This is a genomic window from Bacteroides sp. HPS0048 (genome assembly GCF_964240755.1).
GTDB lineage: Bacteria > Bacteroidota > Bacteroidia > Bacteroidales > Bacteroidaceae > Bacteroides > Bacteroides nordii.
On the sequence record NZ_CAXSVC010000005.1, the window covers coordinates 1 to 230,686 of the forward strand.

182 protein-coding genes, 3 tRNA genes and 2 pseudogenes (1 of these 187 cut by a window edge) are annotated in these 230,686 nt (G+C 41.7%); 98 read left to right on the forward strand and 89 right to left on the reverse strand.

Translation table 11 applies throughout. From position 1 onward, the window contains the following. Window positions 1-234: 234 nt before the first annotated feature. Window positions 235-435 carry a hypothetical protein gene (locus ACESQI_RS05515; protein ID WP_373125541.1) on the forward strand — a complete coding sequence of 67 codons (201 nt, stop codon included), beginning with the start codon at window positions 235-237 and terminating at the stop codon, window positions 433-435. A gap of 143 nt (window positions 436-578) precedes the next feature. Here the strand turns inward: ACESQI_RS05515 and ACESQI_RS05520 are convergent, their stop codons facing one another. From ACESQI_RS05520 to purT, 6 genes are all read right to left on the reverse strand, one after another. Then, window positions 579-1,145, reverse strand: a complete 567-nt coding sequence (locus tag ACESQI_RS05520; protein WP_373125542.1) for a hypothetical protein — start codon at window positions 1,143-1,145, stop codon at window positions 579-581. Beyond that, entirely contained in the window at window positions 1,142-2,290 is a 1,149-nt protein-coding gene (gene wecB / locus ACESQI_RS05525) for a non-hydrolyzing UDP-N-acetylglucosamine 2-epimerase (protein WP_373125543.1), read from the reverse strand. The genes ACESQI_RS05520 and wecB overlap by 4 nt, the downstream gene beginning before the upstream one ends. Window positions 2,291-2,302: 12 nt before the next feature. Continuing rightward, window positions 2,303-3,508, reverse strand: a complete 1,206-nt coding sequence (gene wecC, locus ACESQI_RS05530) for a UDP-N-acetyl-D-mannosamine dehydrogenase (RefSeq protein WP_007485200.1) — start codon at window positions 3,506-3,508, stop codon at window positions 2,303-2,305. Between the two features lie 398 nt (window positions 3,509-3,906). Continuing rightward, window positions 3,907-4,377 (reverse strand): UpxZ family transcription anti-terminator antagonist, encoded by a 471-nt coding sequence (locus ACESQI_RS05535; protein ID WP_373125544.1) that lies wholly within the window; start codon window positions 4,375-4,377, stop codon window positions 3,907-3,909. 4 nt (window positions 4,378-4,381) lie between these two features. Beyond that, on the reverse strand, window positions 4,382-4,909 hold the full coding sequence (locus ACESQI_RS05540) for a UpxY family transcription antiterminator (RefSeq protein WP_195660053.1): 528 nt from the start codon (window positions 4,907-4,909) through the stop codon (window positions 4,382-4,384). Between the two features lie 713 nt (window positions 4,910-5,622). Beyond that, window positions 5,623-6,789: a formate-dependent phosphoribosylglycinamide formyltransferase gene (purT, locus tag ACESQI_RS05545; protein WP_251234946.1), complete on the reverse strand. Its 1,167-nt coding sequence runs from the start codon at window positions 6,787-6,789 to the stop codon at window positions 5,623-5,625. Window positions 6,790-7,015: 226 nt separating this feature from the next. Here purT and ACESQI_RS05550 point away from each other — a divergent pair, with 226 nt between their 5' ends. The 7 genes from ACESQI_RS05550 to ACESQI_RS05580 are packed head-to-tail and all read left to right on the forward strand — an operon-like array spanning window position 7,016 to window position 17,887. Beyond that, complete coding sequence (locus tag ACESQI_RS05550; RefSeq protein WP_002560680.1) at window positions 7,016-7,591, forward strand: RNA polymerase sigma-70 factor; 576 nt, start codon at window positions 7,016-7,018, stop codon at window positions 7,589-7,591. A gap of 28 nt (window positions 7,592-7,619) precedes the next feature. Then, window positions 7,620-8,765: a FecR family protein gene (locus ACESQI_RS05555; RefSeq protein WP_373125545.1), complete on the forward strand. Its 1,146-nt coding sequence runs from the start codon at window positions 7,620-7,622 to the stop codon at window positions 8,763-8,765. A gap of 54 nt (window positions 8,766-8,819) precedes the next feature. Further along, entirely contained in the window at window positions 8,820-10,382 is a 1,563-nt protein-coding gene (locus tag ACESQI_RS05560; protein WP_002560682.1) for a T9SS type A sorting domain-containing protein, read from the forward strand. Between the two features lie 32 nt (window positions 10,383-10,414). Further along, entirely contained in the window at window positions 10,415-13,759 is a 3,345-nt protein-coding gene (locus ACESQI_RS05565) for a SusC/RagA family TonB-linked outer membrane protein (protein WP_373125546.1), read from the forward strand. Between the two features lie 19 nt (window positions 13,760-13,778). After that, window positions 13,779-15,509, forward strand: coding sequence for a RagB/SusD family nutrient uptake outer membrane protein (locus ACESQI_RS05570; protein ID WP_195349401.1), 1,731 nt, complete (start codon window positions 13,779-13,781; stop codon window positions 15,507-15,509). Between the two features lie 12 nt (window positions 15,510-15,521). Continuing rightward, window positions 15,522-16,658 carry a metallophosphoesterase gene (locus ACESQI_RS05575; RefSeq protein WP_002560685.1) on the forward strand — a complete coding sequence of 379 codons (1,137 nt, stop codon included), beginning with the start codon at window positions 15,522-15,524 and terminating at the stop codon, window positions 16,656-16,658. Between the two features lie 5 nt (window positions 16,659-16,663). After that, window positions 16,664-17,887: a hypothetical protein gene (locus ACESQI_RS05580; RefSeq protein WP_195349961.1), complete on the forward strand. Its 1,224-nt coding sequence runs from the start codon at window positions 16,664-16,666 to the stop codon at window positions 17,885-17,887. Window positions 17,888-17,963: 76 nt separating this feature from the next. Here the strand turns inward: ACESQI_RS05580 and ACESQI_RS05585 are convergent, their stop codons facing one another. Next, window positions 17,964-19,481: a DUF4301 family protein gene (locus ACESQI_RS05585; RefSeq protein ID WP_195349960.1), complete on the reverse strand. Its 1,518-nt coding sequence runs from the start codon at window positions 19,479-19,481 to the stop codon at window positions 17,964-17,966. A gap of 198 nt (window positions 19,482-19,679) precedes the next feature. Between ACESQI_RS05585 and ACESQI_RS05590 the strand changes: the two genes are divergently transcribed. Continuing rightward, window positions 19,680-21,896: a bifunctional (p)ppGpp synthetase/guanosine-3',5'-bis(diphosphate) 3'-pyrophosphohydrolase gene (locus tag ACESQI_RS05590; protein ID WP_373125547.1), complete on the forward strand. Its 2,217-nt coding sequence runs from the start codon at window positions 19,680-19,682 to the stop codon at window positions 21,894-21,896. Window positions 21,897-22,056: 160 nt separating this feature from the next. Then, window positions 22,057-22,419 (forward strand): diacylglycerol kinase family protein, encoded by a 363-nt coding sequence (locus ACESQI_RS05595; RefSeq protein WP_002560689.1) that lies wholly within the window; start codon window positions 22,057-22,059, stop codon window positions 22,417-22,419. Between the two features lie 109 nt (window positions 22,420-22,528). On the opposite strand, the gene ACESQI_RS05600 is transcribed toward ACESQI_RS05595, so the two are convergent. The 3 genes from ACESQI_RS05600 to ACESQI_RS05610 form a co-directional block, all read right to left on the reverse strand. After that, window positions 22,529-23,683, reverse strand: coding sequence for an MFS transporter (locus ACESQI_RS05600; RefSeq protein WP_007485191.1), 1,155 nt, complete (start codon window positions 23,681-23,683; stop codon window positions 22,529-22,531). Between the two features lie 5 nt (window positions 23,684-23,688). After that, window positions 23,689-24,510 carry a 3-methyl-2-oxobutanoate hydroxymethyltransferase gene (gene panB, locus ACESQI_RS05605; protein ID WP_002560691.1) on the reverse strand — a complete coding sequence of 274 codons (822 nt, stop codon included), beginning with the start codon at window positions 24,508-24,510 and terminating at the stop codon, window positions 23,689-23,691. A gap of 245 nt (window positions 24,511-24,755) precedes the next feature. Continuing rightward, window positions 24,756-25,406 carry an HAD family phosphatase gene (locus tag ACESQI_RS05610; protein ID WP_195660049.1) on the reverse strand — a complete coding sequence of 217 codons (651 nt, stop codon included), beginning with the start codon at window positions 25,404-25,406 and terminating at the stop codon, window positions 24,756-24,758. A 124-nt stretch (window positions 25,407-25,530) separates the two neighbouring features. Between ACESQI_RS05610 and ACESQI_RS05615 the strand changes: the two genes are divergently transcribed. The 8 genes from ACESQI_RS05615 to ACESQI_RS05650 all read left to right on the forward strand — a co-directional run bounded on the left by ACESQI_RS05615 (window position 25,531) and on the right by ACESQI_RS05650 (window position 34,835). Next, on the forward strand, window positions 25,531-26,880 hold the full coding sequence (locus ACESQI_RS05615) for an MATE family efflux transporter (protein ID WP_002560693.1): 1,350 nt from the start codon (window positions 25,531-25,533) through the stop codon (window positions 26,878-26,880). Window positions 26,881-27,055: 175 nt separating this feature from the next. Then, window positions 27,056-27,496 (forward strand): hypothetical protein, encoded by a 441-nt coding sequence (locus tag ACESQI_RS05620; RefSeq protein WP_002560694.1) that lies wholly within the window; start codon window positions 27,056-27,058, stop codon window positions 27,494-27,496. 465 nt (window positions 27,497-27,961) lie between these two features. Then, the gene (locus ACESQI_RS05625; protein ID WP_007485187.1) at window positions 27,962-29,392 is read left to right on the forward strand and encodes a TolC family protein; all 1,431 of its coding nucleotides are present in this window, start codon (window positions 27,962-27,964) and stop codon (window positions 29,390-29,392) included. A gap of 80 nt (window positions 29,393-29,472) precedes the next feature. Then, window positions 29,473-30,693 (forward strand): efflux RND transporter periplasmic adaptor subunit, encoded by a 1,221-nt coding sequence (locus ACESQI_RS05630; RefSeq protein WP_007485186.1) that lies wholly within the window; start codon window positions 29,473-29,475, stop codon window positions 30,691-30,693. A gap of 18 nt (window positions 30,694-30,711) precedes the next feature. After that, window positions 30,712-31,458 carry an ABC transporter ATP-binding protein gene (locus ACESQI_RS05635; protein ID WP_002560697.1) on the forward strand — a complete coding sequence of 249 codons (747 nt, stop codon included), beginning with the start codon at window positions 30,712-30,714 and terminating at the stop codon, window positions 31,456-31,458. 185 nt (window positions 31,459-31,643) lie between these two features. Continuing rightward, entirely contained in the window at window positions 31,644-32,864 is a 1,221-nt protein-coding gene (locus ACESQI_RS05640) for an ABC transporter permease (protein WP_002560698.1), read from the forward strand. 108 nt (window positions 32,865-32,972) lie between these two features. Beyond that, window positions 32,973-34,028, forward strand: a complete 1,056-nt coding sequence (locus ACESQI_RS05645; protein WP_025867668.1) for a sensor histidine kinase — start codon at window positions 32,973-32,975, stop codon at window positions 34,026-34,028. A gap of 108 nt (window positions 34,029-34,136) precedes the next feature. Further along, complete coding sequence (locus ACESQI_RS05650; RefSeq protein ID WP_007485184.1) at window positions 34,137-34,835, forward strand: LytTR family DNA-binding domain-containing protein; 699 nt, start codon at window positions 34,137-34,139, stop codon at window positions 34,833-34,835. A 371-nt stretch (window positions 34,836-35,206) separates the two neighbouring features. On the opposite strand, the gene ACESQI_RS05655 is transcribed toward ACESQI_RS05650, so the two are convergent. From ACESQI_RS05655 to ACESQI_RS05670, 4 genes are read right to left on the reverse strand one after another with little or no spacing between them, the layout of a single operon-like run. Then, window positions 35,207-36,076 carry a T9SS type A sorting domain-containing protein gene (locus ACESQI_RS05655; protein ID WP_002560701.1) on the reverse strand — a complete coding sequence of 290 codons (870 nt, stop codon included), beginning with the start codon at window positions 36,074-36,076 and terminating at the stop codon, window positions 35,207-35,209. Window positions 36,077-36,082: 6 nt separating this feature from the next. Beyond that, window positions 36,083-37,012, reverse strand: coding sequence for a hypothetical protein (locus tag ACESQI_RS05660; protein WP_373125548.1), 930 nt, complete (start codon window positions 37,010-37,012; stop codon window positions 36,083-36,085). Between the two features lie 36 nt (window positions 37,013-37,048). Next, window positions 37,049-37,840: a hypothetical protein gene (locus ACESQI_RS05665; RefSeq protein ID WP_025867666.1), complete on the reverse strand. Its 792-nt coding sequence runs from the start codon at window positions 37,838-37,840 to the stop codon at window positions 37,049-37,051. Window positions 37,841-37,863: 23 nt separating this feature from the next. Next, window positions 37,864-38,628: a hypothetical protein gene (locus tag ACESQI_RS05670; RefSeq protein WP_373125549.1), complete on the reverse strand. Its 765-nt coding sequence runs from the start codon at window positions 38,626-38,628 to the stop codon at window positions 37,864-37,866. A 1,014-nt stretch (window positions 38,629-39,642) separates the two neighbouring features. Here ACESQI_RS05670 and ACESQI_RS05675 point away from each other — a divergent pair. After that, entirely contained in the window at window positions 39,643-39,864 is a 222-nt protein-coding gene (locus ACESQI_RS05675) for a hypothetical protein (protein ID WP_007485178.1), read from the forward strand. Between the two features lie 137 nt (window positions 39,865-40,001). On the opposite strand, the gene pgl is transcribed toward ACESQI_RS05675, so the two are convergent. The 3 genes from pgl to gnd all read right to left on the reverse strand — a co-directional run bounded on the left by pgl (window position 40,002) and on the right by gnd (window position 43,810). After that, window positions 40,002-40,730, reverse strand: coding sequence for a 6-phosphogluconolactonase (gene pgl, locus ACESQI_RS05680; RefSeq protein WP_007485176.1), 729 nt, complete (start codon window positions 40,728-40,730; stop codon window positions 40,002-40,004). Beyond that, on the reverse strand, window positions 40,727-42,223 hold the full coding sequence (gene zwf, locus ACESQI_RS05685; RefSeq protein ID WP_002560707.1) for a glucose-6-phosphate dehydrogenase: 1,497 nt from the start codon (window positions 42,221-42,223) through the stop codon (window positions 40,727-40,729). The genes pgl and zwf overlap by 4 nt, the downstream gene beginning before the upstream one ends. A gap of 111 nt (window positions 42,224-42,334) precedes the next feature. Beyond that, on the reverse strand, window positions 42,335-43,810 hold the full coding sequence (gene gnd, locus ACESQI_RS05690) for a decarboxylating NADP(+)-dependent phosphogluconate dehydrogenase (protein ID WP_007485174.1): 1,476 nt from the start codon (window positions 43,808-43,810) through the stop codon (window positions 42,335-42,337). 135 nt (window positions 43,811-43,945) lie between these two features. Here gnd and ACESQI_RS05695 point away from each other — a divergent pair, with 135 nt between their 5' ends. Further along, complete coding sequence (locus tag ACESQI_RS05695) at window positions 43,946-45,112, forward strand: dicarboxylate/amino acid:cation symporter (RefSeq protein ID WP_122201665.1); 1,167 nt, start codon at window positions 43,946-43,948, stop codon at window positions 45,110-45,112. 405 nt (window positions 45,113-45,517) lie between these two features. Here the strand turns inward: ACESQI_RS05695 and ACESQI_RS05700 are convergent, their stop codons facing one another. Next, window positions 45,518-46,786 (reverse strand): ATP-binding protein, encoded by a 1,269-nt coding sequence (locus ACESQI_RS05700; protein WP_195660040.1) that lies wholly within the window; start codon window positions 46,784-46,786, stop codon window positions 45,518-45,520. A gap of 317 nt (window positions 46,787-47,103) precedes the next feature. Between ACESQI_RS05700 and gmd the strand changes: the two genes are divergently transcribed. From gmd to ACESQI_RS05725, 5 genes are all read left to right on the forward strand, one after another. Then, a complete protein-coding gene (gene gmd / locus ACESQI_RS05705) occupies window positions 47,104-48,177 on the forward strand; it encodes a GDP-mannose 4,6-dehydratase (protein ID WP_002560711.1) in 1,074 nt (357 codons plus the stop codon). A gap of 5 nt (window positions 48,178-48,182) precedes the next feature. Beyond that, entirely contained in the window at window positions 48,183-49,253 is a 1,071-nt protein-coding gene (locus ACESQI_RS05710) for a GDP-L-fucose synthase family protein (protein ID WP_373125550.1), read from the forward strand. Between the two features lie 128 nt (window positions 49,254-49,381). Beyond that, entirely contained in the window at window positions 49,382-51,040 is a 1,659-nt protein-coding gene (locus tag ACESQI_RS05715) for an AMP-binding protein (protein ID WP_002560713.1), read from the forward strand. 159 nt (window positions 51,041-51,199) lie between these two features. Further along, entirely contained in the window at window positions 51,200-52,732 is a 1,533-nt protein-coding gene (locus ACESQI_RS05720; protein WP_373125551.1) for a sulfatase, read from the forward strand. Window positions 52,733-52,766: 34 nt separating this feature from the next. Continuing rightward, complete coding sequence (locus ACESQI_RS05725; RefSeq protein ID WP_195660036.1) at window positions 52,767-53,918, forward strand: LA_2272 family surface repeat-containing protein; 1,152 nt, start codon at window positions 52,767-52,769, stop codon at window positions 53,916-53,918. 83 nt (window positions 53,919-54,001) lie between these two features. Here ACESQI_RS05725 and ACESQI_RS05730 read toward each other — a convergent pair whose 3' ends face one another. The 4 genes from ACESQI_RS05730 to ACESQI_RS05745 form a co-directional block, all read right to left on the reverse strand. Next, window positions 54,002-55,996, reverse strand: coding sequence for a fructose-bisphosphatase class III (locus ACESQI_RS05730; protein ID WP_002560716.1), 1,995 nt, complete (start codon window positions 55,994-55,996; stop codon window positions 54,002-54,004). A 160-nt stretch (window positions 55,997-56,156) separates the two neighbouring features. Continuing rightward, on the reverse strand, window positions 56,157-57,821 hold the full coding sequence (locus ACESQI_RS05735) for a putative transporter (RefSeq protein ID WP_025867660.1): 1,665 nt from the start codon (window positions 57,819-57,821) through the stop codon (window positions 56,157-56,159). A gap of 120 nt (window positions 57,822-57,941) precedes the next feature. Next, window positions 57,942-59,294 carry an MATE family efflux transporter gene (locus ACESQI_RS05740; protein ID WP_002560719.1) on the reverse strand — a complete coding sequence of 451 codons (1,353 nt, stop codon included), beginning with the start codon at window positions 59,292-59,294 and terminating at the stop codon, window positions 57,942-57,944. A gap of 77 nt (window positions 59,295-59,371) precedes the next feature. Beyond that, the gene (locus ACESQI_RS05745; RefSeq protein WP_025867659.1) at window positions 59,372-59,818 is read right to left on the reverse strand and encodes a hypothetical protein; all 447 of its coding nucleotides are present in this window, start codon (window positions 59,816-59,818) and stop codon (window positions 59,372-59,374) included. Between the two features lie 404 nt (window positions 59,819-60,222). Between ACESQI_RS05745 and ACESQI_RS05750 the strand changes: the two genes are divergently transcribed. The 4 genes from ACESQI_RS05750 to ACESQI_RS05765 all read left to right on the forward strand — a co-directional run bounded on the left by ACESQI_RS05750 (window position 60,223) and on the right by ACESQI_RS05765 (window position 62,011). Continuing rightward, window positions 60,223-61,194 (forward strand): fimbrillin family protein, encoded by a 972-nt coding sequence (locus tag ACESQI_RS05750; RefSeq protein ID WP_122201670.1) that lies wholly within the window; start codon window positions 60,223-60,225, stop codon window positions 61,192-61,194. A 144-nt stretch (window positions 61,195-61,338) separates the two neighbouring features. Then, window positions 61,339-61,425: transfer RNA gene (locus tag ACESQI_RS05755), tRNA-Ser, on the forward strand. A 61-nt stretch (window positions 61,426-61,486) separates the two neighbouring features. Then, window positions 61,487-61,558 (forward strand) — tRNA-Glu (locus ACESQI_RS05760). Window positions 61,559-61,723: 165 nt separating this feature from the next. Continuing rightward, window positions 61,724-62,011 carry a hypothetical protein gene (locus tag ACESQI_RS05765; RefSeq protein WP_002560774.1) on the forward strand — a complete coding sequence of 96 codons (288 nt, stop codon included), beginning with the start codon at window positions 61,724-61,726 and terminating at the stop codon, window positions 62,009-62,011. Window positions 62,012-62,175: 164 nt separating this feature from the next. On the opposite strand, the gene ACESQI_RS05770 is transcribed toward ACESQI_RS05765, so the two are convergent. Continuing rightward, window positions 62,176-63,597: a Gfo/Idh/MocA family protein gene (locus tag ACESQI_RS05770; protein WP_007485157.1), complete on the reverse strand. Its 1,422-nt coding sequence runs from the start codon at window positions 63,595-63,597 to the stop codon at window positions 62,176-62,178. A 333-nt stretch (window positions 63,598-63,930) separates the two neighbouring features. Here ACESQI_RS05770 and ACESQI_RS05775 point away from each other — a divergent pair, with 333 nt between their 5' ends. The 3 genes from ACESQI_RS05775 to ACESQI_RS05785 are packed head-to-tail and all read left to right on the forward strand — an operon-like array spanning window position 63,931 to window position 66,677. Next, the gene (locus tag ACESQI_RS05775; protein ID WP_195349352.1) at window positions 63,931-64,527 is read left to right on the forward strand and encodes an RNA polymerase sigma-70 factor; all 597 of its coding nucleotides are present in this window, start codon (window positions 63,931-63,933) and stop codon (window positions 64,525-64,527) included. A gap of 34 nt (window positions 64,528-64,561) precedes the next feature. Beyond that, window positions 64,562-65,533, forward strand: coding sequence for a FecR family protein (locus ACESQI_RS05780; RefSeq protein WP_231373113.1), 972 nt, complete (start codon window positions 64,562-64,564; stop codon window positions 65,531-65,533). Window positions 65,534-65,537: 4 nt separating this feature from the next. After that, entirely contained in the window at window positions 65,538-66,677 is a 1,140-nt protein-coding gene (locus ACESQI_RS05785) for a Gfo/Idh/MocA family protein (RefSeq protein WP_195349350.1), read from the forward strand. A 95-nt stretch (window positions 66,678-66,772) separates the two neighbouring features. Here the strand turns inward: ACESQI_RS05785 and ACESQI_RS05790 are convergent, their stop codons facing one another. The 5 genes from ACESQI_RS05790 to ACESQI_RS05810 are packed head-to-tail and all read right to left on the reverse strand — an operon-like array spanning window position 66,773 to window position 76,184. Further along, window positions 66,773-68,539, reverse strand: a complete 1,767-nt coding sequence (locus tag ACESQI_RS05790) for a hypothetical protein (RefSeq protein WP_373125552.1) — start codon at window positions 68,537-68,539, stop codon at window positions 66,773-66,775. A 19-nt stretch (window positions 68,540-68,558) separates the two neighbouring features. Then, entirely contained in the window at window positions 68,559-69,680 is a 1,122-nt protein-coding gene (locus ACESQI_RS05795) for an acyltransferase family protein (RefSeq protein ID WP_373125553.1), read from the reverse strand. Window positions 69,681-69,683: 3 nt separating this feature from the next. Then, a complete protein-coding gene (locus ACESQI_RS05800) occupies window positions 69,684-71,117 on the reverse strand; it encodes a DUF4832 domain-containing protein (RefSeq protein WP_373125554.1) in 1,434 nt (477 codons plus the stop codon). A gap of 22 nt (window positions 71,118-71,139) precedes the next feature. Then, window positions 71,140-72,681 (reverse strand): RagB/SusD family nutrient uptake outer membrane protein, encoded by a 1,542-nt coding sequence (locus ACESQI_RS05805; protein WP_373125555.1) that lies wholly within the window; start codon window positions 72,679-72,681, stop codon window positions 71,140-71,142. A 26-nt stretch (window positions 72,682-72,707) separates the two neighbouring features. Then, complete coding sequence (locus ACESQI_RS05810; RefSeq protein ID WP_195660031.1) at window positions 72,708-76,184, reverse strand: TonB-dependent receptor; 3,477 nt, start codon at window positions 76,182-76,184, stop codon at window positions 72,708-72,710. 343 nt (window positions 76,185-76,527) lie between these two features. Here ACESQI_RS05810 and ACESQI_RS05815 point away from each other — a divergent pair, with 343 nt between their 5' ends. Next, on the forward strand, window positions 76,528-78,114 hold the full coding sequence (locus ACESQI_RS05815; protein WP_373125556.1) for a glycoside hydrolase family 31 protein: 1,587 nt from the start codon (window positions 76,528-76,530) through the stop codon (window positions 78,112-78,114). A 188-nt stretch (window positions 78,115-78,302) separates the two neighbouring features. After that, on the forward strand, window positions 78,303-78,884 hold the full coding sequence (locus ACESQI_RS05820; protein ID WP_195660029.1) for a Crp/Fnr family transcriptional regulator: 582 nt from the start codon (window positions 78,303-78,305) through the stop codon (window positions 78,882-78,884). Between the two features lie 10 nt (window positions 78,885-78,894). Here the strand turns inward: ACESQI_RS05820 and ACESQI_RS05825 are convergent, their stop codons facing one another. The 6 genes from ACESQI_RS05825 to ACESQI_RS05850 form a co-directional block, all read right to left on the reverse strand. Further along, a complete protein-coding gene (locus ACESQI_RS05825; RefSeq protein WP_002560786.1) occupies window positions 78,895-79,776 on the reverse strand; it encodes an AraC family transcriptional regulator in 882 nt (293 codons plus the stop codon). Window positions 79,777-79,928: 152 nt separating this feature from the next. Then, a complete protein-coding gene (locus tag ACESQI_RS05830; protein WP_195660028.1) occupies window positions 79,929-82,265 on the reverse strand; it encodes a TonB-dependent receptor in 2,337 nt (778 codons plus the stop codon). A gap of 115 nt (window positions 82,266-82,380) precedes the next feature. Then, window positions 82,381-82,722 (reverse strand): hypothetical protein, encoded by a 342-nt coding sequence (locus tag ACESQI_RS05835; protein ID WP_195661377.1) that lies wholly within the window; start codon window positions 82,720-82,722, stop codon window positions 82,381-82,383. A 93-nt stretch (window positions 82,723-82,815) separates the two neighbouring features. Next, window positions 82,816-83,283 carry a GAF domain-containing protein gene (locus tag ACESQI_RS05840; protein ID WP_195661378.1) on the reverse strand — a complete coding sequence of 156 codons (468 nt, stop codon included), beginning with the start codon at window positions 83,281-83,283 and terminating at the stop codon, window positions 82,816-82,818. A gap of 111 nt (window positions 83,284-83,394) precedes the next feature. Further along, window positions 83,395-85,128: a bifunctional UDP-sugar hydrolase/5'-nucleotidase gene (locus tag ACESQI_RS05845; protein WP_195661379.1), complete on the reverse strand. Its 1,734-nt coding sequence runs from the start codon at window positions 85,126-85,128 to the stop codon at window positions 83,395-83,397. Window positions 85,129-85,275: 147 nt separating this feature from the next. Further along, window positions 85,276-87,189: a HAMP domain-containing sensor histidine kinase gene (locus ACESQI_RS05850; protein WP_195661380.1), complete on the reverse strand. Its 1,914-nt coding sequence runs from the start codon at window positions 87,187-87,189 to the stop codon at window positions 85,276-85,278. A gap of 103 nt (window positions 87,190-87,292) precedes the next feature. Between ACESQI_RS05850 and ACESQI_RS05855 the strand changes: the two genes are divergently transcribed. Further along, on the forward strand, window positions 87,293-89,425 hold the full coding sequence (locus ACESQI_RS05855) for a Tex family protein (RefSeq protein WP_195571905.1): 2,133 nt from the start codon (window positions 87,293-87,295) through the stop codon (window positions 89,423-89,425). A gap of 90 nt (window positions 89,426-89,515) precedes the next feature. Here the strand turns inward: ACESQI_RS05855 and ACESQI_RS05860 are convergent, their stop codons facing one another. From ACESQI_RS05860 to glmS, 7 genes and pseudogenes are all read right to left on the reverse strand, one after another. Further along, on the reverse strand, window positions 89,516-89,611 hold the full coding sequence (locus tag ACESQI_RS05860; RefSeq protein WP_002560793.1) for a smalltalk protein: 96 nt from the start codon (window positions 89,609-89,611) through the stop codon (window positions 89,516-89,518). Window positions 89,612-89,707: 96 nt separating this feature from the next. Further along, window positions 89,708-90,619, reverse strand: a pseudogene (locus ACESQI_RS05865) (IS982 family transposase). Window positions 90,620-91,081: 462 nt separating this feature from the next. Continuing rightward, a pseudogene (locus tag ACESQI_RS05870) lies at window positions 91,082-91,342 on the reverse strand (helix-turn-helix domain-containing protein); the annotation flags it as partial. Between the two features lie 10 nt (window positions 91,343-91,352). Then, window positions 91,353-94,625: a carbamoyl-phosphate synthase (glutamine-hydrolyzing) large subunit gene (carB, locus tag ACESQI_RS05875; RefSeq protein ID WP_237977195.1), complete on the reverse strand. Its 3,273-nt coding sequence runs from the start codon at window positions 94,623-94,625 to the stop codon at window positions 91,353-91,355. Window positions 94,626-94,709: 84 nt separating this feature from the next. After that, on the reverse strand, window positions 94,710-95,909 hold the full coding sequence (gene carA, locus ACESQI_RS05880) for a glutamine-hydrolyzing carbamoyl-phosphate synthase small subunit (RefSeq protein ID WP_237977196.1): 1,200 nt from the start codon (window positions 95,907-95,909) through the stop codon (window positions 94,710-94,712). 128 nt (window positions 95,910-96,037) lie between these two features. Beyond that, window positions 96,038-97,921 carry a hypothetical protein gene (locus ACESQI_RS05885; protein WP_007485102.1) on the reverse strand — a complete coding sequence of 628 codons (1,884 nt, stop codon included), beginning with the start codon at window positions 97,919-97,921 and terminating at the stop codon, window positions 96,038-96,040. Between the two features lie 159 nt (window positions 97,922-98,080). Next, window positions 98,081-99,925, reverse strand: a complete 1,845-nt coding sequence (glmS, locus tag ACESQI_RS05890) for a glutamine--fructose-6-phosphate transaminase (isomerizing) (RefSeq protein WP_007485101.1) — start codon at window positions 99,923-99,925, stop codon at window positions 98,081-98,083. Between the two features lie 366 nt (window positions 99,926-100,291). On the opposite strand from glmS, the gene gltB reads away from it, so the two are divergent. The 3 genes from gltB (at window position 100,292) to asnB (ending at window position 108,119) form a co-directional block, all read left to right on the forward strand. Then, window positions 100,292-104,878: a glutamate synthase large subunit gene (gene gltB / locus ACESQI_RS05895; RefSeq protein WP_373125557.1), complete on the forward strand. Its 4,587-nt coding sequence runs from the start codon at window positions 100,292-100,294 to the stop codon at window positions 104,876-104,878. Between the two features lie 124 nt (window positions 104,879-105,002). Beyond that, complete coding sequence (locus ACESQI_RS05900; protein ID WP_007485098.1) at window positions 105,003-106,343, forward strand: glutamate synthase subunit beta; 1,341 nt, start codon at window positions 105,003-105,005, stop codon at window positions 106,341-106,343. Between the two features lie 111 nt (window positions 106,344-106,454). Further along, window positions 106,455-108,119, forward strand: a complete 1,665-nt coding sequence (asnB, locus tag ACESQI_RS05905) for an asparagine synthase B (RefSeq protein ID WP_025867946.1) — start codon at window positions 106,455-106,457, stop codon at window positions 108,117-108,119. A gap of 174 nt (window positions 108,120-108,293) precedes the next feature. On the opposite strand, the gene ACESQI_RS05910 is transcribed toward asnB, so the two are convergent. Further along, window positions 108,294-108,533, reverse strand: coding sequence for a hypothetical protein (locus ACESQI_RS05910; RefSeq protein ID WP_373125558.1), 240 nt, complete (start codon window positions 108,531-108,533; stop codon window positions 108,294-108,296). 51 nt (window positions 108,534-108,584) lie between these two features. Between ACESQI_RS05910 and ACESQI_RS05915 the strand changes: the two genes are divergently transcribed. After that, entirely contained in the window at window positions 108,585-109,346 is a 762-nt protein-coding gene (locus ACESQI_RS05915; RefSeq protein ID WP_256143481.1) for a glycerophosphodiester phosphodiesterase family protein, read from the forward strand. A 111-nt stretch (window positions 109,347-109,457) separates the two neighbouring features. Here the strand turns inward: ACESQI_RS05915 and ACESQI_RS05920 are convergent, their stop codons facing one another. Beyond that, a complete protein-coding gene (locus ACESQI_RS05920) occupies window positions 109,458-109,754 on the reverse strand; it encodes a thioredoxin family protein (protein ID WP_007485090.1) in 297 nt (98 codons plus the stop codon). A gap of 516 nt (window positions 109,755-110,270) precedes the next feature. Between ACESQI_RS05920 and dapF the strand changes: the two genes are divergently transcribed. The 6 genes from dapF (at window position 110,271) to ACESQI_RS05950 (ending at window position 117,426) form a co-directional block, all read left to right on the forward strand. After that, window positions 110,271-111,080: a diaminopimelate epimerase gene (gene dapF / locus ACESQI_RS05925; protein WP_278509987.1), complete on the forward strand. Its 810-nt coding sequence runs from the start codon at window positions 110,271-110,273 to the stop codon at window positions 111,078-111,080. 49 nt (window positions 111,081-111,129) lie between these two features. Further along, window positions 111,130-112,362, forward strand: coding sequence for an LL-diaminopimelate aminotransferase (locus tag ACESQI_RS05930; protein ID WP_007485086.1), 1,233 nt, complete (start codon window positions 111,130-111,132; stop codon window positions 112,360-112,362). 216 nt (window positions 112,363-112,578) lie between these two features. Further along, on the forward strand, window positions 112,579-113,292 hold the full coding sequence (locus ACESQI_RS05935; RefSeq protein WP_007485084.1) for a hypothetical protein: 714 nt from the start codon (window positions 112,579-112,581) through the stop codon (window positions 113,290-113,292). A 34-nt stretch (window positions 113,293-113,326) separates the two neighbouring features. Beyond that, entirely contained in the window at window positions 113,327-113,683 is a 357-nt protein-coding gene (locus ACESQI_RS05940; protein WP_002560832.1) for a P-II family nitrogen regulator, read from the forward strand. A 74-nt stretch (window positions 113,684-113,757) separates the two neighbouring features. Then, complete coding sequence (locus tag ACESQI_RS05945; RefSeq protein ID WP_007485083.1) at window positions 113,758-115,200, forward strand: ammonium transporter; 1,443 nt, start codon at window positions 113,758-113,760, stop codon at window positions 115,198-115,200. 36 nt (window positions 115,201-115,236) lie between these two features. Further along, the gene (locus tag ACESQI_RS05950) at window positions 115,237-117,426 is read left to right on the forward strand and encodes a glutamine synthetase III (protein ID WP_002560834.1); all 2,190 of its coding nucleotides are present in this window, start codon (window positions 115,237-115,239) and stop codon (window positions 117,424-117,426) included. A 158-nt stretch (window positions 117,427-117,584) separates the two neighbouring features. Here ACESQI_RS05950 and ACESQI_RS05955 read toward each other — a convergent pair whose 3' ends face one another. Both ACESQI_RS05955 and ACESQI_RS05960 read right to left on the reverse strand, forming a co-directional pair. Then, on the reverse strand, window positions 117,585-118,151 hold the full coding sequence (locus ACESQI_RS05955) for an HdeD family acid-resistance protein (protein WP_025867951.1): 567 nt from the start codon (window positions 118,149-118,151) through the stop codon (window positions 117,585-117,587). Window positions 118,152-118,469: 318 nt separating this feature from the next. Next, complete coding sequence (locus tag ACESQI_RS05960; protein ID WP_002560836.1) at window positions 118,470-119,615, reverse strand: iron-containing alcohol dehydrogenase; 1,146 nt, start codon at window positions 119,613-119,615, stop codon at window positions 118,470-118,472. An 821-nt stretch (window positions 119,616-120,436) separates the two neighbouring features. Here ACESQI_RS05960 and trpB point away from each other — a divergent pair. The 13 genes from trpB (at window position 120,437) to ACESQI_RS06025 (ending at window position 135,188) form a co-directional block, all read left to right on the forward strand. After that, a complete protein-coding gene (trpB, locus tag ACESQI_RS05965) occupies window positions 120,437-121,618 on the forward strand; it encodes a tryptophan synthase subunit beta (RefSeq protein ID WP_002560838.1) in 1,182 nt (393 codons plus the stop codon). Window positions 121,619-121,752: 134 nt separating this feature from the next. After that, window positions 121,753-123,153, forward strand: a complete 1,401-nt coding sequence (locus ACESQI_RS05970; RefSeq protein WP_007485072.1) for an anthranilate synthase component I family protein — start codon at window positions 121,753-121,755, stop codon at window positions 123,151-123,153. Between the two features lie 5 nt (window positions 123,154-123,158). Continuing rightward, a complete protein-coding gene (locus ACESQI_RS05975; RefSeq protein ID WP_007485071.1) occupies window positions 123,159-123,725 on the forward strand; it encodes an aminodeoxychorismate/anthranilate synthase component II in 567 nt (188 codons plus the stop codon). Window positions 123,726-123,729: 4 nt separating this feature from the next. Beyond that, the gene (gene trpD, locus ACESQI_RS05980) at window positions 123,730-124,725 is read left to right on the forward strand and encodes an anthranilate phosphoribosyltransferase (RefSeq protein ID WP_002560841.1); all 996 of its coding nucleotides are present in this window, start codon (window positions 123,730-123,732) and stop codon (window positions 124,723-124,725) included. Window positions 124,726-124,822: 97 nt separating this feature from the next. Then, window positions 124,823-125,608 carry an indole-3-glycerol phosphate synthase TrpC gene (gene trpC / locus ACESQI_RS05985; protein WP_195661391.1) on the forward strand — a complete coding sequence of 262 codons (786 nt, stop codon included), beginning with the start codon at window positions 124,823-124,825 and terminating at the stop codon, window positions 125,606-125,608. Between the two features lie 22 nt (window positions 125,609-125,630). After that, window positions 125,631-126,248, forward strand: a complete 618-nt coding sequence (locus ACESQI_RS05990) for a phosphoribosylanthranilate isomerase (RefSeq protein ID WP_002560843.1) — start codon at window positions 125,631-125,633, stop codon at window positions 126,246-126,248. Between the two features lie 21 nt (window positions 126,249-126,269). After that, a complete protein-coding gene (trpA, locus tag ACESQI_RS05995) occupies window positions 126,270-127,043 on the forward strand; it encodes a tryptophan synthase subunit alpha (RefSeq protein ID WP_002560844.1) in 774 nt (257 codons plus the stop codon). 297 nt (window positions 127,044-127,340) lie between these two features. Further along, window positions 127,341-128,387, forward strand: coding sequence for an asparaginase (locus tag ACESQI_RS06000; protein ID WP_002560845.1), 1,047 nt, complete (start codon window positions 127,341-127,343; stop codon window positions 128,385-128,387). A gap of 1,100 nt (window positions 128,388-129,487) precedes the next feature. Continuing rightward, window positions 129,488-131,899 (forward strand): LruC domain-containing protein, encoded by a 2,412-nt coding sequence (locus tag ACESQI_RS06005; protein WP_373125559.1) that lies wholly within the window; start codon window positions 129,488-129,490, stop codon window positions 131,897-131,899. Window positions 131,900-132,098: 199 nt separating this feature from the next. Next, entirely contained in the window at window positions 132,099-132,464 is a 366-nt protein-coding gene (locus ACESQI_RS06010; protein WP_044095214.1) for a PleD family two-component system response regulator, read from the forward strand. An 8-nt stretch (window positions 132,465-132,472) separates the two neighbouring features. Then, window positions 132,473-133,630 (forward strand): sugar transferase, encoded by a 1,158-nt coding sequence (locus tag ACESQI_RS06015; RefSeq protein WP_025867953.1) that lies wholly within the window; start codon window positions 132,473-132,475, stop codon window positions 133,628-133,630. A 14-nt stretch (window positions 133,631-133,644) separates the two neighbouring features. Then, entirely contained in the window at window positions 133,645-134,538 is an 894-nt protein-coding gene (locus ACESQI_RS06020) for a hypothetical protein (RefSeq protein WP_122202138.1), read from the forward strand. A gap of 23 nt (window positions 134,539-134,561) precedes the next feature. Continuing rightward, window positions 134,562-135,188 carry a DapH/DapD/GlmU-related protein gene (locus ACESQI_RS06025; protein ID WP_195661392.1) on the forward strand — a complete coding sequence of 209 codons (627 nt, stop codon included), beginning with the start codon at window positions 134,562-134,564 and terminating at the stop codon, window positions 135,186-135,188. A gap of 243 nt (window positions 135,189-135,431) precedes the next feature. On the opposite strand, the gene ACESQI_RS06030 is transcribed toward ACESQI_RS06025, so the two are convergent. From ACESQI_RS06030 to ACESQI_RS06040, 3 genes are all read right to left on the reverse strand, one after another. Further along, window positions 135,432-135,695, reverse strand: coding sequence for a YtxH domain-containing protein (locus ACESQI_RS06030; protein ID WP_002560851.1), 264 nt, complete (start codon window positions 135,693-135,695; stop codon window positions 135,432-135,434). 51 nt (window positions 135,696-135,746) lie between these two features. After that, window positions 135,747-135,995 carry a GlsB/YeaQ/YmgE family stress response membrane protein gene (locus ACESQI_RS06035; protein ID WP_002560852.1) on the reverse strand — a complete coding sequence of 83 codons (249 nt, stop codon included), beginning with the start codon at window positions 135,993-135,995 and terminating at the stop codon, window positions 135,747-135,749. 167 nt (window positions 135,996-136,162) lie between these two features. Further along, a complete protein-coding gene (locus tag ACESQI_RS06040) occupies window positions 136,163-137,782 on the reverse strand; it encodes an ABC-F family ATP-binding cassette domain-containing protein (protein WP_002560853.1) in 1,620 nt (539 codons plus the stop codon). 257 nt (window positions 137,783-138,039) lie between these two features. Between ACESQI_RS06040 and ACESQI_RS06045 the strand changes: the two genes are divergently transcribed. Both ACESQI_RS06045 and dnaJ read left to right on the forward strand, forming a co-directional pair. Continuing rightward, window positions 138,040-138,618 (forward strand): nucleotide exchange factor GrpE, encoded by a 579-nt coding sequence (locus ACESQI_RS06045; protein WP_085929647.1) that lies wholly within the window; start codon window positions 138,040-138,042, stop codon window positions 138,616-138,618. Window positions 138,619-138,627: 9 nt separating this feature from the next. Beyond that, a complete protein-coding gene (gene dnaJ, locus ACESQI_RS06050) occupies window positions 138,628-139,800 on the forward strand; it encodes a molecular chaperone DnaJ (protein ID WP_373125560.1) in 1,173 nt (390 codons plus the stop codon). 169 nt (window positions 139,801-139,969) lie between these two features. Here dnaJ and ACESQI_RS06055 read toward each other — a convergent pair whose 3' ends face one another. Both ACESQI_RS06055 and ACESQI_RS06060 read right to left on the reverse strand, forming a co-directional pair. Next, window positions 139,970-141,604, reverse strand: a complete 1,635-nt coding sequence (locus ACESQI_RS06055) for a RagB/SusD family nutrient uptake outer membrane protein (RefSeq protein ID WP_373125561.1) — start codon at window positions 141,602-141,604, stop codon at window positions 139,970-139,972. 12 nt (window positions 141,605-141,616) lie between these two features. Beyond that, window positions 141,617-144,361 (reverse strand): SusC/RagA family TonB-linked outer membrane protein, encoded by a 2,745-nt coding sequence (locus ACESQI_RS06060; RefSeq protein WP_373125562.1) that lies wholly within the window; start codon window positions 144,359-144,361, stop codon window positions 141,617-141,619. Window positions 144,362-144,510: 149 nt separating this feature from the next. Here ACESQI_RS06060 and ACESQI_RS06065 point away from each other — a divergent pair, with 149 nt between their 5' ends. Next, a complete protein-coding gene (locus ACESQI_RS06065; protein WP_373125563.1) occupies window positions 144,511-144,633 on the forward strand; it encodes a hypothetical protein in 123 nt (40 codons plus the stop codon). Here ACESQI_RS06065 and ACESQI_RS06070 read toward each other — a convergent pair. The 9 genes from ACESQI_RS06070 to ACESQI_RS06110 all read right to left on the reverse strand — a co-directional run bounded on the left by ACESQI_RS06070 (window position 144,630) and on the right by ACESQI_RS06110 (window position 156,968). After that, on the reverse strand, window positions 144,630-146,690 hold the full coding sequence (locus ACESQI_RS06070) for a GDSL-type esterase/lipase family protein (protein ID WP_373125564.1): 2,061 nt from the start codon (window positions 146,688-146,690) through the stop codon (window positions 144,630-144,632). The genes ACESQI_RS06065 and ACESQI_RS06070 overlap by 4 nt on opposite strands. Then, the gene (locus ACESQI_RS06075; RefSeq protein ID WP_002560859.1) at window positions 146,687-147,352 is read right to left on the reverse strand and encodes an SGNH/GDSL hydrolase family protein; all 666 of its coding nucleotides are present in this window, start codon (window positions 147,350-147,352) and stop codon (window positions 146,687-146,689) included. The genes ACESQI_RS06070 and ACESQI_RS06075 overlap by 4 nt, the downstream gene beginning before the upstream one ends. 20 nt (window positions 147,353-147,372) lie before the next feature. Next, entirely contained in the window at window positions 147,373-148,536 is a 1,164-nt protein-coding gene (locus ACESQI_RS06080; protein WP_320908599.1) for a cyclically-permuted mutarotase family protein, read from the reverse strand. 183 nt (window positions 148,537-148,719) lie between these two features. Continuing rightward, window positions 148,720-149,475 (reverse strand): creatininase family protein, encoded by a 756-nt coding sequence (locus ACESQI_RS06085; protein WP_195660317.1) that lies wholly within the window; start codon window positions 149,473-149,475, stop codon window positions 148,720-148,722. A 37-nt stretch (window positions 149,476-149,512) separates the two neighbouring features. Continuing rightward, window positions 149,513-151,525, reverse strand: a complete 2,013-nt coding sequence (locus tag ACESQI_RS06090) for a family 20 glycosylhydrolase (protein ID WP_373125565.1) — start codon at window positions 151,523-151,525, stop codon at window positions 149,513-149,515. Further along, window positions 151,522-153,156, reverse strand: coding sequence for a BNR-repeat neuraminidase N-terminal domain-containing protein (locus tag ACESQI_RS06095; RefSeq protein WP_373125566.1), 1,635 nt, complete (start codon window positions 153,154-153,156; stop codon window positions 151,522-151,524). Before ACESQI_RS06095 ends, ACESQI_RS06090 begins: the two co-directional genes overlap by 4 nt. A 100-nt stretch (window positions 153,157-153,256) precedes the next feature. Continuing rightward, window positions 153,257-154,492: an MFS transporter gene (locus tag ACESQI_RS06100; RefSeq protein WP_007485049.1), complete on the reverse strand. Its 1,236-nt coding sequence runs from the start codon at window positions 154,490-154,492 to the stop codon at window positions 153,257-153,259. Window positions 154,493-154,861: 369 nt separating this feature from the next. Next, window positions 154,862-156,040: an AGE family epimerase/isomerase gene (locus ACESQI_RS06105; RefSeq protein ID WP_373125567.1), complete on the reverse strand. Its 1,179-nt coding sequence runs from the start codon at window positions 156,038-156,040 to the stop codon at window positions 154,862-154,864. Between the two features lie 10 nt (window positions 156,041-156,050). Beyond that, window positions 156,051-156,968: a dihydrodipicolinate synthase family protein gene (locus ACESQI_RS06110; protein WP_256143496.1), complete on the reverse strand. Its 918-nt coding sequence runs from the start codon at window positions 156,966-156,968 to the stop codon at window positions 156,051-156,053. Window positions 156,969-157,219: 251 nt separating this feature from the next. On the opposite strand from ACESQI_RS06110, the gene ACESQI_RS06115 reads away from it, so the two are divergent. Next, on the forward strand, window positions 157,220-158,425 hold the full coding sequence (locus ACESQI_RS06115; protein WP_044095313.1) for an ROK family transcriptional regulator: 1,206 nt from the start codon (window positions 157,220-157,222) through the stop codon (window positions 158,423-158,425). Here ACESQI_RS06115 and ACESQI_RS06120 read toward each other — a convergent pair. The 4 genes from ACESQI_RS06120 to ACESQI_RS06135 are packed head-to-tail and all read right to left on the reverse strand — an operon-like array spanning window position 158,422 to window position 162,952. Then, window positions 158,422-158,886 (reverse strand): WbuC family cupin fold metalloprotein, encoded by a 465-nt coding sequence (locus tag ACESQI_RS06120; protein ID WP_002560868.1) that lies wholly within the window; start codon window positions 158,884-158,886, stop codon window positions 158,422-158,424. The two genes, ACESQI_RS06115 and ACESQI_RS06120, sit on opposite strands and share 4 nt — an antisense overlap. A gap of 5 nt (window positions 158,887-158,891) precedes the next feature. Continuing rightward, window positions 158,892-159,416, reverse strand: a complete 525-nt coding sequence (locus ACESQI_RS06125) for a UpxY family transcription antiterminator (RefSeq protein ID WP_256143497.1) — start codon at window positions 159,414-159,416, stop codon at window positions 158,892-158,894. Then, window positions 159,392-160,504, reverse strand: a complete 1,113-nt coding sequence (locus ACESQI_RS06130; protein ID WP_256143498.1) for a Wzz/FepE/Etk N-terminal domain-containing protein — start codon at window positions 160,502-160,504, stop codon at window positions 159,392-159,394. Before ACESQI_RS06130 ends, ACESQI_RS06125 begins: the two co-directional genes overlap by 25 nt. A gap of 21 nt (window positions 160,505-160,525) precedes the next feature. Next, window positions 160,526-162,952, reverse strand: coding sequence for an SLBB domain-containing protein (locus ACESQI_RS06135; RefSeq protein WP_007485036.1), 2,427 nt, complete (start codon window positions 162,950-162,952; stop codon window positions 160,526-160,528). 594 nt (window positions 162,953-163,546) lie between these two features. Here ACESQI_RS06135 and ACESQI_RS06140 point away from each other — a divergent pair. From ACESQI_RS06140 to xpt, 7 genes are all read left to right on the forward strand, one after another. Beyond that, window positions 163,547-163,619 (forward strand) — tRNA-Thr (locus ACESQI_RS06140). Window positions 163,620-163,724: 105 nt separating this feature from the next. Then, on the forward strand, window positions 163,725-164,699 hold the full coding sequence (locus ACESQI_RS06145) for a DNA/RNA non-specific endonuclease (RefSeq protein ID WP_278508191.1): 975 nt from the start codon (window positions 163,725-163,727) through the stop codon (window positions 164,697-164,699). A 544-nt stretch (window positions 164,700-165,243) separates the two neighbouring features. Beyond that, entirely contained in the window at window positions 165,244-166,281 is a 1,038-nt protein-coding gene (mltG, locus tag ACESQI_RS06150) for an endolytic transglycosylase MltG (RefSeq protein ID WP_002561632.1), read from the forward strand. Between the two features lie 257 nt (window positions 166,282-166,538). Beyond that, window positions 166,539-168,131: a thiamine pyrophosphate-dependent enzyme gene (locus tag ACESQI_RS06155; protein WP_195351163.1), complete on the forward strand. Its 1,593-nt coding sequence runs from the start codon at window positions 166,539-166,541 to the stop codon at window positions 168,129-168,131. 3 nt (window positions 168,132-168,134) lie between these two features. Beyond that, on the forward strand, window positions 168,135-168,719 hold the full coding sequence (locus ACESQI_RS06160; RefSeq protein WP_002561634.1) for an indolepyruvate oxidoreductase subunit beta: 585 nt from the start codon (window positions 168,135-168,137) through the stop codon (window positions 168,717-168,719). 96 nt (window positions 168,720-168,815) lie between these two features. Beyond that, the gene (locus ACESQI_RS06165; RefSeq protein WP_002561635.1) at window positions 168,816-170,123 is read left to right on the forward strand and encodes a phenylacetate--CoA ligase; all 1,308 of its coding nucleotides are present in this window, start codon (window positions 168,816-168,818) and stop codon (window positions 170,121-170,123) included. Between the two features lie 112 nt (window positions 170,124-170,235). Continuing rightward, window positions 170,236-170,802, forward strand: coding sequence for a xanthine phosphoribosyltransferase (gene xpt, locus ACESQI_RS06170; RefSeq protein ID WP_025867916.1), 567 nt, complete (start codon window positions 170,236-170,238; stop codon window positions 170,800-170,802). Between the two features lie 63 nt (window positions 170,803-170,865). Here the strand turns inward: xpt and ACESQI_RS06175 are convergent, their stop codons facing one another. The 13 genes from ACESQI_RS06175 to ACESQI_RS06235 form a co-directional block, all read right to left on the reverse strand. Continuing rightward, window positions 170,866-171,633, reverse strand: coding sequence for an EFR1 family ferrodoxin (locus ACESQI_RS06175; protein ID WP_002561637.1), 768 nt, complete (start codon window positions 171,631-171,633; stop codon window positions 170,866-170,868). Window positions 171,634-171,993: 360 nt separating this feature from the next. After that, the gene (gene rplT, locus ACESQI_RS06180) at window positions 171,994-172,344 is read right to left on the reverse strand and encodes a 50S ribosomal protein L20 (protein WP_002561638.1); all 351 of its coding nucleotides are present in this window, start codon (window positions 172,342-172,344) and stop codon (window positions 171,994-171,996) included. Between the two features lie 99 nt (window positions 172,345-172,443). Beyond that, window positions 172,444-172,641: a 50S ribosomal protein L35 gene (gene rpmI / locus ACESQI_RS06185; protein ID WP_002561639.1), complete on the reverse strand. Its 198-nt coding sequence runs from the start codon at window positions 172,639-172,641 to the stop codon at window positions 172,444-172,446. A 68-nt stretch (window positions 172,642-172,709) separates the two neighbouring features. Beyond that, window positions 172,710-173,321, reverse strand: coding sequence for a translation initiation factor IF-3 (gene infC, locus ACESQI_RS06190; protein ID WP_007485026.1), 612 nt, complete (start codon window positions 173,319-173,321; stop codon window positions 172,710-172,712). Between the two features lie 72 nt (window positions 173,322-173,393). After that, window positions 173,394-175,334 carry a threonine--tRNA ligase gene (thrS, locus tag ACESQI_RS06195; RefSeq protein ID WP_007485025.1) on the reverse strand — a complete coding sequence of 647 codons (1,941 nt, stop codon included), beginning with the start codon at window positions 175,332-175,334 and terminating at the stop codon, window positions 173,394-173,396. 164 nt (window positions 175,335-175,498) lie between these two features. Further along, the gene (locus tag ACESQI_RS06200; protein ID WP_195350918.1) at window positions 175,499-177,541 is read right to left on the reverse strand and encodes a tetratricopeptide repeat protein; all 2,043 of its coding nucleotides are present in this window, start codon (window positions 177,539-177,541) and stop codon (window positions 175,499-175,501) included. Window positions 177,542-177,765: 224 nt separating this feature from the next. Beyond that, entirely contained in the window at window positions 177,766-178,320 is a 555-nt protein-coding gene (gene def / locus ACESQI_RS06205) for a peptide deformylase (protein WP_002561643.1), read from the reverse strand. Window positions 178,321-178,364: 44 nt separating this feature from the next. Further along, window positions 178,365-178,781, reverse strand: a complete 417-nt coding sequence (ruvX, locus tag ACESQI_RS06210; RefSeq protein ID WP_195660313.1) for a Holliday junction resolvase RuvX — start codon at window positions 178,779-178,781, stop codon at window positions 178,365-178,367. Between the two features lie 120 nt (window positions 178,782-178,901). Further along, window positions 178,902-180,107, reverse strand: a complete 1,206-nt coding sequence (locus tag ACESQI_RS06215) for an OmpA family protein (protein WP_007485022.1) — start codon at window positions 180,105-180,107, stop codon at window positions 178,902-178,904. A gap of 63 nt (window positions 180,108-180,170) precedes the next feature. Further along, window positions 180,171-180,917, reverse strand: coding sequence for a YjbH domain-containing protein (locus tag ACESQI_RS06220; RefSeq protein WP_007485021.1), 747 nt, complete (start codon window positions 180,915-180,917; stop codon window positions 180,171-180,173). A gap of 42 nt (window positions 180,918-180,959) precedes the next feature. Further along, window positions 180,960-182,861, reverse strand: coding sequence for a DUF3869 domain-containing protein (locus ACESQI_RS06225; RefSeq protein ID WP_195660312.1), 1,902 nt, complete (start codon window positions 182,859-182,861; stop codon window positions 180,960-180,962). A 10-nt stretch (window positions 182,862-182,871) separates the two neighbouring features. Then, a complete protein-coding gene (locus ACESQI_RS06230) occupies window positions 182,872-184,116 on the reverse strand; it encodes a hypothetical protein (RefSeq protein ID WP_195660311.1) in 1,245 nt (414 codons plus the stop codon). A 440-nt stretch (window positions 184,117-184,556) separates the two neighbouring features. Then, window positions 184,557-185,699 carry a site-specific integrase gene (locus tag ACESQI_RS06235; RefSeq protein ID WP_195660310.1) on the reverse strand — a complete coding sequence of 381 codons (1,143 nt, stop codon included), beginning with the start codon at window positions 185,697-185,699 and terminating at the stop codon, window positions 184,557-184,559. 399 nt (window positions 185,700-186,098) lie between these two features. On the opposite strand from ACESQI_RS06235, the gene ACESQI_RS06240 reads away from it, so the two are divergent. The 6 genes from ACESQI_RS06240 to ACESQI_RS06265 all read left to right on the forward strand — a co-directional run bounded on the left by ACESQI_RS06240 (window position 186,099) and on the right by ACESQI_RS06265 (window position 194,597). Beyond that, window positions 186,099-187,100 (forward strand): hypothetical protein, encoded by a 1,002-nt coding sequence (locus ACESQI_RS06240; protein ID WP_229127606.1) that lies wholly within the window; start codon window positions 186,099-186,101, stop codon window positions 187,098-187,100. A gap of 85 nt (window positions 187,101-187,185) precedes the next feature. Further along, window positions 187,186-189,300, forward strand: a complete 2,115-nt coding sequence (locus ACESQI_RS06245) for a hypothetical protein (RefSeq protein ID WP_373125568.1) — start codon at window positions 187,186-187,188, stop codon at window positions 189,298-189,300. A gap of 39 nt (window positions 189,301-189,339) precedes the next feature. After that, the gene (locus ACESQI_RS06250) at window positions 189,340-190,095 is read left to right on the forward strand and encodes a YjbH domain-containing protein (RefSeq protein WP_044095454.1); all 756 of its coding nucleotides are present in this window, start codon (window positions 189,340-189,342) and stop codon (window positions 190,093-190,095) included. Between the two features lie 41 nt (window positions 190,096-190,136). After that, a complete protein-coding gene (locus ACESQI_RS06255; protein ID WP_195660308.1) occupies window positions 190,137-191,258 on the forward strand; it encodes an OmpA family protein in 1,122 nt (373 codons plus the stop codon). 168 nt (window positions 191,259-191,426) lie between these two features. Continuing rightward, a complete protein-coding gene (locus ACESQI_RS06260; protein ID WP_195660307.1) occupies window positions 191,427-193,526 on the forward strand; it encodes a hypothetical protein in 2,100 nt (699 codons plus the stop codon). Window positions 193,527-193,538: 12 nt separating this feature from the next. Continuing rightward, the gene (locus ACESQI_RS06265) at window positions 193,539-194,597 is read left to right on the forward strand and encodes a hypothetical protein (protein WP_195660306.1); all 1,059 of its coding nucleotides are present in this window, start codon (window positions 193,539-193,541) and stop codon (window positions 194,595-194,597) included. Window positions 194,598-194,761: 164 nt separating this feature from the next. On the opposite strand, the gene ACESQI_RS06270 is transcribed toward ACESQI_RS06265, so the two are convergent. The 10 genes from ACESQI_RS06270 to ACESQI_RS06315 form a co-directional block, all read right to left on the reverse strand. Beyond that, window positions 194,762-195,727, reverse strand: coding sequence for a PCMD domain-containing protein (locus ACESQI_RS06270; RefSeq protein WP_122202245.1), 966 nt, complete (start codon window positions 195,725-195,727; stop codon window positions 194,762-194,764). 16 nt (window positions 195,728-195,743) lie between these two features. Then, window positions 195,744-196,850: a sulfotransferase gene (locus ACESQI_RS06275; RefSeq protein ID WP_122202244.1), complete on the reverse strand. Its 1,107-nt coding sequence runs from the start codon at window positions 196,848-196,850 to the stop codon at window positions 195,744-195,746. A gap of 103 nt (window positions 196,851-196,953) precedes the next feature. Next, window positions 196,954-198,384: a sulfate adenylyltransferase subunit CysN gene (gene cysN, locus ACESQI_RS06280; protein ID WP_002561659.1), complete on the reverse strand. Its 1,431-nt coding sequence runs from the start codon at window positions 198,382-198,384 to the stop codon at window positions 196,954-196,956. A gap of 30 nt (window positions 198,385-198,414) precedes the next feature. Beyond that, window positions 198,415-199,326, reverse strand: a complete 912-nt coding sequence (gene cysD / locus ACESQI_RS06285) for a sulfate adenylyltransferase subunit CysD (RefSeq protein WP_195660305.1) — start codon at window positions 199,324-199,326, stop codon at window positions 198,415-198,417. Window positions 199,327-199,355: 29 nt separating this feature from the next. Beyond that, a complete protein-coding gene (cysC, locus tag ACESQI_RS06290; protein WP_155896588.1) occupies window positions 199,356-199,919 on the reverse strand; it encodes an adenylyl-sulfate kinase in 564 nt (187 codons plus the stop codon). 172 nt (window positions 199,920-200,091) lie between these two features. After that, entirely contained in the window at window positions 200,092-201,648 is a 1,557-nt protein-coding gene (locus ACESQI_RS06295) for an SLC13 family permease (protein WP_025867693.1), read from the reverse strand. A 16-nt stretch (window positions 201,649-201,664) separates the two neighbouring features. Further along, complete coding sequence (cysQ, locus tag ACESQI_RS06300; protein ID WP_195660304.1) at window positions 201,665-202,489, reverse strand: 3'(2'),5'-bisphosphate nucleotidase CysQ; 825 nt, start codon at window positions 202,487-202,489, stop codon at window positions 201,665-201,667. 420 nt (window positions 202,490-202,909) lie between these two features. Further along, the gene (locus ACESQI_RS06305; protein ID WP_002561664.1) at window positions 202,910-203,410 is read right to left on the reverse strand and encodes an SPOR domain-containing protein; all 501 of its coding nucleotides are present in this window, start codon (window positions 203,408-203,410) and stop codon (window positions 202,910-202,912) included. Window positions 203,411-203,441: 31 nt separating this feature from the next. After that, on the reverse strand, window positions 203,442-203,846 hold the full coding sequence (locus tag ACESQI_RS06310; RefSeq protein WP_025867694.1) for a lipocalin-like domain-containing protein: 405 nt from the start codon (window positions 203,844-203,846) through the stop codon (window positions 203,442-203,444). Next, window positions 203,843-204,613, reverse strand: coding sequence for an SDR family NAD(P)-dependent oxidoreductase (locus ACESQI_RS06315; protein ID WP_025867695.1), 771 nt, complete (start codon window positions 204,611-204,613; stop codon window positions 203,843-203,845). Before ACESQI_RS06315 ends, ACESQI_RS06310 begins: the two co-directional genes overlap by 4 nt. 176 nt (window positions 204,614-204,789) lie before the next feature. Here ACESQI_RS06315 and ACESQI_RS06320 point away from each other — a divergent pair, with 176 nt between their 5' ends. The 4 genes from ACESQI_RS06320 (at window position 204,790) to ACESQI_RS06335 (ending at window position 207,110) form a co-directional block, all read left to right on the forward strand. Further along, window positions 204,790-206,058, forward strand: a complete 1,269-nt coding sequence (locus ACESQI_RS06320; protein WP_122202243.1) for a DEAD/DEAH box helicase — start codon at window positions 204,790-204,792, stop codon at window positions 206,056-206,058. A gap of 196 nt (window positions 206,059-206,254) precedes the next feature. Further along, complete coding sequence (locus tag ACESQI_RS06325) at window positions 206,255-206,461, forward strand: YtxH domain-containing protein (RefSeq protein ID WP_002561668.1); 207 nt, start codon at window positions 206,255-206,257, stop codon at window positions 206,459-206,461. A 22-nt stretch (window positions 206,462-206,483) separates the two neighbouring features. Continuing rightward, a complete protein-coding gene (locus ACESQI_RS06330; RefSeq protein WP_002561669.1) occupies window positions 206,484-206,846 on the forward strand; it encodes a phage holin family protein in 363 nt (120 codons plus the stop codon). A gap of 3 nt (window positions 206,847-206,849) precedes the next feature. Next, window positions 206,850-207,110 (forward strand): hypothetical protein, encoded by a 261-nt coding sequence (locus tag ACESQI_RS06335; RefSeq protein ID WP_002561670.1) that lies wholly within the window; start codon window positions 206,850-206,852, stop codon window positions 207,108-207,110. Window positions 207,111-207,538: 428 nt separating this feature from the next. On the opposite strand, the gene ACESQI_RS06340 is transcribed toward ACESQI_RS06335, so the two are convergent. After that, complete coding sequence (locus ACESQI_RS06340; RefSeq protein WP_025867697.1) at window positions 207,539-208,513, reverse strand: type I phosphomannose isomerase catalytic subunit; 975 nt, start codon at window positions 208,511-208,513, stop codon at window positions 207,539-207,541. 268 nt (window positions 208,514-208,781) lie between these two features. Between ACESQI_RS06340 and ACESQI_RS06345 the strand changes: the two genes are divergently transcribed. The 19 genes from ACESQI_RS06345 to ACESQI_RS06435 all read left to right on the forward strand — a co-directional run bounded on the left by ACESQI_RS06345 (window position 208,782) and on the right by ACESQI_RS06435 (window position 228,339). Next, a complete protein-coding gene (locus ACESQI_RS06345) occupies window positions 208,782-209,882 on the forward strand; it encodes an aldose epimerase family protein (RefSeq protein WP_044166433.1) in 1,101 nt (366 codons plus the stop codon). Between the two features lie 150 nt (window positions 209,883-210,032). Continuing rightward, entirely contained in the window at window positions 210,033-211,352 is a 1,320-nt protein-coding gene (locus ACESQI_RS06350) for an MFS transporter (RefSeq protein WP_373125569.1), read from the forward strand. A gap of 33 nt (window positions 211,353-211,385) precedes the next feature. Beyond that, window positions 211,386-212,540 carry a galactokinase gene (gene galK / locus ACESQI_RS06355; protein ID WP_002561674.1) on the forward strand — a complete coding sequence of 385 codons (1,155 nt, stop codon included), beginning with the start codon at window positions 211,386-211,388 and terminating at the stop codon, window positions 212,538-212,540. Between the two features lie 221 nt (window positions 212,541-212,761). Further along, window positions 212,762-214,771 carry a transketolase gene (locus ACESQI_RS06360; RefSeq protein WP_234130515.1) on the forward strand — a complete coding sequence of 670 codons (2,010 nt, stop codon included), beginning with the start codon at window positions 212,762-212,764 and terminating at the stop codon, window positions 214,769-214,771. Beyond that, on the forward strand, window positions 214,771-215,205 hold the full coding sequence (gene rpiB / locus ACESQI_RS06365; protein WP_002561676.1) for a ribose 5-phosphate isomerase B: 435 nt from the start codon (window positions 214,771-214,773) through the stop codon (window positions 215,203-215,205). Before ACESQI_RS06360 ends, rpiB begins: the two co-directional genes overlap by 1 nt. A gap of 206 nt (window positions 215,206-215,411) precedes the next feature. Then, a complete protein-coding gene (locus ACESQI_RS06370; protein ID WP_195660301.1) occupies window positions 215,412-216,815 on the forward strand; it encodes a glycoside hydrolase family 28 protein in 1,404 nt (467 codons plus the stop codon). 347 nt (window positions 216,816-217,162) lie between these two features. Next, window positions 217,163-217,441 carry a tetratricopeptide repeat protein gene (locus tag ACESQI_RS06375; RefSeq protein ID WP_002561678.1) on the forward strand — a complete coding sequence of 93 codons (279 nt, stop codon included), beginning with the start codon at window positions 217,163-217,165 and terminating at the stop codon, window positions 217,439-217,441. Between the two features lie 21 nt (window positions 217,442-217,462). Continuing rightward, entirely contained in the window at window positions 217,463-217,690 is a 228-nt protein-coding gene (locus tag ACESQI_RS06380; protein WP_002561679.1) for a ferredoxin family protein, read from the forward strand. Between the two features lie 12 nt (window positions 217,691-217,702). Beyond that, the gene (locus ACESQI_RS06385; RefSeq protein WP_007484986.1) at window positions 217,703-218,782 is read left to right on the forward strand and encodes a 3-methyl-2-oxobutanoate dehydrogenase subunit VorB; all 1,080 of its coding nucleotides are present in this window, start codon (window positions 217,703-217,705) and stop codon (window positions 218,780-218,782) included. A 410-nt stretch (window positions 218,783-219,192) separates the two neighbouring features. Then, on the forward strand, window positions 219,193-219,957 hold the full coding sequence (locus ACESQI_RS06390) for a thiamine pyrophosphate-dependent enzyme (protein WP_002561682.1): 765 nt from the start codon (window positions 219,193-219,195) through the stop codon (window positions 219,955-219,957). A gap of 20 nt (window positions 219,958-219,977) precedes the next feature. Beyond that, a complete protein-coding gene (locus tag ACESQI_RS06395; protein ID WP_002561683.1) occupies window positions 219,978-220,520 on the forward strand; it encodes a 2-oxoacid:acceptor oxidoreductase family protein in 543 nt (180 codons plus the stop codon). Window positions 220,521-220,668: 148 nt separating this feature from the next. Next, the gene (locus ACESQI_RS06400; RefSeq protein WP_373125570.1) at window positions 220,669-222,735 is read left to right on the forward strand and encodes a putative porin; all 2,067 of its coding nucleotides are present in this window, start codon (window positions 220,669-220,671) and stop codon (window positions 222,733-222,735) included. Between the two features lie 15 nt (window positions 222,736-222,750). After that, window positions 222,751-223,581 (forward strand): transporter substrate-binding domain-containing protein, encoded by an 831-nt coding sequence (locus ACESQI_RS06405; protein WP_373125571.1) that lies wholly within the window; start codon window positions 222,751-222,753, stop codon window positions 223,579-223,581. Between the two features lie 397 nt (window positions 223,582-223,978). Then, window positions 223,979-224,965, forward strand: a complete 987-nt coding sequence (locus tag ACESQI_RS06410; protein ID WP_007484982.1) for a Gfo/Idh/MocA family protein — start codon at window positions 223,979-223,981, stop codon at window positions 224,963-224,965. 65 nt (window positions 224,966-225,030) lie between these two features. Beyond that, window positions 225,031-225,474 carry a VOC family protein gene (locus ACESQI_RS06415; RefSeq protein ID WP_002561687.1) on the forward strand — a complete coding sequence of 148 codons (444 nt, stop codon included), beginning with the start codon at window positions 225,031-225,033 and terminating at the stop codon, window positions 225,472-225,474. 504 nt (window positions 225,475-225,978) lie between these two features. Then, the gene (locus tag ACESQI_RS06420) at window positions 225,979-226,500 is read left to right on the forward strand and encodes an RNA polymerase sigma factor (protein WP_373125572.1); all 522 of its coding nucleotides are present in this window, start codon (window positions 225,979-225,981) and stop codon (window positions 226,498-226,500) included. Next, the gene (locus ACESQI_RS06425; RefSeq protein ID WP_002561689.1) at window positions 226,497-226,922 is read left to right on the forward strand and encodes a hypothetical protein; all 426 of its coding nucleotides are present in this window, start codon (window positions 226,497-226,499) and stop codon (window positions 226,920-226,922) included. The genes ACESQI_RS06420 and ACESQI_RS06425 overlap by 4 nt, the downstream gene beginning before the upstream one ends. A gap of 40 nt (window positions 226,923-226,962) precedes the next feature. After that, window positions 226,963-227,427, forward strand: a complete 465-nt coding sequence (locus tag ACESQI_RS06430; protein WP_007484980.1) for a DUF4252 domain-containing protein — start codon at window positions 226,963-226,965, stop codon at window positions 227,425-227,427. Between the two features lie 21 nt (window positions 227,428-227,448). Continuing rightward, entirely contained in the window at window positions 227,449-228,339 is an 891-nt protein-coding gene (locus ACESQI_RS06435; RefSeq protein WP_373125573.1) for a hypothetical protein, read from the forward strand. Window positions 228,340-228,478: 139 nt separating this feature from the next. On the opposite strand, the gene ACESQI_RS06440 is transcribed toward ACESQI_RS06435, so the two are convergent. Together ACESQI_RS06440 and ACESQI_RS06445 are read right to left on the reverse strand one after the other, a co-directional pair. Further along, window positions 228,479-228,973, reverse strand: coding sequence for a flavodoxin (locus ACESQI_RS06440; protein WP_221648778.1), 495 nt, complete (start codon window positions 228,971-228,973; stop codon window positions 228,479-228,481). Between the two features lie 192 nt (window positions 228,974-229,165). Then, window positions 229,166-230,686: the 3' portion of a thiamine pyrophosphate-dependent enzyme gene (locus ACESQI_RS06445; protein WP_373125574.1), read on the reverse strand. The gene runs 516 nt beyond the window's last position; only the last 1,521 of its 2,037 coding nucleotides appear in the window; its start codon lies beyond the right edge, outside the window — the gene reads right to left on this strand; the stop codon is at window positions 229,166-229,168.

The following is a 230,686-nucleotide window of genomic DNA, read 5'->3' on the forward strand; positions in this document are numbered from 1 at the left end:
TCCGTTGCCCGTTCTCATGCGAGTTTTCTACAAAGCGTTGATAATCAAATAAGATACTTCAGATTACAACAAATATATCTAATAAGTAATCCTTTATTAGGATAAAATAAACCAAATATTAAAACTAAGCTATACTGTACTACCCCTTGAAAAACACGACTTATAGATTGCTTTTTATATTCAAGTTTAGCAATTGTTAATTGACTATAAATTTGATAAGTTGAAGTAAAGAAAATGCCACTGAACAATAAAAACACTGATATATCAGTAGATACCCAACAAAATACCACAACAGATGATATTAAAGATATTATCAATGAAACAGTGATTGAAGAAATAAGAAAATATTCTATATATTCCTTTTTTATAAAATATGCAAATTCTAATCTCAAAGAGGCGAAAACAGGTATTAATGAAGTCAGTGATGTAAAATAGCCAAATAATCCAAAGTTTTCAATAGTATATACTCTCGACAATATAGGAGATAGAATCAATGCAAGTATTTGTACTGAAATTCCTGCAATTGACATTTGATTGAAAGCCTTAAATATTCTATTATCAAATATTTTATTTTGCATCTAAAATTTTCTTTTCTTTAACACAACAACAGGTGTACCAACATTTATTGTATACTCTAAACATTTCATGTCCTTAACAAATGCCCCCGCTCCAATTATACATCCATTTTCTATAAGCACATTCCCAAGTATTAAAGATGATTTTCCAATCCAGACATCATTCCTTATTTCAATCTTTCCAGTTTTTAGTCCTTGAACATTAATTTTCTTATCTATAGCATACAAATGCTCAGAATCTCTTATAGAGCAATACTCTGCAATTAAGACATCCTCTCCTATAAAAATATTATTATTAGCAGCTAATACTACTCCAAGAGTTAATCTAGTAGAGCTACCTATATTTAAAGAAGCATAAGATGGTACATCTATATATGAATATGGCCCTATATAAACATTCTTTCCTAATATAATATTCTGATGTGGTGGGTATTTCCAAATAACCCCTTTCCCTATACGAGGGATATTCCTACACTTACCCCCACAAAGATTTATTATAATAAAAAGTTTAACACCACGTAGATAGTCAAAAAAACGATAAAAGGACTTTAGGATAAAAAAAACAATCATAAACTATTTATTATCCGTTTACACGCCAATCCATCTCCATACGGATTTACAGCCTTACTCATCTTATCATAATATTCTCTATCATCCAGTAAAGCAGAAACTTCATTTACAATCTTATCATAATCCGTACCCACCAGTTTTACAGTTCCCGCTTCTAAAGCTTCCGGACGCTCCGTAGTATCACGCATAACCAAAACAGGTTTACCAAGTCCTGGCGCTTCTTCCTGAATACCACCACTATCGGTAAGAACAATGGTAGATTTCTCCATCAAATAAACAAACGAAAGATATTCCAATGGCTCTATAAAGAACATATTATCCAAATCGGATAAGTCTTCACCAAATACTTCGTGAATGGGCTTACGAACATTTGGATTCAAATGCATCGGATAAACAAAATCAACATTCGGATACTTCTCAGTCAAGGCCTTTATTGCTCTGCACATTGAAATAAAACCTTCGCCAAAATTCTCTCGTCGATGTCCGGTAATGAGAACTAACTTTCGAGTACCATTCAAACGATTTACGTCATAACCGGATTCACGAAGTAGGGTCTCCAACTCCTCTCCTAACTGCTTATCCGATTTTATCTTATCTACCACCATATAAAGAGCATCAATCACAGTATTGCCTGTCACGGTAATAGCTTCTTCATTTATCCCTTCATCCAATAAATTTTGTTTACTTAATGCAGTTGGAGAAAAATGGTAAGTAGCAATACGGCCGGTTATCAAACGATTCATTTCTTCGGGCCAGGGGCTATAGATATCATGGGTACGAAGCCCGGCCTCTACATGGCCAACAGGAATTTGCTGATAAAAAGCAGCTAAAGCTGAAGCAGTGGATGTAGTGGTATCACCATGTACTAAGACAACATCCGGATTTGCTTCTTTTAAGACGTCACGCATACCTAAAAGTACTCGGGAGGTGACATCATAAAGATCTTGCCCCTGTTTCATGATATTCAAATCATAGTCCGGCTTAATGTCGAAAAGATGAAGTACCTGATCAAGCATTTCACGATGCTGGCCTGTTACACATACAATAGTTTGGAATGTCTCCGGATACTTCTGGAACTCCTTCACTAATGGAGCCATCTTTATAGCTTCGGGACGAGTCCCGAAGACTAACATTATTTTTTTCATAATAATATATACTTATTTTTTATAGATCCCACAAAAATCAAGTATCACTTTTGTGTCATCATAAGGCAAAGCTTTAAATACAGAATGAGCTACCAAGAATACAACAATATCCGCCTGCTTATAAGCTTCTTTATAATCAGTAAGTTTAAACACTTTATGCTCTGTCACATTCGGTTCAACTACCAATATATCTGCATTATTGCAACTTTGCATCACCTTTGTTGTGATGTATTTTGCCGGTGCTTCACGTAAATCATCAATATCCGGTTTGAAAGCTAATCCCATCATGGCGACAACAGGTTTGCGATGGCGCTCTAACTCAAATTTCAACATGGCGTTTTCTACTTTCTCTGCGCACCAAAAAGATTTATAGTTATTGATCTCACGGGCTTTTGATATTATCTGAGATTCTATCGGAAAATCGGCTGTTATAAAATAAGGATCCACAGCAATGCAATGTCCTCCTACTCCACAACCCGGCTGGAGAATGTTTACACGCGGATGTTTATTGGCTAAGCTGATCAATTCCCAGACATTAATACCTGCTTTATCACAAATGAGAGATAATTCATTTGCAAATGCTATCTGTACATCTCGCGAGGAATTCTCTGTCAGTTTACACATCTCGGCTGTTTTACAATTAGTTCGATGTAGCGTACCTTGTACAAATTGGCTGTAAAACTCAATTGCTTTATCTGTAGATGCTTCATCCATACCACCAATCACACGATCGTTGTGTACCAACTCATGTATTACATTTCCCGGTAATACACGTTCCGGACAGTACGCTATAAATATTTTGCCTTCCAATTCTGGACGAAGGCTAAATATTAAATGAACCATTTTATCTGTTGTGCCTACCGGTGAAGTAGATTCGATAACATATAAGTCACCTTCCTTCAACAAAGGTATTACTGCACGGGTTGCGGATTCCACATACGAAATATCCGGTTCGTGATTACCCTTAAAGGGAGTGGGTACTACCATAAAATAGGCGTCACTGATTTCAGGAGTAGTAGAAGCTTTTAACTGCTTGGCAGAAACAACTTCCTGAAGAAGTTCCTGCATACCCGGTTCAATGATATGTAATTGCCCCTGATTGGTCATCTCAACAACTTTCGGATTAATATCAACACCGGTAACTTGAATACCGTGTTTAGCTGCTATAATAGCAGTAGGAAGGCCAATGTAGCCTAAGCCCATAAAACAAGCTTTCATTTGAGTATCTATTTTAAGTAAGTATCTTGTAGGGTTGACCTATAATATATAGATATACCATAAACTTTTATACAGGTCAGTTATCATATAGGTAAAAGTCAATTTGTAACGAATTAAGAAATACCAAACAATGATTTCTTAAAAAAAGTGCTATTTCTATATCGAGAAATATAGATACATTTATAACTTTATATAAAACGTTAGTTATCAAACAATTACACTTAGCACTTTTTTCTCTACGAGGAACGATAAAAAACTCTACGAGAAACACCCCGATTCTCTACGAGAAAAAGGATTATCCTCTACGAGAAATAAATCAAAAAGTCATATTATATAACAAAGAAAAGATCAGCCATGAAACTCTCAACTAATATTTGTAAAGAAATAAAACAAATTCGTTATTCAAAATCACTATATGGATATTGATTTTCCTCCAAATTCCGAAGATTCTCAACAACCTCTTGCTCTTTGTCCGTCAGCTCTCGCCCCTGCCAACTGTCAATAATTGCATGAGCTTCTTGTGCTAATTCTTCCTCAAAAACTTCACCATAACAATACGTCAGCAACTGACATTTTAATAAAGAAGGAGGAAGTTGCTCTAATACCTCCCAGGCACGATCGAGAATGGACTGTTTTTTCGCTTCCTTATCTTTATCACTATAGATAGTAGCGCTGTAACCCATTAACAAAGCCAGGCAAATACCGGCTTCTTCTTCGGGAGTATCACCCTTAGCAGAATAAAGAGCATCGGAAAGAATCTGAATTTCTTTATTCAAACGACTAAAATGCTCTGCATAAATTGGGTCTCCATCCAAACCCAAATAGAGTGATTTTTGAGCAAGCTGCTGCAATTCTTCTGTTTTATTCATAAAATTAACTGATTACTTTCAAATAACTTTTCGCCACTTTTACGCTGGCTGTCAATACACCTTCAATACGAATGATGACATAGGTTTTATTAGCCTCTAAAGCCAACTCACCTTCAACTCCACACAAGTTGCCTTTCATCACACGAACTTTACTGCCGACAGTAAGGACTTCATTATCAAAACTGATATTATCGGGATTAAGATCCATAATTTGTTTAAAGTCCTCCATCTGTTTATCGGGAACAATAAGCATGGAACGGGTCGAAAAATCCTTTATATAATAAAGTTGAACACCATACTTATTTGATAAATCACAGGCATCCTGTTTAGTGGCACGAACAAATATCAAGTTTCTTATGACAGGAACTTCAACACGCTTACGACGGTATTTTAATTGACGAATGACAAATTGAGTAGGAAGATAATATTCCAGATTAATATTTATTCTCAATTTTTCTAAAGAATCCCGAGTGACAAATTCTTGTTTGTCGCGAGTACGAGCGGCAAACCAATATTGCTGTTGTTCAGACATTTAATAGAAATGATTGGAAGAAAATTTCCTTAGTTCCGGGTACGCTTCGCGGCTTGAACGAGACATAAACTCTCTTTCAAACCGTCAACTTTTTAGAATCTACTTAGTATTGGAAACGAAGCGTTTAGAAGATAGAAACGTTTCAATAAACGTTCGTTTAATGAAACGCTTTTTTTTGAGGTACTTTTAAAAGAAATATTTGATGAAGGAATACATAAAAACATTATTTTTTTATAATTCCATATCGTTGAATATCAAAGATGTATATCACCCAAAGAATAATATTTTGAATTTTATATATAGAAATATTTTGTACTTCTAATTATACGTTTTACCTTTGTGCCATTAAACGAACGTTTATTGAAACACTTTTCTTAATAACAATCAGAATCCACAAATTATCAATTATCTCTTTATCATAAATAATGAATTGAATATATATTTATAGTATTCCAGGACATTATCTCATTGATAAACAACATTTTATTATATACTATTTATTCATTACAAAGTAACGTATTTAAATCTCCGTTAATTACCTAATTAACCCATATTTAATATGCATAATTTACACCTATAAAATACGTACTTTTATAATATAAAGAATAGGATGCCTGATGTGGCGTTAACAATGTTAATACCAAAAGGGCTACACACCAGAATTAAACATCCTGCATGTGCAGCCCTCTTATTTTATCTATTTTCTATAATTATCAGAAAACCTCTACCTTTTCAGCAATTCGTTTTGCCTTATCACGTAATGCATCCAAATCCGAACCCAAAGGAGCATAACAAAGTACTACCCCCATACGGCGATTAATACGGGTAAAGGGCTTACCAAAAATACGCAGATATGTATCTTCTTCGCGTGTCACCTCTTCCATCCCCCGATATTGAGGACGCTCCTGACTGGCAATTGTTGATAGAATAACAGCACTGGCTCCTATCCTCTCCTGCTTGATGCCCGGAATAGGTAAACCAAGTACGGCACGCAGGTGAAGCTCAAATTCATTCAGATTCTGTGTTCCTGCCAAAGTCACCATACCCGTATCATGCGGACGAGGAGAAAGTTCAGAGAAATACACTCCGTTCTCATGGCTCAGGAAGAACTCTACTCCCCACAAACCAGCACCGGTTAAAGCACGAGTCACTTTTTCAGCCATTTCTTCCGCTTCTTTCAAATGAGCAGGATCAATATGTGCGGGCTGGAAGCTTTCACGATAATCTCCTCCCTTTTGTACATGTCCGATAGGCGGGCAGAAAAGAGTGGGACCATTCTTTTGAGTAACAGTAAGCAATGTTATCTCACTGTCAAACTTAATAAATTCTTCAATGATAAGCTCACGAATATCTCCGCGGCTACCACTGCAACCATATTCCCAGGCATGTTCCAATTCATCGGCACTTTTCACCAATGACTGACCTTTACCGGAAGACGACATCAATGGTTTCACCACACATGGAAAACCAATTTTAGCAGCAGCCTCTTTCAATTCTTCCAGAGAAGTTGCATAAAAGTACTTAGCCGTTTTCAAGCCCAACTCCTGAGCTGCCAAATCACGAATAGCTTTACGATTCATCGTAAAGTTTACTGCACGCGCACTGGGCACTACTTGTATTCCCTCTTTTTCAAAGTCATACAGGCGTTCTGTACGAATGGCTTCAATTTCCGGTACAATAATATCCGGCCGATGTTTCCTGACTACGCGTTCCAGTTCTTCACCATCGAGCATGTTGAACACCTCATACTCATCAGCCACCTGCATAGCAGGAGCTCCGGCATACGAATCACATGCAATAATATATTGCCCTTTACGCTGGGCAGAAATAACAAACTCTTTTCCTAATTCACCGGAACCGAGTAAAAGTATTTTCTTCATTATAATAGTGTTTTTATCGTTAATTGCTGCAAAATTACAAATTAATCAAATGATATTTCTCCATTCATTTCTTTTTTTTACAGTAATCCAATATCACACAACAAAAAAGAAAGAATATCATATTTTTGTAAATCCAATTAAGAAAAAAACATCAATGAATTTAGGGTACAACACTTTTTTGTTGTTCTTTATATAGAATACTTTGTTTCACAGAAAAAATGTAAGCATGAAATGTTCTGAAATAATTCTAATCAAACAAGGAAATCCTGACATTTACAGAAGACTGGTAAAGGAATGGTTTCCAAAGTTAAGCATATTGATTAATTCTTATATTTTCAACGTAGAAGTAGCAAGAGATCTGGCACAAGATATTCTTATCTCTCTGTGGGAAAATAAAGATAAATTAAGAGATGACACAACTTTCGATAAGTATTTTTATGTTCTGGCAAAAAATAAAGCATTCAATTATCTAAAACAAAAACGATATGATATAATAGATATAGAAGATTATGAAACGGAACTGATAAAAATAAATCTGATGGAGCAATTATTAGAGAAGGATTCTCTGGAAAATATTATTATAAAAGAAAACATACAAAAAATCCAGGCACTTATTCAGTCTTTACCTTCAAATAGTAAAGAGATTTTTATTTTAAGTAGAAAATATAATCTGAAAAACAAAGATATAGCTATCAGATTGGGAATTTCTGTGAAAACTGTGGAATACCACATAACGAAAACACTCGCTTTTTTTCGAAAAAACATGGAAGTATTCTCCTGTTTTATATTCCTTGTTGTATAATATTCACAATTCTATTAATTAAAATAATATGACTGATGAAATTTTAATTCGTTTTCTGAAAGGAAATGCTAACCGTGATGAAATTCACCTAATAAATAAATGGTTGCAAGATAATCCACAAAATATAGATTACCTGAAACAGCTTCATGACAGTTTACTTTTGATTGATGTATGGGCCGGTAAATCCAGTCAGGAAGATCAGAAATATATTAACCAGATATTAAAAAGGACTATTAAAAACAAAAGTAAAAGGTATACTTTAATAAGTTATCTTGGGGCTCTGTCGGCAGTGGCTGCAATAATTATATTGGTAATTTTATTTAGTGTAAACTACAATCAGAATACGGAAAGTATATTATTAACTTCTCAGGAAAAATATAGAAATGAATATCGAAATTCCGGTACATTACTACTTTCAGACGGACAAAAAATCCCGTTAGATCAATTTGAAAATGAAATAATACTATCAAAAGATACACTTTGGGTAAATCATCACACGTATATAAACAGTGAATCTAATATAAGAAATAATCTTATTTGTACTCAACAAGGCTCACTCACAAAAATGCGACTTAATGACGGAACCGAAATTCATTTAAATTCCGGAAGTGTTTTTGAATTTCCTCAATTATTTACTAAATCCGAGAGAAATGTCTTTTTGGATGGAGAAGCTTATTTATCAGTTAGCAAACAGAATGGAAATCAGTTTGTAGTAAATACCAGTACTAAAAAGGTACAAGTTCTGGGAACATGTTTCAATGTTCGGGCCTACTCTACAAAAAAAACATTCTCTACCGTACTGGTTGAAGGAAGTGTAGCAATCTCTTCAGACAAAGAACGGACTTTAATAAAACCTGAACAGATGTATGTTTATTATAAAGATCGTAAAGAAGGAGAAATTATGAATATTGACCCAACACAATATATCTCCTGGAAAGATAAAGAAATCAGGTTTCAGCAACAACCTATAAAAGAAATAATCGGACACATAGCCGAATTTTATGGGTATGAAATTGATATTGATAATCCGGTATTAAACAATTATGAACTAACTGGGACTTTATCATTAAAGTCCCAAATACATAATACGCTGAATATATTATTTCTAACTCTTCCACACAGCGAAAAGCTAATGATAAAAGAGGTAGAAAACAGAAAACTAATAGTAAAATAAATATTGAAAAACAAGCTTGTTTACCTATCTAATTAATTCAAAAAAAATGATCTTATGAAAAACTATTTTATTTTTATTGTTGCCGGGCTTCTTGCAAGCAACATAGAAGCAAAAGTTATTAAAGTTACATCGGCTTCTACAGACGAAACAAATAAAGGTTCATTCTTATACTGCTTAAAACATGCTAATGACGGAGACGAAATCTTATTCGATTTGTCAGAAGATACGATTCGGATTGCCAATCAATGTACTTTCTCTGCAGAAAAGCAACTTGTGATAAATGGTAAAAACGTGAAGACTAATAAAAATATAGTCTTCGCTCCGACAAACGATTATGCAAAAAGAGGTTTTGAAATTCCAACAGAGTATCCAGGTGGTGTGATGACAGCAGCTGACATTACTTTCAGAAACTGTACATTTGCTAAATTCAAAATGACGGCTATACGGAATAATGGAAAACTAACTTTGGAAGAGTGCTTATTCGTACAAAATGGAGTTGGTGGCATTACAAATGGATCCGCATTATTTGTAAACACCCCTTGTGTGATCCGGAATTGTGTATTTGATAGTAATGAAAGTATCGGAGAATCGCGGGGAGGAGCTGCCATATATGCAGCCAAAGTAGGAAGTCGCCTGGATATAACCAATAGTAGTTTCATTAACAACTATACAAGCAATCAGGGAGCTGCTATGTGGTTGGCAGACAGCACTGTTGTAAAACTGACCAATTGTACTTTTGCCAATAACCGGGCTATAAAAGCAGAAAATGAAGAAAAATATCAAGATGCAGGAAAAGGGGGAGCCATTATAAGTACCATAACCAAAGTCAGTACACCAGCCAAATATGCTCCGCTGATTTATGCTGTAAACTGTACATTCACAGGTAACGAGGCTAATAATGGCGCCGGAGCTATCCATCTATACCCTCTTAAAGGAACGGAAAAAGCTTCTGTATGGTTAATTAATACTCTATTGTTATACAATTATAATAAAAACGAGCATTCCGATATAGTAGAAGAAACAGATATTAATGATGTTCGTTTTTACGCTTTGAACTCGATATGGGGAAAAGGAGGCAGATGTGACGATAGAAAAGAAGAAGGTTGCCTGATTTACGATTACACAACTCAGCTGCCAGTGTTCCAGCAGATGGAAAGTACCGAAACAAACGATCGCCCACACATATCAAACAATCATTTACCAGTTGTTTCTTTAGCAGAAGGTAGTATAGTAATAGGAAAAGCAGCCACAACCATACCCGGTAATTTCATTTTCACAGAAGATAAATTAGAAATTCCTTCCATGGATCAGTTGGGACATTTGCGCTCAACACATCCGGCTATAGGAGCGGTTGAATACTCTTCTGCAACAGGAGTTACGAAAACCTTTTTCAATGATATTATAATGTATCAAAAAGACAGAAAGCTAATGGTTTCTTGTCCGGAAGGTAATTTCAATCTCCGTATCTATACCCTATCCGGCCAACTTTGCATGAATACAAACTATTCAGGTACAACAACTGTATGTATCAACCTCGAGTCTTACCCAAAAGGTTTATACACTTGTGAGCTTACCCAACAAGCAAACAGAAAAACGACTAAATTCCTACTTAACTGACATAATATTCATTGGTAATCGTTTTATATATCATGAAAAAAATACGATTTTTACTTGCAGTATTTTGCATGACATTCACTTATTTAAATGCACAAGATATAAATAAAGTGATTCACATTAATTTTGATAATACACCTTTGAGAGAAGCATTTTTGCTTATAGAAAAAGAAAGTGGATATAATCTTATCTTTTCCAACTATTCTGTAAAAAAAGAAATGTACATATCACTGAAGGAAAAAAAAATCAAAATTGTTGACTTATTATCCAAACTGACTCAAATGTGTAATACGCACTATAAAATTGAAGACAAGCAGATTATTATTATCCCCAATCAAGACAATGTTCCGCCACAGAAAACTGTTCCAGGCAAAAAACGGATTACAGGTATAGTAACAGATACAAGTTCTAATCCAATTATTGGTGCAACGATAATAGACCCAAGCAGCAATCAAGGAACTGTAACCGATATAGATGGTAACTTCTCTTTTGAATGCGAATCAAAATTTACAGTTTCATCTGTTGGGTATAAAACACAAGAGCTTAGTGCCAACAAAAACTTTTATAACATTGTGCTTCAAGAAGATGTGCAACTTGTTGATGAAGTTATTGTTGTAGGATACGGAGTTCAAAAAAAGGTCAATCTGACAGGGGCTGTTAACTCCATAGAACAAGATGCTTTGGAGAACCGACCTATCATGAATGTCAGTTCCGGATTACAGGGAATGCTACCTGGGGTAAGTATTACACAATCCAGCGGACAACCAGGCAATAATAAAACTTCTATTAGAATCAGAGGACTGGGAACAATATCCAGTAATGCCGACCCGTATATTCTGATTGACGGTGTGGAAGGAGATATGGATTTACTCAACCCGAATGATATTGAAAGCATTTCCGTATTAAAAGATGCTGCATCTTCGGCCATATATGGCGCACGAGCAGCTAATGGTGTTATACTGGTTACAACGAAGAAAGCATCGGGTGAAACAAAGAAGCAAATCAGCTACTCCGGCTATTACGGTTTACAACGCCCTACTCGCCTACCTGAAATGGTAAATGGATATGAGTATATGATACTGCATAATGAAGCGAAAAAAAATAAAGGAGATGCCGAATTGTTTTCAGAAGCTGTTATAAATATCTATAGGTCAGGAAACTTTGATACGGATGAATATGCCGATACAGACTGGATAAACGAAATCTACAGAAAAACTGCACCACAACAGAGCCATAATATCAATCTGAGCGGAAACACAGGCAAATTGGGATATTATGTATCATATGCTTTTTTTAAACAAGACGGATTGGTGATAAACAATCCGTTCAACTCTCGTCGGCATAATATCCGCATGAGATTTAATTCCGACTTCTTTAATGGAAAATTAAACTTAGATTCAGGAATTACTTACGTCGATCAGAAAAATATCTCTTCTCCTTATGATGACACTGGCAGTATTTTCCGATTGGCAAACCGAATCGACCCATTGGTACCTGTTAAATATAAAAACGGAGAATGGGGAGTTGGTTCAGTAAACAATCCAATGGCTGTAGCCATGGATGGCGGAGAAAATACGGAACAGCTGACGGACCTTATAGCATCGGTCTCTGCTTCACTACATATAATAAAAGGATTAGATGCTAACTTTCAGTTTACCTATAATAAACAAGGCATATCTAACCACAATTTCAAAAGAGGTATATTAAAATACGACCGTTTTGGAATTCCTTTATTGGGCAACGATCAAATAAAATCTAAATTGGCAGAAAACAACTATTCCCGTGAAAACAAAAATTTAATGTTTAATTTTAACTACAAGTTTAATTTAGAAAAACATCATTTTAATATATTAGCAGGATTCAATGAAGAATATAGCATACGTAAATTTGTGTCTGCCTCAAGAGAAAACTTCCCTATGGGCGATGAAGTGGAGTCACTGAATGTAGGAATTGAGAACATATCCAATGATGCTAACTCCTCTCATAACAGCCTGCGCTCATTCTTTGCAAGATTAAATTATAATTATGCAGACAAATACCTTTTCGAAGCAAACATCCGTAATGACGGTTCTTCCCGGTTTGCACCCGAACAACGCTGGGGGGTATTTCCTTCTTTCTCTATGGGATGGCGCTTTAATGAAGAGCGGTTTATGTCATCTTTATCTTCTATTCTGAATTCCGGTAAAATAAGGATATCGTGGGGAATGTTGGGCAACGAACGAGTAGGTAAAGATGGCAACTATTATCCTTACTTAGGTTTAATAGAATCGATACCGTCAACTCCCATAGGCGGAATAGAACAAACCGGATTTTATATGAGAACAGCAGCTAACAGACATTTAACATGGGAAAAAGTAGAAATGTCCAACATAGGAATTGATTTGGGATTTTTAAACAATCGATTAAATTTCAATCTCGACTTATTTCTTAAAAAAACCACAGATGCACTATTGAAGGCGGAGTATTCTTCAATCATAGGTGTATACAAAATAGAGGATTTACCGGAAGTAAATATGGGTAGTATTGAAAACAAAGGGTGGGAAATGACTTTAAACTGGAGAGACCAAATCGGTAAATTCAATTACAGTGTAATGGCCACCGTCTCCGATGTAAAAAATAAAGTAACATCTTTAGGAAACAGTAACCCGCGTATAGATGAAGAGTTAAGGCAAGTGGGAGAACCTCTGAATGCTTATTACGGGTATGTAACAGACGGATTACTACAGCCTTCGGATTTCGAATACTATGATGAGAATAAAAAGAAATATATGAATCCTAAAGTCCCGGTAATGGATGCCTATAAAACAATTGTCCAGCCGGGAGATATAAAATACATGGATATTACAAATAATGGAACGATTGATGGAGACGACCGGCGAATTATAGGTAATCCTAACCCGCGTTATTACTTTGCCCTGAAACAGGATGCAGAATGGAAAGGCATAGATATATCAGCTTATTTTCAGGGAGTAGGCAAAGTGAACGGTTATTTGGGATATGAAGCAAGACATGCACTGATTGATGACTTCTCCATTCCTAAAAGAGATCATCTGGACCGCTGGACTCCGGATAACATGAATGCATCGTATCCACGACTTTATTATGGGCAAGGACACAACCGGGAATTTTCGGATTATTGGGTAGAAAATGCCTCATATCTTCGCTTCAAAAATCTGCAAATAGGCTATAATATACCATTTGACAAGTTAATAAAGAAACATATCAGTAAGCTGAGAGTATATTTCTCAGCAGATAATCTGCTTACTGCAACTCGTTTTTATAAATATTACGATCCGGAAATCGGACGTACAAACGGAAGTGACTACCCACAAGTAAAAACATTTGTGATTGGTGCAAATATAACTTTCAATAGTAAATAATGAATAAACAGTTGATAACATGAAAAAATACATTATTGGAATAATATTATTATGTTTTGCATTAACAGCATGCTATGATCTAAATCTGTCTCCGCTGGATGCTTCTTCTGACAATAATTTCTGGGAAACAGAAAGTCAATTGCGGGGAGCTACATATGTATGCTACAGTATTATGCAAAAAGATATGCTTAATTTCGGAGAAGGATGTGGAGAGTCGGCAATGTGGGGAGATCCCAAAAATGCCTTAAACAAAATATCAAGCGGAGTGTACCCTTATACCATCCAGTTTCCCGTATCAAGTTGGTGGAACTATTTTTATCAGAATATATTCTATTGTAACAAGTTCCTGGAAAATTATAAAAAAGCTAACATTTCAGAATCCGTTAAAGAAAAATATGCAGCGGAAATAAAAGTTATCAGAGCCTTGGACTATTTTTATCTGACAAGTCTTTATGGAGATGTCCCTTTAGTTACAAGGGTACTCTCTCCGGAGGACCCGGAAATGACAGCTCCTCGCACTCCGAAGCAAGAAGTTATAGATTACATACTCAATGATTTAGATCAGGCTGCAGCCAAACTAGGCGAAGACATACCAACCGGTGAAAATTCCGGCAGAGTAAACAAATGGACAGCCTTAGGGCTTAAATCACGGATAGCTCTCTTTAATGAAAGGTGGGAAATAGCTTATCAAGCAGCAGAAAGTGTAATGAAATCAGGTAAATACGAACTGTATAATGAAGGAGGACATTCTGAAGCGTACTACAATCTATTTACAGTGGCAGCCAATCAAACAAAAGGAAACATTAATAATAAAGAGACCATGATGGCTGGGATATATAAAGAGGATAAACGCATGCACAATCTTTCGGCAGAAATAATGAGTCAAAGTGACTATAATCGTTTCAATCCCTCCAAATCGTTAGTAGATACTTATTTGTGTATAGACGGAAAACCAGCCGTGCGAGGATACGAATATGCTAATAATCCTGAAGTCCGTCTCTCTCCGCTATACAAAGAAGAGGAATACGCCGATTACTGGAAAAATCGTGACCCACGAATGGAACAAACGATAATGAAGCCAGGTTCACCCTGGTGGGGAGGAAATGATGGTATTAATAACTTTGATGTTTTTGAGGTTCCCCGCTTTGTAAACAAAGGAAGAACCGGCAGTGTTACGCTTACCGGATTTTATTTTAAGAAATATTCTTCAGCTTCAACATCAGGAGTACCAGGTAAAGATTATAATGACATCATCATTATGAGATATGCTGAAATTTTGCTAAATTATATTGAAGCTATTTATCACTATCAAAACGAACAGGTAACCCAACAACAAATAGATCGTTCCATCAACTTACTCAGAAATCGTGTAGGCATGCACCCTATGATACTAACAGAGTTAGTAGACTGGAATATGGATATCAAAAAGGAAATTCTGAGAGAAAGGCGTATTGAGTTGGCTTTTGAAGGGTTAAGGTTTCTGGACATTTTGCGATTAAAGGAAGGCAATCGCCTGGCACAATCAACTTTAGGAGTAAAAAAAGCCATCATTGACAAATTCGTGCCTTTAGGACTGGAACATAATTTCGAACGTGTTAATGAAAACGGAGATATTATCATTGAAGGTTCTTCTTTAGACGGAACAGGACCACGCGTATTCGACCAGAAAAAACACTATTTATGGCCTATTCCACAAATGGAGAGAATGAAAAATCCGAACTTAGGTCAGAATCCCAACTGGCCTGTTTAAACAAAAAACATTATGAAAAAATTATATTTGTGGATATTCTTATCCTTTATATGGCAATTAGTATTGGCTCAAAATGAAACTTTCTTAAAACACGGACCTTATCTTATGAATCCGGCTCCGAACAAAATATCCATATTGTTTCAGACACAACAACGTGCCTTATCATGGATAGAAGTTCGGGAAGAAAATTCAGAAAACAGTAAAAGATATCAAAGTAGTAAACATGGCTTAAAAGAAGCATTCAATTTATATAATACCATATTATTAGATTCTTTAAAATCTGATATCTCTTACCAATATAGAGTATGTTCACAAAGGTTCGAAACTTTTGAACCTTATAAAAAAATAAAAGATGAAATCCAATATACAAATTGGTATACATTTATGACGCTTCCAAGACAGGAAAAGGAAATCAAATTCTGTGTATTAAATGATATTCACGATAATACAGAGTTAATGGAAAAACTATTGAACCATACAAAGTATAAAGAATATAATTTCATCGTGATGAATGGAGATATGAGTAATCTGATAGAAAAAGAAGAACAACCTTATATTGTTCTAGATAAAGCAACCGAATTATTTGCCCGTCAGATTCCGATTTTATATGTAAGAGGAAATCACGAAACAAGAGGAAAGTATGCCAGAGTACTTCACCATTATGTGGATTGCTCTTCTGGAAATTATTATTATTTTCTTAGAACCGGAGATTGTGCAATCATTGTATTGGATAGCGGTGATGAAGGAGCCGATGATACCCCGGCTTATGCAGGTACTACTGCATTCGATGCCTATAGAAAAGAACAAACACAATGGCTTGAAACAATCGTAAAAAAGAAGGATTTTCTTGAAGCCAAACATCGTATCGTATTTGCACATATTCCTCCAATAGGTGCTAATAGCTGCTGTCAGGCTGTATTACAAACTCAACGGGAGTGGATACCGATATTAAACCTGGCCGGTATTGACTTGTTGGTTTGCGGTCATAATCATCATTTAGGGTTCGTACCTAAAAAAAATGAAACCAATGAGTTTCCAATCGTAATCAATGGTAAAAATACAATTATGGAAATATCTATTTCACCTGTTAACAGAATAGATTATAAGATTCTCAATGAAAACGGAGAAATTGTTTTACGTAAAAATTAGAAAATATGAAAGTCAGATATCAAATAATATTCCTGCTATTTCTATTTGGATGGATCTCCGCCTGTCAGAATTCGGACAGTGACAACGGAGTTCAGCCACAAATTCAGTTAATGAATGTATCAGATAATCAATTAAAATCAGATCCTGGAACGACCTTTGTTATTGAGGCAGAAATATCATCAGAGGAAGAATTAACAGGCATTTATTATTTCGTCCAGCGTAAAGATAAAAATAATCATATCCAGGAAACTCCTTATGAATATAAGTTTGATAAAGAAAAACAGAATATTCACTTCAAAATTGAATTATATGCTGACGAAAACCTAACAGGTATCAGGATCATAGTTCAGGGAAAGAAAATGAAACAAGAAGAAAGAATTCAAATTATTATTAACTCTTTCGTAAAGTTTCAAATGGAAAAAGAAAAGTTAATTACAATTCCGGAAGAAGAAGTAGAAGTGAAGGGAACAATAACTCCTACGGGAAACGTTATCCGTTCTTATTATGAAACATTGAATACAGACAGAGAAGTAATTTATAAAAGAGATTTTCAGGTAAACACAAATGGCTCTTTCTCTTTTCCGATAACTCCGGATGAGACTATTTCACAACTCAGACTGGTCGTAGAGAATCAAGAAGGCGTAGGAGTCACCATTATACCCGTCATAACAGGTCCTTATATGGAAGAAGGAACTTTCATTAATTGTTATTACAATATAAAGCTAACAACAGCTTTAAATGGCACCCCTTATTTTGCTCCCGATATAAAGCCTTATGCTCTTACGATGGAACAAGCAAGGAGCAATCAGCAAAATATTGAATTTTTATTTGTAAACATGGTTAATGTAGCACCCAAATGGGCAGGTATCGGCCTATGTGTGTTTGCAAATAATATAGTAGCAACTACTGTTGCAGCCAATGAATATGTAAATGGAATGATTTATCCGGAAGGAGACAATAATCATAGACGTTTTGTTTATCATTCACTAATGGCAGAATGGCCTTTCAGTTATAACTCTTTTACAGATAATCAGACTTCTGTAAACCAAATATTGAACCCAGAACTGGATTGGACTTCCAATGGGATACTCCGTTTGAACGATGCAAGACATGGTTCTTTTTTCGGATTTAAATTACAGGATGATAGAAAAGCTATTGGCCAGATAATAAAAACAGAAGGTGAAGGATATGACGCAGTAATGTATCTAAACTTTAAATGTATGAAGTAATAAAAATAGCCAAAGTCTTTATTCAGGCATCATTGCTAAAAATAAAGACTTTGACTTTCAATGTTTTTTTATCTTATTATTGATGTTGCTCACGCAATAAATCATTCACCGTTTTTACAGGATTGAAAGTAGAGAGTGGCACTTCTACAAACACGGTGTTCCAGTCACTCATTGCACCATTCCACAATCCGGGAAGTTCAAGAGCCTTGAGATCTTTGCCATTCTTAGACTTATAAGATATGAATCCCGTAGCTTTATCTACATATTTCGTCAAATCAAATTTATGGCCTTTATAATCACGTACGGCACATACCAGATCTACCGGATTAAAGTGAGTACCTTTCTCAAACATCTCTTTGGCAGTAGGATCATTCATATCAATCTGAGAACTTTCCAGAATCTGCAATGAGATAGTACCATCATTGTTATAGGCTAAGAACGGACCACCTCCCGGTTCGCCTACATTCTTTACCATACCACAAACACGCATCGGACGATTCAGTTTCTTTCTCAGATACATCACCAACTCTGAATCTTCCAGATTCTTAGTCTCCGGATTCTTACAGAATAGTTTCTTTTGTACGAACTGAAGAATTTCCATCACCTGTTCATGAGAATAATCACCGCTATCCAACAATTCCAGATATTCAAAAGCCTGTTTTTGCAAAGCAACCAGCACACCGGCAATCAGTTTCTTATAAAGCACCGTATCTGCTTTCAATCTATCAGGTACTACATTATCGATGTTTTTGATAAAGATAATATCGGCATCAAGATCATTCAGATTCTCAATCAGCGCTCCATGACCACCCGGACGGAACAACAGCTTACCATTATCACGGAAAGGCTGGTTATCCATATCGGCAGCAATCGTATCCGTACTTGGCTTCTGCTCTGAGAAAGTGATATTGTAATCTACCCCATAACGTTGGGCAAACTCTCCGGCTTTCTCTGCTACCAAAACTTTAAACAGTTCACGATGCTCAGTAGAAACAGTAAAATGCACATTCACCTTGCCACACTTTCCGGCAGCATACATAGCACCTTCGGCCAAATGTTCTTCAAGCGGCGTACGTGAACCTTCTTCATATTTATGGAATTTGAGCAGTCCTTTAGGCAAAGCACCGTAATTCAATCCGGCTTCTTCGAGCAGGGCAGATACCACTGCTTTGTAATTTCCTTCGGCTATTAATCCGCAAATATCCTTTCCGGCTGTACGCTGACAGGCTACATTCAAATCATCATAAAATGCAAACTTCTCAATACTCTCAAAGAATGCCTGCTCAAATTTCGTTGTAGGCTGGTCGTAGTCGGCTCCCAGAAACTCAAACAAATTCTTAAACATACGACTGGCTGCTCCGGAGGCAGGAACAAACTTCACAATCGTCTTCTCTGTATTCTTATATGCATCCCAGGCTGCAAGATATGCCCCCTGCTCATCTGCATCAGGAGCAAGAATCCCCTTCTCAACCGATGCAGCCGCATCCAGTTTCAAAAACGGAAAACCTTTCTGAAAGCATGCCAGTTGTTCGGCTATCTGAGCTTCCGAAATACCTTTTTTGGCAAGCAACTCTTTGTCTTGTGGTGTCATCATACGTATCTATTTTTATTAATTGATGCCCAAAAATACAAAATGTTATTTAGTTATACCCTTTTACTAAACAAAAAAAACTACTTTTACGTCGAAATAATGTAGTAATGTGCCAATATGCCAATGTGCCAATTACCATTCGGTATCACAGCGCAGCTAATTGGCACATTGACATATTGGTACATTAAATAATTATTTATCATGGAGGATATTTCATTTTTCACAGAAAAAGAGAAAGCTGAGTTATTCGCTTTATATAAACGGCTGATACGGTCAGCAGGAGAAAGTATCACGAAGGACGATACCCGGAAGCTGAAGAAATACCTTATTCATGCTGCACAGTGCAATAGTCTGCGCCGTAACAATTTTGGGATGAATCCTGTTATCAGGGATTTACAAACGGCAGTTGTTGTGGCCGATGAGATAGGAATGAAAGGATCGTGCCTGATAGGTATCATGCTGCACGAGATTGTAAAAAATAACGTATTATCTCCTGCAACTGTCCGCAGTGAGTTTGGAGAGGATGTTTCGAGTATTATCACAGGATTGGTAAAGACCAATGAGTTGTATGCAAAAAGTCCTGCCATCGAATCTGAAAACTTCCGTAACCTGCTCCTCTCCTTTGCAGAGGATATGCGTGTAATCCTTATTATGATTGCCGACCGTGTAAACGTAATGCGGCAAATCAAGGATTCGGAAAATGAGGAAGACCGCATCAAGGTAGCCAATGAAGCGGCCTATCTGTATGCACCATTGGCTCATAAGTTAGGGCTCTACAAACTGAAGTCGGAATTGGAAGACTTGTCTCTGAAGTATATTCACCGGGATACTTATTATTTCATTAAAGACAAACTGAATGAAACAAAAGCATCGCGGGACAAGTACATTGCTGCTTTTATAGAACCGATACAAAAGAAAGTAAAAGAGGCCGGTCTGAAATTCGACATTAAGGGGCGTACCAAGTCCATCCACTCTATTTGGAACAAGATACAGAAACAAAAGACGCCTTTTGAAGGTATCTATGACCTTTTTGCCATTCGAATCATTCTCGATTCGGATCCGGACAAAGAGAAGCAGGAGTGTTGGCAGGCTTATTCTATCGTGACAGATATGTATCAGCCCAATCCGAAGCGTTTGCGTGACTGGCTGTCTATTCCTAAAAGTAATGGGTATGAATCGCTCCACATCACCGTAATGGGACCGGAAGGTAAATGGGTGGAGGTACAGATACGTACCCGTCGCATGGATGAAATAGCCGAACGGGGTCTTGCAGCTCACTGGCGGTACAAAGGTATCAAAGGAGAGACAGGGCTGGACGAATGGCTGACTTCTGTACGTGAAGCACTTGAGAATCCGGACAACGATTCAATGAAAGTGATGGACCAGTTCAAGATGGATCTGTACGAGGATGAGGTATTCGTATTTACACCCAAAGGAGACCTTTTCAAACTGGCCAAAGGAGCAACTGTACTCGATTTTGCTTTCCATATCCATAGCAAATTGGGTTGTAAATGTATCGGTGCAAAGGTCAATGGCAAAAACGCCCAGTTGAAACAAAAACTGAATAGCGGTGACCAGGTGGAGATCATGACATCGAACACTCAGACACCCAAGCAGGATTGGCTGAACATTGTAACCACCTCCAAGGCTCGTACCAAGATTCGACAGGCACTGAAAGAGATGGTGGCACGCCAGCATGACTTTGCCAAAGAAACACTGGAACGTAAATTTAAGAACCGGAAGATGGAATACGATGAGGGTACAATGATGCGCCTCATCAAGCGACTGGGATATAAGGTAGTGACAGAGTTCTATCAGGCGATAGCCGATGGTACGCTGGATGTAAACGACTTGCTCGATAAATACATAGAACAGCAAAAACGAGACAACGATACACATGATGAAATTGTATATCGCAGTGCCGAAGGATATAACCTGCAAAACCAGATAGAAGAGACAAATGGCAAAGAAGATGTACTTGTCATTGATCAAAATCTGAAAGGACTGGAGTTCAAACTGGCTAAATGCTGTAATCCGATCTATGGAGATGAAGTATTCGGGTTTGTTACTGTATCCGGAGGTATAAAGATTCACCGCATGGATTGTCCGAATGCAGATCAAATGAGAGAACGCTTTGGATATCGTATTGTAAAAGCCCGTTGGGCCGGAAAATCACAGGGAACGCAATACCCCATCACACTCCGTGTAGTGGGACATGATGACATTGGTATTGTAACAAACATTACTTCAATTATTTCTAAAGAAAACAATATCACGTTACGTTCCATTAGCATTGACTCCCATGATGGCCTGTTCTCGGGTACAATGACTATCATGGTAGGTGATACAGGTCGTCTGGAAGCTTTGATAAAGAAATTAAGGACGGTAAAAGGAGTGAAACAAGTGAGTAGAAATTGAAAAATAATGAATCAATGTACCAATGTTTTATTGAAACGCGAAGGATCGCAAATTATCGCAGATTAGATGGCATGCTACATTTGAGAGACGATATTCTTTGCGTGAATTTGCGATAATCTGCGTTTCAATGATACGATCATTTAATTAGGATACAGTACTTATGGAATCATTCAGTATAAAAAAACGTCTGAAAAGCTTTACTTATGCATGGAAAGGAATCAGAGGCTTTGTATGTAGGGAACACAACGTATGGATTCATCTGACAATCGCTATGTTAGTAATTATTGCAGGCTTTATTTTCGATATAGAGAAGTTCGAATGGGTAGCAATTATTATCTGCATAGGGGTTGTTATCGCGGCAGAAGCATTCAATACAGCTATCGAGCGACTCGTGAATTTAGTATCTCCTGAATGGCATCCGATAGCCGGTGAGGTAAAAGACATTGCAGCAGGCGCCGTACTGATATGTGCTATCGCAGCAGCAATCGTAGGATTGGTTATCTTTATACCATATATTAATTGAAAGTTGAAAATTGAAAATTGAAAATGGAAGAAAGGCAGAAGAAACATGCTGGAGATTTACCAGCAGTCTTTCATTTTCAATTTTCAACTTTCAATTTTCAATTATTCAACTATCGTACCCGCTTTTTCTTAAAATAAGGATAGGTCAACAATATGAAAAACAGCAAAGCTATCGGAGTCAGAATACGCCCTAAATGATAAACAGCATCTACAGAAGACTCAGTGCTCAGATAGCAAGCAGCAGCAACTCCCAAAGACATGCCTGTTTCCCATGCTAAAAGATGAGTGGTATTGGCAGTGCCACGCTGGCAATGTTGTGACAGTTTTACAAACATCAGCAAGAACTCAGGAGTAACCAATCCAAGTCCCACTCCCAACAATATGGCAGTTACAATAGCCGGCAGTTCTTTCAGTAAAATAAAAGAAACCATCATCAGGCTAATTCCTAAAGTAATTACTCTCAGCGTTTTCTCCTCACGGTAAACAAACCTTGCCAGCAATACAGAAAACAGGAACCCCACTCCTACTATTGCAAAAAACGGAATTTCGATATTACCTATAAACACATCACTCAATGAATTATGAAAAACAGGTAACAACAACCCCGGAATGAAAGCTATCAACATAAGATTGAAAGCGGGCAACCATCCTCGTAAAAGTAAAAAACGGTCGGACGAACATAGGTTAGTCACAATCGGTGCACGGAAAGGTACATAAACACGGGAAACAAAGAAAATGCCTGCCAATCCGGCAATAACCGATACATACAATAAGGTTTTAAAATCATACCACTGATACAAACCTACCCCCAATGCTATGCCGATAAGCATTCCTAACCGGGCCGCCCACGAGAAAGCAATATTTCCCGAACTACGCAGATTAGTATTGGTAATATCAATAGCCAGCGTAATACCTGCCGTAGTAGCCATACCAAATGCAATACCTTGTACGAAACAAAGCAGCAACAGCTGTGTGATATCATTAACAAAACCATATCCCACCGTAGCCGCTACCATCGTTGCAAAAGAGAAAGCACAGACATACTTCCGCTTATATGCATCTACCAGATACGCATGAAAGGGACCAATGGCAAACATTCCCAAAGTAAGCAATAAAAACATTGCTCCGGTTTGAGAAACCGGCACACCCAAGTGATCCGCCATCTCTACCGGAACAACCGGAAATAGCATATACAGGGATATGAACAACAGCAAATTAGCAATACATATCCGCATAAAATGAATTGTCCACAAATGATTTGTCATAAATATTAATATTGTTCCTTCTCGTTCGGGAAGTCACAGTTCTTTACGTCCGAAACGTAGTGACTGATAGCATCCGTCATCACTGTGAACAAGTCAGCATAACGACGCAGGAAACGGGGACGGAAACCATTGTTCATACCCAACATATCCTGAATAACAAGTACCTGACCATCTACATCACCACCGGCACCAATACCAATGACAGGAATAGTCAGTTCACTTGCCACACGTTTGGCCAGTTCGGCAGGGATCTTCTCAAGAACCAGTGCAAAACAACCGGCTTCTTCAAGTAAGTGTGCATCACGAATCAGCTTTTCAGCTTCTGCTTCATCTTTAGCACGAACCGTATAAGTACCATATTTATTGATTGACTGTGGCATCAGTCCTAAGTGACCCATGATAGGAATACCTGCACAAAGAATGCGCTTTACAGTTTCGATGATTTCTTCGCCACCCTCTAATTTTAATGCATCGGCATGGCTCTCTTTCATAATACGAATAGCAGAAGCAAGACCCTCTTTTGAATTTCCCTGATAGGAACCAAACGGCATATCTACTACCACCATAGCACGTTTCACTGCACGCACAACAGACTTACCATGGTAAATCATCTGATCGAGCGTAATAGGAAGAGTTGTCACATTACCTGCCATCACATTGGAAGCAGAATCACCGACAAGAATCACATCCATTCCGGCACCATCAACAATCTGTGCCATTGTGTAATCGTAAGCAGTCAACATAGATATCTTCTCGCCTCTTTCTTTCATTTCTATCAGGCGATGTGTAGTCACTTTTCTGGTGTCATCTGATATATATCCAGCCATGTTTCTATATATTTATGAATTAATAAATTGGGCGCAAAGGTATAACTTTTAATTTATAACAAACAAGAAAAGCAGAAGAATTCATATTTTGGAGAACTTCCCAATCCGTTTAATTACTTTATTATCAGAATTATTATAACTTTGATGATACTCCAATAAACCAAACAAGAAACATGCAAGTTCCCGCCCCTATGCAACGAGAGTACTTGCCGAAAACATTAAATAAGTTAGTGGCAGAATAAGTTTCATTTCGCCATAGACAGTAACTTCTCATAGGTCATTCCCATGAAATCATCCATGATAACATCTGCTTTATCTGTGATCGTTTCACGGGAATTTGTGGTTGCCAATCCTATAACAGTAGCACCGGAACAACGCCCGGCTTGCAAGCCGTGAAAAGAATCTTCAAATACAAAACTGTTCTCCGGAGTAGTCCCAAATATCTTCATTCCAAGCAAAAAACAATCTGGAGCCGGTTTAGAATGTTCAAACATCTCACCGGTAAGAATACGATCAAACTGTGTCTTGAATTCGGGATGAGCATGATAGACATTCTCCATCTTCTCTTCGTTGGAACTGGTGACAAGAGCGATCTTCACACCATGATGACGAAGATCGGCAAGGAAACCTTGTACCCCCGGAAGATATTCATAGACCATATCTTTCTCAAACTTATTAAGTTCACGAGTAATCTGCTCACGTACCGGAACAAGATCTCCGGAAAAGTATTTATCATAAATCTGTGCCAGGGTCTGCCCTTTTATTCCGGGACCAAAATTCTCTTTATGCAGATACTTTTGTCCCTGTTCATTCCAAAAAATAGTATACTGTGGTTCTGTGTCCATTATAACACCGTCAAAATCGAACAATGCAGCAATTGTCTTTGTAGCATCCATAAACATCTTTTACCTTTAAACGTTAAACGTTGTATTTACATCGGCGCAAAGTTCAGAATAATCAATGGATAAGGCAAATTATTCGTACCTTTGCACCACTTAAAAAACCGTAACGACTCAACATATGGCGCAACAAACCGACCCACGCATTCTGGGAACCGAAAAAATCGGGAAACTTCTGTTACAATACTCTATTCCCGCTATTATCGGAATGACTATTACTTCACTCTACAACATTATTGATAGTATTTTTATCGGGCATGGTGTAGGAGCTATAGCTATTTCCGGCTTGGCCATTACATTTCCGCTGATGAATCTTGTGGTAGCTTTCTGTGTACTTATTTCGGCCGGTGGGGCTACTATTTCTTCTATCCGCTTAGGGCAGAAAGATATGGAAGGTGCAACAGAAGTGTTGGGCAACACATTAATGCTGTGCCTTATTAACTCGGTAGTATTTGGCGGCATTGCTTTTATTTTTCTGGATCCTATACTAAACTTCTTCGGTGCCAGCCCTGCTACATTACCCTACGCACGCGATTTTATGCAGGTAATCCTACTTGGCACTCCTGTGACATATACCATGATAGGGTTGAATAATGTAATGCGTGCCACCGGATATCCAAAGAAAGCGATGCTGACTTCTCTGGTAACTGTATTAGCCAACGTAATTATTGCTCCTATATTCATATTCCATTTCCATTGGGGAATCCGGGGAGCGGCTATGGCAACTGTAGTATCGCAATTTATCGGTATGGTATGGGTAGTGCAGCATTTTCGCAACAAGGAGAGTTTTGTTCATTTCCGTCCTGGTTTCTGGAAAATGAAAAGACGTATTGTAGCCAGTATCTTTTCTATCGGTATGTCCCCTTTTGCAATGAATGTAACCGCTTGTGTCATCGTGATCCTTATCAACAACAGCTTACAGAAGTATGGTGGAGACATGGCTATCGGCGCATACGGTATTATGAACCGGTTGTTAATGCTCTACGTTATGATTGTTATGGGACTGACCATGGGGATGCAGCCCATCATCGGTTACAACTACGGTGCACAAAAACAGGATCGTGTAAAACATACGCTCCGCCTGGGTATCATCGTTGGTGTACTGATCACAAGTAGTGGTTTCATTATCTGCGAACTCTTTCCGCACACCGTTTCTGCTATATTCACTGACAGTGAGGAGTTGATTAATATGGCAGCGACAGGGCTGCGTATCTGTATCTTGATGTTCCCTCTGGTTGGTGCACAGATTGTTATTTCTAACTTCTTTCAAAGTATCGGGAAAGCAAAAGTCAGCATATTCCTCTCGTTGTCCCGCCAATTGGTATACTTACTGCCCTGCCTTCTGTTATTTCCCGGCTGGTATGGGTTGAATGGCATTTGGATGAGTATGCCGGTATCAGACGGACTGGCTTTTATCACAGCAGTAATTAGCCTGATGATCTATATAAAAAGGATAAAACACAATGCCTAAAACCAATTAAGATTTCAGATTCAGTGTCCTTATTTTATAGATTTGTACGAAAAAGAAAGATATTAATTACAACTGTTTTCAAAACAATCCTTACAAACAGTAGGTTTATTTAAAAAAAGCATTTATATTTGTTAGTCAATAAAACCTTTGAACTATAAAACAAATACCTAAGCTTATGAAAACTATAAAAAAACTAATCTGTTTATTATTTTGCATTTTGTCATTGTTTGCATGCAGTAAAGAAGAATCCAATCCCCAATATGATCCGTCTAATGTCTTGTTCAAGGACATCCCTATTAGCGCCATAAAAAGTTGCGTTATAGGCCATTGGATACCATTCCGTCAATATGGAGGAGTTGCCGGTATAACAGAACTCAAAGATATTTATGAAGAATATCAAGAAAATGCACTTATTATAGAAAATAGAGCAACAAATGATTATACAAGAATAGAAATAAAAAAGTGGATTAAACAGGATGATGCTTGCATACTAATAGGGACAGATAACACTCCTATTTTGTATATGTATGGCATAAAAAAAGATATACTTTCTACTTCAATGGGAAAAGAACCTTCACCTGATAATATAGTAACCCTGAGTTCACGAACAAAATAAAAGCATGAAAAGAAATCCATTATTATGGATCATTTGACAAATGCATAACTTGATACAATAGTGTTAACAATGTTAACGCTATTGTTTAACATTCGAGTTTTATTTCATAAGAGTGTACACTTTAGTATATCAAGAATGTACAATATAGTATAGTAAAAGTGTACAATTAACATTTACAGAATTGTACACTCTTGACAACCTATAAACAAGAGTTTCTGATTCATTATAAATCAGGCTATTACATAGATACAAACATTCATCGTCTTCCCTCATTTATCTCCTTAAAGGATTCTTATAATTACTTTTTTGACAACTATGTATTTAGCGAATGAATCATAGTTATCTTATCGACATAAATAACTCATTCAGCGGCGAAACTTCCCCTTACGTCTATCATTTTTGCAACAGTTATTATAGGTACGTACCTTCGCATACATCAATAAAGAATAATAAACTGTAAGAAGTATGATAAATGTAAGAAGATTGACAGTAATAACACTCTGCGTAACCAGTAGTAGCATAGGTGGTAATGTCCTCAGGGCACAAGATAATCCGGCTATGAACACTTACGCTACTCCAGCCACAGAACAAACGGTGGAGAACAATTCTCAACAACTCCCTGCCGAATGGACTTTACAAGACTGTATCGACTATGCTTTAGAGCAAAACATCACCCTACGCAAAAGCCGTATTAATGCAGAAAGTACAGCCGTTGATGTAAAAACAGCTAAAGCAGCTCTTTTTCCAAGTCTCTCATTTTCTACCAGCCAGAATATGGTGAACCGTCCATATCAGGAATCAAGCAGTACGGTAAGCGGAACCGAAATTCTACGCAGTAACAGTAAAACCAGTTATAATGGTAACTACGGACTAAATGCACAGTGGACTGTATACAATGGCAGTAAACGTCTGAAAACAATTGAACAGGAGAAACTGAACAATCGTGTAGCAGAACTGGATGTAGCTACCTCAGAAAAGAATATCGAGGAAAGCATCACACAGACCTATGTACAGATTCTCTATGCTGCCGAATCGGTGAAAGTTAATGAAAGCACCCTTGCTGTCAGTGAAGCACAATGCGACCGTGGAAAAGAGTTGCTTGCTGCCGGTAGCCTGTCTAAAGCCGATCTGGCACAATTGGAAGCACAAGTAAGTACTGATCGTTATCAACTTGTTACTGCACAAACTACTCTGCAAAACTACAAGTTGCAACTGAAACAATTACTTGAGCTGGACGGTGAAGAAGAAATGAACCTCTATCTGCCTGCGCTGGATAATAGTAAAGTACTCTCTCCCCTACCTACCAAAACGGATGTTTATCATGCAGCTCTTGCCGTACGTCCGGAAATTGAATCGGGAAAACTGAACATACAGGCATCCGAATTAAATATCGATATCGCCCGTGCCGGATACATGCCCAGTGTCAGCCTTAGTGCCGGGATTGGTACAAACAATACCAGTGGTTCCGACTTTACCTTTGCCCAACAAGTAAAGAATGGCTGGAACAACTCTTTAGGATTATCTATTAGTGTACCTATCTTTAATAATCGCCAAACGAAAAGTGCTGTACAAAAAGCTAAATTACAACGTGAGACCAGTATGTTAAACCTGCTGGACGAACAAAAAACACTGTATAAAACCATTGAAGGGTTGTGGCTTGATGCCAATAGTGCTCAGCAACGTTATGTAGCTGCACAAGAAAAACTCCGTAGTACTCAGACCAGCTTTGATCTGGTAAGTGCACAGTTCAACTTAGGTATGAAAAATACTGTAGAACTGCTAACGGAAAAGAATAACCTTCTCAGTGCCCAACAAGAAACCTTGCAGGCTAAATACATGGCCATATTAAATGCTCAGTTATTAAAGTTCTACCAGGGAGGGGATATCGAACTATAACCAAATACTGCGCGTAACCGACCTAATGGTACGCGTAAATTAAAAACTAAACAGCAAATTATAAAATAGTAAATATAACCATGAACAAGAAAAAAATCATCCTCATCGGTGTTGCCATTATAGTGGTGACAGGTGTAGCGATATGGGCTTTTAGTGGTGGGGCAACCAAGCACAAAATCTCATATGTCACAGCTACCGTAAGCAAAAATGACATTTCTAACTCTGTAACGGCTACAGGAACGATCGCACCTGTAACGGAAGTAGAAGTCGGTACACAGGTATCCGGTATTGTAGATAAGATTTACGTCGATTACAATTCCGTTGTTACCAAAGGAGAACTTATTGCAGAAATGGATAAAGTGACACTCCAAAGTGAACTTGCTTCAGCACGTGCAACCTATGACGGAAATAAAGCTGAATATGAATATCAGAAGAAGAATTACGAACGTAGTAAAGGATTGCATGAAAAAGCTCTTATCAGCGATACGGATTACGAACAAGCCGTATACAACTACGATAAGGCTAAAAGTATGTTCGACAGTAGTAAAGCCGCTTTGGCTAAAGCCGAACGTAACCTTTCATATGCTACCATCACTTCGCCCATTGATGGTGTAGTTATCAGTCGTGATGTAGAAGAAGGACAGACAGTTGCTTCCGGATTTGAAACACCGACCCTGTTTACTATTGCCGCAGACCTGACACAGATGCAAGTTGTGGCCGATGTGGATGAAGCTGATATAGGTGGCGTAGAAGAAGGACAACGCGTAAGTTTCACTGTAGATGCATATCCCAATGATATGTTCGAAGGTAAGGTCACTCAGATACGCTTGGGAAGTACAAGTAGTAGTACAAGTACGAGTAGTAGTGCAACAACAAGTGTAGTGACATATGAAGTAGTTATCTCTGCACAAAACCCGGACTTAAAACTCAAGCCTCGCCTGACAGCCAATGTCACAATCTATATCCTGGACAAAAAGGATGTTCTAAGCGTACCTTCCAGAGCATTACGCTTCACTCCTGAAGTTCCCCTCATCGGCAAAGAAGACATTGTAAAAGATTGCGCGGGAGAACATAAACTTTGGACAAAAGAAGGTAATACATTCACTGCACATCCTGTACAAATAGGTATTAGTAATGGAATCAAAACTGAAATTACAGGTGGAATCAACGAAGGTACCCAAGTGATAAGCGAAGCCAATCTCGGTACACCTACAAGTAATATGGCTGAGATGGGAACAGGTGGAAATACAGAAAAAAGTCCCTTCATGCCTGGCAGACCAGGAGGAAATAAGAAAAAATAAATTAATGTCCTCAATAATATGAGCAAGAAAGTAATTGAACTACATAACATCAAACGGGACTTTTTAGTGGGAGAAGAGATCGTACACGCCTTGCGTGGGGTCTCTTTCACCATCAACGAAGGAGAGTTTGTAACCATCATGGGTACGTCAGGTTCAGGCAAGTCAACCTTGTTAAATACATTGGGATGTCTGGATACTCCAACAAGCGGAGAATATCTACTTGACGGAATATCTGTAAGAAGCATGAGTAAATCTCAACGGGCCGTACTGCGAAACCGGAAAATCGGTTTTGTATTCCAAAGTTATAACCTGCTGCCTAAAACAACTGCCATCGAAAATGTGGAACTTCCTCTGATGTATAATGCCAGCGTCAGTGCTTCCGAACGTCGTAGAAGGGCTATTGAAGCATTGCAGGATGTAGGACTGGGCGATCGACTGGAACATAAATCCAATCAAATGTCCGGAGGGCAGATGCAGCGTGTAGCTATTGCCCGCGCATTGGTTAATAATCCGGCTGTAATACTGGCGGATGAAGCAACGGGTAATCTTGACACACGTACCTCATTCGAGATACTTGTACTGTTCCAGAAACTTCATGCCGAAGGCCGTACTATTATCTTCGTCACCCATAATCCGGAATTGGCACAATACAGTAGTCGCAACATTCGGTTGCGGGACGGACACGTAATAGAAGACACAATCAATAATCAGATCCTCTCTGCAATTGAAGGATTGGCGGCATTGCCAAAAAATGATGAAGACTGAAAGGATTTACGATTGGACGATTTACAATTTACGATTGAAGCCACTTTTTAAATTATAGATAAGAGTAATCTCAATTGTAAATTATCTAATCGTAAATCAAAATGCTTTCAATTGTAAATTGTCTAATCGTAAATCAAAGTGACTTCAATCGTAAATCGTAAATTGTCTAATTGTAAATCAAAATAATGAACGGAACCAATTTATTCAAAATAGCCCTTAGGGCATTAGCCAACAACAAGTTGCGGGCTTTCTTGACAATGCTGGGTATCATCATTGGCGTAGCATCCGTTATCACCATGCTGGCTATTGGTCAAGGCTCCAAAAGAAGTATCCAGACACAAATAGCCGAAATGGGATCGAACATGATCATGATACATCCCGGAGGTGACATGCGTGGTGGTGTACGTCGCGATGCATCCGAGATGCAGACGTTAAAGTTGGAAAACTATGAAAAGCTGCGTGAAGAAACAAACTATCTTTCAGGAATCAGTCCTAATGTATCTTCTTCCGGACAGCTTGTCAATGGTAATAATAACTATCCGTCCTCCGTTAGTGGCGTGGGATTGGATTATCTCAAAATCCGCCAATTGGATGTAGAAAACGGAGAGATGTTCACCGAAGCAGATATACAGAGCTCTGCCAAAGTCTGCATCATCGGAAAAACAATAGCCGATAACCTTTTCCCTGACGGATCCGATCCTGTTGGAAAAGTTATTCGCTTCAATAAAATACCTTTCCGTGTAGTAGGTGTACTCAAAGCCAAGGGATATAACTCTATGGGCATGGACCAGGACGATATTGTACTGGCACCCTATACTACAGTAATGAAACGTTTGCTGGCCGTCACTTACCTGCAAGGAATTTACGCCTCTGCACTCTCCGAAGATATGACAGATTATGCGATCGAAGAAATCACAAGTATCCTGCGTCGCGAACATAAGCTGAAAGACAGTGACGATGATGATTTTACTATACGTAGCCAACAGGAACTTAGTACAATGCTGAATTCTACGACCGACCTAATGACTACCCTACTCGCTTGTATCGCCGGTATTTCACTGGTAGTGGGTGGTATTGGTATTATGAATATTATGTATGTATCCGTCACAGAACGTACCCGCGAAATCGGACTCCGTATGTCGGTAGGTGCACGAGGGATAGATATCCTCAGCCAGTTTCTGATAGAAGCTATCCTGATAAGTATCACCGGAGGTATTATAGGCGTAATTATAGGTTGTGGCGCCAGCTGGATCGTTAAGAGCGTAGCCCATTGGCCTATCTTTATACAACCGTGGAGCGTATTCTTATCATTTGCCGTATGTACTGTCACAGGAGTATTCTTTGGCTGGTATCCGGCTAAAAAAGCAGCAGACCTTGATCCGATTGAGGCCATACGATACGAATAAACAACAATAGTAAAAAATGAGGAGTGATAAGTGATGAGTACTATGATCCGCATGGAACTAATCACTTATCACTACTCGTTAATCACTAATTTTACTATCTTTGCAAATATGAAACAACCTACAAACAGCCGCGTTCGCTTTGCCGTAGTACTAACCCATATCATTGGTTGGGGCATCATTTTTGGCTTCCCGTTCTTTTTCATCAACCGGGGAGGAGAACCTATTGACTGGATAGGGTACATACGCCGTAGCGGAGTACCTCTTAGTTTTTGTATCGTATTCTATTTAAACTATTTCATTTTTATTCCCCGTTATTTGTTTAATGAACGCGTTCAAAAGTTTCTATTGCTGAATCTCACATTAATTGTTCTCATGAGCGGTGGGCTTCATTTATGGCAAACCATCATGTTTGTTAATGATATTCCCAAAACTCCTCATAAAAACATGCCTCCCGGCTGGATCTTTTTTGTTCGCGATATGTTCTCGATGGTACTTACCATAAGCCTTGCTGCCGCAATCAAAATGAGTATCCGGTGGGGACAAATTGAAGCAGCACGACGAGAAGCAGAAAGGAGCCGTACGGAAGCTGAATTAAAGAACTTACGGAATCAGTTGAATCCTCATTTCTTACTTAACACACTGAATAACATCTATGCCCTTATCGCCTTTGATACAGACAAGGCGCAACAAGCCGTACAAGAGTTAAGCCGGCTTCTTCGCCACGTATTGTATGATAACCAGCAAACATTTGTCTCTTTAGGGAAAGAAATGGATTTCATTCGCAATTACATAGAGCTAATGCGTATCCGCCTCTCCTCCAATGTAGTAGTAGAAACAAATATCGATATATCTCCGGACAACCGAACAGAAATTGCTCCACTCATTTTCATATCACTTATCGAGAATGCCTTTAAGCATGGTATCTCTCCTACAGAACCCAGCTTTATCCGTATTGCTTTTTCTGAATCCAACGGAGAAGTGAGATGTGAAATAACAAACAGTTACCATCCCAAAGCCGAAACAGATAAAAGTGGTTCGGGCATCGGACTGGAACAAGTAAGCAAACGTCTGGAATTAATCTATCCCGGACGTTATCAGTGGCAACACGAAGTGAGTAAAGATAAAAAAGAATATTCATCAAGATTAGTGATTAGGGAGGAGTGATTAGTGATAAGTGATTAATGATTAGTGCCATGCGGTTCACAGCGTAGCCCATTAATCACTTATCGCTAATCACTAATCACTTATCACTAATCACTAATTATTAAAGTCATGACCCTAAATTGTGCCATCGTAGACGATGAACCTCTGGCTCTTGATCTGCTGGAAAGTTATGTCAACAAAACTCCGTTTTTGTCTTTAACCGGTAAATATTCGAGTGCTGTACAAGCAATGAACGAGCTTCCGGAAAAGAAAGTTGATCTGCTTTTTTTAGATATTCAAATGCCGGAACTTAACGGGCTTGAATTCTCCAGAATGGTAGACAAAAATACCCGCATTATATTCACCACTGCTTTCAATCAATATGCCATCGACGGGTATCGTGTGAATGCTCTCGATTATTTGCTAAAACCTATTTCTTACGTCGACTTCCTGCAAGCAGCCAATAAGGCGTTACAGTGGTTTGAGCTCGTACAGAAACCGGATGAGATCGAAAGTATCTTCGTAAAAAGCGATTACAAACTGGTACAAATAGAACTTAAAAAGATTCTTTATATCGAAGGATTGAAAGATTACATTAAAATATATACCGAAGACCAGCCCAAACCCATCCTTTCGCTGATGAGCATGAAATCTATGGAGGAATTGCTCCCTCCCACTCGCTTCATGCGAGTACATCGTTCATTCATTGTGCAAAAGGATAAAATACGGATCATAGATCGTGGTCGGATTGTCTTTGATAAGACATATATCCCCATCAGTGATAGCTACAAACAGGTTTTTCAAACTTTCCTTGATGAAAGAAGCTAAGAAATAACCTGTTTATCGGTAAAATGCTCCCATTTGTCTATTCTTATTTGCAAAATAGCTGACAAATATATATCTTTGTCCCGAACAGAAAGGAGTTGTGAAACTCTGAGAATAGAATAGTTTAGTTAAGTCTAGTTTAGTTTTTGTGTTAAGAGGCTTCCTCGTCGGCGGACGAACAAGGAAGTCTCTTTTTTTATTTACTTATCTTCAATTAATTACAAATACAAATCGGGTATTTTCTTTCTTAATTAGTGTTTATCATTGAGCCTCCTCAAACGTCACTTTGGACGCTATTCTATTGCTGTTTTATTGCTGCAATACTAAAACAAAAGAAGAATAAATTAAGGCAGCTTATCAGGCTGCCTTAATTACTAATTCGCTACTACCATTCGTTTGGTATCAATCAAACAATCATCAACTATAAGAGAATACATATAAACTCCATTAATTAGTTCTGTAGTGTTTACATCAATACTATTTTGGCCAATAGAAGTTATTGGTATTTTCAGGACTAAAACTCCCATCATATTGTAGAATTGTAAATAAGCACTTTTTCGTATCTCAGGTATCACAAAAGATATAGAAGTCATGAATGAAGCCGGATTAGGAATGTTCTGACACAATTCCGGATTATCTTTTACCTCATCATTAATACCTGTTACAGAACTTCTTGTAAACAAGGATGGAGCAGAAGGAAGTTCATTATATATTCTAACTACGCTTCCCTGTTCTGCTATGAAGCCTGGTAAGATTCTAACAGAACGATATCCATTAAAATTAACAGTTACATTATTCTTAACTTGAACATTTATAATAGTCAAATATGTCCCACTCTCATTATCGTTATATTCATACTCTTTATTGGCAATTGCCACATTACAAGGTTGCACACCAATACTCCAAGAAACATCCCCCACCCAAACGTCATGTTTCAATATTAATTTAGCTTCCTCATTTATACCAATACAATCCCAAACTACTGAAATAGGAGAATTATAAAGTCCCATATAGTCTCTATTTATCGTAGATAACGTATAATTCCCATCTTGATCTCTTATCTTACCATTGATAACTTCCCAAGTATAAACATCTTCCGAAGCCTTTGATACCCCGCCAGTAATTAATCCTGCTGTATATTCGTATGGAATACCCGGTATAGGATTATAATCCCCCAATAAGTGCCACTGCGCATTTAGCTTTACAGAAAAGCATATTAGAATTAATATAATCTTGAATTTCATGATAATCTATTTATTATTTAATGCCTTTAATTGTTCTATCTCTTCCTGTTGTTTTATTACATACAGAGTCAATTCCTCAATTTTTTGAAGTAATAAAGCATTCACTTCACCCAAACTAACCCCATTGGCTTTAACATCTGATTCACTAGGAATACCTGGTAAAGTACCTTTTTCTGTAATATGCTTCTTTACCTCTCCTAATGTTGGAAGTTTATAATCCTTCTTAAAAACGAAGTCGGCCCAATCAGAGTCTACTTTTATTTCTTTTGAACGAATAGTTCCATTAACAGCTAATTTATATCCTTGTGGGTCCAGTGTACCAATACCAACATTATTATCTTTTGAAAATAAGACAACTGGAACATCATCGGTCATAGACCCATTACGATATCTTAAGTCTCCAGAATAATTAATATAACAGGAACCATTATTATCATTCCCATTATATGATATTCGTAAACTATGATCTCTATCAGAAGTATTACCAAAAATCAATTCTCTATTAGAAGGAATAAACAAGTATTTGTTTACATGTATATTTCCATTAACATACTGGTCTCCATTAATTGTTTGAACCCCATTAAAAGTATTTACTCCTCTGGTGGCAAACTCCTGCCAATTGTTATTATACTCAGTATTCGTTTTCAGGTGGGCCAGTTTTCTAAAAAATATTCGGTCATCATGTTCAAAAGTTGTGGAAATCTGAAATTGATAATTAAGGTTTGAATCATTATGACGCATAACAAATAAATATTTCCAAGGCCATTGGGGAATTTCATAAGGATAGTTTGTTTGAACTTTGTCTGAATCATAAATACCTGTATTTAATATACTATTAAAACTATTAATAGTTTGTGCATAACCATCCCCTATTTGTTGAGCAAAACCCAATCCCACACAAAATAGTGACACAAAAAGTAGTAGAATCTTTTTCATAACCTATAAATTTAAAAGTTAGTAAATTAATAGCTATTATCTCTTTTTTAACTCATTGATTTCTTTCTTCATTTCAATTATGTATAAAGTTAATTCTTCTATCTTTTGAAGTAACAAAGCATTGGTTTCAGCTAAATTCACTCCATTGGCTTTTACTTCTTCTTCTGAAGGTACACCCGGCAAAGTACCTTTTTCACCGATGTATTGCTCTACTTCCTCCAATGTAGGAAGTTTGTAGCCCTTCTTAAAAACGAAGTCAGCCCAATCAGAGTCTACTTTTATCTCTTTTGCACGAATAGTACCATTAACAGCTAATTTATATCCTTGTGGATCCAGTGTACCAATACCTACATTACCTCTATTAATGGTCATATACGTTTCTGCTCCGTCACCCCATGACTGAATTTTATCATAAGGATCTCGCTCCCACCACGTTCTGGTTTCTCCTGGCTTTGAAAAAGAGTCATCAATAGAAATACCTTCATGAAATCTGGCAGTAGTCCATTCATCACCAGCGGCATCTCTTACAAGAAAAAGTCGATTGTAAGCTACATTGTAAAAACAATTAGTGATGAATGAGTATAAAGTAATATAATCTCCTTTGGCTTTCTGCAAAGGTTCTCCTTGGAAAGCTGAAAACATGGCAGTAGGATCGTCAATGTCACCAAGGCCTAAGCGATGAAACATTCTATCATCGGATGAAGTCAAAGTATTAGTCATAGAAGATCGAATGGCAACAGCACTTACACTATCATTTTTTTGATCAATTTGTGCAAACATCATTGATGAGTATAATAATAGCAATACAGCAATAATCTTTGTTTTCATAATAATATTTTTAAGCGTTAATATTAATTTGCTCTCATGCTTTTTATTTCGGCTTCCATACTCTCCATTCGTTTTTCTTGTTGAATGATGTAAAGTGTCAGTTCCTCTATTTTTTGAAGTAGCAAAGCATTTGTCTCTGCCAGATTTACTCCGTTGGCTTTAACCTCTGCCTCACTTGGTATACCGGGTAAAGTTCCATTTTCATTGATATGAGTCTCCACTTCTTTCAGAGTAGGAAGCTTATAATCTTTCTTAAAAACAAAGTCAGCCCAATCGGACTCTACCTTGATCTCTTTGGCTCTAATAGTACCATTTACATCCAATTTATTTTGAGGATTAGTTGTTCCAATTCCCATATTCCCATCTGTTACTAATATACTATTACTTCTGATTGTACCATTTATATCGAGTTCATACTGAGGATTATCATTCTTTACCCCAACTTTACCGTCAGCCTGTACAACAAACATTGGTGTAAATACAAAACCAAATAAATTGGTAAATCCAACAGAAAACTTATCGCGTCCATCAATACAATCGCCGATGCTCACCCTTAATTCACTTGCATCCAGCTCGGTATTATACCTAGCCATAAAAACCGGATCGGTATTATCATCCAAGTGACTAAACCACAAACGATGCCCCCAATCCTTCACCCAATCTCCAGATGACACAGTTGGACCAAATTGAAAATCACCATTTAATTCCAGTTTATTATTAATTATTTCTTGGGAAAATAAACTTGCACTACTCAAAACTAAAGCTAATAAAAGACTACTTCTTTTCATAATAATAAAATTAAAATGTTAACACTAATAAGGATTATCTCAATCAATAAAATATTTATAGTGGATTGTATATTATCAAAAAGAATGATTCCGAAGTAAAGGAGAAATGACTTTAGACAAAAATAAAGAAAAAGATCAAAATATCCTAAAAAGTTACCCGGACAATTACAATGTTTATACATCACAATAAAAACCAGTATATCAATATCATATACGTTTCACAAAAAAAAGAACCCGGACAATTCAATATTTATTTTTATGCTACAAAATGAGATTGTAGAAAAAATAGGCAGATAGTGTTAGCTTATTAGAGCATTCATGAAAAATAAACCTTGATTCTGAAGCGTAGTTTACAAGCAGGCAAGGCGTAGTCTACATCCAGGCAAGGTATAGTCTCCAAACAACCTTTATAAGAGGTTGATAATGGGGTATTATTACAGCCTAAAGCATACAAATCCTAAATCCCTTCATCATATTTTTCATTATTCAATTATTTATATTACCTTTGCACACATAAAAGCCACAAAAAACTCGTGTTGGCTTATAAGGTTGTCTCTTTCTATTTTTTTGGACACCTCTATTTACTTATCAAACAACAATAATATATCACTATTTGAAATTCTGATTAATATATTAGTCAGGCTTGTGAAAGTCTGTATATATACTTTTTTAAATTATAGCATAAGATTTGATAAATCTCTATGTAAGAGATTTCTTGTCCGCCCGGCCTGTGAAGGTAGGGCGGATTTTTGTTTATATAATTATCATACTTAATAATTTGTTAAACAGAACTAAGAATTAAGCTAAATACAGAACCTTTTTAACCAAATATCTGTTTTGATTTAAAACTTAAACTTTTTATACGGCAGGCCATCTGTGAAGACAGCAAGCCGTAATATTTTATTTCTTTCCATCTATTATCTAAAAAGCGACTTAGTAAAAAAAATAATACATCACAAATAGTACAATTTTATTATTATAGCATTATCTTTGCATCCGTTAAAAACAGATGAGATGAACGAAGAAGAAATAATGCTAAATGGCCTCCTGATTGACAAATGCAAAGAAGAAGGAATTATGATAGCTTTGGTTGCTATCAACAGAGAGACAAAAGAAATTGAATTACCGCAGAGCTTTAAGGATATGGTCAACGACCCTAACTATTACATTTGCTACTGTCATAGAAGTGAAAAAGAAGAATATATTATTGAAAAAATAAAAGAAATACCCGATTAAAAGCCAGATAAGAATGAATTATACAAAACCATTCTTATCACAGGTTTCAATACGAAAAGAAAGCCGTTTCTTATCGTATTGAAACAACTTTCTTATATAGATATTTCAGAAGATACTACAATCAACCTGCTAACCGATCAATCCGGTATTTCCTCTCCATTTATATTTGCAGCAGCATAATCATCAAGAAAGAGCTCTACATTCTTAGCATGATGGGCAATATAGGCAGCAGGTCCCGTGTCACCAGAAGTATAAATCTCCTCCACCACTTCAGCTTTATTTCTGCCTGTGATCAAAAAAATTACCCGACGGGCATTAATAATAGGACAACCTGTCATCGCAATACGTTTCTGACCATTATTCGGGTTATAACTTACTTCATAAATCCTGTCAGAAGACAATAATTTCTCTTGTCCGGGGAAGATAGACGAGGTATGTCCGTCTCCGCCTGCTCCTAACAATATTACATCAAATACAGGCCAACCATCTTGCATAGGAACCTGACTTTCTACTACCTTGGAATACCGGACCGCTTCCTTATCGGGTCTATCCTCTCCTCTGATACGAAACACGTTTTCATAATCAATAGGAACCACGCCCACCAACAATGAGCGTACCATTCCATAATTGCTATCTGAGTTCTCGGGTGGGACACAACGTTCGTCTACAAAAAAAACTTTCATCCGCGTCCACGGAGTAATATCACTATATTCGTTTGCCCACAAGTCAAACATCAGCGCAGGAGTACTTCCACCACTTAAAGCAATATTGAAAGTCTTGCCGGGTTCATCTATCATAATTTTTATCAGATGAAGAATCAGTGCGCGTGCCGTCTCAATGGACGAAGGATAAATAAAAGGTTTCATAGTTCACAATATTGGTCTGTGTTCGTCAAATTCTTACAAGGATTAGTCCATTCAGCACCATGTTCGTGCATCATAGCCTCACTTTCGAGAGGGCCCCATGTACCGGCCGGATAACCATAAAGCGGTGCATCGGGATGTTCTTTCCAATAGTGGAGGATTGGATCAAAGAACCGCCAGGACGCCTCCACTGCGTCACTTCGTGTAAAGAGGGTAGGATCACCCTGGATACAGTCATCAATCAAACGGGCATAAGCATCGCCACTTGGCACGCCACCGAGTTGGTTATAACTGAAATCCATTGTTACTTGTTTCACTTCAAATCCCGCACCAGGTACTTTCATTCCTATTTTCAGGACAATACCTTCATTGGGTTGCAAGCGAAGGATTAGTTTATTGGCACGAGGACAATTACCTCCCGCACAATGAAACATCTGATGTGGGGTTTCACGGAAGTGTACCACTATTTCCGTAACTTTGGTAGGCATCTGCTTTCCGGTACGTATATAGAATGGAACACCACTCCAACGCCAGTTACTGATTCCTAATTTCATAGCAATATACGTCTCTGTCCGTGAGTCGGGATTTACATTTTTCTCTTCGCGATATCCTTTCTTATTACCAGAAGCTGTGTATTGACCACGAACAATATGTTCTTCAAAATCCTCCTCGGTCAATGGAGTTAGAGACTCATACACTTTCACCACTTCATTGCGGAACGTATCAGCATTAAATACAGCAGGAGGTTCCATGGCCGTCAATGCCACAAGCTGTATAAGATGATTCTGCACCATATCACGTAAAGCACCGGCAGTGTCATAAAAACCGCCACGCTGCTCAATACCCAGATTTTCAACAGCTGTTACCTCTATATAATCAATATAATTACGATTCCACAGAGGTTCAAATATCCCGTTAGCAAAACGGAAAGCAAGCAAATTTTGAGCGGTTTCCTTACCCAGGAAATGATCAATACGGTAAATCTGATGTTCATCAAACACAGAAGCATAGATACGATTCAACTCTTCAGCAGACTGAAGATCATATCCAAATGGTTTCTCCACGATAATACGTGCCCGTCCACGATTAAGATGCGCTTTTTTGAGGTGCAACGGAATCACTCCATACAAAGAAGGAGGTGTAGCCAGATAAAACAACAGATTATCCGGTTCCTTCTCTCCGGTAAGCTCCTCAATACGCTGACGAAGGCGGACATAGCCAGCCTCTATAGCAGGATCAATAGCCAGATAGTAAAGATGTTGTGTAAAGTTATCCATCAACTCTTTATCCTGTTCTTCGGGTTTCACAAATTGTTCAAGTTCAGTATAGATGTAAGCACGATAGTCAGTATCCGAATACACAGTACGTCCCACACCCATCACAGAAAACTCTCCTTTGAGACGCTTATCTCTGTACAAAGAGTACAAGGCAGGCATCAGCTTACGCTTAGTAAGATCGCCCGAAGCGCCAAAGATTATCATTACAAATTTATCCATTATTTTAGTAATTAGTAGTTAGTGATTAGTGGTAAGTGGTAAGTGATTAGTGATTAGTGGCTGCGCTATTATGCCGGATGGCACTAATCACTTATCACTAATCACTTATCACTAATTATTGTATGTTCCTGATTTCGTATCACCACCATGTCCTGTCCAGTTCTCATGGAAGAACTGTCCGCGGAGTTCATCTTTTCGTTCAAAAGTATGTGCACCAAAGTAATCGCGTTGCGCTTGTATCATGTTAGCAGGCAAATTGGCAGATACCAATGAGTAGAAATAATTCAATGCCGAAGAAAAAGCGGGAACAGGAAGTTCTTCACGCATAGCCTGCACCACCAGCGTTTTCCATCCGGATAACAATCCCTTTATTTCATCCCGGAAATAAGGCGCCAGCAAGAGGTTTTTGGGCTTATCCTTTACCTCAAAAGCAGCAGCAATGTCATTCAGGAAGATACTACGAATGATACAACCTCCACGCCACATACGTGCGATAGAAGACAAATCAAGCTTCCAGCCAAAAGTATCAGAAGCGCGCTGAAGAACAGCGAATCCCTGAGCATAAGAAACCAGCTTGGATGCATATAATGCAGCATAAATCTCTTTCACCAATTCCGGTTTATTATAAACAGCTTGTGTACGTTTACATTGAAATTGCCGTGAAGCTGTCTCGCGCAACTCTTTCTGAGCCGACAAACTTCGTTCAAATACCGCAGTGGCAATCAACCCCAAAGGCATACCCAGTTCCATGGCATTAATAACGGACCATTTTCCTGTGCCCTTCTGTCCGGCAGCATCCAGTATCTTATCCAACAGATACCCTCCCGACTTATCTGTATGCCGCAGGATATTTGCTGTAATTTCAATTAAATAGCTACGAAGTTTCCCTTCATTCCAATGAGAAAAGACATTCGCCATCTCTTCATTCTCCAGGTCAAGCAGATTCTTCATCACCCAGTACGCCTCAGCAATAAGTTGCATATCGCCATACTCTATGCCATTGTGTATCATCTTCACAAAATGTCCGGAACCTGCCGGCCCAATCCAATCACAACAAGGCGTACCATCCGATGCCTTTGCCGCAATACTTTGCAGAATAGGTTTCACCGCCGGCCAGGCTGCTACCGAACCACCAGGCATAATAGAAGCACCATTCAAAGCCCCTTCTTCACCACCAGACACACCGGCACCGACGAAAAGAAACCCCTTCGACTCAGCCAATGCCACACGACGATTGGTATCTTCATAATTGGAGTTACCACCATCAATCAAGATATCACCCGGAGAAAGTAAAGGGAAAAGTTGTTCCATTAATTCATCTACAGCACTACCGGCACGAACCATCATCATTATCTTTCGAGGCAAGGATATTGAATCTACAAATGTAGCAATATCAGTAAAACCTTCGATGTTTAGACCTTTAGCCCGCCCATTGAGAAATCGTTCTACCACTCCTTCTTCTACTCCGGGCACTGTACGGTTGTATACCGATACATTCCATCCTTTACTTGCCATATTCAAGGCTAAATTTTCGCCCATTACAGCCAAACCAATCAGCCCAACATCTGTTTTATTCTGTATTGACATAATTGTAAGATTTATCTAATTAGTTGTTTATTCTTTATTAATTTACTTATTTACTATAACATATACAATAAAATTTTGTTCGGCTATTTACAAAAAAAAATGCTACTTTTGTAGCAATTAAATAAAGTTTCGACCATGAAGAAAATCCATATCGGCCTGTTACCCCGCATTATTATTGCCATTTTGTTAGGAATTGCAGTTGGACACTTCTTTCCGGCCTCGTTAGTTCGCATATTTGTAACATTCAATGGTATCTTTAGTGAATTTCTAAATTTTTCTATTCCGCTCATCATTCTCGGACTGGTCACAATTGCCATTGCCGATATCGGAAAAGGAGCCGGCAAAATGCTGATTGTAACTGCACTGATAGCCTACGGAGCGACATTGTTTTCGGGTTTCCTCTCCTACTTTACCGGTGCTACTTTATTCCCATCCTTGATAGAGCCCGGAAGACCACTCGAAGAAGTGAGTGAAGCACAAGGCATACTTCCTTTCTTCTCCGTTGCCATCCCACCGCTAATGAATGTAATGACATCTTTGGTTCTCGCTTTCACATTAGGATTAGGATTGGCCGCACTACGCAGTGATGCCTTAAAGAATGTGGCAAGAGATTTCCAGGAGATTATTGTCCGCATGATCAGTGCTGTCATTCTGCCTTTGCTACCGCTCTACATCTTTGGTATATTTCTCAACATGACACACTCCGGACAAGTATTCTCCATCCTAATGGTATTCATCAAAATCATTGGAGTTATTTTCGCTTTGCACATTTTCTTATTGATTTTTCAATACTCTATTGCCGCACTGTTTGTTCAACGCAATCCTTTCAAATTATTAGGACGGATGCTACCAGCCTACTTTACCGCATTAGGAACTCAATCATCTGCTGCTACCATCCCTGTCACCTTGGAGCAGACAAAAAAGAATGGAGTATCAGCTGATATTGCCGGTTTTGTCATTCCACTCTGCGCCACGATCCATCTTTCGGGCAGTACACTAAAGATTGTAGCCTGTGCTTTGGCTTTAATGATGATGCAGGGTATGCCATTCGACTTCTCTCTTTTCGCAGGATTCATTTTTATGTTAGGCATCACCATGATAGCCGCACCTGGTGTTCCCGGAGGAGCTATTATGGCATCTTTAGGTATTTTACAATCCATGTTGGGCTTTGACGAATCAGCACAAGCATTAATGATAGCGTTGTACATTGCAATGGATAGTTTCGGCACAGCATGTAATGTTACGGGTGACGGAGCAATTGCACTAATTATAGACAAAATCATGGGAAAAAGCAAGCAGTGAACAAGTTAAACAAACAAGGAGAGCCCAGCAATACCTAAAATGAAAAGTATAGAAACAACCCTCCTTACCAATGATATCAAAACACTAAAAAAGGCGAACAATAGAATTCTTTGTTACTACGGGCCAGAACCATGTGCCAACTCATAAACCCGCCATGGAGCAGTTTTAAATTGAACAGAAACACAGATTGTTTTATCTAAAGAGTTTATCACTTTACAGTGAAGTTATTTGAAACAATGGTAGAAACAGACTATAAAGCCCTGGAAATCAAACAATAAAAAAATACGTACTTTTGGGGCACAAAAGTACGTATTTAAGACACTGTTAATATGCATTTTAAGTCACCGTTAAAATACTAAGTTTGCAAACAAGAGATTAAAGAGCCGTGACAGATAATAATAAATGTTACAACATTTCTGCCAATTTCCACACCTGTATATGTCGTATACCTTCTTTTGACGGCAATGCTACATTATCGAGAGATACTATCCACTTTTCATAATTATCCTGTATTGCCTCCAACGAAGCATACAAAGACTGCATCATCAACTCATTATCCAAAGCACACACACACTGAATGTAGATAATCCGGTCTCCTTTCCGTGCAAGAAAGTCAATCACTTTATTGCGATGTACACCTACATAAACAGCATATCCGGCACGTCGTAATTCAAGATAAACATGATTTTTAAACTTAGTGTCCTGTTCGCGGACAAAGAACGGATAAAGAAAACGCATGAAAGCCCAATCATTAATATAATAACGACAACTACCTAACACCACTTCCTTACTGCGAACCTGACAACGCTCTACACGATGAATCAGGAAAGTATTCTCGAGGTAACTGATATAATTGGCAATCGTATCATAGCTCGTCTTTCGCTGCTGCGAATTAAAATGAGCAACCAGATTAGTAACAGATACCAACTCGGACAGATGTGCTGCTAAATAGATAAGTACATCTTCAAAAAGCCGGGGATCTTTCACACGATATTGTTGCACAATATCACGAAACAGTGCAGTATCTTTAATAGAGGAGACATAATTCCATTTTACATCTTCCGTTGATAAAGTAGAAAGCCGGGGCAAGGAACACCCTTCCATATATGCAGCATAGCTCTTACCGGAAGCTTCTTCCCGCACACGTTCTCTATACTCTGCATAACTAAAAGGAAAGACCTCAAAACTCACATAATGCCGGTCCGGCATCCCTTCCGCATCGCAAGGAAGTATCTCTCTGCCGGACCCACTGATAAACAGCTCGCTACTGTTGACATAATCCTGCGAATGAGAATATACAAACTCTTCCCAACCTATGATGTTCTGTATCTCTTCAATAAATAGATAGATTTTTCCTACCGGATGAATTCGTTCCCGATAAGTAGATAAAAGTTCTTCAAGTCCTTCACGTCCGGATATGAAACCAGAATCGGTGAATGAACGATTTATATACAATATATTCCGTGCCGATACTCCCTCATCAAGTAAATGAAGCATAATCTGCCGGAGCAGATATGATTTCCCTGCCCCACGTTGGCCTATCAGTAACTTTATCAGTTTATTACCGATATAGCCAAAAATACGATTGGTATAACTCTTACGAATGAATCCGGCTTCCGGCAATCGTCCATTCCAATAATTAGAGAGACTTAATTCATTAAAACAATCATTCATATCCGAATATATTAATATCACAATTAAAAAATTCAATTAAAAATGATATTTATAAATCAAACAATACAATTTTCATTTATACTTGAATAATATTCGGCAAATATAAATATTTTCTGTTTAAACTAAAAAATTCCACCCTCATATATAGCTCTTATCCGAAAGAAAATACCGAATATTGCAACGATATTAGAAGCCAAAGTTAGAAGTCAGTAGTTAGAATCTATGCAACTTGATTATTTTTATGCCGAAGGGATTCTAACTACTAACTACCAAATTCTAACTATTAGCTATCAACTACCAAATTAATTATTTATAATATGAAGAAAGCTCTTATTTCTGGGATCACAGGGCAAGACGGTTCATTCCTTGCCGAATTTTTATTGCAAAAAGGTTATGAAGTACACGGTATACTCCGTCGTTCTTCTTCTTTCAACACCGGACGCATCGAACATCTTTATTTTGACGAATGGGTGCGCGACATGAAACAGAAACGTACTATCAACCTGCATTATGCCGACATGACTGATTCAAGTTCATTGATACGTGTCATCCAAATGGTACAACCCGACGAAATATACAACTTAGCTGCACAAAGCCATGTGAAGGTATCTTTTGATGTACCCGAATACACTGCGGAAGCAGATGCTATCGGCACACTACGTATGCTCGAAGCAGTACGCATCTTAGGACTGGAAAAGAAAACACGCATTTATCAGGCTTCTACCTCAGAGCTTTATGGCAAGGTACAGGAAGTACCTCAGAGTGAAACAACTCCGTTCTATCCGCGTAGCCCGTATGCAGTGGCCAAGCAATATGGCTTCTGGATTACAAAGAACTACCGCGAAAGTTACGGTATGTTTGCCGTAAACGGCATCCTCTTTAACCATGAGAGTGAACGTCGTGGAGAAACATTCGTAACCCGTAAAATAACACTGGCTGCAGCACGTATTGTACAAGGTGAACAAGACAAATTGTACTTGGGAAACCTGGATGCACGCCGTGACTGGGGATATGCGAAAGATTATGTAGAATGCATGTGGCTTATCCTGCAACATGACGTTCCGGAAGACTTTGTGATTGCTACCGGAGAAATGCACACCGTACGTGAGTTCTGTACACTTGCCTTTGCCGAAGCAGGAATCAACCTGCGTTGGGAAGGCGAAGGAATAGATGAAAAAGGCATCGACACCGTTACCGGAAAAGTATTAGTAGAAGTTGATCCGAAATATTTCCGTCCGGCTGAGGTGGAACAGCTACTGGGTAATCCTACGAAAGCTAAAACCGTATTAGGCTGGAATCCGTGTGCCACTCCATTCCCCGAATTAGTAAAGATCATGGTACGCCATGATATGAGAAAAGTACAGAAGATGATTGCAACCAAACAGGAGTAAGATCAATGGATAAAAATGCAAAGATATATGTAGCAGGACACCACGGACTTGTGGGTTCTGCTATCTGGAAAAACTTGCAAGAAAAAGGATATACCAATCTTGTAGGACGTACACACAAAGAGCTCGATTTGCTGGATGGTGTTGCCGTTCGTAACTTTTTTGATGAAGAACAACCGGAATATGTATTCTTAGCTGCCGCATTCGTGGGTGGCATCATGGCCAACAGTATTTATCGCGCTGACTTTATTTACAAGAATCTACAAATACAGCAGAATGTTATCGGCGAAAGTTTTCGTCACCATATTAAGAAACTACTATTCTTAGGTAGTACCTGTATCTATCCGCGGGATGCTGAACAACCAATGAAAGAAGAGGTGTTGCTGACTTCCCCGTTGGAATATACCAATGAGCCCTATGCCATCGCCAAAATTGCAGGATTGAAAATGTGCGAAAGCTTCAATTTGCAATATGGAACGAATTATATCGCTGTAATGCCTACCAACCTATATGGTCCGAATGATAACTTCGATCTGGAACGTAGCCATGTGTTACCGGCCATGATACGCAAAGTACATCTGGCACACTGCCTGAAAGAAGGAAACTGGGAAGGAGTACGCAAAGATATGAATGCCCGTCCGGTAGAAGGAATCGACGGTAAAAGCCCAAAAGAAGATATTCTGAACATCCTTAAAAAATATGGTATCAGTGATACGGAAGTATTGCTTTGGGGCACCGGAACACCGTTACGCGAATTCTTATGGAGTGAAGAAATGGCCGATGCCAGCGTATTCGTGATGGAACATGTAGATTTCAAGGATACCTATAAAGAAGGTAGCAAAGATATTCGTAATTGCCACATCAACATTGGCACAGGCAAAGAAATATCTATCCGCCAGCTTGCCGAACTGATTGTAGAAACAGTTGGTTATAAAGGTAAACTAACTTTTGACAGTACCAAGCCGGACGGTACGATGCGCAAGTTAACAGATCCTTCCAAACTACACGGATTAGGATGGCATCATAAAATCGAGATAGAGGAAGGGGTACAAAAAATGTACGACTGGTTTCTTAGTTGAAAATTGAAAATTGAAAGTTGAAAATTAGCTGCGCTAACATGCTGCATAGCAATTTTCAACTTTCAATTTTCAACTTTCAATTATAATAGTTATATTTGCACAATTTAATACCAAATGTGCAAAAAACAATGGAACAAAGTTTTATAGCTTACATTGAAAATAGTATCAAGAACAATTGGGACCTGGATGCCCTGACAGATTATAAGGGAGCCACCCTACAGTATAAAGACGTAGCCCGCAAGATCGAAAAGCTGCATATCATCTTTGAAGAAAGCGGTATTCAAAAAGGAGACAAGATAGCCGTCTGCGGACGAAACAGCTCTCACTGGGGAGTCACTTTTCTTGCTACATTAACCTACGGTGCAGTAATTGTACCGATTCTACACGAATTCAAAGCAGACAATGTACACAACATAGTCAATCATTCTGAAGCCAAACTCCTTTTCGTTGGCGATATGGTATGGGAAAACCTCAACGAATCGGCAATGCCACTACTCGAAGGTATCCTGATGATGACAGACTTCACTCTGCTGGTAACACGCAGTGAAAAACTGACATACGCCCGCGAACATCTGAACGAACTATTCGGCAAGAAATATCCGAAGAACTTCCGCAAAGAACATGTAGAATATCACAAAGACCAGCCCGAAGAACTGGCGGTTATCAACTATACATCCGGAACAACAAGCTATTCGAAGGGAGTAATGCTCCCCTACCGTAGTCTGTGGTCGAATACCAAATTCGGTTTTGAAGTACTAACGTTAAAGCCGGGTGACAAGATTGTATCTATGCTGCCAATGGCGCATATGTACGGACTGGCATTTGAATTTCTGTATGAATTTTCCGTAGGTTGCCAAATCTACTTCCTTACCCGGATGCCAAGTCCCAAAATTATCTTCCAGGCATTTGCAGAGGTGAAACCCAACCTGGTAGTAGCTGTACCACTTATCATCGAAAAGATTATAAAGAAAAATATCTTGCCTAAACTGGAAACTCCCACCATGAAGCTATTACTGAAAGTACCTGTTATTAATGATAAGATTAAGGCAACAGTACGCGAACAAATGATACAGGCCTTTGGTGGCAACTTTGAAGCTGTAATTGTGGGTGGTGCCGCTTTCAATCAGGAAGTGGAGCAATTTCTCAAGATGATCGAGTTCCCTTACACAGTGGGATATGGAATGACAGAATGTGGTCCTATTATCTGTTATGAGGATTGGAAATACTTCAAACCGGGTTCATGCGGAAAAGCTGCGCCCCGTATGGATGTAAGAATTCTTTCATCGGATCCTGAAAATATACCGGGAGAAATTGTTTGCAAAGGTCCCAATGTAATGCTGGGATATTACAAAAATGAAGAAGCCACCGAACAAGTAATTGATAAGGATGGCTGGTTGCATACCGGTGATCTGGCTCTGGAAGATGCCGATGGAAATATCACGATCAAAGGTCGCAGTAAGAATATGCTATTAGGTCCAAACGGGCAAAATATCTATCCGGAGGAGATTGAAGACAAGTTGAACAATCTGCCTTACGTATCGGAAAGTATCATCGTACAGCAAAATGAGAAATTGGTAGGTCTGGTATATCCCGACTTCGACGAAGCTTTTGCACATGGCTTGAAAAATGAAGATATGGAACGCGTAATGGAAGAAAACCGCGTTGCACTGAATGCCATGTTACCAGCATATAGCCAGATTTCAAAAATGAAAATATATCCGGAAGAGTTCGAAAAAACTCCCAAGAAATCAATCAAAAGATTCCTGTATCAGGAAGCAAAAGGATAAAAAAATTACAATTTGACTATTTACGATTTACTATTAGACGATTTACGATTTACGATTGAAATTAGTTTGCATAGTGTAACTTCAATCGTAAATAGTAAATCGTCTAATAGTAAATCCCCTAATCTCCTAATCGTTCCTTAATTTAAGATTGTCAGCATTATGAGAAACAAACTATTACTATCGGCAACCATACTCCCGGCGTTAAGCATTAGCAGCGATGTTCATGCAGCACAGGATCAGAAACATCCTAATATTATTATGTTTCTGGTGGATGACATGGGATGGCAGGATACCTCTCTTCCCTTTTGGACACAGCGTACACATTATAATAATATTTATGAAACGCCCAATATGGAGCGTTTAGCTGCACAAGGTATGATGTTTACGCAGGCCTACGCTTGCAGTATCAGCTCTCCAAGCCGTGTCAGTTTGTTTACAGGTATGAATGCAGCACGTCACCGGGTAACCAGTTGGACACTACGCAAAAATACAACACACGAGCAACCGGACTCCGTCATGATATATCCGGAATGGAATGTAAACGGTATTTGCCAGGAACCGGGAGTAGAAAGAACAACTCAAGTCACCACGCTGGCACAAGTTCTGAAAGACAACGGTTATCACACTATACACTGTGGGAAAGCTCATTTCGGAGCCAATAATACTCCGGGTGAAGATCCGCTGAAAATGGGATTTGAAGTGAATATAGCCGGACACGCCGCAGGTTCCCCTGCAAGTTATTACGGTAAAGAGAACTTTGGAAACAAACCCGATGGTAAAAGCCCGTTGGCTGCCGTACCAGGTCTGGAAAAATATCACGGTACAGATACATTTCTGAGCGAAGCACTCACACTGGAAGCAGAAAAAGCCTTGAATAATGCACAGAAGAGTGATAAGCCCTTCTTCCTGTATATGGCTCATTATGCAGTACACACGCCTATACAACCTGATCTGCGTTTCTATCAGAAGCATATCGATAAGGGATTGCCCCCGGTAGAAGCTGCCTATGCTACTCTTATAGAAGGGATGGATAAAAGCCTCGGTGACCTGATGGACTATCTGAAAGAAAACAATCTGGAAGACAACACCGTTATTCTCTTCATGTCAGACAATGGCGGACTGGCTGCGCATACACGCGCAGGGCAACTCCATGTGCAGAACTATCCACTTAACAGTGGTAAAGGCTCTGCTTATGAAGGAGGGGTTCGTGAACCGATGATTGTCAGCTGGCCTGGTAAAATTAAACCCGGAAGTAAATGTAATCACTACCTGATGATCGAAGACTTCTTTCCATCCATATTGGAAATAGCTGGTATATCGGACTATAAGACGATACAGCAACGGGATGGCATCAGTTTTGTACCTCTTCTTACTGAAAAAGGCAAAGTGCAGGATAGGGATATCTATTGGCATTATCCACACAGTTGGGGACCTTCGGGACCGGGAATCGGGGCAACGTGTGCCATTCGTTCGGGAGACTGGAAGCTGGTCTACTATTTTGACTCTGGTAAGCGGGAGTTATTCAATATAGCCAATGACATTAGTGAAAAACAGGATCTGGCAGGAAAAGAGCCACGCATCACGAAACAGTTGGCAGGAAAATTAAGTAACTACCTCCGTTCAGTTGATGCACAACGCCCCATTTTACGTAAAACTCAACAATTGGCACCTTGGCCGGATGAAGTAAAATAAGATGTATTCACCCTTAAAATTAGTAGATAAACAGATGAATAAAAGAATATTTTGTCTACCTCTTTCACTACTTTTTATAGTCACGGGCATAGTCTCCGCTCAAAACAAAAGTGCAGGCATTAATTTGTCTGTGTGGAAAGGAATCAGCACCCAACCGGCTGACAGTGCACAGACCACCTATTTTAATTTAGGGATCCTTTCTACCATGAACCGGTTGAACGGAGTAGGATTCAATGCATTTGGCAGCGTCATTGGCGGTAATATGAATGGCATACAATTCTCCGGACTTGCCAATATGGTAGGTGAAAGTATGCGCGGCGTACAATTATCGGGTATTAGTAACATCAACGGAAACAATATGGTGGGATTATCTGCCACTGGACTTGTCAACATTGCAGGCAATCAATCGAAAGGCGTCTTACTATCCGGAATGACGAGTATCAGTGGAGACAATACATCCGGTGTGATGGCAAGCGGTATTATGAATATATCGGGAGACGGAGCAAGTGGCGTACACCTGGCAGGACTTGCCAATATCACAGGCGCTACTTTCAACGGAGTAACAGCAGGAGGTTTACTGAATGTGATAGGTGAACATCTGAATGGTGTACAAATATCCGGGTTTGCCAACATAGTGGCATCGCGAATGAATGGTGTACAGATTGGACTGGGCAATTATGCAACAAAAGCCAAAGGGGTACAGATTGGATTAGTGAATTACTATAAAAATGAAATGAAGGGATTCCAATTGGGACTTGTCAATGCCAATCCGGACACAAAAGTACAAATGCTAATCTTTGGAGGTAACGCAACGAAAATCAACATAGGTGCCCGATCCAAAAATAAACTTTTTTATACCATTATAGGTGCCGGTACGCATTATTTAGATTTCAGTGATAAATTCTCTGCAACATTATTCTATCGGGGTGGTATTTGGCTACCTCTCTGCAAAGACCTGACAATTAGTGGTGACTTGGGATATCAACACATTGAGACATTCAAAAACAAAGATTACGGTATTCCGGCACGCCTCTACGGACTACAGGCCCGTTTAAATTTAGAATATCAGATCACAAAGAAATTCGGCATATTTGCCTCCGGTGGTTATGGTGGTAGCCGCTACTACAATAAAGACATCACATATGACAAAGGGGTGATTGCAGAAGCAGGAATCGTATTGTTTTAAAGGAGAAGGAAGAATGGAGAGGGGAGAAGTACTATGCAGCGTGATAGCGCAGCCTACTTCTCCCCTCTCCATTCTCCCTTCTATTATTGCTTTTCCTTAATCAACCCCGTCCTATACGCCACCAGTAGTTTTTTCAGATCCTGAATCTGTGTAACCAATTCTTTCCCTTTATCCGTATCTTTTACCATCATACGCTGAGAATTGAATTCAATTACAAAAGTGGTCGATTTGATATCCTGCCCTTCTTCTATGGCTTTTTGCGTAGACTGAAAGGGTTCGTGCTGCACCAGCTGTAAACCATGAGAGTGATATACCAATGTATATCCGGCAATACCGGTCTCCGGCTGATAGGCTTTTGAAAAGCCTCCATCAATCACAAGTAACTTTCCTCCGGCTTTCATTGGTTGTTCACCTTTAATGGTTTTCACCGGCACGTGTCCGTTAATGATATGTGTATGCACGCCTGTCACACCAAATTCTTCAAGTATCTGGTTACATATCTTCTCATTATCACGCAAAGTATAGTAATACCCTTTCTTTTCCTTATGCAGCTTTTTGTCAGCTATAAAATAACGTTCAAAAGTAGCCATCTTATCTTTATCGAACGAAGGAGCATCAGGGCCACACCACATATACCAGATGTAATCCATTGCAAAGAGCTTATCACCATCCTCGTCTTCATCAAAATAGGCCGTACGGATCAACTGATCAATCTTATCCATCAAATTCTTACCCCAGTATTCTTTCCCATGAATGGTTACGTGCTTGAAGCTGCCATCTTCATTAAGAGGAACAGAAGCATGATACAAAAGATTGGAATTACAAACCAGATACATTCCCCCATACGTAAACAGGCAACGCATATGTTTCTTCAACTTCTCACTATTCATAAACGAATAATGCAGCTTATCTACCAGTTCTCTTTCTTCATCGGTCAGGCGATATGGATCTTTGGGATCTATGGTTGGGAAATTAGTATCACGCATTTCATATTCCACACCTTCATAGACAAATACGCCTCGCTCGAAATCAATCTTCTCCAGCAGCTTCCGGTTCTCCATACCAAACTCCGGACGGCGATTAATAATATCCGCTTCCAGCTTAAACTGTATAATTGTAATGGCCTTATGCATCTGCGTGATAAGACGCAATGTCTTCTCATTGTATGCCGAATCAGCAAAATTCATTTTCGGTGCAAAAATAGTACAGGGGTCATCGGCATAAGTATCCATAGCAAAAGTTGCCAGTGGCAAAAGATTAATGCCATATCCATCTTCAAGTGTACCCAGATTACCATAACGCATGGACATACGAATCACATTTGCCATACAGCTCGTATTACCAGATGCAGCTCCTATCCAGAGAATATCATGGTTGCCCCACTGGATATCAAAATTATGATAATTACATAACGTATCCATAATGATATGTGCGCCGGGGCCACGATCGTAAATATCACCGACAATATGCAATGAATCGATGGTCAAACGCTGAATCAGATTGCACATAGCTATAATAAAATCATCGGCACGTTTGGTAGATATAATAGTACTGATAATGACATTGATATAAGCATGTTTATTGGGTTCAATGCTCGATTCGTGCAATAACTCCTGAATGATATAAGAAAATTCTTTAGGTAAAGACTTACGCACTTTAGAACGGGTATACTTGGAAGATACATTCTGACATACCTTTACCAATTGGTTAAGAGTAATCAAATACCAGTCGTCAAGGTCCTTCTCACGAGCCTTGACCAATTGCAATTTCTCTTCAGGATAATAAATCAGTGTACTGATCTCTTTCTTCTCTGATTCACGCAAAGTATTACCAAAAATCTCATTTACTTTTCGCTTCACTGCACCCGATGCATTTTTCAATACATGTTGAAAAGCCTCATATTCACCATGAATATCTGTCAGGAAGTGTTCTGTACCTTTGGGTAGATTCAGAATGGCTTCGAGATTTATTATCTCCGTACTGGCATCGGCAATAGTGGGAAAACTACGTGACAATAACTGCAAATAACGCAGGTCGCTCACAATACTTTCAGGGGTTATATTACTTTGGGCAGTCATGATATTTACGATTTATTCCCTACGGTCATGACCATTATTAATCCATAACACATAGGTACGTTGACAATTTACAATTTTACGATTTAAATTACTTATTTGTTTATTTTAAAGCCTACATACAAACTTCACAGCGCAGCCAATTTTCAACTAAATAAGATTTTCAACTCAACAAGAACATGAGTAATATCTGAGCAATAATGACACGCAAAAACATGCACAACGGATATACCGTGGCATAAGCTACAGACGGATTATCACCCGGAATAGTATCATTCACATAATTCAATGCCATCGGATTTGCCATACTTCCGCATAACATACCAGAGACTGAGCCAAAATCGATTTTCATTATCTTGAAAGCAAACATACCAACAATTGCGGTAGGAATAATGGTTAATCCGGCACCCAGACCAATCCACAACGCCCCTTCAGGACGAAATACCGTATCGAAGAAATGTGCACCGGCATCAAGCCCCAGACAAGCCAGATACATGGAAAGCCCCAATGCACGAAGCATCAGATTGGCACTGCGGGTAGTATAAGTGATCATGTGCATACGCGGGCCGAACGTACCAATCAGAATACCAACAATGATAGGTCCACCTGCCAATCCTAGTCTCACAGGAGCACTAATACCGGGAATAGAAATAGGAATAGCCCCAAGAGCCAATCCTAATATGATACCAATAAACACAGCCACCAGATTAGGCTCTTTCAAACTTTTTACAGCATTTCCCAATACTTTTTCCACATTCTGAATGGCAGCTGCCTCACCCACTACTGTCAGGCGGTCGCCAAGTTGCAAAGTAAGTTCAGAGGTAGCAAGTAACTGTACACCCGAACGATAAACACGGCTGATATTGATTCCATAATGATTTCTCAAACGAAGTGAACCGAGTTTCTTGCCGTTCAGTTCGGGGCGGGTTACCACAATACGTTGCGAAATAAGCTGGCTGTCAATAGCATTCCAATCAATATCTTCCTTATTCCAGTCAGTGTTTTCCTGTTCACCAAACAGTACAGTCAGAGCCAATACATCTTTTTCAGAAGTTATAACCAACAGACGGTCACCCTCTTTCAGAATCTTCTCAGAGGTAGGGATACTCACATTACCGTCTCTCCACAAACGAGATATGACGAATTTAGGATAACTCATATGAGCTATGTCCTTGACACTTTTATTGAAAATAGCAGGATTATGTACCTGAAAAGCAGCAATATAAGTTTTGTTAGTATCGTCTTTCTCTTTGATGGCAAGATCCTCTTTACGCACTAATACCTTCCGGATAAGTAACACCGCAAGAATCACTCCTATTACCCCCAATGGATAAGCAACTGCACAACCCAAAGCAGGAGTACTACTCTCCAGTCCCATCTGTTTTAAGGTTTGTTGTGCTGCTCCCAAAGCAGGAGTATTAGTAGTGGCCCCACAAAGAATACCAACCATATTAGGTAAAGAGACACCCGTTGTATAACTGCATAACACTGTAAGCAGGGTACCCAAGAGCACTACGGCAAGGGCCAGCATATTCAAAGTGATACCACCTTTACGAAAAGAACTGAAAAAGCCGGGCCCCACCTGAAGCCCCAATGCATAAACAAAGATGATAAGCCCGAAACTCTCGGCATAATTCAACATCTGCGGATCAACTGATAGTCCGAAATGTCCGGCAAAGATACCTGCAAAAAACACGAAAGTCACTCCAAGAGATATACCACAGATGTGTATTTTGCCTAATCCCAGCCCGATGGCAGATATAAGTGAGATAACAACTACGGCCTGCAAGGCTGAATGCTCGATGAAGAGACTATATAACCATTCCATAAATATAATTATTCAATGTGCCAATGTGCCAATTGACCGCACTGTAACATATCACATAGTAATTGGCATATTGATACATTGGCATATTGACACATTAATTTTTGCAAAGATAGAAACTATTTATGCGCGTACAAAACTTTTGTGTATCCATTTCATACTGTACCAACGACGAACAAAGATGATGCCCCGAATGTTTTCGTCCAGCAAAAAGGCCACCCACATACCACACAAACCCCAACCCCAATGAATTCCAAACAGATAGCCTCCGCCTACTGCCACAGTCCACATTACAACCAAACCGACATAAAAAGGATAATTCACATCGCCTGCTGCACGCAAAGCATTGGTAGCAAAAATATTGATAGGACGCCCTATTTCCAGTACAGTATCTATAACCAACACAATAACTCCCATACGAATAATCTCCGGATTGGTCGTTAGCCACCCCAAAATAGTACGTCCGGAAGCAGCAAGGATACAAGAGAGAATAAAAGTGATCATCACCGATTTTTTCATCACATACTTTCCCAGCAGAAAAGCAGCATGAGGTTTCTTTTCCCCTATCAGATGACCGATACAAATAGCTCCTCCCTGTGCCATTGATATACTGAAAAGATATACAAACATGATGATATTAACACAATAAGTTCGCGTTGCCAACGCTTCTACTCCCAGCATATTAATAAAGAATGTAATGACTACCTGCGAAGAGCTGTAAGATAACTGTTCACCCGCCGAAGGTAAACCAACTTTCATCAGATTTTTCAGTTCTATCCAGGGAAAAGGACGGAAATAGACAAGCGGAAAACGATGAATATGTTTGCGGAAAAGAATTATGAACAGAATTACCATTGCTACTCCCCGGCTGAATGCCGTAGAGATAGCAGCTCCTTCCACACCTAATTCCGGAAAACCAAACTTACCGAAAATCAATGAATAGTTCCCTATGATGTTGACAATGTTGACAACCACTGTGACCAACATCGGATAAATAGCTTTATTAGCACTACGAAGCGATGCCGATAAGGTGAGAGATATAGCCTGAAAGAAAGCAAACGAGCCAACAATACGCATATACTCTGCACCATCTGCCATTAGTTCCGGACCAAGCCCCATCCAACCGAGTATGGTGGTATTCATTGAATAAAGAAAAAGACTGATTGTTCCTCCCACAACCAGATTCACTAACAGTGATACTCCAACAACCTGTACCACTTTTTTTTCGAGCTTTGCACCTAAGTATTGCGAACATAAAACGGACGTTCCCAGATTGATTACCTCAAATACCAGGAACGTCAGCATTATAATTTGATTGACTACCCCTACGGCAGCAACACTGTTATCGGAATGACGGCTTAACATGATAGTGTCTACTGCACCAAGCATCATGATAAGCAGCGTTTCTATAAAGATAGGAGCAGCCAGCTTAGCCAGCCTCTTCTTAATACTCTCCTGCTGAATTTTGTGTGTCACTTTTTACCTCGTCTGAATTTCGGGGTGCAAAGGTATTCAATTTTAACGAAACCGAGAGTTGATTTATATCAAATAAGTTAGAGCCTGCCCTTATAGACTACATAATTATCCCATCCATCCAGATATCCTTCAAGGCGATTCGCCCAAAGATTCACTTCATCGAGATAAGAAACATCATTCGGGCCATATACCATACAAAGAGATGACTGTACTGCATTTTCCCAATTCCAGTTGAAACGATATTCATCCTCCCGTATTCTTCCATCAGGATACTGTATACGAATGTAATCCACTCCTCTTCTATCCAGATAAAAATCAATCTCCTGCCGGCAGTAATAACCATCCCTATTATAGTAAGTTCTCACCCAGGTACGGCTACACAGATCACGTGACTTATTATAATAGCTACCGCCAATATTGTCATCATCATAAAAACCATCTATTTCAATCTCACAAGCTGTTAGATTAACCATAGCAAAGGTCAGCAATACCAGTTTCAAATATTTAAAAGCTTTCGTTTTCATAATCTTTTTCCTTTCTTTTTATGTGTTTTTGCATAAAACAAAAGTAGGCAAACGTTTGATTGAAGCCAAAAGAAAAATCCTACATTCAATAAGGGAATAACCTAATCCTTAGAGGGAAATCTCACCTTTTTACTACCAAACGTTAACGCCGGCACCAAACTTCTTAATTCATGTTATAAATCAAGCTATTAAGCCTCATAAGTTTGCTATTCTCCCAGAAGTATGTATCTTTGTACTGTGTTTTTCATAGTATTAGATTTAAGGTTAACAAAAAGATTGGCTGTCTGGGATAGATAGCCTTTTTTTATGCTCTTATTTTAATTGCTACCCTCTTCCCTCCTGTTCTGAACAAAATCTCCTTTTAAGTGTATATAGGAAAATCATTCATCCTAAAACACTTAATTATGAAAATTTATTTTGTAAAAGCTGCTGCATGGACAATACTTACATGTACTACTTTATTTTTCACCGCATGTTCCAAAGACTCAATCAATATCAATATTGGCGAAAATGGGACAGAAGAAGGCCAATCTGATAACGGAACAGGAACTCCGGATCAAAAAGCATTAATCACTTTTCATGCTTCTATAGAGAGTAGAAATATGACACGCTCTCTTTCACCGATGCGTAAAGGAATAACAAGTTCTATATACGCATTCAAATCACCAGTTACTTCACTCGAAACTCCTTCTGCCGAAGGTATCTATACCACTGCTACCGTAGGGGTACTAACCGGTGTAGAAGGATATAAAATGTATCTGCCCAATGGCGTTTATTATTTCTACGCCATTTCTAACAACTCTTCTACAGCTTCTGCTAAATTCGTCAACGAGCGTTCAGAACCTTTGAACAACGGAGTAGATTATTTGTGGGCAAGTAACAAATTACAGGACGTTACGAGTACACAAGTGAGCATGCCTATTCTTTTTCAACACTGTGCCACCCAGATAGTATTCAACATCTCTGCCGGTAGCGGAATAAAACTGGACAAACTGGTTTCAGCTTCCATCACTCCAGCAAACCCGGGTGCTACTATGGACATGATTACCGGAGAAATAACTCCGTCTACAACGTATAGTACCGAAACAGCCAATATGGGAATTAATGGTTTCACAGCTCAATATATCATGCTTCCACTAAAAACCAATACAGCGATGCCGCTGACCTTGCAAATACTGGCAGATGGTGAAAATACTCCACGTACCTATAACGTAAACGTTCTTTTACCCAACGGAGAGTTGGCAGGAGGAGATTCTTACGTATTCAGTGCAGTGATTGATGGAAATTCTGTTTCATTTCCAAATGTTGAAGTATTAGGCTGGACCGAAGTAGACGAAACTGGTAAACCTCTTTATCCATCACAAAAACCGGACTAAAAAAGTTTTCACGTTTAACATTTGAAACATAGCCAATTAACGATATGCGGAAGAAAAAGTAGAAAAAAATCTTGCAGAAAGGTTTGCATAGTTCAAAACTTCCTCCTATCTTTGCACCGCATTTGAGAGAGAATGCGGGTTCAAGGAAGTTTGGGTGAGTGGCTGAAACCACCAGTTTGCTAAACTGACGTACGGGTAACCGTACCGCGAGTTCGAATCTCGCAGCTTCCGCTTAATCTCAACAAAAAAAGAGCTAAGTTATTAAGACTTGGCTCTTTTTAAATCTAAAATCGGTGGGTTCGTCTAACGGTTAGGACACATGCCTCTCACGCATGTAATACGAGTTCGATTCTCGTACCCACTACTAACTAATGATAAAGCAGTTACAATTCATTGTAGCTGCTTTTTTTATTATATTTATTTTTTAATTCCCATTTAATAGCAGTTTTCAAAAAGTATTGATTAAATTTGTAGTAATTATTTGGTAATAAAATATCTACAGATTTAAAAATGATAAAATCATAATACTATGGAACAAACAATATGGATTTTTTGGATCATATGGCTTATAGCAATAATAGCCCAGTTAGTAATGGTTATTAAATTCTTTCAGATGTCCTCAGATATCAAAGACATAAAAGAAATGATGAAGTATGATTTACGAACAAAATATCCCGAACTACAGAAAAACAAAGAAACAGAAGCACAAGTAGAAGATATAATAAAAGATAACCCAGGGAAATTCACATGGCAAAGTTGGGTAGCTTTAGCTATTCTATTGATAGGGATATTGGTTTTTCTTTTTAGCGGCAAATAGATTTACTCATAAAATAATGATCATTAGGAAAAGGGGGAAAATGCCTTTTCCACCCGATTCACTGATTTGCGTCAACCAATTTTATGCTTTTGCAAACAGTACCAATTACTGCTTATCAGAACACATTATAGCCCTATTTAGAAAATCATTCACATAAATGATTCTTATTTGTAATTTATAAATGCATGCCGATATCCTTGTATTTTATTCCAGTTCCCTCTTGTAAAATCGGGTATCTCTACAGGGACAGATCCGTTCTCTATCGAAAGTTTAGTCAAAGGAATTAGTGAACACCATTCTGCAAGATCATAAACATCCATATCTAATGGCAATCCGTGATGCAGACAATAGATTAATCTCGAATCCATGATGAAGTCCATACCACCGTGTCCGCCTACTTCTTTAGCCTGTGCTTCCATGGTTTTGACAATAGGATCTTTATACTGATTCATTAACCGGTTCTTTATTTCTTCGGGCATATACTCATGAGCAGTAAAGTTTTGCCCGCTTGTAATATCCGAAGGCAAATCACTGCTATTCAAAGCATAACCTTCCACCGGATATTTATTGGCAAACCCTTTAGTACCTGTGAGTTGGTATAAGCGACTGTAAGGACGTGGCGAAGCTACATTATGCTCAATCTGAATTGTCTTTCCTTTTTCCGTACGTATTAAAGTAAGTGTGACTTCTCCATTTTTCACTTTTTGCGCATCTTCACTATTTCCATGTTCTTTCAAATACTGAGGCAAAGAGAGAGGATCACTGTCCATTGCCACCAAATATTTCATCCGGTCACCACGATGAATATCGAGTAGCTGACAAGCTGGGCCCATACCATGTGTGGGATACACATCTCCCCTATTATTGAGATTATATTGCATACGCCAGTCTGCATTGTAGTCTCCCCAGTAATCTTGCAAACAATGATTATAAGCACCTTTTACATGGGTAATATCTCCAAATAGTCCTTGTTGTGCCATGTTCAGAGTTGTGATCTCAAAGAAATCATATACGCAGTTTTCCAACATCATACAGTGCTTTCGAGTACGTTCTGCCGTATTTACAACTTCCCATATCTCTTCCAAACTCATGGCTGCAGGTACTTCACAAGCCACGTGCTTGTCATGCTCCATAGCATAAACCATCATGGGGGTATGATGTAGCCAATCAGTAGCTATATAAATAAGGTCGATATCCGGTCTTTCGCACATTTGTTTCCAGGCATCCTCACTACCATAGTATTCAGTTGCTTCAGGCATATCGGCCTGATGAAGTATTTGTTGGCAACTATCTACTTTCGATTGATGCAGATCACATAGTGCTTTTATTTCAATTCCTTTTTGATGGGTAAAACGTCGGATGGCTTCACTACCTCGTGAGCCTAATCCGATAAATCCAATACGTACAGTTTCAATAGGAGGACAAGTTAACCCAATAGCATCCTGCTGCCCCAAAGGGCGTTCAGGAGCAAATACAACAAGAGGCTTGACTTCCTCCCTCTTTCTGGGCATTTCTGCTGTGAGAAACAAACCTATTGCTATACCAGCAACTACAAGTATAGCAGTCAACGGAAAGTATTTTTTCATAATAAATAGAATTTGGTAATTGATAATTAATACTTCTTCTCTTCTTTTAATGTGCTCTAAGGTTTATACTCTAAAAGAGCTATTGAGCCATGCAAATACTCACAAGAATATAAAAATAAAATATTAATTAACACTTTGACATTTATGTGCCTCCAAAAGGCTTTCAAAAATGATGTAAGTAGACGATAATTTCGTTTTTTTCTTGGTAGACAATGTAGAATTATCTATATTTGGAAACTTCTTTTTAATGCTCTGGCTCTTATATTCTTTTTATGAATTTAAATAATTCGTGTATGTCTATTATAAAACAATTATTTCTGAAAGGAGGAAAGTATGGAAGAACGCATACTTTTTTCTAAGATACAGCAAGGAGACACAGCATCTTTTGAATGGTTGTACAAAAAGTATCATCCTAAAATGTATATGTTCTGCAAAGGGATCCTACACGACGAGGATAAAACAAAAGATCTTGTTCAAGAATGTTTTATTGCCTTTTGGGAGCATCGTACTCAGATTAATGCTCCAGAAGCAATAAGTGTTTATCTATTTCGCATCATGAAACATCTTTGCTTGAAACAAATCCGGCGAGATTCATTACTCAACAATTTTTCTAATATAAATGAAGTGGCATTGAGAGAACTGGAACTTTCTTATTATACCCCTGAATGTAATGTTCTAAATGATTTATACTTTAAAGATCTGAATGAACAATATCAGGAAGCGCTTGATAAGCTACCCAAACAATGCCAAAACATTTTCCGAATGAACCGGAATGAGGGTATGAGAAGTGAAGAGATTGCCGCAGCACTGAACTTGTCTGTTCGTACTGTTGAAAATCAATTGTATAAGGGGCTAAAACAAATTAAGAAGTCAATGCAGGGATATCTTCCTTTATTGACTATCTTATTAATTAAGAACTTTTTAAAATAATATTGTGATGATTAGTGTCAATGAAGATTATTTTATGAAATATCTGAAGAATGAACTTACTGAGGACGAGACACGCCAATTAGTAGCATGGTTGCGTGATAACAAAGAGAATCAGAAGTTTCTTTTTTCATTGAAAGATTCTTATCTGTATCTAAATTATGAAAAAGATAAGAAAGAAGCCAATACTGAGCATGAATGGAAGAAATTCTCAGAAAGAACCGGTCTCGCTCCAAAATCAGCTCCTTTAGGCAAGCCTTTTACCTTGAAACAGGTTTGGTCCTCTGCAGCTATCATCCTGTTGTGTATTCTTAGTGGTTGGATAGCAGGAACGATTTATACAAGATTGAATATGCCACAAGGGTTAGTGACTTTAGAGACAGAAGTAGGACAACAAGCAAAAACCATATTGCCGGATGGAACAACAGTGCTTCTGAATGCTTGTTCCAAGCTGACCTATTCTCTGGAAGGCTGGAATAATACGCGCGACGTACGTTTGGAGGGTGAGGCAATCTTTGATGTAGTACACAAGGAAGATAAACCTTTTTATGTGCACACCTATAACTATTGTGTCCGTGTATTAGGCACGAATTTTAATGTAATGGCATATGGAAATGATCCGGAAGGGGTCGTTACATTGAAACATGGTAAGGTAGAGATTGGCATAGCGGGTAGTAACAAAAATATGTTTCTTCAGCCGGGAGAAAGTTTTGTATATGACAACCAAGCCGGAACCTATCGGATAGAACAACGTTCGTTAAAGCATGTCTATGCCTGGGAACGTAAAGAGATTATCTTTGAAGGGCATACGCTGGAAGAAAAGAAAGAAGAGCTTTTAAGACATTTCGGATATAAGTTTGAGGTAGCTCCGGAATTACAGAAAATGAGCTATAAAGCTACACTTCGCGACGAAAGTTTGAATGAATTTCTTGCGGCATTGGACAGTATTACTCCACAGATGTCCTACCATATTGATGTAAACCGAAAAATAGTCAAAGTGAGAAAATAAACGCATGGAAAAGATAAAGACTACTTTGATAGGTGCAGGATACCGAGGAAAACAACTGCTGCAATTCCTACAAAACTTTCCTTTTTTTGAAGTAATGGCAGTTGCCGATCCGTATATTGAAGAAACCGATATACCCGAAATTGTTTGTTACAACAATGGCGAAGAAGATTATTTAAATATGCTTGACCGGCATAAACCGGAATTGGTGTTCATCACTTCTCCCTGGCAGTGTCATGTTAATCATGCAATACAATGTGTGGAGAGGCAGTGTCATATTGCTTTGGAGATAAAAGGTGGACTTTATTTAGACGAGTATCAACCCCTGATTGATTTGGCAGAGCAAAAAAATTGTCGTGTTTTTCCTTTAGAGAATACGCTTTTCCGACGAGATATCTTGGCTTTATGCAATATGGTGAATGCCGGTGTATTCGGAGAAATTATATATATGCGCGGTGGATACCGACATGACTTACGCTCTTTATTGTTAGATGATTCCGGCAACATCGGTCATCGTGGTAAAACAGAAAGTGTATGGCGAAGCAAATTCTACCAGAGCGAAAACGGTGATCTTTATCCGACACATGGATTAGCTCCTCTTTGCATGATCGCCGGTATCAATCGGACAGATCACTTCAAATCTCTGACTTCGCTGGCTTCCAAGTCGGCTGGTTTATTACAACGAATAAAAGACCTGGGTGGAGATACAAATGTAGAAATCAGGATGGGAGATATTATTTCTACTCAAATAGAAACTGAAAAAGGAATTCTTATCTCGCTAATTCATGATACCACGTTGCCTCGTCCTCGTAGTTTGGATTTTGAAATACAAGGAACAAAAAGTATATGGCAGGGAGATAATAGCCGCATCTATGTGGAGGGTGTCAGCCCGGATGAAACCTGGGAATCTGATCTCTCCTACATTGAGCGTTACGAAAGTCTATATTGGCAGCAGTGGGGCGAAGATGCTCTATTACAGGATGCGCATCATCAAGGCATGGATTATATTATGTTGAAAGCATTAGAAGCTGATTTACAAGGAAAACTTGTCTACCCGGCTACTCTCAACGATCTTGCTTTGTGGACTTCCGTTTCTCCCTGGTCAAAAGTTTCAATTGCTGAGCGAAAAACAATTTATTTTCAATAATAAAAGAATCTTTATTCTGAACTGTTTCAAAAATTAAAAAGGTCCGTCGTTTCCGGCGGACCTTTATTAGTAGCGTTATTCAAAAATTAAGCTACCTATTGAAGCGTGTATCTCAGCGTAAAATTACCACTACCATTAGGAGTAACTGTAGCAGGATTACCATCCGAAATAGTAATTCCATCTTTCAAATCGACACTTACCTTATAATATCCTTCAACAGTTGGTAGTGTGAAATGAGTTGCATTACCGTTTAGTATATTAGAATTTGCATCGAAGTTTACGTTCGGTAATTCTATTTTTGTTTCACCGGAAGGATTTGTCAGTATAAATGCTACATCTCCTCCCCAACTGAACACGTAACATGTACCTTCGTAAACAAAACTGTTTCCTACGCGTACTAATGGAAGAGCACTATCTACCTGCCAATTCTGAGCAGTACCTGCTTGGGAATGCGCCCAACTCCATCCATACATATAGATTGCATCCGGATATCCACTTGCCGGACGGGCATAAGAGCTACCACTGAAAGCATCTATCTGAATAAAATATTTGCCGGTAGAGCTTGTCAAAGTCCAATTTGCGTTACCACTACCCGCGAACAAGTCTTTATTTGGAGTACAAAGCGATAAATCTACAGTATTGGAACTAATCGTCTCTCCTTTTGTTAGTTCAACTTCACCTTCATAGATATAGCTTGTGCCACTCTTTAATTGCAGTTGAGTGCCGGCAAAATCAATTCCATTGCCCAGAGTTACACCATTTGCCTTCACTTGTTCATTTGCAAATTCAAGAGTACGTTCACTACCTATAACAGAAACTTTGGTACATTCATCTCCTTCAAAATATACACGGATTTCAAAAGCACCACCTGCAGTAACCGGGAAGCTCTTACTTGTATCATATGCCGAACCAGTCGTGAGTTGAGTACCGTTCCATAATATAAATGAATCTTCTCCGGCCTTCTTCAATTGGAAGGTTCCTGCTGCAATAGAACCCCACATTCCTGTTTCTACATTATCTCCTTCGGGTGGGAACCAGGTATAGTAACGTAAATCACCACTTTCATATCCTTGCATACGCATCTTCGCTTTCTCTTCTTTTATTTCTCCATCTTGCCAGTGACCGGAAATAGTACCGAGAATATAATAACTATCTATAGATGGAAGAGACGTCCAACCATGTCTTTCTCCAAAAGTCAGTTCAAAAGTTTTAGGATTGAATGTGATTTTGCAAGAGGCTTCAATATCGCCACCAATAACAATGGAGTCTTTAGCCATTGTCTGGATCTCTCCATTGACGGTTCCCCAATATAATCCTGTATTGGTAGGAGTTGGAGAAATAATACCTTTTATATTGGCAGGAAAAGTCTCATCAGCTTCAAATACATCTCCGTTCGGATATAATTCGACAACAGACTTATTGCCCAACAAGAGGTATAACCTGTTGAAGGTTGGTACTTGTAAGGATGTTAAATCAAAACTTTGTACCGCCTCTCCATTCCGGCTGTTTTCCAGAATCACCTCCACTTTAAAAGTTCCTTCTTCTGCATTTTTCGGAAGAGGGATAGAGAATGTTTCATTCATTTGAAAACTCTGTCCCAACAACATCTGCTCTTTACGATAGAGTTCTGTATCATTTCCGTCTTTCAAAAGAATGATATACATTTTAAGATTCTTTTCGTCTGTTAATGTACCCGTTACGGAGACCTTATCTCCATAGAAAAGTCCACTTTGCGGAGATACAATAATGTTCATCTCCGGCTTGGGGGCATTACCTGCATTTGCAGGTTCATCGTCATCACAACCGCAAAAAAGTAACGGTAGAATAGCTGATAGTAATATAAAAAATCTTTTTAAGGACATAATCATATTTTTTAAAGGGTTAAGCTTTAAGGAATATTTTGTGGTCATACATCCACTTGACAATCAGCAGTACGATAGCTGATTGAAAGCAAATGCCAACCAAAGGATAATACACTCCGAACCACTGTTCCAGACCGAAAAACAGAGAGTCTGATATACTGCGGAAGTTTACCACTTCAAACAAACAGTATGCAGCTATGGAATTCATTCCATAATAATTGAGCCAATTTACTGCTCCCGACTTCCATCCTTTTATATCAATCAGGTAATAAAAGATACCCATGAGCAAGAAGCAGACACCACCATAAAAAAGGGTCATCGAACTGCTCCATATACGTTTGATAATTGGAAAAAGGGGATCCATCAACAAAGCCGCGGCCACAAGGAAGCCCCCCACCAGCAATAATACTTTCAAACGTTGAACAGGTTCTTTCCGAAGTCGGAGAATATGACCGGCAAAGCTGCCGAGCATCACAGTAACTATGAAATTCAAACTACTTAATATCCATGTGTAGTGGTAAGACGAATCGAAGCTCCATGTTCCGTTTGTCCAGATAACTCCATCACGCAAAGAGCCCAACACACAACGGTCTATCTCCTCTGCAATATTAGTTCCCGGTTCATAATTCATGTTACCTACTGTAGCGAAAACCAATAAATAAGTTATGAAGCATAGAACCGTAAAACCAATTTGCGTACGAAATGAGCACCATACGTAAAGCAGAGCTGCTACCACATACCCCACAGCAATCGCCTGGAGTGTATTTGCAAAAATGTGAAATTGCCTGATGTCTAATGCTAATAAGTTTCCTTGTACTACCCAGCCCAAAAAGAACAAGACAAAGAAACGCTTAAAAAGCCGGAAATAGAAATGACGGTCTATCTTTTCTCCTTGTTTGTATTTTGACATGGCAAACGGGATGGTGCTGCCGGACATAAACATAAACAGTGGCATTATCAAATCCCAGAATGCAACTCCCTGCCATTCTACATGAGTGAATTGGTTGATAATAGGATCCAATGACGGATTATTCTCTATTTCCAGCCAGGTCATAAGAATGGGTTGAAGCATCAACAAGCAGAACAGGTCAAAGCCCCTTAACAGGTCCAAGGAAGCCAAACGTTTATTAGCAGTTGCCATAAGTTATTTCTTTAAAGTAAATCTAATGGGTGATTGGCTCGCGGGCAAATCTGAAGATGCACTTACCTGAATGTCTATGCCCAGGTCATTGTATCCGGTTGCTGCTTCCCAACAATCTTTATTACCCAACCGAATAGCATATTCCGGTCGGTCATGTATAGTACTCACCGGATCCGGCAGATACAAATACAATTTGTAATCCCCTACCGCCAAATCAGTGGGCAATGCAACCTTGGCATTTATAGTCTCAACTTTATAGGGCTGCCATTTCCGTGGATCATCCGGCAAGGAGGCTACATAAGTAGTCTTTCCATCTTTTGAACGCAAAATCAATTCAACTTTTCTTGCATTAAACGGAGGAGCATAGCCCAAATTCTGCAAGGTGATAGCCGCATAAAGCTCACTACCCGGAGCATGTTTTTCAGAATACTCCCCTTTCTGCAAGACAATCCTATACCCCATTTCACGGATAATCCTGTCCATACATCCACCTGTGATCCAGGTATCGTTTACTCCTTTGTAATAATCTTCATTCAGATAAGACCAACGAAGATTACGCATCTCTGCTTGTGCTTTGTCACAATCAGCAGGATCTACCCCTTCCGGCGGACAAGTTTCTCCACCTATCGGCAGATAAAGTCCCTCCGCATTCAAATAGCTTTTATCAACAGCTACGTCTGTATAAGTACCATAATCATCAACACTGGCCATGAAACAATCGTTATGATGTCCTATTCGGGCTACAACTTTGCCACTGAATGCATCTTCTGCTTTGATAGCAATCTTCACCCCTATATAATTGCGTTTGTAATTGGGGGTTCTCACTTGCACGGTACGGTCTGTCGGCAAAACTTCCAGAATTTTATCCAGTATCGCTTTACGGGCTGCATCATTATTCAGATTATTGGTCGTATAGTACCATTCTCCCCATGAACCAATAAAACCTGCCTGCAATACAGCAATCACATCTTTATCTTCTTGAAGTATAGGTTTGATTTGATCCAAGTGTTGCAGGATCACCGAGAGCGGTGCATCCGGTTCATCCATAGCCAGAGAATAAGCAAAACGCAGAATCATTTTTATACCTGCCTTACGGGCTACCTCCATGTCTTGTTTTATCTGTGAGAGGAATGCATCGCTAATCGGTGCATTCTTGAAATCTTTCAGATAATAAAGACGATAGATAAGGGAAATCTGTTTTTGTCGGTAACTACGCAATGTTTGTTCCGAAAGTGCAGGTGTACCCTTGCTGTCTGTATATTTGTAGAAACCACGTTCAGGGTTAGGGAACAGTTCATTCGTTGATATATAATTCACCGTTTTTGTCGGGCCAACTTCCGTTTCACCACCATTAGAACCCTTGTCGTCAGCATTCGACTGATTATCACTTCCACATGCCGTAATACCCAAAATAAACAAGAAAGGTAATAAGGCCATTAAACTACTTCTTTTAAACATTCTATTTATCATAACCTGGATTTTGTTTTACTTGTCCTTTACCATCTGTTATGACAGAAAGAGGCAACGGATATAATTCTTTATATTTATTCGCATAAGGAGTCTGAGTTACATCAATAGCACGTTGTACAAATTTATCATGACGGATTAAATCTGCACGGTATTGTCCATTCTCACACCAGAATTCATGGCTTCTTTCTGTCAGAATCTGATCAATAAATTTTTCCTGAGTATTGACATCCTCCAGTTTCAGAGCTTTCAGTTTAGCACGCTCACGTATTGTGTTGACATACCCCAAAGCTTCGGTGTAATCTTTTGAAGTTGCTTCCGGTTTCATAACAAGTGCTTCTGCCAATGAAAGATACACATCTGCATAACGATAAATGATCACATCAATATCAGAATAGCCACCCGAACCTAATACTGCCGGATCATATCCGATCTTCAACGGAATAGGCCCTGTTGCCAAAGGTGAACCGGGAGTATTACGATCCACTATTTCTCCGGTTGCATTTGTGTAATGGCTGAGTAAATAAGTCTTTCGGGTATCAGCAGACTCAAATGTATCATAGAACCACCAGGTGCTGGTACATATACCCCAACCGGCTCCCATACCATTTTGGTTAAAATCAGTAGGAAGTGCTCCCATATGCCATTGATTCATACTCGGGCCCTCACCAGAAGAAGGGATAGCCCAAATAATCTCTTTATTGGCACTCCCTTGTCCACCAAGTTCAAACATAGCAGGATAGTCATTCATTAGCCGGTATCCATATTTGGAATCCATCAGTTCGCGGGCTAAAGTTTCTACCTTAGTATAGTAATCTTTGTTACTTACCGTTTCATGCAAATAGAGACGGATAAGCAACATTTTAGCCAGCCCTCTGCTGAATTTACCATACTCCGCAGCTCCCGGATAAGGAAGGTATTCAGAGGCAAATATAAGATCATCTTCAATGAACTTCACCATTTCTTCATGCGACAGTCGTGGCAAAGGAACTTCTTCCAGAGGATTTAGTAAGACCTCAATCGGAGCCACAACCAAAGGTCCATACATATCAAATAAGATGTAAGAAAGCATACCGCGTGCACATCTGACCTCTGCACTATAACGGGCTTTCAAATCGTCTGATAATGAACTTTTCTCAATGTAATCCAATACGAGCGTACAGCGACTAATCTTATTGGCATATCCGTAAGGCTCTTTATTTTCATAATAAAAGAAAGTCACTCCTTCTGTTTCCGGAAAGAAATTGAGTAACGAACAGTCGTATGCCGGCCCCCACGTTTGGGTCAGAATTTCAGTGGTTGCATCATTTACAAACATCACTCCCCGTTCAGAAGGAGAATGTATTCCATCCCACCAGTTACCACGAAGTGGGTAATAACAGGAAAGAACCAAGGCTTTCAGGTCTTCCTCACTTTTGGGAAAATTTGAAGGATTGATCTCAGAATAATCTACAGGATCAAGATCAATACAGCTACTCAGGCAGGTACCTATAAATACGATGGCTGCCAGATATGTTTTAATGTATCGTTTCATTATACTTGATTTTAGCGTTAAAAATATCAGAATGAGATATCAACTCCGAAGCTGAATGTTCTCGCATTGGGATATGAAGCGGTATAATAGTCCGTTTCAGGATCCAACCCGTCATAAGGAGTGATAATAAAAGCGTTGTTTATACTGGCATGTACGCGAAGGTTGGAAATCACTTTAGTTTTTGCCAACAAGTGTTTGGGCAATGTATATCCTAAAGTAATATTCTGCATACGGATAAACCATGCTTTCTGGTAATAGAAATCACCGGAACTATACGTATTTTCCCATCCCTGAAATGTGCTGGGATTGGTTGTAGACGGATTATCCCAAGTCCAACGATCTTTAACCGAGCGGAGAGCATTCAAGCCATACCGGGCAATACCGTCACCGGAAATTCCATATTCCATTGCGGTAGGATCTTCCATGATACGGTCAAACATTCCATTGAGGTGGAAGCTAAGATCAAAATCTTTGTACTTGAAAGTATTCGTCATTCCTGCCAGCCAACCCGGATCACTGGTTCCTATTAATTCCATATCGGCATCATCAATAATGTTGTCCGGATGCCCCAACAGTTGGAAACGTCCGTTTTCGTCAACCACCGGATCACCATTTGCATCGCGCACATATCCGTTGATATCTTTGATTACCAATTGTCCCGGAAGCAACAAAGGTTGTGCATCGGGCACTTTTTCACCAATTTGCAGAATATGATCGGCACGACGGGAGTAAATGGCTCTGATAGGTGCGTCATATTTTTCATATACGGCTGGTTTCCAGTCTGGGGTACGTTCTTTCCAACGGTCTTTGTACTTTGTAAAAGTAAGATCGGTAGACCAAAAGAAGTCTTTAGTCACAATATTTTTGGTATTCAGAGTTACTTCAATACCGGTGCTCTTCGTCTTTCCAATGTTCGCAATCACCTGCGTTATAGTCTGATAAGAATTTAAGGGTTTATAGTTCAAAAGATCTGAAATAACCTTATAGTAATATTCCACAGAACCACTGATGCGTCCATTAAAGAAGCCGAAATCAAGTCCCGCATTCCATTCGGTCGTTGTTTCCCATTTCAGGTCGGGGTTTTCCAAACGTCCTTGAAACACACCAATTTGCTTAGATTTATCTTCTTTATTATAGGCTTCCTGAGCATAGTAACTTGCAAATGCATTTGTGCTGATATCAGCATTACCGGTTTGCCCCCAGCTAAGTCTCAGTTTTAACATACTCAACCAGTCAGAAACTTTCGCCATAAAATCTTCCTCACTAATGGTCCACCCTAAAGCAACAGAAGGGAAATATCCCCATTTGTGGTTTCTGGCAAATACACTGGCACCGTCAGAGCGCAGAGTAGCTGTCAGTAAATAGCGGTCCTTTAAGATATAGTTGGCACGAAAAAAATAAGAAAGCATCTTATTTTCCGAACTGCCGGAACCTACTATCTTGTTTCCTCCACCGGCTCCCAGATTGTTATAAATAAATCCGTCCGTCAGGAAATTATTGTTTCCTGCATTCACTCCTTCATAATTGAATTGTTCGTAAGAAGTTCCTGCCAACAGATTTATTTTGTGGATTTTTGCAAAAGTTTTCAGATAGGTTGCCGTAGCCTCAAGCAAGTATTGGTTGTTATCCATACCGTATACGCTGGCTACTCCCTGCAGGTTGTATCCATTTAAAGTACTTTTAGGCTGATATGTTTTTCTACTTTGGGCAGCACGGTCTATGCCTGCATTTACACGCAATGTCAGTCCGTCCAAAGGACGTGCTTCGACGAAGATGTTACCCAATACACGGTCCGTATTGCCACGGTCCACGTTATTCAATAAAGAATAAGGATTCGGACGGGTACCAACCAATGGATTGGTAGGGTATTTGCCTGTTTCAGGATCATAAGCCTGTATTTGCGGCCCCATTTCGACGGCCGAACGGATAAGGCCTGAATTTTCCCATTTATCCGAACCGAGTTGTGTATTGTCATTAATAATACGAGTCATCGTCAGGTTTAACCCGGCTTTGAATATATTCAAAAACTCCTGGTCGATATTGGCTTTCATCGTGTAACGGGTCATTCCGGAGTTGCGTATAATACCTTCATGGTTGAAATAGTTGAATGACAACATGTATTGAGTTCCCTTATTTCCACCTTGCAAATTGATGTTGTGTTCCTGAATCAAACCGTTCCGTGTTACCAAATCCAACCAGTCTGTACCCGCTCCCGCATTGGCTATTTCTTGTTCTGTGTACGGACGGTTATATCTGATACCATTGACGGGAGACATTAACGCTTCCTCCAACGTTTTTGTACCCCAGGGAGCTACCTTATTATTCCAGATCCACAATTCCCAACTTGTTTTGTTTTTCTCTTCCATCCATTCCGGTAGAGAAAGTAAGTCATAAGTATCCGAATATTTCTGATAAGAGTAATTATAAGAATAGCTAACTTTCGTTTTTCCTTCTTTTCCACGTTTGGTTGTAATGATTACTACACCGTTGGCTGCACGAGCACCGTAGATAGACGTAGCACTGGCATCTTTCAATACTTCAATAGATTCTACATCGTTAGGATTCAAGAAGTTGAGTACACCTTGTGTTCCCGGATCCATTTTACGGTCTGAAGAAGCAATCTGGTCTAACTTTGCAATTGGAAATCCATCTACGATATACAACGGATCATTGTTTGCATTGATAGAACCGGCTCCACGTACAAGAATATCGAGCCCCCCACCCGGCTGTGCACTATTTTGACGAACATACAAACCAGCCGCTTTTCCTTCCAGGGCATGACCGATAGAAGAAATGCCTGCCAGTCCCATCTCGTCTGCTTTTATTGTAGAAATAGCTCCCGTCAAATCTCTCTTTTTAACAGTACCATAGCCTACAACAACTACATCGTCAAGCATATTTATATCTTCTTTAAGAACTATCCTCTGCCAATTGTTATTCTTTAAAGAGATCTCCTGAGGAATGTAGCCAACATACGTTACAACGATAGCATCACTGTTGTCTGGCAGTACCAACCGATAATTGCCATCACCGTTGGTTATTGTACCAGCCGCTTTTCCCTTGACTTGAATACTAACCCCTATCAGCTGGGTTCCATCTTCTCCTACTACACTTCCCGCTATCTCTTTCGGAAGTGCCTTCCCCCTTTGAAGCTTTGAGTTTTCTTGTTTCTTCAGAAGAATCTTCTTGTTGGCAATTGTATAGGTAATATTTGTACCACTCAATACCTTGTTCAGTACTACTCTTACATCCTGATTCTGTATTTTCACATTTACAAGCCGATTCACATCCACACTTTGTTCTTCAAAGAAAAATTTGTAGTCCGTCTGTTGTTCCACTTGTTTAATAAAAGTAGAAAAAGGCTGGTTGATTAAATCCAGAGTAATTGCTTTTTGGGCGTACACAGGTAAAGATACCCACCCACCAAATAGAAGTAAAAGGCTTAAACAGAGTCTTCGTATGAGGCTCGCTGTCATAAGATGCCCCTTTCGTGCTCTTTTCATACGCGTAAGATTTTAATTGTTTAACTAAGGTTTTATGAAATCTCGTTTATATTATACAAAGAGGCAATCGGAGAAAAAAATACTCATTCTTTTTTTTATGTTATAAAGCATAAAATATTTAGGTTGGGTATCTATGAGAAGATAAAAAACAAATCAGGTCTATGCAGACAATTTTATAATTAAAAAATTCAACCAGACTCTTCTATTGTTAATTATCATTTTATTCTTAATATTGCAATGAGTATTCTAACCATCAACCGTCTCTTTATAAAACAAGAGGCCAAAGCACGAAAAGAAAAGTCATTTCAAAATATATCCCAACTTAAATAATTAACATAATATTATGAAGAAAGCATTTATTAGTATTTTGATCTTATGTTCTGCTGTTTCTGCCATAGCACAGCAGTATGAAACAGCCGTAGCACCATTGAAAGGTGAAAAATGGTGGGGTGGTTTGGTTGCGCTGGGTAGCCACATGCCTTTTACTTCAACAACAGAATGGTACGATTTGAGTAAAAAGAACCTGAACAACCAGATTGTTCCGCTGATATTATCTTCCGAGGGCCGTTATATCTGGAGCGAACAGCCTTTCCGCTTCCGATTGCAAAATGACACACTACTTCTCAGTTCTGATTATGAAAAACTAAATGCTGTTTCTGCCGGAAAGACACTAAAGGATGCTTATCTGAGTGCTTCGGCTCAACACTTTCCACCTTCCCAGAAAATACCGGAAGAAAGATTCTTCTCCAAACCGCAGTATAATACATGGATTGAGTTGATGTACAACCAGAATCAGATTGACATAGAAAAATATGCCCAAGATATATTGGCTAATGACTTTCCGACAGGTATCTTTATGATAGATGATAACTGGCAGAAATATTATGGTAATTTTGAATTTAAGCCAGAAAAGTTTCCGGATGCAACAGGAATGATCAACCGTCTGCATAAACAAGGATTCAAGGTAATGTTATGGATAGCACCCTTTGTCTCTGCAGATAGTCCCGAGTATCGTTTGTTGGCAAAAAAAGGGTATTTGGTAAAGGAAAAAGACGGTATCACACCGGCTATGATACATTGGTGGAATGGCGTAAGTGCTTGTTATGATATGACAAATCCGGAGGCAGCTTCTTATCTGGAAGAACAGTTGCTTACTGCCCAAAGAAAATACGGAATTGACGGTTATAAATTTGATGCAGGTGATGTAAACCATTTTACAGGCGAATATGCCTTTCATGATCCGACTGCCAATGCATGTACTTTTTCTCAAAAATGGGCGGAACTGGGATTAAAGTTTCCGTATAATGAATTCCGTACTTCATTCAAGTTGGGTGGTCAGGCAATAGTACAGCGTTTGGGTGATAAATCTTATTCCTGGCAAGCTTCCTCGTTGTTAATTCCTGATATGATAGCGGCTGGCTTATTAGGGCATGCTTATACCTGTCCTGATATGATCGGTGGTGGAGAGTTCGGTTCATTTTTGAATATTGATACCGATAAATTCGATCAGGAATTGATTGTGCGTTCTTGTCAGATTCATGCATTCATGCCAATGATGCAGTTCTCAGTAGCTCCCTGGCGCATTCTTGACAAGAGACATTTGGATATATGTCGTAAATTTGCTCAATTCCATGAACAGATGGGAAGTTATATTTTGCAAGTAGCTATACATGCTTCTCAGACAGGCGAACCCATTGTGCAACATCTGGAATATGCATTTCCGCATCAGGGATTTGCCGATTGTCATGATCAGTTCATGTTAGGCGATAAATATATGGTAGCTCCTATGATAACAAAAGGAACTCATAGGACTGTAAAACTACCTAAGGGTGAATGGCGTGATGATATGGGTAAAAAGTTCAAAGGTCCGAAAACAATTGAAATAGAAGTCCCATTAGAACGTCTGCCTTATTTCGAACGTATTAAATAATACATTTTTATGTGCATTCACCCGAATTGCCCCCACTAAGTAATACAAGCGATATGATTGTTAGCGGATTCAACTTAATGGGGGCACTTCAATAAAACAAACTATCTTTTCCATCCGATTCATTGATTTATGTCAACTGATTTTGTATTTTTGCAAATATTATCAATTACTACTTATCAGAACACGTTATGGATCTATTAAAAGAAACAGTAGATGCTGTTGTAAATTCCCGATTTCCGGAAATGAGTAAAGAGGGGCGCGAACTGTTGGCAGAAGTCCTGATACGCAAAGAAAGTAATAAGGGAGAAATTGTGCTAAATGAAGGGCAGGTTTCGCATGATTTAATCTTCGTCGGAAAAGGGATGCTTCGCCAGTTCTATTACAAAAACGGAAAAGATGTTACTGAGCATTTTTCGTACGAAGGCTGCATCGTAATGTGTATTGAGAGTCTGCTAAAACAAGAACCTACCCGATTGATAGTAGAGGCACTGGAACAATCTACCCTCTTCCTCTTTCCCTACAATGCGTTGCAAAGATTGGTAGAAACATCACCGGAAATCAATATGTTCTATCGAAAGATACTGGAATATTCGCTTATCGTTTCACAGGTAAAGGCAGATTCCTGGCGCTTTGAAACAGCACATGAACGCTATAACCTGTTACTCGAGCATCATCCGGAAATTATCAAACGGGCACCACTATCGCACATAGCCTCCTATTTGTTGATGACACCCGAGACACTAAGCCGGGTACGGTCGGGAGTATTATAAAAATCCTCCCTTAACTTCGTCTGTACTCTTTGGGAGACATCCCAACGTAGTGCTTAAAGTACTTGCCAAAGAAAGACTGATTGGCAAAATGAAGATATTCGGCTATCTCCTGCACACTCATTTCAGAGGATTTAAGTAAAGCGCGTGCTTCAAGAATCACAAAATTATCAATCCATTCACCAGCCGTTTTACCACTCACTTCTTTCACTACTCCGGAAAGATGTTTAGGAGTAAGACACAACTTATTGGCATAGAATATTACAGAACGTTCCATTTTGTAACAAGCAGACACTTCACGCATAAATTTCTCAAAGAGTTCTTCCTTACGCGTCTTGGGACGAATCTCATCAACAGGCATATGTTTGCGACAAAAGTTATAAACATCATAAAACATAGCCGAAAGGATACCTTTGGCTATCTCCTTACGGAATGCATTATCTTTCATTTTCACTTTCTTCCACAAGAAAGAGTGATATTCCAACATGCAATCCTGCTCGGTTTTACTCAAAGGTATACAGGGATGCTCTTTGATATAAAACATAAAAGAAAGCAACTCTTTCATCTGCGTAAAAGTCCGGTCTATAAACTGAGGAGAAACAGCGATATAAATAGCACTGAAATCGTCGCTGACACCCAAGCTTTGGATTATCTGGTCAGGAAGAGTCATCAGCAAAGTTCCGGCAGTTACTTCAAACTCTCTCAGATTAACTCCTACCTTTCCCGACCCAGTAAGGCAAACGGCTATCACAGCAGCATTAATACGGTTAGGAAACTCATCCATAGGAACATCCGAAACATCATCGAATATGGCAAAATCATTGTCTATAAAATCTATCCTCCGTAATCCCTGTACAGAGGCTATATTCACTTGTGGAATTACTTCATTCTCCATTTTATCGTATCTTTTTCGCAAATATATATATTATTTCCATTTATAATAACCTATATCTCAAATAAAGCGAAAAATAGAACAATTATAAATCAAAAAAATGCCATACGTTTTATTTCGCATGGCATTCATTCTGCATTTACAGACAAGTACAATCAGTTCATAATCTTAATACCGATAAAATAAGTTCTGGGCTGTGTAGGACCATAGAAATAACCCGAATCACGAAATTCTCCTTTATCAAGATCTTTCTGAAAACTATTGAATATGTTTTGTACACCACCATTCAGTTGCAGTTTGATATGATCGTGTAGTATAAAAGTATAGTTCAGTTTCAGATTAAGATCGAAAAATTGAGGAGTATGTTCCATACGATCTTCGGGGATATAACCCGCCATATGGGGTACAATCATCTTTCCGGTATAGGTACCCGACAGAGAAAAATCAAAGTGTTCCGTAGGTGCAGAGGTAAAAGTAAAGTATCCGTAATAATCGGGAGTACGGGGCATACGCCGGGTAGTCAGTGCAGGTATCCCCTCTTCTTCTACTGCGTCACGCCATACCACATCATGAGTATAACGACTACGTTGCGCTGTAAAGCCTAACTGGAATTGAACTTCACGCCCATGAGCAATCTTCGCATCAAGATTTGCGCCATAAACACGTGCACCATGAGCATTACGACGTTCTTTTATCATATCTCCGTTTTCATCTTCACCAATATTCACCAATGTAAACACATGACGCAGATCGGTGTAGAAACCTTCTAACAATATATTTGCCAGCCAATGTCCAATAGGCAATGTCCAGTCCACAGAGCCGCTGTAACTATTAGAACGTTCCTCACGCAAATTGTCTGCCAGCTTAATCTGAATACCTTCACCTCCTACGGCTGTCACATGAAGATCTTCGTCATAAGCCTGTGGAGCACGAAAACCGGTAGAATATGTGAGGCGTGCCTGAAGATTATCCATCGGCTTATAAAGCAGATTGACACGAGGACTGAAAATCAGTTTATCAATCAGGTTGTGCTTATCCATACGCAAACCAACGAGCATCGTGAGCTGTCTCATACGCCACTCGTTCTGAACAAAAGTACCGGCTATGCGTACATTTTGTTTCATGTCACGGTGATACCCGGTCATGACATCATGCAAGGCATTATCCTGATATTCAAAACCACCGGTAAAAGTGGCCGGAGCAAAAAGGCAATTATTCATCTGCCCCACATACATGCCACCCAGTACCCAGGTAAGATCATCTGTTTTACCATACGCTTTGAGATTCTTCTGAGCACCATAATAGCTGTTACGATCCGTATGCTGGATAGAACCGTATAAAGACATTTTATGTTTTGCTTCATTCCAATAGTGATCATAGCTCAATCCGCCACTATTAATAATATGTTTAGTCTGCTCAGTTATATCGGTTTCATGTGGTTGAAGGTTAAATTTGTTTCCGCCACGGCGAAACTCATTGGTAGTGTGATATTCAATATTGATACGACTATTGTATGAAGGACGATAGTAAGCACGGAGTCCAAAGGTATTCATATTCAGTTTGCCCAATTCGGAAAAGCCGTCACCATCGGCATCATAAGGGTTGCGGTTACGATACGTCTCGTACAAAGCAATGCCATACGTATTATCTTTGGCAACGAGCGAAACATTCCCACCCATATATTGTTCCCAAGATTTACCATTCATATTTGACATCATGCTGGATACCTGAAAAGAATTACTGACTGGATCTTTCGTAATAATATTGATAGTACCTCCTACGGCATTAGCACCAAATAAAGCAGATCCACCACCACGCACTATCTCTACACGTTCTACCATATTCACCGGAATCTGTTCCAGCCCGTATACCCCGGAAAGGGCACTAATAACCGGACGGCTATTTATCAGGATCTGGGAGTACGGACCTTCCAAACCATTGATACGTACCTGTGGGAAGCCACAATTCTGACAGTTATTCTCTACACGAAGCCCCGACTGATAATTTAGTGACTTAGCAAGATCGGTAGAGTTTACCGTTTCAAATAGCTTTGCACTCATCACATTAACTACCACAGGAGCTTCCCGGCGGCTAACCTCATTACGATTGGCAGAAACCACTACTTCATCAGTCATGAAGCTCTCTTCCTCCAATTGGAAATGAAGAACAGCCGTAAAGTCTTTACTCACTGTCACTGTCTTCTCCTGGTTTTTATAGCCCATGGCTTGTACCCGCAGCGTATATTTACCCGGAGCAAGGTTACGAAACTCAAACTGCCCCTCATCATTAGAAACAGCACCGGACGTACGGAGCTTTTCGGGAACAGCACCATCATTATAACTAACCACACGTACAGTGGCATATGGAACATTCTCTTCGGTTCCTTTCACAATAACGTGACCGGAAATCATATTGCCCTCCTTGATAGGATTGACAGCATAAGTAATCATGCTTAGGCATAGAAGCATAAGCAGGATGATATTTTTTTTCATTCTGAAATTACAATATTATATATAGTGAACAAAGAAAAAAAGAATAATAATTCAATAATCAACAACAGGAATACATGTAACGTATCTGCTACAACAAACTATTAAATTATCATTTTCAAGCCCGTATTGCAGGCGGGGCACGAAGAGAAAGTACCCGCAAATGCATTCCTGACACAACAGGAATCTCCGGCTGTACTTCCACATAGAAAAGTAACGGACATACAGGATCTATTACATTGACCGGTATATCAGCTTCCAACGAATGGAAAGAAGACAAGCGGTCAATTACAACAATCTCGGTTTTAGTGTGGGTGTGTTTGCCATGACTGGGGTGAGAGTGAACTATCATGACACCATTGACGTAGTGTACATGGGTAAACATCGTAATGCCTGCCTGATACACGGTAAATAGCGTCAGCAACAGAAGGGATGATAGAACTCTTTTTACACGTCTCACCTGTTATAGTCTCTTTATTTTAAAATTGAGGTGCAAAGTTAAGCATTATCTCAAAGATTTTTAAATAAAAAGAGGATGTATTTAACAAATTACCTACAAATAGGTACAAAGTTCTTCGAGATACTTCCTATCCGTTTCATCAAAAGTACTCAGCTGTTCACTATCAATATCGAGTACTCCCCACACCTCACCATCTTTTAGCAACGGCACTACAATTTCCGAACGAGACAGAGAGCTACAGGCTATATGTCCCGGAAAAGCATCTACATCAGGTACAATCAGTGTCTGCTTCTCCTGCCAGGCAGTACCACAAACCCCTCTCCCCTTACGAATGCGTGTACAAGCAATAGGTCCCTGAAAAGGAGCAAGTACCAACTCATTCTCCTTAACCAGATAAAACCCAACCCAGAAGAAGCGAAACGCCTCTTTCAAAGCAGCAGTAACATTAGCCAAGTTGGCTATTAAATCAATCTCTCCTTCAACAAGAGACTTTATTTGTGGCAACAAAGAAGAATATTGCTCTTCTTTACTACCGGATATAAGAATTAAATTTTCAGACACGGCGAGAATAATTAGTGAGTAGTGAGTAGTGATAAGTGAGCAGGTGAGTAGTGATTAACAACTACACTATAGTCCGCATGGAACTAATCACTTATCACTAATCACTTACCACTATTTAAACAGTTTTTCATAATCTCTCTCTGCAGCCGGCACCGTCCAATCTTCTGGAATAAACTTCCACTGATTCAAAGCACGAGGATCGAGCGTACCTTTCTTCTCAATGTAACTCATCAGATAATAGCGCAAATCTTTATCTGTGGAAAAGATAATACGATCTTTCAACTCATTCTGAGGGATACCTGCACCTTTTGTCAACAGTTCACCTCCTCCATTGCCACGATAGGAGTTGAGAGCAACCTTATAAATCTTATCCATGCTGAAAGGAGTACCGTCCGCCATACTGATAATCGTCACTTTTTCCCCTTGGGGTTTCGTAACATCTACTGTATAAATGATGCCCGCAGCAGAATCAAAATTAAAGCTGAAGTTCTGAAACGAAGCACGATCTTCTGCCCCTTCACGACGTTTCTTCTTAAACCACAACAAATGATCATCGGGAGATTTCATCTGATTAGTCCACATATAATAAGAAGCTTCAAGAACGTCTTTTATCTCCCTGCCAGAAAGTGTCATCACATAAAGCATATTCTCATACTTATATAAATTGAACATATCGCTGACATGAATATCGCCCTTTTTAATCTCGGCATCAAATGACAACGGAGCAGTAAAAGAAATATCAGCACCGGATATATCAAGTTGCAGGGAATGAATAAAATCAATAAAAGCCGAAGGACCAAAATAGGCCGGACGGGTAGATATATCTTCAGTAAAAGTACCTATCTTTTTTGACACAAACAGCTTTACTGCATTATACTGAGGGGTAAATTCTTTTATAAAATCCTCACTGATACCATAATCCTCTGTGGGAGTAAGTACTCCTTCAATCTGCTTGCTCTGCACTTTACCATCTTTCAGTTTTACCGTCACATCCACATTGGAAACTACAATTCCATTACTGGCCGGATCAATAACCAATACAGAATCACCCGCAACGTTCACAATCTTTTTACACTCACGGGCATGATCATGCCCCATCAGTACAATATCAAAACCGGGAACATTTTTTGCCACATTCAGTGATGCATTCTCATTATATTTACCAGACATACGAAAAGCATCCTGCCCGGCATGGAAAAGTCCGACTACAATATCCGGATTCTCTTTCTCACGGATAATCTTCATCCATTTCTGTGCCGTTTGCTCCATATCATCAAAGCGAAGTCCCTGCCACAGATTTTCTGAAAGCCACGCAGGAATAGCAGGAGTAATCATGCCCAATACTACTATTTTAACTCCGTCCCGTTCTAATACTTTATAAGGTTTCAGATGAGTTTCACCAGTGGCAGTATCAATAATGTTTGCACCAAGCACAGGAAAATTGCATTCGCCAATCCAACGATCAAAAACGCCGCGACCGGTTTCTACATCATGATTTCCCATGTTACCGGCATCATACTTCATATAGTTCATCATCTCGGCACAGAGATGAGGAGAAACCGTATCTATATAATTATAATAATAAGCGGTAGGCTGGCCTTGCAATATATCACCGTTATCAAGCAGAATAAGATTATCTTTGTAAGTCTCACGCTCCTTCTGCACCAATGCATAAATACGCGCCAGACTTCCTCCCCATTCTTTTTGGGTAATGAAATTATAGGGATAATAATTACCATGTACATCACTGGTCTGTACAATTTTCAATTTCACCTTACGCTCTTGTGCCGGCAACGCCAACATAAAGCATAACAGTAAGGTACAAATAGAAATAAATCTTTTCATAAGATTATAATGTTATAGGGTTATAAAGTTGTAATGTTATAAAGTTGTTGTAAGTTATAATGTTATAATTGAGATTGACGTTATTGACTTTAAAAGAGTTATGTGGTCATCACATTATACAACTCTTTATAACCCTATAACTTCTTCCTATATAACCGGCATTGAAAAAACAAAACGGGCTCCTTCGATATAGTCCGGATCCACCCATATCTCACCACCCCATTTCTCAACAGTGAGCTTACAGATGGACAATCCCAATCCTGTCCCTTGTGCATATTCGTCTAATTTTTCAAAGCGTTCAAATACTAACTTTTGTTTCTCCTTTGGAATGCCGCAACCAGTATCAGTCACAGAAAAAAAGGCTAACTTCCGCCCTTCATCCACCGAAAAGTCCAAAGTAATAACACCATCTTGTGTAAATTTAGCAGAGTTGGAAAGCAGATTAATAATAACTTGCTGCAATCGCTGTACGTCCGTATTGATTACAAAATCCTCATGCTTACTGGTAAACACAAATTTATTATTGGATTTACGGGAAAAATCTACAGAAGTTAACACCTGTCGGCACAGCTGAACTACATCACAAGGTTCTTTTGTCATCCTCACCCTGTCTGCATCAAGCCGAGAGAGATCGAGTATATCATTTATTAATCGAAGTAACAGGTCTGAATTGGATTTAATGATTTCCGAATACCCCTTTCTATCTTCGTCGGAACTTCCTTCGGCAGTCAACACATCCGAAAAGCCCACAATAGCATTCAGCGGAGTACGTATCTCATGGCTCATATTGGCCAAGAAGGCACTCTTCAGCCGATTGGATTCTTCAGCACGATCTTTGGCTTCACGCAAATCTACTTCCGACCGTTGCAAGTCATCCTTCAAACGTTTTGTTCTAAAATAGAAAAAGAGTGAAATGATCAGTCCACCTACTAATATTACAAATATGCTGATTGCTGCCCATATCTGATACATATATAGCTGATAGAAAGATACAGGTTTGCCAACTATTTCCACATGAAAAGGCAAAGATTTTATATCCAATTTCAAATCTTTCACTTTCTTATAGTCAAGTACAGCCTTACTGCCTACTATCTCTACATGACTGACCGTATCTTTCGGATTATCAAGCAGACGAATGGCTTCACGAGCCATTTCACGACCAAAAGGCCGATAAGCAGGAATTACTCCACCAACAGCCCAATAACCCAGTCCAATAGAAGCCGGAGTAAAAGCGGGTACCGTAGGATTAGCCTCCATCATCATATAAGTGGCATTACGCATAAAATAGCTTTCATTCATATCCACACGCCACGTACCCACCATGACCGCCGTATTTTCAGGCAACTTCTGGAACTTGTCCAAAATAGTATAAATTGTATTAGAACGTCCGTCCAATAATATCAAATCCATTTCCGGGAACTTCTTCATTTCTTCCCTCACAAGTGCCTGCATGGCAACTCCTCCATATGTATTATCAGAGATAAAAGCGATATGGCGCGTATCGGGATAGAGGTGTTTAAGCAATTGTATATTACCCTCAATATCATATTCATAAACAAAGCCTGCTCTCACTTTATGGTGCCCAAGATCATCAGAAACAAAATCTACAGATTCAGGCATCCATTCTTTCAGATTAATTGTATCTTCCGGTAAAATCACCGCATTCCGACTGGTCAAGCTACACATTACCGGTATTTGTGCCACCAATGAATCTTCCTGTGACAAATAAGATGCCCATGCCTCCTGCCCTAACAAAATAATAAGCTCCGGTCGTTGAGTTTCCGTATATTTAGAAAGAATCTGCTGCATCATTCCCTTCCATTGAGGAGCCTCCGAAAAGCTTTTGCAGTTCATATTCTCAATCTCAATATTATACTTACCACCGCATCTTGTATATTCATCCATGAAATCGGAGATGGTTACCGAAGTCTGATGAGCAGCCGGATTATAAGAGCAAATAATCAGAATAGACCGGGTATCCTGAGCTGCATAGCCCACCACTGGCCAAAGAAAAACAATGGGAAGGAGGAAGGAAAAGACATATCGGATATATGGCAACATATTTATATATACGCGTTTTTTTGTTGCCGCAAATATACTAAAAGTTGGCAATTAATAGGAGATTAATATGTACATTTGTCAGCGAATCATTATAAAAACATTTATGGAATTATTTCACAAGATGATTTCTGCTGCTTTGAATATATCAGAGAAGCAGGTCAGTAACACTTTGAATCTACTAAAAGACGGCGCTACCATTCCTTTTATCAGCCGTTATCGTAAAGAAGCTACAGGAGGCCTGGATGAGGTACAGGTAGAAAACATAAAAACCCAGTACGACAAACTCTGTGAGATAGTCAAGCGTAAAGAAACCATTCTCACCACTATCAACGAACAGGGTAAACTGACTGCCGAACTGCAAAAACGTATTGAAAGCACCTGGGATACTACTGAATTGGAAGACATCTACCTCCCCTATAAGCCCAAACGTAAAACCAGAGCGGAAGCCGCTCGCCAAAAAGGGCTTGAACCCCTTGCAATGGTATTGATGCTACAACGCGAAAATAATCTTGATGTTAAAGCTGCCACCTTTGTAAAAGGAGACGTGAAAGATGTGGAAGATGCTCTGAAAGGTGCGCGCGATATTATAGCCGAACAGGTTAATGAAGACGAACGTGCCCGTAATGCCATACGTAACCAATTCAATCGTCAGGCTATAATCAGTGCCAAAGTGGTGAAAGGTAAAGAAGAGGAAGCTGCAAAATACCGCGACTACTTTGATTTTTCCGAACCATTAAAGCGTTGCACTTCGCATCGATTATTAGCCATCCGCCGTGCCGAAGCAGAAGGTTTGCTAAAGGTATCTATTACCCCGGATGACGAGGAATGCATCGAGAGGCTCGAACGCCAGTTCGTTCGTAGCAATAACGAATGCGCCCGACAAGTAGCAGAAGCGGTACAGGACTCATACAAACGACTGCTAAAGCCCTCTATCGAAACCGAATTTGCCACTATGACAAAGGAGAAAGCCGACGAAGAAGCGATCCGTGTATTTGCCGAGAATCTTCGCCAATTGCTCCTTGCCCCGCCATTGGGGCAGAAACGGGTATTGGGTATAGATCCCGGATTCCGTACAGGATGTAAGGTAGTATGTATGGATGCACAGGGCAATCTGCTGCATAATGAAAATATCTATCCTCATCCACCGGTAGATAAGAAGAAAGAGGCCGCAGCCAAGCTACGTAAAATGGTAGAAGCCTATCAAATAGATGCCATCGCCATCGGAAACGGTACAGCCAGCCGGGAAACGGAATTCTTTGTTACCACCCAGCAATTCGACCGTCCCTTACAGGTATTTGTTGTCAGTGAGCAAGGTGCTTCCATCTATTCAGCTTCTAAAATAGCCCGTGATGAGTTCCCCGAATATGACGTAACCGTACGTGGTGCCGTTTCAATAGGACGCCGATTAATGGATCCGCTTGCCGAACTGGTAAAAATTGATCCGAAATCCATCGGTGTGGGACAGTATCAGCACGATGTAGACCAAACCAAACTAAAAAAGGCACTTGATCAGACAGTAGAGAATTGCGTAAACCTGGTAGGCGTTAACCTCAATACAGCCAGTAGTCATCTGTTGACCTATATCTCCGGATTAGGACCACAGTTGGCACAAAATATAGTAAACTATCGTGCCGAAAACGGTGCTTTCGATTCACGTAAAGCATTAATGAAAGTTCCCCGCATGGGTGCAAAAGCATTTGAGCAATGTGCCGGCTTCCTTCGTATTCCACAAGCCAAGAACCCTTTGGACAATACAGCCGTACATCCCGAAAGTTATTGCATCGTAGAGCAAATGGCTAAAGATATGAAATGTAGTGTTGCTGAATTGATTACTAATAAAGAGTTACGTAGCAAAATCAATGTATCAGCTTACGTCACTCCAACAGTGGGTATGCCTACTCTACAAGACATCATGCAGGAGCTTGAAAAGCCGGGACGTGATCCACGCCAGACGATCAAAGCTTTTGAATTTGATAAGAATGTACGTACCATCAATGACCTCCGTGAAGGAATGATACTTCCGGGAATTGTTGGTAATATTACCAACTTTGGCGCCTTTGTAGATATAGGTATCAAAGAGAACGGACTGGTGCACCTCTCGCAATTAGCCGAACGTTTCATTTCCGATCCCACCGAAGTAGTATCTATTCATCAGCAAGTTATGGTGAAAGTTATGAGCGTAGATAATGAGCGAAAACGCATACAATTAACGATGATTGGTGTAGAGCAAAGCTAACGCAAATATCTTGATTATCTTAAAACAAAAATCGCCCGATTCACTCCTAAGAATGAACCGGGCGATCTCTTATTTATATCTATTTGTCCGCTAAGCCATCATAGCCTGTCCGCCAAATACACCAGCCAAGGCACTTGCCACAGCTATAACCACTTTCAAAATCGTATTCCAAATCGTCTTTTTCATTTCTCTCTCATTTTAATAACGTATCAAGTGCCGCGCAGCCAACTTTCAACTCTCAATTGTCAACTTTCAACTAAATAACGTGAGTTCGATATAATTTTAGAATAATCTTAATTGCCCGTCATTGATAAAATAGAGCTCAATGGCGGGTTTCTTCTCAAAGAAACAATATGCTGCAATAGCAGACAATGCATTTGCAATAAAATTATTGAATGATCTATGCCTTGAATGTTCTATCTGCGCAATATTTTTGAGTTCATCATTTACGGTTTCAATTAATGCTCTTTTCCTTAATAGAATCTTATCTGCTATGCTCATTAGCATATTCTTCATATTGTTCTTTACCTTGGTAACTAGCTGTACCTCATTGACGAATAGGGTCTTAAAGAGTGTTTTCCCTATATACCCCTTATCCGCATATAGTTTTCCTTTGATATTCTAAAAGAAAGCCTCCTGCTTAAGTGGTTCCCTGTCATCTACTCCACCGGGAGTAAACATGAAGTTTAGTATTTCTCCCTTATCATTGATAATCAAGTGCAGCTTGAAATCGAAGAACCACCCCATTGAACATTTTCCACGTGCAGCCAGTCCTTCAAATGTTTTGTGGATATGGATACGTTGGTTGCGGCAAACCCGTAAGGGAGTGGAATCTGCAAAACTAATTCCTGTGCATTGTCCTAAGAGCACCTGTTTGATGAATATTGTCAATGGGAGAAGAATCTCTTTTTCTAATTCAACAAAACGGTTATAGGAGACGTGAACCGGGAACAAGTGGAATAAATGCTTGCATACATATTCCAGATAATAGTGTTTGAAGCAGCGGAAACCACCCGAATGAAAAAGAATCAGAATAACCATGAGCTCTGAATCGCTCATACGATTAGGCTTATTTCGGTGCTTATGACCTTCAACTTTGTCTTCCAACATATATTTCTCTTGTTGCTTGGTAAATTCTTTGCAGAAATCATCTGCCAAACAATAAATTTCTGTAATTTTGCTTTCGGTGAACATAGCGGTAAAAGTTTGGTAAATATTGTATTTGAACACTATGAATTTACTACTTTTATCGCTAATCACCAAATTTGCAATAAATTAAATATTGTCTTATATCGAACTCACGTTAATTACAGCAGGCTATTGGAGAGCCTGAGGCTGCACAATGTGAAGGACTAAACCGAGATTAAGGCGATACTGAGGCTATCGGACTACGGCAGGAAAGGGACGGAAATATGGAAAATACTGGCAAAAACAAACTGGAACAGGATTGAAGCACCGGGAAAGTATATTCTGAAAATACTCAGGACTTCACAGTAGAAAACAGGTTTAAAAACCTGGAAATCAAGCAATAAAAAAGTACGTACTTTGGTATCCCAAAAGTACGTACTTAACGCACTGTTAATATGCATTTTAAACCACCTTTAATATACTAAGTTTACATACAAAGAATTAAAAGCTTAAATTCATAAAAAAGAGTTATACCCCCAATACTATATTAGCATCGATGTTTAACTTGCGGCTTATCTCACGGGCAACCTTCAAGGTTGGTTCACACTTTCCAGAAATATATTCACTCACCCGTGATGGACTCACGTTTAATATCTCCGATAATTTAGTTTGTATAAGCCCCATTTCGTACATACGAAGTTTAATAACATCAGCTAAAAAAGGAGATTCTATTGGAAAATGTTCTTCTTCATAATCTGCGACCAAGTCAGAAATCAAATCCAATTCAAGATGTTCTATTTTACTTGTATTCCTCCCAGCTCTTTATAGCAATATCATCAATACTCATTGTACAGAAGGCATTGATAAATGCACTTGCCAAACGGGCATTGGTAATCAGGGGTACATTCAGATCGATAGCTGCACGGCGTATTTTATATCCGTTGTCGAGCTCACCGGCTGTGAGATTCTTCGGAATATTAACTACCATATCTATCTCTTTGTTATGGAGCATTTCAAGCGCCTGCGGATGCTTGTCCGACTCACTCGGCCAGTAGACCAGGGTACTCTCAATGCCATTCTCAGCAAGAGTTCGGTGTGTTCCACCGGTAGCATACAGTTTATACCCCTTATTGACCAGCATACGGGCCGCCCCCATCATATCTATCTTTTGCTTGGGTGTACCGGTAGAAAGGAGAATACTCTTTTTAGGAATACGATAACCAACAGAAAGCATGGCTTTCAGAATGGCACAGGAGGTATCAGAACCAATACAGCCAACCTCACCGGTAGAAGCCATATCTACACCTAATACAGGATCGGCCTTCTGCAAACGGTTGAAGGAGAACTGTGACGCTTTGATACCGACATAATCAAGCTCAAAAAGATTCTTTGATGGTTTTTCTACAGGCAGGCCGAGCATTACTTTAGTTGCCAGTTCGATAAAGTTAATCTTCAGCACTTTGCTGACGAAAGGAAAACTACGCGAAGCACGCAGGTTACACTCGATAACCTTAATATCATTCTCACGGGCAAGATACTGGATATTGAACGGACCGGAGATATTCAATGCTTTCGCAATCTCACGGCTGATACGCTTGATACGACGAACGGTTTCTACATACAGTTTCTGAGGAGGGAACTGAATAGTAGCATCTCCGGAATGCACACCGGCAAACTCGATATGCTCACTGATAGCATACGCGATGATCTCACCATTCTGCGCCACAGCATCCATTTCTACCTCTTTGGCATGTTCAATAAACTGGCTTACCACTACCGGATGTTTTTTAGAAACATTAGCTGCCAATTTAAGGAAACGCTCCAGCTCTTCCTGGTTGGAACAGACGTTCATGGCTGCACCACTAAGCACATAGGAAGGGCGAACAAGCACCGGAAAACCGACCTCATCAACAAACTCATTAATATCGTCCATAGAGGTGAGCTCGCGCCAGCGAGGCTGATCTACACCAATACGATCGAGCATGGCAGAGAACTTCTCGCGGTCTTCGGCATTATCTATGCTCTTGGCAGAAGTACCTAGGATATTGACTTTCTGTGCATCCAGACGCAGAGCAAGATTATTCGGAATCTGGCCACCGGTGGAGACAATGACCCCATGCGGATTTTCCAGTTCAAGAATATCCATTACGCGTTCAAAAGTCAACTCGTCAAAGTAGAGACGATCGCACATGTCATAGTCCGTAGATACCGTTTCCGGATTATAGTTGATCATAACGCTACGCCAACCTTCTTTACGAATGGTATTCAGCGCCTGCACACCACACCAGTCAAACTCTACGGAAGAGCCGATGCGATAAGCACCGGAACCAAGTACGACAATGGATTTATGATCACCCAGATAGGTTACATCATTGGCCACACCACTGTAAGTGAGATACAGATAATTGGTCTGTGCAGGGTATTCGGCCGCCAGTGTATCAATCTGCTTCACTACAGGCAGGATGCCTACACTCTTCCGATAATTACGCACATAGAGAATGCCATCTTCCATATCCCCCTGAAAACCGATGCCACGAGCTATCTGGAAGTCAGAGAATCCCTGTACCTTCGCTTTGCGAAGTAGTTGAGGGCTGAGATTTGACAATTGAGAGTTAAAAAATGCAGCAGCATCTTTCACTGCCAATTGTCCACTGTCCACTGTCAATTGCCTAAGCTCCTCGGAAGTACGCATGATATTCATCAGTTTCTGAAGGAACCATTTATCAATCTTGGTCAGATCGTGTACCTGGTCAATCGTATATCCGGCACGGAAAGCTTTGGAAATGACGAAGATACGTTTATCAGTAGGTTCGCGCAGGGCTTTATCAATATCGGCTATCACGAGTTCTTTGTTTTCTACAAAGCCGTGCATGCCTTGGCCTATCATACGGAGACCTTTCTGGATAGCCTCTTCAAAGGTACGGCCGATAGCCATCACCTCGCCTACGGATTTCATAGAGGAACCCAACTCTTTGTCTACACCATGGAATTTTCCTAAGTCCCAACGGGGTATCTTACAAACCACGTAGTCCAATGCAGGTTCAAAAAAAGCACTGGTAGTTTTAGTGACGGAGTTCTTCAAATCGAACAGGCCATAACCGAGTCCTAATTTGGCAGCAACAAAAGCCAACGGATAACCGGTTGCCTTGGACGCCAATGCCGATGAACGCGAAAGACGGGCATTTACCTCGATAACGCGATAATCTTCCGATTCAGGATCGAAGGCATACTGCACGTTACATTCACCCACGATGCCAATATGACGAATGATACGAATGGCGAGTTCACGCAGTTTGTGGTATTCTTTATTGGTCAATGTTTGTGACGGAGCAATTACAATAGATTCCCCAGTATGAATGCCCAGCGGATCGAAGTTCTCCATGTTACAAACGGTGATACAGTTGTCGAAGCGGTCGCGTACTACCTCGTACTCCACTTCTTTCCATCCTCTTAATGATTTTTCGACAAGCACCTGCGGAGAGAAAGCAAAGGCTTTCTCAACAAGCACATCCAGCTCTTCTTCGTTATCACAAAAACCGGAACCAAGTCCGCCAAGCGCATAAGCGGCACGAACAATCACCGGATAACCTAACTCCCGGGCTGCACGGCGTGCATCTTCTACATTTTCTACGGCTTCACTTTTGATGGTTTTTACATCAATCTGATTCAGTTTCTCCACAAAGAGCTCACGATCTTCCGTATCGATAATGGCCTGCACGGGAGTACCGAGTACCTTTACATTGTATTTTTCAAGGGTGCCTTCCCTGTAAAGGGCCACCCCACAGTTCAACGCAGTCTGCCCACCGAAAGCAAGCATAATGCCTTCCGGTTTCTCTTTCTGAATTACTTTCTCTACGAAGTAAGGAGTCACAGGGAGGAAATAGATCTGATCGGCTACTCCTTCACTGGTCTGCACCGTAGCAATGTTAGGGTTGATAAGAATGGTTTCTATACCTTCCTCTTTCAGAGCCTTCAGGGCTTGCGAACCCGAATAGTCAAACTCTCCGGCTTCACCGATTTTCAAAGCACCGGAGCCGAGGAGCAATACTTTCTTTATATTTTGTTCTTTCATTGATTACATATTTTTTGGTTGCACCACAAAGGGCACGGGACTCTCTTCTCCCGTACTCTCGCTTACACTGCGGTGAATATTGAATTACAATAGCTTTACGAATTCGTCAAACAAGAATTCAGTATCCGTTGGGCCACTGGCAGCTTCGGGATGGAACTGTGCCGAAAACCAGGGGTTTGTTTTATGACGAATACCTTCATTAGAACCATCATTCATATTAATGAAGAGTGGCTCCCACTCAGCACCCAATGTATTGTTATCAACGGCATAACCATGATTCTGACTGGTAATGAAACAACGTTCCGTGCCCACCATGCGTACCGGTTGATTATGGCTACGATGGCCATATTTGAGCTTGTATATCTTAGCACCACCCGCTTTCGACAATAACTGATTTCCCATACAGATTCCAAAAATAGGAAGTTGGGGATTCTGCATCGCTTTACGGATATTCTGTACGGCAGCATCACAGGTATCAGGATCCCCCGGACCATTGGATATAAACAGACCATCAAACTGTAATCCGTTAAAATCATAATCCCAAGGGACACGAATGACTTCAACATTACGTCTGAGCAGGCAACGGATGATGTTTGTTTTTACTCCACAATCTACAAGAACAACCCGCTTTAGTTGACAATTGACAGTTGACAATTGACAGTTAAGTTGCGCAATGGGGAGATCTATACTAAAAGAGCGACTTTCACCGTTCGCATAGACGATGATCTCTTTGCAAGAAACCTTATCGACATAATTAATATTTTCATAACTATCCACTGTCAACTGTCCATTGTCAACTGTCAATTGTCCACTGTCAACTGTCAATTGTCCACTGTCCACTGTCAACTGTTCACTGTCAAATACAATTTTACCCATCATCACCCCATGTTCACGCAACACTTTGGTCAGTTCACGGGTATCAATGCCTGTAATACCGGGCACTTGTTCACGCTTCAGCCAGTCGGCAAGGCTTTCCACTGCATTCCAGTGACTGTATTCTTCCGAATAGTCACTCACAATGATAGCTTCGGCATGAATTCTCTCACTTTCCATAAAAGTAGCCAATCCATTAGTTTCAAAAGTGAAAGGAGGCACACCATAGTTACCCACCAATGGGTATGTCAGTGTCATCAACTGTCCGGCATATGAAGGATCGGTCAGACTCTCCGGATAGCCTGTCATGGCGGTATTGAATACTACTTCGCCCGCCACCGGCTTCTCGTAGCCAAACGACTTACCATGGAAACGGCTCCCGTCGTCAAGGATTAAAGTTACATTTCGCATCTATTTATTTACTATTTGACAATTGAAAAGATTGACGATGAGACGATTTACAATTTACGATTGGGATGACTCCCATTTGCCAATAAAGTAACTTCAATCGTAAATTGTAAATCATAAAATCGTAAATCTCAAAATTGGTATACTTGTTCTATATAATTTATAAACGCTTCATTGAGCAGCTTCACACCACCCGGCGTAGGATAGTTGCCACTGAAATACCAGTCACCCGTGTGATGAGGACAAGCCTCATGTAAGCCACTGAGCGGTTGATACACAATCTCTACTTTGGCCTTCGTGCCTTTCGGAGTGAGCAATTCCACCATTTTGGCAGAAATCTCCTCATCGGTGAATGGGGCATAGATGTCCTTTACGTAATTCACCAACTGCTCTTTAGGTAGGCCAACCTGATCTTTCGACTTACGATAGGCAGCAGCAATCACATCTTTCATATCACGCTCTTTCAGGAGTTCTACAGCTGCTTTAAAAGCAATAAACTCACTCATCTTTGCCATGTCAATGCCGTAATAATCGGGATAACGCACTTGTGGCGAAGAGCTTACAATAACAATCTTCTTCGGATTCAGACGGTCGAGAATACCGATAATGCTCTGCCGGAGTGTTGTACCGCGCACAATACTGTCATCAATAATCACCAGGTTGTCTATACCGGCACGGAGGCTGCCGTAAGTGATATCATATACATGCGCAGCCAGGTCGTTACGGCTATTGCCCTCGGCAATAAAAGTACGCAACTTGATATCCTTGATAGCAACTTTTTCACTACGAATGCGCCGTGAGAGGATACGTTCAAGTTCTTCCATATCAGGATTGTGTCCCAAAGCAGCTATCTGCTGTACTTTCTCTTCATTCAGATAATTGTCCAATCCCTCAAGCATTCCGTAAAAAGCTACTTCGGCTGTGTTCGGAATAAAAGAGAACACCGTATGATCAAGGTCAGAGTTTATCGCTTTCAGAATACGGGGAATCAGTTTCTCTCCCAACAACTTACGCTCTTTATAAATGTCTGCATCGCTACCACGAGAGAAATAAATACGCTCAAAAGAGCAGGCTCTCTTCTCACGGGGTTTATTAATCTGAGTAGTACGAATCTGCCCCGCTTTGTTGATAAAGAGTGCTTGTCCAGGCTGCAATTCTTTAATTTCCTCCACAGGCACATTGAGTGCTGTCTGAATCACAGGACGTTCAGATGCCAGAACAGCTATTTCATCATCCTGATACCAGAAAGCAGGACGGATCCCCCACGGATCACGAATAGCGAAAGACTCACCACTTCCGGTCAGTCCGCAGATAACATATCCCCCATCCCACTCTTTACTGGAAGAACGCAGCACATTGGCAAGATCGATATGCTCTTCAATAAAACGGGTGATGCCCATTCCCGTCTGCCCTTCTGCTTCTGCAAGATTAAAGAGGCGTTCTACTTCCCGATCGAGACGATGCCCTACCTGTTCGAGCATAATATAAGTATCGGCATATTTGCGCGGATGCTGTCCGATAGCTGTAATACGGGTAAAAATCTCATCCACATTCGTCATATTGAAATTACCGCAAAGGGCCAGGTTCTTGGCACGCCAGTTGTTCCTTCTCAGAAACGGATGAACATAAGAAATACCGGATTTTCCGGTGGTAGAGTATCGCAGATGTCCCATATACACTTCACCGGCAAAGGGCAAGGTACGTTTGGCAAAATTAGCATCGTGCAACTGTTCAGAGGTCAGATCTTTAAAATTGCCTTGTACGGTCTCAAAAATCTCAGTAATGGCACTCGATCCTAATGCACGCTCACGGAACATATATTCTTCTCCCGGATTGGCTGCCAGTTTCACACAAGCCAGTCCGGCGCCTTCCTGTCCACGATTGTGCTGCTTCTCCATCAGGAGGTAGAGCTTATTCAATCCATACATCCACGTTCCGTACTTCTTCTCGTAATATTCCAACGGTTTGAGCAGGCGTATCATGGCAACGCCACATTCATGCTTTAATTGTTCCACCTTACTTATTTACTATTTGACAATCTATTTTGATTTACAATTAGACGATTGAAGGAATTTACAATTAGACGATTTACTATTTACAATTGAAGTTACCTTAATCTATAAATGGGAAGTAATCCCAATCGTAAATTGTCAATCGTCTAATCGTAAATCCCTTTATTCTACCGTTACCGACTTCGCCAGATTCCTTGGCTGATCCACATCCATCCCTTTACATACCGCCACATGATAGGCAAGCAATTGTAAAGGCATTGTGGTAATAAGCGGATCAAGACACTCCAGTGTTTCGGGAAGTTCGATACAATAATCAGCTACTTTGCTGATCACTGTGTCTCCTTCGGTGACAACAGCTATGACTTTTCCCTTACGGGCCTTTATCTCTTGTATGTTGCTGAGTACTTTTTCATACATTCCATTTTGAGTAGCAATAACTACCACAGGCATTTCGGCATCAATCAAAGCAATAGGGCCATGCTTCATCTCTGCTGCCGGATAACCTTCAGCATGAATATATGAGATTTCTTTCAGCTTCAAAGCTCCCTCCAAAGCTACCGGATATGAATACCCGCGACCAAGATAGATAAAATTATGCGCATACGTGAATATTTTAGATAATTCTGCGATTTTATCATTCAGTTTCAGGACTTTTTTCATTTTTTCAGGGATGCGGCTCAATTCGTGTACTACACTAAGGAAATGGGTCTCATCAATGGTTTGCTTCTCCCGCGCCAATGTCAGTGCAAGCATAGTGAGCACCGTAACTTGTCCGGTGAAAGCCTTGGTAGATGCCACCCCTATTTCGGGACCTACATGTATATAAGAACCTGTGTGCGTAGCACGCGGTATAGACGAACCGATAACATTACAAATGCCGTAGATAAATGCACCACGGCTTTTTGCCAACTCAACGGCAGCCAGTGTATCGGCAGTCTCACCACTCTGAGAGATAGCAATCACAACATCACTTTCGTCAATCACCGGGTCGCGGTAACGGAATTCGGATGCATATTCCACCTCCACCGGAATGCGGCAGAGACTTTCAATTAAGTGTTTGCCTATCAACCCGGCATGCCAGGAGGTTCCGCAGGCTACAATGACAAAACGCTTTGCTTTCAGAAGCCGCTCCTTATAATCAATGACGGCCGAAAGCACAACATTATTACTCTCTACATTGATACGCCCACGCATACAATCATAGATGCAATCGGGTTGTTCGAATATCTCTTTCAGCATAAAATGCGGATAACCCCCCTTTTCCAGTTGCCCTAAGTTTAACTCTACCTTTGTCACTTCAGGAGTCATCTCCACATTGTTCAGATTCACCACTTTCAGCTCCCTGTCCCGGTGTATCACTGCTATCTCTTCATCTTCCAGATATACTACCTTATCAGTATATTCTACAATAGGCGTAGCATCCGAAGCCAGGAAAAACTCATCTTCACCAATGCCCACCACCAACGGACTGCTTTTACGCGCTGCAATAATTTCATCGGGATGATCCTTCTCCAATACGGCAATAGCATACGCACCAATCACCTCACGCAATGCCAGCTGTACGGCTGTCAGCAAATCGAGGTTATTAGTCACTTTCATATATTCTATTAATTGTACGAGTACCTCGGTATCAGTACTGCTTTTGAATGTATAGCCTTTGGCCTGAAGTTTTTCTTTGAGAACGGCGTAGTTTTCGATGATACCGTTATGGATGAGAGCGAGAGTTTCGGAAGAGGAATAATGAGGATGGGCATTAACTGAACAAGGTTCTCCGTGAGTAGCCCAACGTGTATGTGCAATACCAATGTTACCGGAAATATCTTTCTGTGTGACAAAATTTTCCAGTTCGGAGACTTTTCCTTTCGTCTTATACACATTCAACTGTTGGTTGTTACTGATTAGTGCTACCCCAGCGCTGTCGTATCCCCGATACTCCAGTCGCTTCAGCCCTTTGACAAGGATGGGGTAGGCTTCTTTTTTACCAATGTAGCCTACAATTCCACACATATTATCCTATTTTTATGTTTTCAGGGTACAAAGATATACAATTATAATAACATAAAGATTATTTTTACTATAAATATTTGACATAAGCATAGAAAAAAGTTATTTTTACGTCAAAACGTTAATTTTTCTATTATTTTATTCTCAAAAAGAAAGTAGTTTCAAATTTTAATAAAAAGACTTTCACTACCTTTCACATTAACATAAAAAACCGACATTGAACTACCAATTTATAACTTCAACATGAAGTATATGTAATTTATGTCACAATAAGCACTAATAAATATATCAAAATGAAATTAAATCAATACTTTTGCAAAACAAAAAGACAGCATAAATAGGTATTATCATACAATAAAGCTAAACAGAATGAAGAAAAGAGAACTTTTTAACAACGAAACAAAAGAACTGCCTTACCAGCGACAGCCTGAACAACAGGGTTTGTATGATGCAGCAAACGAACACGATGCCTGCGGAGTAGGTATGCTGGTAAACATTCATGGAGAGAAATCGCACGACATTGTAGAGTCGGCACTCAAAGTACTCGAAAACATGCGTCATCGCGGAGCTGAAGGAGCTGATAATAAAACCGGAGATGGTGCAGGTATCATGTTACAGATTCCTCATGAATTCATTTTATTACAAGGTATCCCCGTACCCGAAAAAGGACGTTACGGCACAGGGTTGATCTTTTTGCCAAAAGAGCCGAAAGACCAGGCAGACATTCTGAGTATTATTATTGAAGAGACTGAAAAGGAAGGGCTTACACTCATGCACCTGCGCAATGTGCCTACCTGTCCTGAAATTTTAGGAGAAGCCGCACTGGCAGCAGAACCGGACATAAAACAGATTTTTATCACCGGGTTTACAGAAACAGAAACGGCCGACCGTAAATTATATATAATAAGGAAGAAGATTGAAAACAGGATACGCAACTCTTCCATCGCCACAAAGGACGATTTCTATATCGTTTCACTATCAACAAAAAGCATTATCTACAAAGGTATGCTTTCGTCACTGCAACTACGCAACTACTTCCCGGACCTCACAAACAGTTACTTCACCAGTGGATTAGCATTGGTACATTCACGTTTCAGTACAAACACTTTCCCAACATGGGGACTGGCACAACCTTTCCGCTTACTTGCCCACAATGGTGAAATCAATACGATCCGTGGTAATCGGGGATGGATGGAAGCACGCGAAAGTGTTCTTTCATCTCCTACCCTGGGAGATATTAAAGAGATACGTCCCATCATTCAGCCAGGGATGAGTGACAGTGCCTCACTGGATAATGTGCTGGAGTTTCTTGTGATGTCCGGTCTCAGCCTGCCTCATGCCATGGCTATGCTCGTACCGGAATCTTTCAACGAGAAGAATCCAATCAGTGAGGAGTTGAAAGCCTTCTACGAATATCATTCCATTCTAATGGAGCCATGGGATGGCCCTGCCGCACTACTCTTCAGTGACGGACGCTATGCAGGAGGAATGCTCGACCGCAATGGATTACGTCCGGCACGTTATCTTATCACTAAAAATGATATGATGGTAGTAGCCAGCGAAGTAGGTGTGATGGACTTTGAACCGGGAGATATCAAAGAAAAAGGACGCTTGCAACCTGGTAAAATCTTACTGGTAGATACCGAAAAGGGAGAAATATATTATGATGACGAACTGAAACAACAATTGGCAAATGCCAAACCCTATCGGAACTGGCTGTCAGCCAACCGCATTGAACTGGATGAGCTGAAAAGTGGACGCAAAGTTCCTCACAGCATAGAGAGGTACGATTGTATGTTACGCACTTTCGGCTATTCGAAAGAGGATATAGAAAAGATTATCAGCCCGATGGCTACCACCGGGGCAGAACCGATTCATTCAATGGGTAACGACACTCCATTGGCAATACTTTCGGACAAGCCGCAACTGTTATACAACTACTTTCGCCAACAGTTTGCCCAAGTGACCAATCCTCCCATTGACCCCATCCGGGAAGAACTGGTAATGTCGCTGACTGAATATATCGGAGCAGTAGGGATGAATATTCTAACACCAAGCGAGAGCCATTGTAAAATGGTACGCCTGAACCACCCTATCTTGAATAATACTCAACTGGATATTCTGTGCAACATTCGTTACAAAGGTTTCAACACAATAAAACTGCCCATGCTTTTTGAAATATCACGTGGTAAGGCGGGGTTGCAGGAAGCCTTGAACAATCTATGCAAGCAAGCGGAAGAGTCAGTGGCAGACGGAGTAAACTACATTGTACTGACGGACCGTGACGTAAATGCTACACATGCAGCCATCCCCTCGTTATTGGCTGTAAGTGCAGTGCACCATCACCTTATAGCGGTAGGAAAACGTGTGCAGACAGCCCTCATTGTAGAGAGCGGTGAAATACGCGAAGTGATGCATGCTGCTCTGTTACTTGGTTTCGGAGCAAGTGCACTGAATCCCTATATGGCATTTGCCGTCCTCGACAAACTGGTGGCGGAAAAAGAGATTCAACTGGACTATGCCACAGCAGAGAAGAATTATATCAAAGCCATCTGCAAGGGATTGTTCAAAGTAATGAGTAAAATGGGTATCAGTACCATCCGTTCTTATCGGGGAGCTAAAATATTTGAAGCCATAGGTCTGAGTGAAGAGTTAAGCAACGCCTACTTTGGCGGGTTAAGTTCACGTATCGGCGGTATCCGTCTGGAAGAAGTAGCACAGGATGCTATTGCAGTTGAAAGTGAAAAGTTGAAAGCTGAAAGTTCTATGCAGCATAGCGGTACAGCCGGCTCTCAACCCTCAACTGGCAACTCTCAACTAAAGAATCGTGGCATCTATACTTTCCGCAAAGATGGAGAAAGACATGCGTGGAACCCGGAAACGATCAGTACCCTGCAATTGGCAACACGCCTGGGCAGCTATAAAAAATTCAAAGAGTTTACCACCATGGTGGACGAAAAAGAAGCTCCCATTTTCCTTCGCGACTTCCTTTCGTTCAAACGTAACCCGATCAGTATAGACCGTGTTGAACCGGTAGAAAACATACTGCGGCGATTCGTAACGGGTGCTATGAGTTATGGCTCTATCAGCCGCGAAGCACACGAAGCCATGGCTATAGCCATGAATAAAATACACGGACGAAGCAACACAGGCGAAGGCGGGGAAGATGCCGAACGTTTCACTCCCCGTCCGGATGGAACCAACCTGCGTAGTGCTATTAAACAGGTTGCTTCAGGACGCTTTGGTGTAACTGCCGAATATCTTGTTAATGCAGATGAGATACAAATAAAGATAGCTCAGGGAGCTAAACCGGGCGAAGGAGGTCAATTGCCGGGTTACAAGGTAGATCAGGTGATTGCCAAAACGCGCCACTCCATACCGGGCATCTCACTAATCTCTCCCCCACCTCACCATGACATCTACTCCATCGAGGATCTGGCACAGCTTATCTTCGACTTGAAGAATGTAAACCCGAAAGCCAAAATCAGCGTAAAACTGGTAGCCGAAAGCGGAGTAGGAACCATCGCTGCCGGGGTAGCAAAGGCAAAGGCTGACCTGATTGTAATCTCTGGTGCAGAAGGAGGTACAGGAGCTTCACCTGCTTCATCTATCCGTTATGCAGGTATCTCTCCGGAACTGGGACTAAGCGAAACGCAACAGACACTGGTGCTGAACGGGCTTCGCGGACAGGTTATGCTGCAAGTGGACGGACAACTGAAAACCGGACGTGACATTATTCTAATGGCTATGTTAGGTGCAGAGGAGTTTGGTTTTGCAACTTCCGCACTGATTGTACTGGGCTGCGTGATGATGCGCAAATGCCATATGAATACCTGTCCAGTCGGAGTTGCTACACAAAATGAAGAGTTACGCAAACGCTTCCACGGACGAAGCGAATATCTGGTCAACTTCTTCACCTTCCTGGCACAAGAGGTACGAGAGTATCTGGCAGAAATTGGTGTGGAAAGCCTCGATGATATCATTGGACGCACCGACCTCATTGAACGCAAACCGGATAACGGAAACGAAAAGCACCGTCTCATTGATTTCAGCAAACTGCTCACACGCATAGAGAGCAGTGCAGCCATCCATCATGTCAGTGATCAGGATCATGGTATCTCTGCCGTAAAAGACGTAACAATCTTGAGTGCTGCACAAGAGGCTATCGAACATCAAAAAGAGGTATCATTGGAGTATACCATTGCCAATACGGATCGCGCAGTAGGCGCTATGCTTTCGGGGGCCATTGCTTCACGGTATGGCGCAAAAGGACTACCGGAACATACACTGAACATTAAATTTAAAGGTTCTGCCGGACAATCTTTCGGCGCATTCCTTACACCAGGAGTTAGTTTTAAACTGGAAGGCGAAGCAAATGATTACCTTGGCAAAGGATTGAGTGGCGGACGTATCGCTGTGCTTCCGCCCGTACGAAGTAACTTCGAGGCAGAGAAGAATACAATTGCCGGGAACACCTTATTATATGGAGCTACCAGCGGAGAGGTTTATATCAATGGCCGCGTGGGAGAACGCTTTGCTGTCCGCAACTCGGGTGCCATAGCCGTAGTAGAAGGCGTAGGCGATCATTGTTGCGAATATATGACAGGCGGACGTGTGGTAGTTTTAGGACAAACGGGCCGGAACTTTGCTGCCGGAATGAGTGGCGGTGTGGCTTATGTGTGGAACAAAGAGGGTAACTTTGACTACTTCTGTAACATGGAAATGGTAGAACTATCTCTTATCGAAGAAGCAAGCTACCGCAAAGAATTGCACGAACTCATCCGCCAGCACTACCTCTACACCGGCAGTAAATTAGCCCGCATCATGCTCGACGATTGGAACCGCTATGCAGACGAATTCATCCAGGTGGTACCTATCGAATACAAAAAGGTTTTGCAGGAGGAACAAATGCGAAAGCTACAACAGAAAATTGCGGATATGCAAAGAGACTATTAAATAGTGATAAGTGGGTTAGTGAGTAGTGATTAGTACCATGCGGTATAATAGCGCAGCCACTTATCACTAATCACTTACCACTTATCGCTAATCACTTACCACTAATCACTAATTCATTATCATCATGGGAGATCCTAAAGCATTTTTAACCATACGCCGTCAGGAGGCCGGATATCGCCCCGTATATGAACGTATCACTGACTATAGTGAAGTAGAACAAACCCTTAACACCCACGACCGTAAGCTACAAGCATCACGCTGTATGGACTGTGGTGTACCCTTCTGCCACTGGGCATGCCCGTTGGGTAACAAACAACCTGAGTGGCAAGACGCCCTCTACAAAGGAAAGTGGAAAGAAGCTTATGAAATACTGGCTGCCACATGTGACTTTCCGGAGTTTACAGGGCGTATCTGTCCGGCACTTTGTGAGAAAAGTTGTGTATTGAAACTGTCTTGTGATGAACCTGTGACTATCCGGGAGAACGAGGCAGCTATCATAGAAGCTGCTTTCCGGGAGGGATATGTCATACCGGTAATGCCACAACGCAATGGAAAACAGGTAGCTGTGATTGGTGCAGGCCCTGCCGGACTGGCAGCAGCCAACCAACTAAACCGGAAAGGATACACCGTCACTCTGTTCGACAAGGCAGAGGCTCCGGGAGGACTGCTACGTTTCGGTATCCCCAACTTCAAACTGAACAAAAATATCATAGACCGCCGTATCCAACTACTTAAAGCAGAGGGTATCCGTTTTGAAATGAATACAACCATAGATCCCACCCATCTGCCGGAAGGGTTCGACGCATATTGCATCTGTACCGGAGCAGAGACGCCACGAGATCTTCTTATCCCGGGGCGTGAATTAAAAGGTATACATTTCGCCTTGGAAATGCTTTCGCAACAGAACCGGATTGTGGAAGGACAAACCTTCTCTAAAGATAAACTGGTAAGTGCTAAAGGAAAAAAAGTACTTGTTATCGGTGGTGGCGATACCGGATCGGACTGTATCGGAACCAGTATACGTCAGGGAGCTATTAGCGTAACACAGATAGAGATCATGCCACAGCCACCCGTTGGGCACAATGACGCTACTCCATGGCCGCAATGGCCCGTAGTACTCAAAACGACTTCTTCACACGAAGAAGGTTGTACCCGCCGTTGGTCGCTCACTTCCAACCAATTCATTGGTAAAAATGGCAAAGTAACCGGCGTAGAAGTTGAACAAGTGGAGTGGACACCTTCTACTGATGGAGGACGCCCCACGATGGTACCAACCGGAAAGAAAGAGATTATCGAAGCCGATATAGTATTGCTTGCAATGGGATTCCTCAAACCGGAACAGCCAGAATTCCCCAAGAATGTATTCATCGCCGGTGATGCAGCAACCGGAGCAAGCCTTGTTGTACGTGCCATGGCGGGAGGACGAAAAATTGCTGCTAAAATAGACAATTTGATTTACGATTAGACAATTGACGATTTACGATTGAAGTTACTATAAGTAATCGTTAATCAAAGTAATATCAATCGTAAATCGTCAATCGTCTAATTGTAAATCGTAAAATCGTAAATCAAAATTATGTGTGGAATAGTAGGTATATTCAAGATTAAGAGCCAATCAGAAGAGTTGCGGAACAAAGCGTTACGCATGGCACAAAAAATCCGTCATCGTGGTCCGGATTGGAGTGGTATTTACACCGGAGGCAGTGCGATCCTTGCACACGAACGCCTTTCCATTGTAGATCCGCAAAGTGGAGGACAGCCCCTTTACTCTCCCAACCGTAAACAAATTCTTGCCGTTAACGGCGAAATCTATAATCACCGTGAAATACGTACCCGGTATGCCGGACGCTATGAATTCCGGACAGGTAGTGACTGCGAAGTCATTCTGGCACTTTACCAGGACAAAGGTATTCATTTCCTCGAAGAGTTGAACGGCATCTTCGCTTTTGCTCTTTACGATGAAGAACGGGATGAATTCCTTATCGCCCGTGACCCTATTGGCGTAATACCTCTTTATATAGGACATGATGCAGATGGAACAATCTACGTAGCCAGTGAACTGAAAGCTCTTGAAGGTTTCTGTGACGAATACGAACCATTCCTTCCCGGCCATTATTTTTATAGTAAAGAGGGAAAAATGAAACAATGGTACACCCGCGACTGGACAGACTATGAAGCAGTAAAAAACAACCCTGCCTCTGTAACCGACTTACACGATGCACTTGAAGAAGCCGTACACCGCCAATTGATGAGTGACGTGCCTTATGGTGTACTACTGAGCGGAGGGTTGGATTCTTCAGTGATCTCAGCCATAGCCAAGAAATATGCTGCCAAACGTATCGAAACCGATGGAGCCAGTGATGCTTGGTGGCCACAGCTCCACTCCTTTGCAATCGGTCTGAAAGGAGCCCCCGATCTTATCAAAGCCCGCGAAGTTGCCGAATATATCGGAACCGTACATCACGAAATAAATTACACCATTCAGGAAGGTCTCGATGCACTTCGTGATGTTATCTACTTTATCGAAACATACGACGTTACCACCGTTCGTGCCTCTACCCCAATGTATCTGCTGGGACGCGTTATCAAATCAATGGGAATCAAAATGGTACTTAGTGGTGAAGGAGCAGATGAGATATTCGGCGGTTATCTCTACTTCCACAAAGCACCCGACGCCCGTGCCTTTCATGATGAAACCGTTCGTAAACTCTCCAAACTGTATCTTTATGATTGCCTGCGGGCCAACAAAAGTTTGTCGGCCTGGGGAGTAGAAGGACGCGTTCCATTCCTCGATAAAGAGTTTCTGGATGTTGCCATGCGCCTCAACCCGAAAGCTAAAATGGCTCCGGGTAAAGTGATAGAAAAGAAAATTGTGCGTGAAGCCTTTGCAGATATGTTGCCCGAAAGTGTAGCATGGAGACAAAAAGAACAATTCAGTGACGGAGTAGGCTACAGTTGGATTGATACATTGAAAGCAATCACTGCCACCGCTATAAGTGATGAACAAATGGCAAAGGCGGCAGACCGTTTCCCGGTCAACACACCGCAGAATAAAGAAGAATATTATTACCGAAGCATCTTCGAAGAACACTTCCCCAGTGCATCGGCGGCAAGATGTGTACCAAGTGTACCAAGCGTAGCTTGCTCCACAGCAGAAGCATTGGCATGGGACGCTTCCTTCCAGGGCAAGAATGAACCAAGCGGACGAGCCGTAAAAGATGTGCACGAAGAAGCTTACTAACTATTAATGTGAATCAATAGTTGGATATTCAGTTCAAAGTTGTTCAGAAGTGAACTGAACTCACCACAGAGTTTCACAGAGTACTATTTATCTGATGAAACGCAGATTAGCGCAAATAAACCATCGCACGGCGTACCTTTCCATGCAGAATAGGTTTTCAACTACTGATTCGGATTAACAAGTAAAAAACATTGATTTTTTCATTCTGTGTGCAGTGTATACTTTCACTGCATGGAGACTACGCCTTGGCTGCATGCAGCCAAGGCGTAGTCTCCATGCAGGCAAGGCGTAGTCTGTACACCCCCTCTCAAATGCCTCAGAAGCATTGTAATATTCCTGTAACTCCATTCTCCCTATCAGTCCATTTATATCACTCTTTTCACACAAATTCGCAATCCATAACTTGCAATTCATAATATCTTCTTTACCTTTGTCTCACTCTACTAACTCACAGAATTATATAGTATGAAAATAAAGAAAATCCTTCTTACCTCCGCCCTGATTCTCTCAACTTACAGTGCAATAGCTCAAACCCAGGTTATCGCCCATCGTGGTTACTGGAAAACAGATGGTTCGGCACAAAACAGTATCGCTGCCCTCCTGAAGGCTGATTCTATCGGTTGCTACGGTTCCGAATTTGATGTGTGGCTCACAGCTGATGATAAATTAGTGGTGAATCATGATCCTATTTTCAAACTAAAAAGCATGGAACGTTCCACGGCTGCAACACTCACCTCACTCAAACTGGACAATGGTGAACAGCTCCCCACACTGGAACAATATCTCAAAGCTGCCAAGAAAACCAAAACACAGCTCATCCTCGAACTAAAAGCGCATAGCAGACCCGAACGCGAAACGCTGGCTGTTGAAAAAATAGTAAATATGGTCAAGAAGTTAGGATTGGAAAAGAGAATGGAGTACATTACCTTTTCATTGCATGCCACCAAAGAGTTTATCCGGTTGGCACCTGCCGGTACGCCTGTATTCTACCTGGATGGAAAATTAACCCCGAAAGAATTAAAAGAAATGGGATGTGCCGGACCGGATTATCACCTGAGTGTTTTCCAGAGACATCCCGAATGGATCAAAGAATGTCATGACCTGGGACTGAAAGTTAATGCCTGGACGGTAAACAAACCCAAAGATATGAAATGGCTCATCGAAAAGAATATAGATTTCATTACTACGAACGAGCCGATTCTATTGCAGGAGAAGGTGAGTGATTAGTGATTAGCGAAGGAGTGATTAGCGATTAGTGAAGGAATGATTAGTGCAAATAATAGCGCAGCCCACTAATCGCTAATCACTCCTTCGCTAATCACTAATTTCTCCTATTTCTCAGAACTCCGACAACACCAGCCGGAGCTGATCAACGGTCAAATCGCCTATCTGCCTCCATAACTCCTTGCCTCTATGCAGCAAAACGAATGCCGGCACAGTTCCTATATTATAAGAATCGGCCACTGCTTTATCGGTCTCAATATTTACTTCAATAAGTTCAACTACTCTTTTCTCATACTCATTGATAGCCGGTTCCAGCCAATTATAATGGGGAGCCCAGTCGGCATAAAAGAAAATCAAAACCAAGTGACTGGTTTGAGCTGCTGCCTCTAATTGTTTGGTTACATCATCCATTGTTTATTGTTTTTTTATAATTATACCCCACATCAACAAAAGCAATAAGAAAAGGTTTCACTATAACTGGTTTTATAACGAATATAAGCCCGATTTATAATCACATTATTAGTACTTCACATATCGGGTGATACTAATTAAAAAATAAACGATACACCGTATACCGTTTCAAACAGACAAAAAGACAGTAATCAGCACAATATCCTTTTCATTTTGTCAATTCCAAAGTACCCTTTTTTGTACCCAAAGCACCTCAATTGATCTAAATCAAGTATTCAAGCCTCTCATATATAACGGAAGAATATGCAAAACAAAATACCCCTATAATAGTTTATTAGTATATCGCCCTTTTACATTTCAAATTACAAGCATACACACCCCTATTTAACAAGATTGAAAGATTCAACAAATTAAATAGATATTAGATATGTATTTAAGCGAAACATAAAGCAAAAAGACATATCTTTGCATTGTAATAAAACAAAAGGATATATCAATTGACAAATAAAGAGCAAAATGATAAAAAGAATTCAATTCACTAAAATGCATGGAGCGGGCAATGATTATATCTATGTAGATACTACCAGATACCCGGTCGCAAATCCGGAGAAGAAAGCCATTGAATGGAGTGCATACCACACGGGAATAGGAAGCGACGGACTTGTTTTGATTGGCACTTCTGATAAAGCAGACTTCAGTATGCGCATTTTCAATGCAGACGGTTCGGAAGCAATGATGTGTGGCAATGCAAGCCGGTGTATAGGCAAATACTTATTCGAATATGGATTGACCGGCAGAACGGTCATTACTCTGGATACGCTCTCAGGCATCAAAATACTAAAACTTAATGTAGAAAACGAAACAGTAACGGCTGTAACAGTAGATATGGGAGAACCGTCGGAGACAGGAATCATTGACTTCAGCGATACATATTCATATGTTTCTACCAAAGTATCTATGGGAAATCCGCATCTGGTAACTTTTGTGGAGGATATTAACGGAATAAACCTCCAAAAGATTGGTCCGGAACTGGAAAACAACCCACTTTTCCCCGACCGTACCAACGTAGAATTTGCACAGGTATTAGACGATCATAAAATAAGAATGCGTGTGTGGGAAAGAGGTTCGGGAATTACCCAAGCCTGTGGAACAGGAGCTTGTGCCACTGCCGTAGCTGCCGTCATAAGAGGTAAAGCCGGACGAAAATCAGCTATTATCATGGATGGCGGAACGCTGACCATCGAATGGGATGAGAAAACGAATCACGTGTTTATGACTGGTCCCGCAACAAAGGTTTTTGATGGAACAATAGAAACAGAAGAATAAAAGAGAATAAGAGAGAGAGTATATAAAACGATAAACTTAAAACAACAATATGGCACTTGTAAACGAACATTTCCTGAAATTACCGGGAAGTTATTTATTCTCGGATATTGCGAAAAAAGTAAATACATTCAGGATCACACACCCGAAGCAAAACATTATCCGCCTGGGTATCGGAGATGTCACCCGTCCATTGCCTCCGGCCTGTATCGAAGCAATGCACAAAGCCGTAGAAGAATTGGCTCATGCCGAAACCTTCCATGGATACGGTCCGGAACAGGGATACGACTTCCTTATCGAAGCCGTTATCAAGAATGACTATGTAGCCCGGGGAATTCACTTTTCCAACTCAGAAGTATTCATCAGTGACGGAGCCAAAAGTGATACGGGAAACATCGGGGATATTCTGCGCCATGACAACAGCGTAGGAGTTACAGACCCTATTTATCCGGTATACATAGACAGCAATGTGATGTGTGGACGCGCAGGCATATTGGAAGAAGATAGTGGTAAATGGAGTAACGTGACGTACATGCCTTGTACAAGCGAAAACAATTTTATTCCGGAGATACCCGATAAACGTATCGACATTGTGTACCTCTGCTACCCTAACAACCCGACAGGGACAACGCTAACCAAAGCAGAACTGAAGAAATGGGTGGACTATGCACTGGCCAATGATACGCTGATATTGTTTGATGCAGCCTACGAAGCATACATCCGGGAACCAGACGTCCCACACTCCATTTACGAAATCAAAGGAGCCAAAAAATGTGCCATTGAATTCCGAAGCTTCTCAAAGACGGCAGGCTTCACCGGAGTACGTTGCGGATATACCGTAGTGCCCAAAGAACTGACGGCAGCCACACTCGGAGGAGACCGTATCCCTCTGAACCGCCTATGGAATCGCCGGCAATGTACAAAATTCAACGGTACCTCTTATATCACCCAACGGGCTGCTGAAGCGATTTACACCCCGGAAGGAAAAAAGCAGATACAAGAGACCATAGATTATTATATGACCAATGCCCATATCATGAAAGAGGGACTTGAAAGCACCGGACTAAAAGTTTACGGAGGGGTAAATGCTCCCTATCTCTGGGTTAAAACCCCGAACGGAGCAAGTTCGTGGAAGTTCTTTGACCAGCTGCTCTACGAAGCCAACGTAGTAGGTACACCGGGTATAGGCTTTGGCCCAAGCGGAGAAGGATATATCCGCCTCACAGCATTTGGTGAACGCAATGATTGTATCGAAGCTATGAGAAGAATAAAAAACTGGCTGTAAAGTCATTGAAAATTAGAAATTAAAACAATCCCCCACCGTTTTTTTTCTATGGTACACGGATAAGACGGATGACGACAGATCTGATTTTATTTCTCTCTGATTCCCTCAACTACTGATTCGTATGATTTTTTAATTTACAAAGATAATATTAGCGCGCTACTATATAACAGTTGGACCGTACATCCACAATTTTTCTAATTTAAAGGTAAAAAGACGATGAAAACGACGATTAACAAAAAATTAGGGGGAGTAGCAGTAGCGATAGTTGGAATACTCATTCCAACAACTACAATGGCACAAGACAAATTTGAGGTTTCACTGGAAGCCGACGTAGTGAGCAAATACGTATGGCGTGGTTTCGACCAAGGCTCCGGTGCCTCTGTTCAACCTTCTTTAGGGCTGGCCTATAAAGGAGTATCACTGTCGGCATGGGGAAGCACCAGCATCACAGATCTCGAACCCAAAGAATTCGACATCACGCTAGGTTACAGCATTGGTGGATTTAGTATTACAGTGACAGACTACTGGTGGTCTGGCGAAAGCGGTAAATATGGCTATTATAAAGACAGCCATTATTTTGAAGGCGCATTGAGTTACCATTTCGGAGAAAAAGTACCGCTGACTCTGTCCGTAGCAACCATGTTTGCCGGAGCAGATAAGAACCCGGAGGACAACCAGAACTTCTCCACTTACTTCAATGCTTCGTATGATATCGCCTGTCCGGGAGACGTCACATTAACTCCCTCCATCGGTGTATCAACTAAATCTTATTTATACACAGGTGAGAAGATCAGCGGCCTCACGGATATCTCGCTAAAGGCAACCAGATCAATCAAAGTAACAGATAGTTTTTCTATCCCAATCTTTGTACAGGCCACCGTATCACCCGTTATGGACAAGACATATCTGGTATTCGGCATGAGTTTCTAAAAGAAATACAAAACACACTAATTCAAGAAGGTATATGAAAAAGATTGAAGCTATTATCCGTAAAACCAAATTCGAGGAAGTGAAAGATGCGCTTCTGGATGCAGACATTGAGTGGTTCTCCTACTATGACGTAAGAGGTATAGGCAAAGCACGCCAGGGACGTATTTACCGTGGTGTGGTATATGACACAAGCTCTATTGAGCGAATTCTTATTTCGATTGTAGTACGTGACAAGAATGCAGAAAAGACCGTTCAGGCGATTGTCAGATCAGCACAAACCGGAGAGATCGGAGACGGACGTATTTTTGTTATTCCGATAGAAGATGCTATCCGCATCCGCACAGGAGAGCGAGGCGACATTGCTCTCTATAATGCCGAACAGGAACGATAGCACAGCGTGACCGGATTCCTGATACGGACCATTAGAAAATAAAGAAAGTAGTACAATTCAAAGACATCAAAATTATGGATACATATAGAAAGCACAGCATTACAAAGCTGTGGTTGGCCAGTGCTATGCTTTTTGCACTGTGCTTCGCAACAGAAACACTCGCTCAGGATAGAACCCTTGTAAACGCTACAACAGTAACAACTGCCGTAACGGAAACAATCACTACGGCAACAGAAACTCCGGTTACGGAAACTGCACCGGATACAATAGGAGAATTGGCTAACGGACTGAACACCGTATGGATGTTATTGGCGGCAATGCTGGTATTCTTCATGCAACCGGGGTTTGCACTGGTAGAAGCCGGATTCACAAGGGTAAAGAACACCGCCAATATTCTAATGAAGAACTTTGTCGATTTCATGTTCGGTTCGTTACTCTACTGGTTCATCGGTTTCGGACTGATGTTCGGTGCAGGTGGATTCATCGGTATGCCCCACTTCTTCAACTTGTCGTTCTATGAAGGTGGCGGACTCCCTTCAGAGGGTTTTCTGATATTCCAGACTGTATTTTGTGCCACAGCAGCCACCATTGTCTCAGGGGCTATGGCCGAGCGTACTAAATTCTCTATGTACATCGTTTATACCATCTGCATCAGTGTATTGATCTATCCCATTTCAGGACACTGGACCTGGGGAGGAGGTTGGCTCATGAACGGCGAAGAGGGCTCATTTATGATGAACCTGTTCGGCACAACTTTCCATGACTTTGCCGGTTCAACCGTAGTTCACTCCGTCGGAGGCTGGATAGCATTGGTAGGTGCAGCTATTCTCGGTCCGCGCATTGGTAAATACGGAAAAGACGGGAAGTCAAAAGCCATTCCGGGACACAACCTGACGATTGCAGCATTGGGCGTATTTGTCCTGTGGTTCGGTTGGTTCGGTTTTAACCCCGGTTCTCAATTGGCGGCAGCTTCTACCCCCGATCAGATAGCAATTTCCCATGTGTTTCTTACTACGAATCTGGCAGCTTGTGCCGGTGGTTTCTTCGCCCTCGCAGTGAGCTGGTGGAAATACGGGAAACCCTCTTTATCACTTACACTGAACGGTATCCTTGCCGGATTGGTAGGTATCACAGCCGGATGTGATTGTGTATCGGCAGCAGGAGCTGTACTGATTGGTGCCATCTGTGGGGTTGTAATGATATTCTCGGTAGACTTCATCGACAAAGTGCTGAAAATAGACGACCCCGTAGGTGCAAGCTCCGTACATGGTGTTTGTGGTTTCTTAGGCACACTGCTCACCGGATTGTTCTCTACAAGCGAAGGAGTATTCTATACAGGTACTTTCGGATTCTTTGGAGCACAGGTATTTGGAGCAGTCATAGTAGGTTGTTGGGCAGCCGGCATGGGTTTTGTTATCTTCAAGCTGCTCGATAAAGTTCACGGATTACGTGTTCCGGCACGCATCGAAGAAGAAGGTCTCGACATTTACGAGCACGGAGAATCAGCATATAACTAATCTATCATAATTCCATCAATCATAAATCAAAAGATTATGTCAAAACTAAGATTCAGAGTAGTAGAAACAGCTTTCAAGAAAAAAGCGGTAGAAGTGGTTCCTCCTTCGGAACGGCCTTCGGAGTACTTTGCAAAGTACGTATTCAACAAAGAAAAGATGTTCAGATACCTGTCAAGCAAGGTATACAACAAATTGATTGACGTTATTGACAATGGTGCTCCACTGGATCGCAGCATAGCCGATGAAGTAGCTGCCGGAATGAAAAAGTGGGCCAGCGAAATGGGAGTCACTCACTATACCCACTGGTTTGCTCCACTGAACGAAGGTACTGCCGAAAAACATGATGCCTTTATTGAACACGATGGCAAAGGAGGTGTAATGGAAGAATTCTCCGGCAAGTTACTTGTTCAACAGGAGCCGGATGCCTCATCCTTCCCAAACGGAGGAATCCGCAATACCTTCGAAGCGCGTGGATACTCAGCCTGGGACCCTTCCTCACCTGCATTTATTGTAGATGATACATTGTGCATCCCAACTGTATTCATAGCGTATACAGGCGAAGCACTCGACTATAAAGCTCCGTTGCTAAAAGCCCTGAGAGCCGTAGATAAAGCAGCTGTCGATGTATGCCGTTATTTCAACCCGGAGGTAAAGAAGGTAATCGCCTATCTGGGATGGGAACAGGAATATTTCCTGGTAGACGAAGGTCTTTATGCCGCCCGCCCCGATTTGCTGATGACAGGACGTACACTCATGGGGCATGACAGTGCTAAGAATCAGCAGCTGGAAGATCACTACTTCGGTGCCATTCCTACCCGTGTAGCGGCTTTTATGAAAGATCTCGAAATAGAAGCGCTTAAATTGGGTATCCCTGTAAAAACACGCCACAACGAAGTAGCACCCAACCAGTTTGAACTGGCTCCTATCTTTGAAGAATGCAATCTGGCAAATGATCACAACCTGCTCATCATGTCATTAATGCGCAAAATAAGCCGCCGCCACGGTTTCCGGGTATTATTACACGAAAAGCCATTCAAGGGAGTAAATGGTAGCGGCAAACACAACAACTGGTCACTGGGTACAGACACCGGCATTCTGTTAATGGCTCCGGGTAAGACTCCGGAAGACAACCTGCGCTTTGTAACATTCGTTGTGAATACACTAATGGCTGTTTACCACCACAACGGATTGCTGAAAGCATCTATCTCAAGCGCCACAAATGCCCATCGGTTAGGAGCCAACGAAGCACCTCCCGCCATCATCTCTTCTTTCCTGGGCAAACAATTGTCTCAGGTACTGGAACACATCGAAGAGAGCACCAAAGATGATCTGGTAAGTCTCAGTGGCAAACAAGGAATGAAACTTGACATTCCGCAGATCCCGGAATTACTGATTGACAATACAGACCGTAACCGTACCTCACCTTTCGCCTTCACCGGAAACCGTTTTGAGTTTCGTGCCGTTGGCTCGGAAGCCAATTGTGCCAGTGCCATGATTGCCCTGAACTCTGCCATTGCCGCTCAATTGAAGATGTTCAAAAAAGATGTAGATACACTGATAGAAAAAGGCGAGCCCAAAGTTTCGGCCATCCTGGAAGTAATTCGTAAATACATCAAAGAGTGTAAAGCCATCCACTTTGACGGCAACGGATACAGTGACGAGTGGAAAGAAGAGGCTAAAAAAAGAGGATTGGACTGTGAAACCAGCGTTCCATTAATCTTCGACAACTATCTGAAACCGGAGACCATTGCCATGTTTGAAGCCACAGGCGTAATGACAAAGAAAGAGCTGGAAGCCCGGAATGAAGTGAAATGGGAAACCTATACCAAGAAAATCCAGATTGAAGCCCGTGTCTTGGGTGACCTGGCAATGAACCACATTATTCCGGTTGCAACGCAGTATCAAACGGATCTGATTGATAATGTGTATAAGATGCGCGCCCTCTTCCCGGAAGAGAAAGCTGCCAGACTATCTGCTAAAAATCTGGAACTGATCGAAGAAATAGCAGATCGTACGGCCTTCATAAAAGAACATGTAGATGCCATGATCGAAGCTCGTAAAGTGGCAAACAAGATTGAAAGCGAACGCGAAAAAGCCATCGCTTATCATGATACCATAGTACCGGCACTGGAAGAGATACGTTACCACATAGACAAACTGGAACTCATCGTTGACAACCAAATGTGGACGCTACCCAAATACCGGGAATTATTATTCATTAGATAGTGAATAGTGATTAGCGATGAGTGATGAGTGCCATGCGGCATATAAGTACAGTATTAATCACTATTCACTAACCACTAATCACTATTCAAACTATTTCTTTTGTTGGTTGTTTTAAGTTTGCAGGGGAGGATTGCCGTGAGGCAGGCCTCTTCTTTTTTTTACTCTATTATCTTCGCATCCTCAATATCGTCTGATACCGGCTTTCTGGGTTTATTGCGTGTAAACTTAAACCAGTTCACCAATTCAGATATCGCGTATATAAGACTACTTACTCCGATAATCATAAATGCCGTATTGCGTGCTCCCGTCGGATTGAAAAGAGCCACAATGCCTGCCAGCAAGATAAGAGAGGGTACCACATAAAACGCACCGGGAACTACCGTCCAGCGGCGAGCCATTGAAAGCGAAGCTATCTGCTGCACACCTCCTAATATAAGGATAAAGCCAAGCAAGAACATCAATACATCGGCAAAGAACCCCGGCATTACCACCAACCAGAGACCGAAAAGCAAACTACCCGTTCCTTCAATCGGAAAACGACGCGAAACACCTTGCTCTGGTTTAGCTGCAAAATAACTGATAATAGAAATAAAACCGGGAATCAGGAATAACACACCAAGAGTAATAACAAGATACTGTACCGCAGCATCCGGCCAAAGCACAAGTACCAGACCAATAATCAATGCACAGACAGTACGGATAAGGGAATAATTCATTGTTTTCATATTTTTCTATATATTTTTAACGGGATACAACCCAATCTTTTTGCGAATATAGGTGTTTCTGTTTACATATTAAAACAACAAACCAGTTTTGTAATAAGTTCATAGCAGAAATGTAACTTTTCTTACATCCTGCTTCCGTACTTTTGCAACGATAAATTTATAGACACTAAAGAGCCATCCTAAGTTATGACAAAGTGTAACTAAGTACGTATTTAAGATAATAGGGCTTCATTGCCTTGCGAACAATGAAGCCCTATTATGTTGTAACTTTGTTATATAACAAAACGATTGTTTTAAAACATTGATAAGTACTACCTCTTACATAGCACTTTCCAATATCTCTTTTGCCACTGTACCTGTTACATTTCCGTTTTCGCCATACTTCACTCCACGGGCATTAAAACGACGTTCTATTTCTTCAATCGTTTCTTTGCCGATCCCCTCTTCACTCAAGCGGGTAGTGAGTCCCAAGGAACGGAAAAACTCTTCGGTACGGCGGATAGCCTCATCAATACGTTCTTCTCTCGTACCGGACGTTATTCCCCACACCCGTTCACCATATTGCAGGATCTTGTCTCCTTTGAACCGACGAAGCACACGCAAGGTAGCCGGATAAACAATGGCCAATGTATGCCCGTGCGTCAATCCGTGAAGAGCTGTCAGTTCATGCCCAATCATATGTGTAGCCCAGTCTTGCGATACTCCCATGGCTACAAAACCATTCAGCCCCATGGTAGCAGAAAGCATAAAATCTGCCATCAACTGGTAGTCATGCTGGTTCTCGCGTATCTGCGGAGCAATCTCTACAAGGGTTTGCAAAATACCTTCTGCCCAGCGGTCCATAAGGCGGCTTTGACCGGGAGTAGTCATATATTGCTCTACTACGTGCACAAATGTATCGGCAATACCGCAGGCTACCTGATGAGGAGGCAAAGTAAACGTCACCTCAGGATCAAGGATAGAAAAAAGCGGATAGTTGGCATAGAAAGGATATTTCTCCTTTGTTTCGTGACGGGAGATTACAGCCCCGTTATTCATTTCCGATCCTGTGGCAGGCAAAGTGAGTACAGTAGAAAGAGGCACGGTATTTGTCACCGGACGTCCGGCAGCCACAAGATCCCAGGCATCTCCATCATAAAGTAATCCGGCAGCTATCAACTTTGTTCCGTCAATGACGGAACCGCCACCTACTGCCAACAGATAGTCAACTTTATGTTCTTTTCCAAGAGCAATGGCTTTACGCAACGTTTCGATAGCCGGGTTGGGTTCAATGCCCCAGAATTCTACTGTAAAATAATCTTTGAGAGCTTCCTTCACTTGGTCGTACACGCCGTTTTTCTTAACGCTTCCACCGCCAAAAGTTATCATAATTCGTTTATCGGACGGAATTTCCTTACTCAATTGAGCAATCATCCCACGCCCCATAATGAGCTTGACAGGATTCTGAAAAATAAAGTTATTCATAGGTTATTACTTCTTTAATAATAAGTGCAAAGATAACAATCCTATTGCGATATAGGAAGAATCTTTTATAAAAAGAGATTCATTCAAGACTGTACAAGAATGAATCAAACTCACCACAGAGTTTCACAGAGTTCCACAGAGTTTAAATCTTTATTGAAACGCAGATTAACGCAGATTTTCGCAAAGGGAAACAAATGTATGATAAAGAACTACAGTCTTTTAATCTGCGTTTATCTGTGTTAATCCGCGTTTTATCAGATAAATACTGCTCCGTGGAACTCTGTGTTACTCTGTGGTGAAATACCATACAAAAACGAACAATTCATATTAGTTCACCGGAAGCCATGCGTTAATATCTTCAGCTACAAAAAGCCAGTATAGTAACAGTAAGATTAAAATAACGACAGCGATTGCAATAAGGACTTTCCTTTGTTTCATAATTTGGTTTCTGTTTAAATATTAATTGTATAATTAAACAAATCAAGAGAAGGAAATGTTTATTTAGTACTTTCTTCAAACGAAAAGAATAAAAAAAAGAAAGATTTTGTTTGCTATTTCAAACAATGTGTTTATATTTGCCCCCATAAAACATCAAAAGACAATGAGAACAATGTTAGTAAATACATATTGGTGGTGGCGCCCGTTACAACTCCGACAGTCGTAAGGGAGCAGTGCTCGTATGTATATACCTCATTAAAGATATAACAGATTTGAAAGAGCCCTGTCGCAACCTGCGACAGGGCTCTTTTCATTTCCACCCCATTTGTCGAATCCGGCTCAGCCGGCATTACAACAGAGTTTAATTATAAAAAGAAGAATATATGAAAAGTTATCAAGTTGACAAAGATGGTTATTATGGAGAATTTGGCGGAGCGTATATCCCCGAAATACTTCATAAATGTGTAGAAGAATTAAAGAATACATACCTCACCGTACTGAATGATGAGGGTTTCAAACAAGAGTTCGACCAACTACTGCGCGACTACGTAGGACGTCCCTCCCCTCTCTACCTGGCACGCCGCCTTTCAGAGAAATACGGATGTAAGATGTACCTGAAACGGGAAGACCTCAACCATACCGGTGCTCATAAGATAAACAATACCATCGGTCAGATATTGCTGGCTCGCCGAATGGGTAAGACTCGTATCATCGCCGAAACAGGTGCCGGACAACATGGAGTAGCTACAGCCACCGTTTGTGCACTGATGAACATGGAGTGCATTGTCTACATGGGTAAGACAGATGTGGAACGCCAGCATATCAACGTAGAGAAGATGAAAATGCTCGGTGCAACAGTTATCCCGGTAACATCGGGAAATATGACACTGAAAGATGCTACCAACGAAGCGATACGCGATTGGTGTTGTCATCCGGCAGATACGTACTACATCATCGGTTCTACGGTTGGCCCTCACCCTTACCCGGACATGGTAGCACGCTTGCAGTCAGTGATCAGTGAAGAGATAAAAAAACAACTCGCAGAAAAAGAGGGACGCGACTATCCCGATTATCTTATCGCCTGTGTAGGTGGAGGAAGTAATGCTGCAGGTACTATCTATCATTATCTGGACGACGAACGGGTACGCATCGTTCTGGCAGAAGCCGGAGGAAAAGGCGTAGAAACCGGACAAACCGCAGCAACTATCCAACTCGGGAAAATGGGTATCATTCACGGAGCACGTACCTTCGTCATCCAAGACGAAGACGGGCAGATTGAAGAGCCCTATTCTATCTCTGCCGGATTGGACTATCCTGGCATCGGACCGATACATGCTAACCTTGCATCGCAGCATCGTGCCACAGTACTGGCCGTAAATGACGACGAAGCCATAGAAGCCGCCTACGAACTGACAAAACTGGAAGGAATCATTCCGGCACTCGAATCGGCCCATGCATTAGGTGCCCTCAAAAAATTAAAGTTCAACCCGGAAGATGTGGTAGTATTAACTGTGTCGGGAAGAGGAGATAAGGATATTGAAACCTATTTGAAATTTACGATTTGACGATTTACTATTTACGATTGGGATTACCCTTATTCATAAATAAAGTAACTTCAATCGTAAATTGTAAATCGTCTAATCGTAAATCAAAGTGGTTTTAATTGTAAATAGTAAATCGTCTAATCGTAAATAACCCCATGTTTAATTATAAAACTAACAGCAAACAGGTACTTGGCGACCTGCATACTCCGGTAAGTATCTACCTTAAGGTACGCGATATGTATCCGCAATCGGTACTCATGGAAAGCTCAGACTTCCATGCCGGAGAGAATTCCATGTCATACATCGCTCTCTGCCCACTGGCAAGCGTAGGTGTCAACAACGACCTTGTCACTACTACCTATCCGGACAATACCCGCGAAGAAAAGCCGCTGACAGAAACCTTCACAGTAGAAAATGCCATTAACAGCTTTATTAACTGTTTCCATGTATCGGGAGAACACAAGGAAGTATGCGGACTCTACGGTTATACCACTTTCAATGCCGTGAAATACTTTGAACATATCCCCATTAAAGAGAGTCACGACCAGATGAATGATGCACCGGATATATTGTACATCTTATATAAGTATATCATCATCTTCAATCATTTCAAAAACGAGCTTACGCTTGTAGAAATGCTCAGCGAAGGAGAAGAAAGCGGATTGCCGGAACTGGAATCTACTATCGAGAACCGTAATTACGCATCTTATAACTTCTCTGTGACCGGTCCGGTAACAAGCCCCATCACCGATGAGCAACACAAAGCAAATGTTCGCAAAGGTATCGCACACTGTCTGCGTGGCGATGTTTTCCAGATTGTTTTATCGAGAAGATTCGTACAGCCTTATGCCGGCGATGATTTCAAAGTATACCGTGCTCTGCGTAGCATTAACCCTTCCCCTTATCTGTTTTACTTCGACTTTGGCGGTTACCGCATCTTCGGTTCATCTCCCGAAACACACTGCAAAATTGAAGGCAAACAAGCCTGTATTGATCCCATAGCAGGAACTACCCGCCGCACGGGCGACTCTATCAAAGACAAAGAACTCGCAGAGGCTCTGCTTGCAGACCCGAAAGAGAATGCAGAACATGTCATGCTGGTAGATCTGGCACGAAATGACCTCAGCCGCAACTGCCATGACGTGCGTGTAGTGTTCTACAAAGAACCACAGTACTACAGTCATGTGATCCATCTGGTCAGCCGCGTCAGCGGAGTACTCAATCAAGAGAGTAGCTCCATGAAAACGTTCATCGACACTTTTCCGGCAGGTACACTTAGCGGTGCACCCAAAGTACGCGCCATGCAACTTATCAGTGAGATAGAGCCGCACAATCGCGGCGCCTATGGCGGTTGTATCGGATTCATCGGACTAAACGGAGACTTGAACCAAGCCATTACAATTCGTACCTTTGTGAGTCGTAACAATGAACTGTGGCTCCAGGCAGGAGGTGGTATTGTAGCCCGCAGCCAGGACGAATATGAATTGCAGGAAGTAAACAACAAGTTGGGTGCATTGAAGAAAGCAATAGACTTGGCAGTAACACTTAAAAATTAAAGACAATGAAGATATTACTTTTAGATAACTACGACTCTTTCACTTATAATTTGCTGCATGTTGTGAAGGAATTGGGAATCAAAGATGTAGAAGTATTCCGTAACGATCAGATTGCACTCAGTGAAATAGAACGCTTTGACAAGATCATCCTCTCACCCGGTCCCGGTATACCGGAAGAAGCCGGTCTGTTATTGCCCATCATCAAACAATATGCCCCAACCAAAAGTATTCTCGGCGTTTGTCTGGGGCATCAAGCTATCGGCGAAGCTTTCGGTGCTACACTGGAAAACCTTACAGATGTATATCATGGTGTACAAACCCCGGTTCATATCATCAAAGACGATATTTTGTTTCAGCATCTGGAGCACGAAATACCCGTAGGACGCTACCATTCATGGGTAGTAAGCCGCAACGCTTTTCCGGAGTGTCTGGAAATTACAGCCGAAAGCCAGGAAGGGCAAATCATGGCATTGCGCCATCGGATGTACGATGTACATGGCATTCAATTCCATCCCGAATCGGTGTTGACACCACAGGGCAAAGTTATCATTCAGAACTTTTTAAATGCATAAATGTATGAAACAGATTCTATATAAGCTCTTCGAGCACCAATACCTGGGACGGGACGAAGCCCGTATCATCCTGCAAAACATAGCACAAGGCAAATATAATGATGTACAGGTGGCATCTCTAATCACCGTTTTTCTGATGCGCAATATCTCCGTAGAGGAATTATGCGGTTTTCGCGATGCTTTACTCGAGATGCGGGTCCCTGTCGATCTGAGTGAGTTCTCTCCGATTGACATTGTAGGCACGGGTGGTGATGGAAAAAACACCTTCAATATTTCTACAGCAGCCTGCTTCACAGTAGCCGGAGCTGGCTTTCCGGTTGTGAAGCATGGAAACTACGGAGCTACTTCCGTCAGCGGTGCCAGCAATGTAATGGAACAACACGGTGTGAAATTTACCAATGATGTTGATAAGTTACGGCGTTCTATGGAGAGGTGTAACATCGCTTATCTGCACGCTCCCCTCTTCAACCCGGCACTCAAAGCAGTAGCTCCGGTACGCAAATCACTGGCAGTACGTACGTTTTTCAATATGCTTGGTCCGTTGGTCAATCCGGTATTACCGAGCTACCAGCTGTTGGGCGTCTACAATCTGCCTTTGCTTCGTCTGTATAGCTACACTTATCAGGCAAGCAACATTAAGTTCGCAGTAGTCCACAGCCTGGACGGATATGACGAAATATCCCTGACAAAGGAATTCAAAGTAGCTACCAGCGAGAGTGAGAAAATTTACACCCCCGAAAGCCTTGGTTTCTCTCGTTACACGGAGATGGATCTGGATGGTGGAAACACACCAGAAGATGCCGCAAGGATATTCGACAACGTACTGGCAAATACAGCTACCGAAGCACAAAAAGATGTAGTAATTGTCAATGCTGCCTTTGCCATCAATGTGATTTGTCCGGAGAAGCCAATAGAAGAGTGTATTGCCCTTGCCCGCGAGTCGCTGGAAAGTGGAAGGGCACTGGATACGCTTAAGAAATTTATAAATAGTGATGAGTGATAAGTGATTAGTGATTAGTGCCATGCGGATGATCGCGCAGCCCACTAATCACTTATCACTAATCGCTTATCACTAACCACTAATCACTATTTTTCCTATGCCCGATATATTATCTGAAATTATCGCTAACAAGCGGATTGAAGTGGAGTTGCAGAAGCAATCCATTACAATCGAACAATTATACGAAGGGGTTAGTGACGTCCCTCCTACCCGCTCTATGAAACAGGCATTAGCTACTTCTTCCAGTGGTATTATTGCCGAGTTCAAACGCCGTTCTCCCTCTAAAGGCTGGATAAAGGAAACAGCCAGTCCGGAGGAGATCATTCCCGATTATGCTGCTGCTGGTGCTTCTGCACTATCTATCCTTACTGATGAGAAATTCTTTGGCGGAACATTACGTGATATCCGTATCGCCCGTCCGTTGGTGGATCTACCCATTCTAAGGAAAGAGTTCATTATCGATGAGTATCAGCTCTACCAGGCCCGTATCGTAGGTGCCGATGCAGTGCTGCTTATTGCTGCTGCACTCGAACAGGACGAATGCCATGCACTGACTGATAAAGCTCATGAACTCGGTCTTGAAGTCCTGCTCGAAATTCATAGTGCAGACGAGCTTACTTATATAAATAAGGAGACAGATATGGTAGGTATCAACAACCGTAACCTCGGGAGCTTTCATACAGATGTTGCCAACTCCTTCCGTCTGGCAGAACATTTGCCGGAAGACATCATACGCGTATCCGAAAGCGGACTTTCTCAACCAGAAACCATATCTCAGTTACGCGATGCCGGTTTCAGAGGTTTTCTTATCGGCGAAACCTTTATGCGCACCGGGCAACCGGGTGAAACACTCAAAGATTTTATAGATAAAATAATCACATAATAACTCTTAATCCCTCAAGAAAATGGTAAACAACAAATTAATCAAAGTTTGCGGCATGTGTGAAGGAGAAAATATTCGTGAAGTAGAATCACCAGACATCGACATGATCGGGTTCATCTTCTATCCCAAATCTCCACGTTACTTATGCGAAATGCCCGATTATATGCCTGCCAATGCCCGCCGTGTCGGAGTCTTTGTTAACGAAGATAAGCAGACAATAGAAATGTTTGCCGACCGTTTCAGTCTGGACTTCATTCAATTACACGGAAATGAATCGCCGGAATATTGCCGGTCACTCCAGTTGTCAGGGCTGAAACTTATCAAGGCATTCCCTATAGCCAGCAGAAAGGATCTGCAAAACGTACACAATTACAGTAATTTCTGCAAATACTTTCTCTTTGATACAAAGTGCGAACAACGTGGAGGATCGGGTAATCAATTCGACTGGAGTATTCTGCATATCTATAAAGGACGTACTCCCTTCATACTGAGTGGCGGTATCAATCCTTATAGCGCCAAAGCACTCAAAGAGTTTCAGCACCCCCTACTGGTGGGCTACGATCTCAACAGCCGCTTTGAAGTAAAACCGGGAAAGAAGGACGCACAACGTATCCATCTGTTTTTAAACGAATTACGTTAATAATAAAGAAAGAATAAAAACATGAATAGAATCAATCAACTCTTCGGCAGCGATAAAAAAAACCTGCTATCTATCTATTTTTGTGCCGGTACTCCTACATTGGAGGGAACAGCCAACGTTATCCGCACCCTCGAAAAGCACGGTGTAAGTATGATTGAAATCGGCATTCCATTCAGTGATCCAATGGCAGACGGTATTGTGATTCAGAATGCAGCCACACGGGCACTTCGTAACGGCATGTCACTCAAACGGCTTTTCGAACAGCTCCACGGTATTCGCGAAGATGTGAAAATTCCACTTGTATTTATGGGATACCTGAATCCTATCATGCAGTTTGGGTTTGAAAACTTCTGCCGCCAATGCGTTGAATGTGGCATTGATGGAGTTATTATTCCCGATCTTCCTTTTCGCGACTACCAGGAGCAATACCGCCCCATAGCCGAACGTTATGACATTAAAGTAATTATGCTTATCACTCCCGAAACCAGCGAAGAACGCATACGTGAAATAGACGCCCATACAGACGGGTTTATTTATATGGTATCTTCGGCTGCCACTACAGGCGCCCAGCAGGATTTTGATGTGCAGAAGCGTGCTTACTTCAAGAAGATAGACGAAATGAAACTACGCAATCCGCGCATGGTGGGTTTTGGCATTTCGAACAAAGCTACCTTCCGTGCAGCATGTGACAATGCGCGGGGAGGTATTATAGGCAGTCGATTTGTTACTTTACTGGAAGAAGAAAAAGACCCTGAAAAAGCAATCCTTCGGCTGCTGGAAGCAATTCGGGAGTAAGTTGATGAGTTTGTAAGTTTGTGAGTTGATAAGTTGATGAGTTGGTAAGTTGAAGAGTTGGTGAGTTGAAAAGTTGGTGAGTTGAAAAGTTGGTGAGTTGAAAAGTTGGTGAGTTGAAAAGTTGGTGAGTTGAAAAGTTGGTGAATTGGTGAGTTGACAAGAGGACAAGTTGTCAACTCACAAACTCTTCAACTTACCAACTCACAAACTCATCAACTCACAAACTTACCCAACGATAATCCATAAATCATAATAAATTTATATCTTTGTCGCCGATTTAACAAAAGAGCCACAGATATGATAGCAAATTGCCCTTCCGTTTTGTTAATATATACTGGAGGAACTATCGGAATGATAGAAAACCCGGAAACAGGTGCCTTAGAAAACTTCAACTTTGACCACCTGCTGAAACACGTCCCCGAATTGAAGCGTTTTAATTACCGGATCTCCTCCTATCAATTCGACCCTCCTATTGACTCTTCTGATATGGAACCTCTTTACTGGGCAAAACTCGTAAAGATCATCAACTATAATTATGACAACTTCGATGGCTTTGTCATTTTGCACGGTACAGACACAATGGCCTATACAGCTTCGGCTTTGAGTTTCATGCTTGAGAATTTAAGCAAACCAGTCATCCTCACCGGCTCACAGCTTCCTATCGGAACCCTGAGAACAGACGGAAAAGAAAACCTGATAACCGCTATCGAAATAGCCGCAGCCAAAAATCCGGACGGTACCGCCATCGTACCGGAAGTATGTATCTTCTTCGAAAATCACCTTATGCGGGGCAACCGTACTACCAAAATCAACGCCGAGAACTTCAATGCCTTTCGCTCATTCAACTATCCGGCATTGGCACGTGTCGGTATCCATATTAAATATGAACCTAATTTAATCCGCAAACCAGATTTCTCCAAACCACTGAAACCACATTATCTGTTCGATTCCAATGTAGTGATATTAACTCTTTTCCCCGGCATACAGGAAAGTATCGTCACCTCCCTGCTTCACGTGGAGGGATTGAAAGCGGTGGTATTGAAAACTTTCGGTTCGGGAAATGCCCCTCAGAAACCCTGGTTCATCCAACAGCTAAAAGAGGCTACAGAACGAGGTATTATCATTGTCAACATTACCCAGTGCTCTTCGGGAGCAGTAGAAATGGAACGGTACGAAACCGGAATACAACTATTGCAAGCAGGTGTGATCAGCGGATATGACAGCACCCCGGAATGTGCAGTAACCAAACTGATGTTCCTGCTTGGACACGGATTGAGTAACAAAGAAATCAGATACAAAATGAATTCTTGCCTGGTGGGAGAAATAACGAAGTCAATAGGATAAAATGAAATAGACAATATATTCCTCAACTCCGAAGTTTTCAAATCAACCGTTGTGGAGTCCGGGGAATATTTTCAGTATTTAACTAAAAATCGGGTATTGATCCTAAATGATAAATAATGCGAATCAGTAGTTGAAAACCGGACTCAACTTAATCGTATATATTTGTTCAAAACAAGGCGATATAAACTACCTTTTATCAGGAAAAAAACTACTATTCTCTCTTTTATAATCTATAACCAAAACTTTTGATTCTATAACCGGAACTTTTGGTTATAAAACCTAAAGTTTTAATCTTACAACTGAAACTTTTGATTATAGTTTATCTTTAATTGTCCGTAACTTTACTTCCTATGAAAAGGTATTAATTTAAGGAAGAAGCAGATTTTATATATAAATGTCTTGAGTGTTGCGGATAAACTATCGGCAATCCCTTTAGTTCATTCTATACAGGTTTGGACCAAATATCCAACTACCGATTCGCATCAATAATAGATTACAGACGAATATTTTTAGCCTGTTGGGTTTCAATGTATAATCATGAATCTTATTGAATAGTAACCAGAGCAGAGAAAACACAGATATTAATAGTGAAAATTCAATAAATATATCTATTGCCAACTAAAAACATAAAAGATTAAGAATTTGTCAACAAGAAGAATTTGTATAAACTATTTTCTATATACATACCTTGATCCTCCCCCAATACAGACATCTCAATCATCTATTGAAAGAAGAAACAGTCAAAATAAGCATCATAACAACAATAATCTGTTACCGTCATCCTTGCTCCTCTGCTTGTAAAGAAAGTCCAATAAGAAACAATGAACAGAATATACAACTTTTCTTATAATTCGCTTTTACAGTGCACGAACAAATATAGCATATACTACTGATAAACAAAGAAATAAAAGTTATTGAAAGAACGACTAAAGAAAGTTGCAATATCCGTCCATCAATATCTAAAAAGATGTTAATAAGCAAAACTTTATCTCCCCTAACTGGTTGTTATCATACAATAAATAGATATCTTTGTGATAAATAGTAAAGGCAATTTGTTGTTATAGCAAATTACAGTAGACAAAATAAGCAATATTTAATGTATGAAAATTAACTTCCGGGAATCACTGGCAGCTACACTTATAGTAAGTGGAGTTGTTTTTAGTAGCTGTGTAGATAGTGATAAGAACTTCTATGATCCCAATTACCGTGCTCAAAATCCAATGGGTAACATAAGTGCCCCTAATGGCTTTGACTGGTTATTATTCTCTTCGATAAACCTTAATGTGAAGGTTAACGACACATTTAACGGACAATATCATTATACGGTAGAGGTGTTCGACAACAATCCTGTAATATCTCCGGATGCAACCCTCCTGACCAAAGGATTTGCCAAATTGGGTCAGGACTTCACTACCGAATTGCCTGTATCCAATTCGATTCCGATGCTTTACATTCGCCAGATTGCTCCGGATGGATTGGCATCAATTCGTGCGTACAGCACAGAGAACGGGGTTGTTAATTGCGACTTCAGTACTCCGGTGACTACGCAAACTACCAGAAGCATGAGTACACGGGCATTCACGACAATGACAACACCAGACAGTGAAGATAAGAGTATATTTCCCGAAGTATCACCCACAAATGAAATATTCGATCAAAACAACTTTAAAGCCAACGGCAGTTATAAAGTTACTGCAAAGACAACCAAAATAAATATTTGGGCATCAGGAGTTAGTTTGTATGTTACCGAAAACATAACGCTGAGCGAAGAAACATACCTTGCTGCCAATTGCAAACTATTCATACTGCCCAATGTGACTGTAACAATGCCACAATCAAAGAATAATGGCCAAATCAACTGCTTGATTTCAGTAGGTAAAGGGGCAACATTAAAAATAGAAAACGATATGCAACTGGATAATAACTATAAGTTGTATAACCAGGGTACTCTCACCGCCCGTAATGTCACTTATACCAACAGTTCTTTCATCTATAATGGAGAAAAGGGTATTATAAATATCTCCGGTAAACTGACCGGCACGAACGGAAACTCTAATATGCTGAATGAAGGAGAAGTGACTGCCACCGATATAGCTGTCACAGGTGATAGTCATATAAAGAATATCAATAAAGTAACCGTAGCCCAACTGACCAGCCTCAACTGTAAAAACGGTTCATGGGAGAATGAAGGTGAATGGACTACCACAAACATGCACATAGAAGGCTGGAATGATTATAGCCTCAACAAATGCAAACTAATCGTCAATCAGCTATTAGACCTGCACGAAGCTAAAATCATAAATGACGCCGGTGCATTTATTAAGACCAGCAGGCTGTATATGGACAACACATTAATAGAGATGGGTGCCAAGGCTATGTTTACAGTAGAAGAGCAAGCCGAATTCCGATATCATACAAAAAACAGAGGGTTCAAGGGTACAGGCAACGAGAAAGCACTTCTCAAAATGAAAAAAGCAGTTGCTACGAATCCCGACAACAATGACATGATTCATTATTCCGGAAATTTACAGATTGTCTGTGATGATCATCCGGATTCTAAAAGAGATCAATGGGGGAATATTCGCTGGACAATGACAGGCGGTGCCGAATGGGCAAGTGAATCTACCAATCCTGTAGAAATCGCCAAAACAGAATGTAGTGAAGGCTCTGTTACCAATCCGCTTCCTCCAACTGAACCGGAATTCCCGACTATCATAGAAACAGCCAATAAATACACACTGCTGTTTGAAGACCAATGGCCTCTCTACGGCGACTATGATATGAATGACATTGTAATACAGCTCAAAGGTTTGAAGTATGAACTTGACAGTAAAAACAAAACGAACAAAGTAACATTCACTGTTACCCTTCGTGCCGTAGGAGCAACCAAAGCTATCGCCGCCGCTGTAATGTTAGACAAAGTACCAGCAAGCAGTATAAACAGCATTGCATACAAAGCCCATAAACCCACCACATTCAATCTTCAAAACAGTGGAGTTGAAGCAGGTCAGAGCCAGGCTGTGATACCTCTCTTTGACGATGCACACAAATTAATGGGAAAGAATACAAGAGAGTTCATCAATACCCAGTCTGGCAGTGACAATAATGTAAGCAACAGTGATCTTCCCGAAATAGAAATCACTGTAAACCTGACCAATAGCATAGAAGAAAGTGCCTTCAACATCAACAATATGAATTTCTTCATCATCACCGACAGAGCCCAGCAGAGAAAAGAAATCCATATGCCGGGACGTCAGCCAAGCGATTTGGCCAATACCCAACTGTTCGGAGGAAATGATGACGGCTCAACGGGTACGAAGTATTACATAAGCAAAGAGAATCTTGCCTGGGGTATCATCATACCACAGTCGTTTAAATGGCCTTTGGAGTATCGCAATATTAAAGATGTATACAAGGAGTTTGAAAGTTGGGTAACCAGTGGTGGTACAGAGAACCCCAAATGGTATACTACCTTCGACAACAACGGCACTTTCCAGAACAATAAAAATTAAAAATAAAGTAAAAGCCGGAGAATAAGAAAATCCGGCTTTTATTTTGTCCGGGAAACAGACTTTATTTGAAAACAGAAAATAACTTTATCGTAAAAGAACACAGTTATAAAAATATTATATATATTTGCACGGCTTGAGACAAGAAAGACATCAATCACGTATCAACAAAGCAAGCAAAGTAAAAAGTTTTATTATAGACATGAGAAAAAAAATATTGCTCATTGATGACAAGGCATCCATCGCAAAAGTAGTTTCCATCTATTTGGGAAAAGATTACGATTTCACCTATCATGAAAATCCTATTAAAGCCATTGAGTGGCTGAATGAAGGGAACGTTCCGGATCTTATTATCTCGGACATCCGTATGCCGGAAATGATGGGAGATGAATTCTTACTTTACATGAAACGAAATGAGTTATTCAAATCCATACCTATTATCATGCTTTCAAGCGAAGAAAGCACAACAGAAAGAATCAGGCTTCTGGAAGAGGGAGCAGCCGATTACATCCTAAAACCATTCAATCCTCTCGAACTTAAAGTCCGTATTAAAAAAATTATAGACTAAGTCTTTCTATGCTACATCTTATCTATATCGGAAGGTACGAAAAAACGATTAAACGCTTTTCCAAACTCCCCAAAGAGGAGTTTTACAATGTAGCTACATGTGATAAGGCTATCAAAATAATAGATAAGATACGGGAGAAGTTTGATATAATCATATTATACGAACAGACTAATACACAGACAGATATCAAAGATATTGAGTCTTTGCGGAAAAAGTATCCCGGTATCTATATGGTATTAGTGATGGATTCACTTACACAACAAGAAAGTCTGCAATATCTGAAAGCCGGTATCAACAACACCATACCATTTGAAAGCCCCCAGGAGGCAATAGACAGCCTGATAAGCTTTCAGAAACGCAGAAAGCAACAAAAGATAAAAGACCTACAAAAAAGAGGAGAGAATATACAAACATTCAGGCTTCCTCTCTGGAAAAGATGTTTTGATATACTTTTTTCGGGTACTGCACTATTAGGCTTGTCTCCCCTACTCATTATTACTGCGATAGCTATCCGCCTGGAGAGCAAAGGAGCCATTATCTATAAATCAAAACGTGTAGGAAGTAATTATCAGATATTTGATTTTCTGAAATTTCGTTCCATGTATACGAATGCCGACAAGCATCTGAAAGACTTCAACTCCCTGAATCAATATCAAACCGAAGAAGAGACAACCGAAGATATCATCTGGGGAGAAATGCCCGAGCTTAGTGAAAATGAAGACGGGATAGTACTAATCTCTGATGATTTTGTCATTTCAGAAGAAGCGTATATCAACAAAAGAAGCCACGAACAGGAGAATGCATTTGTCAAACTCGAAAACGATCCACGCATCACGCGGGTAGGACGTTTCATTCGTAAATACAGCATTGACGAATTGCCTCAACTTATCAATATATTGAAAGGAGACATGTCAATAGTAGGTAACCGCCCCTTGCCACTGTACGAAGCTGAGTTATTAACCAGCGACGAATACATCGACCGCTTTATGGCTCCGGCGGGACTGACAGGACTTTGGCAGGTAGAAAAGCGTGGAGATTCAGGAAAGATGTCGGCAGATGAGCGTAAACAGTTGGATATAAAATATGCCAAAACATTCTCTTTTTGGATAGACATGAGAATTATCCTGAAAACTGTTACTGCATTTATACAAAAAGAAAACGTATAATATATACAGCTTATATGGCAGACACTCTTTTCTATACTGCAGACAGCATATTCTTTCTCTACATTGCGATAGCCGGCATCTATCTATTTGTTTTTGCTTTGGCAGCATTATTCAGAAGATCAGAGAAATATCCGGCTACCGGGAATATGCATCGTTTTATACTTCTGGTTCCTCCGGGAACAGAAATCTGTAAACAAAAGTATCCGGAAGAGTTATATACCCTGCTCACTTACGAAAATCTGTATCAGAGTATAAAAGAACTGGATGAGTCGCTATACGACATAGCTATCATTCTGGGAGAAACAACCAATGTATCTCCGTGCCTGCTAAAAGAAATCAATAACGCATACGGATCGGGGACAATGGCTATGCAACTACACCACATCATTGAATGCCGTCCTACCCGAAAGATTCGCTGGAAAGCAATCCATGAAGAAATCCGAAATTCAATATTCAGACAAGGACATGTCCAGACAGGACTTTCTTCGGCACTCGAAAAAACAGATATTGCCATAGACTTCAAATGGCTGAAACAAAACCTGAGAAGTCCGAAAAGCAATCTGGAAAGCAGATTATTACAGCAGAACATCTATATAGAATATATGGACCACATCCATATATACAGTAACACTCCTCGTCCCCGCCCCTATTCTATGTCAAAGCGAAAAGCCGTCTCAAAGCTTCCTGCAGTACTAATGGAAGGCAACTGGGATTATGCAGACAAATTATTCCGGCAGCTTTTGCCCTCATGGAGAATCCTACTTCTCTTCAGCAGTATCTGGTGCATCATAGCCACCTGCTATGACTGGAGAGCTTCTTTGAGTTGGTGGTTCCTGTTGTTCGCCCTGCTATTTACTCTCTGTCTGGCTATCCCCGATTATCTGGTAGAGAAGAAAAAAAAGAAGTAACCTCCCAAACCCAACAAATATATATGGACATCAGAAAGCTAAAACATAACATTAAACAACACCCGGGCTTAAAACAGGCCGTACACAGATTTATTATGCATCCGGTAAAAACACGCCCCAACTGGTGGATACGTCTGTTTTATTTTGTATACCTGAAACGGGGGAAAGGTTCGGTTATTTATCGTAGCGTACGCAAAGATCTTCCGCCGTTCCGTAGCTTTTCACTCGGCAAATACTCAGTTGTGGAAGATTTCTCGTGTCTCAACAATGCCGTAGGAGATTTGATTATCGGAGATTATACCCGCGTGGGATTAGGAAATACGATCATAGGTCCTGTACAGATAGGCAATCATGTAAACCTGGCACAAAATGTGACTGTAACCGGATTAAACCACAATTATGCGAATGCCGAAAAGCCGATTGATGAACAAGGAGTAAGTACTGCCCCTGTGACAATAGAAGATGACGTGTGGGTAGGTGCCAATGCAGTCATTCTACCCGGAGTGACACTTGGAAAACATTGTGTTGTAGCTGCCGGGAGCGTTGTAAGCCGTTCTGTTCCGGCTTATACAATATGTGCCGGAAGTCCTGCACGTATCATCAAACGCTATGATCCGGTAAGCAAAGAATGGAAAAAAGAACTCAAGTAACTATATATAGTGAGAAATACTACGTAATATACCTTATTTAAGGGATTGTGGCTATGGGGTAAACACTCTATCTTTGCAGTATCAGAATTTAATTAATTAGTCATAATTTTATTACGTAGCCACATTTAAGTAAAATGAAACAGTGTCCTGTCGAAGTGATTTCGCCAGGATTTTGTTTTTTATATACAAAAAATCCCCGAACAAAACAGTGTCCGGGGAGAGCATATATATAAAAAGGTAGGCTTATTGGCCTACCTCACTTAGTTTTTCCTTTACCTCATTGGCCTTATCCGCTACTTTACCTGCAACTTTAGCACCTGTTTTCACAGCTTTTACTTTTGCATCTTCCATGGCAGCTTCGGCATCTGCCTCAATTTCATGAAGGGCATTAAACACATCATTTTTCAGTTTCTTAGCTTTCGCTGTGCGCGAAAAGTGATAAACCAGCGCACCAATGGCAGAACCTAATCCAAGACCTACCAGAAATTTAGTATTTCCACATTCCATAATCAAATAATTTTATGTTAGTTAATAAAATAAATACATTGCAAAGGTAACCTACTGTCGCGAATGACTAAACAAAGATGCAATCCACAGAAACAGAACAGCACCTACAACAGAAGTTATCAAACTACCGATAATACCAGTTGCCGCCAATCCAAGTAAAGCAAAGACCCAGCCCCCGAGTACACCGCCAATAATTCCTAAAACAAGATTGACCAGCAGTCCAAAGCCACCTCCTCTTGTTATTTTACCAGCCACATAGCCGGCAATAATTCCTATCAGAATATACCAGATAAAATTCATAATATTCTCTTTTTGTATTGTTTATACAAGGAACGTATCTCCTCTGTAAAAAGTTCGCAAACAGAAGAGGGAATTAACGAGAATTTAGGAAAGGCATGATTATAAAAAAAGGCAGTATAGAAATAAACTCCTATACTGCCTGCGTCTAATATAAAAAGGATCTTTTTTTATTTATCGCCGTACATCTTAGCTCTCAACTCTTTAATATGATCGGAAGTAATATATTCATCATATTCCATCATCTTGTCAATGATGCCGTTCGGAGTCAGTTCGATCACACGATTTGCCACAGTCTGAATAAATTCGTGGTCATGTGAAGAGAACAGGATATTACCTTTATATGTTTTCAGGTTGTTGTTGAATGCCTGAATCGATTCCAGATCGAGGTGATTAGTCGGCGTATCTAAGATCAGACAGTTTGCATTGCGAAGCTGCATACGCGCAATCATGCAACGCATCTTTTCACCCCCCGAAAGTACACTTACCTTTTTCAAAACTTCTTCTCCAGAGAAAAGCATACGTCCCAGGAATCCTTTCATATATACTTCATTCCCTTCACCATACTGCCCTAACCAATCTACCAGATTGAGATCGGTATTAAAGAAATCCGTATTATCCAACGGCAAATAAGCGGTAGTAATCGTCACTCCCCAATTGAAGTGACCGGCATCCGGCTTCATATTGCCATTGATTATTTCAAAGAAAGCCGTCATGGCACGTGGATTACGTGAGATAAATACGATCTTATCGCCCTTCTCAACGTTAAAGTTCACGTCATTGAACAGCACTACGCCCTCTTCGGTCTTCTTACTCAAACCTGAAACCTCAAGGATCTGATTGCCCGGTTCACGTTCGGGTGTGAAGATAATGCCCGGATACTTACGTGAAGAAGGTTTAATCTCTTCTACATTCAGTTTCTCCAACATCTTTTTACGGCTGGTAGTCTGCTTGCTCTTAGCTACATTGGCGCTGAACCGGCGGATAAATTCTTCCAGTTCTTTCTTCTTCTCCTCAGCCTTTGCTTTCTGGTTCTGTTGCTGACGGAGAGCCAACTGACTGGATTCATACCAGAAACTGTAGTTACCGGCAAACATATTGATTTTTCCGTAGTCGATATCAACCGTGTGTGTACATACTGAGTCAAGGAAGTGACGGTCATGGCTCACCACCAATACAGTATGTTCAAAGTTTGACAGATATTCTTCAAGCCATGTCACTGTCTCCATATCGAGGTCATTGGTAGGCTCGTCCAGCAGCAAGTTATCCGGATTACCGTAAAGCGCTTGTGCCAACATCACACGTACCTTCTCTTTACCACTCAGCTCACCCATCAACACATAATGTTTGTCTTCTTTAACTCCCAGGCCACTGAGCAACATGGCAGCATCACTCTCGGCATTCCAGCCGTCAAGCTCAGCAAATTTCTCTTCCAACTCGGAAACCTTCAACCCGTCTTCATCGGTAAAGTCTTCCTTGGCATACAACTCTTCGCGTTGCTTCATGATGTCCCACAACACAGTATGTCCCATCATCACAGTATCCATTACCGTGAAAGCATCCCACTTAAAGTGGTCCTGGCTCAACACTGACAGACGTTCGCCCGGACCTAATGTTATATTTCCGGTAGTCGGATCAAGATCGCCATAAATTGTGCGAAGGAAAGTGGACTTACCTGCACCATTGGCACCAATAATACCATAACAATTCCCACTTGTAAACTTCAAATTTACATCATTAAACAATACTCTTTTACCAAACTGTACCGAAACGTTTGAAACTGTAATCATCTTTTATATTTACGATTTTAACTATTTACAATTTACGATTGAAATGTCTGTAATTCACAAACAGGCTGCAAAGATAGACATTTTTAATGAATTACATGCTATGCAGCATGTGTCAATCTGACAGAAAAGCATTACCTTTGCAGCGTTTTTTGACATGTTTAGCAGATTGGCAGAGTTTTTGCTGGGAGGCAGTTACATTGTAACGTCCTATTGACATGAAATTGAATCCATTTATTAAGAACAAAAAAGATAAAGATATGAATCCTAAAGAAAAAGAAACAGCTAAAGAACAAGAGTTGAACGCTGAAAACCTTGCAGACGAACAGTTGCAGGATACAGAAAATACGGAGGAAGCAGCTCCCCTGACCAAAGAAGAAGAGCTGGAAAAGCAGTTGAAAGAAGCTGATGCAACCATTGAAGATCAGAAAGATAAATATCTGCGCCTCTCTGCCGAATTCGACAATTACCGTAAACGTACGGTAAAAGAAAAAGCTGAACTGATCTTGAATGGAGGTGAAAAGAGCCTGAGTAGTATCCTGCCTGTGGTTGACGATCTGGAACGCGCTATCCAAATGATGGATAAAGCAACAGACGTAGCAGCCGTTAAAGAAGGTGTGGAACTTATCTATAACAAATTCATTTCTGTATTAGGACAAAATGGCGTGAAAGTAATCGAAACCAAAGATAAGCCTCTGGATACAGATTACCACGAAGCCATCGCAGTGATTCCCGCACCGTCTGAAAAACAGAAAGGAAAAATTCTGGATTGTGTACAGACCGGATACACACTGAACGATAAAGTACTGCGCCACGCCAAAGTGGTAGTTGGAGAATAAAATATATATATGGAAAAGAGAGACTACTATGAAGTGCTGGAGGTGACGAAAACCGCAACAGCAGAAGAAATAAAAAAAGCGTATCGTAAAAAAGCCATTCAGTATCACCCGGACAAAAACCCGGGCGACAAGGAGGCGGAAGAAAAGTTTAAAGAGGCAGCCGAAGCATACGACGTGCTGAGCAACGAGGACAAACGTGCCCGTTATGATCAGTTCGGTCATGCAGGTATGGGTGGTGCTGCCGGCAATGGTGGTCCGTTTGGCGGCTTTGGTGGAGGTATGTCTATGGACGATATCTTCTCCATGTTTGGCGATATCTTCGGAGGTCGCGGAGGCGGTGGTTTCGGAGGCTTCAGTGGCTTTGGAGGCGGAGGCGGTCAGCAACAGAGACGCTATCGTGGTTCTGATCTTCGTGTGAAAGTAAAACTGACGCTGAAAGAAATCTCTACCGGAGTAGAAAAGAAGTTCAAACTGAAAAAGTATGTGCCTTGTACACACTGTCATGGAACGGGTGCAGAAGGTAACGGTGGTTCTGAGACTTGTCCGACCTGTAAAGGTAGCGGATCGGTAATTCGTAACCAACAGACTATTTTGGGTACGATGCAGACCCGCACCACCTGCCCCACTTGTAATGGTGAAGGTAAAATCATTAAGAACAAGTGTAAGGAATGTAGCGGTGACGGTATCGTATATGGAGAAGAAGTGGTAACCGTTAAGATTCCGGCCGGCGTAGCAGAAGGCATGCAACTCTCCATGAGTGGAAAAGGTAATGCCGGAAAACATAACGGTGTACCGGGTGATTTACTCATCCTGGTTGAAGAAGAGCCACACGAAAGCCTGCTCCGTGATGAAAATGATTTGGTATACAACTTACTTCTCAGTTTCCCGGCAGCAGCCTTGGGAGGAGCTGTTGAGATACCTACCATCGACGGAAAGGTAAAAGTAAAGATTGATGCGGGTACACAGCCGGGTAAAGTGCTTCGTTTGCGTGGCAAAGGCTTACCAAGTGTTAATGGATATGGTACAGGAGATTTACTGGTAAATGTAAGTGTCTACGTGCCCGAAGCATTAACAAAAGAAGAAAAGAGTACACTTGAAAAGCTGGATACTTCTGATAATTTCAAGCCCAATACTTCTGTGAAGGAAAAGATCTTTAAGAAGTTCAAGAGCTTCTTTGATTAAGAGATTGCCTCAAAAGTCTGAGAAAGCTATTAATCCATAACTTTATAAACGCAGATTAACGCTAATTATCGCAGATTTAATTTAATCTTTGCGCAAATTAGCGTTAATCTGCGTTTTAACGATAGTGAGTTTTACTTTTGGTACATCCTCTTTAGTATCTCCCCCCCTCTTATTTATACCCCGGATTCTGAACCAGATTCGGATTCATACGCCTCACCTTATCCGGTATGGGGAATACCGTAGTATACCCACTCGCTTCGCCAGCCAACTGTGGCCGGCTGCTATACGGACGGGTGAATAATCCAAACCTCACAAGATCCTGTCGCCTCCAGCCTTCCCAGGCAAATTCCAGTTGGCGCTCATCAAGAAGGGTATTCAAGGTAGCTTCCCGGTAAGGAGCAGCCACACGGGAACGTACCCGGTTCAATTCTTCATCACCGTTCTCTCCGTTGCGGACTTTTGCTTCACTCTTCATCAGCAGCACGTCGGCATAGCGATAAAGCACAATATCATTCTCCATCAGTTTACCGTCTTTCGTGCCCGTATCATCTACTTCGTACTTCTTCATACGGGCTCCTGCTGTCTTCTCATAAGGCTCATTGGATATATCCAAAGCCACCTCCCAGGGTAGGTATTCAAGTATCGTACCGTCGTCCAGCCTCACAACGTTTCCTTTCAAGTCATAAACAATGCCGGCGAAGTAGCACTTGTCAAAACGGGGATCAACCTGAGGAGTGCCATAGGCAAAGGTTTTCAGAACCTCAATGGTGGCACTTGAACCATTCTCTCCGCTCAAGCCATATGCTTTGGCATGGTTGTAGTGACGCGAACGGAAAAGATATTGCATCTGATTGGTGTACAGGTTCTTATTCATAGGTATAATAAAAATATTCTCGGCAGATGATTCGTTGAATACGGCAAAGTTGGCTGCATAATCCTCTTCAAGCCGGTAACCGGACTTCGTGACAGAATCACAATAAGCCTCAACGGTCTGCCAGGCATTAAGCTCTTCGCCACCTACATTAAAATAGATGTTTCTGCCATCCGGGCGTATGCCGTCCGTCCAGTCATTATCGGTATATACCTCTGCATTCAGAGCCAGTTTAGCCAAAAGGAAATGGGCAACGGGGCGGGTAATGCGTCCATAATAAGTACCGGGCAGATTGCTATGGGCAGTGTTCAGTTCGGGAGCCGACTGCTGTAACTCGCGTACAACAAAATCATAAACCTCCTGGCGGGTGGACTGTTTCACTTCTTTCACCGGCATAGAAGAAGACAATACCAACGGAACATTTCCAAACAAATCTACCAGATGATAGTAATACAGGGCACGTAATGCTCGCACCTCTGCTTCATAGGCCACTAACTCCCTGTCGTTGTGCGTCCCGGCATACTGCGCTATTCTTTCCAGCGATTTATTACTTAAACCTATCACTTTATACAAATATTCCCAGGTGGCTTGTATAGCATCATTATTGACACCCCAATTGTGCAGATAAAGCCCCTGCCAGAAACCACCATCATACCAGTCGCCACCCCGGGTGGGCATTATAGCCTCATCGGTAGTGAAGGTATTCAGATCGTAGATACCGCGTCCGGTGCCCTGCAAGCCCTGGCTGTCACTGTATCCGCCAATATTGTTGTACAATGAGGCGACTGCATTGAGATACAAGTCGGACAAGTTTTTATATGCTTCTTCCTCAAAGATGCGGTCTCTCGGTTTCTCACGTAAAAAGTCATCACAGGATAGTTGCGCCAGTGATAACAACAGAAAACATGCTATATATATAAATGAACGTTTCATCGTAGCTCCTTTTTAAAAGTTAATACTCAAACCTACTGTATAAGTCCGCGCCAGCGGATAACCACGTTTATCATCTACTCCTAATGTAGAGTTGACGGTGGAACTATTGATCATCGGCGAAAGTCCGGAATAGCCGCTGATGGTAGCCAGGTTATTGACCGTAAGTGCCAGACGAAGTGACCGGATATACTTCTGAGCCTTTGCTAACGGGACATTCCAGCCGATGGTAAGATAATCGAAGTTGACGTAATCTCCCTTTTCCAGCCAGTAATCGGTGGCGGTCTGATCTTTTATATTTCGCCGGGGGGCCTCTTCCATCACATTATAATCGGGGAAGATGTTCATATTCATATAAGTCAGCGAAGTGCCGTTGTAGACCTTGTGTCCGAAAGCTCCGTTGATCTGTACCGAAATATCAAAACGCTTGTAACGGAAACTGATGTTAGACCCCAGTAAAGTTTTGGGTACTGCCTGCCCCGCCACATAGCGGTCTTCACCGTCTTCAAGACTGATGCCTCCTCCGTTCAGATCGGCTATGCCATAGGTATATCCGCCATCGCCATCGGATACAAGCCCGTTGCTGTGCGGAAGATAAAAAACACCGAGCGGTTGTCCCACTATCTGATAGACGATGTGATTGTATCCTCCATGAAAGCCTGCACCGTCAAGGCTTGCCAGGCTTTTATACTCCGGTGCCGAGATATTCTCGCCATTATAGGTACCGCTCAAAGAGAGTAGTTTGTTGCGCTGAAAGGTAATATTGGCATTGATATTCAGTTCCATATCCGGCGTTTTGAGTGGAGTGATACCAATGGCTATCTCGGTACCGCTGTTACGCATGGAACCGATATTTGCCAGCAGCGTGTTGTAGGTAAAGGGAGGCACACTGACGTTATAAAGATAGAGCATATCGGTGGTCTTTGAGTTGTAGTAATTGACAGAGAGTAGCAGGCGGTTGCCAAACATCCCTAAGTCTGCCCCGGCATTAAACGTATGTTTCACCTCCCACTTCAAATCGGGGTTTATATTCTGCATCTCTCCCAAGGTAACTACTGCCGAATTGCCCACAGGCACTACCCCGTTGGGTCTCACCAATCCGAGGGTGGTGTATGAATCTATCCCGTTCTGATTTCCCGCCAATCCATAACCTACACGTAGTTTCAGATTATCAACCAGAGGGATACACTTCATAAACTCCTCTTCACTCACCGCCCATGCTGCGGATACGGAAGGGAAAAAGCCCCACTTATGATTGCTCCCGAACTTGGAGGAAGCATCCGTACGGGCATTCACGGTAAGAATATAGCGGTCGGCATAGGTATAATTGAAGCGCCCCATGAAGGAAGCCAGATGTGGCTCTTCATAATAAGAATTCGTACCTTCCCAAAGGCGGATTGCACCTGCCTGAAGGTTGTCATATCCAAACTGGTCGGAACTAAAGTTTGTGACGGTGGTATAATATCCGGTATAGGTCTCCTTCTGAAGTTCGGCAAGTGCCAGCACATCAAAGAAGTGTTTCCGCCAGTTCTTCTTATAGCTCAGTATCAGGTTGCCAAGCAGAGACTCCATCTTCTTCGTCCCTTTGTATGCCTGCCCGTGTGCCCAGACCGATGTGGGGAGATACTGGGAGTTCTCTACAATATTGTAGGTGTATGCACCAAACATGACGAGTTTTAGATCATCCATCAGATTGAACGTCAGCCGGGCATGTGTACTGATGTGAGAAGTAGCATCATGGTCTTTCACTTCCATCCATGCCAGCGGGTTGGTGATCTGGCTGGCACTTGTGATCTGATCCCACGAACCGGTTTCCGTATTCTTATGATTGGGAAAGGTGGGATTGAAAGTAGCCGCAGAGTAAAATGTCTTCTGATAATCGAACAAGTTATGGTTCTTCTGCACGGAGCCGAACATGCCTAACTCGCAACGGATAAAGTTGCCAAAAATGTTCTGGCTCATATTCATGTTGGATGTAAAATTCCTCATATCCTGATTTTGTATCACCCCCTGCCGGTCTACATATCCCAGGGAGACACGATAGCTGGAGGCATCGGAACCGCCATAAAAGGCGATATGATGATTCTGCTGAAATCCGGTTTGTTCTATTTCTTTCTGAAAATCGGTATTGTTTCCCAAATCCAGAATGGAAAGTCCCCGCTCACCGGCCACCTGCCGAAAGCCGTTTGCCGATAGCATGCTGAGATTCTTGTAAACGGAGGTTATACCGAAACTACCATTATAGCTGACGCGGGTTTTGCCGCTAATACCCTTTTTGGTAGTCACCTCTATGACACCGGAAGCCCCACGGGAACCGTACTGGGCAGTTTCGGAGGCATCTTTCAGGATAGTAAAACTTTCGATGTCAGTGGGATAAATGGAGGTAAGCATATTCAAATCGCCAAATACCCCGTCGACGATGATCAACGGGTCGTTACCACTGGTCAAAGAGGTGGTACCCCGCAAGCGAACGGCATCCAGGGCGGCCTGCCCGTTTGTTCCCCGTTGTATGGTTAACCCCGGCACACGGCCACGGATTGCATCGAGAGGATTCGTGATCTGATCCCGGTTCATCTGTAACTCGGTGATCTTCTCAACGGAACCGGACAGATTTTTAATACTTCCGGTGGCATATCCTACGGTTATTAAAGAATCGAGCGGAACTAATCCGGGCTTCTGGGCCACGACATCCGAAAAAAGAAACAGAGAAAAGAGGCATAGGAGAAAAAATCTCAAATGTGTAGTGTGGTGTTGTTTCATGATATCTCTTTTTTTTAAGGTATATACATCTTCAATATACATTTATAACAAAAAAAAGGATAGAGGGGTTCGTGAAGTAATGAGTTTTCTTCCGGCTTCCGGAATATCACAGAACAGAGCCTATGAAATCAGCAGCAAAAAGACGCTATATGAACAGCATACAGGCAACGCCTTGCCTGCATGCAGTAAAGGCGTGGACTACATGCAGGCAAGGCGTTGCCTGTAAAAGGGTATTCGGAGATGTTATACAGCAGGTATTTCCTCGCTCTTAATAAGATCGGAAAGTAGAAGCCGGCAACCCCTGAGCATTCACCAGATTGGCACGGGTGAAAGGTTGCCAGCCATAACGCACATAACGGGGATGCTTCACCTGATCGCTATATACTTTTATCCGGTCGCCAACGATCTCGGCTTTGGCCGGATAGAAGAGCCCTTCGGTTTCTGCCACTTCAAAAGTCCGCAACGCTTTGCCATCCGAAGAAGACATTCCATTGCCAAAATCAAACGAAACATAAGCAGCCCCTTTGCGGAACTCTGCACTGCGGAACAAGGGTCCGGAAGGTACAACCGCTTTCATGCCATACGTACGGTTCAATGCCTGACGTGCCAGACGCTCGCCCACCGGTTTCTTATTCTTAGGATGTACATCCAGCGAATCACCCTGATCGCTCGAAACAGCCATACCCGTATAAGATACCTCCTTCAGCAACCTGCGCTGGCTATCGCGAAACCACGGCCACGAAGGACGGTCCATGGAAGAGAGCTGTACGTAGTAAAACGGAAGTTCCGGATTTTCCCAATTCTTGCGCCAGCTATCTACAAGCAGGTGGAACAGCTTCTCGTGCGTCTCGTAATCGGGAGCATTGGATTCTCCCTGATACCAGATCACTCCTTTCACCGGAAATCTATCCAACGGGAGGATGCCGGACTCATACAGATAACATGGTTCATAGGGGTGACGCTGAAACTTATTCGTCGATTTCTTAACATTCAATGTAGCGCGTGCGCGTATCCAGTTTTGCGGATCATTCTTCGTCCAATTGCGAAACATGATAGGAAGGTGAAACTCCAATGCATGCCTGCTCACCCACGCTTCTGTGGGCGAACCACCAATTGCATTGCAAATCAAACCAACGGGTACATGCAGGCTATCCTGCAACATCTTCCCGAAATAGTATGCCACAGCAGAAAAATCAGCAGCACTGGCCGACGTACAAACCTTCCATTGGCTATCTTTATAATACTGCAAATGGTTTAGAGAATCGAGTACGGACTCCTCCCACTCTACTGGATTGGTACGCCAACGGGCTTTCATATCCAGCAAACGAATGTTATTATTGTCACTTTGAGGAATATCCATCCGGGCCGTAGAGGCTTCTTTCAACATAAACTCCATATTGGACTGCCCCGAACAAAGCCATACTTCTCCTACCAACACGTTGGAAAAGTGTAACCGGGTCTTTCCGGCAGAGACAGCAAGTGTATGAGGGCCTCCCGCCTGCATGGGTTTCAGACGCACGCACCACTGTCCGTCAGATCCGGTTTTAGCCCGTTGCTTTTGTCCGGCAATGCTTACCGTTACTTCCTCTCCGGCATTGGCAATACCCCGCACTTCCAACGGACAATCACGTTGTAATACCATGTTATCACTGTATACCTGCGGCAGACGAAGGCCACCATAATCACCGGTTATGGCCGAGCAAACCGTTTGTGCCAGAATCCCTGCTCCTTCGGCAGTGGGATGTACCGCATCCGGAAGCATAAAGGGATAAGGATAAAGGGGAGTATGAAAGTCTATCAGTTGTGCCCCGGCAAGCTCAGCCACCCTTTCAATGGCATGTTGTATCTGTTCGTGCCAGTCGCGCGTGCCCGACTCAAAACGGGAGTGACGGTTGGTTATGGGAGTCATTCGCGCCACCAGGATACGCACCTTCGGATTGGCTACACGGAAAGAGTCGATCAGCGCCAGATAGTCTCTGACGAAATAATCACGATAATTGGGCCAGTCGCGCGGATCAGTATCATTGATGCCCAGATGGATCACAACAACATCTCCCGCAAAGGTCAATGCCCGCTGAAATTCCTTCTGTTCGATATAGGGACGATGCCCTTTATTCAGCAATGTAGCTCCTGATTTACCAAAATTTCCTACCACATACCCCTCTCCCAACATCCGTTGCAGCTGAACAGGATACGCATCCCGTTCCCGGTTTTCAATCCCGGCTCCATACGTAATACTGTTTCCTATACAAGCCACCCTTACTGGCGTTTGGGCTACAGCAACCAGGTTACAAAGAACCAGCAAATAACTCAGTACTATCTTTCTCATTTTTCGTTAACATAAGGTTTAACAATCTCCACCCATTTCAGATAACCTTTACCCAACAGGTGTAATCCGTCATTCGTATCATCCATATTCATTTTTCCCGTTGCCGGATCGACAAAATGAGCGTAAAGGTCGATATACGTAAGCCCCCTCTCCGTAGCCAGCCGGAGTATCCCTTTGTTGATCTTCTCTACTTCTTCCCAACGGGAAGTGTGGCCCTTAAACAGCCCATAATGATCGGTTACCGGGAGTACACTTTGCAGATATAATTTCGTTCGGGGCGAATCTGCCTTTATTTTAGAAGCAATCATACCGATGCGCTGCACAATGGTGTCTGCCGGAGTGCCCCGGCTTACATCATTGATGCCGATCAGCAAAAAGATCTTCGCAGGTTTCCCTTTCAGAACCGCATCCAGGCGATCATACACTCCCATGCAGACATCCCCGCTGATCCCTCTGTTCTTGACATGCTTATTACCAAGCAACTCGGCCCACTCCGCTCCGTTCGTGATACTGTTTCCCAGAAAAATAATATCCTTCGAGGTGACGGGTAACTCTTCAAACAAAGTAGCCCGCTGATAATAAAACGTTGAGTATTTCCGCTCCTGGGCATTGCCTGCAACTGAAACAAGCAATAGCATGATAAAAATCCACTTGTTCTTCATAAATTATTCCTTCTTAATGTTCATTCAATTACGATCTTACAAATTTGTGCTGTACGAATACCGGGCTTTGTCTCACCACCTATAACGAAGACTTCTTGTTGCCTTCCTGCCAAAGCAGCACCGGCACGTGCCAGACCGGAAGATTGTCCCCATTCATCCCAACCGTTCCGGTGGATATCATATACCATCAAGCGGTTGTTAAAGCGATACCAGCTTACGGGTTGCGTCAGATAGTTTTCTTTAGTAACCCGGCTATAACTTCCGCTGATTGCATCCAGAAAAATCTCTTTATTCACTCCGCCTACACAAAGAATAAGACTGTCCGAGCAGGCTATGGAGGCCCCTCCCGTCAAAGTAAGCAGTTCGCCTGTGGCCGGGACCACAGGTGCCGATACAGGTTCCCATGTTTTCGATGCCGGAAGATACCGATAGCCATCCGTAGCAACCATGGCCTCCTGATTCTCTCCCAAGGAAGGTGAAAAGCCTCCCCAAATGTAGAGCGCATCCTCCTGAGCAGTACAAACCGGTTGCACACGTGGAGCTCCGGGCAAGGCCGGCTCTTCCTTCCAACCCTCTGCAGGATTCTCCATGCTCAAAGAGAACAGAGAAGCAGAGGGAACACCTGCTTTGTTACCCCCGAACACATAAAGAACATTCCCAAGAACAGCGCCTGCCATATTATCTAAAGCAAAAGGTAACGTGGGCAATGTGTCAAGAATAGCAGCGTCGCCTGTGGCATTCAATGACAAAGAGTAGGTGGTAGAAAGCCCGCCTACGGAATGCTTGCCACCCACAAAGATCAGTTTATGAGGCAGTGAAAGCGTTACTCCATAGGCAGCCTCAACGGGAAGTTCACCTATTTGGGTCCATGTCAATGTAGAGTCGTTAGCGGGCAGGCCCCTATATATACCTTTATAAAAACGTTTTTCGCCTCCCTCGGAAGCGGGTATATCAGGGAAATTACAACCGCCTGCAATGATTAGATCGTCGTTTATAAAACCGGCATAGCATGCCGATACTCCCAGAGAGTATCCGGGTTCACCATCCGGAAAACCGGAGATATACTCTATACGTATGGCACAAGAGGCGGCTGCCTGCCCGGAAGAGGAGGTACATGCCGGAAGCAGACCGCCTGTGATTACAGTGGCGATCAGTGACAGGACTATGAGGGAGGACTTTTTCATAATATATAAATCATGGAAGATTTTACCACAGAGTAACACTGAGTTAAATCTTTATTGAAACGCAGATAAACGCAAATTTTCGCAAAGGGAAACAAATAGATAATAAAGAACTACAGTCTTTTAATCTACGTTAATCCGCGTTTCAATAAAGATTTAAAACTCTGTGCTACTCTGTGGTGAAACTCAGTATATATCTCCTTTCGCCAATTCCCCCAACAACTGCGCATACTTTTCTACCACAGCCCCGGCGTATCTTTTACCTTTTTCTGCCGTAGCCAGCCGGGGATCTCCGATGCCTGTATCCTCAGATACTTTCTGCCAGTTTCGTGGAATCCATGCAACCTTTTCTTGCAGTGAACTTATGGCAAATGGTTTGTATTTACCCTCACCGGCTTCTTCCAGATTAACCAACTCCGGGTGATAATGCATCATCACAGAAGTTTCCACCTCGTCGGCATGATCGCCTGGCCGATCAAAGTACTCCCTTGCCGGAAGCACCGCAAACCACTCGCTGCAAGCTATCAGGAAGTCCGGGTAATCAACAGATAAGTCGCGAATCATATTCTTGAAATTATTCCCGCCATGTCCATTGATAATCACCATTTTGCGAATGCCCTGTGTATGGAGTGAAGCCACAATATCCGTAAGGATTGCCCTCTGAGTCTCATACCGGGCATGTATGCAGAAGGGCAACTCGCGCTGTCCCGGATTTTGTGACCCCATAGTTACAGGAGGCATCACCATACAGCGCACACCATACAACTCTTTACTGCGCTCCGCCGCATCAACAGCAATGGCATGTGCCAGGATACAATCTGTCAAATAAGGCAGATGCAGATTGTGCGGTTCGGTAGCTCCCCAGGGAAGCAGTACCAAATCATAAACTAACTCTCTCGTTTCCCCGTAGCATGATACGGACAAGTCAATTTCTTTATTCATCGTCATCCTTTTTTATCTGAATTCAATAGATACAAAATCATTTTAGTTTCTTCTCCGGCGAGTAAATCAACCCGTCTACTGCATGTTCGCCATCAAGCGTGACAAAAACAGTTGTAAACATCCACTTCACCAGACGGACCTGAGGAGTCGTAAATTTCCCTACCGGAAGTTTCAGCAGCACCTTATTCCACCCCTTATTCAAGTGTACCTTCAAAGGAGGACGGGCTGTAAAGTTTTCATTACCCAAAGGAGTTTCATTATCCGGCTTTGTGTGGGTAGCCGTCCACACAGGAGGAAGTATTTCACTATCGTTCAGCCAGATACGACTCCCTTTATAATCCCACTTTCCGGCTGGAGGAGGTAAGTCTTTCTCCGAACGCCCGTAGTTCTGAAATTCCGCCCACAACCCCACATCCTGTGCTTTGGGCGAATATACCCATGTATAGGCATATGCCGTATGGTTTTCTGCCGGCTCTTTATAGAAAGAGGGGACCAGCGTACCCCATACATGACGCAGATAGATACCAGCACCGATAGCCTGCCGCACATTATACGCTTTGCCATCATATATATACTGATCTTTGAGTCCGGCCTCGGGTGGAAATACCTGTTCCGGATTTCCTCCATTGGGAAAAGCATCCGTAATGTTCCACTTCACATTTGTCTGCTTCACATAAGCAAAGGGATATCCTTTGAAATGATGCTCTTTGTGCCACAACATTCTTTCTTCAAAATCAGCAAAGCTCTTAAACTCCTCCGAGTCTTCACCCGGAAGAACCGTACCGTTCCGGTCGAAATATTCGGAGCCTCCCCCTCTCCACGAACGCTCGGCAAAAGCCAGCATGTTAGGATAAAAGGCATTCTCTCTGATCACATTCTCCTCGGGCACTACTACCCTATCCTGCCACACTGCCATGATAGCCCCGGCTATATCATCACTACCCTGAGACTGATTGTAAATGCGACTGTTATACAAAGCTATTATATCGGCAAATACGTCAAAATGATTCAGGTAGTGGAACCTTGAATCAATGGCAGGAATACCTTCCTGCGCCTTTCCGCGGTAGCTCCAGAGGTGGGTCATATCTATTTCTCCCGGTTTGTAGTGCCAGCCCGGATTCCAGGAAATCACTTTCTTGCCTTTTGCCCGGATATAGGTTACCATCTCCGGCGCAAATTGCGGATTGGTAAAGGCTACCTCATCCGTGCCGATATGCAGGTAAGGTACCTCAAAAACCTCACAGACCTCATCCATCAGCAGTTTAAGAATTTTCATTCCCGCTTCGCTCTGCATATCGTGCCGAAAGGCCCGTACAAAAGCGGCACTATGCCCCGGCATATCAAACTCCGGTATTAGCAATACCTGACGCTGTTTACAGTACCGAACCAACTCTTTGGCTTCTTCCTGCGTATAAAACTTACCCGGCATGCGCGTCACATTGCAACTATCATTCAATACCGGAAAGAGCTTGCTCTCAAGCCTCCATGCCTGGTTCTCTGTCAGATGCCAATGAAACACATTGATTTTATAACGAGAAAGCATGTCGATCTCCCGCTTCAATTCGTCCATAGAAATATAGCCTCTGCCTACATCCTGCATGAATCCCCGTACCCGGAAAGCAGGCCAGTCTACAATCTCACATCCCCGAACAAAGGCCTTTCCTCTCCGGCGCTGCAACAATTGATTCAATGTTTGTAATCCCCAATAAGCTCCTTGTTCGGTGATGGCCTCAACCCTGATCTTGTTTCTATGTACCGTCAGGCGATATGCTTCATTTTCATTCAAGGGTATCCCCTCCAACTTCTCAACCAACCGGATTTCAATTATAGAAGAGGCGCGCTCATCGACAGTCCCTCCCGCTTCAGTCACCCATGCTTCCAATTGCGGAATAAGTACGGAAGAGACGAGCCTCACCCGTTTCATATCAAACTGCTCACCGCTCAGTTTCACTTGCTGCGGCTCTGGCAGGAAATGAATCTCACCTGCCCGGACCGTAGAAAACAAACAAAGTGACAGGAGAAATGTAAGGCTATATACTACATGCCTCATTTCACAATATCTTTTATTTTAATCTGCTGAAATGTCATATGTGCCACACTGCTCTCATACAAAATGCCAATCGTTTCATTGTCCACCAACGTAAGACAGGAATATCCCCAACCATCGGCCTCGTCTATCAACAACTGATGTTCAGGCAACCAGGTCACTCCTCCATCCAGACTGGCTTTTATAGTGATATGGTTTCTTCCCTTCGTTGTATCAGGATTGGAGAAGAACAAAAGATCTCTGCCAAGCACATTATCCTTTGCCTCTACTTTTATCAGACTTGCCATACACACCGGCTCACGCAAAGCACTCCGCGAAGAAATATGTTCTGTCCACGTTTTGCCTAAGTCCCTGGTTATAGATACCGCGCGACTTCCACCCCGGTTATCGCGCATGTTCAGCATCAATACACCAGGCTCTACTTCCGCCACTTGTGCCTCGGTAGTATTGGTACGGGCATAGTTATGTATTTTCCAGGTTTGTCCCCGGTCCTTACTGTACATAATACCGGCATTAGGTATACGTGTGGCATCAATAAACTGAATAGGAAACACCAACGTACCATCTTGCATAGTGACGCCACGCCCCGGTCCTTGCAGCAGGAAATACCAGGAAGGATCTTTCACCTGCTCCGTGATGTTGATCGGAGCCGACCACGTCTTTCCATCGTCAGTACTCTTTGTCATCATCAATTGCGCCGTATGATTCATATCCATTCCCGGATGCGAACTCACCCACGCCCGTTGATTGCCCATGCCGTGCGTCCATGCAGCAACAATCCATATTGTATTGGTCTTTGTATCTACCAGAATAGACGGATCTCCTACCCCATTCTGTGCAGCAGGCAGTCCTCCATATTCTCCGAATGCCAGTGGCAAACGCATTTTTTCCCATGTCTTTCCACCATCCGTACTCCGGCTTAAACCTACATCGACGCGCTCCTGCAAATCAACACTGCTATTATAGCGCACGTCATACACTCCCAACAGCGTACCTTTGTTGGTAGTCACCAATCCCGGAATACGGAATGCGGCCGACTGATCATCTCCGGCATGACGCACGCCTACCCCCATGCGGTGTTCTGTTTCTTTTGGAGATACAATATCTATAAGTGCTTGTTTACCATCCACTGTCACAGAGGCGATACTCGCCGTAACCTTAGCGGCCAGCGGAGTGGAAGGCTTCATCTGCAAGCTGACCCAGAAATAATTGACACCTGGAAACAGATCTTGGCTGCCCTTCAATGTTACTTCGGCATTAGGATTACTCACTTCGGCTTTTTTGATTGAATAAGACGGATTGGCAGCCAGCGTATTTCCCACAGCATGGCTGGAAATGTATTCAACCGGTGCAAAACGGTTCTTATGCTCATTCTGCAACGCCTCTGTACCGCTATAATAAAGTTTCACCGATTGAATATCTGAAAGCCTTGTTCCTTTGTCAAATTTCAAAACCACATTATTCAGTTTTTTGCTCTCTTGTGCATTCAGGCGCAGATAGAACAGAACGTTGTCTTGTCTTTCGATCAAGACAGGGATACGCGCTTCCTTAACGAATATAGTATCTGCTGCATAAAGTACAGGTGTAGTACATAAAAAGCAGAAAAGGAGAAACATAAGAGGGGTATTTTTCATGGTAATGATTAAAATTGTATGAATATTATTGAGGACAAAGATACTATTTTTCATTTTATTAGGATATGGAAATAATTAAGTTATTTAGCATATATAAAGTCTATTCCATATTATCTGTTTTAGGCCGCAAAAAATAGAGTTGCAACGCCAATGCTATCAGAACAACAACGCTGAGCCATGCAAAACCCAATCCCAGATTGCCACCATCGGTCCAGCGTCCCAACAAACTGGTAACTGCTGCTCCGGCAAATACACCAGTCATATTCATTATACCATAAGCCGTGGCTCTATATTTAGTTGACACAAACTGGCACAGAATAGGCATGTTGTTCGCATCGAAAATGCCATAGCCCACACCAAACAGCAAACCTGCTCCCACGATGCCTGCTGTATTGTGGCCAAATCCCAACAACATCAGCGCCGGAATTGTAAGTCCCAATCCGATAGCACCCGTATAAACTCTACCACGGATATTCTTCAATACCCATCTATCCGAAAGAACACCCCCAAGCAATACACCGACGAAAGAAGACAAAGCAATCGTAATAGTTGACATTGGCCCCGCTTCGGCCATCGGAATATTCAAATTTTCGGCAAACAGCGTAGGCAGCCAGTTCTTTGTAGCCCATCCCGGAAGGCTCGGTGCGGCAAAATAGAACAATATTACCCAAAATGCAATGTTACTGAACAGCAAAGAAAGGCCTTTGAATACAGATGATTTCTGCTTCGGCTCCTCTCTGCGCAAGCGTTCAATCTCAATATGCTCTTTATTCTCATGTAAGAACAACACCAGAATCAAAGCATAGATAATGCCGATAATACCAAACCAATGAAAAGCAGTATGCCAGGAGTATGCCGCTGCCACCGTAGCACCGAAGCCACCGATAGCCTGCCCTGTGTAAAGCCCCGTCATGTGTATACCTACTGCCAATGACCGGGATTTATCCTGATGCCAGTCGGCAATCAGTGAAAGCCCTGCGGGAATATAAAGTGCTTCACTAACTCCCATCAAAGCACGCAACCAATATACCTGACTGAACGTTTCGGCATATCCCATACCAAAAGTGACAGCAGACCATACGAAAAGACTCCCTACAATTAACCACTTTCTATTCAACCTGTCGGCAATCATACCGGCTACGGGGCTCATAAATCCGTATATCCAAAGAAACACAGCCATCAAACGGCCGAAATTAGTAGCTGATTGTAGTTCTGCAATATCCAGTTGCATGGCGTCTTTCATTGTCGAAAGCATCTGACGATCCATGTAATTGAGTAATGCCACTCCCCAAAGAAGAGCTACCACAATCCATGGATAAATTTTTGAGTTTTTCATAATATGTAGTTCTTTTTATTTATTATTGCGTACTTCCTGCTACGGTTTATACTTGTCTCTAAAACAAGTATCTCTCTCATCAACCGCAAATATAAGAATATACTTTCTCTTTCAAACCTCACTATTCAGTGAGGTTATCTATTGATAGTCAACACATTCAGAAGTACTATTCTTTATATTATAAAAGTACGTATTTAATGGAGTGTTAAATGTACACTTTTACTATACAAGAGTGTACACTTTCATACTACAAAAGTACGTACTTTTACAAAGGAAGAATCCGATCTTTAACATCTACGTTAATAATGTTAATAGAAAATGCCATTAAAAACCATAAACAATTCGTATGGTAATATATATATTGTTGTTTTAAGGTAGTAATTCCTGGCAAAGTACATAGCCCTTCGTTAACATCCGGGGGATGTGGAAAGGACCTTTGAAAATGTTACCTTTTGCCGGTTGTGAGACTGTTCCGTTGCGATGAAGATATCCATACCACTCGCCAAAGTCGCTATCAGGAAAATGAGCGTATGTCCAATCACTGATTTGCTGATGCATAGCAAGATATTTTTCATCTTTTGTTGCCTGGTAAGCGTAGAGTGTAGCGATAATAGCTTCCGTCTGCGGCCACCAGAATTTCATATCATGTGCGTAATCCTGTGGGGGCAGGTTACGACAATCGCGGAAGTTGATGATACCACCGTGTTCTTTATCCCATCCCCACTCCCAAGACCAGTCGAGAATGGTAAGAGCCATGTCAGTAAGCTGTTTATCCCAGTTACGGTACTTGGCTTCTTCAAGGATAAACCAGGAGGTTTCAATACAATGGCCCGGGTTGATGATACGTCCGTTTATGGTATCAATAAATTCACCATTAGCACCCACTGTCTCCAGTAATGCTTTAAACTCCGGATGCATAAAGTCCTTTTTCAGCAAAGCAATAGAGTCATCAATTTGCTGGTCGAGTATGGGATCGGCTATGGCAGCCCGAATGCGCGAAGCTGTATTTATAAGGATCATAACAATCGAATGCCCCTTTGTATGCACCGTTTCACAATATTTTGGCTCCAGAATGCCGGGAGTCCGAAGAAAGCGCTGAATGTCTTTAAATAAGTTTAAAGCCTTTTCTGCATAAGCCCTTTCGCCCGAAGCAATCGCATACTCCGCCATCGCAATGGCTGCAAAGGTTTCGGAGAATACATAACGGCGTTTACGAATGGGCTCTCCGGATGCTGTAACTTCAAAAAACATGCGCCCATCCGAATCAAAACAGTGATGTTCTATGAAATCAAGTGTGCTCTTTGCCGCAGCCAGCCAGTCGGGATTCTGCTCAATATGATTGTATGCATAACTGCATGTAAAAGCAAAACGCCCCTGAAACCAAACGGATTTGGTAGTGTCTATCAGCGAACCATCACGATTTAAACAAGTATATATACCTCCATTCCGGCGGTCCAGACCATGCTTCAACCAAAAAGGCATAATATTATCCAGCATGTCAGCCTTGTACGAGGCCGACCATGTCTGTAGGTATTCAGTTACATTCATAAAAGTAAATTTAAAATTTATTGCAACGTTCAAAGAAGTGAATGGCCTCTAACTCAGCTTTCAAACGTGCTTCTTCTTCATCAGTCATATTCTGGAACGGAGTACGGTTCTTGCCAAGATCCAGACCTATCAATTTCATTATTCTTTTACCACCAACAATATTGCCCCGATAGTGACAAATCACATTGATAACCTCTTGAGAGAAGTTCTGAAGTTCGCGTGCTTTCTCCAAGTCACCTGCATTCCATGCGTCGATAATACCAACCAGGTTGCAACCATTGTAATTGGTAGTACCACCAATTCCTCCCTGAGCACCTCCCATAGCCAGACAAGGAAGAATCGTTTCATCCTGTCCATGTAACATATCAAATTTACCCTTCTTGTAAAGACGACATTGGTTATACTCATACAAACTCTCGTACGTATACTTAATACCTGCAAAGTTGGGGATACGTCCGTCTACCGCTTCAAGGAAAGCTACCATAGACAGAAAGGCGCCGTTAAAAGCAGGAATATGATAAAAGTAGAAAGGCAGATTGGGGGCACCACAAGCAATCTCTTCACAATATTTCACCAACTCTTCTACGCGACCTACCTTAGGAAAAGGAGGAGCCATTGCACCAATTCCCCATGCACCTATCTTTTGTGCATGTTCTGCCAGACGCCGGCTCGACTTCACACAAGTACTGCCCACATGAACAATCACTTTGAAGCCTTCGGGAGCTACTTCAATCCAACGTTCGGCCAGCTTCATGCGTTCTTCTTCCGTCAGCATATAGCCTTCGCCGGAAGAACCGTTGATAAAAACACCTTTCAAACCATTCTTTGCTAACATAGCGGCATAGGCTGCAATCGGCTCATAATTTACTTCCCCATCCTCATAAAAAGGAGTAAAAGGGGCATCAATCAATCCAATAATCTTTTCCATAAGTATACAGTTTTCATATATCAAACAATTTATTTAAACATTCATGCTGCAAATATAAAAACTTCTTAATTAACAGCAAGCATATTTCTAAATTATTTTATTATCATACCCGTACAAAAGTTATATTATTTATTATATCTCCTTATATAAACCAATAAAGAAAGAATATTAATAAATTAAAGAGGCAAAACGAAACGAAATATTTAAAATACTTGTATATTTGTTCAGCATTAACCACTAACATGGCATATATGAAACATAATCTGCTTAAAGAAATAGAAATGGGCTCCAAAAATGCCCTTGTGAAGAAGAGAATTATTACACATTATATATACAACGGTAGTTCAACCATTACCGACCTCTCAAAAGAGATGGATTTGAGCGTACCAACCGTTACCAAATTCATAGATGAAATGTGTGAAGACGGATATATCAACGACTATGGTAAGCTGGAAACAAGTGGTGGAAGACACCCCAATCTGTACGGACTCAATCCGGAATCCGGCTACTTCATCGGAGTAGATATCAAGAAGTTTGCCATCAATATCGGACTTATCAACTTTAAAGGAGATATGATGGAACTCAAAATGAATATCCCCTATCAATTTGAAAATTCAATAGAAGGACTGAATGAACTGTGCAAACTCATAGCAAACTTTATAAAAAAACTCAATATCAATAAAGAGAAAATATTAAATATCAATGTAAATGTATCAGGGCGGGTAAATCCGGAATCGGGTTATAGTTTCAGTCAGTTCAATTTTGAAGAACGCCCGTTGGCGGATGTCTTGACAGAAAAGCTTGGCTATAAAGTAACAATAGACAATGATACGCGCGCCATGACTTACGGAGAGTATATGCAGGGATGCGTAAAGGGAGAAAAGAATATTATATTCGTCAATGTCAGCTGGGGACTGGGTATAGGGATCATCATTGACGGAAGAATATACACCGGAAAATCGGGATTCTCGGGTGAGTTCGGACACGTAAGTGCTTATGAAAACGAAATCATTTGCCACTGTGGGAAAAAAGGATGCATCGAAACTGAAGCATCAGGTTCGGCACTACATCGCATATTACTGGAGCGTATTAGAAACGGAGAGAACTCCATCTTGTCCGACCGCATTTCATCAGAAGATCCTATCACCCTGGACGAGATCATTGCAGCTGTCAATAAGGAAGATGTCCTTTGTATCGAAATAGTAGAAGAAATTGGTCAAAAGTTAGGAAAGCAAATTGCCGGACTTATCAATATCTTCAATCCGGAACTGGTAATTATCGGAGGAACTCTGTCACTTACCGGAGATTATATCACACAACCGATAAAAACTGCGATTCGAAAATATTCTCTCAACCTGGTGAATAAAGATTCGGTTATTCTCACTTCAAAGCTGAAAGACAAAGCCGGAATAGTAGGAGCTTGCATGCTTGCACGAAGCAGAATGTTCGAGGATTAAACCTCGGACATCCGCTTCATAAAAGCTTTTATACCTTCCTCATCGGTCACATCTGGTGCCCAAGGAGCCATGTTTTCAGGAGTCAATGGAGCATAAGGCCCCTGCTTTATTTCATATATCACCGTACCAGGTTCAAGCACTACAATACAGTGCCATGTACAAGGTGGAATCTCTATTCCATACATACCCTTTTCCGGATTCAGGTTTACCTTCTCTGTCACATTTCCTTCTTCATCAAACAGAATGGCAAGCAAGCTACCGCGGAGAACAAGGTATATTTCTTCTTTATCTGGATTCTTATGACGATGCGGAGGTAAATATGTATCGGGTTCCAGCGCATTTAGCATACGATGAATCGGTGCATCCATAGATTCATGGAAATTATAATTCATACGCAGACGCGGATTCTCCTTAGCCTGTCCGGATACCGTGTTCAGCAGAGTTTCAGTAATTAACTTCATAATGCTTACCTCACTTTCTCAATAGCATCCGAAGCAACAGTGACCAATGCACATCCCAACCCCGTAATACGAAGCATTAATTTATTCTTACCCTGACAATCAAGCAATTCACCGGTCGCCCCTTCCAGTTGGCCCCGAGTTACCCGAACCGTTATCCCCGGAGTCAGTTCTTCAGCAAATTCAATAAATTCACCTGTATTCTCTACCATCGAACGAAAGACCTCCATCTGACATTCCGGAATAGAGACATAACGCCCTTCTTCGCGTAACAGGAAAGAGACTCCTTTTACACTTTTAACCTTAGCAACATCGCCCACCGGCAGATGCACAAAGATATAACCCGGAACAACAGGAATCATTACCTTTCTCTTACGATTGTTCCACAAACGAATTACAGACTGAAGCGGCAAATAGCTTTCAATGCCAGCTTTATCGAGCCGTTCTTTCACTTTTTTTTCCGCTCTGCCAGCTGTATAGACAGCATACCAGCAAGAAGTTTTTCCTTCTATTTCTCTGTTTGTTGTTTCCATCCCTTTAATAAGTCTTTAACAAAAAGAATCCATCCCACACTACCAACGCCTGCCAGAAATACAAAGCCAATAAGAATCATGATTTTATTTGGTTTAGCGGGCTTTAAAGGCACCGTCGCTGGTTGTACTACTGTATATACAGGAGTAATCTCCTGTACTTTAGCCTTGGCCATCTGCAATTGCTGAGCAACCTGATTGTATACCCCATAAGCAAGGCTCATCTCATTCTGCAAACGCTCTTGTTCTGTACGAACACTATGCAAAACGATATTCTGATTACCATCGGCATACCGGGCATACTTTTGTTGTGCTGCATAATAGTTAGCCTTGGCTTCATCATATAATTTTTCAGCAAACTTCAGGTCATGCCGTGCCTTGTTGGTACGATAATCTGTAATATAATTCTGCAAACGGCGCATCACAGTATCAGTCAATGCAGCTGATATTAACGGATCCTGCATAGTAACAGACAGGGTAGTCACTCCAGTTTTTTTGTCTACAGACACAGAAATGCGCTTACTCAAAGCATCGGCAATAGCAGCCTCATCTTTAGTTAACATAAATGGATTAACTTTACCATCTCCCTGCCCGGTAGGCTCATCTTTAAACAGAGAAACCACCCACCCCAAAGCTTTAAACGGCGCAGACACGATAGCCCCCCACCACGGACTTCTCTGATGTTCGTCCAGATAGTCGTATAGCCGAGTCTTTAACTCACCTTTTTGATCTTCTACCTTTACATCAAACAACTCCGTCAGAAAAGGGGTTGAACTTACAATATCCGGATATAACTCTGGAAAAAGAGCATCATCACCTCCGGAATTACCCAAGTTAACACCTGCCATGGCAGCCAGGGCTCCCATGCTCCCACCTGTTGATTTTCCTGTTGTCTCAGGAGCAAGTGTCACACTGGTAGCATACTCTTTAGGGATACTAAAAGCAACTACAAGTGCTACTATTACAGCAATTCCACAAGTTTTGAAAACCAATTTACGGTTAGCCCAAACCTTTTTGGCCAACTCTATCAAATCTATTTCCTGCTCCTCAACAGGCTGAGGTATTTTATTTTTATCAAATTCTTCGTTCATGTTATCCACGGTTTTTTTATATTATTTCTTCAATAAATTTGCAACCGTAGCTGCCATTGTACCGATTGAAGCAGCCGAGGTAGTCAAGCCGATAATCTGTGCAATATCCACACGCTTACGTTCACGTTTCGTCGGAATAATAATTTCACATCCCGGCTCTACTTTCGCTTTACGCAAACGTTTCACCCTTGATACTGTACCATTCATATACACAATATAAGCCTTACTCTTCTTGGCTCGGGCTCCATAACCACCTGCCTGATCAATATAATGTCCTAACTTAGCTCCTTTCTTATATAATACGGTATTGGGATACATCACCTCACCATTAATGCGGACTGTACTCAAGTATTCCGGTATTATCAACTGATCTCCCTCACGTAATACCATATCATAATCAGAACCCGGATTCTGTAATGCTTTATCCAGTTCAATACCTACCGTATATTGTTCGCTTAGTGCCAGACTTCCCAAAGCTACGGAATCTTTACCGCTACTATGAATAGCCATACGCAAAGTAGCACTGCGAAGAGCACGTTCTTCATCATTCATCCGACGAATAAGACGAGCCCCTTTTGCATAAGCATCAGCAGTCAAACCACCCGAACGGGCTACCAAGTCAGATAAGCGCTCACTCTTCTTCAACAGGGTATATCCACCATCAAAAACAACTTCACCCGAAACGCTGACTTTACGCTGCACCTGATAAGCAGGACTACGACGTACTATAACTTCGTCATAAGGCTCCAACACAAATCCAGGAGTTCCGTCAACAACATAGCCATCTTTTACAGAGAAAGTATATACCTCACCCAAACGGCTGGTAGACGTCATTCCCTTAGGATCTTTCAATCGACGGGAGATATCTACTTTAACTGTAGATGCAGCTTCCAGCAAACCACCTGCTTGTATAATAAGATCCTCCAAAGTGGTATTTTCTGCATAAGGATATGTACCGGGACGCGCAACCTGTCCTCCAATCGTAAATGCTCCACGCTCCTGAAGTTCATGGATACTGGGGATTACCAATACATCATTCTTAATAAGAGGAATATCGGCCACCGAACCATTCATCATACCTTTCAAATCAATAGGTATAACTTCTAATGTCAAATCTTCATGTTCACGGAATAATTGTGCACGATTCAAAAATGCATCACCTTTCAAACCTTCTGCTTTCTGGATCAGCTGTTTCACCGTATTCATATTACCACTTAGCTCATACATACCACTACGGTAAACAGCTCCGCGAACTTCAACACGATTCTCAAAACGATCCAGAATCGAACCTACAGTCACTGCGTCACCATCGTCTAAATGAAATACGGAATAATCCATTTCGTCGATATTGAACAGCTTGTATTCACGTCCACTCTGCCGTACCAGACGGACTCCTTTTGTATAAGCATCACCAGAGAACCCACCAGCATACTTTATCAAAGTAGCAAGTGTTTCGTTCTTCTTCATTTCATAATACATCGGACGTTTCACCTTACCCGATATATCAACCAACTTCTCATAAGGAGGAACGATGATCACATCCCCTTCCATCAGGCGAATATCATCTAACAATTTTCCTTTTAAAATATAATCGTATACATCCAGATCGGCAATGCAGTTACTGCCACGCATCACTCTGATGCTACGCAAACTACCGATATTGTTGACCCCTCCCGCACGATACAACGCATGAAATACCGTAGATAAAGAGGATAGCATATAAGTACCCGGGACAGCAACTTCACCCATTACATTAATTTGAATGGAGCGTATCTGTCCTAACGTCAGTCGTACTTCAGATTCCGGATTGGTACCTGATACCTGTGAATAAATCTTGCTGAATTCTTTTTTGAGAAAGCTGTTTGCTTCTGCAACGGTCATCCCATTCAAATAAACCGGACCTAACAGATTAACCATTATATTTCCCTCCGGAGAAATGGTCTTTCGCATACTGGCCTCATTGGCTCCCCATACATCAATAATAACTTCATCGCCGGGACCCAAACGATAATTAGGCGGAGTAGCCATATTGACATTAGGTTCAAATGTCAAATTCCGGCTATTAAAGATATTGCGACCAAACACCAAACGAGCTGCAGCAGCTGTACCTTCAGTAGTAGGGTCACTCACTTCTGTACTAATAACATCAAATGTTCCGGCTGTCACTTCATCAGAAGCATCCTGCCTCCTTTCTCTTTGTTGTGATGCAACACTTTGATCTACAACGGCAACATCGGCCCCTTGGCCCTCTTCGTATCGTTCTTTTATTCGTTCAGCCTGTTGTTTGGTTACGCCTCGTGCAGTCAATTCTGTTATAAGCTGCTTTTGACTCTTTCCCGATTTTTGTCCATCTTTCACATACTGAATTACTTGATCATCGGACATTTGTGCCATTACTGCCCCAGTCAAAGTAAACGTTAAAAAGAACAGTGTGATAAATCTACGCATAAGATATTCTGATAAATCTTTTTTTGAGTTTCTTCTTTAAATCGGGCGCAAATATAATACATTATTTTCATAATATACATTTATTTCATTCCGAAGTTTCTGAAAATACCTAAAACGAGTAAATATGTCCAAAAATAGTACATAATGAAATCTTGATCCATAAAGATAAAAGTCTTTTTCTAGCAACTATCAATCCACAGAAAATCAACATTATATTAAAGTAAAACAATTGTTAGGCAACTTAAATCTTCCATACAATCACTATCTTTCAGTTATTTTTATATCAGCTTTTTTTTCTGAGTTAGCAAAACAAATATTTTCTTTTACATTTAACATTAAGTCTTATTGCTCTCCTATATTTCATGATATTGTAAATTCTATTTTATCTACATAGCCCTGTTTATACCAAATTTTCCCATTAACTTCCTCCCTTCTACCTATATTTTATCGATATTAGAAATGTAAAACTAATCGCCGAAACCAGATTTTGATAGTGACTACAAATACACTATAATAATTATTATCAAAAAAAGATTAGCTTTCTTTTTGTTTTTTCAAATAAAGCTGTAATTTTGCACGCCGTAAACGAGTCCTGCCGCTATAGCTCAGTTGGTAGAGCAACGCATTCGTAACGCGTAGGTCGCCAGTTCAAGTCTGGCTAGCGGCTCATTTATAAAAGCGCTGATTATAAAAATATAGTCAGCGCTTTGTTTATTTCTAACTGTCTTTTTTAAAAATAGAGACAGGATATATAATTCTTAAATATTATATCGTGAGTGGAAGAAAATCCTTAAAAAAAAGAAAGCCTCAGAACAAACTCAAGTTAGGCTGCATCATCATTTTCATCGCTTTAATACCACTTTTTTATGGACTGTATCTCTACATACAACAATCTGAAGCAAAAGACAACGACAATAATAAAGCGCTACAACCTATTGTCGCAGTAAATAACCCCCAAAGAGCTATCTACAAAGACTTACCAGAACCTATTGGTAAAAAAACAGAAGCTTCTTTAAATAAAGATTCAAAAGCTTCAATTCCCCAGAAGCAGAAAATCCCCACAGCCGAGGAACTGGAAATCCCGGTAATGACCGCCCCCAGAAAGGGACAGATCATCCGTCACACCGGATATACCGTATCTTATAATGAAAACCTGCGACTGCCCAACTGGGTAGCTTACGAACTTACCCGCCAGGAAACGCAGGGCAACGCCCAAAGAACCGACCGCTTCATTGCCGACCCACAGGTGAAGGGGGGCATCGCCACCAATGCAGATTACACCCGCTCTGGCTACGACAAGGGGCACATGGCCCCGGCTGCCGATATGAAATGGAGCGTAACGGCCATGAAGGAGTCGTTTTACTTCAGCAACATGTGCCCGCAACACCCCGAACTGAACAGGCGGAAATGGAAAGACCTCGAAGAAAAGATACGCGACTGGGCCATAGCCGACAGTGCCATCATTATCATCTGCGGCCCCATTGTAGAGGATTCTGTACAGAAAATAGGGAAAAACCGGGTGGTTGTGCCACAGAAATTCTTCAAAGTGATTCTCTCGCCTTTCGTCGACAATCCCCGGGCCATCGGCTTCCTTTTCGACAATGAACGTTCGGTAGAACCTCTGGGCACCTACGTCGTAAGCGTAGATAGCATCGAAACGCTGACGGGGATGGACTTCTTTGCCCCGCTACCCGATGAACTGGAAGATAGCATAGAGGCAAAAGCGGATATCAGGCTGTGGAAATAGTTTCAAGTGTATTTCACCACAGAGGACACGGAGGACACAGAGTTTTTTAGATCTTTGATGAAACGCGGATAAACGCAGATTTTCGCAAAGGGGAAAAAATAAATAGTATTTCACCACAGAGTAACACAGAGTTCCACAGAGTGGTATTTATCTGATAAAACGCAGATTAAAAGACTGTAGTTCTTTATCATACATTTGTTCCCCTTTGCGAAAATCTGCGTTTATCTGCGTTTCAATAAAGATTAAAGAACTCTGTGGAACTCTGTGGAACTCTGTGTCACTCTGTGGTGAAGTATGAATAATTTGCCAATATGCTCATTATTTATCTGCGCTTCATCAAAGATCTAAAAAACTCTGTGTCTTCCGTGGTGAAAACGTCAACGCCTTGCCTCCATCTAGCCAACGCCTTCCCTCCATGCAGCCAACGCCTTGCCTATTTTCTACAAATTCCGCTCCTCCCCTCCAAATATTTCCCCTGCAAAACCTCCGGAATTACTCGGATTCTTGTTACCTTTGACCCGTTTTTATAACGTCAACATTCCCCATGGAAAAGAAAAAGAAAAAAATCCTCATCAGCCTCCTGGCCATCCTCCTTATCGCCTGCGCAACAGCTGCCGGAATCGTTTATTATTACCTTCTGTATCCACAGTTTCATCCGGCCCGCACCGTCTACGTATACATCGACCGCGACGACACAGCCGACTCCATATATAATAAGGTGAAAACCTACGGCCATCCCACCACCCTCACCGGATTCCGCTGGCTGGCCAAATACCGGCAACTCGAAAAAACAATCCACACCGGACGATACCCCATTCGCCCCGGCGACAACGCCTACCACGTCTACAGCCGCCTCTCCCGCGGCTATCAGGAGCCCATCAACCTCACCATCGGCAGCGTTCGTACCCTCGACCGCCTGGCACGCAGCGTAGCCCGCCAACTCATGATAGACTCTGCCGAAATAGCTGCCCCCCTTTTCGACCCCGCCTTCCAGCAGCAACTGGGTTACAACCCCGAAACCATGCCCTGCCTCTTCATCCCCGAAACCTACCAAGTGTACTGGGACATGAGCGCCGACGATTTCTTTGAACGCATGCAGAAGGAACACCGGAAATTCTGGAACGCCGAACGCCTCGCCAAAGCCCAGGCCATCGGCATGAGCCCCGAAGAGGTGTGCACCCTTGCCTCCATTGTGGAAGAAGAGACGAACAACAACGCCGAAAAACCCACCGTAGCCGGACTCTACATCAACCGCCTGCACACCGGAATGCCCCTTCAGGCAGACCCTACCATCAAATTTGCCCTGCAAGACTTCGGACTGAGAAGAATCTCCAACGAAAACCTGCGCGTAGAATCGCCCTACAACACCTATACCAACACCGGGCTCCCTCCCGGACCGATACGCATCCCCTCAGCCAAAGGCATAGACAGCGTACTCAACTACACCCGCCACAACTACCTGTACATGTGTGCCAAAGAAGATTTCTCGGGCACCCACAACTTTGCATCCAACTATACCGACCACATGGCAAATGCCAGAAAATACTGGAAAGCACTGAACGAAAGAAAGATTTTCAAGTAATTCTGTGATAAAATGACCGTAAAAATGTATCTTTGCCAAAGACTAGAAGTAGGCAAGCGAGTAGTAAAGTAAGTAGTCAAGTAGTCAAGTAGTCAAGTAGTCAAGTAGTCAAGTAGTCAAGTAGAATAGATAAAATGAAACATTTCTACTTAACTACTTGACTGCTTAACTACTTAACTACTCGCTTTACTACTTACTTAACTACCTGACTACTAAATAAAAATAACCGTGACTAACACTAATTAAAAAACAAAGATATGAGCAAGCAACTCTTACTTGGCGACGAAGCCATTGCACAAGCTGCACTGGATGCCGGACTCTCAGGCGTGTACGCCTATCCGGGCACCCCTTCAACCGAGATAACGGAATACATCCAGATGTCTCCCATTACGAGTGAAAGAAACATACACAACCGCTGGGCAGCCAACGAAAAAACAGCCATGGAGGCCGCCTTGGGCATGTCCTTCGTTGGCAAACGCGCACTCGTCTGCATGAAACACGTAGGCATGAACGTAGCTGCCGACTGCTTCATCAACTCAGCCATCACCGGCGTAAAAGGTGGCCTGATCGTAGTAGCCGCCGACGATCCCAGCATGCACTCCTCACAGAACGAACAAGACAGCCGCTTCTATGGCGACTTCTCACTCATCCCGATGTACGAACCCAGCAACCAGCAGGAAGCCTACGACATGGTGTACAACGGATTTGAATTCTCCGAAAAAACCGGCGAACCCCTGTTGCTGCGCATGGTAACCCGCCTGGCACACTCACGTTCCGGCGTAGAACAGAAACCGCAAAAACCACAAAACGAAATCGCCTTTGCCGAAGATCCCCGCCAGTTTATCCTCCTGCCCGGCAATGCACGCAAACGCTACAAAGCACTGCTGGCCCGCCAGGACGAATTTATCCGCGCTTCCGAAGCATCACCCTACAACAAATACACCGACGGCCCCAACAAAAAACTGGGCATCATCGCCTGCGGTATCGGCTACAACTACCTCATGGAAAACTATCCGGAAGGTTGCGAATACCCCGTACTCAAAATAGGCCAATACCCACTCCCCAAAAAACAACTGATGCAGCTCGTGGAAGCCTGTGACGAAATACTCGTCCTCGAAGACGGCCAGCCTTTCGTCGAAAAACAACTCAAAGGCTATCTGGGCATCGGACTCAAAGTAAAAGGACGCCTCGACGGCACACTCTCACAAGACGGAGAACTGAACCCAGACTCCGTGGCACGTGCCGTGGGCAAAGAAAACAAATCCGAATTCAGCGTACCTTCCGTAGTCGAAATGCGCCCACCCGCCCTATGTGAAGGTTGCGGACACCGTGACATGTACATCACACTCACCCAGGTGCTGACCGAAGAATACCCCACACACAAAGTATTCAGCGACATCGGCTGCTACACACTGGGAGCCAACGCACCCTTCAACGCCATCAACTCCTGCGTAGACATGGGCGCCTCCATCACCATGGCCAAAGGTGCTGCCGACGGAGGACTTTACCCCGCCGTAGCCGTTATCGGCGACTCCACCTTCACACACTCCGGCATGACCGGACTGCTGGACTGCGTCAACGAAAATGCCGATGTAACCATCGTCATCTCCGACAACGAAACCACCGCCATGACCGGCGGACAAGACTCTGCCGGAACAGGACGCATCGAAGCCATCTGCACAGGACTGGGAGTTGACCCCGCACACATCCGAGTGATGACCCCGCTGAAAAAAAACTACGAAGAAATGAAACAGACCCTACGCGAAGAACTCAACTACCACGGCGTGTCAGTCATCATCCCCCGCAGAGAGTGTATCCAAACATTAGCACGTAAAAAAAGAAACAAGTAAGCCATGAAAAAAGACATCATACTATCAGGAGTAGGCGGACAGGGCATTCTGTCAATCGCCACAGTCATCGGTAAGGCAGCCCTGAAAGACGGGCTATACATGAAGCAAGCCGAAGTACACGGCATGAGCCAGCGCGGAGGAGACGTACAATCCAACCTCCGCATCAGCGACCAACCCATTGCGTCAGACCTCATCCCCTCCGGAAAGTGCGACCTCATCATCTCACTCGAACCCATGGAAGGACTGCGCTACCTGCCCTACCTCAGCCCCGAAGGCTGGTTGGTGACCAACGAAACACCGTTCGTCAACATCCCCAACTATCCCGCACAGGAAGACGTGCTGGCCGAAATCGGCAAACTCCCCCACAAAGTAGTGCTCAATGTAGACAAAGTAGCCAAAGAAGTAGGCTCGGCACGCGTAGCCAACATCGTATTGCTGGGAGCCACCATCCCATTCCTGGGCATCGACTACCAGAAAATACAAGACAGCATTCGTGAGATATTCCAACGCAAAGGAGAGGCCATCGTAGACATGAACCTCCAGGCACTGGAAGCCGGCAAGGAAATAGCCGAAAAATTAATCAAATAACACCAATGTGATACAACACAATGTGCCAATTGTCCGCATCCAAACCACCGCAGCACAATTGGCACATCAACTCCATTGCTCCAATTAATAAAAACCATGAATACAACATACTGGGAAGAAGATATAGAAACCATGAGCCGCGAAAAGCTGAACGAACTACAACTGCAACGGCTCCGGAAAACAGTTTCAATAGCAGCAAATGCTCCTTATTACCAAAAGGTCTTTAAAGAACACGGCATCACCGCCCAGTCCATCCAGACACTGGACGACATCCGGAAAATACCCTTCACCACCAAAACCGACATGCGCGCCTACTACCCCTTCGGACTCGTAGCCGGCAACATGCAAAGAGATGGCGTACGCATCCACTCCTCAAGTGGAACCACCGGAAACCCCACCGTCATCGTACATTCACAGCACGACCTCGACTCCTGGGCAAACCTCGTTGCCCGTTGCCTCTACATGGTAGGCATCCGCAAAACGGATGTATTTCAAAACAGTTCCGGTTACGGTATGTTTACCGGTGGCCTCGGATTCCAGTACGGAGCCGAACGCCTGGGGGCACTCACCGTACCAGCCGCCGCAGGCAACAGCAAACGGCAGATAAAATTCATCAACGACTTCAAAACCACCGCCTTACATGCCATTCCCAGCTATGCCATACGCCTGGCAGAAGTCTTTCAGGAAGAAGGACTAGACCCCACAGGCACCACCCTGAAAACCCTCGTCATCGGAGCCGAACCTCACACAGACGAACAACGGAGGAAAATAGAACGCATGCTGGGCGTCAAAGCCTACAACAGCTTCGGAATGACAGAAATGAACGGTCCCGGTGTAGCCTTCGAATGCACCGAACAAAACGGCATGCACTTCTGGGAAGACTGCTATTTTGTAGAAATCATCGATCCCGAAACAGGAGAACCCGTTCCAGAAGGAGAAATCGGAGAGCTTGTACTCACCACCCTCGACCGCGAAATGATGCCCCTGCTCCGCTACCGTACCCGCGACCTCACCCGCATCCTACCCGGGAAATGCCCCTGCGGACGCACTCATCTACGCATAGACCGCATCAAAGGACGCAGTGACGACATGTTCATCATCAAAGGAGTCAACATCTTCCCGATGCAGGTGGAAAAGATACTCGTGCAATTCCCACAATTGGGCAGCAACTACCTCATCACCCTGGAGACAGTCAACAACCAAGACGAAATGATCGTCGAAGTAGAACTGAGCGATCTCTCTACCGATAACTACATCGAGCTGGAGCGCATCCGCAAAGAAATCACCCGCCAGCTTAAAGATGAAATACTGGTTACCCCAAAACTTAAACTGGTCAAAAAAGGCTCTCTCCCCCAAAGCGAAGGCAAAGCAGTAAGAGTAAAAGACCTGAGAAACAATATATAATAAATACACCAATGCGCCAATCAAGAGGCCCTCCCTCCCCAAATTGGTGCATTGGCATATCAACTTCTTCAGCAAATAACACGTTGATATGTCCCCATTTTCCTTATTCATTATGCAATTATTAAAGAAAAGAATACAGCAAGACGGAAGATGCTTTGAAGGCGGTATCCTCAAAGTAGACAGCTTCATCAACCATCAGATGGACCCTGTATTAATGAAATCCATCGGAGTAGAATTTGTTCGCCGCTTCGCCGCCACCAATGTCAATAAAATCATGACCATAGAAGCCAGTGGCATTGCCCCCGCCATCATGACCGGCTACCTCATGGACCTCCCCGTTGTATTTGCCAAAAAGAAATCGCCCAAAACCATTCAGAACGCATTGAGTACCACTGTACACTCCTTCACCAAAGATCGTGACTATGAAGTAGTTATCAGCTCCGACTTCCTCACCCCCGAAGACAATGTGCTCTTTGTCGACGATTTTCTCGCCTATGGAAATGCCGCCCTCGGCGTGCTGGACCTGATCAAGCAATCGGGCGCCAATCTGGTAGGAATGGGATTCATTATAGAGAAAGCCTTTCAACATGGCCGGAAAACACTTGAAGAACAAGGTGTACGTGTAGAAAGCCTGGCCATCATCGAAGATTTATCAAACTGCCAGATAAAAATCAGATAATCCTGTAGCGCGAACTACAGGGAACACTTTATATTCGGATTTTAGAAATCCGGCCGCCGTCAGTCATTTTACATTCGGATTAAAGTATTGCCCCTTTTTCTTTGTAGCTTTCCCATACTGCACAGCCTTCTGCGGACATACATGATAGCAAGCCAGGCAGGAAGTACAATCTGCTCCCCAAACCGGTTTCCAACCCACCATCACGATATTCAACATCGGACAAACCTTCTCACACCGCTTACAGGCAATACAAGCATCCGTTACATGAAATTTTCCTACTGATATGCCCTTCTTGATAAAGAGAGGATTAATCAACTTCGTTTTGATAAAAGGAAAACGCCCTTCGTTACACTGAAAAGATTTAGTTCTCTCCTCAATCATCTCTCCCACTTCGGCCACTCTTTGAACAGCATCATCCAGCTTCCGCTTCTCCACCTCCTTAGAGTCTACATCAAACCCCGGAAGCAGTACATAATTATTAGGCATAGTAACCGAGAATCCCGCATCACATCTCCATCTCTTCGCAGCCACCGCGTCGCAAAACACCTGCTGAGCCAACCCGGTATCATCACCACACGAACACACAAAAAAGAAATACTGACTATGATAATTAGACAAAGATAAACCCTGCAAGAATTGGAGAACAATAGGAGGAGGCCCCCAGGAATAAATAGGAAACACAAAACCGACCTTCTCTTTATCGGCCAACTCGTAATGGGTAACTGCATTCCGCATAGCTTCCGGAATGAATATCAATTGTTCTTTCAGCACACCAGCAAGCTGCTCTGCAATCCACTTAGAGTTTCCTGTACCAGAAAAATAAAATATCATAAAGAGGAGGGGTATAAAAAAGCCGCACCGACGATGTGATGAAACTCTGATAGAACAAGATTTGAGTGCTCGCCCCCTTTGTAATCCACCGGCATTAAGCTGTCCCGAAGGATGTGGCCCGCCATTGAGAGCTGAAGCGTTCTCGGTTTATCAGATTAATTTGAAGAGTTTCCCGATCAAGTCGATACGGCTAATATTTTAACTACACAAATGTAACAACTTTGTATGATATAAACAAGGAAAAGCCGCTTTTTGTTTACCCTCAAAGTAACTTTTCCTCCCGTCCGGAGGGAGTTCCGGAAAAGAAAAATGCCGGTTGCTTTACAGCAACCGGCACCTATAAATCTTACACTGTGTGACTTAAGCAGCTTTTGCTTTAGCAACTACAGCCTTGAAAGCTTCCGGATGATTTACTGCTAAATCAGCCAAAACCTTGCGGTTTATTTCGATACCGGCTTTGTGCAAACCACCCATCAACTTAGAATATGACATTCCTTCAAGACGTGCAGCAGCATTGATACGTTGTATCCAGAGAGCGCGGAAGTTTCTTTTCTTATTTCTACGGTCACGGAACGCGTATGTCAAACCCTTCTCCCAAGTGTTTTTAGCTACGGTCCAAACATTTTTTCTTGCACCAAAGTAACCTCTGGTCAATTTCAAAATTTTCTTTCTTCTTGCTTTTGAAGCAACATGATTTACTGATCTTGGCATAGTTTTACTCTTTTTTGAATGTTAGCGCCGTTACTTCACGTAGCGAACTTAAAGCTAATGCATTCGGTTAATACTTTAATAATACTTTTACGCTTTTGATTACTTCATAGCTAAGAGCTCCTTAACCTGGCTTACATTTGTTGCATCAACAGTTGTAGAGTAGCACAGATTTCTTTTTCTCTTCTTAGTTTTCTTAGTCAAAATATGACTGTGAAAAGCGTGCTTTCTTTTGATTTTACCTGTTCCGGTAAGGGTAAACCTTTTTTTAGAACCGGAGTTAGTCTTCATCTTTGGCATCTTACTTGATTTTAAATTATTAAATTATATGGCAACGCACTATACCTGGCGCGTTACGCATTTCTTTCTTATTCTTCAGTTGGCTCTTCGCTCGCTTTCGGAGCTGCAACTTTGGGCGCAACTACCTTAGGAGCAGCAGGCTTTTTAGAAGTCCCTTCCTTCTTTTTAGGAGAAAGCTGGATAATCATACGCTTCCCTTCCAAAACAGGCAACTGATCTACTTTTGCATAATCTTCCAGATCATTGGCAAAACGCAATAACAACACCTCACCTTGTTCTTTAAAAAGAATAGAACGTCCTTTAAAGAATACATAAGCCTTCACTTTGTCACCATCTTCCAGAAATCCTTTCGCATGCTTCAACTTAAAGTTATAATCATGGTCATCTGTCTGAGGTCCGAAACGTATTTCTTTTACGTTCACCTTCACTTGCTTGGCCTTTTGTTCCTTCTGACGCTTCTTCTGCTGGTAAAGAAATTTAGAGTAGTCAATAATACGACAAACAGGGGGTTCTGCATTAGGTGAAATTTCCACCAGGTCAAGTTCTTTTTCTTCAGCCATCTTCAAGGCCTGGAAAATAGGATATACCTTAGGCTCTATATCATCGCTTACGATGCGTACTTCTTTGGCTCGAATCTGTTCATTGATTCTGTACTGCCCTTTTAAGCTGTCATTCTTCATCAAATAACGTTTACTTCCTTGTTGTTTTTTATTGTCTACCAATTTATTTTAATTTATTAATTGCGCGCAAAGTTACCACTTATTTATCATATTCTGAACTTCTTCGTTCAAAATTTTAGCAAATTCTTCAAATTTCATAGTCCCTTTATCGCCTTCACCTTGTCTGCGAACTGAAACTTCACCGTTTTCGGCCTCTTTCTCACCCACAATCAGCATGTAAGGAATACGTTTCATTTCATTATCGCGTATCTTACGACCGATCTTTTCATTACGATCGTCAACAATTGCACGGACTTCGTGTGTTCTCAGATACATCTTTACCTGTTCTGCGTAATCATTAAACTTTTCACTGATCGGCAGAATGACTACCTGATCGGGTGTCAGCCACAACGGAAACTTACCGGCTGTATGCTCAATAAGCACTGCCACAAAGCGTTCCATCGATCCGAAAGGAGCACGATGAATCATCACCGGACGATGTTTCTGATTATCAGATCCCATATATTCGAGTTCAAAACGCTCCGGCAGGTTATAATCTACCTGGATTGTTCCCAACTGCCAACGACGACCGATGGCATCTTTCACCATAAAGTCAAGCTTAGGACCATAGAAAGCAGCCTCTCCATATTCTATTTTAGCCTTCAAACCTTTTTCTTCACAGGCTTCAATGATGGCTTGCTCTGCCTTTTCCCAATTCTCATCACTACCGATATATTTCTCACGATTAACCTTATCACGCAGAGAAATCTGAGCCTCAAAGTTAGTAAAGTCCATCGAACGGAACACAATGGAGATAATATCCATTACGCGAAGGAATTCACCCTTCACCTGATCCGGACGGCAGAAAATGTGCGCATCATCCTGTGTGAAACTACGTACACGAGTCAAACCGTGAAGCTCACCACTTTGTTCGTAACGGCATACCGTACCAAACTCTGCAAGACGCAAAGGAAGGTCTTTGTACGAACGCGGGAAATTCTTATAAATCTCGCAATGATGCGGACAGTTCATTGGTTTCAAGAAGTACTCTTCGCCTTCCTCAGGGGTATGTATCGGTTGGAAAGCATCTTTACCATATTTGGCATAGTGTCCGGAAGTTACATACAACAATTTATTACCGATAGGCGGAGTTATCACTTCCTGATAATCATAACGGGTCTGGATACGACGCAAGAACTCTTGCAGGCGCAAACGAAGTGCAGTTCCCTTTGGCAACCACATCGGAAGTCCCTTACCCACTGTATCAGAGAACATAAAGAGCTGCATTTCCTTACCAATCTTACGATGATCGCGCTTTTTAGCTTCTTCCATCAGTGTCAGGTATTCATCCAGCATTTTCTTTTTCGGGAAAGTAATACCATAAATACGAGTCAGCATCTTACGGTCTTCATGACCACGCCAGTATGCACCTGCCACAGAAGTCAGTTTGATAGCCTTGATCGGAGCGGTTGTCAGCAAGTGAGGACCACGGCAAAGATCTGTAAAAGCTCCTTGCGTATAGGTAGTAATATGACCGTCTTCCAATTCGGAAATCAATTCGCATTTGTAGGTTTCACCACGATCACCAAACATTTTCAAAGCATCGTTTTTTGCAATGTCTGCACGAACCACAGCCTCTTTCTTTGCCACCAACTCTGCCATTTTGGCTTCAATAACCGGCAGATCAGCTTCCTTGATCACAGCTTCACCCGGATCAACATCATAGTAAAAACCATTCTCAATAGCCGGCCCAATACCAAACTGTATGCCTGGATAAAGTTCCTGCAATGCTTCTGCCAGCAAGTGAGCACTTGTATGCCAGAAGGCATGTTTACCTTCTTCGTCCTCCCACTTATAAAGTACGATAGAAGCATCTTCATTAATAGGGCGACCTAAATCATAAATTTCACCGTTCACGCCACAAGCCAGTACGTCCTGTGCCAGTCGCGAACTGATACTTTCTGCAATTTGCAAACCGTTCACTCCCTCGTTATATTCACGAACAGAGCCATCGGGAAATGTTATCTTTATCATAATGTGATGTTATATTTTTCTTTTTAGCACGCAAAGATAGTGCAAACCGAGAGCAGAATAAAATGAACTCGTTCATTTTTTATGCCAAGGTGCAGTTTATATTTACTTTTTGGTGCAAAAATAGCTAAATCTTTTTGAGTTTTCTATTATTTATAAAAAAAATGTTATTCCATCTGATCGGTGAAACGTTTAATAATATTGTATGCCGAAACAATACCCAGTTCACCTGCCTTACTCAAATCTGTAATACCTTGCTTATTATTACCCAGGAAAATATGGGTCAATCCACGGTTATAATACGCATCTGCAAAATCATGATTCAACTCGATGGCTTTGTCATAATCGACCAATGCAGAACGATAATCTTTCAACATTGCCGACACATTGGCACGATTGTAGTAAGCATAAACGAAATCGGGTGCCAAAGCAATCACACGGTTTAAGTCTGCTATTACCGCATCATAATCTACCGCGCCGATCTCCTTATGAGACGAATCGATACCCTGTTTGGCACTTGTAGCTTCTTCGGCTTTTTGATACTCCAACTGTTTACAACGCACCAAAGCTCTCATAAAGTAAGCAGGGAAGAATGTATCATCCAGCAAGATGGCTTGTGTCAGGTCGTCAACCGAACTTGTAAAATCTTGTACAAGATAAAAATCGAGCGCACGGGCAAAACGTTTCGCAGCACTCTTCTCATCTTCCACAATGGCAGAAGTATGAGCATCGATCAATGCAAAATGGAACTTAACCTGCTCTTCAGTCAATGGCGCTTCCATATTAGTGAGACGCAGGCGCTTCGGGAATATACCCGTCTGGTTCAGTTCATCAATGTAGGTATGATAGTTTACGGAACGCTTCACATCACTCATCTTCTCATAATAAGTAAGTGCAAACATCGGTTCGGGCTTGATATTCACGTTGCGATCCTGTACCCTGCCCCGGTAATCGCTCTTGTACTGCCGTTCCTGTTCAGAATCGTCTGCTATCACTATCTTACGATAGTTATTCATATTTTTATCCGACTTCTTACGTGTCTTGCCTTCGTCTTCCTCATCTTCATTATTCTCAGCCTTATCATCTTTATTATTTTGTGCCACATCTTTATTTGACACACCATTCTGACGATCGAGCTGCATCTTCATAATTTTGAAATCATCCGCTTCGGCTCCTTTACGATCTCCTATTTTCTTTCTGGCTTCAGCACGCTGATAATAACCGGCCAGGAAGTTAGGATACTGATCAATAACTGTAGTATAATCCTTGATCGCTCCCCGGTAATCTCCCGTTTGTGCACGCAACAATCCACGGTTAAAGGTAGCCATCATATTATCCGGTTCTATTTCAAGCACAAAGTTAAAATCTTCAATAGCACGGTTATCATCTCCCACTTGTGCACGCAGCAAACCACGGTTATAATGCCCGATAAAATTGTTTGGATCTATATCTAAAGCGAGGTCATAGTCGCTCATGGCCCCTCTCAGATTGTTTTGATGGAAGCGAGCCAAAGCACGATTAATATAATTCCCGGCATTCCGGGCACTCAAGCGAATAGCCTGGTTGAAATCGGACTCGGCCTCTGCATACTTGGATTGTTGTAACTGTACAATAGCCCGCGACGACCATGCATCCGGATCATATTTATCCAGTTCGATAGCTGTATTAAAATCATTCAGTGCCCTGATAGTATCCTGCTGTTTTAAAGCCACTTCACCACGCATAAGATAGGCTCGTGTATATTTGGGAGATATAGCCAATAATTTACCCAAATCTTCTTCTGCAGCTTTATAATCTTTTTTCTGAATATGGCATAGAGTCAGATTGTGCCATAACGTAACATTCTCCGGGGCATAAAACAGGGCTTTCTGATAATCCTCAATCGCACCATCATACTTATTCTGCCGGATACGGGCCAACCCTCGAATCTGGTAAGCTCCCACTACAAAAGGATTACGCTCGATAGCTTTATCACAATCAGCCTCCGCACCCTGAAAATCATCCAGATTTATTTTAGCCAGGCCTCTGAAAAAATAAGGCTCGTACAAATAGGGTTTCGCATTGATTACCTGATTAAAATATTGGATAGAGAGTACGTAGTCTTCAAAATAAAGCGCATTACGGGCAATCATCATTACCCGCTCTGTATTTATTTGAGCATACATTAGTGTAGGCAGTAGCATAAGTGCTACTAATATCTTTTTTATCATTGGCCTTTGAATACTACTTAATAAGTGAAACAAAAGTAATGCTTTTCGGCTATTAAACAGGGATATTGGTTAACTTTTTATATTTTTTGAGTATTTAGCCAAGAAGATTTACAATTTGACGATTTACAATTTACGATTAAAGTTACTTTTTTTTATAAATAAAACATTTATCAATCGTAAATAGTAAATCGTCAAATTGTAAATCGTCCAATCGTAAATCCCCCTTACTTCACTTGTTTCATCTTATATGAGCTACGGGCTTTTCCTTTCAGCATTGTATTCAGCTTTCCTTTTATCATCTGTTTACGAAGCGGAGAAATGTGATCAATAAACATTTTACCATCCAGATGATCAAACTCGTGCTGCATCACACGAGCCAGATAGCCTTCTACCACCTCATCGTGTTCAACAAAATTCTCGTCCATATACTTCACATGTATACGGTCTCCCCTTTTCACTGTTTCATGAATACCCGGAAGACTGAGGCAGCCCTCCTCCATTGCTACTTCGTCTCCTCCCACTTCGAGTATGTGAGGATTAATATAAGCACGATTAAAATCTTTAAACTCCGGATAATCTTCTGATAACGGATCCAATGTTATGGTTACAACCCGGATAGGGAGTCCGATTTGAGGAGCAGCAAGACCAACCCCATCGGCATGAACCATTGTTTCAAACATGTTCTCTATCAGTTTTTTCAGCTCCGGATAATCGGGCGTAATATCTTCGGCCACCTTTCTCAATACAGGCTGGCCGTATGTGTAAATTGGTAAAATCATATTTCTTTCTTATTCCTTATTTATATTATACGGTTGTCTCTTTACTAAAAACGTTTACTTTCGAGATATGTTTGCAAGATAATAGTAGCACTGATTTCATCTACCAAAGCCTTATTCTGACGATCTTTCTTTTTCAACCCGGCCTCCAGCATCGTGCGATGTGCCAACACAGAAGTAAAACGTTCGTCTACAAACTCAACAGGCATTTCCGGTAATTTTTTCTTCAGCAAACGGACAAAAGGTTCAATATACTTCATATTTTCAGAAACCTCATTATTCATCTGTTTGGGCAAACCAATAATGACACGTTCTACCGGTTCTTTTTGTACATAACCTGCTATAAAGTCCAGTAACTCATGCGTAGGCACAGTTGTCAGCCCATTTGCGATAATCTGCATTGTATCGCTAACAGCAAGCCCTGTACGTTTCCTACCATAATCTATTGCTAATATTCTACTCATAATTGGGGTACAAAAATACGATTATTATTTTGATTACATCTCATTAAGGTACAAAAAAAGGACGTCTGCAACAGACGTCCTTTCTCTCATTCAGAGCTTTCGCTCTATAGAACCCATATTTTATTCCAGAATCACTACACGGTTCAGGAAGTTCTTACCGAACATATTGTCAGTTCCACCGAAGCCAACCAGTTCAAGCTGATCTTTGCTTACGCCTTCTTTAACAAGTGCGTCGTAAACAGCCTGAGCACGTGCTTCAGACAGTTTCTGATTCCACTTAGAGCTACCGGTTGCCTTGTCAGCATATCCGGCAATCTTGTATTTCTTATCCGGATTAGCCTTCAGGATCTTAGCTGCCAACTGGATGTTAACCATGCCATAGTCGTCAATCTTAGACTTGCCAATCTGGAAGAAAATAGCACGAGGACCGGCTACTTCTACTTCCTTCACAACTTCCTTAGTCACAGGTTTCGCATTAGCCAATGCATTCTTTGCATCTGCTAAATCTGTCTGAGCCTGTGCCAGTTCGTCGCGATATCTGTTCAATTCATCATTGATAGCGCTCTGGTCTACTTTACCTCCTGCAACAAATTTCTTACCGCCGAATGTATAAGTGAAACCAGCTGTTAAGTGCAGATAACCGTCTGTACTTGCACTACTATATGCACCCAAGATAGCAGGAGTCACCTGTCCACGAGCTTCTATATCAATAGCCCATTTAGGGTTGATGTTAAATTTAGCTCCCAAACCGACACTTGCTCCTACAAGCCAACGCAACTCATGATCGTTCGGAGTTGTCTTTGCAGGATCTATCTTAGTTTCATACAAAAGACTTCCGTCAGGCTGAACTACACCTTCACCGGTTGAATATCCGAGCTGCCAGCCATCATAGTTCTTAACGACATTCATAGAAGGACCAACAAAAAGCATTCCTTCGAATACACGTCCAGGTTTGTAACCACAGAACAAATTGGTCAAGTTCAACATTCCGTCCAGGTTGACACCAACATAGTTTTCTTTACGTTTTACCTTGTTACCCGTTTGCAAAAACGGATATGCAGTAAACTGTTTGGATTGCCATCCATAAACCTGTCCACGAAATCCCCAGATAGGATTGATAAATTTACCCACCGATACATTGATCAGCGGAGTAATGGATTTGCTAAATTTGGAATCCGGATTGGTTGAAGCCTGTGCTCCTACTCCTACGCTCACAAAGATATTGTCCTTCCAGTTTTCACTGTAGTACTTCTCTTTTTCCTGAGCAGACACCGAAGCAGCAGTCCCCGCCAACAATAAAGATAATATTACTAACTTATTTTTCATTGTTTTTTGTTTTTAATATTCAACTCTTTTTATTCTTATTCACTTTCATTCCTTGCAACAGCCTTATTTCAGGCAAAACCTGAACATCAACCCACCAGTGAAATACTTCATTTTCTGAAACTCCACCTGCGCATGCAAATGATTGAACAGCAAATAGGTGGCACCCAGTGCAAAATCCTTCGAATCATATTCGGCAATTAACCGCAACTGCGGATGAAAAGACGGATTATATGTAATACCTGCCGCAATTCCATTTAAATGGTAATCTTTTCTCCTATTATATAAATAAGAGAGGTGTACCCCGATTGTCTCTTTCCCCAGTTGAATGTGCTTAGTTGCAGCTAAATAAAAACGGCTGTAATATCCATTTCCACCCGTAGGAGCTACCACTTCACCAGAAGATGTGAACGGATCCGAAGTTCCTATCACCACAGCCGGTGTGTATTTCCAAAACTGGCCTTCCTTTAAAGCACGCAACCGGATTGAGAAATACCGATCCTGATTCGTAAACCCTGTATAACCATAAGGTTTTAGTCCCAATGCTTCAGCTTTGAAAAGCGTACAGGTATACGCTACTTCCAGCCAGGGCATTATAGTTACATTCAGGTAATAATTGTACGTGTGGTAATACCACTTAGGAGGAGTTATCTCCTTATTCATAAAATTGGCACCCAGCATTACTGTTTTATCTTTCTGCATCTCTGCCGAAGGAGCATGCAGCAATCCTGTGGTTCCATAGGTTAATTGAGCTGAAAGCATATATGGTATACTTATAAGCAGTAATACTATGTAAATGCGCTTCTTAGCCATTTCTTCACTTATTTATATTTATATGCTTTCAGCCTATGCTATTTATTCAGCATCAATAATACCACCACCGGAAAGGTTGTCATTTCCATGACCATGGCTATGTCCGTGTCCATGTCCGAATGTATAAGTTTCAATACCTACAATTACATGATCAGCGGTCTTAACAGTTACTGTTACCGGTTTCTCATTGATAGTAAACGTGTAAACAGTAGTCAGATAAACTTGCTGAGTTGTAACTTTTTCAAGGCAAGTCCATGGATCAATTGTTTTATTCTCTTCTCCGGAAACTGTTGTAAAAGGCTCAGCAACAATACCTTTTTCTTCCATATAAGCTTTTATAACAGAAGTAACTACAGCATTTGCTTTACTATCTGTAAATCCAGCAGATGTAGCAGCCTCTTCTATTGAAGATATTTCAGTACCTTTCTTTTGGTTATATTTTACTGTTACTGTAATAGCATTTTCAGTATCATTCTTTTTACCAACTACAGTTTCTACAACAGCATCTTTTACTTCGTTAGAAGTGCCAACAGAGCTTTCGCTATTAATAACAGCTTTAAATTTAGAGAAGTGACTTATATTCATAGTATATACGCCATCACTTCCACGTACAACATCACCTTCTGAATCTCCCCATTTACCATCTTTTTCGTAAACAAGTTTCATTGTACCCAACTGATTAGCCCAAATATCGTTAAACTTAACAGCAATAGGCTCACTAAACTTAATTCCATCAGGAGTACCTTCATATACTCTCATAGCCTCTTCATCCGATGCCTCTTCACCAACCAGACGCTGAATATTAACTTCAACATCTGCAAAATCTACGACTTTACCATCAGGCAATGTAATTGTCGTACCTTTTTTAACTGCAGCAACATCACCATCTGTACCAGCAATTTCAGTATCTTGTCCCGGTACAATCGGAGTAGAGCCTTCCTGAGCATTGGTATTCAAAAGTACACCAAGAGAAGTCATATCATCTGCAAAGTTCTTTGTTACAGTATTTTGACTTCCATCAGTACGCTCATAAGTAACAAACAATTTATAATTTGCAACTTCTTCTTTTTTAACCTTAAAGGCAAAATGACTTGTATTGGTAACAATTGATTCAGGCACATCCACACCGTCTTTAGCCACCCACGCTTTTACAACATTCACCAAATTACCATTAGAAGCATTTGTAAAGTCAGCAAACAGCATTGTATATTCTGTCATATCACCTATTAAAGGCATATATGCAGAAACAACTACCGTAAGATTAGGATCACCTTTTGGTACATATACTTTATTTAAAGAAACCAAAGTAGTGAAATCCTGCAATGTCTTCTGAGCACCTGCAGCCACTTTCTCTACAACATTCAGTGTATAAACACCATATTCAAGATCCTCAAAACCAGCTACTGCTACACCTTCTTTAGTTATTGTAGCTTCGTATCTTGACGGATCAAGCAAAGCCATTGCCTCACCACCATATGCCTGAACTTTTATGTTATACTTAGCAACTTCTTCAGTTACAACAGCATTAGGTTTCAAACCAATTGTTTGAGTATAAACAGCCGACTGTCCGGGTTTTATCGGTGCAACATTTACAGAACGAGTAAATTCCTGATCTTCATTATACCCCTTTACTTTCACTGCAATAACATTAGTTTCCGCTTTCACAGCTACAGTAAAAGAGCCATTAGTCAAGGTTACATCAACATTATTCACTTTTACATAATCTCCGGCTGCAGCATCCAACTTAAGATTCTGCATTGTCGATGCATCAATCACTGTACCATTTAAAGTATAAGTAGCTTCTGGCAATACAGTCTCTCCTATTGGAGCATCCATATCCAAGCCATCGTCTTTATAACATCCGGTTAAAAGAGCCCCAGATAAAGCTACAATAGCCAATGCCATTTTAGCATTAATACCATTAAAAAAACTTTTCTTTTTCATCTCAATAAAATTAAAAATTTAGTAATTCTGATTTAATAAAATATGGGTTAAAACTATTATTCTGCATGATATTCTCACCAGGACTCGTTCTGTATCCTTTATAATAATACCGTTCATTTCCTGCATTATAGGCTATCCCCATGTTTTTAGACGGAGTCACACGTGGAATATACCCCTTACGTTTGTACCTATATGGCGGAAGAGCAACCTGGAAGCGAAAACCTCCATTAGCCCTCACTCCTTCTGCTTTCATAGCATAAAAGCCTATAGACGTATATCGAAAATGCCTTATTATATCAAGACGTACCCCTTTCTCACCTAATAAATATTGCTCGGCCTTCAAAGTGGTCTGCAAATTAAACTGGGGCCAATAAAAACTGCCCCCAATACTCCACGTAAGCCTTTGTTTGCTTCCATATACATATTCAAAACCATCCCAATAATAAGTCCCAGTTGTCCCTATTCGTCCCTCTACACTAAAACGTTCATCCTTGAATGGATGAAACAGCTTCAAATCAACCCCATATCTCCCAGCATTAAAAGTACCAACTGCCAAGGTACCCCATATATTATAAGGTAGCCGAACAGTTTGCTGCAGAGTAAGAAATCCCGGGTGTACTTTACCCGCACGTGTTCCATACCCATCATTATATACCGGAATCACCACTTGCGCAGTCAACTTCATCCCTTTCCAAAACGAAACTTCAATAGCCGGAGACAAATTAAACAGCACTTGATAAATCTGAGTTATTACCAAATTCTTTAATGATAACTCAGGGTATATTGTAACATCCACTTTAAATAGTGAACTATTTTTTTTCTTTCCTTTAACCTGTTTTCTCCAGTTTTTTCCAAGGTTATAGCTAACTTCCCAGTCTTTCCGATCAATCTCAGAAATACTATCAGCAACTGTTGGCTGATAATACAATGATATCTGAGGAACGTTATTGTCCAAAAAAATTAACCTACATGGCTTATTCTGTGGTAAACCCATCCTTTGGACAACGTCAACAGCTTTGCCGATTCCTACTCCATTCAGGCGGTAGGCCGTATTCTCCATCACATAAACACGTTCCTTATCATCTTCATGCCAGCCGACATTCTCAAAACCCATTCCAACTAAAGTGTTAACAGTCTCTTCTCCTGTTTGGCTCATTCCCTTTGAGGAAAGCAAACAGAATAAAAAGATCGCTATACAGCGTATTATATCGCTATTATTTAGGCCTTTCCACATGTAAGAGACTTTATATCCCATTCTTTAGTTTTATCTTAAGTGTCATCTTTATGATGCGAAATACGACGCAAAAATAGGTACATTTTTAATAATACCAAAGAATTTTACACGAAAAATCAAAATATTGTATTATATTTTTTATTCTTGTTACGGATTTCTCAAAATAGATACCAAATCGGTAATATTCTTTCTGAATGTTACAAAGAATAGCGCTATTTAAGGTGGTTGCAACTGTACAAATGAAGGTAAAAATGTAGTTCAATAAAGAAAGGAAAAGAGTATCAATGTTGTCTTTAATTACCATGCAATAAGAGTTTATTATATCATAGAACCAAAAGTACGTACTTCTATACTCCAAAAATACGTATTTAACTATGACTTAAATACGTACTTTATATACATAAGAGTACGTACTTTTATAGTCAATGATATATATATTCTCTAAATACTGATAATCAGCATTATGTTATCTCAGGAATGAGGGCAATTGCTTTACTCTTGCTCTCATCTACAATCTTTGCATAGATCTGAGTTGTCTGGATATTTGTATGTCCTAACAATTTAGAAACTGTATATATATCAGCTCCCAAAGTGATCATCATAGTTGCGTGGGTATGTCTCGCAACATGAAAAGTAATATGTTTTTGTATCCCTGCATCCTTTCCCCAGCGAGATAATATTTCATTGGTTCTTCCCAAGGATATCAAACCATTAAAAACCCGTTCGGTATCCAATGCTTTACCTCTCTCGGGTAACTGTTTTAATGCTTCAGGACTAAGAGGAAGAGATATTATTTCTTGAGTCTTTTGCTGTATTATATGTAATTGAGTATTACCAGCTTTATCTTTCCTGAGATTCTCCCAGGTCAATGCAGCAATGTCCGAGTGTCTTAATCCACAAAAACAGCTGAATAAAAAGGCTCTTTTTAACATTTCATTATAGAAATGAGTTTGAGACAACAACCGTATTTCGTCCATGGTCAAATATTCCCGTTCAGTTCTTTTTCGTTTAGGTTTATCTTCATTTTTTATTTTATTCATCGGGTTTGTAGATAAAACATCTTCAACAACTGCATATTTTAGGCAATAGTTTAACTCTTTCAGATAGCATATCTGGCTATTCACATTGATCAACTTTTCTTTTTTACTATGTTTCTGAGTTGCAGACTTTAAGTACTCCATAAACCCTAATATGTAGTCTTTATCAACAGCTTTTAATGAAATTCCACTTTTATCATATCTCTGAAGATGGTGAATCAAGGTATTCATCAAAGCTCGTTTTGCCTTTTGAACCATGTCTCTATTTGCCAAATAGCCTATATAGTCAGTAAGTAGCATATTTGACCTATTCTTATTTGCATCGAAGCCAAATTTGCCATTTTGTAACGCTATAATTTTCTGAGCTTTAATAGCATTAGCCAACTTAAGCGTTTCTGCATTTCTATCCTTATCTATCCGGCTATTTTCCGGAATAATATAAAGTTTTAAAAATTCATATCTTCGCTTTTTATCCATATAAATATCGAGATAAAGTGATAAACACCCATTCGACAATTGTTTTGACCGAAGTTTAATCGGTTCTTTTATTCTAAGTTTCTTTTTCATATCTGTCTACTAACCTATCATTAATATATACACCTTTCTGTTCGGAGTAACAAACTGGTAACATCCTTCATAAAGGGTAATTAGAACGTAGTACTTATTTCTATTGTTTATGCTATAACGTTTATTACTATTAGGACTAATTTATAAGGAATAAAGTATTACAATGCAATGACCTGTTTTATACGTCTATATATGGTTTCTCTTGAATTTAGGTAATGAATTATTCTTTATAAGGTAAAGAAAAAAAATATGAACCTCCATATGTAAATAAATAGTAACATGTTGGTAACAGTAATACTACTATTATAGCTGATATAACGTTCTTTATATCTATTTATTTTCTTGTAATAAAATTGCATAATACACTGTGGTGTAATAAACTACTATTGTTTAGTAGGTTTGTGGTTATATCTAACTACATATCCACAGAATAAGCCATGCAGACTTATTTTTCTGGATAATAACATTCCGCAAATTTCGCTTTATTATCAGCCAGTTATAGGCGATAGTATTTCTGAAATTAATCGACAAGACTGGGAAGTTAATTATAATCTGGGCAAAAACTGGAGACAAGCAACAAAAGGTAAGAAAAAAAACAGTTCACTGTTTAAAGTAGATATAGTGGTTTATCCGGAATTATACTTTAAGAATGTGGTTATCACACAAATTTATCAGGTATTATTCAACCTGTCACCAGCAATAGAGGTCTCTCTTTGGAAAGGAATGAAGTTTACCACACAAATGATATTGCCAATATATAATGATGGATACCCGAATGGATACGGGAAAGTACGTCCGGGATTTGTTGAACTGGCACAAAGTATAAGACTACCTTATAATACATTTGCCAGACTTGCAATAGGGCACTTCAATAATGATAGATATGGCATGGATTTACAAATGACTCACCACTTGATATGGGATGAAAGATTTACCATTGAAGGGCGTGTTGGATATACAGGAACTGGATATTGGGATGGATTTACATTGTATTACGGAACCAAAAGACGTGTAACCTGGTCTGTAGGAGGAAGTTTTTACTGGCCTAAATACAACGTAGAAACATCTTTAAAAGTAGAACAATATTTATTAGGTGAAAAAGGAGTCAGAATTGACTGTATCCGTCACTTCCGTTATGCATCTATTGGTTTTTATGCAATGAAAGCCGATGGAATTAAAGCTAATGGAGGTTTCCGTTTTCAGATAACTCTTCCACCTTATAAATATAAACGCAAGGGGTATATACCGCGCATAACTACTTCTAATAACTTTGGTATAGCCTATAATGCAGGAAATGAGCGATATTATTATAAAGGATATAAAGCTACGCCCTATGAAAACATAATGCAGAATAATAGTTTTAACCCATATTTTATTAAATCAGAATTATCTAATTATTAATTTTAATTTTATTGAGATGAAAGTGAAAAGTAAATTTTTTAGTCTTAACGCTAAGTTAGCGTTAATGTTAGTAGCAATTTGCGGTATGTTCGCAAGTTGTTACGAAAAAGAGGAAATTGATGTACCGACACCAAGTACAACACCAGCCAAATATTATGTAAAAGGTATCGTTACAGATGCTACAACTGGCGCCGTAATGACTGCTTTTACTGTAAATGGTCAATCATTTACTCCGGCAAATGGTGAATACTCACTCCAACTTGAAGCAACCGGAGTGCAGACTATTACTATCAAAGCGGATAACTACATTACATTAAGTAAATCTATTGATGTAAAAGCATTGCCCAACGGAGAAACAGGAACTTATGTCGTAGATGCAGCACTCGAACCGGTAGCAATAGACATACCAGATCCGGAATACATGACTAACCAATATAATATTAATGGAACTTTATATGACATAGATGGTAACAAGGTTAAATTTGCAACAGGTGACAAAGTTACTATCGAAGACCAGACAGTGAAATATAATGTTGGCGAAAGTACATTTACTGTTGAAAATGTTACTCCAGGTAACTACATCGCTTTTGTAAATGTAGCAGGATATACAAAAACCTACGCACAGATTGTTATTACAGAAGCTCCTTTGAAAGAAGGTACAGGAGTCAATACTATCGTAACAAGAGCAAACGTTGTTTTACAGAAGATCGCAGAAGAACCGGAACCAGAACCAACAGCTAAATATTACATTGAAGGCAACATCTGGGGAGCAAATAATGTGATAGTAGACGGAGCAACTGTTGAGATTAGCTTAACTAATGGTCAGTCATTCACACCAAGTATCAATAACGGTTACTACAAACAAGAAATTCCTGCAGAATATGTAGGTCCTACTGTATTGGCAACTGTGAAAGTAAGCAAATCTACTTATTATCCGTTTGCATGTAGCTTCCTGATGGTTCCCGTATCAGCAGGCCAGACATCAGTATCCACTGTAAATATAACTTTGATTCCAATCAATAAGGATACAACTGAAGATGGCTCTATTGGTGGTAACACTAATTTGAATCCAGTAGAAAATGGAAAAACAGAGGTTAAAGATAAAGATGTTATCGCACAAGAAGAGGCTACACCGGTTGTAAAAGAAGACGGAACTGAAGTTAAAGTAACAATAAACGATGTTCTCGATGCAATGGAAGAAGCAACAGGAGAAACCGTTACAGCTGATAAAATTACTACTGTTACAACGACGACCGAATTAAATAAAGACTTGGTTTCAGACATCGTAAATGCTGACGGAACAGTTCAACAGGTTAAAGATATTGTTTCATTACCAACAAGTGCCGTAGTTATTTATACTCAAAACGAAGGTGAAGGTAGCACAGTAGCACAGAACATCAACGTATCTCGTGACCTTGCAACAGAAAAAGCAGAAGCAGCTGTACGTACTTATGAAGGTACACCAAAGGGTGTTGTCTTTGCTACCCCATTAAATATCACATTTGGATCTGAAATTGCTACAACAGAAAAAGCTGACTATCTATTGCCTGTATTATATTACAATGAAACAAACAAAACATGGGTAGAAGATAAAGTGCAAGGTGTTGTAAACTATGCAATGCCACAAGATAACGGCCAGTTCAAAGCTGAAATCCGCCACTTCTCCAAATTCAAATTTGGTTTCACATCAAAGATTGACAAGAGTAAAGAAGAAGCTCCTTTAGCTGAAGAATTCAAACCGTATCCATGCTTCACTGGCAACTACGATCAGATTATTACTGTAAAAGGCCAGTATAAGGGTGGTAGCAGATATATTGGTAACACACCTCAGTTGGAAGCAGATGCAAAACTCACAGGAGTGAAAGAAAGTACCAAAAAACATGTAGTTGAACTTTTACAGAAGATGATCAAAGCAGATAACATGAACATTCTGCCTCAGCCAAACTATAAGGATGTCGCTTTCTCTCAGGATATGAGTATTTCGCCTAATCAACAAATTGAAGGTTTCACTATCACAAGAAGTGAAAAAGAAACTACATACTCCATTACAGTTATCAAGGCTGACAGAACTCCTGTCACATTGACTGTAACTATAGCTTCTGTTGTTTCTTACAAGATCGCTCCAAAACAAACTCCAAGTCATGGTCACGGTCATGGAGACGACCTGAATACAGGTGGTGGTATTGTTGACCTGGATTAATTTTGTGAGTACTAAGTAATTGAATCGAAAGCATTTATAATGTATAAAATGAGTTTAAAACGAATCTATATTGTACTATTACTTATAAGTATACCTTATATGCTTTCGGCTCAATTAACCTATGGAACCACAGGATTGCTGCATGCTCCTTCGGCAGAGATGCAGAAAGATAAAACAGTAATGCTGGGTGCCAATTTTTTAAATAAGGAGATAACTCCTCCTACATGGTACTACCATACGTATAATTATTACCTGAATGTAACTATAATGCCCTGGCTGGAAGTAGCGTATACCTGTACGCTTTTCAAAGCCGAAGCATTGGGACTAAAACCTTATGGTTATACAGGGTTTACGAATCAGGACCGGTATTTCTCAGTCCGATTGCGTGCTTTGAAGGAAGGCCAATTCTGGAAGTATACGCCTGCAGTAGTTTTAGGGACCTCAGATCCTTTTACTTCATCAGGAGATGTGATAGCTTCCGATAAGGGGAACGGATATTACAGTCGCTTTTATATAGCTGCGACCAAACATATCCGGATAGGTAAAGAAACACTTGGTGTTCATCTCTCCTATCTTTATAACAGGAGAATAGAATATCATTTGAACGGCATTGCAGCAGGTATTACCTATAATCCGTCTTTCCATCCACAGCTACGACTGATAGCCGAATATGATTCGAAAGATTTTGCGTTAGGAGCCACTTATCTGCTTTTTAATCATCTTCATGCACAGATAGAATTGCAAAGGATGAAATATTTCACAGGAGGATTGACCTTTCAATTCCGGTTGAAATAAAAAGAGATAAGAAAGAGTTGAAATATTAAAAATTAAAAACAATGAAAAGCAAAGTAGTAATATTATCTTTACTGTTGACCGGAGCAGCCATCTCAGCTTCTGCGCAGACCAAAGAGAAGTTCTATACCGAAAGGGCTAAGGACAATATCTTTATCAGTGTGGGTGCCGGAGCACAAGGATGTGTAAATCCGAACAACTTTGATTATGGCTTTGGACATGCCATAACTCCGCTGATCCATGTATCAGTAGGAAAACTAATCAACCCCGTATGGGGAGTGCGTGCTCAGGTAGCCGGCATGTGGAGTACACTGTATACTGACTACAACAGAGTGAAAGGCGATTATGCCGAATACAAGAACAAGAAATACTTCACACTGCGTGCAGACGCTATGTACAACCTCAGCAATGCTATTGCAGGTTACAATCCGGATCGTCTGTTCAATGTTTCTGTATTTGCAGGTCCGGGACTGACTTTTTCAAAAACGTATGGCGACATGAACAAAATGAATGCGCTGGTCAACGGTTCAGTTGGCTTGGCAGGACAGTTCAACGTAAGCAAATACATCGACATTAATATTGAAGCAAGAGGCGAAGTTTCTCCTTCTATATTTGGTAAATACAGTAGTGCATATACAGACGGTGCAGTTTCTCTGACTGCCGGTGTAACTTACACATTCGGCGGTAAGAAATTTGTATCTTGCAACTCTAAGGTAGACCAGAGCGCTATCAATGATGAATTGAACAGATATCGCGACGAACTGGCACAGGCTCAGACAGATTTAGCAGATGCAAAGAATGCATTGGCTAATGCGAAACCTGTGACTAAGGAAGTTGTGAAGGAAGTAGAAGTAGCCGGTCCTCGTGCTATTTTCTTCCAGATTGGCAAGTCTAAGATTGACGACTATGGTATGGTTAACATCCAGTTGGCAGCTAAGATCCTGAAGGCTAATCCGGATAAGAAATACAAGATTGCCGGATATGCCGACAAGGCAACCGGTAGCTCTAAGTGGAATCAGAAACTGTCTGAAGCACGTGCTCAGGCTGTTTACGACGCACTTGTTAAAGAAGGCGTAAGCAAAGATCAGCTTGAACTGGTTGGTTTCGGTGGAACTGACAATATGTTCGGTAAGAACTTCCTGAACCGTGTAGTGATTCTGGAATAAACGCTGAAATCAGATACAAACTAAAGTTTTTAATACCAAAAGGCTATCCCACTAAATTTTGTGAGATAGCCTTTCTTATATCCAACTATTTTAAGGAAACCCCATCTTATTTTTGCAATCAATGGCTATTTACATTATCTTTGCGCCCCTAAAAAACAAACAATTAATATGATTAATAACAAAATCCTCAAACTTATCGGTTTGTTCATTTTGGGTATGTGGAGTTTACAGGCTTGTACTGATAGTAACTCTAATGAGCTCCCTACAGATAAAGTGCCGGATAATCCTTACGGCTTAATAAAGGTTACAGAGAATGATCTGGCACCTGACGTATTCAAACTTATGTTGCAGGACGACGAACCTTCAACTACGTATTTTGACAACAGCCAACGTTTCTTTTACGTCAATCAGCCTCTGCAAGTGAGTATTAACGAAAAGCAGGAACTATTCATCCGCTTCTATTCGCCCCGTCCCATACATGGAGTAACAATCTGGGCAAAAATCAATGGCTATGATGAAGAGTTTCAATTGGCACAGTTTGATGTAGTGCCTGCCTTCACCGAATATCACCGGGCACTGCCAATGCTCACCGAAAGCAAACGTTATATCACCCGTTCAGGAAAAGAGATACAAATCATGGCTAACCCACATCTGTCAGCATCAGATTTCTCGTTGAAGACAGATTGTGAGGATAGTTATTATCAAAAACTACTCTCTACCAAAAGCAAATACAGGGTGCGTTTTTCTGCCTACAGCCAACAAGGTAGCTGGCAATTCCCCCTACTCGCCGCCCATGCCAGAGAAACGGTAGCTATTATGCTGAACTTTGCCTATATGTTCTCCTCACCGGAATTTGCCGAGGAATTGGAGAAATACAGAGGTAAACTTCATAGTAACAATGATCTGGCAGTGGTAGACATCGACAAATTGCTCAAACAGGTAATCAATCATTCGGGTTTCCTGGTGGGGCATGTGAGTGGAGTAAACGGTCTGGGTGGAGGAGAAACCTATGGACTGAACGAATGGTGCTACCTTGAACACTATGCAGACGACACGAACCAAACCCACACAATTTTTCATGAATTGGGACACTGCCTGGGCTATGGACACGACGGAAATATGACCTATGAACAAACCGGAACGGGATGGATTACCCTTTGTAATAAAGTGTATACCCAGTTGTGTATTGATAAAAAACTTCCCATCTACTCAAGAAGATTTATGCATACACGTAAACAGGGAAAACTGTATGGTACTGCCCGCTACCAACGCTCTAAATACATCATTGAAGATCCGGAACTGGATGCCATAGACGGTGGTCTGGCCCCGGCATTGAAAGACGACAACGAAAACATTGAAGAAGGAACACCCCTCTCCTGCTCTATTTCTTATGAAAACATCCCGGGAGCTACCAAAGAGACTTTTACTCCAAAAGATGTGTGTGTCTACAAAAAACGCATATATATTGTCAATGATGCAAAAGGGAAATACAGTCTGGAGGTCCTGGAAGAGAAAGAAGGAAAACTAACGCATGTAAAAAGTGTAAAAGAGTGGACTGAGAATACAGAAACCAAGACCTTTGCCGGGAAACCTAACGGGGTTACAGTGGCACATGGAAAAGTATATGTCACAAATGAAGGTAGCCGTACAGATGTATTTGACGAGGCTACACTGGAATTTATTACGTGTATAGGTACAGGTAGTTGGGGTGAAGGTAGTACTCAGACAGTACATGCCTTTGATGTACTTGTGCGTCGTGGATGTGTGTTTATCCGGGACAAGAAACGCGTGTGTGTATTCATGGAAGATGATGTTGTAGCAGGTAGTTACAAGAAAGTAGCCAACTATTGCCGCACAATCAATATGGGTGAAGCTATGGGAACTTATGGACAGGCAATGGGAGCTGACGGACTACTCTATATCACCCACCAAGGTAATCGGAAAATTTATGTATTCGACTGTAACGTGATGCGCGAACAAACGGAATGGAAAGCGCAACGGGTAATAGACCTCCCCGCTTCTCATTCTCCCTACGACATTGCTTTTGTTGGCAAACGAATGTTCGTATCATTTGCCACCGGAAAGAATCAACCGGTAGCCCTGGCAGAAGTGAATCAGGAAACCGGAACAATCCTAAAAGATTATACAACCATAGGTGAACATACCTTCCGTAATGTGGAGAAAATAATGCTATCCCGACAAACACTGTTTGTAATAGACCGCACTGAACGTACCATAACCGATATTCCAATAAACGAACTGAACTAAAAGGAAATAATCATGAAAAAAAAGATAATTCATACAAGCCACCTGCTACTGGCCCTGATGATTGCAGGGGCCTGCTCGGAAGAAGATATGTCAGGAGGTATACCACAAAAACCTGAAGAGCCATATACCAGTCATTATTACTACTCCTATGAAGCAGGACAGCAATTATCGGCTGTGGATTTTGCCCTGAACGAGGGTAAATTTACTCCAGGAGCCACCTATATAAAAGGAGATACACTGTTTGTAGCAAACATACAGAACGGACATTACAGCCTAGAGCTGTATGATAAAAAGAAGAAACAACACCTAATATCACTGCGGTCATGGAAGTATGGAAATACTGATCAGAAATTTCAAAGTCCGATAGAAGCCATCGGAGTATCTCCGGCCAATCGTCTGTATGTATTAAGTAGAGAGACTCGCATCGATGTTTTTGCCCTCGAAGACCTGAATTTCATTACGCGCATTGGGACTGGCAGTTGGAGTGATGGAGTAAGCGGATTGTTTCAGGCACAGGCTATGGCGATTTCCCCGGACGGAAAGATTATTGTTCGCACCAAAAGAGAGATTGCCGTTTACCGGGAAGAGGACGTAACTCCGGAAAAATATCAGAAAGTGCCTTTTTATTGTCGAAGTGCAGCAATAGGAATGGATACAAACAACGGATTTAATCCCCATCAGATGGTACAGGATTCTACCGGTATTGTTTATTTGGCAGATTACGGGCAATACGGTAACAAAAAAATTCAGGCAATAGACACTGCACGTATTGAAAAAGGTGATCAAAAAATATTAATAGATGCAGAAAAGACACTCGATACCAACTTCAACCCTTGCGGTATCGCTTTGCACAACGATCAGATGATGGTGTCTGCCAGTAATGGTTCTATCTATATCTATGATCGTACGAAAAAAGAATGGGGAGACGGTTTCAAATCTGTAAACGGTTACACATTTAAAAAGGCAGAAAAACTATTGATAGCGGGATCAAGCCTCTGGGTTTCTGACACCAATACCAAAAAGCTGATAGAAGTAAAAATCTATAAGAATGAAATACGGGAATACGAGTGATAACTTCCTCGTACTTGTGTAATTATACAACTTAAAAACGCAGATTAACGCCAATTTATCGCAGGTATAATTTAATATTTGCGTAAATTGGCGTTAATCTGCGTTTTAACAACAGCTAATTTTAGTTTTGAGACCCTCTTATTCTTTCATCAGTTGTCAACTATCTAATAAACCAGTTTCACATTATCCACCCACAAGGTGTTTCCCGGAGAACCGATATAAGCTCCTCCATGACTGGCAGTAAACTGAAGAATCATGTGAGTGGGCGTTTCATCCTTATCGGCCCATGCCACTTCACGAACCGGTACACTCTCTCCCTTGCTATTGAGCGAATAACGTTCGTCAACCTGTAAGCGCATCATATGAGGTTTATATATAGGACTTCCGGTTATATCACCATAGTGAATCTCATAGGTAGCATTATTATGCCAATCACCGGTATTATAATAATAAACAACCATCGTACCGACACGCTTTGCAAAAATATTACCTTCAGCATCTTCCCAACGCTTTTGTAAAAGCAAAATCGCTGCAGGAAAATCTTTGCCCGGCACATCGGTTATTTTACTAAACCCTGTAGCGCGAATACGGTTTTCGCGATCAGACATCTTCACTTTATAATCAAACTGAAGAGCAATAGGGCGCTTTGTGAACGGAATCCCCATTCCAAGCATTTTGTTGGGGTTTTTGGTACCTTTAATAGGTTCATGTACCGTGCCCAGAAACATAGAACCGGCAGCAAGTACCGTAATATCCACGAGTCCGAACACTTTCACACTTTCCATACGAGTTTCCAGACGTGCACAATATCCACTTCCCCGCTTTTCGGGAAAAACAGATGTATTTGTCTTTGTGACTCCCGCTACTTTCGCCATCACATTGGAAGTAGCCCAAGGAGAACCACCAAGATTCGTATAAGCTTTTGAACCAGCTATGGTTTGGGTAGGCCCGACGGCATATACATTTTTTGTATTTCCACCAATAATGGCAGACTCTTTTATTTCGCGATTTACCCATTGATCCATATCCCCAAACGGGAGCATTTCTACCTTATGTTGCGCCATAACAACAGCCGAGCATAAAGCAATAAAGCCTGTCGTCATCAGACGGCGATATGTTCTCTTTGTCATCCTTTCTCCTTTCTTTTTAAAGACTATAATCCCACTGCTTCAGCGCAAAGTCCCAATTGTCCTGCACTAACTGAACAGTACGATCATCGTACTTATATTTATTTTTCTTATATCCTTTCTTTCCACCTACATACTTTTCTATTGCTTCACGTGCTTCTTCGAAGCCTGGAATAGAGAGTTTCTGATATATATTCTCGGTCATCGCCAAAGCATCCGCTTCAAAATCCTCAAACTTCACTTCAATCAGATTTCCCTCAGGAATATACTGTTTATCGGCTTCGTACTTATGATACAATTTGGCATAAATAGAGAGAATGTTTTTTTCGATCTCCTCGTTGCTGATATCTTCCAGTTTCAAAGGCTGAATAGTATTGGTAAAGAAACTACGTGTAGACTCAAATACTGTGTACGGGTTACGCATCAGATAAATGAACTTTGCATTGGGAAACATCTTCACCAACTCCTTCACACGCCCCGTATGAGGAGGGTTCTTACTCAGGAACTGAGTACCTTGCGTATTCCACAATGAAATCTTTATCAGTTTTTTAAATGTATCTTCAAACACTTTCAGTTCTTCGTCGGGGATACCATCAAACAACAAATACTTATCAGCATATTCTTGCTGGTATTTGGGCAAAAACCAGAAATTATAATATGTATAAGGCATCATATTTGCCAGTGCAAATTCCTCTTCCTGCGGCAGGTCTACAGCCAGTTCCATATTATCGGTCGGGCGTTTATCGGGCATCAGCCAACTCATATTCTTTTTAAAGAAAGGTTGCCCCCACATCATCAGATGTGGAAAAACAGTCTGATAGGTAGTGTTGTACCCAAAGTGTTTGTCACAGGAAAAGACATTGTGTACAAACGTTGTCCCACTACGCCAATGCCCCAATATAAACACCGGATCGTGCTCTAATGGCTTATTGGCCAGAAGCTTTTCGTAACGGCTGTTTTGCAAAGGAGCCAATGTAGAGAGCAGACGGCATACTGCTTTGGTCAAACGATACTTTCCTTTGTAGGCAGCATCGATATCCCTACCAGCGGTTATCGCTTTAAATGTTTTCCAGTCAGCTCCTACCAGGGTGTTTATCGGAAGTTTATTGAATTCAAGTAATCCCATGTTATTTACAATTTACAATTGACTATTTACAATTGACTATTTACCATTTACAAATTGCACGATCTGCATAGCAAATTGTAAATTGTAAATAGTCAATTGTACATTATTTAATGATTTTCACTGCAATGCCCTGACGTTCCAGATCTTTCACAGCCTTCTCTATCGCTTCATAATGCTTAGGATCAATACCCAGTTTCGGAAGATCCAGCACCGGAACATCATCCATAGTGCGCATATCTTTCTCTTCCACCCGGTCTATAATCATACCAACGGCACTGGTGTTATTGGTGATCGGGTCGATAAGGATGAACGATCCACAGGATTTGTTCTTCTGATAAGGATCAAAGAACAGCTCTTTCGCTGTAGTCAGTACCACACGGGCTATCTCATTCAACGAAAGGAAAGGCACGGCAAATTGCTCCATAGTGTTCACGTCCACCTTGTACTTGATGCTATCAATGCGGGTACGGCTCATATTAGTAGTCTGCTTGATAAAGAAGGATTTGTTCACATCCATTGGTTCCTCATCCATCCATACCAGCATAGCCTCAAAGTTACGATCAACGACAGGCAAATTATTGGGATGCACCAGCATCTCTCCTCTCGATACATCTATTTCATCTTCCAGTGTTAGTGTGACAGACTGAGGTGGAAAAGCATAATCCAACTCTCCGTCATAGGTCACAATACTTTTCACGCGGGAAGTCTTGCCGGAAGGCAACGCCATTACTTCGTCTCCTTTGCGGATAACCCCCGAAGCCACTTTTCCACAGAAGCCACGAAAATCGAGATTAGGACGAAGCACGTATTGTACGGGGAAACGAAAATCGGTCAGGTTATGGTCGTTATCGATGTGCACCGTTTCGAGGAAGTCGAGCAAGGAGATACCCTTATACCAGGGAGTACGCTCTGATTTATCCACCACATTGTCACCATCCAGTGCAGAAAGCGGAATACAATTTACATCGGGGATACCAAGTGGCTCTACAAACTTTTTGTATTCTGACACAATCTCATTGAAGCGCGCTTCGGAGAAGTCTACCAAGTCCATCTTGTTAACAGCAAGCACAACATGTTTAATGCCAAGCAGAGACACCAGGAAAGTATGACGGCGGGTCTGAGTGATAACCCCCGTCCGTGCATCCACCAGAATAATGGCTAAATTGGCAGTAGAACCACCGGTAATCATGTTACGGGTGTATTGTTCGTGTCCCGGAGTATCGGCAATGATAAACTTACGGTTGTTGGTTGAGAAGTAGCGATAGGCCACGTCAATTGTGATACCCTGTTCGCGTTCGGCCTTCAAACCGTCGAGCAACAGTGCATAGTCTATATGTTCGCCGGCATTTCCCATACGTTTGCTATCACGTTCGAGAGCATCCAGCTGGTCTTCATACAATTTCTTACTATCAAACAGCAAGCGGCCTATCAGAGTTGATTTTCCATCGTCCACCGAGCCTGCCGTCAAAAGACGGAGCAAATCCTTCTGTTCGTCTTTATCCAGAAATGCTTTTATATCTAAAGTAGTTCCCATCTTCAATTCTTAGTTTTTAATTTTTTTTGATTAGAAGTATCCTTCGCGCTTCTTCTGTTCCATACTTGCATCCTGGTCGAAGTCGATCACACGGGTAGTACGTTCGCTCTTTGTGGTAGTCATCATCTCCTCCACGATCTTCTCAATTGTATCGGCCTCACTCTCCACTGCACCAGTCAACGGCCAACACCCCAATGTGCGGAAGCGTACCATACGCATCTTAATCTCATCACGGTATTTTTCTGGCAGACGGCCATCATCGGCCATAATAAGATTACCGTCAAGTTCAACGCAAGGACGCTCTTTTGCATAATAAAGCGGAACAATGGGAATGTTTTCCAGGCGGATGTACTGCCAGATGTCCAATTCGGTCCAGTTACTCAACGGGAAAACACGAATACTTTCTCCTTTGTGTACACGGGCATTATAGATATCCCACAGCTCGGGACGCTGATTCTTAGGATCCCACTGGTGAAATTTGTCACGGAAGGAGAAGATACGTTCTTTGGCACGTGACTTTTCTTCATCGCGACGGGCACCACCAAAGGCGGCATCAAATTTATATTTGTCGAGCGCACGCAACAACGCCTGTGTTTTCATCAGGTCGGTATGTACTTTACTTCCATGTGTAAAGGGTCCTACACCTGCATGAAAAGCCTCCATGTTGCTCTCCACAATCAGATTCCAGCCATATTTCTTAGCATATTCGTCACGGAACTGAATCATCTCTTTAAATTTCCATTTGGAGTCAATGTGCATCAAAGGAAACGGTACCTTACCCGGATAGAAGGCTTTCTCTGCCAGGCGAACCATAACAGAAGAATCCTTTCCGATACTATAAAGCATCACAGGATTCTCAAATTCCGCAGCCACTTCGCGGATAATGTGAATGGACTCAGCTTCGAGTTCTTTCAGGTGACTCAATTTATACTCTTCTTTCATTATATTCTTATTTTATAAATCTCTTATTTTTATCTTTTCACTTTTGGCAATATCAACTCCAGCAAGCGGTTAACAGATTCTTCAAGTGAAAGTTTTGAAGTGTCCAACTCGAGTGCCGGATGTAGCGGTGCTTCAAACGGAGCCGAAATACCGGTAAAATTCTTAATTTCTCCTTTACGGGCTTTGGCGTACAAGCCCTTCACATCACGCTTTTCGCATTCGGCAAGCGGAGTGCTGACATATATTTCGAGGAAATCGTCCTGTCCGATAATATTGGCAGCCATTTCGCGGATATCATTGTTAGGACTGATAAAAGCGGCAATAGTAATAATACCGCTATCTATAAAAAGCTTTGAGACTTCGGCTATACGACGGATGTTTTCTACACGATCGGCTTCCGAAAAGCCCAGATTATTATTAATACCACTGCGGATATTATCACCATCGAGGATACGACACAGCAACCCGCGTTTGTGTAACTCACGCTCCAAAGCAATGGCAATGGTGCTTTTTCCGGAACCGCTCAATCCGGTGAACCATATCATCACGCTATGCTGCTTCAATAGCTGTTCTTTATCTTCCCGCGCCAGCATACGATCAAAGATAGGATAAATATGATTAGTTGAAAGTGGAGAGTGGAGAATTGAAAGTTCTTCTCCTTTCGGTTCCTTATTTTGTTTCATGCATATTATTTTTAGTCGTTTTTACAATACTTACTGTTAGTTTTCTTTTTCCCATCTTTTCGTCTTCCGCAACTCTCAACTCTTAAAAGGGCCAAATTAGTGGTATCAAAAATACAGAAATGAGAAAAGTGATAATATTCAATGGCAAACCGATACGAACAAAATCGGTGAACTTATAATTGCCAATACCTTGCACGATCAGGTTTGTCTGATAACCAATCGGAGTAGAGAAACTGGCCGAAGCAGCCATACAAATCACCACAAAGAAAGGCGTAGGATCAACCCCTAATTGTTGGGATATGGCCAATGCCAGCGGAAAGGCTAAAGCTGCTGCCGCATTGTTTGTGATAAGTTCCGTAAACAGATTGGTAATAATAAACAAAATAGCCAACAAAACATGAGGTCCGTAGTTATGGCTTAAACCGATAATATAACTTGCAACTCCATCGGCTACCCCCGAATTTACCATTGCTTTACTGATAGCAAAAGCACAGGCAATAGTAATCAGGATATCCCACGAAATATATTTGGTATATTTACGGGCAGGAAATATTTTGGTCCATGCCATGATGATGGTAGTCACAGAAACAAAAAAGAACATATCCAGCTTGATATTAGGAAACATCTCCTGTGTCACCGGCAATTCACCGACCGTAGCACCCAGAATCATCAGAATGAGCAGAATCAAGGCAAACCAACGTTTCTTCTTACCCGGCACCGGCTCAGTATCTTTTCCGTTGGCAAGCATCACAAAGACAGAAGACTCTCCCCAGGTAGGAATAAAAGTATCGTCGGCCATTACCACTAATGTATCGCCTTCGCGAAGCACAACTTCATTGAGTTTCTCTGTGATACGCTGTCCGTTGCGAGTTTTTATCTCTTTCACTTCTGCCCCATAATGACGCTGGAAGTTGAACTCTACCAGGGTTTTGTTGATACCCGGGAAACGGGCACCCAACACTGCTTCCACGCGATGGAGGCTCTCGCCTTTTTCTTCCTCTTCATCGGGCACTGCCGTATCGGGACGTGCATCGGGAAGGAGCTTTTTAGAAAACAGGAACAAGTAGATAATCCCCGCAATGGCAATGAATATACCCACCTTCCCTAATTCAAACATCGTGAATCCTTCATAACCCGCCTCAAGAATCATGCCGTGTACCACCAGATTGGTAGAAGTACCAATCAACGTACAAATACCGCCCAAAATCGTGACATAAGAAAGAGGAATAAGAAACTTGGTAGCGGGAAGATGAACAGCTTGTGCCCAACGTTTGATAATAGGAGCAAATATTACTACTACAGGAGTGTTATTCAGAAAAGCCGATATAAAAGCAATAGTGGGAAGCATACGAAATTGTGCCTTAAAAACAGTAGTTTTACCTACGGGAAGCAATTTCTTGATCACCTGCCCCAAGGCCCCCGACTGGCGAACACCTTCGCTTACCAGAAAAAGCATGGCAACGGTGATCATTCCTTTATTACTAAATCCTTCGAGCATCTCTTTCGGACTAAGGATACCCGCACAAAGAAACAGTACCACAACCGAAAAAAGCACCATACCCGGACGCATCTTATCCAATATAAGAGCAATCACCATTCCCAATAATGATAGTAGTACAAATACAATTTCAAATGTCATAATCAGTACAAATCAATTAGTGATTTACTCTTTTTCTCTCTACAATAAACCAGGGATTCAACAGGTTTTCTTTGTTGTATTGTAATGGCAACGCTTCGCCAGCCTGATAAATTTCCATTCCTGCTGCACGCGCGATAGCATGTCCAGCAGCTGTATCCCACTCCATAGTCGGAGCAAAACGAGGATATACATCTGCTTTCCCTTCGGCAACCAAACATATTTTTATGGAACTTCCGCTCGATATCAGCTCTACTTCTTCGTACTGTTGCTTCATTTCACCAATATAGGTTTCTGTTTCCGGGGTTAAATGAGAGCGGGAAGCTACAATAACAAAACGCTTGCGTGGTTCGTCTATCGGCAAACGTACAGAAAAGTTAATCAACTCTTCCAAAGAGGCAGAATCGCCCAAAGCCGTGATTCCGGATAGTTTGAATGCCCCTAGTGATTCGGATGCAAAGTAAAGATCCTGCTTCACAGGTAGATAAATGACTCCCATCACAGGAATGCCATCGCGCACCAGTGCTATATTGACAGTAAATTCTCCATTACGCTTTATGAATTCTTTCGTTCCGTCCAGTGGATCGACAATCCAAAGCGTACTCCAATTCTTTCGCATGGCATACTCCATATGCTTACCCTCTTCGCTCAACAGCGGGAAAGGAGTTTCCTGAAGAATCGTAGCAATCGTTTCATGCGCTTTACGGTCGGCAATGGTTAAGGGGGAATTATCGGCTTTTCTCTCTATCTCAAAATCCGATGCCGGATCATTATAGATAGAAAGTATCTTCTCGCCTGCTCTCAGGGCCGCGTCAACAGCAACAAACAAATATTTCTGTTCCATCTTGTTATATAATTATAGCCCTGTTTCCAACAAGGCGTAATAACCCATTGATATAATGAGCTACAAAAGTAAAAACTTTATCTTCTCTCAAAGTTTCCGCACTATCATTTATAACTTCTTTTAGCAATAGCGCTAATATTACTAAAAAAAAGATTTCACCACAGAGAACACGGAGAGCACAGAGGTATTATTTTCTCTGATGAAATGCAGATGAACGCAGATTTTCGCAAATACACAAATGTGAAAAAAAAGAAGACCCGTACTTTAATCTGCGTTTTATCCGGATAATAAAGCTCCGTGTCCTCTGCGTTCTCTGTAGTGAAATACCAAACCTATATTACAAAAAGGCAGCAACTTCCCAGCTACTGCCCTTATTCCGGAAGGGTGCTTTCCCACTTCCGATATTACCAAAAAGAAATATTAAAATACTCTGTAAAGCAACCAGGCACCCTGGAAGTCTTTACGGTTAGGGTATTTAGCTTTGAAAGCATCACGAGCCTGTGCAGCGGCCGTTCTATCGGCAAAAGTGCTCACAATCACACGATACATAGCAGATTCTGCATTGAATGCAATAGTTGCATTGTAGCCCTCAGCATCCAAAAAGTCTTTCAGACCTTCGGCATTTGCTTTCAAACCGAAGCTACCACACACTACGCTATAATCTTTCAGGTTGTCGCCATTACCCGAAACAACCGTTACCTTCTCCTGACGCACACCATTGGCTGCATCTGTAGCCTTCTTTACCTCTACCGGAGCTGCTACAACGGGAGTTACTTCCACCGGAGCTTCTACCTGCGGTTCGGCAAGTTCCTGCTGTTTTGCCTTTTCGTATGCTTTTTTATATGCACTTTCGCTTGATTTACAAGAAGCAAATGCCAGAACCATGCATACACTCATTCCCAATACTACTAATTTTTTCATAATCTATATTCTTTTAGTTAATAAATTTGCATCAATACTTTCTGAAAACGGATACAATATCTTCATACCTAAGCTGAAGAGTGGACGAAGAAAGCTCTTCAATTTGAAATGTCCGGCCCAGTTCATCCCACTGTAAATATTGCTTGCAAAGATCTATATTCTCTTCGGGGCGCAAAATAATATAAATTTTATCATCCTGCAAAGAATAAAGTCCGAAAAAGGTGTGATACGTCTTATCTTCGAGCAAACAGATGGCCGAAAAGCTACCTTTCTGAAAATTATAAAACACACTATCTTCCTTCTGCACAGTGCCGTCGGGAAGCTCATACCGCCTCAATTGCCACTTACCAGTCAGCTTGTCTTCATCATCCGAGCAGGAAGCCACTATCGATAGCAACAAAGGCAAACATAAGAGATACAACCATTTCTTCATCATTCTGCTTTCTTTTTATATGAGATAGTACCTGTGGCCTGATATGTAGGCATCACTAATATCTCTGCTATTTGAATATGTTCCGGAGCCGAAGCTGCGAAATATACTGTTTCTGCAATATCATCACCTGTAAGCGGACGGATTCCTTTATAAAAATTGTCCGCAGCTTGCTTGTCGCCCCGATAACGCACTACACTAAAGTTTGTCTCTACCATCCCCGGCTTTACGTTGGTTACCCGCAACGGCGTATCCACCAGATCGATGCGCAGTCCGTCCGAAAGGGCTTTGACTGCGGCTTTGGTAGCACAATACACACTTCCACCGGGGTAAGCGGCATCACCGGCAATAGAGCCAATATTGATAATATGTCCACGTCCGCGCTCCACCATTCCGGGAACTACCAGACGGGTTATGGCCAACAACGACTTTATATTTGTATCTATCACAATATCCCATTCGTCCAGGTTTCCTTCAAACTCTTTATCAACCCCGATAACGAGTCCGGCATTGTTTACCAGCACATCAATCGCTTTCCACGTTTCGGGCAAAGAAGCCAGTGCCTGAGTTGCAGCTTTACGGTCACGAACATCAAAAGGCAACAAGAATACGCGAACTCCATAAGTCGCTTCCAATTCGTTTTTTAACTCTTCCAGTTTTGCCACATTACGGGCATTAAGAATCAGATCTGAACCTTGCGAAGCAAACTTCCGGGCGCAACCTTCGCCTATTCCACTACTTGCTCCGGTTATAAAAACAATCTTACCTCTCATATTGTTATTACTCTATAGAATTAAGCAACAAAAATACGCTTTAACCTGCTATCATTCGGCCTTTCTCTTAGTTAAATAAGATTAAACCGACGATATAAAAGTATTTACCCCCACAAGTTCGCGTATCTTTGCTCCATATAACATAACGAGCCGCGAGGCTCATTCAACTTTTTTACATGACATTTGAAAATTTAAACATGATAGAGCCCATACTCAAGGCTCTGAAAGAAGAGGGTTATTCCTCTCCCACTCCCATACAAGAACAGTCAATCCCCATTTTACTTCAAGGAAAAGATTTATTAGGATGTGCACAGACCGGAACAGGAAAAACAGCTGCTTTTTCTATCCCCATTTTGCAGAAACTATATAAAACCGACCACCGCAAAGGAATAAAAGCATTGATATTAACCCCAACCCGGGAGTTGGCCATTCAAATTGGTGAATGTTTTGAGGCATATGGCAAATACACCGGACTGAAGCACACTGTTATCTTTGGCGGAGTGGGTCAGAAACCTCAGACGGACGCATTGCGCAATGGTGTACAGATACTGGTTGCCACACCGGGACGCTTGCTGGACTTGATAACCCAAGGTTATATATCGCTCAAAACACTGGACTTCTTCGTACTGGATGAGGCCGACCGCATGCTCGACATGGGCTTTATCCATGATATCAGACGGATACTGAAACTCCTTCCCCAGAAGCGCCAGACGCTTTTCTTCTCGGCTACTATGCCGCCGGAGATAGAGACACTGGCCAACTCAATGCTGACCCATCCGGAAAAGGTAGAGGTGACACCGGCTTCTTCTACTGTGGACACAATTTCGCAATACGTCTACTTTGTAGAGAAGAAGGAAAAGAAGGACTTATTATTGCACTTACTGAAAGACCAGTCGATTGAATCGGTGTTGATCTTCACACGTACCAAACATGGAGCCGACAAACTGGCACGCATATTGACCAAATCGGGTATACGTGCTGAGGCTATACATGGCAACAAATCGCAGAATGCACGCCAGCGTGCCCTGACGGATTTCAAAAATCATACTTTGCGCGTATTGATTGCAACGGACATTGCTGCACGTGGTATCGATGTAGATCAGTTGTCACACGTCATCAACTACGAACTACCCAATGTGCCGGAGACGTATGTACACCGCATTGGACGCACAGGACGTGCCGGACATGATGGAATTGCGATCTCCTTCTGCGAATCGGAAGAATTACCTTACCTCAAAGATATTCAGAAGCTGATCGGGAAAACAATCCCAGTAGTCAAAGACCATCCGTTTGTCACCACCGAAGGCGCCAAGGCGCAGGAGGTGAAAACGGAAGAACTCAAAGCGAAAGCAAAAGAGAATAAAGTATACCGTGGCAGCCGCTCCAATGGAGACTTCTGGAGGCGAAAAAAACAGGCACAAAGAGGAGAACAACAGAAGAAATAAGATATATCCATATAAAAAGGCGGCCGCTTTTCCGAAAGAGAAGTGGCCGTTTTCTTTGCCATCAGCCTCACCAGCATCCCCTGTGAGTTATGAGAGGATTCAGATAAAAACTCTTAAAAAAAATCCTCATCCATAGAACATCCTATGCAATAAATGCGTTATATTTGTAGTATTATCACTTTAAAACAGTAAAATTATGAAAGGACTTAATGTATTAGCAGCTTTTTTAGGTGGTGCAGCAGTAGGCGCAGCACTTGGTATTTTGTTTGCTCCTGAAAAGGGAGAAGACACTCGTCACAAAATAGCAGAGATTCTTCGTAAAAAAGGTATCAAGCTGAATCGCAATGAGATGGAAAACCTCGTTGACGAAATTGCAGCCGAACTAAAAGAAGTAACTGACTAATAGAATCAAAAACAGAGCCACTATGTTTGCAGACGACAAAAGTATAGAAAACTTTCAACAGCTATTCTTCGAGTTCAAGAAATATCTGGAGCTCCAGAAAGAATATACCAAACTGGAATTGACGGAAAAGCTAACCATACTTCTTTCCACCTTAATCATGGTTTTAGTACTCATTATTCTCGGCATGGTGGCCCTGTTTTATCTCTTATTCGCCCTGGCCTATATCCTCGAACCGCTCGTTGGCGGACTCATGGTGAGCTTTGGCATTATTGCAGCAATCAACATCATACTCATTGCCACAGTTATTATCTTCCGCAAGAAACTTATCATTTCTCCAATGGTAAACTTCCTTGCCGGCCTGTTTCTTAATGATTCAAAAGAATAAGTTATGAACAATCAGCAAGCTACCCCCCAGAAAATCACACTGGAATATATCGCCCGGCTCAAGACAGAGAAACTGGAAGAAATACGCGGACAGAAAAAAGCGATGACCCGAACGGCACAACGAATTTTTGCCCCTCTTGCTCCCGCCACCTCTCAAACAGACGCAATAATGAGATCATTCAATACAGGAATGGCCATCTTTGATGGTGTGGTAATGGGAGTGAAAATAATGAAAAAGATTCGCCGTTTTTTCAGAAAGGGATAAACAAAAACTTATTACCAAAGCAGTATTTCCTACACAGTATTTCGCTTTGCACATTCACCTCCACTTTAGGGTAGAGGTGTTTTTTTGTAAAAAAAACAAGAAAGGAAGCACCTTTTGGAGACCACGCCCGCGCTGCATGCAGGCAACGCCTATGCTACATGTAGTGCGGGCGTAGTCTCCATGCAAAGTATTTGTCTCAAAAAACACTCCGAACAAAATACGATATTAACACTCCTTATACAAAAAATCATCAGGAAATTCTCCTGATGAAACTTCCTATGATCGCAAAATTATCATCCGACTTATCATCTGGAAATTTTCCTGATGATACACGATTTACACCTTATAAGAGAATTAAAACTATAAACAAGGGGAGTTACGCGCCTACGCGCGAGAGCCCCCCTCGTAAGAATAAAGACTTTTTTACTTTAAACGTAAGTTTCGAGAATCTTCACGTTTCCTCCCTCTTCGGGAGTAATCGTTATATTCTCTGTCGTGGCAGGAAGCAAAACTGTTTCGCCGGCACAAAACGCCAGCTCGTTGCCTTCGTTGTCTGCCAATCGGCAAGAACCCTCGATGCAAATGAAAATCACGAAAGAATCCAGCTCCGAATAGTCGCAACTGATCTTTTCGGTCATGTCATACAGAGAAGTGGTGAAATAGGGACAAGCCACCAACTCCACCGGTTCGTCTTTCACAGCGTCATATTTGGTGCGATAATCATCGAGCACCTCATAGTTGATAGCTTCGCGTGCCAGGTCGGTATGCAGTTCACGCGTATTACCCTTGGCATCCTTGCGGTTGAAATCGTAAATGCGGTAAGTAATATCCGAAGTCTGCTGAATCTCTGCAATAAATGCACCTGCACCGATGCTGTGAATACGTCCTGCAGGAAGGAAGAAAACGTCACCCGGATGTATTTCATACTCTTGCAGCACATCGGTTATGGTATTGTTGAAAACACGCTCTTTGTACTCTTTCGGTGTGATCTGTTCTGAAAATCCCGAACGGAGTTTTGCCCCCTTATCGGCATCAACAACATACCACATCTCGGTTTTTCCCATAGAATTGTGGCGTTTCTTTGCCAGTTCGTCGTTGGGGTGTACCTGAATAGAGAGATCTTGTTTAGCGTCGATGAATTTAATAAGCAAGGGAAACTTATTGCCAAAACGGGCATAGTTTTCTTCACCAACCAGTTCTTCACGGTATTTTCTCACCATATCGATCAACGTGAATCCTTTATCGGGACCATTAGCCACCACAGATTCATTGTCTTCTACGCCGGAAATCTCCCAGCTTTCTCCTACTCCTGTCAAGTTATCACTCAAGTGCTTGAACGGAAGGATTTTGTCGCCTCCCCAAAGTGTCTGCTTCAGGATCGGTTCAAATTTTAACGGATACATTTTGTTTTTCTGTTAATAAACTTAGATTATAATTCTTGATTTGATAATCAGAGGACAAACATACAAAAAATATCAAATAATACACAGAACCGGGCGTTTTATATTAAATTCATCACCAAAATTTCATAGAATTGACACGAAAGTAAGTTTTAGCCCATGCGAAACTAAACGCTAAACTTTCCTAAATCCTCGAATAGATTTACCATGAATAATTTGGGAGTACGAAAGAATTTAGCTTTATTTGCAAGAAATTTTATATATGCCAGACATGAATAACACATTCCCCACAGAAGAAAATTTATCCGGACTAAACCGGAAGGATTTTCAAAAGGATATCGACGATAAGCAAACAGACTTATTTATCCTCAGAAATAAAAAAGGGATGGAAGTTGCCGTAACAAATTACGGCTGTGCCATTCTCTCCATCATGGTCCCGGACAAAAACGGGAAATATGCCAACGTTATCCTCGGACACGACAGCATAGACCATGTAATAAATAGTCCCGAACCATTCCTGAGCACCACCATCGGTCGTTATGGCAACCGCATCGCCAAAGGGAAATTCACCCTCTACGCCGAAGAGCACTCGCTGACAATCAACAACGGCCCCAACTCCCTGCACGGAGGACCTACCGGTTTTCATGCACGTGTGTGGGATGCCGACCAGATAGACGAAAACACGATCATCTTCAATTACGTATCGGCCGACGGAGAAGAGGGATTCCCCGGAAATCTGGAAGTAGAAATGACTTATAGACTCGAAGAAGAGGAAAATGCACTGGTCATCGAATACCGTGCTACCACCGACAAAGCTACTGTTGTAAATCTTACCAATCATGGGTTCTTCAATCTGGCAGGTATCGCTACCCCCACCCCGACAGTAGAAAATAACATCGTCACAATCAATGCTGATTTTTATACTCCGATAGACGAAGTATCTATCCCCACAGGAGAGATTGCCAAAGTAGAAGGAACTCCGATGGATTTCCGCACCCCGCACACTGTGGGCGAACGCATTAACGACACTTTTCAGCAACTTGTCTACGGCGCAGGATACGATCATTGCTACGTGCTCAACAAACAGGAAGCCGGTTCGCTGGATCTGGCTGCCACTTGCACAGATCCCGTAAGCGGACGCGTCATGGAAGTTTATACCACCGAGGCCGGCGTACAACTCTATACGGGTAACTGGCTCAACGGTTTTAAAGGTTCACACGGTGCCACTTTCCCGGCTCGCAGTGCCATCTGCTTCGAAGCACAATGCTTCCCCGACACACCCAACAAACCTCATTTCCCTTCAGCCGTACTGCTTCCGGGAGACGAGTACCAACAGGTAACGATTTATAAATTTTCTGTCGAAAACTTATAAAGTGGACAATTGACAGTTGACAATTGACAGTTATTATGCAACATCATATAGCATAACCCACTGTTAACTATCACCGTCAACTGTCAATTGTCTATTGTCAATTAATAACTAAATAACCTAATTTTATAAACTAACAACTTTTTTAAAACCATGACACAACAGAAAAAGAGCTATCTATTGCCTATTGCAATGATGTTCGCCCTCTTCGCTATGATTTCGTTCGTAACAGGATTTACCAACCCTCTCGGACTCATCGTAAAAGAACAATTCAATGCTCCTAACTGGATGACCCAGTTGGGTAATGCAGCAAACTTCATAGCTTATGCCTTTATGGGGCTTCCTGCTGGTATTATGCTGAAAAGAATCGGTTATAAGAAAACAGCATTAATCGCCGTTGCCGTTGGATTTGTCGGTGTAGGAATCCAGTTCCTTTCCGGACAAATTTCTTATGCTCCCGGTGAATTAATCGCTTTCTGGGTATACCTGGGTGGTGCTTTCGTTTCCGGTTTCTCTATGTGTATGCTGAACGCTGTAGTAAATCCGATGTTGAACACACTGGGCGGCGGTGGCAAAAAAGGTAACCAGCTGATTCAGTTCGGAGGTTCTCTAAACTCTATCGCAGCTACTATCGTTCCGGTACTGGGCGGTTATCTGATTGGTACTATCAGCCAGGATACCAAGATCAGTGACGCTAATCCTGCATTGTTCATCGCAATGAGCATCTTCGCTATAGCATTCATTGTATTGGGCAGTATGAAACTTCCGGAACCGCACATGGAGCACGCTTCAGACCACAAGGTGAAAGATACTCACAGTCCAATGTCTTTCCGTCACTTCGTACTCGGAACTGTTGCTATTTTCGTCTACGTAGGCGTTGAAGTAGGTATTCCTAACTTCGTAAACTTGTTCCTGACTACTTCTCCGGAAGCTGCCGGCGCAAAAGGTATCGGTATGGATACAGCTATGGCGGGTTCTATCGTAGGTACTTACTGGTTCCTGATGATGATTGGCCGTCTTTGTGGTGGTGCACTTGGTGCTAAGTTCTCCAGCAAAACTCAGTTAACTACTGTTTGTTTGTTCGCACTGGGCTTCCTGCTCGTGGGTATGTTTGCTCCGGTTGAAGCTACAATCAATATGCCTGTATTCAAATCAGACATCAGCTTCGGTATGGCTAATGTACCTATCGGTATCATGTTCTTTATCCTTTGTGGTCTTTGTACTTCTATCATGTGGGGTGGTATCTTCAATCTGGCTGTAGAAGGTCTAGGTAAGTACACTGCAATGGCATCGGGTATCTTCATGGTAATGGTTTGCGGTGGTGGTATCCTTCCGCTTATCCAAGGTGGTGTAGCCGACGTAACAAGTAGCTATATGGCAAGCTTCTGGGTAATCTTTGCCGGTGTAGCTTATATGCTGTACTACGCATTGATCGGTTGCAAGAATGTAAACAAGAATATTCCGGTTGAATAAACTATTATATTAACCAATTAAAAAGATATTATCATGGATATAGAACACGTAAGAAGCCGTTTTATTAAACACTTTGACGGAACTACAGGATCAGTTTACGCCTCACCGGGCCGTATCAATCTTATTGGCGAACACACCGACTACAATGGTGGATTCGTATTCCCGGGAGCCATAGACAAAGGCATGATTGCAGAAATTAAACCAAACGGGACCAATACTGTTAATGCATATTCTATCGACCTGAAAGATTATGTATCATTCGGGTTGAACGAAGAAGATGCTCCGAAAGCAAGTTGGGCAAGATATATTTTCGGTGTATGCCGCGAAATGATTAAACGCGGTGTTGATGTGAAAGGATTCAATACTGCTTTCTCTGGCGATGTGCCCCTGGGAGCTGGTATGTCTTCTTCGGCAGCACTCGAAAGCACATACGCTTTTGCACTGAATGATCTGTTTGGCGACAACAAAATAGACAAATTTGAACTGGCCAAAGTGGGACAGGCTACAGAACATAACTACTGCGGTGTAAACTGTGGTATTATGGACCAGTTTGCCTCCGTATTCGGGAAAGCAGGCAGCCTGATCCGTCTGGATTGCCGTTCACTGGAGTATCAGTACTTCCCCTTCAAACCAGAAGGTTACCGACTTGTACTGGTAGACTCAGTAGTAAAACATGAGCTCGCTTCATCGGCCTACAATAAGCGCCGCCAAAGTTGTGAAGCTGCTGTAGCTGCTATCCAGAAAAAACATCCGCACGTAGAATTCCTTCGCGATTGTACGATGGATATGCTCAAAGAAGCCAAAGCTGACATCAGCGACGAAGACTACATGCGTGCTGAATATGTGATTGAAGAAATTCAACGCGTACTAGACGTTTGCGATGCACTGGAAGTAGGCGACTACGAAACAGTAGGTAAGAAAATGTATGAAACACACCACGGCATGAGCAAGCTCTACGAAGTAAGCTGCGAAGAGCTCGACTTCCTCAACGACTTGGCAAAAGAGTGTGGCGTAACCGGTTCACGCGTTATGGGTGGCGGTTTTGGTGGTTGTACAATCAACCTCGTTAAAGAAGAATTGTACGACAACTTCATCGAAAAGGCAAAAGAGGCATTCAAAGCCAAATTTGGCAGAAGCCCCAAAGTGTATGATGTTGTAATCGGCGACGGTTCAAGAAAACTCGTATAAATAACAAAAACTAACTTCTATAAAGAGGGACATATCCTAAACAGATGTGTCTCTCTTTTTGTTGATATAAGTACGATAAGGACAAATAGTTATTGTACGCAGCACAAGAAGAGCGCTTTCGGACTTTAAACAAAGATTAAAAAAAGCCCCCTTCTTATGCCCGATAATTAACGTTAAAGACTTATCTTTGCGGAAAATATGAAAACTTAATCATTATAAATATGAACGAAAGCAAACTTATGAACCGTGCAGCGGACAACATCCGTATTCTTGCTGCATCTATGGTTGAAAAAGCCAACTCCGGACATCCGGGTGGTGCTATGGGAGGTGCGGATTTTATAAACGTACTTTTCTCTGAGTTCTTAGTATATGATCCTCAGAATCCCCGCTGGGAAGGACGTGACCGTTTCTTTCTCGATCCGGGTCATATGTCACCAATGCTCTACTCTGTACTTGCACTGACCGGTAAATATACGCTGGCAGAGCTGGCACAGTTCCGCCAATGGGGAAGCCCTACTCCGGGACATCCCGAAGTAGATATCATGCGTGGTGTAGAAAACACTTCCGGTCCGCTGGGACAGGGACATACTTTTGCCGTAGGAGCCGCCATCGCAGCTAAATTCCTTAAAGCCCGCTTCGGTGAGGTTATGAGCCAGACTATCTATGCCTACATCTCTGATGGTGGTATCCAGGAAGAGATTTCACAAGGAGCCGGACGTATTGCCGGAACCCTGGGACTGGACAATCTCATCATGTTCTATGACTCCAACGATATTCAGCTTTCTACCGAAACCAAAGAAGTGACGGCAGAAAACGTGGCCATGAAATACAAAGCATGGGACTGGAACGTTATCGAAATCAACGGAAATGATCCTAATGCTATCCGTACTGCCCTCAAAGAAGCAAAAGCAGAAAGCAAACGTCCTACACTCATCATTGGGAAAACCACGATGGGCAAAGGAGCACGTAAAGCCGATGGCAGCAGTTATGAAGCTAACTGTGCTACACACGGTGCACCATTAGGTGGTGATGCCTATATTAATACAATCAAGAATCTGGGCGGAAATCCCGACGAACCGTTTGTTATCTTCCCGGAAGTAGCCGAGTTGTACGCCAAACGTACCGAAGACCTTAAAAAGATAGTAGCCGAAAAATATGCAGCAAAAGCCGAATGGGCCAAAACAAACCCGGAACTGGCAGCAAAAATGGCCAACTTCTTTGCAGGAAAAGCTCCTAAAGTAAACTGGGACGCTATCGAACAGAAACCCAATGTGGCCACCCGCGCCGCTTCGGCCACCGTACTAGGTGCACTGGCTACACAAGTAGAGAATATGGTAGTAGCATCTGCCGATCTTTCTAATTCAGACAAGACAGACGGTTTCCTCAAAAAGACACATGCTTTCAAACGTGGCGACTTTAGCGGAGCTTTCTTCCAGGCCGGCGTATCAGAATTGAGCATGGCTTGTGTCTGCATCGGTATGTCACTTCACGGTGGCGTTATTCCGGCATGTGCCACCTTCTTCGTATTCTCCGACTATATGAAACCTGCCATCCGTATGGCAGCCCTGATGGAACAGCCCGTGAAGTTCATCTGGTCACACGATGCATTCCGGGTAGGCGAAGATGGCCCTACTCACGAACCCGTAGAGCAGGAAGCACAAATCCGCCTGATGGAGAAACTGAAAAATCACAAAGGCCACAATTCTATGCTTGTACTCCGTCCGGCAGATGCCGAAGAGACCACTATTGCATGGAAACTGGCTATGGAAAATATCTACACCCCGACTGCTCTGATTCTTTCCCGCCAAAACATCGTCAGCTTACCTACAGGCAACGACTATGCACAAGTGGCCAAAGGAGCTTACATCGTTGCCGGTTCTGACGAGAATCCGGACGTAACCTTGGTAGCTTCCGGTTCGGAAGTAGCCACCCTCATTGCCGGAGCCGAATTGCTTCGCAAGGACGGTGTGAAGGTACGTATCGTATCGGCACCTTCCGAAGGATTGTTCCGCAGCCAGGATAAAGCATATCAGGAATCGGTACTCCCGGCAGGTGCAAAGATTTTCGGCCTCACCGCTGGTCTGCCCGTAAATCTGCAAGGTCTTGTAGGTGCTAATGGTAAAGTTTTCGGTCTTGAATCATTTGGTTTCTCTGCTCCCTACACAGTGCTGGACGAGAAGCTGGGCTTCACTGCCGCCAATGTGTACAACCAGGTAAAAGAGATGCTATAATGAAAAAAATCGGATTATGCTGTGACCATGCCGGATTTGAACTGAAAGAATTCGTCCGGGGATGGTTGCAGGCAAAAGGTTGGGAATACAAAGACTTTGGTACTTATTCTGCTGAAAGTTGTGACTATCCTGATTTTGCGCACCCGTTAGCACTGGCAGTAGAAGCTGGCGAATGCTATCCGGGTATTGCCATTTGTGGAAGCGGAAATGGTATCAGTATGACGCTAAACAAACATCAGGGCATCCGTGCCGCACTTTGCTGGACGGCTGCAATAGCACACCTGGCCCGCCAACACAACGATGCCAATATACTTGTGATGCCGGGACGCTTCATCAGCACTGAAGAGGCCGATATGATTCTGACAGAGTTCTTCAACACCCCATTCGAGGGAGGAAGACATCAGAAAAGAATTGATAAGATTCCCGTGAAATAAATAAAGATAAAAAATAAAGAGAGACGCATTACTGTATGTCTCTCTTTATTTTTTATTATAATACTATCCCCCTTCTATCTCTCCTACCCCTTATATCAATCAAAAATTACACCCTTTCAATCAAAATATATTGTACTATAACCGCGTTACTTCGTATTTTTGCGTACTTAAAATCCAATATCCATCAAAAAAACAACAAGAAACAAATGAAGAAACGATTTAGCTTCCTGTCTCTACTGTTAGTAACAGCAATTGCTTTTGCCAACCCAATTGACTTTGACAAAGCTTTCAAAGAAAGTGCTAAGATTGAAAAACAAATCAAGAAAACCTCTTTTCCAAAACAAACCTACAATATCACTGACTTTGGTGCAAAGCCGGACAATGAAACCGAGCCCTGCCACGAAGCCATCAATCAGGCTATTCTCAAATGTAGCCTTGCTGGTGGTGGCACAGTTGTTGTTCCCCAAGGAACCTTTTATACAGGCCCCATTACCCTGAAAAGCAACGTTAACTTTCATCTGCAAGAAGGTGCCATACTAAAATTCCTTACCAACCAAAGCTTATACTTCCCCGGAGTAATCACCCGTTGGGAAGGGCTGGATTGTTACAACGCCCGCCCACTAATCTACGCCTATGGCGAAACCAATATTGCTATTACCGGCAAAGGAACCATTGACGGACAAGGCTCCAACGAAACCTGGTGGCCCATGTGTGGCGCACCCAAATATGGCTGGAAAGAGGGAATGGTGGCACAACGCAACGGTGGACGTGAGCGCCTGCTGATGTACGGCGAAACATCAACCCCGGTTTACAAACGCATCATGACTCCGGAAGACGGGCTGCGTCCTCAGTTAATCAATCTTTATGCATGCAGTACCGTCCTGATAGAAGATGTCACACTACTGAACTCTCCCTTTTGGGTGATTCACCCTCTGTTCTGCGAAAGCCTGATTGTACGTGGTGTCAACATATTCAACCGTGGCCCCAACGGAGATGGATGCGATCCTGAATCCTGCAAAAATGTACTGATAGAGAACTGCACTTTTGATACCGGGGATGATTGCATCGCCATCAAATCGGGACGCAATGCAGACGGGCGCAAATGGAATGTACCCAGCGAAAACATCATCGTACGCAACTGCAAAATGAAAAACGGACATGGTGGCGTTGTTATCGGTAGTGAGATATCCGGCGGCTATCGTAACCTGTTTGTTGAGAATTGCCAGATGGACAGCCCGAATCTCGACCGGGTAATCCGTATCAAAACCAGTACCTGCCGGGGTGGAATCATCGAAAATGTATTTGTACGCAACATCACCGTAGGACAATGCCGGGAAGCCGTACTACGCATCAATCTGCAATATGAGAACCGGGAACAGTGTAACCGTGGCTTCACTCCTACCGTGCGCAATGTACACCTGAAAAATGTAACCTGCCAAAAAAGCCGTCTGGGAGTACTTATCATCGGACTGGATGACGACCAGCATGTATACAATATCAGCGTAGAAGATTCTCACTTCAACAACGTAGCCAAAGGAGGCAACGACATCAAAGGCGCTCACGATGTCACTCTAAAAAATCTGTACATCAACGGTGAACTCGTGAAGTAACAAAACGATTGAGAAAAGGCTGTTCCGGATTCATTCTGGTACAGCCTTTCGTATTCTTTCCACCCTATCCGCTCCTTTCTTAACTTTCATTATTACACTGCTTCCTTCCGGCATTATCTACATATGCAATCCCTCCATTTCTTTTTCTACATTAAATCCATTATACGCTAACAATCAGGTAGTTTCTGCTTAAAAACATAAAATAACAAAATGTCGTTAAAACCCACCTATACACCCTCATTTTTGATAAGAAAAAGTACAATAAGGATAAATTTAACCCACGACATAAGCTGTGTATATAAATAAAAAACTATCTTTGTGGTGCAAACTCTGAAACTCATTTAAATATGAAACAATTGGAGACCATAAAAGAGCTTATCAATCAGGGAGATATAAATAAAGCAATTGAAGCCCTTGATGCTCTTCTCACTCAAACGGACTTCGCCCCCAAAGACGAAGTTTACTACTTGCGGGGCAATGCCTACCGAAAGCAAGGCAACTGGCAGCAAGCCCTCAACAATTATCAATCCGCCATCGAGATTAACCCCGAAAGTCCTGCCTTGCAAGCCCACAAGATGGTAATGGATATTCTGGAGTTCTATCACAAAGACATGTATAATCAATAAACGTAATAAAATCGATAGATTATGGCAAAAATTAAAGGAGCAATCGTGGTCGACACGGAGCGTTGCAAAGGCTGCAACCTGTGTGTAGTGGCTTGTCCGCTCGATGTAATATCACTCACCAAAGAGGTGAATGTAAAGGGGTACAATTATGCCCGCCAAGTATTGGAAGATACCTGCAACGGATGCAGCTCGTGTGCAACGGTTTGTCCGGACGGATGTATCTCTGTGTATAAAGTTAAAGTAGATTAGCAAATTATTATTATGACAGAAGAAGTAGTATTAATGAAAGGTAACGAAGCCATCGCCCATGCAGCCATTCGCTGTGGTGCCGACGGATACTTCGGTTATCCTATTACTCCGCAATCGGAGGTATTGGAAACGCTGGCCGACTTGAAACCGTGGGAAACCACCGGTATGGTAGTGCTCCAGGCAGAGAGTGAAGTAGCAGCTATCAATATGGTATATGGCGGTGCCGGAAGTGGGAAAATGGTGTTGACCTCCTCTTCAAGCCCTGGTGTCAGCCTGAAACAGGAAGGCATCTCTTATCTGGCAGGAGCCGAACTCCCCTGTCTGATCGTAAACGTAATGCGCGGTGGTCCTGGTCTGGGAACCATCCAGCCAAGCCAGGCAGACTATTTCCAAACAGTGAAAGGTGGTGGACATGGCGACTATAAACTGATTGCACTTGCCCCAGCTTCTGTACAGGAAATGGCCGACTTCGTTGGGCTCGCTTTCGAACTGGCCTTCAAATACCGTAACCCTGCCATCATCCTTGCCGATGGTGTTATCGGACAAATGATGGAGAAAGTAGTATTGCCACCGATGAAACCCCGTCGCACGGATGCAGAAGTAATCGAACAGTGCCCATGGGCCACTACCGGTAAAACAAAAGACCGTAAACCCAATATTATCACTTCGCTCGAACTCCGCCCCGAAGAAATGGAAAAGAACAACATCCGCTTCCAGGCAAAATACCGCGTAATCGAAGAAAACGAAGTGCGCTTTGAAGAAATAGACTGTGAAGATGCGGAATACCTGATTGTAGCATTTGGCTCTATGGCACGTATCGGACAGAAAGCAATGGAGCTGGCACGTGAAGAGGGTATCAAAGTAGGTATGCTTCGTCCTATCACTCTGTGGCCGTTCCCCACAAAAGCTATTGCGGCGTATGCCGATAAGGTGAAAGGTATGCTTGTTACTGAGTTGAATGCCGGACAAATGATCGAAGACGTACGCCTGGCAGTAAACGGAAAAATAAAAGTAGAACACTTTGGCCGTCTTGGTGGTATTGTGCCCGATCCGGACGAGATTGTAAGTGCACTGAAAGAAAAAATCATGTAAAGTAGAATTTACGATTGGACGATTTACGAATTACGATCTAGGGAAAATGAATCATGAAAGTAAAGCAGTAAATCACGGAAGTTAAAGAAGTAAATCAAAGCCCCCCAATCGTAAATCGAAAATCGTCTAATCGTAAATAAAATAAAGATGAATCCCGATAAAATAAGAAACGTATTGAATATACTTTTCATCATACTCGCTTTAGCAGCTATTATCGTTTACTTTGTAGCAGACGATTTCAAGATATTCATATACGTATGCGGTGCGGCAATCTTTGTCAAACTGATGGAGTTTTTCATACGATTCACCAACAGATAAGGAGAAAGTTAACAAAAAGACAAGATGCAGGATGGTAAATCCACTTGTCAAATTGTCAACTTAAACCTCATCAACCAAAAAAAAATTAAGTTATGACTAAAGAAGAAATAATCAAGCCCGAGAATCTGGTTTATAAAAAACCGACTCTGATGAATGATAACGCCATGCATTACTGCCCGGGTTGCAGTCACGGTGTGGTACACAAGCTCATAGCCGAGGTCATTGAAGAGATGGGAATGGAAGATAAAACCGTTGGTATCTCTCCCGTAGGTTGTGCCGTTTTCATTTACAACTATCTCGATATCGACTGGCAGGAAGCAGCCCACGGACGTGCCCCTGCATTGGCAACAGCCATCAAACGCTTATGGCCGGACCGTCTGGTATTCACTTACCAGGGCGATGGTGACCTTGCCTGTATCGGTACAGCCGAAACAATCCATGCACTCAATCGCGGTGAGAATATCACTATCATCTTCATCAACAATGCCATATATGGTATGACCGGTGGACAGATGGCTCCAACAACCCTTGTGGGTATGAAAACCGCCACTTGCCCTTACGGACGTGATGTAGACTTACACGGATATCCTCTGAAAATTACTGAAATTGCTGCGCAACTGGAAGGTACGGCATACGTTACCCGTCAATCCGTACAATCGGTTCCTGCAATCCGTAAAGCAAAGAAAGCGATCCGCAAAGCATTTGAAAACTCTATGGCTGGCAAAGGCTCCAACCTGGTAGAAATTGTTTCTACTTGTAGTTCCGGCTGGAAAATGACTCCCGAAAAGTCTAACAAATGGATGGAAGAACATATGTTCCCATTCTATCCGCTCGGTGACTTGAAAAATAAAGAATAATGCTAAAAACTGAAAAAACAATGAAAGAAGAAATAATTATAGCAGGATTCGGTGGACAGGGAGTACTGTCTATGGGAAAAATTTTAGCTTACTCCGGACTGATGGAAGGCAAAGAAGTAACCTGGATGCCAGCTTACGGACCGGAACAACGCGGTGGAACTGCCAACGTAACGGTGATCGTAAGTGATGACAGAATCTCCTCTCCGATTCTAAGTCAGTATGACACAGCTATCATATTAAACCAGCCTTCGCTCGAGAAGTTTGAGAACCGTATCAAGCCGGGCGGAATTCTTATCTACGACGGATACGGAATTATCAACCCACCTACCCGCAAAGACATCAAAGTATACCGCATTGATGCTATGGATGCAGCCAATGAAATGAAGAATGCCAAAGCATTCAACATGATCGTACTGGGTGGCTTACTGAAACTACGTCCTATTGTAACGCTGGAAAATGTTATCAAAGGATTAAAGAAAACTCTCCCCGAACGCCATCATCACCTGATACCGATGAATGAAGAAGCCATCAAGAAAGGGATGGAACTGATCAGAGAGGCTTAATTTAATTGAAAGTTGAAAATTGAAAATTGAAAGTTACTATGCAGCATGGCAGCGCAGCTAACTTTCAATTTTCAATTTTCAACTTTCAATTAATTAAGGTTTCAACTCTGTAAGCTTCAACTTTTTTGTCGTATATTTGCGCCCAATTATGAAACGAATCCTACTTACATATATACTACTCTTTATCGTAGGTCAGTTGGCTATCCAAGCGCAAGTCAACCCAAACAATCCGTACGGAGACCGACAGGATGAATTTGGCAATATCGTAGACCAATATGGCAACCAGATAGACCCTGCCATGCGTCCCCAAAGTCTGGATAGCGCAAATGTAGAAATCCAGGGACTTCCACCCAAACTTTACATGTGGCGTGTCAGCGAAAATCTGGGAAACGTAACCCGTATTCCTGCCGATACAGCCCGACTTAACTACCAGAATGCTAATCTGACAGAAGGTATGACCGGACACTATAATTACTTAGGCAACATGGGTGCTCCACGTATGTCTCGTATCTTCTTTGACCGGCAGGCAGTAGAACCAACTATCTTCATGCAGCCATATTCTTTCTTCTTCGTGCGGCCTGATGAGTTTAATTTTACCAATAGCAATGTTCCATATACGAATCTGACCTATAACAAAGCAGGTAACAAAATAAACGGAGAAGAGCGTTTCAAATCTTATTTTTCGGTGAATGTCAACAAGCGGCTTGCTTTCGGCTTCAACATCGACTATCTGTATGGACGCGGATATTACAACCATTCAAGTACTTCATACTTCAACGCAGCTCCCTTTATCAGTTATATGGGAGAGAAATATGAAGGGACTTTGCTGTATAGCTACAACTACCTGAAGAACAACGAGAACGGAGGTATAACAAACGACGATTATATCAAAGATCCCGAGGGTGCAGCAGAAGGTGGAAGAGTGTATGAATCTACCAACATGCCGACGGTGATGAATACAGCCACTTCCCGTAATACTGACAGCTATGTATTCCTGACGCAACGCTACAAACTGGGATTCCATCGCGACCTCCCTCAACAGGAAAATGATACGTTGCCTCCCCAACAAGAGTTTGTGCCCGTCACCAGTTTTATCTACACGATGCAGGTGGAATGGACGAAGCGCAAATTTACGTCCAACGACCAACTGAAAGATTATTACCAAAATACGTACATCAAACCGGGACAACCTTATGTGGTGGATGATTCCACCTCCTATATCGGCATAAAGAATACATTTGGAATCTCCCTGCTCGAAGGTTTTAACAAATATGCCAAAGCCGGGGTCACTGCCTTCATATCGCATAAACTCAGTAAATATGAACTGATGAATGCAGACTCTGTCAGTAAAGATCACTATACAGAAAATGAGTTTTTTGTAGGTGGCGAGCTGGCTAAGCGACAAGGGAAAGTACTCCACTACCACGCCATAGGTGAAGTAGGCTTATTGGGAAAAGCCATCGGACAATTCAACGTAAAAGGAGATATCGATCTGAACTTCCGTCTGGGCAAGGATACAGTGAGCCTGATAGCACGCGCGTCTGTCAGCAACACACTGCCCTCGTTCTACATGCGCCATTATCACTCCAAACACTTCTATTGGGACAATGATAACATGGACAAGGAATTTCGTACCCACATAGAAGGAGAACTAAACATCGACCGTTGGAAAACGCACCTGAAAGCAGGCGTAGAGAATATCAAGAATTATACTTACTTCAACCAGCAGGCAGTGCCCGAACAATTTGGAGGCAACATACAGGTAGTTTCGGCTACTCTGGCACAAGATTTTCGCCTCGGCATTCTCCATCTGGACAATGAAGTGACCTGGCAGAAATCAAGTAACAGTACAGTGCTTCCGCTCCCTACTCTCTCGTTGTACCACAATCTTTACCTCGACTTTAAACTCGCAAAGAAAGTATTGAGTGTGCAACTGGGTGCCGATGTACGCTACTTCACTAAATATTATGCTCCGGCCTATATGCCTGCTACCGGACAATTTTACCTTCAATCGTCCAAAGATCAGGTAGAGATAGGTGCTTATCCTATTGTCAATGTATATGCCAATCTGCACCTGAAACGGACACGTTTCTTCGTCATGATGTATCACGTGAACGACGGACTTATAAATCGGCCGAACTCGTTTTATGCTCCCCACTATCCGATCAATCCACGATTGCTAAAGTTTGGAGTTTCCTGGAACTTCTACGATTAATGACCTCATGAACCTATGAAACCAATAAAACGGAAATATCTGAAATACCTGCTACTGGGAGTCATATGCTTTCTGGTACTTTGGCTCTGGCCACAGAAGAAGGAGAAAGAGAACGGACATCCGCGAGACTATGCCGAGATCATTGCAAGCGGCATTCTCCACGCAGCAACAGAATACAATTCTATCAGCTTCTATGTGGACGGCGATACGGTGACGGGCTTTCACTACGAACTGATAGAAGCCTTCGCTCGGGATAAGGGAATCCAGACACAGGTATCTCCAGTGATGAGTTTCGGGCAACGGTTGCAAGGATTAGAAACAGGAAAGTATGACGTTATCGCCTACGGCATCCTGGTGACCAGCGAACTCAAGGACTCTTTACTCCTCACTTCCCCCATCATTCTAAGCAAACAGGTGTTAGTTCAACGTAAACCTGTATCCGAGTACGATTCACTCTTTATCAAAAATCAGCTCGATCTGGCAGGGCGGACACTCCATGTAGTAAAAGGTTCGCCATCCATCCTCCGCATTCGTAATCTGGGAAATGAGATAGGAGATACGATTTACACCAACGAAGTAGAAAAATACGGTTCGGAACAGCTGATAGCAATGGTAGCTCACGGAGATATCGATTATGTCGTGTGTGACGAAAGCATCGCCCGGGCAGCGGCAGATTCGCTGCCACAACTTGACATCAGTACGGATATCAGCTTTACACAATTTTATTCATGGGGTGTCAGCAAGCAATCACCTGTATTACTGGACAGCCTTAACTCCTGGCTTACAAAATTCCGTGAAGGAAAAGAATACAAAAAAATCTACCGAAAATACTATGGCAAAGAGTAGGAAGTGATTTGCAAGAGAATAAAAGGTGAAAAGCCAGGCTTTGACATTTCAATGTCGTATATTGGTCAATGAATTCATAAAGGAGACTCAGTTAAACTACACATAAAGGAGGGGCACTACGCGCTCTCCTTTTTTTATGCACATACGTCATAGAAAACCTGCGAGCTGGATACTTCATGCTATTTCCCCGGCACTCGCCAAAAGTTTCCCAATATGTTACGGTTTGTTTCCCGGTATGTTATGGTTCATATCCCAGTATGTTACGATAGAAATACCACTGTGCTATGATGCAAACAGCGTTTTCTCTCAAAAGGAATGCTTTTAAGTTAAGAATCAATAAATATGCTCTTGACAGAAAAATATCCTTATCTTTGTGATCGTAAAAAAACAGATAGGTATGAGTGAAAAGATTATTAAATGGGGCTTCATCGGTTGCGGTGAAGTGACAAAGAAGAAAAGCGGCCCTGCGTTCCAAAAGGTGGAAGGCTCTGAGGTGGTGGCCGTAATGAGTCGTGACGGCTCCAAAGCAAAAGCTTATGCAGAGGAAAGAGGTATCAGGAAATGGTATGACGATGCTCAGGAGCTTATTGATGATCCGGAGGTAAACGCCATCTACATTGCCACTCCCCCTTCCTCTCACGCCACATACGCCATCATGTCAATGAAAGCCGGCAAGCCCGCCTATATAGAGAAACCAATGGCCGTCACTTACGAAGAGTGTACCCGCATCAACCGTATCTCACGCGAAACGGGCGTTCCTTGTTTCGTGGCTTACTACCGTCGCTACCTGCCCTACTTCATCAAGGTAAAACAACTTGTGGAAGAAGGTGTTATCGGCAATGTAATCAATATACAAATCCGCTTCGCCCAGCCTCCCCGCGATCTGGACTATAACCGCAACAACCTACCCTGGCGGGTACAGGCAGACATCGCTGGAGGTGGTTATTTCTATGATCTCGCCCCTCACCAGATAGACTTATTGCAGGAGATGTTTGGTTGCATTCTCGAAGCCAGTGGTTATAAAAGTAACCGTGGCGGATTGTATCCGGCAGAAGACACATTGAGTGCCTGCTTCCAGTTTGACAACGGACTGGTAGGGAGTGGTTCCTGGTGCTTCGTTGCACATGAGTCTGCCAAGGAAGACCGTATCGAAATTATCGGTGACAAAGGTATGATCTGTTTCTCCGTCTTTTCATTTGATCCCATTGCACTACATACGGAACGAGGACGGGAAGAGATACATATCGAAAACCCCGAACATGTACAACAACCGCTTATTCAGGCAGTGGTAGACCATCTGTTAGGAAAATCAATCTGTACATGCGACGGCGAAAGTGCCACACTTACCAATTGGGTAATGGATAAGATACTGGGGAAGATATAAAAGTCATTGCTAATGAATAATCCTGGAAACACACGTATAAGAATAACTATAAAAATTTGACAACAATGAAATTTAGTAATGTAAGATTATTAGTTAAGGATTTTGCTAAATGTTTTAAGTTCTACTCTGAACAACTTGGATTGGAACCGGCTTGGGGCGATGAGAACAGTGGATATGCCAGTTTTAAGGTAGCAGACGGAATAGAAGGATTTGCCCTTTTTGTATCCGATTGGATGGCACCGTCTGTAGGTAATGCGAATAAAGAGCTGCCTGTTGGATTCCGAGAGAAATCACTCGTATCATTCAGTGTAGACAATGTTGACGATACTTATACAGCGTTGAAAGAAAAGGGTGTGGTATTTGTTAATGAACCTACCAATATGGCTGATTGGGGGATGCGCACAGTACATTTGCGCGATCCTGAAGATAATTTAATAGAACTTTTTTCACCATTAGCTCCGGAACAATGTAGTGAAGAGCTAATAGAAGAATGCAAAAAATACGAGTAAAGAGTTTTTCTCTTACAATAAAGCGGGGAATCTCATAACTATCTGAGATCCCCCGCTTTATTGGTATAACATGGTTTTCAAGTATATCAGAATAGGATCTGCCAACAATAAAAGTTAAGTATTTGCCAAACGGTTACCCAATCGTTACCTCTACCATTGTTTATCCTTGCTTAAAGACTCCTATTCAACAGCTTATCAGCAAATGATAGTTTGATAATAGTAAGTGGTACTTCAAATTTAGTTCATACTATGACAACATTTTATTAAAACACAAATGATCGCAGATTTTCGCAGATTAAATGGCTACGCTATACTTAAGCGATGATATGCTTTGCGTGAATCTGTGAGTTTCTGCGTTTCAGTAAGAGTATCCTATAATTTTAAACGATTACTTAATAAAAAAGACTGTAACAGAGACAGAAAGCAACCTATCTTTCCAGTTTACTTAAAAAAGTTCTATCTTTGATGTCACGTTTCTCCTCTCCCTCCGTCTTATTGATGTAAATGGAACTCAAACAATTTAAAATAGACGTGCTACCCCTCCGCGAAAAGTTATTAAACTATGCGCGGAAATTGACAGAAGATCCCTCCGATGCCGAAGACGCAGTGCAGGAAGTCATGCTGAAGCTATGGAATATGCGCCAGAGACTGGATGAATACCGCAGTATCGAAGCCTTGGCCATGACCATGACGCACCACCTCTGCATGGATATCTGGCGGGCCCGACGCCCGGACGCCCTTTCACTGGATCAGGTGCAAGCCCCCAGCCAATCGGCCACTCCGGAGCGACTACTCGAAGAGAAAGATGAATTCCGCCTGATGCGCGAAATCATCGACTCACTACCCAGTCTGCAACGTACCATCATACAAATGAAGGACGTGCAGGAATACGAAACAGGCGAGATTGCGGAAATCACCGGATGTAATCCTGAAGCTATCCGCAGCAACTTGTCCAGAGCACGAAAGAAAGTTAGAGACATTTACCTGCAAACCATACAAGAAAGGAAAAGGAGAAACGAAGCATGAATATAGAAGAATTATTAAATAAATACTTTGAAGGTGAAACCTCTTGCGAAGAAGAACGCGAACTCAGACACTTCTTCACCCAGGGAATCGTACCGGAACACCTGAAAGAATACAGCCCCCTGTTTGCTTTCCTTGAAAAAGAAAACAGGCAAGCTAAAACCACCGATACAAAGCCCGCTACAAAACAAAGAAAACTCCGTCGCCACGCCATCTACACCCTGAGCGGAATTGCCGCCGGACTGCTTCTGCTACTGGGCATTGCCGGTATTCACCGTCACCTCAACGCCATGCCCGACAGCTACGTCATCATCGACGGTAAGTGCTACACGGACGAAAATCTGGTGCGCGAACAAGCTATGGCAGCCTTCCGCAATGTAAGCCTCGACGAAGATGAACTTCTCGACAGCCTCTTTGGTGAATAGAAACAGTAGTAAACTATCAAAAAAAATAAAAAGAACCTATATGAATACAGTCATTCGCACAACACTTATCATCCTGCTATTAGCTGCCTTCCCAGCTAGTATAAAGGCGCAGGAAGATCTGCACAGTGCTTCCGTATTTCAGAAATACGGCAAGCAAAAAGGTGTGACGATGGTAGAATTGTCCCGAGACATGCTGGACTCCTACCGTATCGACCTATACAGAAGTCTGGTTTTCAAAGATGTGACAGAAGCATTGCCTTATATACTGGATTGTTTGGAGAAAGACCAGAAAGAAGGAACCATGAAAAAAATACAAGAGATCATCGAAGACGGTAAACTGCTGACTGCCTATTACCAACTCACTCAGGTGAAAAAAGGCAAAGAGAAACTGAACCGTTTCCTCCTGTTCAAGATCGGGAAGAAAAACAGCGCTACCTTAATCTATATCGAAGGCAATCTGAATTCGGACGAGCTTGTAGCACTCTTATTCCAAAGAAGAAACTAAAACAATAAAAACGATAAAGACATGAAAAAGATCATTTTAGCATGTATGATGCTCTTCCCGTTCATGGGTATTGCAGCACAAGAAAGCGAAACCAGAAAACAAACGACCGTAAACACTTCCGGCGACTCTATCGTTATCCTGAAGGGAGAAGGTAACGTGAAAATCAAAATCTATGAAGAGAATATCTGTAACGACACCAGGCAGGAAGAGAAGCTTTTTGAAGGCGTCTACCTCACCCGTATCGACTCTGACCGCCCAAGCATATTGGATGCGCTCCCCTTTGCACCGAAAAAGCGCAATCGCTTCGACCCACATTCCAGTGGTTTTTATATGGGATTCAGCCGCCTCACGAATGATTTCTATAGTTTCGGCCCCACCGGAAAAGCATCACTGGATGCCGGTAAATCCTGGGAAATCGGTGCCAATCTTTTCTCCAGCCATATTGCTCTGACCCGTGATCGTCACTGGGGAATGACCTTCGGGCTGGGTTGGGGATATACTTCTTTCCGTCTGGACGGCAATCAGGCTTTCCTGAAAGCAGAAGGCAGCACGGGTGTCTTTGACGGAGATGAGGAAACGATGTATAACAAAAGCCGTCTGCGCTACTTCCATTTTCGTATTCCTATCTCTATCGAATGGCAGACAAGAATCAACGGACGTCGCCCCGTATTCTTCGCTGCCGGACCGGAAGTGGAAATACGCCACGGTGTGAAATCAATGGCAAAAGTAAACGGACACAAAGAGACACTGGGTAAAGGTATGTATGTACACCCGGTAGGCATCAACCTGCTGGCACAAGCTGGATATGGCAGCCTGGGTTTCTATCTGCGCTATTCTACCTACGGGCTCTTTGAAAAAGGAAAGGGACCGGATGTATCGCCAATGGCTTTCGGTATTTGTTGGTATTGGTAGGGAGAGAGTGATTAGTGATTAGTGGTAAGTGATTAGCGATAAGTGATTAGCGATAAGTGATTAGCGATAAGTGATTAGTGGGCTGCGCAATCGTTGCCATAGCGCAGCCCACTAATCACTAATCACTTATCACTAATCACTACTTTATAATCTCCTTACACCACTCCCTCACCCGCTTGTCCGTCAGTTCCGCCTGATTATCAAGATCAATAACCAAGCCACACCATTGATTGCCACGCAGTGCACGAGACTTATTAAATTTATATCCCTCTGTAGAAGTAAAACCAACCAGGGTGGCTCCGTCTTCTTCAAAAACATCTGCCAGTATGCCCATACCATCTACAAAGTTATCAGGATACTTTGCCTGGTCACCCAGGCCAAAGATGGCTACTTTCTTTCCCTTCAGTTGAAGTGTCCTCAGCTCCGGCAGAAGTTCATCCCAATAGGTAGGCAGTTCCCCGTCAAACCAGGTAGAAGCTCCCACAATCAAATGGTCGTATGCTTCAAAATCATTCTGCCAGGCGTTCTCTACAGAGACTATCTCAACTGCATCACCCAACTCTTTTTGTATCTTTTTTGCTACCAAGGCCGTCTTATCCGAATTGGCAGCGTAAATCAATGCTATCTTTTTCATATAAGTAGTACTTTAAATTTAGTTCATACTATGTGACAGCGTTTTATTGAAACGCAAATGATCGCAGATTTTCGCTGATTAAATGGCTGCGCTATACTTGAGCGATGATATGCTTTGCGTGAATCTGCGAGTTTCTGCGTTTCAATAACAGTATCATATAATGATGAACGATTATTTATCAATCTATCTTTCTTAATATTCCAATAACTCTTTTGCTGCTGCATATATCTTTTCTTCATCGGGCAAAATAGCACGTTCCAGTGCCGGATGAAACCCAACCGGTGTAAATGTGGAACCTACACGACGGATAGGGGCATCAAGATGCCTGAACATCTCCGTCCCAAGAGTAGCAGCTACCTCGGCACCAAAGCCTGAAAAGACTTTATCTTCGTGTACCACCAATGCCTTGCTGGTTTTCTTTACCGATTCAAAGATAGTCTCTTTGTCCAACGGGATCAGTGAACGAAGGTCGATCACTTCCACTTCCCATCCGCTTTCTTTCGATAGGCGTTCGGCTACGTTAAGGCAAAAATGGGTAGTATTGCCATAAGTGATAATACTCAGATCAGAACCTTCACGACGGATACGGGCCTTACCAAAAGGTACCTCAAAATCTTCGGGCACAATGGCTGAGGCTTCTACTGAATTGTACAGAGCTTTCGGTTCAATAAATAAAGTGAATCCCCTCGAACGCATACTTGTACGAAGCAGTCCGGCCGCATCATCGGCAAAAGAAGGACATACGATCCGTGCTCCGGGAAGGGTGGTAAGAGCTCCTTCTATGTTTTGGGAGTGATACAGTCCGCCACCGATATAACCACCCGAAGCTAATCTCAGGGTGATATTGGGAACAAATTTTCCGTTGCTTCGCCAGTACTCGTGTGTACACTCTACGTACTGCTCTACAGCCGGCCAGAAATAATCGGCAAACTCAGCACCCTCTATCACAACATGTATCTTCGGGTCGAAGCGACACATACCATTGGCTGTACCTACGATATAATCTTCGGCAATCGGTGCACTGAATACACGGGCATCGCCAAACTCCTGTTGCATGCCTTTGGTGACATTAAATACGCCTCCTTTTTCTTTGTTTGCCACATCCTGTCCCCAGATAAAGGTATCGGGATTGCGCCTGAACTCAGACTTCAGTGTTTCATTAATAGCAGTCACCATAAAAGCCTTCTCTCCTTCTACCTCCTTGTGAGTTCCATCCGGATACTTCTTCGGTTCATAAGGTTCCGGCAGTACAAAGTCAAAAATCGACTTCGGATCGGGATCGGGAGCAGCAAGTGCTTTGCGATTGGCAGCACTAAGCTCTTTTTTCGCTTCGGCTTCTATCTTTTGCAAATCCTCTTCCGAGAGTCGTTTGTAACGGAGCAACATCCGGCGGAATTTCATCAGCGGATCGGCATCTTTCACATAGGTAAGTTCGTTCTCATCGCGGTAAAGGGTATGCTTGTCCGAATTGGAATGCGAACCGATACGGACACAATTGGCATGTACAATCACCGGGGTGCGATTGGCAATGGCAAACTCACGGGCTTCGGTCATCGCATTCATAGAGTCGAACACGTCTTTGCCGTTACAATGAATGATTTTCAGATTCTTAAAGCCGGAGAAGTTATCGGCAACTTTACGGTTGGCAGTCTGCTCATCTTTCGGGACAGAGATACCATAACCATTGTCCTGCCATACAAAGATAACAGGCAG

Coding starts and splice junctions, on each gene's coding strand:
- ACESQI_RS05515 (WP_373125541.1), top strand. CDS start 235: ATGCCACTGAACAATAAAAACACTGATATATCAGTAGATACCCAACAA.
- ACESQI_RS05520 (WP_373125542.1), bottom strand. CDS start 1,145: ATGATTGTTTTTTTTATCCTAAAGTCCTTTTATCGTTTTTTTGACTAT.
- wecB (WP_373125543.1), bottom strand. CDS start 2,290: ATGAAAAAAATAATGTTAGTCTTCGGGACTCGTCCCGAAGCTATAAAG.
- wecC (WP_007485200.1), bottom strand. CDS start 3,508: ATGAAAGCTTGTTTTATGGGCTTAGGCTACATTGGCCTTCCTACTGCT.
- ACESQI_RS05535 (WP_373125544.1), bottom strand. CDS start 4,377: ATGAATAAAACAGAAGAATTGCAGCAGCTTGCTCAAAAATCACTCTAT.
- ACESQI_RS05540 (WP_195660053.1), bottom strand. CDS start 4,909: ATGTCTGAACAACAGCAATATTGGTTTGCCGCTCGTACTCGCGACAAA.
- purT (WP_251234946.1), bottom strand. CDS start 6,789: ATGAAGAAAATACTTTTACTCGGTTCCGGTGAATTAGGAAAAGAGTTT.
- ACESQI_RS05550 (WP_002560680.1), top strand. CDS start 7,016: ATGAAATGTTCTGAAATAATTCTAATCAAACAAGGAAATCCTGACATT.
- ACESQI_RS05555 (WP_373125545.1), top strand. CDS start 7,620: ATGACTGATGAAATTTTAATTCGTTTTCTGAAAGGAAATGCTAACCGT.
- ACESQI_RS05560 (WP_002560682.1), top strand. CDS start 8,820: ATGAAAAACTATTTTATTTTTATTGTTGCCGGGCTTCTTGCAAGCAAC.
- ACESQI_RS05565 (WP_373125546.1), top strand. CDS start 10,415: ATGAAAAAAATACGATTTTTACTTGCAGTATTTTGCATGACATTCACT.
- ACESQI_RS05570 (WP_195349401.1), top strand. CDS start 13,779: ATGAAAAAATACATTATTGGAATAATATTATTATGTTTTGCATTAACA.
- ACESQI_RS05575 (WP_002560685.1), top strand. CDS start 15,522: ATGAAAAAATTATATTTGTGGATATTCTTATCCTTTATATGGCAATTA.
- ACESQI_RS05580 (WP_195349961.1), top strand. CDS start 16,664: ATGAAAGTCAGATATCAAATAATATTCCTGCTATTTCTATTTGGATGG.
- ACESQI_RS05585 (WP_195349960.1), bottom strand. CDS start 19,481: ATGATGACACCACAAGACAAAGAGTTGCTTGCCAAAAAAGGTATTTCG.
- ACESQI_RS05590 (WP_373125547.1), top strand. CDS start 19,680: ATGGAGGATATTTCATTTTTCACAGAAAAAGAGAAAGCTGAGTTATTC.
- ACESQI_RS05595 (WP_002560689.1), top strand. CDS start 22,057: ATGGAATCATTCAGTATAAAAAAACGTCTGAAAAGCTTTACTTATGCA.
- ACESQI_RS05600 (WP_007485191.1), bottom strand. CDS start 23,683: ATGACAAATCATTTGTGGACAATTCATTTTATGCGGATATGTATTGCT.
- panB (WP_002560691.1), bottom strand. CDS start 24,510: ATGGCTGGATATATATCAGATGACACCAGAAAAGTGACTACACATCGC.
- ACESQI_RS05610 (WP_195660049.1), bottom strand. CDS start 25,406: ATGGATGCTACAAAGACAATTGCTGCATTGTTCGATTTTGACGGTGTT.
- ACESQI_RS05615 (WP_002560693.1), top strand. CDS start 25,531: ATGGCGCAACAAACCGACCCACGCATTCTGGGAACCGAAAAAATCGGG.
- ACESQI_RS05620 (WP_002560694.1), top strand. CDS start 27,056: ATGAAAACTATAAAAAAACTAATCTGTTTATTATTTTGCATTTTGTCA.
- ACESQI_RS05625 (WP_007485187.1), top strand. CDS start 27,962: ATGATAAATGTAAGAAGATTGACAGTAATAACACTCTGCGTAACCAGT.
- ACESQI_RS05630 (WP_007485186.1), top strand. CDS start 29,473: ATGAACAAGAAAAAAATCATCCTCATCGGTGTTGCCATTATAGTGGTG.
- ACESQI_RS05635 (WP_002560697.1), top strand. CDS start 30,712: ATGAGCAAGAAAGTAATTGAACTACATAACATCAAACGGGACTTTTTA.
- ACESQI_RS05640 (WP_002560698.1), top strand. CDS start 31,644: ATGAACGGAACCAATTTATTCAAAATAGCCCTTAGGGCATTAGCCAAC.
- ACESQI_RS05645 (WP_025867668.1), top strand. CDS start 32,973: ATGAAACAACCTACAAACAGCCGCGTTCGCTTTGCCGTAGTACTAACC.
- ACESQI_RS05650 (WP_007485184.1), top strand. CDS start 34,137: ATGACCCTAAATTGTGCCATCGTAGACGATGAACCTCTGGCTCTTGAT.
- ACESQI_RS05655 (WP_002560701.1), bottom strand. CDS start 36,076: ATGAAATTCAAGATTATATTAATTCTAATATGCTTTTCTGTAAAGCTA.
- ACESQI_RS05660 (WP_373125548.1), bottom strand. CDS start 37,012: ATGAAAAAGATTCTACTACTTTTTGTGTCACTATTTTGTGTGGGATTG.
- ACESQI_RS05665 (WP_025867666.1), bottom strand. CDS start 37,840: ATGAAAACAAAGATTATTGCTGTATTGCTATTATTATACTCATCAATG.
- ACESQI_RS05670 (WP_373125549.1), bottom strand. CDS start 38,628: ATGAAAAGAAGTAGTCTTTTATTAGCTTTAGTTTTGAGTAGTGCAAGT.
- ACESQI_RS05675 (WP_007485178.1), top strand. CDS start 39,643: ATGAACGAAGAAGAAATAATGCTAAATGGCCTCCTGATTGACAAATGC.
- pgl (WP_007485176.1), bottom strand. CDS start 40,730: ATGAAACCTTTTATTTATCCTTCGTCCATTGAGACGGCACGCGCACTG.
- zwf (WP_002560707.1), bottom strand. CDS start 42,223: ATGGATAAATTTGTAATGATAATCTTTGGCGCTTCGGGCGATCTTACT.
- gnd (WP_007485174.1), bottom strand. CDS start 43,810: ATGTCAATACAGAATAAAACAGATGTTGGGCTGATTGGTTTGGCTGTA.
- ACESQI_RS05695 (WP_122201665.1), top strand. CDS start 43,946: ATGAAGAAAATCCATATCGGCCTGTTACCCCGCATTATTATTGCCATT.
- ACESQI_RS05700 (WP_195660040.1), bottom strand. CDS start 46,786: ATGAATGATTGTTTTAATGAATTAAGTCTCTCTAATTATTGGAATGGA.
- gmd (WP_002560711.1), top strand. CDS start 47,104: ATGAAGAAAGCTCTTATTTCTGGGATCACAGGGCAAGACGGTTCATTC.
- ACESQI_RS05710 (WP_373125550.1), top strand. CDS start 48,183: ATGGATAAAAATGCAAAGATATATGTAGCAGGACACCACGGACTTGTG.
- ACESQI_RS05715 (WP_002560713.1), top strand. CDS start 49,382: ATGGAACAAAGTTTTATAGCTTACATTGAAAATAGTATCAAGAACAAT.
- ACESQI_RS05720 (WP_373125551.1), top strand. CDS start 51,200: ATGAGAAACAAACTATTACTATCGGCAACCATACTCCCGGCGTTAAGC.
- ACESQI_RS05725 (WP_195660036.1), top strand. CDS start 52,767: ATGAATAAAAGAATATTTTGTCTACCTCTTTCACTACTTTTTATAGTC.
- ACESQI_RS05730 (WP_002560716.1), bottom strand. CDS start 55,996: ATGACTGCCCAAAGTAATATAACCCCTGAAAGTATTGTGAGCGACCTG.
- ACESQI_RS05735 (WP_025867660.1), bottom strand. CDS start 57,821: ATGGAATGGTTATATAGTCTCTTCATCGAGCATTCAGCCTTGCAGGCC.
- ACESQI_RS05745 (WP_025867659.1), bottom strand. CDS start 59,818: ATGAAAACGAAAGCTTTTAAATATTTGAAACTGGTATTGCTGACCTTT.
- ACESQI_RS05750 (WP_122201670.1), top strand. CDS start 60,223: ATGAAAATTTATTTTGTAAAAGCTGCTGCATGGACAATACTTACATGT.
- ACESQI_RS05765 (WP_002560774.1), top strand. CDS start 61,724: ATGGAACAAACAATATGGATTTTTTGGATCATATGGCTTATAGCAATA.
- ACESQI_RS05770 (WP_007485157.1), bottom strand. CDS start 63,597: ATGAAAAAATACTTTCCGTTGACTGCTATACTTGTAGTTGCTGGTATA.
- ACESQI_RS05775 (WP_195349352.1), top strand. CDS start 63,931: ATGGAAGAACGCATACTTTTTTCTAAGATACAGCAAGGAGACACAGCA.
- ACESQI_RS05780 (WP_231373113.1), top strand. CDS start 64,562: ATGAAATATCTGAAGAATGAACTTACTGAGGACGAGACACGCCAATTA.
- ACESQI_RS05785 (WP_195349350.1), top strand. CDS start 65,538: ATGGAAAAGATAAAGACTACTTTGATAGGTGCAGGATACCGAGGAAAA.
- ACESQI_RS05790 (WP_373125552.1), bottom strand. CDS start 68,539: ATGTCCTTAAAAAGATTTTTTATATTACTATCAGCTATTCTACCGTTA.
- ACESQI_RS05795 (WP_373125553.1), bottom strand. CDS start 69,680: ATGGCAACTGCTAATAAACGTTTGGCTTCCTTGGACCTGTTAAGGGGC.
- ACESQI_RS05800 (WP_373125554.1), bottom strand. CDS start 71,117: ATGGCCTTATTACCTTTCTTGTTTATTTTGGGTATTACGGCATGTGGA.
- ACESQI_RS05805 (WP_373125555.1), bottom strand. CDS start 72,681: ATGAAACGATACATTAAAACATATCTGGCAGCCATCGTATTTATAGGT.
- ACESQI_RS05810 (WP_195660031.1), bottom strand. CDS start 76,184: ATGAAAAGAGCACGAAAGGGGCATCTTATGACAGCGAGCCTCATACGA.
- ACESQI_RS05815 (WP_373125556.1), top strand. CDS start 76,528: ATGAAGAAAGCATTTATTAGTATTTTGATCTTATGTTCTGCTGTTTCT.
- ACESQI_RS05820 (WP_195660029.1), top strand. CDS start 78,303: ATGGATCTATTAAAAGAAACAGTAGATGCTGTTGTAAATTCCCGATTT.
- ACESQI_RS05825 (WP_002560786.1), bottom strand. CDS start 79,776: ATGGAGAATGAAGTAATTCCACAAGTGAATATAGCCTCTGTACAGGGA.
- ACESQI_RS05830 (WP_195660028.1), bottom strand. CDS start 82,265: ATGAAAAAAAATATCATCCTGCTTATGCTTCTATGCCTAAGCATGATT.
- ACESQI_RS05845 (WP_195661379.1), bottom strand. CDS start 85,128: ATGAAAAGATTTATTTCTATTTGTACCTTACTGTTATGCTTTATGTTG.
- ACESQI_RS05850 (WP_195661380.1), bottom strand. CDS start 87,189: ATGTTGCCATATATCCGATATGTCTTTTCCTTCCTCCTTCCCATTGTT.
- ACESQI_RS05855 (WP_195571905.1), top strand. CDS start 87,293: ATGGAATTATTTCACAAGATGATTTCTGCTGCTTTGAATATATCAGAG.
- ACESQI_RS05860 (WP_002560793.1), bottom strand. CDS start 89,611: ATGAAAAAGACGATTTGGAATACGATTTTGAAAGTGGTTATAGCTGTG.
- carB (WP_237977195.1), bottom strand. CDS start 94,625: ATGAAAGAACAAAATATAAAGAAAGTATTGCTCCTCGGCTCCGGTGCT.
- carA (WP_237977196.1), bottom strand. CDS start 95,909: ATGCGAAATGTAACTTTAATCCTTGACGACGGGAGCCGTTTCCATGGT.
- glmS (WP_007485101.1), bottom strand. CDS start 99,925: ATGTGTGGAATTGTAGGCTACATTGGTAAAAAAGAAGCCTACCCCATC.
- gltB (WP_373125557.1), top strand. CDS start 100,292: ATGAAGAAAAGAGAACTTTTTAACAACGAAACAAAAGAACTGCCTTAC.
- ACESQI_RS05900 (WP_007485098.1), top strand. CDS start 105,003: ATGGGAGATCCTAAAGCATTTTTAACCATACGCCGTCAGGAGGCCGGA.
- asnB (WP_025867946.1), top strand. CDS start 106,455: ATGTGTGGAATAGTAGGTATATTCAAGATTAAGAGCCAATCAGAAGAG.
- ACESQI_RS05910 (WP_373125558.1), bottom strand. CDS start 108,533: ATGAATTGCAAGTTATGGATTGCGAATTTGTGTGAAAAGAGTGATATA.
- ACESQI_RS05915 (WP_256143481.1), top strand. CDS start 108,585: ATGAAAATAAAGAAAATCCTTCTTACCTCCGCCCTGATTCTCTCAACT.
- ACESQI_RS05920 (WP_007485090.1), bottom strand. CDS start 109,754: ATGGATGATGTAACCAAACAATTAGAGGCAGCAGCTCAAACCAGTCAC.
- dapF (WP_278509987.1), top strand. CDS start 110,271: ATGATAAAAAGAATTCAATTCACTAAAATGCATGGAGCGGGCAATGAT.
- ACESQI_RS05930 (WP_007485086.1), top strand. CDS start 111,130: ATGGCACTTGTAAACGAACATTTCCTGAAATTACCGGGAAGTTATTTA.
- ACESQI_RS05935 (WP_007485084.1), top strand. CDS start 112,579: ATGAAAACGACGATTAACAAAAAATTAGGGGGAGTAGCAGTAGCGATA.
- ACESQI_RS05940 (WP_002560832.1), top strand. CDS start 113,327: ATGAAAAAGATTGAAGCTATTATCCGTAAAACCAAATTCGAGGAAGTG.
- ACESQI_RS05945 (WP_007485083.1), top strand. CDS start 113,758: ATGGATACATATAGAAAGCACAGCATTACAAAGCTGTGGTTGGCCAGT.
- ACESQI_RS05950 (WP_002560834.1), top strand. CDS start 115,237: ATGTCAAAACTAAGATTCAGAGTAGTAGAAACAGCTTTCAAGAAAAAA.
- ACESQI_RS05955 (WP_025867951.1), bottom strand. CDS start 118,151: ATGAAAACAATGAATTATTCCCTTATCCGTACTGTCTGTGCATTGATT.
- ACESQI_RS05960 (WP_002560836.1), bottom strand. CDS start 119,615: ATGAATAACTTTATTTTTCAGAATCCTGTCAAGCTCATTATGGGGCGT.
- trpB (WP_002560838.1), top strand. CDS start 120,437: ATGAAAAGTTATCAAGTTGACAAAGATGGTTATTATGGAGAATTTGGC.
- ACESQI_RS05970 (WP_007485072.1), top strand. CDS start 121,753: ATGTTTAATTATAAAACTAACAGCAAACAGGTACTTGGCGACCTGCAT.
- ACESQI_RS05975 (WP_007485071.1), top strand. CDS start 123,159: ATGAAGATATTACTTTTAGATAACTACGACTCTTTCACTTATAATTTG.
- trpD (WP_002560841.1), top strand. CDS start 123,730: ATGAAACAGATTCTATATAAGCTCTTCGAGCACCAATACCTGGGACGG.
- trpC (WP_195661391.1), top strand. CDS start 124,823: ATGCCCGATATATTATCTGAAATTATCGCTAACAAGCGGATTGAAGTG.
- ACESQI_RS05990 (WP_002560843.1), top strand. CDS start 125,631: ATGGTAAACAACAAATTAATCAAAGTTTGCGGCATGTGTGAAGGAGAA.
- trpA (WP_002560844.1), top strand. CDS start 126,270: ATGAATAGAATCAATCAACTCTTCGGCAGCGATAAAAAAAACCTGCTA.
- ACESQI_RS06000 (WP_002560845.1), top strand. CDS start 127,341: ATGATAGCAAATTGCCCTTCCGTTTTGTTAATATATACTGGAGGAACT.
- ACESQI_RS06005 (WP_373125559.1), top strand. CDS start 129,488: ATGAAAATTAACTTCCGGGAATCACTGGCAGCTACACTTATAGTAAGT.
- ACESQI_RS06010 (WP_044095214.1), top strand. CDS start 132,099: ATGAGAAAAAAAATATTGCTCATTGATGACAAGGCATCCATCGCAAAA.
- ACESQI_RS06015 (WP_025867953.1), top strand. CDS start 132,473: ATGCTACATCTTATCTATATCGGAAGGTACGAAAAAACGATTAAACGC.
- ACESQI_RS06020 (WP_122202138.1), top strand. CDS start 133,645: ATGGCAGACACTCTTTTCTATACTGCAGACAGCATATTCTTTCTCTAC.
- ACESQI_RS06025 (WP_195661392.1), top strand. CDS start 134,562: ATGGACATCAGAAAGCTAAAACATAACATTAAACAACACCCGGGCTTA.
- ACESQI_RS06030 (WP_002560851.1), bottom strand. CDS start 135,695: ATGGAATGTGGAAATACTAAATTTCTGGTAGGTCTTGGATTAGGTTCT.
- ACESQI_RS06035 (WP_002560852.1), bottom strand. CDS start 135,995: ATGAATTTTATCTGGTATATTCTGATAGGAATTATTGCCGGCTATGTG.
- ACESQI_RS06040 (WP_002560853.1), bottom strand. CDS start 137,782: ATGATTACAGTTTCAAACGTTTCGGTACAGTTTGGTAAAAGAGTATTG.
- ACESQI_RS06045 (WP_085929647.1), top strand. CDS start 138,040: ATGAATCCTAAAGAAAAAGAAACAGCTAAAGAACAAGAGTTGAACGCT.
- dnaJ (WP_373125560.1), top strand. CDS start 138,628: ATGGAAAAGAGAGACTACTATGAAGTGCTGGAGGTGACGAAAACCGCA.
- ACESQI_RS06055 (WP_373125561.1), bottom strand. CDS start 141,604: ATGAAACGTTCATTTATATATATAGCATGTTTTCTGTTGTTATCACTG.
- ACESQI_RS06060 (WP_373125562.1), bottom strand. CDS start 144,361: ATGAAACAACACCACACTACACATTTGAGATTTTTTCTCCTATGCCTC.
- ACESQI_RS06065 (WP_373125563.1), top strand. CDS start 144,511: ATGAACAGCATACAGGCAACGCCTTGCCTGCATGCAGTAAAGGCGTGG.
- ACESQI_RS06070 (WP_373125564.1), bottom strand. CDS start 146,690: ATGAGAAAGATAGTACTGAGTTATTTGCTGGTTCTTTGTAACCTGGTT.
- ACESQI_RS06075 (WP_002560859.1), bottom strand. CDS start 147,352: ATGAAGAACAAGTGGATTTTTATCATGCTATTGCTTGTTTCAGTTGCA.
- ACESQI_RS06080 (WP_320908599.1), bottom strand. CDS start 148,536: ATGAAAAAGTCCTCCCTCATAGTCCTGTCACTGATCGCCACTGTAATC.
- ACESQI_RS06085 (WP_195660317.1), bottom strand. CDS start 149,475: ATGAATAAAGAAATTGACTTGTCCGTATCATGCTACGGGGAAACGAGA.
- ACESQI_RS06090 (WP_373125565.1), bottom strand. CDS start 151,525: ATGAGGCATGTAGTATATAGCCTTACATTTCTCCTGTCACTTTGTTTG.
- ACESQI_RS06095 (WP_373125566.1), bottom strand. CDS start 153,156: ATGAAAAATACCCCTCTTATGTTTCTCCTTTTCTGCTTTTTATGTACT.
- ACESQI_RS06100 (WP_007485049.1), bottom strand. CDS start 154,492: ATGAAAAACTCAAAAATTTATCCATGGATTGTGGTAGCTCTTCTTTGG.
- ACESQI_RS06105 (WP_373125567.1), bottom strand. CDS start 156,040: ATGAATGTAACTGAATACCTACAGACATGGTCGGCCTCGTACAAGGCT.
- ACESQI_RS06110 (WP_256143496.1), bottom strand. CDS start 156,968: ATGGAAAAGATTATTGGATTGATTGATGCCCCTTTTACTCCTTTTTAT.
- ACESQI_RS06115 (WP_044095313.1), top strand. CDS start 157,220: ATGAAACATAATCTGCTTAAAGAAATAGAAATGGGCTCCAAAAATGCC.
- ACESQI_RS06120 (WP_002560868.1), bottom strand. CDS start 158,886: ATGAAGTTAATTACTGAAACTCTGCTGAACACGGTATCCGGACAGGCT.
- ACESQI_RS06125 (WP_256143497.1), bottom strand. CDS start 159,416: ATGGAAACAACAAACAGAGAAATAGAAGGAAAAACTTCTTGCTGGTAT.
- ACESQI_RS06130 (WP_256143498.1), bottom strand. CDS start 160,504: ATGAACGAAGAATTTGATAAAAATAAAATACCTCAGCCTGTTGAGGAG.
- ACESQI_RS06135 (WP_007485036.1), bottom strand. CDS start 162,952: ATGCGTAGATTTATCACACTGTTCTTTTTAACGTTTACTTTGACTGGG.
- mltG (WP_002561632.1), top strand. CDS start 165,244: ATGGAAAAGAAAAAGAAAAAAATCCTCATCAGCCTCCTGGCCATCCTC.
- ACESQI_RS06155 (WP_195351163.1), top strand. CDS start 166,539: ATGAGCAAGCAACTCTTACTTGGCGACGAAGCCATTGCACAAGCTGCA.
- ACESQI_RS06160 (WP_002561634.1), top strand. CDS start 168,135: ATGAAAAAAGACATCATACTATCAGGAGTAGGCGGACAGGGCATTCTG.
- ACESQI_RS06165 (WP_002561635.1), top strand. CDS start 168,816: ATGAATACAACATACTGGGAAGAAGATATAGAAACCATGAGCCGCGAA.
- xpt (WP_025867916.1), top strand. CDS start 170,236: ATGCAATTATTAAAGAAAAGAATACAGCAAGACGGAAGATGCTTTGAA.
- ACESQI_RS06175 (WP_002561637.1), bottom strand. CDS start 171,633: ATGATATTTTATTTTTCTGGTACAGGAAACTCTAAGTGGATTGCAGAG.
- rplT (WP_002561638.1), bottom strand. CDS start 172,344: ATGCCAAGATCAGTAAATCATGTTGCTTCAAAAGCAAGAAGAAAGAAA.
- rpmI (WP_002561639.1), bottom strand. CDS start 172,641: ATGCCAAAGATGAAGACTAACTCCGGTTCTAAAAAAAGGTTTACCCTT.
- infC (WP_007485026.1), bottom strand. CDS start 173,321: ATGAAGAATGACAGCTTAAAAGGGCAGTACAGAATCAATGAACAGATT.
- thrS (WP_007485025.1), bottom strand. CDS start 175,334: ATGATAAAGATAACATTTCCCGATGGCTCTGTTCGTGAATATAACGAG.
- ACESQI_RS06200 (WP_195350918.1), bottom strand. CDS start 177,541: ATGATAAAAAAGATATTAGTAGCACTTATGCTACTGCCTACACTAATG.
- def (WP_002561643.1), bottom strand. CDS start 178,320: ATGATTTTACCAATTTACACATACGGCCAGCCTGTATTGAGAAAGGTG.
- ruvX (WP_195660313.1), bottom strand. CDS start 178,781: ATGAGTAGAATATTAGCAATAGATTATGGTAGGAAACGTACAGGGCTT.
- ACESQI_RS06215 (WP_007485022.1), bottom strand. CDS start 180,107: ATGAAAAATAAGTTAGTAATATTATCTTTATTGTTGGCGGGGACTGCT.
- ACESQI_RS06220 (WP_007485021.1), bottom strand. CDS start 180,917: ATGGCTAAGAAGCGCATTTACATAGTATTACTGCTTATAAGTATACCA.
- ACESQI_RS06225 (WP_195660312.1), bottom strand. CDS start 182,861: ATGAAAAAGAAAAGTTTTTTTAATGGTATTAATGCTAAAATGGCATTG.
- ACESQI_RS06230 (WP_195660311.1), bottom strand. CDS start 184,116: ATGGGATATAAAGTCTCTTACATGTGGAAAGGCCTAAATAATAGCGAT.
- ACESQI_RS06235 (WP_195660310.1), bottom strand. CDS start 185,699: ATGAAAAAGAAACTTAGAATAAAAGAACCGATTAAACTTCGGTCAAAA.
- ACESQI_RS06245 (WP_373125568.1), top strand. CDS start 187,186: ATGTTCGCAAGTTGTTACGAAAAAGAGGAAATTGATGTACCGACACCA.
- ACESQI_RS06250 (WP_044095454.1), top strand. CDS start 189,340: ATGTATAAAATGAGTTTAAAACGAATCTATATTGTACTATTACTTATA.
- ACESQI_RS06255 (WP_195660308.1), top strand. CDS start 190,137: ATGAAAAGCAAAGTAGTAATATTATCTTTACTGTTGACCGGAGCAGCC.
- ACESQI_RS06260 (WP_195660307.1), top strand. CDS start 191,427: ATGATTAATAACAAAATCCTCAAACTTATCGGTTTGTTCATTTTGGGT.
- ACESQI_RS06265 (WP_195660306.1), top strand. CDS start 193,539: ATGAAAAAAAAGATAATTCATACAAGCCACCTGCTACTGGCCCTGATG.
- ACESQI_RS06270 (WP_122202245.1), bottom strand. CDS start 195,727: ATGACAAAGAGAACATATCGCCGTCTGATGACGACAGGCTTTATTGCT.
- ACESQI_RS06275 (WP_122202244.1), bottom strand. CDS start 196,850: ATGGGATTACTTGAATTCAATAAACTTCCGATAAACACCCTGGTAGGA.
- cysN (WP_002561659.1), bottom strand. CDS start 198,384: ATGGGAACTACTTTAGATATAAAAGCATTTCTGGATAAAGACGAACAG.
- cysD (WP_195660305.1), bottom strand. CDS start 199,326: ATGAAAGAAGAGTATAAATTGAGTCACCTGAAAGAACTCGAAGCTGAG.
- cysC (WP_155896588.1), bottom strand. CDS start 199,919: ATGCTGGCGCGGGAAGATAAAGAACAGCTATTGAAGCAGCATAGCGTG.
- ACESQI_RS06295 (WP_025867693.1), bottom strand. CDS start 201,648: ATGACATTTGAAATTGTATTTGTACTACTATCATTATTGGGAATGGTG.
- cysQ (WP_195660304.1), bottom strand. CDS start 202,489: ATGGAACAGAAATATTTGTTTGTTGCTGTTGACGCGGCCCTGAGAGCA.
- ACESQI_RS06305 (WP_002561664.1), bottom strand. CDS start 203,410: ATGAAAAAATTAGTAGTATTGGGAATGAGTGTATGCATGGTTCTGGCA.
- ACESQI_RS06310 (WP_025867694.1), bottom strand. CDS start 203,846: ATGATGAAGAAATGGTTGTATCTCTTATGTTTGCCTTTGTTGCTATCG.
- ACESQI_RS06315 (WP_025867695.1), bottom strand. CDS start 204,613: ATGAGAGGTAAGATTGTTTTTATAACCGGAGCAAGTAGTGGAATAGGC.
- ACESQI_RS06320 (WP_122202243.1), top strand. CDS start 204,790: ATGACATTTGAAAATTTAAACATGATAGAGCCCATACTCAAGGCTCTG.
- ACESQI_RS06325 (WP_002561668.1), top strand. CDS start 206,255: ATGAAAGGACTTAATGTATTAGCAGCTTTTTTAGGTGGTGCAGCAGTA.
- ACESQI_RS06330 (WP_002561669.1), top strand. CDS start 206,484: ATGTTTGCAGACGACAAAAGTATAGAAAACTTTCAACAGCTATTCTTC.
- ACESQI_RS06335 (WP_002561670.1), top strand. CDS start 206,850: ATGAACAATCAGCAAGCTACCCCCCAGAAAATCACACTGGAATATATC.
- ACESQI_RS06340 (WP_025867697.1), bottom strand. CDS start 208,513: ATGTATCCGTTAAAATTTGAACCGATCCTGAAGCAGACACTTTGGGGA.
- ACESQI_RS06345 (WP_044166433.1), top strand. CDS start 208,782: ATGAATAACACATTCCCCACAGAAGAAAATTTATCCGGACTAAACCGG.
- ACESQI_RS06350 (WP_373125569.1), top strand. CDS start 210,033: ATGACACAACAGAAAAAGAGCTATCTATTGCCTATTGCAATGATGTTC.
- galK (WP_002561674.1), top strand. CDS start 211,386: ATGGATATAGAACACGTAAGAAGCCGTTTTATTAAACACTTTGACGGA.
- ACESQI_RS06360 (WP_234130515.1), top strand. CDS start 212,762: ATGAACGAAAGCAAACTTATGAACCGTGCAGCGGACAACATCCGTATT.
- rpiB (WP_002561676.1), top strand. CDS start 214,771: ATGAAAAAAATCGGATTATGCTGTGACCATGCCGGATTTGAACTGAAA.
- ACESQI_RS06370 (WP_195660301.1), top strand. CDS start 215,412: ATGAAGAAACGATTTAGCTTCCTGTCTCTACTGTTAGTAACAGCAATT.
- ACESQI_RS06375 (WP_002561678.1), top strand. CDS start 217,163: ATGAAACAATTGGAGACCATAAAAGAGCTTATCAATCAGGGAGATATA.
- ACESQI_RS06380 (WP_002561679.1), top strand. CDS start 217,463: ATGGCAAAAATTAAAGGAGCAATCGTGGTCGACACGGAGCGTTGCAAA.
- ACESQI_RS06385 (WP_007484986.1), top strand. CDS start 217,703: ATGACAGAAGAAGTAGTATTAATGAAAGGTAACGAAGCCATCGCCCAT.
- ACESQI_RS06390 (WP_002561682.1), top strand. CDS start 219,193: ATGACTAAAGAAGAAATAATCAAGCCCGAGAATCTGGTTTATAAAAAA.
- ACESQI_RS06395 (WP_002561683.1), top strand. CDS start 219,978: ATGAAAGAAGAAATAATTATAGCAGGATTCGGTGGACAGGGAGTACTG.
- ACESQI_RS06400 (WP_373125570.1), top strand. CDS start 220,669: ATGAAACGAATCCTACTTACATATATACTACTCTTTATCGTAGGTCAG.
- ACESQI_RS06405 (WP_373125571.1), top strand. CDS start 222,751: ATGAAACCAATAAAACGGAAATATCTGAAATACCTGCTACTGGGAGTC.
- ACESQI_RS06410 (WP_007484982.1), top strand. CDS start 223,979: ATGAGTGAAAAGATTATTAAATGGGGCTTCATCGGTTGCGGTGAAGTG.
- ACESQI_RS06415 (WP_002561687.1), top strand. CDS start 225,031: ATGAAATTTAGTAATGTAAGATTATTAGTTAAGGATTTTGCTAAATGT.
- ACESQI_RS06420 (WP_373125572.1), top strand. CDS start 225,979: ATGGAACTCAAACAATTTAAAATAGACGTGCTACCCCTCCGCGAAAAG.
- ACESQI_RS06425 (WP_002561689.1), top strand. CDS start 226,497: ATGAATATAGAAGAATTATTAAATAAATACTTTGAAGGTGAAACCTCT.
- ACESQI_RS06430 (WP_007484980.1), top strand. CDS start 226,963: ATGAATACAGTCATTCGCACAACACTTATCATCCTGCTATTAGCTGCC.
- ACESQI_RS06435 (WP_373125573.1), top strand. CDS start 227,449: ATGAAAAAGATCATTTTAGCATGTATGATGCTCTTCCCGTTCATGGGT.
- ACESQI_RS06440 (WP_221648778.1), bottom strand. CDS start 228,973: ATGAAAAAGATAGCATTGATTTACGCTGCCAATTCGGATAAGACGGCC.